The sequence below is a fragment of the Microbacterium sp. Y356 genome (genome assembly GCF_059445355.1).
In genome coordinates, this window is record NZ_JCAIUE010000001.1 from 2,567,725 (window position 1) to 2,796,763 (window position 229,039).

203 protein-coding genes and 1 tRNA gene (2 of these 204 running past the window's edge) are annotated in these 229,039 nt (G+C 64.2%); 132 read left to right on the top strand and 72 right to left on the bottom strand.

The genetic code is table 11. The features are described from left to right. The 4 genes in view from AC1C2Q_RS12320 to cydC are tightly spaced (at most 14 nt apart) and all read left to right on the top strand, a layout consistent with a single transcriptional unit that may run on beyond the window. A protein-coding gene (locus AC1C2Q_RS12320) for a cytochrome ubiquinol oxidase subunit I (protein WP_495450342.1) crosses the window boundary here: on the top strand, nucleotides 1-1,145 show its 3' portion. Its footprint begins 271 nt before the window's first position; only the last 1,145 of its 1,416 coding nucleotides appear in the window; the start codon falls outside the window, past its left edge; it ends in the stop codon at nucleotides 1,143-1,145. A 14-nt stretch (nucleotides 1,146-1,159) separates the two neighbouring features. Then, nucleotides 1,160-2,200 (top strand): cytochrome d ubiquinol oxidase subunit II, encoded by a 1,041-nt coding sequence (gene cydB, locus AC1C2Q_RS12325; RefSeq protein ID WP_495450343.1) that lies wholly within the window; start codon nucleotides 1,160-1,162, stop codon nucleotides 2,198-2,200. Then, the gene (cydD, locus tag AC1C2Q_RS12330) at nucleotides 2,197-3,828 is read left to right on the top strand and encodes a thiol reductant ABC exporter subunit CydD (RefSeq protein ID WP_495450344.1); all 1,632 of its coding nucleotides are present in this window, start codon (nucleotides 2,197-2,199) and stop codon (nucleotides 3,826-3,828) included. The genes cydB and cydD overlap by 4 nt, the downstream gene beginning before the upstream one ends. Beyond that, on the top strand, nucleotides 3,825-5,468 hold the full coding sequence (gene cydC, locus AC1C2Q_RS12335) for a thiol reductant ABC exporter subunit CydC (RefSeq protein ID WP_495450345.1): 1,644 nt from the start codon (nucleotides 3,825-3,827) through the stop codon (nucleotides 5,466-5,468). Before cydD ends, cydC begins: the two co-directional genes overlap by 4 nt. Nucleotides 5,469-5,651: 183 nt before the next feature. On the opposite strand, the gene AC1C2Q_RS12340 is transcribed toward cydC, so the two are convergent. After that, complete coding sequence (locus AC1C2Q_RS12340; protein ID WP_495450346.1) at nucleotides 5,652-6,428, bottom strand: hypothetical protein; 777 nt, start codon at nucleotides 6,426-6,428, stop codon at nucleotides 5,652-5,654. A 179-nt stretch (nucleotides 6,429-6,607) separates the two neighbouring features. Here AC1C2Q_RS12340 and AC1C2Q_RS12345 point away from each other — a divergent pair. Next, a tRNA-Ser gene (locus AC1C2Q_RS12345) sits at nucleotides 6,608-6,697 on the top strand. A 954-nt stretch (nucleotides 6,698-7,651) separates the two neighbouring features. Here AC1C2Q_RS12345 and AC1C2Q_RS12350 read toward each other — a convergent pair. The 3 genes from AC1C2Q_RS12350 to AC1C2Q_RS12360 are packed head-to-tail and all read right to left on the bottom strand — an operon-like array spanning nucleotide 7,652 to nucleotide 10,903. Continuing rightward, nucleotides 7,652-8,710, bottom strand: coding sequence for a Gfo/Idh/MocA family protein (locus AC1C2Q_RS12350; RefSeq protein ID WP_495450347.1), 1,059 nt, complete (start codon nucleotides 8,708-8,710; stop codon nucleotides 7,652-7,654). After that, nucleotides 8,703-9,713: a Gfo/Idh/MocA family protein gene (locus AC1C2Q_RS12355; RefSeq protein ID WP_495450348.1), complete on the bottom strand. Its 1,011-nt coding sequence runs from the start codon at nucleotides 9,711-9,713 to the stop codon at nucleotides 8,703-8,705. Before AC1C2Q_RS12355 ends, AC1C2Q_RS12350 begins: the two co-directional genes overlap by 8 nt. Nucleotides 9,714-9,727: 14 nt before the next feature. Then, entirely contained in the window at nucleotides 9,728-10,903 is a 1,176-nt protein-coding gene (locus AC1C2Q_RS12360; protein WP_495450349.1) for an ROK family protein, read from the bottom strand. A gap of 216 nt (nucleotides 10,904-11,119) precedes the next feature. Between AC1C2Q_RS12360 and AC1C2Q_RS12365 the strand changes: the two genes are divergently transcribed. The 7 genes from AC1C2Q_RS12365 (at nucleotide 11,120) to AC1C2Q_RS12395 (ending at nucleotide 18,839) form a co-directional block, all read left to right on the top strand. Beyond that, the gene (locus tag AC1C2Q_RS12365; protein WP_495450350.1) at nucleotides 11,120-12,097 is read left to right on the top strand and encodes a Gfo/Idh/MocA family protein; all 978 of its coding nucleotides are present in this window, start codon (nucleotides 11,120-11,122) and stop codon (nucleotides 12,095-12,097) included. Continuing rightward, nucleotides 12,094-13,113 (top strand): Gfo/Idh/MocA family protein, encoded by a 1,020-nt coding sequence (locus AC1C2Q_RS12370; protein WP_495450351.1) that lies wholly within the window; start codon nucleotides 12,094-12,096, stop codon nucleotides 13,111-13,113. Before AC1C2Q_RS12365 ends, AC1C2Q_RS12370 begins: the two co-directional genes overlap by 4 nt. Continuing rightward, entirely contained in the window at nucleotides 13,110-14,156 is a 1,047-nt protein-coding gene (locus AC1C2Q_RS12375) for a Gfo/Idh/MocA family protein (RefSeq protein ID WP_495450352.1), read from the top strand. Before AC1C2Q_RS12370 ends, AC1C2Q_RS12375 begins: the two co-directional genes overlap by 4 nt. Next, on the top strand, nucleotides 14,153-15,748 hold the full coding sequence (locus tag AC1C2Q_RS12380) for an FAD-dependent oxidoreductase (protein ID WP_495450353.1): 1,596 nt from the start codon (nucleotides 14,153-14,155) through the stop codon (nucleotides 15,746-15,748). Before AC1C2Q_RS12375 ends, AC1C2Q_RS12380 begins: the two co-directional genes overlap by 4 nt. A gap of 160 nt (nucleotides 15,749-15,908) precedes the next feature. Then, nucleotides 15,909-17,054: an ABC transporter substrate-binding protein gene (locus AC1C2Q_RS12385; RefSeq protein ID WP_495450354.1), complete on the top strand. Its 1,146-nt coding sequence runs from the start codon at nucleotides 15,909-15,911 to the stop codon at nucleotides 17,052-17,054. Beyond that, nucleotides 17,051-17,998, top strand: coding sequence for a carbohydrate ABC transporter permease (locus tag AC1C2Q_RS12390; protein WP_495450355.1), 948 nt, complete (start codon nucleotides 17,051-17,053; stop codon nucleotides 17,996-17,998). The genes AC1C2Q_RS12385 and AC1C2Q_RS12390 overlap by 4 nt, the downstream gene beginning before the upstream one ends. Beyond that, nucleotides 17,988-18,839 carry a carbohydrate ABC transporter permease gene (locus AC1C2Q_RS12395; RefSeq protein WP_495450356.1) on the top strand — a complete coding sequence of 284 codons (852 nt, stop codon included), beginning with the start codon at nucleotides 17,988-17,990 and terminating at the stop codon, nucleotides 18,837-18,839. The genes AC1C2Q_RS12390 and AC1C2Q_RS12395 overlap by 11 nt, the downstream gene beginning before the upstream one ends. Before the next feature lie 859 nt (nucleotides 18,840-19,698). On the opposite strand, the gene AC1C2Q_RS12400 is transcribed toward AC1C2Q_RS12395, so the two are convergent. Together AC1C2Q_RS12400 and AC1C2Q_RS12405 are read right to left on the bottom strand one after the other, a co-directional pair. Continuing rightward, nucleotides 19,699-20,460 carry a ferritin-like domain-containing protein gene (locus tag AC1C2Q_RS12400; RefSeq protein ID WP_495450357.1) on the bottom strand — a complete coding sequence of 254 codons (762 nt, stop codon included), beginning with the start codon at nucleotides 20,458-20,460 and terminating at the stop codon, nucleotides 19,699-19,701. A 75-nt stretch (nucleotides 20,461-20,535) separates the two neighbouring features. Then, a complete protein-coding gene (locus AC1C2Q_RS12405; RefSeq protein WP_495450358.1) occupies nucleotides 20,536-21,750 on the bottom strand; it encodes a Fic family protein in 1,215 nt (404 codons plus the stop codon). Between the two features lie 279 nt (nucleotides 21,751-22,029). On the opposite strand from AC1C2Q_RS12405, the gene AC1C2Q_RS12410 reads away from it, so the two are divergent. Then, nucleotides 22,030-22,539: a DUF1269 domain-containing protein gene (locus tag AC1C2Q_RS12410; RefSeq protein ID WP_495431390.1), complete on the top strand. Its 510-nt coding sequence runs from the start codon at nucleotides 22,030-22,032 to the stop codon at nucleotides 22,537-22,539. A 141-nt stretch (nucleotides 22,540-22,680) separates the two neighbouring features. Here the strand turns inward: AC1C2Q_RS12410 and AC1C2Q_RS12415 are convergent, their stop codons facing one another. Together AC1C2Q_RS12415 and AC1C2Q_RS12420 are read right to left on the bottom strand one after the other, a co-directional pair. Continuing rightward, nucleotides 22,681-23,202 carry a VOC family protein gene (locus tag AC1C2Q_RS12415; protein ID WP_495450359.1) on the bottom strand — a complete coding sequence of 174 codons (522 nt, stop codon included), beginning with the start codon at nucleotides 23,200-23,202 and terminating at the stop codon, nucleotides 22,681-22,683. Between the two features lie 70 nt (nucleotides 23,203-23,272). Further along, nucleotides 23,273-23,443: a hypothetical protein gene (locus tag AC1C2Q_RS12420; protein WP_495450360.1), complete on the bottom strand. Its 171-nt coding sequence runs from the start codon at nucleotides 23,441-23,443 to the stop codon at nucleotides 23,273-23,275. 146 nt (nucleotides 23,444-23,589) lie between these two features. Here AC1C2Q_RS12420 and AC1C2Q_RS12425 point away from each other — a divergent pair, with 146 nt between their 5' ends. The 6 genes from AC1C2Q_RS12425 (at nucleotide 23,590) to AC1C2Q_RS12450 (ending at nucleotide 31,833) form a co-directional block, all read left to right on the top strand. Next, complete coding sequence (locus AC1C2Q_RS12425; RefSeq protein ID WP_495450361.1) at nucleotides 23,590-26,040, top strand: glycoside hydrolase family 2 protein; 2,451 nt, start codon at nucleotides 23,590-23,592, stop codon at nucleotides 26,038-26,040. 234 nt (nucleotides 26,041-26,274) lie between these two features. Then, the gene (locus AC1C2Q_RS12430) at nucleotides 26,275-27,978 is read left to right on the top strand and encodes an ABC transporter substrate-binding protein (protein WP_495450362.1); all 1,704 of its coding nucleotides are present in this window, start codon (nucleotides 26,275-26,277) and stop codon (nucleotides 27,976-27,978) included. A 43-nt stretch (nucleotides 27,979-28,021) separates the two neighbouring features. Continuing rightward, the gene (locus tag AC1C2Q_RS12435; RefSeq protein WP_495431395.1) at nucleotides 28,022-29,011 is read left to right on the top strand and encodes an ABC transporter permease; all 990 of its coding nucleotides are present in this window, start codon (nucleotides 28,022-28,024) and stop codon (nucleotides 29,009-29,011) included. Nucleotides 29,012-29,015: 4 nt separating this feature from the next. Further along, a complete protein-coding gene (locus tag AC1C2Q_RS12440; RefSeq protein ID WP_495450363.1) occupies nucleotides 29,016-30,026 on the top strand; it encodes an ABC transporter permease in 1,011 nt (336 codons plus the stop codon). Then, nucleotides 30,023-30,931, top strand: coding sequence for an ABC transporter ATP-binding protein (locus tag AC1C2Q_RS12445; protein ID WP_495450364.1), 909 nt, complete (start codon nucleotides 30,023-30,025; stop codon nucleotides 30,929-30,931). Before AC1C2Q_RS12440 ends, AC1C2Q_RS12445 begins: the two co-directional genes overlap by 4 nt. Then, nucleotides 30,928-31,833: an ABC transporter ATP-binding protein gene (locus AC1C2Q_RS12450; protein ID WP_495450365.1), complete on the top strand. Its 906-nt coding sequence runs from the start codon at nucleotides 30,928-30,930 to the stop codon at nucleotides 31,831-31,833. The genes AC1C2Q_RS12445 and AC1C2Q_RS12450 overlap by 4 nt, the downstream gene beginning before the upstream one ends. A gap of 37 nt (nucleotides 31,834-31,870) precedes the next feature. Here the strand turns inward: AC1C2Q_RS12450 and AC1C2Q_RS12455 are convergent, their stop codons facing one another. After that, the gene (locus tag AC1C2Q_RS12455; protein ID WP_495450366.1) at nucleotides 31,871-34,057 is read right to left on the bottom strand and encodes a glycoside hydrolase family 36 protein; all 2,187 of its coding nucleotides are present in this window, start codon (nucleotides 34,055-34,057) and stop codon (nucleotides 31,871-31,873) included. 86 nt (nucleotides 34,058-34,143) lie between these two features. On the opposite strand from AC1C2Q_RS12455, the gene AC1C2Q_RS12460 reads away from it, so the two are divergent. Together AC1C2Q_RS12460 and AC1C2Q_RS12465 are read left to right on the top strand one after the other, a co-directional pair. Beyond that, the gene (locus tag AC1C2Q_RS12460; RefSeq protein WP_495450367.1) at nucleotides 34,144-35,280 is read left to right on the top strand and encodes an ROK family protein; all 1,137 of its coding nucleotides are present in this window, start codon (nucleotides 34,144-34,146) and stop codon (nucleotides 35,278-35,280) included. Between the two features lie 75 nt (nucleotides 35,281-35,355). After that, on the top strand, nucleotides 35,356-37,470 hold the full coding sequence (locus AC1C2Q_RS12465; RefSeq protein WP_495450368.1) for an alpha-galactosidase: 2,115 nt from the start codon (nucleotides 35,356-35,358) through the stop codon (nucleotides 37,468-37,470). A 21-nt stretch (nucleotides 37,471-37,491) separates the two neighbouring features. Here AC1C2Q_RS12465 and AC1C2Q_RS12470 read toward each other — a convergent pair whose 3' ends face one another. The 3 genes from AC1C2Q_RS12470 to AC1C2Q_RS12480 are packed head-to-tail and all read right to left on the bottom strand — an operon-like array spanning nucleotide 37,492 to nucleotide 42,154. Beyond that, nucleotides 37,492-38,460, bottom strand: a complete 969-nt coding sequence (locus tag AC1C2Q_RS12470) for an NAD-dependent epimerase/dehydratase family protein (protein ID WP_495450369.1) — start codon at nucleotides 38,458-38,460, stop codon at nucleotides 37,492-37,494. Beyond that, the gene (locus AC1C2Q_RS12475) at nucleotides 38,457-41,138 is read right to left on the bottom strand and encodes an alpha/beta fold hydrolase (protein WP_495450370.1); all 2,682 of its coding nucleotides are present in this window, start codon (nucleotides 41,136-41,138) and stop codon (nucleotides 38,457-38,459) included. Before AC1C2Q_RS12475 ends, AC1C2Q_RS12470 begins: the two co-directional genes overlap by 4 nt. Next, the gene (locus AC1C2Q_RS12480; RefSeq protein WP_495450371.1) at nucleotides 41,132-42,154 is read right to left on the bottom strand and encodes a 3-oxoacyl-ACP synthase III; all 1,023 of its coding nucleotides are present in this window, start codon (nucleotides 42,152-42,154) and stop codon (nucleotides 41,132-41,134) included. The genes AC1C2Q_RS12475 and AC1C2Q_RS12480 overlap by 7 nt, the downstream gene beginning before the upstream one ends. Nucleotides 42,155-42,337: 183 nt before the next feature. Here AC1C2Q_RS12480 and AC1C2Q_RS12485 point away from each other — a divergent pair, with 183 nt between their 5' ends. The 3 genes from AC1C2Q_RS12485 to AC1C2Q_RS12495 all read left to right on the top strand — a co-directional run bounded on the left by AC1C2Q_RS12485 (nucleotide 42,338) and on the right by AC1C2Q_RS12495 (nucleotide 45,078). Next, on the top strand, nucleotides 42,338-44,053 hold the full coding sequence (locus tag AC1C2Q_RS12485; RefSeq protein ID WP_495450372.1) for an MFS transporter: 1,716 nt from the start codon (nucleotides 42,338-42,340) through the stop codon (nucleotides 44,051-44,053). A gap of 25 nt (nucleotides 44,054-44,078) precedes the next feature. Then, the gene (locus AC1C2Q_RS12490) at nucleotides 44,079-44,507 is read left to right on the top strand and encodes a MarR family winged helix-turn-helix transcriptional regulator (RefSeq protein WP_495431406.1); all 429 of its coding nucleotides are present in this window, start codon (nucleotides 44,079-44,081) and stop codon (nucleotides 44,505-44,507) included. A 64-nt stretch (nucleotides 44,508-44,571) separates the two neighbouring features. Then, a complete protein-coding gene (locus AC1C2Q_RS12495) occupies nucleotides 44,572-45,078 on the top strand; it encodes a MarR family winged helix-turn-helix transcriptional regulator (RefSeq protein ID WP_495431407.1) in 507 nt (168 codons plus the stop codon). Between the two features lie 3 nt (nucleotides 45,079-45,081). Here AC1C2Q_RS12495 and AC1C2Q_RS12500 read toward each other — a convergent pair whose 3' ends face one another. Together AC1C2Q_RS12500 and AC1C2Q_RS12505 are read right to left on the bottom strand one after the other, a co-directional pair. Further along, a complete protein-coding gene (locus tag AC1C2Q_RS12500; protein ID WP_495450373.1) occupies nucleotides 45,082-46,446 on the bottom strand; it encodes an MFS transporter in 1,365 nt (454 codons plus the stop codon). 10 nt (nucleotides 46,447-46,456) lie between these two features. Continuing rightward, complete coding sequence (locus tag AC1C2Q_RS12505) at nucleotides 46,457-47,644, bottom strand: MFS transporter (protein WP_495450374.1); 1,188 nt, start codon at nucleotides 47,642-47,644, stop codon at nucleotides 46,457-46,459. Between the two features lie 118 nt (nucleotides 47,645-47,762). On the opposite strand from AC1C2Q_RS12505, the gene AC1C2Q_RS12510 reads away from it, so the two are divergent. Both AC1C2Q_RS12510 and AC1C2Q_RS12515 read left to right on the top strand, forming a co-directional pair. Then, complete coding sequence (locus AC1C2Q_RS12510) at nucleotides 47,763-48,221, top strand: MarR family winged helix-turn-helix transcriptional regulator (protein WP_495450375.1); 459 nt, start codon at nucleotides 47,763-47,765, stop codon at nucleotides 48,219-48,221. 114 nt (nucleotides 48,222-48,335) lie between these two features. After that, on the top strand, nucleotides 48,336-48,737 hold the full coding sequence (locus AC1C2Q_RS12515) for a four-helix bundle copper-binding protein (protein WP_495431411.1): 402 nt from the start codon (nucleotides 48,336-48,338) through the stop codon (nucleotides 48,735-48,737). A 41-nt stretch (nucleotides 48,738-48,778) separates the two neighbouring features. On the opposite strand, the gene AC1C2Q_RS12520 is transcribed toward AC1C2Q_RS12515, so the two are convergent. Both AC1C2Q_RS12520 and AC1C2Q_RS12525 read right to left on the bottom strand, forming a co-directional pair. After that, nucleotides 48,779-49,126: a hypothetical protein gene (locus AC1C2Q_RS12520; protein WP_495450376.1), complete on the bottom strand. Its 348-nt coding sequence runs from the start codon at nucleotides 49,124-49,126 to the stop codon at nucleotides 48,779-48,781. A 118-nt stretch (nucleotides 49,127-49,244) separates the two neighbouring features. Beyond that, nucleotides 49,245-50,135 (bottom strand): LysR family transcriptional regulator, encoded by an 891-nt coding sequence (locus tag AC1C2Q_RS12525; RefSeq protein ID WP_495431413.1) that lies wholly within the window; start codon nucleotides 50,133-50,135, stop codon nucleotides 49,245-49,247. A gap of 131 nt (nucleotides 50,136-50,266) precedes the next feature. On the opposite strand from AC1C2Q_RS12525, the gene AC1C2Q_RS12530 reads away from it, so the two are divergent. Next, complete coding sequence (locus AC1C2Q_RS12530; protein WP_495450377.1) at nucleotides 50,267-53,719, top strand: bifunctional proline dehydrogenase/L-glutamate gamma-semialdehyde dehydrogenase; 3,453 nt, start codon at nucleotides 50,267-50,269, stop codon at nucleotides 53,717-53,719. 237 nt (nucleotides 53,720-53,956) lie between these two features. Then, on the top strand, nucleotides 53,957-54,442 hold the full coding sequence (locus tag AC1C2Q_RS12535) for an FBP domain-containing protein (RefSeq protein ID WP_495450378.1): 486 nt from the start codon (nucleotides 53,957-53,959) through the stop codon (nucleotides 54,440-54,442). A gap of 11 nt (nucleotides 54,443-54,453) precedes the next feature. Here AC1C2Q_RS12535 and AC1C2Q_RS12540 read toward each other — a convergent pair whose 3' ends face one another. Genes AC1C2Q_RS12540 through AC1C2Q_RS12575 form a run of 8 tightly spaced genes read right to left on the bottom strand, consistent with a single transcriptional unit; the run spans nucleotide 54,454 to nucleotide 60,894 of the window. Continuing rightward, entirely contained in the window at nucleotides 54,454-54,792 is a 339-nt protein-coding gene (locus AC1C2Q_RS12540) for a DUF202 domain-containing protein (RefSeq protein WP_495450379.1), read from the bottom strand. Further along, on the bottom strand, nucleotides 54,792-55,160 hold the full coding sequence (locus AC1C2Q_RS12545) for a YidH family protein (protein WP_495431417.1): 369 nt from the start codon (nucleotides 55,158-55,160) through the stop codon (nucleotides 54,792-54,794). The genes AC1C2Q_RS12540 and AC1C2Q_RS12545 overlap by 1 nt, the downstream gene beginning before the upstream one ends. Then, entirely contained in the window at nucleotides 55,157-56,143 is a 987-nt protein-coding gene (locus AC1C2Q_RS12550; protein WP_495450380.1) for a formylglycine-generating enzyme family protein, read from the bottom strand. Before AC1C2Q_RS12550 ends, AC1C2Q_RS12545 begins: the two co-directional genes overlap by 4 nt. A 25-nt stretch (nucleotides 56,144-56,168) precedes the next feature. After that, entirely contained in the window at nucleotides 56,169-57,383 is a 1,215-nt protein-coding gene (locus AC1C2Q_RS12555; RefSeq protein WP_495450381.1) for a kynureninase, read from the bottom strand. 1 nt (nucleotide 57,384) lies between these two features. Next, entirely contained in the window at nucleotides 57,385-58,329 is a 945-nt protein-coding gene (locus tag AC1C2Q_RS12560) for an amidohydrolase family protein (RefSeq protein ID WP_495450382.1), read from the bottom strand. Further along, nucleotides 58,329-59,198 (bottom strand): tryptophan 2,3-dioxygenase, encoded by an 870-nt coding sequence (locus AC1C2Q_RS12565; RefSeq protein WP_495450383.1) that lies wholly within the window; start codon nucleotides 59,196-59,198, stop codon nucleotides 58,329-58,331. Before AC1C2Q_RS12565 ends, AC1C2Q_RS12560 begins: the two co-directional genes overlap by 1 nt. A gap of 34 nt (nucleotides 59,199-59,232) precedes the next feature. Next, nucleotides 59,233-60,294 (bottom strand): alpha/beta hydrolase, encoded by a 1,062-nt coding sequence (locus AC1C2Q_RS12570; protein WP_495450384.1) that lies wholly within the window; start codon nucleotides 60,292-60,294, stop codon nucleotides 59,233-59,235. 60 nt (nucleotides 60,295-60,354) lie between these two features. Next, a complete protein-coding gene (locus AC1C2Q_RS12575; protein WP_495431423.1) occupies nucleotides 60,355-60,894 on the bottom strand; it encodes a TetR/AcrR family transcriptional regulator in 540 nt (179 codons plus the stop codon). Between the two features lie 95 nt (nucleotides 60,895-60,989). Here AC1C2Q_RS12575 and AC1C2Q_RS12580 point away from each other — a divergent pair, with 95 nt between their 5' ends. Further along, nucleotides 60,990-61,700, top strand: coding sequence for an MBL fold metallo-hydrolase (locus tag AC1C2Q_RS12580; protein WP_495450385.1), 711 nt, complete (start codon nucleotides 60,990-60,992; stop codon nucleotides 61,698-61,700). A gap of 2 nt (nucleotides 61,701-61,702) precedes the next feature. On the opposite strand, the gene AC1C2Q_RS12585 is transcribed toward AC1C2Q_RS12580, so the two are convergent. The 7 genes from AC1C2Q_RS12585 to AC1C2Q_RS12615 all read right to left on the bottom strand — a co-directional run bounded on the left by AC1C2Q_RS12585 (nucleotide 61,703) and on the right by AC1C2Q_RS12615 (nucleotide 71,167). Further along, nucleotides 61,703-63,265 carry a GMC family oxidoreductase gene (locus AC1C2Q_RS12585; protein ID WP_495450386.1) on the bottom strand — a complete coding sequence of 521 codons (1,563 nt, stop codon included), beginning with the start codon at nucleotides 63,263-63,265 and terminating at the stop codon, nucleotides 61,703-61,705. A 23-nt stretch (nucleotides 63,266-63,288) separates the two neighbouring features. Continuing rightward, nucleotides 63,289-64,761 (bottom strand): aldehyde dehydrogenase family protein, encoded by a 1,473-nt coding sequence (locus AC1C2Q_RS12590; RefSeq protein ID WP_495450387.1) that lies wholly within the window; start codon nucleotides 64,759-64,761, stop codon nucleotides 63,289-63,291. Then, complete coding sequence (gene betT, locus AC1C2Q_RS12595; RefSeq protein WP_495450388.1) at nucleotides 64,758-66,920, bottom strand: choline BCCT transporter BetT; 2,163 nt, start codon at nucleotides 66,918-66,920, stop codon at nucleotides 64,758-64,760. The genes AC1C2Q_RS12590 and betT overlap by 4 nt, the downstream gene beginning before the upstream one ends. Nucleotides 66,921-67,006: 86 nt before the next feature. Further along, nucleotides 67,007-67,564 carry a cysteine hydrolase family protein gene (locus AC1C2Q_RS12600; RefSeq protein ID WP_495450389.1) on the bottom strand — a complete coding sequence of 186 codons (558 nt, stop codon included), beginning with the start codon at nucleotides 67,562-67,564 and terminating at the stop codon, nucleotides 67,007-67,009. Next, nucleotides 67,561-69,012, bottom strand: a complete 1,452-nt coding sequence (locus tag AC1C2Q_RS12605; protein ID WP_495450390.1) for a purine-cytosine permease family protein — start codon at nucleotides 69,010-69,012, stop codon at nucleotides 67,561-67,563. Before AC1C2Q_RS12605 ends, AC1C2Q_RS12600 begins: the two co-directional genes overlap by 4 nt. A 153-nt stretch (nucleotides 69,013-69,165) precedes the next feature. Then, nucleotides 69,166-70,443: a M18 family aminopeptidase gene (locus AC1C2Q_RS12610; protein WP_495431429.1), complete on the bottom strand. Its 1,278-nt coding sequence runs from the start codon at nucleotides 70,441-70,443 to the stop codon at nucleotides 69,166-69,168. A gap of 64 nt (nucleotides 70,444-70,507) precedes the next feature. After that, nucleotides 70,508-71,167, bottom strand: a complete 660-nt coding sequence (locus AC1C2Q_RS12615; RefSeq protein ID WP_495431430.1) for a response regulator — start codon at nucleotides 71,165-71,167, stop codon at nucleotides 70,508-70,510. Between the two features lie 291 nt (nucleotides 71,168-71,458). Here AC1C2Q_RS12615 and AC1C2Q_RS12620 point away from each other — a divergent pair, with 291 nt between their 5' ends. From AC1C2Q_RS12620 to AC1C2Q_RS12640, 5 genes are all read left to right on the top strand, one after another. Beyond that, a complete protein-coding gene (locus AC1C2Q_RS12620) occupies nucleotides 71,459-72,538 on the top strand; it encodes a sensor histidine kinase (RefSeq protein ID WP_495450391.1) in 1,080 nt (359 codons plus the stop codon). Nucleotides 72,539-73,038: 500 nt separating this feature from the next. Beyond that, nucleotides 73,039-74,178, top strand: a complete 1,140-nt coding sequence (locus tag AC1C2Q_RS12625) for a TIGR03364 family FAD-dependent oxidoreductase (protein ID WP_495450392.1) — start codon at nucleotides 73,039-73,041, stop codon at nucleotides 74,176-74,178. After that, the gene (locus AC1C2Q_RS12630) at nucleotides 74,175-74,885 is read left to right on the top strand and encodes an HAD family hydrolase (RefSeq protein WP_495450393.1); all 711 of its coding nucleotides are present in this window, start codon (nucleotides 74,175-74,177) and stop codon (nucleotides 74,883-74,885) included. The genes AC1C2Q_RS12625 and AC1C2Q_RS12630 overlap by 4 nt, the downstream gene beginning before the upstream one ends. 1 nt (nucleotide 74,886) lies before the next feature. Beyond that, nucleotides 74,887-75,975 carry an alcohol dehydrogenase catalytic domain-containing protein gene (locus AC1C2Q_RS12635; RefSeq protein ID WP_495450394.1) on the top strand — a complete coding sequence of 363 codons (1,089 nt, stop codon included), beginning with the start codon at nucleotides 74,887-74,889 and terminating at the stop codon, nucleotides 75,973-75,975. A 38-nt stretch (nucleotides 75,976-76,013) separates the two neighbouring features. After that, nucleotides 76,014-76,940: an EamA family transporter gene (locus tag AC1C2Q_RS12640; RefSeq protein ID WP_495450395.1), complete on the top strand. Its 927-nt coding sequence runs from the start codon at nucleotides 76,014-76,016 to the stop codon at nucleotides 76,938-76,940. On the opposite strand, the gene AC1C2Q_RS12645 is transcribed toward AC1C2Q_RS12640, so the two are convergent. Further along, entirely contained in the window at nucleotides 76,918-77,688 is a 771-nt protein-coding gene (locus AC1C2Q_RS12645; protein WP_495450396.1) for a YidC/Oxa1 family membrane protein insertase, read from the bottom strand. The two genes, AC1C2Q_RS12640 and AC1C2Q_RS12645, sit on opposite strands and share 23 nt — an antisense overlap. A gap of 65 nt (nucleotides 77,689-77,753) precedes the next feature. After that, nucleotides 77,754-78,122 (bottom strand): DUF6412 domain-containing protein, encoded by a 369-nt coding sequence (locus AC1C2Q_RS12650; protein WP_495431437.1) that lies wholly within the window; start codon nucleotides 78,120-78,122, stop codon nucleotides 77,754-77,756. On the opposite strand from AC1C2Q_RS12650, the gene AC1C2Q_RS12655 reads away from it, so the two are divergent. The 3 genes from AC1C2Q_RS12655 (at nucleotide 78,087) to AC1C2Q_RS12665 (ending at nucleotide 79,896) form a co-directional block, all read left to right on the top strand. Then, a complete protein-coding gene (locus AC1C2Q_RS12655) occupies nucleotides 78,087-79,121 on the top strand; it encodes an NAD(P)H-dependent flavin oxidoreductase (protein WP_495450397.1) in 1,035 nt (344 codons plus the stop codon). The genes AC1C2Q_RS12650 and AC1C2Q_RS12655 overlap by 36 nt on opposite strands. A 134-nt stretch (nucleotides 79,122-79,255) precedes the next feature. Next, the gene (locus tag AC1C2Q_RS12660) at nucleotides 79,256-79,513 is read left to right on the top strand and encodes a type II toxin-antitoxin system Phd/YefM family antitoxin (RefSeq protein ID WP_495450398.1); all 258 of its coding nucleotides are present in this window, start codon (nucleotides 79,256-79,258) and stop codon (nucleotides 79,511-79,513) included. Then, the gene (locus AC1C2Q_RS12665; protein WP_495431440.1) at nucleotides 79,510-79,896 is read left to right on the top strand and encodes a type II toxin-antitoxin system VapC family toxin; all 387 of its coding nucleotides are present in this window, start codon (nucleotides 79,510-79,512) and stop codon (nucleotides 79,894-79,896) included. Before AC1C2Q_RS12660 ends, AC1C2Q_RS12665 begins: the two co-directional genes overlap by 4 nt. 19 nt (nucleotides 79,897-79,915) lie before the next feature. Here AC1C2Q_RS12665 and purU read toward each other — a convergent pair whose 3' ends face one another. Continuing rightward, entirely contained in the window at nucleotides 79,916-80,767 is an 852-nt protein-coding gene (gene purU, locus AC1C2Q_RS12670; protein ID WP_495431441.1) for a formyltetrahydrofolate deformylase, read from the bottom strand. Nucleotides 80,768-80,861: 94 nt separating this feature from the next. Here purU and AC1C2Q_RS12675 point away from each other — a divergent pair, with 94 nt between their 5' ends. The 3 genes from AC1C2Q_RS12675 to AC1C2Q_RS12685 all read left to right on the top strand — a co-directional run bounded on the left by AC1C2Q_RS12675 (nucleotide 80,862) and on the right by AC1C2Q_RS12685 (nucleotide 85,163). Continuing rightward, the gene (locus AC1C2Q_RS12675) at nucleotides 80,862-82,070 is read left to right on the top strand and encodes a cation:proton antiporter (RefSeq protein ID WP_495450399.1); all 1,209 of its coding nucleotides are present in this window, start codon (nucleotides 80,862-80,864) and stop codon (nucleotides 82,068-82,070) included. After that, entirely contained in the window at nucleotides 82,067-82,525 is a 459-nt protein-coding gene (locus AC1C2Q_RS12680) for a glutaminase (RefSeq protein ID WP_495450400.1), read from the top strand. Before AC1C2Q_RS12675 ends, AC1C2Q_RS12680 begins: the two co-directional genes overlap by 4 nt. A gap of 97 nt (nucleotides 82,526-82,622) precedes the next feature. Beyond that, nucleotides 82,623-85,163 carry an ATP-dependent Clp protease ATP-binding subunit gene (locus tag AC1C2Q_RS12685; protein WP_495450401.1) on the top strand — a complete coding sequence of 847 codons (2,541 nt, stop codon included), beginning with the start codon at nucleotides 82,623-82,625 and terminating at the stop codon, nucleotides 85,161-85,163. Between the two features lie 7 nt (nucleotides 85,164-85,170). On the opposite strand, the gene AC1C2Q_RS12690 is transcribed toward AC1C2Q_RS12685, so the two are convergent. Beyond that, nucleotides 85,171-85,887 (bottom strand): glutamine amidotransferase-related protein, encoded by a 717-nt coding sequence (locus tag AC1C2Q_RS12690; RefSeq protein WP_495450402.1) that lies wholly within the window; start codon nucleotides 85,885-85,887, stop codon nucleotides 85,171-85,173. A gap of 19 nt (nucleotides 85,888-85,906) precedes the next feature. Then, entirely contained in the window at nucleotides 85,907-86,635 is a 729-nt protein-coding gene (locus AC1C2Q_RS12695) for a LysR substrate-binding domain-containing protein (protein ID WP_495450403.1), read from the bottom strand. A gap of 154 nt (nucleotides 86,636-86,789) precedes the next feature. On the opposite strand from AC1C2Q_RS12695, the gene AC1C2Q_RS12700 reads away from it, so the two are divergent. Genes AC1C2Q_RS12700 through AC1C2Q_RS12710 form a run of 3 tightly spaced genes read left to right on the top strand, consistent with a single transcriptional unit; the run spans nucleotide 86,790 to nucleotide 90,487 of the window. Beyond that, the gene (locus tag AC1C2Q_RS12700) at nucleotides 86,790-87,746 is read left to right on the top strand and encodes a PhnD/SsuA/transferrin family substrate-binding protein (RefSeq protein WP_495450404.1); all 957 of its coding nucleotides are present in this window, start codon (nucleotides 86,790-86,792) and stop codon (nucleotides 87,744-87,746) included. A 42-nt stretch (nucleotides 87,747-87,788) separates the two neighbouring features. Next, the gene (phnC, locus tag AC1C2Q_RS12705; protein WP_495450405.1) at nucleotides 87,789-88,682 is read left to right on the top strand and encodes a phosphonate ABC transporter ATP-binding protein; all 894 of its coding nucleotides are present in this window, start codon (nucleotides 87,789-87,791) and stop codon (nucleotides 88,680-88,682) included. Then, nucleotides 88,679-90,487, top strand: a complete 1,809-nt coding sequence (locus tag AC1C2Q_RS12710; RefSeq protein ID WP_495450406.1) for a PhnE/PtxC family ABC transporter permease — start codon at nucleotides 88,679-88,681, stop codon at nucleotides 90,485-90,487. Before phnC ends, AC1C2Q_RS12710 begins: the two co-directional genes overlap by 4 nt. 92 nt (nucleotides 90,488-90,579) lie before the next feature. Here AC1C2Q_RS12710 and AC1C2Q_RS12715 read toward each other — a convergent pair whose 3' ends face one another. From AC1C2Q_RS12715 to AC1C2Q_RS12730, 4 genes are all read right to left on the bottom strand, one after another. Next, a complete protein-coding gene (locus AC1C2Q_RS12715) occupies nucleotides 90,580-90,987 on the bottom strand; it encodes a DapH/DapD/GlmU-related protein (RefSeq protein WP_495431450.1) in 408 nt (135 codons plus the stop codon). A 79-nt stretch (nucleotides 90,988-91,066) separates the two neighbouring features. Next, nucleotides 91,067-91,840 (bottom strand): DNA-formamidopyrimidine glycosylase family protein, encoded by a 774-nt coding sequence (locus AC1C2Q_RS12720; protein WP_495431451.1) that lies wholly within the window; start codon nucleotides 91,838-91,840, stop codon nucleotides 91,067-91,069. A 52-nt stretch (nucleotides 91,841-91,892) separates the two neighbouring features. After that, nucleotides 91,893-92,663 carry an EI24 domain-containing protein gene (locus tag AC1C2Q_RS12725; RefSeq protein WP_495450407.1) on the bottom strand — a complete coding sequence of 257 codons (771 nt, stop codon included), beginning with the start codon at nucleotides 92,661-92,663 and terminating at the stop codon, nucleotides 91,893-91,895. 21 nt (nucleotides 92,664-92,684) lie between these two features. Next, the gene (locus AC1C2Q_RS12730) at nucleotides 92,685-97,325 is read right to left on the bottom strand and encodes an ATP-dependent helicase (RefSeq protein WP_495450408.1); all 4,641 of its coding nucleotides are present in this window, start codon (nucleotides 97,323-97,325) and stop codon (nucleotides 92,685-92,687) included. 99 nt (nucleotides 97,326-97,424) lie between these two features. Here AC1C2Q_RS12730 and AC1C2Q_RS12735 point away from each other — a divergent pair, with 99 nt between their 5' ends. After that, nucleotides 97,425-98,054 carry a hypothetical protein gene (locus AC1C2Q_RS12735; protein ID WP_495450409.1) on the top strand — a complete coding sequence of 210 codons (630 nt, stop codon included), beginning with the start codon at nucleotides 97,425-97,427 and terminating at the stop codon, nucleotides 98,052-98,054. A gap of 56 nt (nucleotides 98,055-98,110) precedes the next feature. Here the strand turns inward: AC1C2Q_RS12735 and AC1C2Q_RS12740 are convergent, their stop codons facing one another. Next, nucleotides 98,111-98,293 carry a PspC domain-containing protein gene (locus tag AC1C2Q_RS12740; RefSeq protein ID WP_495450410.1) on the bottom strand — a complete coding sequence of 61 codons (183 nt, stop codon included), beginning with the start codon at nucleotides 98,291-98,293 and terminating at the stop codon, nucleotides 98,111-98,113. Then, nucleotides 98,290-99,984, bottom strand: a complete 1,695-nt coding sequence (locus AC1C2Q_RS12745; protein WP_495450411.1) for an ABC-F family ATP-binding cassette domain-containing protein — start codon at nucleotides 99,982-99,984, stop codon at nucleotides 98,290-98,292. The genes AC1C2Q_RS12740 and AC1C2Q_RS12745 overlap by 4 nt, the downstream gene beginning before the upstream one ends. A gap of 275 nt (nucleotides 99,985-100,259) precedes the next feature. On the opposite strand from AC1C2Q_RS12745, the gene AC1C2Q_RS12750 reads away from it, so the two are divergent. After that, complete coding sequence (locus tag AC1C2Q_RS12750; RefSeq protein WP_495450412.1) at nucleotides 100,260-101,537, top strand: endonuclease/exonuclease/phosphatase family protein; 1,278 nt, start codon at nucleotides 100,260-100,262, stop codon at nucleotides 101,535-101,537. A gap of 67 nt (nucleotides 101,538-101,604) precedes the next feature. Continuing rightward, entirely contained in the window at nucleotides 101,605-101,868 is a 264-nt protein-coding gene (locus AC1C2Q_RS12755; RefSeq protein WP_495450413.1) for a hypothetical protein, read from the top strand. Here AC1C2Q_RS12755 and AC1C2Q_RS12760 read toward each other — a convergent pair. Continuing rightward, complete coding sequence (locus AC1C2Q_RS12760; protein ID WP_495450584.1) at nucleotides 101,857-102,543, bottom strand: alpha/beta hydrolase; 687 nt, start codon at nucleotides 102,541-102,543, stop codon at nucleotides 101,857-101,859. The genes AC1C2Q_RS12755 and AC1C2Q_RS12760 overlap by 12 nt on opposite strands. A 36-nt stretch (nucleotides 102,544-102,579) precedes the next feature. Between AC1C2Q_RS12760 and AC1C2Q_RS12765 the strand changes: the two genes are divergently transcribed. Beyond that, complete coding sequence (locus AC1C2Q_RS12765) at nucleotides 102,580-103,179, top strand: DUF4916 domain-containing protein (RefSeq protein ID WP_495431459.1); 600 nt, start codon at nucleotides 102,580-102,582, stop codon at nucleotides 103,177-103,179. A gap of 213 nt (nucleotides 103,180-103,392) precedes the next feature. Here the strand turns inward: AC1C2Q_RS12765 and AC1C2Q_RS12770 are convergent, their stop codons facing one another. Then, on the bottom strand, nucleotides 103,393-104,130 hold the full coding sequence (locus AC1C2Q_RS12770) for an SDR family NAD(P)-dependent oxidoreductase (protein ID WP_495450414.1): 738 nt from the start codon (nucleotides 104,128-104,130) through the stop codon (nucleotides 103,393-103,395). Between the two features lie 210 nt (nucleotides 104,131-104,340). On the opposite strand from AC1C2Q_RS12770, the gene AC1C2Q_RS12775 reads away from it, so the two are divergent. The 8 genes from AC1C2Q_RS12775 (at nucleotide 104,341) to AC1C2Q_RS12810 (ending at nucleotide 112,518) form a co-directional block, all read left to right on the top strand. After that, the gene (locus tag AC1C2Q_RS12775) at nucleotides 104,341-106,062 is read left to right on the top strand and encodes a dihydroxyacetone kinase family protein (RefSeq protein ID WP_495450415.1); all 1,722 of its coding nucleotides are present in this window, start codon (nucleotides 104,341-104,343) and stop codon (nucleotides 106,060-106,062) included. A 1-nt stretch (nucleotide 106,063) separates the two neighbouring features. Beyond that, complete coding sequence (locus AC1C2Q_RS12780; protein ID WP_495431462.1) at nucleotides 106,064-106,519, top strand: ribose-5-phosphate isomerase; 456 nt, start codon at nucleotides 106,064-106,066, stop codon at nucleotides 106,517-106,519. 9 nt (nucleotides 106,520-106,528) lie between these two features. Continuing rightward, the gene (locus AC1C2Q_RS12785) at nucleotides 106,529-107,281 is read left to right on the top strand and encodes a triose-phosphate isomerase family protein (RefSeq protein WP_495450416.1); all 753 of its coding nucleotides are present in this window, start codon (nucleotides 106,529-106,531) and stop codon (nucleotides 107,279-107,281) included. Nucleotides 107,282-107,310: 29 nt separating this feature from the next. Next, a complete protein-coding gene (locus AC1C2Q_RS12790) occupies nucleotides 107,311-108,033 on the top strand; it encodes a GntR family transcriptional regulator (RefSeq protein WP_495431464.1) in 723 nt (240 codons plus the stop codon). 152 nt (nucleotides 108,034-108,185) lie between these two features. Beyond that, nucleotides 108,186-109,133, top strand: coding sequence for a sugar phosphate isomerase/epimerase family protein (locus AC1C2Q_RS12795; protein ID WP_495450417.1), 948 nt, complete (start codon nucleotides 108,186-108,188; stop codon nucleotides 109,131-109,133). A 42-nt stretch (nucleotides 109,134-109,175) separates the two neighbouring features. Further along, nucleotides 109,176-110,147 carry a 3-hydroxyacyl-CoA dehydrogenase family protein gene (locus AC1C2Q_RS12800; protein WP_495431467.1) on the top strand — a complete coding sequence of 324 codons (972 nt, stop codon included), beginning with the start codon at nucleotides 109,176-109,178 and terminating at the stop codon, nucleotides 110,145-110,147. 12 nt (nucleotides 110,148-110,159) lie between these two features. Next, entirely contained in the window at nucleotides 110,160-110,930 is a 771-nt protein-coding gene (locus tag AC1C2Q_RS12805; RefSeq protein ID WP_495450418.1) for an SDR family NAD(P)-dependent oxidoreductase, read from the top strand. A 205-nt stretch (nucleotides 110,931-111,135) separates the two neighbouring features. Next, the gene (locus AC1C2Q_RS12810) at nucleotides 111,136-112,518 is read left to right on the top strand and encodes an MFS transporter (RefSeq protein ID WP_495450419.1); all 1,383 of its coding nucleotides are present in this window, start codon (nucleotides 111,136-111,138) and stop codon (nucleotides 112,516-112,518) included. 227 nt (nucleotides 112,519-112,745) lie between these two features. Here AC1C2Q_RS12810 and AC1C2Q_RS12815 read toward each other — a convergent pair whose 3' ends face one another. Continuing rightward, the gene (locus AC1C2Q_RS12815) at nucleotides 112,746-113,813 is read right to left on the bottom strand and encodes a threonine aldolase family protein (protein WP_495450420.1); all 1,068 of its coding nucleotides are present in this window, start codon (nucleotides 113,811-113,813) and stop codon (nucleotides 112,746-112,748) included. A gap of 47 nt (nucleotides 113,814-113,860) precedes the next feature. Here AC1C2Q_RS12815 and AC1C2Q_RS12820 point away from each other — a divergent pair, with 47 nt between their 5' ends. Beyond that, entirely contained in the window at nucleotides 113,861-115,339 is a 1,479-nt protein-coding gene (locus tag AC1C2Q_RS12820) for an MFS transporter (protein ID WP_495450421.1), read from the top strand. Nucleotides 115,340-115,469: 130 nt separating this feature from the next. Here AC1C2Q_RS12820 and AC1C2Q_RS12825 read toward each other — a convergent pair whose 3' ends face one another. Both AC1C2Q_RS12825 and AC1C2Q_RS12830 read right to left on the bottom strand, forming a co-directional pair. Next, entirely contained in the window at nucleotides 115,470-116,111 is a 642-nt protein-coding gene (locus AC1C2Q_RS12825; RefSeq protein WP_495450422.1) for an SDR family oxidoreductase, read from the bottom strand. Between the two features lie 105 nt (nucleotides 116,112-116,216). Continuing rightward, nucleotides 116,217-117,629: a DUF6421 family protein gene (locus tag AC1C2Q_RS12830; RefSeq protein ID WP_495450423.1), complete on the bottom strand. Its 1,413-nt coding sequence runs from the start codon at nucleotides 117,627-117,629 to the stop codon at nucleotides 116,217-116,219. Nucleotides 117,630-117,700: 71 nt separating this feature from the next. On the opposite strand from AC1C2Q_RS12830, the gene AC1C2Q_RS12835 reads away from it, so the two are divergent. After that, entirely contained in the window at nucleotides 117,701-118,150 is a 450-nt protein-coding gene (locus AC1C2Q_RS12835) for an Lrp/AsnC family transcriptional regulator (protein ID WP_495450424.1), read from the top strand. Between the two features lie 8 nt (nucleotides 118,151-118,158). Here AC1C2Q_RS12835 and AC1C2Q_RS12840 read toward each other — a convergent pair whose 3' ends face one another. Then, complete coding sequence (locus tag AC1C2Q_RS12840; RefSeq protein ID WP_495450425.1) at nucleotides 118,159-119,148, bottom strand: ArsR/SmtB family transcription factor; 990 nt, start codon at nucleotides 119,146-119,148, stop codon at nucleotides 118,159-118,161. Nucleotides 119,149-119,193: 45 nt separating this feature from the next. Here AC1C2Q_RS12840 and AC1C2Q_RS12845 point away from each other — a divergent pair, with 45 nt between their 5' ends. From AC1C2Q_RS12845 to AC1C2Q_RS12855, 3 genes are read left to right on the top strand one after another with little or no spacing between them, the layout of a single operon-like run. Further along, nucleotides 119,194-119,550, top strand: a complete 357-nt coding sequence (locus AC1C2Q_RS12845; protein WP_495450426.1) for a cupin domain-containing protein — start codon at nucleotides 119,194-119,196, stop codon at nucleotides 119,548-119,550. Nucleotides 119,551-119,576: 26 nt separating this feature from the next. Continuing rightward, entirely contained in the window at nucleotides 119,577-119,864 is a 288-nt protein-coding gene (locus tag AC1C2Q_RS12850; RefSeq protein ID WP_495450427.1) for a DUF4287 domain-containing protein, read from the top strand. 11 nt (nucleotides 119,865-119,875) lie between these two features. Next, complete coding sequence (locus tag AC1C2Q_RS12855) at nucleotides 119,876-120,844, top strand: 1,4-dihydroxy-2-naphthoate polyprenyltransferase (protein WP_495431481.1); 969 nt, start codon at nucleotides 119,876-119,878, stop codon at nucleotides 120,842-120,844. Nucleotides 120,845-120,847: 3 nt separating this feature from the next. On the opposite strand, the gene AC1C2Q_RS12860 is transcribed toward AC1C2Q_RS12855, so the two are convergent. Continuing rightward, on the bottom strand, nucleotides 120,848-121,192 hold the full coding sequence (locus tag AC1C2Q_RS12860; protein ID WP_495450428.1) for a DUF4229 domain-containing protein: 345 nt from the start codon (nucleotides 121,190-121,192) through the stop codon (nucleotides 120,848-120,850). 125 nt (nucleotides 121,193-121,317) lie between these two features. On the opposite strand from AC1C2Q_RS12860, the gene AC1C2Q_RS12865 reads away from it, so the two are divergent. The 5 genes from AC1C2Q_RS12865 (at nucleotide 121,318) to AC1C2Q_RS12885 (ending at nucleotide 126,701) form a co-directional block, all read left to right on the top strand. Next, a complete protein-coding gene (locus AC1C2Q_RS12865; protein ID WP_495450429.1) occupies nucleotides 121,318-122,310 on the top strand; it encodes a helix-turn-helix transcriptional regulator in 993 nt (330 codons plus the stop codon). A 564-nt stretch (nucleotides 122,311-122,874) separates the two neighbouring features. Continuing rightward, the gene (locus tag AC1C2Q_RS12870; protein ID WP_495450430.1) at nucleotides 122,875-124,056 is read left to right on the top strand and encodes an MBL fold metallo-hydrolase; all 1,182 of its coding nucleotides are present in this window, start codon (nucleotides 122,875-122,877) and stop codon (nucleotides 124,054-124,056) included. Nucleotides 124,057-124,073: 17 nt separating this feature from the next. After that, entirely contained in the window at nucleotides 124,074-124,205 is a 132-nt protein-coding gene (locus AC1C2Q_RS12875; RefSeq protein WP_495450431.1) for a hypothetical protein, read from the top strand. Nucleotides 124,206-124,258: 53 nt separating this feature from the next. Continuing rightward, nucleotides 124,259-125,212: an ATP-grasp domain-containing protein gene (locus AC1C2Q_RS12880; protein WP_495450432.1), complete on the top strand. Its 954-nt coding sequence runs from the start codon at nucleotides 124,259-124,261 to the stop codon at nucleotides 125,210-125,212. Between the two features lie 103 nt (nucleotides 125,213-125,315). Next, nucleotides 125,316-126,701, top strand: coding sequence for an O-acetylhomoserine aminocarboxypropyltransferase/cysteine synthase family protein (locus tag AC1C2Q_RS12885; RefSeq protein WP_495450433.1), 1,386 nt, complete (start codon nucleotides 125,316-125,318; stop codon nucleotides 126,699-126,701). Here the strand turns inward: AC1C2Q_RS12885 and AC1C2Q_RS12890 are convergent. From AC1C2Q_RS12890 to AC1C2Q_RS12900, 3 genes are all read right to left on the bottom strand, one after another. After that, entirely contained in the window at nucleotides 126,679-127,782 is a 1,104-nt protein-coding gene (locus AC1C2Q_RS12890) for a magnesium and cobalt transport protein CorA (RefSeq protein ID WP_495450434.1), read from the bottom strand. The genes AC1C2Q_RS12885 and AC1C2Q_RS12890 overlap by 23 nt on opposite strands. A gap of 64 nt (nucleotides 127,783-127,846) precedes the next feature. Further along, entirely contained in the window at nucleotides 127,847-129,019 is a 1,173-nt protein-coding gene (locus tag AC1C2Q_RS12895) for an MFS transporter (protein WP_495450435.1), read from the bottom strand. Next, the gene (locus AC1C2Q_RS12900; protein ID WP_495431488.1) at nucleotides 129,016-129,357 is read right to left on the bottom strand and encodes an ArsR/SmtB family transcription factor; all 342 of its coding nucleotides are present in this window, start codon (nucleotides 129,355-129,357) and stop codon (nucleotides 129,016-129,018) included. Before AC1C2Q_RS12900 ends, AC1C2Q_RS12895 begins: the two co-directional genes overlap by 4 nt. A gap of 83 nt (nucleotides 129,358-129,440) precedes the next feature. Between AC1C2Q_RS12900 and AC1C2Q_RS12905 the strand changes: the two genes are divergently transcribed. Next, on the top strand, nucleotides 129,441-130,760 hold the full coding sequence (locus AC1C2Q_RS12905) for an FAD-dependent oxidoreductase (RefSeq protein ID WP_495450436.1): 1,320 nt from the start codon (nucleotides 129,441-129,443) through the stop codon (nucleotides 130,758-130,760). A 51-nt stretch (nucleotides 130,761-130,811) separates the two neighbouring features. On the opposite strand, the gene AC1C2Q_RS12910 is transcribed toward AC1C2Q_RS12905, so the two are convergent. The 3 genes from AC1C2Q_RS12910 to AC1C2Q_RS12920 all read right to left on the bottom strand — a co-directional run bounded on the left by AC1C2Q_RS12910 (nucleotide 130,812) and on the right by AC1C2Q_RS12920 (nucleotide 133,294). Next, nucleotides 130,812-131,183: a MerR family transcriptional regulator gene (locus tag AC1C2Q_RS12910; protein ID WP_495450437.1), complete on the bottom strand. Its 372-nt coding sequence runs from the start codon at nucleotides 131,181-131,183 to the stop codon at nucleotides 130,812-130,814. A gap of 13 nt (nucleotides 131,184-131,196) precedes the next feature. Continuing rightward, entirely contained in the window at nucleotides 131,197-132,798 is a 1,602-nt protein-coding gene (locus tag AC1C2Q_RS12915; protein WP_495450438.1) for a peptide chain release factor 3, read from the bottom strand. 94 nt (nucleotides 132,799-132,892) lie between these two features. Further along, complete coding sequence (locus AC1C2Q_RS12920) at nucleotides 132,893-133,294, bottom strand: arsenate-mycothiol transferase ArsC (protein ID WP_495450439.1); 402 nt, start codon at nucleotides 133,292-133,294, stop codon at nucleotides 132,893-132,895. Nucleotides 133,295-133,424: 130 nt separating this feature from the next. On the opposite strand from AC1C2Q_RS12920, the gene trxB reads away from it, so the two are divergent. From trxB to AC1C2Q_RS12950, 6 genes are all read left to right on the top strand, one after another. After that, nucleotides 133,425-134,396, top strand: a complete 972-nt coding sequence (gene trxB / locus AC1C2Q_RS12925) for a thioredoxin-disulfide reductase (RefSeq protein ID WP_495431491.1) — start codon at nucleotides 133,425-133,427, stop codon at nucleotides 134,394-134,396. After that, the gene (gene arsB / locus AC1C2Q_RS12930) at nucleotides 134,393-135,490 is read left to right on the top strand and encodes an ACR3 family arsenite efflux transporter (RefSeq protein ID WP_495431492.1); all 1,098 of its coding nucleotides are present in this window, start codon (nucleotides 134,393-134,395) and stop codon (nucleotides 135,488-135,490) included. Before trxB ends, arsB begins: the two co-directional genes overlap by 4 nt. Further along, the gene (locus AC1C2Q_RS12935; protein WP_495450440.1) at nucleotides 135,487-136,491 is read left to right on the top strand and encodes a metalloregulator ArsR/SmtB family transcription factor; all 1,005 of its coding nucleotides are present in this window, start codon (nucleotides 135,487-135,489) and stop codon (nucleotides 136,489-136,491) included. Before arsB ends, AC1C2Q_RS12935 begins: the two co-directional genes overlap by 4 nt. 27 nt (nucleotides 136,492-136,518) lie before the next feature. Next, on the top strand, nucleotides 136,519-136,926 hold the full coding sequence (locus AC1C2Q_RS12940) for an arsenate reductase ArsC (protein ID WP_495450441.1): 408 nt from the start codon (nucleotides 136,519-136,521) through the stop codon (nucleotides 136,924-136,926). Nucleotides 136,927-137,048: 122 nt separating this feature from the next. Further along, complete coding sequence (nhaA, locus tag AC1C2Q_RS12945) at nucleotides 137,049-138,356, top strand: Na+/H+ antiporter NhaA (protein ID WP_495450442.1); 1,308 nt, start codon at nucleotides 137,049-137,051, stop codon at nucleotides 138,354-138,356. A 158-nt stretch (nucleotides 138,357-138,514) separates the two neighbouring features. Beyond that, the gene (locus AC1C2Q_RS12950) at nucleotides 138,515-139,765 is read left to right on the top strand and encodes a glycosyltransferase (RefSeq protein WP_495450443.1); all 1,251 of its coding nucleotides are present in this window, start codon (nucleotides 138,515-138,517) and stop codon (nucleotides 139,763-139,765) included. A 13-nt stretch (nucleotides 139,766-139,778) separates the two neighbouring features. On the opposite strand, the gene AC1C2Q_RS12955 is transcribed toward AC1C2Q_RS12950, so the two are convergent. Then, on the bottom strand, nucleotides 139,779-141,245 hold the full coding sequence (locus tag AC1C2Q_RS12955; protein WP_495450444.1) for an alanine/glycine:cation symporter family protein: 1,467 nt from the start codon (nucleotides 141,243-141,245) through the stop codon (nucleotides 139,779-139,781). Between the two features lie 137 nt (nucleotides 141,246-141,382). Here AC1C2Q_RS12955 and AC1C2Q_RS12960 point away from each other — a divergent pair, with 137 nt between their 5' ends. The 3 genes from AC1C2Q_RS12960 (at nucleotide 141,383) to AC1C2Q_RS12970 (ending at nucleotide 144,342) form a co-directional block, all read left to right on the top strand. Then, the gene (locus tag AC1C2Q_RS12960) at nucleotides 141,383-141,730 is read left to right on the top strand and encodes a PLD nuclease N-terminal domain-containing protein (RefSeq protein ID WP_495431497.1); all 348 of its coding nucleotides are present in this window, start codon (nucleotides 141,383-141,385) and stop codon (nucleotides 141,728-141,730) included. Beyond that, nucleotides 141,727-143,397 carry a 2-succinyl-5-enolpyruvyl-6-hydroxy-3-cyclohexene-1-carboxylic-acid synthase gene (gene menD / locus AC1C2Q_RS12965; protein ID WP_495450445.1) on the top strand — a complete coding sequence of 557 codons (1,671 nt, stop codon included), beginning with the start codon at nucleotides 141,727-141,729 and terminating at the stop codon, nucleotides 143,395-143,397. Before AC1C2Q_RS12960 ends, menD begins: the two co-directional genes overlap by 4 nt. A gap of 90 nt (nucleotides 143,398-143,487) precedes the next feature. Then, the gene (locus AC1C2Q_RS12970) at nucleotides 143,488-144,342 is read left to right on the top strand and encodes a PPK2 family polyphosphate kinase (protein WP_495431499.1); all 855 of its coding nucleotides are present in this window, start codon (nucleotides 143,488-143,490) and stop codon (nucleotides 144,340-144,342) included. Between the two features lie 210 nt (nucleotides 144,343-144,552). On the opposite strand, the gene AC1C2Q_RS12975 is transcribed toward AC1C2Q_RS12970, so the two are convergent. Then, the gene (locus AC1C2Q_RS12975; protein WP_495450585.1) at nucleotides 144,553-145,836 is read right to left on the bottom strand and encodes an isochorismate synthase; all 1,284 of its coding nucleotides are present in this window, start codon (nucleotides 145,834-145,836) and stop codon (nucleotides 144,553-144,555) included. Between the two features lie 92 nt (nucleotides 145,837-145,928). Between AC1C2Q_RS12975 and AC1C2Q_RS12980 the strand changes: the two genes are divergently transcribed. The 5 genes from AC1C2Q_RS12980 (at nucleotide 145,929) to AC1C2Q_RS13000 (ending at nucleotide 151,129) form a co-directional block, all read left to right on the top strand. Then, a complete protein-coding gene (locus AC1C2Q_RS12980) occupies nucleotides 145,929-146,531 on the top strand; it encodes a DUF402 domain-containing protein (RefSeq protein WP_495450446.1) in 603 nt (200 codons plus the stop codon). A 96-nt stretch (nucleotides 146,532-146,627) separates the two neighbouring features. After that, nucleotides 146,628-147,359: a bifunctional demethylmenaquinone methyltransferase/2-methoxy-6-polyprenyl-1,4-benzoquinol methylase UbiE gene (gene ubiE / locus AC1C2Q_RS12985; protein WP_495431502.1), complete on the top strand. Its 732-nt coding sequence runs from the start codon at nucleotides 146,628-146,630 to the stop codon at nucleotides 147,357-147,359. A gap of 21 nt (nucleotides 147,360-147,380) precedes the next feature. Continuing rightward, nucleotides 147,381-148,442, top strand: coding sequence for a polyprenyl synthetase family protein (locus AC1C2Q_RS12990; RefSeq protein WP_495431503.1), 1,062 nt, complete (start codon nucleotides 147,381-147,383; stop codon nucleotides 148,440-148,442). Between the two features lie 37 nt (nucleotides 148,443-148,479). Next, the gene (locus tag AC1C2Q_RS12995) at nucleotides 148,480-149,853 is read left to right on the top strand and encodes an FAD-dependent oxidoreductase (RefSeq protein ID WP_495450447.1); all 1,374 of its coding nucleotides are present in this window, start codon (nucleotides 148,480-148,482) and stop codon (nucleotides 149,851-149,853) included. 226 nt (nucleotides 149,854-150,079) lie between these two features. After that, nucleotides 150,080-151,129 carry an alpha/beta hydrolase gene (locus AC1C2Q_RS13000; protein ID WP_495450448.1) on the top strand — a complete coding sequence of 350 codons (1,050 nt, stop codon included), beginning with the start codon at nucleotides 150,080-150,082 and terminating at the stop codon, nucleotides 151,127-151,129. 132 nt (nucleotides 151,130-151,261) lie between these two features. Here the strand turns inward: AC1C2Q_RS13000 and AC1C2Q_RS13005 are convergent, their stop codons facing one another. Together AC1C2Q_RS13005 and AC1C2Q_RS13010 are read right to left on the bottom strand one after the other, a co-directional pair. Then, nucleotides 151,262-151,675, bottom strand: a complete 414-nt coding sequence (locus AC1C2Q_RS13005) for a DUF2255 family protein (protein ID WP_495450449.1) — start codon at nucleotides 151,673-151,675, stop codon at nucleotides 151,262-151,264. A gap of 246 nt (nucleotides 151,676-151,921) precedes the next feature. Then, nucleotides 151,922-153,622: a tannase/feruloyl esterase family alpha/beta hydrolase gene (locus AC1C2Q_RS13010; RefSeq protein WP_495450450.1), complete on the bottom strand. Its 1,701-nt coding sequence runs from the start codon at nucleotides 153,620-153,622 to the stop codon at nucleotides 151,922-151,924. A 252-nt stretch (nucleotides 153,623-153,874) separates the two neighbouring features. Here AC1C2Q_RS13010 and AC1C2Q_RS13015 point away from each other — a divergent pair, with 252 nt between their 5' ends. The 3 genes from AC1C2Q_RS13015 to AC1C2Q_RS13025 all read left to right on the top strand — a co-directional run bounded on the left by AC1C2Q_RS13015 (nucleotide 153,875) and on the right by AC1C2Q_RS13025 (nucleotide 156,601). After that, a complete protein-coding gene (locus tag AC1C2Q_RS13015; protein WP_495450451.1) occupies nucleotides 153,875-154,306 on the top strand; it encodes a MarR family winged helix-turn-helix transcriptional regulator in 432 nt (143 codons plus the stop codon). Between the two features lie 1,089 nt (nucleotides 154,307-155,395). Continuing rightward, complete coding sequence (locus tag AC1C2Q_RS13020; protein ID WP_495431508.1) at nucleotides 155,396-155,734, top strand: ribbon-helix-helix domain-containing protein; 339 nt, start codon at nucleotides 155,396-155,398, stop codon at nucleotides 155,732-155,734. Between the two features lie 192 nt (nucleotides 155,735-155,926). Beyond that, nucleotides 155,927-156,601, top strand: a complete 675-nt coding sequence (locus tag AC1C2Q_RS13025) for a hypothetical protein (RefSeq protein WP_495431509.1) — start codon at nucleotides 155,927-155,929, stop codon at nucleotides 156,599-156,601. Nucleotides 156,602-156,649: 48 nt separating this feature from the next. Here the strand turns inward: AC1C2Q_RS13025 and AC1C2Q_RS13030 are convergent, their stop codons facing one another. Further along, a complete protein-coding gene (locus AC1C2Q_RS13030; protein WP_495450452.1) occupies nucleotides 156,650-157,159 on the bottom strand; it encodes a hypothetical protein in 510 nt (169 codons plus the stop codon). Between the two features lie 214 nt (nucleotides 157,160-157,373). Between AC1C2Q_RS13030 and AC1C2Q_RS13035 the strand changes: the two genes are divergently transcribed. Continuing rightward, a complete protein-coding gene (locus tag AC1C2Q_RS13035; protein ID WP_495450453.1) occupies nucleotides 157,374-157,649 on the top strand; it encodes a helix-turn-helix domain-containing protein in 276 nt (91 codons plus the stop codon). A gap of 307 nt (nucleotides 157,650-157,956) precedes the next feature. On the opposite strand, the gene AC1C2Q_RS13040 is transcribed toward AC1C2Q_RS13035, so the two are convergent. Next, nucleotides 157,957-158,424, bottom strand: a complete 468-nt coding sequence (locus AC1C2Q_RS13040) for a hypothetical protein (protein ID WP_495450454.1) — start codon at nucleotides 158,422-158,424, stop codon at nucleotides 157,957-157,959. A gap of 1,078 nt (nucleotides 158,425-159,502) precedes the next feature. Between AC1C2Q_RS13040 and AC1C2Q_RS13045 the strand changes: the two genes are divergently transcribed. The 5 genes from AC1C2Q_RS13045 (at nucleotide 159,503) to AC1C2Q_RS13065 (ending at nucleotide 164,620) form a co-directional block, all read left to right on the top strand. Next, the gene (locus AC1C2Q_RS13045) at nucleotides 159,503-160,102 is read left to right on the top strand and encodes an RNA polymerase sigma factor (RefSeq protein ID WP_495431512.1); all 600 of its coding nucleotides are present in this window, start codon (nucleotides 159,503-159,505) and stop codon (nucleotides 160,100-160,102) included. Then, nucleotides 160,065-161,246: a CU044_5270 family protein gene (locus AC1C2Q_RS13050; RefSeq protein ID WP_495431513.1), complete on the top strand. Its 1,182-nt coding sequence runs from the start codon at nucleotides 160,065-160,067 to the stop codon at nucleotides 161,244-161,246. The genes AC1C2Q_RS13045 and AC1C2Q_RS13050 overlap by 38 nt, the downstream gene beginning before the upstream one ends. Before the next feature lie 14 nt (nucleotides 161,247-161,260). Continuing rightward, nucleotides 161,261-161,395: a hypothetical protein gene (locus AC1C2Q_RS13055; protein ID WP_495431514.1), complete on the top strand. Its 135-nt coding sequence runs from the start codon at nucleotides 161,261-161,263 to the stop codon at nucleotides 161,393-161,395. A 2-nt stretch (nucleotides 161,396-161,397) separates the two neighbouring features. After that, nucleotides 161,398-161,529, top strand: a complete 132-nt coding sequence (locus tag AC1C2Q_RS13060; protein WP_495431515.1) for a hypothetical protein — start codon at nucleotides 161,398-161,400, stop codon at nucleotides 161,527-161,529. 445 nt (nucleotides 161,530-161,974) lie between these two features. Further along, on the top strand, nucleotides 161,975-164,620 hold the full coding sequence (locus tag AC1C2Q_RS13065; protein WP_495431516.1) for an AAA family ATPase: 2,646 nt from the start codon (nucleotides 161,975-161,977) through the stop codon (nucleotides 164,618-164,620). Nucleotides 164,621-164,679: 59 nt separating this feature from the next. On the opposite strand, the gene AC1C2Q_RS13070 is transcribed toward AC1C2Q_RS13065, so the two are convergent. Further along, nucleotides 164,680-165,060 carry a PDDEXK nuclease domain-containing protein gene (locus AC1C2Q_RS13070; protein WP_495431517.1) on the bottom strand — a complete coding sequence of 127 codons (381 nt, stop codon included), beginning with the start codon at nucleotides 165,058-165,060 and terminating at the stop codon, nucleotides 164,680-164,682. 36 nt (nucleotides 165,061-165,096) lie between these two features. Continuing rightward, a complete protein-coding gene (locus AC1C2Q_RS13075) occupies nucleotides 165,097-165,276 on the bottom strand; it encodes a helix-turn-helix transcriptional regulator (protein WP_495431518.1) in 180 nt (59 codons plus the stop codon). Nucleotides 165,277-165,372: 96 nt separating this feature from the next. On the opposite strand from AC1C2Q_RS13075, the gene AC1C2Q_RS13080 reads away from it, so the two are divergent. Both AC1C2Q_RS13080 and AC1C2Q_RS13085 read left to right on the top strand, forming a co-directional pair. Further along, the gene (locus AC1C2Q_RS13080) at nucleotides 165,373-165,948 is read left to right on the top strand and encodes a helix-turn-helix domain-containing protein (RefSeq protein ID WP_495431519.1); all 576 of its coding nucleotides are present in this window, start codon (nucleotides 165,373-165,375) and stop codon (nucleotides 165,946-165,948) included. Nucleotides 165,949-165,957: 9 nt separating this feature from the next. After that, the gene (locus AC1C2Q_RS13085) at nucleotides 165,958-167,058 is read left to right on the top strand and encodes a tyrosine-type recombinase/integrase (RefSeq protein WP_495431520.1); all 1,101 of its coding nucleotides are present in this window, start codon (nucleotides 165,958-165,960) and stop codon (nucleotides 167,056-167,058) included. 56 nt (nucleotides 167,059-167,114) lie between these two features. Here the strand turns inward: AC1C2Q_RS13085 and AC1C2Q_RS13090 are convergent, their stop codons facing one another. Beyond that, on the bottom strand, nucleotides 167,115-167,603 hold the full coding sequence (locus AC1C2Q_RS13090) for a YajQ family cyclic di-GMP-binding protein (protein ID WP_495431521.1): 489 nt from the start codon (nucleotides 167,601-167,603) through the stop codon (nucleotides 167,115-167,117). A 235-nt stretch (nucleotides 167,604-167,838) separates the two neighbouring features. Between AC1C2Q_RS13090 and AC1C2Q_RS13095 the strand changes: the two genes are divergently transcribed. From AC1C2Q_RS13095 to AC1C2Q_RS13135, 9 genes are all read left to right on the top strand, one after another. Continuing rightward, entirely contained in the window at nucleotides 167,839-169,080 is a 1,242-nt protein-coding gene (locus tag AC1C2Q_RS13095) for a sugar ABC transporter substrate-binding protein (RefSeq protein WP_495431522.1), read from the top strand. Between the two features lie 66 nt (nucleotides 169,081-169,146). After that, a complete protein-coding gene (locus tag AC1C2Q_RS13100; protein ID WP_495431523.1) occupies nucleotides 169,147-170,760 on the top strand; it encodes an ABC transporter permease subunit in 1,614 nt (537 codons plus the stop codon). A 1-nt stretch (nucleotide 170,761) separates the two neighbouring features. Continuing rightward, complete coding sequence (locus AC1C2Q_RS13105) at nucleotides 170,762-171,670, top strand: sugar ABC transporter permease (protein WP_495431524.1); 909 nt, start codon at nucleotides 170,762-170,764, stop codon at nucleotides 171,668-171,670. Between the two features lie 559 nt (nucleotides 171,671-172,229). Further along, nucleotides 172,230-172,400: a hypothetical protein gene (locus AC1C2Q_RS13110; protein WP_495431527.1), complete on the top strand. Its 171-nt coding sequence runs from the start codon at nucleotides 172,230-172,232 to the stop codon at nucleotides 172,398-172,400. Nucleotides 172,401-172,498: 98 nt separating this feature from the next. Beyond that, complete coding sequence (locus tag AC1C2Q_RS13115) at nucleotides 172,499-173,656, top strand: ABC transporter (protein ID WP_495450455.1); 1,158 nt, start codon at nucleotides 172,499-172,501, stop codon at nucleotides 173,654-173,656. A 35-nt stretch (nucleotides 173,657-173,691) separates the two neighbouring features. After that, the gene (locus AC1C2Q_RS13120) at nucleotides 173,692-174,162 is read left to right on the top strand and encodes a DUF6121 family protein (RefSeq protein WP_495450456.1); all 471 of its coding nucleotides are present in this window, start codon (nucleotides 173,692-173,694) and stop codon (nucleotides 174,160-174,162) included. Between the two features lie 67 nt (nucleotides 174,163-174,229). Continuing rightward, complete coding sequence (locus AC1C2Q_RS13125; RefSeq protein WP_495450457.1) at nucleotides 174,230-174,877, top strand: spermidine/putrescine ABC transporter substrate-binding protein; 648 nt, start codon at nucleotides 174,230-174,232, stop codon at nucleotides 174,875-174,877. Nucleotides 174,878-175,411: 534 nt separating this feature from the next. After that, nucleotides 175,412-176,404: an ATP-binding cassette domain-containing protein gene (locus AC1C2Q_RS13130; protein WP_495450458.1), complete on the top strand. Its 993-nt coding sequence runs from the start codon at nucleotides 175,412-175,414 to the stop codon at nucleotides 176,402-176,404. Further along, nucleotides 176,401-177,225 carry an ABC transporter permease gene (locus AC1C2Q_RS13135; RefSeq protein WP_495450459.1) on the top strand — a complete coding sequence of 275 codons (825 nt, stop codon included), beginning with the start codon at nucleotides 176,401-176,403 and terminating at the stop codon, nucleotides 177,223-177,225. The genes AC1C2Q_RS13130 and AC1C2Q_RS13135 overlap by 4 nt, the downstream gene beginning before the upstream one ends. A gap of 127 nt (nucleotides 177,226-177,352) precedes the next feature. Here the strand turns inward: AC1C2Q_RS13135 and AC1C2Q_RS13140 are convergent, their stop codons facing one another. Further along, complete coding sequence (locus AC1C2Q_RS13140; protein WP_495450586.1) at nucleotides 177,353-180,559, bottom strand: ATP-binding protein; 3,207 nt, start codon at nucleotides 180,557-180,559, stop codon at nucleotides 177,353-177,355. Between the two features lie 169 nt (nucleotides 180,560-180,728). Here AC1C2Q_RS13140 and AC1C2Q_RS13145 point away from each other — a divergent pair, with 169 nt between their 5' ends. The 9 genes from AC1C2Q_RS13145 (at nucleotide 180,729) to AC1C2Q_RS13185 (ending at nucleotide 192,007) form a co-directional block, all read left to right on the top strand. Further along, nucleotides 180,729-181,205, top strand: a complete 477-nt coding sequence (locus AC1C2Q_RS13145) for a DUF2975 domain-containing protein (RefSeq protein WP_495450460.1) — start codon at nucleotides 180,729-180,731, stop codon at nucleotides 181,203-181,205. After that, entirely contained in the window at nucleotides 181,205-181,450 is a 246-nt protein-coding gene (locus AC1C2Q_RS13150; protein WP_495431534.1) for a helix-turn-helix domain-containing protein, read from the top strand. Before AC1C2Q_RS13145 ends, AC1C2Q_RS13150 begins: the two co-directional genes overlap by 1 nt. Then, entirely contained in the window at nucleotides 181,450-185,190 is a 3,741-nt protein-coding gene (locus AC1C2Q_RS13155; protein WP_495450461.1) for an SCO7613 C-terminal domain-containing membrane protein, read from the top strand. Before AC1C2Q_RS13150 ends, AC1C2Q_RS13155 begins: the two co-directional genes overlap by 1 nt. Before the next feature lie 392 nt (nucleotides 185,191-185,582). Then, nucleotides 185,583-186,176, top strand: coding sequence for a hypothetical protein (locus AC1C2Q_RS13160; protein WP_495450462.1), 594 nt, complete (start codon nucleotides 185,583-185,585; stop codon nucleotides 186,174-186,176). 661 nt (nucleotides 186,177-186,837) lie between these two features. Further along, nucleotides 186,838-187,206: a 30S ribosomal protein S12 gene (rpsL, locus tag AC1C2Q_RS13165; RefSeq protein ID WP_439284754.1), complete on the top strand. Its 369-nt coding sequence runs from the start codon at nucleotides 186,838-186,840 to the stop codon at nucleotides 187,204-187,206. A 5-nt stretch (nucleotides 187,207-187,211) separates the two neighbouring features. Continuing rightward, a complete protein-coding gene (rpsG, locus tag AC1C2Q_RS13170) occupies nucleotides 187,212-187,682 on the top strand; it encodes a 30S ribosomal protein S7 (protein ID WP_495431536.1) in 471 nt (156 codons plus the stop codon). Between the two features lie 86 nt (nucleotides 187,683-187,768). Further along, a complete protein-coding gene (gene fusA, locus AC1C2Q_RS13175) occupies nucleotides 187,769-189,883 on the top strand; it encodes an elongation factor G (RefSeq protein WP_495450463.1) in 2,115 nt (704 codons plus the stop codon). Nucleotides 189,884-190,066: 183 nt separating this feature from the next. Further along, nucleotides 190,067-191,257 (top strand): elongation factor Tu, encoded by a 1,191-nt coding sequence (gene tuf / locus AC1C2Q_RS13180; protein WP_495431538.1) that lies wholly within the window; start codon nucleotides 190,067-190,069, stop codon nucleotides 191,255-191,257. Nucleotides 191,258-191,368: 111 nt separating this feature from the next. Next, entirely contained in the window at nucleotides 191,369-192,007 is a 639-nt protein-coding gene (locus AC1C2Q_RS13185; RefSeq protein ID WP_495450464.1) for a VanZ family protein, read from the top strand. Nucleotides 192,008-192,143: 136 nt separating this feature from the next. Here AC1C2Q_RS13185 and AC1C2Q_RS13190 read toward each other — a convergent pair whose 3' ends face one another. Next, entirely contained in the window at nucleotides 192,144-194,210 is a 2,067-nt protein-coding gene (locus AC1C2Q_RS13190; protein WP_495450465.1) for an acyltransferase family protein, read from the bottom strand. Between the two features lie 304 nt (nucleotides 194,211-194,514). On the opposite strand from AC1C2Q_RS13190, the gene AC1C2Q_RS13195 reads away from it, so the two are divergent. From AC1C2Q_RS13195 to AC1C2Q_RS13210, 4 genes are all read left to right on the top strand, one after another. Continuing rightward, the gene (locus AC1C2Q_RS13195) at nucleotides 194,515-196,536 is read left to right on the top strand and encodes an acyltransferase family protein (RefSeq protein ID WP_495450466.1); all 2,022 of its coding nucleotides are present in this window, start codon (nucleotides 194,515-194,517) and stop codon (nucleotides 196,534-196,536) included. Between the two features lie 258 nt (nucleotides 196,537-196,794). Further along, on the top strand, nucleotides 196,795-198,108 hold the full coding sequence (locus AC1C2Q_RS13200; protein ID WP_495450467.1) for a hypothetical protein: 1,314 nt from the start codon (nucleotides 196,795-196,797) through the stop codon (nucleotides 198,106-198,108). A gap of 82 nt (nucleotides 198,109-198,190) precedes the next feature. Next, nucleotides 198,191-199,288: a glycosyltransferase gene (locus AC1C2Q_RS13205; protein WP_495450468.1), complete on the top strand. Its 1,098-nt coding sequence runs from the start codon at nucleotides 198,191-198,193 to the stop codon at nucleotides 199,286-199,288. Then, nucleotides 199,207-201,342: an acyltransferase family protein gene (locus AC1C2Q_RS13210; protein WP_495450469.1), complete on the top strand. Its 2,136-nt coding sequence runs from the start codon at nucleotides 199,207-199,209 to the stop codon at nucleotides 201,340-201,342. Before AC1C2Q_RS13205 ends, AC1C2Q_RS13210 begins: the two co-directional genes overlap by 82 nt. A gap of 527 nt (nucleotides 201,343-201,869) precedes the next feature. On the opposite strand, the gene AC1C2Q_RS13215 is transcribed toward AC1C2Q_RS13210, so the two are convergent. From AC1C2Q_RS13215 to AC1C2Q_RS13235, 5 genes are all read right to left on the bottom strand, one after another. Then, complete coding sequence (locus AC1C2Q_RS13215; RefSeq protein WP_495450470.1) at nucleotides 201,870-203,903, bottom strand: O-antigen ligase family protein; 2,034 nt, start codon at nucleotides 203,901-203,903, stop codon at nucleotides 201,870-201,872. A gap of 868 nt (nucleotides 203,904-204,771) precedes the next feature. Further along, entirely contained in the window at nucleotides 204,772-205,701 is a 930-nt protein-coding gene (locus tag AC1C2Q_RS13220) for a hypothetical protein (RefSeq protein ID WP_495450471.1), read from the bottom strand. A 365-nt stretch (nucleotides 205,702-206,066) separates the two neighbouring features. Beyond that, nucleotides 206,067-207,548, bottom strand: a complete 1,482-nt coding sequence (locus AC1C2Q_RS13225; RefSeq protein ID WP_495450472.1) for a lipopolysaccharide biosynthesis protein — start codon at nucleotides 207,546-207,548, stop codon at nucleotides 206,067-206,069. A gap of 302 nt (nucleotides 207,549-207,850) precedes the next feature. Beyond that, nucleotides 207,851-208,894, bottom strand: a complete 1,044-nt coding sequence (locus tag AC1C2Q_RS13230) for a glycosyltransferase (protein ID WP_495450473.1) — start codon at nucleotides 208,892-208,894, stop codon at nucleotides 207,851-207,853. Between the two features lies 1 nt (nucleotide 208,895). Beyond that, on the bottom strand, nucleotides 208,896-210,062 hold the full coding sequence (locus tag AC1C2Q_RS13235) for a glycosyltransferase family 4 protein (protein ID WP_495450474.1): 1,167 nt from the start codon (nucleotides 210,060-210,062) through the stop codon (nucleotides 208,896-208,898). A gap of 89 nt (nucleotides 210,063-210,151) precedes the next feature. Between AC1C2Q_RS13235 and AC1C2Q_RS13240 the strand changes: the two genes are divergently transcribed. Both AC1C2Q_RS13240 and AC1C2Q_RS13245 read left to right on the top strand, forming a co-directional pair. Then, nucleotides 210,152-211,498, top strand: coding sequence for a UDP-glucose dehydrogenase family protein (locus AC1C2Q_RS13240; RefSeq protein ID WP_495450475.1), 1,347 nt, complete (start codon nucleotides 210,152-210,154; stop codon nucleotides 211,496-211,498). A gap of 299 nt (nucleotides 211,499-211,797) precedes the next feature. Next, nucleotides 211,798-212,304 carry an acyltransferase gene (locus AC1C2Q_RS13245; RefSeq protein ID WP_495450476.1) on the top strand — a complete coding sequence of 169 codons (507 nt, stop codon included), beginning with the start codon at nucleotides 211,798-211,800 and terminating at the stop codon, nucleotides 212,302-212,304. Between the two features lie 93 nt (nucleotides 212,305-212,397). Here the strand turns inward: AC1C2Q_RS13245 and AC1C2Q_RS13250 are convergent, their stop codons facing one another. After that, nucleotides 212,398-213,084, bottom strand: a complete 687-nt coding sequence (locus tag AC1C2Q_RS13250) for an acylneuraminate cytidylyltransferase family protein (protein ID WP_495450477.1) — start codon at nucleotides 213,082-213,084, stop codon at nucleotides 212,398-212,400. A 60-nt stretch (nucleotides 213,085-213,144) separates the two neighbouring features. Here AC1C2Q_RS13250 and AC1C2Q_RS13255 point away from each other — a divergent pair, with 60 nt between their 5' ends. From AC1C2Q_RS13255 to rplV, 17 genes are all read left to right on the top strand, one after another. Beyond that, complete coding sequence (locus AC1C2Q_RS13255; RefSeq protein WP_495450478.1) at nucleotides 213,145-213,804, top strand: NeuD/PglB/VioB family sugar acetyltransferase; 660 nt, start codon at nucleotides 213,145-213,147, stop codon at nucleotides 213,802-213,804. Further along, nucleotides 213,804-214,829, top strand: a complete 1,026-nt coding sequence (locus AC1C2Q_RS13260; RefSeq protein ID WP_495450479.1) for an N-acetylneuraminate synthase family protein — start codon at nucleotides 213,804-213,806, stop codon at nucleotides 214,827-214,829. The genes AC1C2Q_RS13255 and AC1C2Q_RS13260 overlap by 1 nt, the downstream gene beginning before the upstream one ends. Further along, a complete protein-coding gene (neuC, locus tag AC1C2Q_RS13265; RefSeq protein WP_495450480.1) occupies nucleotides 214,826-215,971 on the top strand; it encodes a UDP-N-acetylglucosamine 2-epimerase in 1,146 nt (381 codons plus the stop codon). Before AC1C2Q_RS13260 ends, neuC begins: the two co-directional genes overlap by 4 nt. After that, nucleotides 215,964-217,022 (top strand): sugar phosphate nucleotidyltransferase, encoded by a 1,059-nt coding sequence (locus tag AC1C2Q_RS13270; RefSeq protein WP_495450481.1) that lies wholly within the window; start codon nucleotides 215,964-215,966, stop codon nucleotides 217,020-217,022. The genes neuC and AC1C2Q_RS13270 overlap by 8 nt, the downstream gene beginning before the upstream one ends. Beyond that, nucleotides 217,019-218,044 (top strand): SDR family NAD(P)-dependent oxidoreductase, encoded by a 1,026-nt coding sequence (locus tag AC1C2Q_RS13275; protein ID WP_495450482.1) that lies wholly within the window; start codon nucleotides 217,019-217,021, stop codon nucleotides 218,042-218,044. Before AC1C2Q_RS13270 ends, AC1C2Q_RS13275 begins: the two co-directional genes overlap by 4 nt. Further along, nucleotides 218,041-219,180 (top strand): DegT/DnrJ/EryC1/StrS family aminotransferase, encoded by a 1,140-nt coding sequence (locus AC1C2Q_RS13280; protein WP_495450483.1) that lies wholly within the window; start codon nucleotides 218,041-218,043, stop codon nucleotides 219,178-219,180. The genes AC1C2Q_RS13275 and AC1C2Q_RS13280 overlap by 4 nt, the downstream gene beginning before the upstream one ends. Nucleotides 219,181-219,332: 152 nt before the next feature. Continuing rightward, the gene (locus AC1C2Q_RS13285; RefSeq protein ID WP_495450484.1) at nucleotides 219,333-221,423 is read left to right on the top strand and encodes a glycoside hydrolase 5 family protein; all 2,091 of its coding nucleotides are present in this window, start codon (nucleotides 219,333-219,335) and stop codon (nucleotides 221,421-221,423) included. A 54-nt stretch (nucleotides 221,424-221,477) separates the two neighbouring features. Further along, nucleotides 221,478-223,235, top strand: a complete 1,758-nt coding sequence (locus tag AC1C2Q_RS13290; RefSeq protein WP_495450485.1) for a DUF4012 domain-containing protein — start codon at nucleotides 221,478-221,480, stop codon at nucleotides 223,233-223,235. Nucleotides 223,236-223,401: 166 nt separating this feature from the next. Then, nucleotides 223,402-224,859, top strand: coding sequence for a sugar transferase (locus AC1C2Q_RS13295; RefSeq protein WP_495450486.1), 1,458 nt, complete (start codon nucleotides 223,402-223,404; stop codon nucleotides 224,857-224,859). Nucleotides 224,860-224,968: 109 nt separating this feature from the next. Beyond that, complete coding sequence (locus AC1C2Q_RS13300; RefSeq protein WP_495450487.1) at nucleotides 224,969-225,181, top strand: hypothetical protein; 213 nt, start codon at nucleotides 224,969-224,971, stop codon at nucleotides 225,179-225,181. A 706-nt stretch (nucleotides 225,182-225,887) separates the two neighbouring features. Beyond that, nucleotides 225,888-226,196 (top strand): 30S ribosomal protein S10, encoded by a 309-nt coding sequence (rpsJ, locus tag AC1C2Q_RS13305; protein WP_030147986.1) that lies wholly within the window; start codon nucleotides 225,888-225,890, stop codon nucleotides 226,194-226,196. Nucleotides 226,197-226,204: 8 nt separating this feature from the next. Continuing rightward, nucleotides 226,205-226,864 carry a 50S ribosomal protein L3 gene (gene rplC, locus AC1C2Q_RS13310; RefSeq protein WP_495431561.1) on the top strand — a complete coding sequence of 220 codons (660 nt, stop codon included), beginning with the start codon at nucleotides 226,205-226,207 and terminating at the stop codon, nucleotides 226,862-226,864. Nucleotides 226,865-226,866: 2 nt separating this feature from the next. Then, nucleotides 226,867-227,529, top strand: coding sequence for a 50S ribosomal protein L4 (gene rplD, locus AC1C2Q_RS13315; RefSeq protein ID WP_495431562.1), 663 nt, complete (start codon nucleotides 226,867-226,869; stop codon nucleotides 227,527-227,529). After that, nucleotides 227,526-227,849 (top strand): 50S ribosomal protein L23, encoded by a 324-nt coding sequence (gene rplW, locus AC1C2Q_RS13320; protein ID WP_495431563.1) that lies wholly within the window; start codon nucleotides 227,526-227,528, stop codon nucleotides 227,847-227,849. Before rplD ends, rplW begins: the two co-directional genes overlap by 4 nt. Nucleotides 227,850-227,869: 20 nt before the next feature. Beyond that, complete coding sequence (rplB, locus tag AC1C2Q_RS13325) at nucleotides 227,870-228,709, top strand: 50S ribosomal protein L2 (RefSeq protein ID WP_495431564.1); 840 nt, start codon at nucleotides 227,870-227,872, stop codon at nucleotides 228,707-228,709. Between the two features lie 11 nt (nucleotides 228,710-228,720). Next, a complete protein-coding gene (gene rpsS / locus AC1C2Q_RS13330) occupies nucleotides 228,721-229,002 on the top strand; it encodes a 30S ribosomal protein S19 (RefSeq protein WP_439285984.1) in 282 nt (93 codons plus the stop codon). Between the two features lie 25 nt (nucleotides 229,003-229,027). Beyond that, nucleotides 229,028-229,039: the beginning of a 50S ribosomal protein L22 gene (gene rplV / locus AC1C2Q_RS13335; RefSeq protein WP_495431565.1), read on the top strand. 387 nt of this gene lie beyond the right edge of the window; 12 of the gene's 399 nt are visible here — the first part of the coding sequence; it begins with the start codon at nucleotides 229,028-229,030; its stop codon lies off the right edge, out of view.

Genomic DNA, 229,039 nt, shown 5'->3' on the forward strand with positions numbered 1-229,039 from the left:
GTGACGTGTTCGGCGCTCCGCTCGCGTTCGAGGGGCTGCTCGCGTTCTTCTTCGAAGCGACTTTCATCGGCCTGTGGATCTTCGGATGGGACAAGCTGTCCAAGAGGCTGCACCTGGCCACAATCTGGTGCGTCGCGATCGGCAGCATCCTGTCGGCATATTTCATCATCGCCGCCAACGCGTTCATGCAGAACCCGGTCGGCTATGTGTACAACCCTGAGACCAACCGTGCCGAACTCGTCGATATCTGGGCTCTGCTGACGAACCCGGTCGCCCTCGCCGCCTTCCCGCACACAATCTTCGGCGCGTTCATGTTCGCCGCCGGTGTCATCATTTCGGTCTCGGCGTGGCACCTCATGCGCGGCCAGCACATCGACACGATGCGGGTCTCGCTGAAGTTCGGGCTGTGGGGGATGCTCGTCTCCACCGCCGGAGTGGCCCTCTCGGGCGACCAGCTGGGTCTCGCGATGTACGTGGCGCAGCCGATGAAGATGGCCGCCGCCGAGGCGACGTTCAACACCGTCTGCGGGGCGGATGCCTCATTCAGCCTGTTCACGCTCGGAACACCGGATGGCAGTTCGGAGCTGTTCTCGCTCCGGGTGCCCTATCTGCTGTCACTGTTGTCGACGCACACCCTCGACGCGTGCGTGCACGGCATCAACGATCTCAACGCCGAATATGCCGTGCAGTTCGCCGACAGTGGCATCACGAACTTCGCTCCGGTGCTGTGGATCACCTATTGGGCATTCCGCTGGATGATCGGCCTGGGCATGCTGCACGCTCTCATCGCACTCGCCGGGCTCTGGTTCACTCGCAAGAATGCCAAGAACCCGCCCGCGAAGTGGATGTGGAAGATCGCGATCTGGTCATACCCGCTCGCGCTGCTGGCCAACATCGTCGGCTGGGTCTTTACCGAGATGGGGCGCCAACCCTGGCTCGTGTTCGGCTTGATGACCACCCGAGACGGCGTCTCTCCTGGCACGTCGGGTCTAGAAGTGCTGATATCGCTGATCGCTTTCACTGCGATCTACGCGGCGCTCGCCGTGGTCGAAGTTCGCCTCATCATCAGGGCGGCGCAGAAGGGTCCTGACACCGCCGAGCAACCGGATGACGAGACGGCCCAGCTGCCGTCGGTCGTGTACTGAGGAAGGACGCGGAAATGGATCTCGCAACGCTCTGGTTCGGCATCATCGCCTTCCTCTTCGTCGGCTACTTCGTGCTTGACGGCTTCGACTTCGGGGTCGGAATGTCGCTGCCCTTCCTCGGTAAGGACGACGTCTCGCGCCGGCAGGTGATCAACACGATCGGCCCGGTCTGGGATCTCAATGAGACGTGGCTCATCGTCGCAGGCGCCTGCCTGTTCGCATCCTTCCCGGAGTGGTACGCCTCGCTGTTCAGCGGCTTCTACCTGGCGCTGCTGCTCATCCTGCTGACCCTCATCCTGCGCGGCGTCTCATTCGAGTATCGCCACCAGCGCGAGAGCGCCCGCTGGAAAGCGGGATTCGACCGGATGATCGTGATCGGCTCGGCCGTGCCTGCGTTCCTGTGGGGCGTCGCCTTCGCAAACATCGTGCAGGGCGTGCCGCTGGATGAGAACCACATCATGCAGGGGACGCTGCTCACTCTGCTGAACCCGTACGGACTGCTCGGTGGGCTCACCACACTGCTGTTGTTCTTCACCCACGGGGTGACCTTCGTGGCGCTCAAGACGGACGGTCAGCTGCGGACGGATGCTCGTCGCCTAGCCTTCCGCGCAGGACTGCTGACCCTGGTCGTCGCTGCGGCGTTCCTGGTCTGGACCGTGGCCGCGCACTTCTCGCTCGTGGTGCTCGTGCTGGCTGCGCTCGCCGCGGTGTCGCTGATGATGTCCATCGTTTCCAATGCGCGGGGACGCGAGGGTTGGGCATTCACCTTCGGGGCGGCGACCACACTGTTCGCAGTCGTCACGCTGTTCGCGGCGCTGTTCCCGAATGTGCTGCCGTCGACGATCGACCCGGCTTTCAGCCTCACGATTGAGAACGCGTCGAGCTCGCAGTACACGCTGACGATCATGAGCTGGACGGCATTGTTCGCCATGCCGCTGGTGCTGCTCTATCAGGGCTGGACCTACTGGGTGTTCCGCAAGCGCGTGACCCGCGCCTCGATCGAGGGGTCGTCGATCGAAGGGACCGCGTTCGACGGGGATCCGGCGCACGCGTGAAACCCGTCGATCCGAGGCTGCTGAGGTACGCCGGCGCCGCGCGGGGGTTCTTCGCCCTCGCAGCGTTCATCGGTGTGCTTCAGACCGTCGTCGTCATTGCCTTCGCTTGGTTTCTGACGGATGCCATCACGGGGGCTCTCGCAGACCGTTCTATCGGTAGTTCGCTGATCTGGCTGCTCGCACTGGCGCTGGTGCGTGGCGGTCTGATCGCCGCCTCGGATGCCGCAGGTTCTGCGGCCGCGGCGAAGACCGGGATGCAGCTGCGCTCGGCGTTGATCGGCGCCGTCGGGCGGTTGGGGCCAGGTTGGCTGGCGACTCGCAACCAGGCATCGTTGGCGGTGACCGCTGGCCACGGGCTCGAAGCTCTGGACACCTACTTCGCCCGCTACGTGCCGCAGCTCGTGCTGACTGTGATCGCGACGCCGGTACTGGTTCTCGTGATGTGGTGGTTCGACTGGCCGAGCGGTCTGATCGCGACCATCACGCTCCCACTCATCCCGCTGTTCCTCATCCTCATCGGCATGGCGACGCGCACCGTGCAGCGGAAGCAATGGCAGACGCTGCAGCACCTGGCTGCGCGCTTCGCCGACACAGTGCAGGGGCTTGCCACGCTGCGGCTCTTCGGACGCGAGCGGCGCGCGGCCTCCCAGATCGAAGTCACGGCCGAGAAGTATCGCCGCGAAACGATGAAGGTGCTGCGGTTCTCGTTCCTCTCAGGCTTCGCGATGGAGTTGCTGGCGTCGCTCGCAGTCGCGCTGATTGCTGTGACGGTGGGGTTCCGGCTGCTGGCAGGAGACATGCCGCTCGAAGTGGGGCTGTTCGTGCTGCTGCTGGCGCCGGAGGCGTTCCTGCCGATTCGCCAGGTTGGAGTGCAGTTCCACGCCGCGTCAGAGGGAGTCGCGGCGACCGAGGACATCTTCGAGGTGCTGGATGAGGCGGGCGCCGTCCATAACTTCGCAAAGAAGGCTGCGGATGGGGCGGAAACGGCCTCCGACGGCCGGATCACGGCCGGTTTTGCGAAGTTGTGCGCAAACGACCTCCGTGTCCGCGACCTCCCACCCGTCTCATTCACTGCTTTGCCCGGCACGATCACGCTGATCGAGGGGCCGAGCGGCGCGGGCAAGTCCAGCGTGCTGGCCGCTCTGCGCGGCGCTGCAGCGTTTGAAGGCTCAGCGGTGTTCTCAGGCGAGGACGTCGGTGCTCTCTCGCCGGCCGACTGGCTCGCCTGGGCAGGGCAGACGCCGGGGCTGATCCAGGGCACGATCGCATCGAACGTGGCTCTGGGCGATCCGGACCCCTCGGCCGCCGGGGTCCGGGAGGCACTCGATGACGCGTGCGCTGGCGATCTCGATCCGGCGCAGGAACTAGGCATACAAGGGAGCGGCCTGTCGGGCGGCCAGGCGCAGCGCGTCGCCGTCGCGCGAGCGTTGTATCGGCACGCCGCTGACCCCGTGCGCGTGCTGATGCTGGACGAGCCCTCGAGTGCGCTGGATGCCGACACCGAGGCCCGCCTGTGGCAGTCGCTGCGCGAGCGGGCGGATGCCGGGGCCACGATCCTGCTCGTCTCGCACCGCCGCTCCGCGCGGGAGATTGCGGATCAAGTCGTAGCGCTGGGGGTGAGGGTGTGAAGGTCAGCGATGTCTTGCGCCTCGCGCAGCCTCCGGTGCGGCGGTTCCTGCCAGGGCTCATCTGGGGTGTGCTGTCGGCCGGGGCCGCGGTGTCGCTGCTCGCGGTGAGCGGATGGCTGATCATCAGCGCCTCGATCGTCGACTCTCTGGTGCCGTTATCTATCGCGGTCGTCGGAGTGCGGTTCTTCGCTGTGTCGCGGGCGGTGTTCCGGTATCTCGAGCGGTTGTCCGGGCATGATGCCGCGCTGCGTCAGCTCGCCAGCACGCGCTCTGACATGGTGCGCAGGCTCATCCCGCTTTCGCCCGCAGGGCTTGGCAACACTGACCGCGGACAGGTGCTGTCGGCGCTCGTCGATGATGTGGAGAATCTGCAGAACCTGCCGCTGCGTGTGGTGCAGCCGCTCGCGGTGGCAACGGTCGTCGCGGTCGGAGCGGTGGGCTTCATCGCGTTCATCTCGCCACCCGCGGCACTCACGCTTGCCGCCTGTCTGGCGATCGCGGCACTCGTCGCGATCGGGCTCGGCTGGGTGTTCGGATCTCGTGCCGAAGAGCATGTGTCTCTGCAGCGGGCGGAGCTCTCCGCATCCCTCGTCGACTACTTCGGCAGCCTCGACGTGCTGTTGGCGTACGGAGCGGAACCGCAAGCGCGGAACCGCATCGAGCATGCTGACGCTGCCCTTCGCCGCACTGTGACCCGTGCTTCGCTGGCGCAGGCGATCGCAGCAGGCGTTGTCTCGGTGCTCGCGGGCGTCGCGTCGGTGTGGGCGGTCGCAGCGGCATCCCCGGGGCTGGTGACCGGGACGATCGATGGCCCATGGCTAGCGGTCGTCGTGCTCGTGCCGATGGTCGTGTTCGAGGTCTTCGGCGCGGTGCCGATCGCGGCGTCATCCTGGCGGAGCGTGCGCTCGAGCGCACAGCGCGTCGTCGACGTGCTGCCGTCCTCGATTCCTGCGGAGCTGCGGACGGATGCCGGAACAGACGAGGCGCCGGCCGGTACAGCTCTGCGCCTGCGCGATGTGCGGGCGTCGTGGCCCGGTGGTGCGCCGACTTTGCGCGGGGTGTCGCTGGATCTCGGTGCGGGGGAGCGCGTGCTCCTCAGCGGACCGAGCGGCGCGGGTAAGAGCTCGTTGGCGTCAGTGTTGGTCGGATTCTTGCGGTCAGAGGGCGAGTACACGATCGGCGGGACGGATGCCTCGGCGCTGTCAGGGCCCGCGCTTCGACGCATCGTCGGGCTGTGCGAGCAGAGCCCGCAGTTGTTCGATGAGGACATCCGGCAGAACCTGCTGTTCGCCCGCGACACGGCGACGGATGACGACCTTCTCGCCGTCCTTGACCGAGTGGGCCTCAGCGGCTGGACACAGGAGCGAGGCGGACTGGATGCGCGCGTCGGCGACCGCGGTTCGCTGGTCTCCGGTGGGCAGGCGCAGCGGATCTCGCTGGCGCGGGCGCTGCTGCGCGGGTTCCCGGTGCTCGTACTGGATGAGCCGACCGCCGGGGTTGATCCGGAGGCATCCGAGACACTGCTTCGCGATCTGCTCTCCGCGGCAGGGGAGCAGGCGGTGCTGCTGATCTCGCATGTCGATCCGCCTGTAGGCACCGTCGATCGCGTCGTGCGGATCGAGGCAGGGCGCACTTTTTGACGAGTGTGTGCGGGGAGGTGTCGCACTTTGCCGCTCGGCCACAGTGGATGCGACATTCTCAGCCACCTGGCGAGGGGGCCAGGGCCTTCCGATGCCGGGAGGCGTCGCAACACGCCGCATCACTCGCGCGCAGACGACCATCTGCGACCCCACGGGATCGCACTAGGCTGCCCTCGGCGAGCGTCAGTAGTACAGCTCGACCGGCGGCTCCATGACGATGCCTTGCGCTTCGAAGGAACGGCGGCGCTCTTCGATACGGCGGTGCAGTTCGACCTGCGCGTCGTCGATCAGTTGCTGGTCGATTGCGACGTTCTGCGGATGCTGGTCGCCGTTGAGGTCGGCGATGTAGGCGTCGAGCTCTGGCCCAGAGGTCCATGACGTGATGAGCGAATACCGCGGGGCGGTGCCTCGGTGCCAGACCGCGTGCCAGAAGCGTTGCGTGTCTACGACCATGCGGGTGCCGGCGGGCAGCGCCACCCTGATCTCGGTCGCCGGGTCGAAGCGGTCTTCGCGCAGGATGAGCATCGAGTCCGGGTCGTCGGTGAGGTTGATGAAGGAGCGCACGACCCAGCCGGTGCCGTCGTCGTTCAGGCGGTTATTGTCGTCCTGGTGCAGGTTGTAGACGGCGTCGGCGTAGGTGTTCGGCTGCAGTTCGATTACGCGGCAGCGGCCGATGTTCGTGCCGGGCTCCTGGGCGAGCTTGGCGAGTGTGGGGGCCTTCTCGACCTGACTCGGAATCCAGACGCCATCTTTGTCGGTGCGCGGCGGGGTCTGATTCCAGAAGCCGTTGCATTCGACTTCGCCCGCGTAGCTCGCCAGTGGTGCGAAGCGGGTGATGCCGGAAGAACGCCAGCCGACGTAGTCGAGGTCCAGCCATTCGGCGGGATCGATGGGATCGGCGTACCGGTCGAGGACGACGTATCCGGTCTCCTCCAACGCCGCTGACGTGATGAAGCTCATGGAACACCCTTTCCGGACCGGCGTCTCCGTCCATCCGTAAGGCCATCCTAACTCGCCCCGGCCTCACAATCCCGGGCGGCAACAGGAGTTCCCAAGTCCTTTCTCATGCGGCAAAGCTCGTTTCGTGCTCACAATGCGCCGATTCGCGCGACAGCCCGCCGTCGCGTAAACTCATTCGCGGTGACGTGTCCGAGCGGCCGAAGGTGCAACACTCGAAATGTTGTGTAGGTTCACCCCTACCGTGGGTTCAAATCCCACCGTCACCGCCATTTTGGGCCCCGTTTCAGTTGATTTCGATCGGCTGGGACGGGGCTTATTCGATTTCGGCCGGATTGAGCTATTGCCACGGCGTTGCCAGCTGAACTGGGGTTTCTCAATGCCGGTGTTCGTCCAGTCGGCGATGAGCTTCTGGTGCCGTGTCGGGTCTGTCGACGCGCGTAGGCCAAGTCGCGCGTCGTTCCACGGTTCATGGCAACAGATTGGCAACAACTGCTGAGCGTTCAGCGGTTCGATTTTCTGGGTCCGCGGCAGCGCCGGCCGAGCAACTTCTCGTGGGGCTGAGCCCACGAGAGAACTTGTGTGATGCGATCAGCTCGACGCACTCTCACGGTGTGGAAGTTCGGTGAGGACCCGAACTAATGCTCACCGGACCCATACGGGCGCCACTCGTGGTGAAGCTTCTCGATGTACCGTGTCAGGACTGCATCGAAAGACCGCGAGGCGTGCAGCGCGGTGCATCACCGCGACCCGCTTGGCCGCGAACGTGATGGACAAGGTCGCAGTGGGCAACCTCGACCGGGATCTGCTCGATGCCCTGTGGGATGCGGCGAGGGACGCCGCAAACATTGGCGTCGATGTCCTCGTCAACAGTGGGTGGCGGTCCCCGGATCTCCTGCAGCACTTGCTGCAGGATGCTGTCGCAGAATACGGCTCGGAAGAGAGCGGCCCGTTGGGTCGAGACCGCGGAAACCTTCTCTCGCGTCACGGGAGAAGCTGTCCAAATCGGGTCGTTGCGAGCCCAGGTTTGGCTGGCACAGTCCGGTTCCGACTACGGGCTCTGTCAGGCGTACGGGAACGAGCCGTGGCATTACGAACTGCGAACTGATGCCATCGACAACAGATGCCCGCAGCCATTCGCCGATCCCACGGAAGACCCGCGGCCGCAGCGATGACGTATACCTTTGCTCGCTGCGAACTCGACGACGTGCGCGAAGAAACCGTGCTCACAGCGTCCGGACGCGACCGTCGCGCGCAGACTCACGGGCTGCATCCATGATGCGCAGTGTTCTCAAACCAGAATGACCATCGGGCTGCGGAATTACAGCCGGTGATGTGCCAGGTGTCGCGCGTCCGGATTGGCGCACGGCCGAAAGGAAGTGATGGAGAAGGCGTTCGTCGGGGTCAGCGCCGACGGCGACATGTACTTCTCCGGCCGCGTCGTATCCACCAAGGTGATCATCGAACGGGGAGATCTCGACCGATCCTGATGTTCCGGTGATCTGGAGCGTCAGCCCACCCCACACTGGTGCGGAGTCGGGCTGGCTCCAGGAGCAGTCGATGCTGACGATCAGGCCGGAAGGGTACTGGAGGGTGACCAGCCCTGACGTCTCGACGTCAGAGTCGGTCGCAGGGCGAATGGTTCCGTTGGCGACGGCATAGACGGTCGCGGGGAGTTCGCCGTCGGTGAGGTCGTCGACCAGATCGGCGCAATGCACGATATGGTCGACCAGCGCACCGCCGCCTGCCGCGTGGGGATCGGTGAACCACTGGCGCTCATTGACCGGTATCTGCCCGTTGTTCGTCCCGGTCATCTCGACGAGCTCACCGAGAGTGCCGTTGGCGACGAGCGAGCGCGCATCTTTAAACGAGGGTGAGAAGCGAACCGGATAAGCGACCATCAGGATGGAGCCTGATCGCTCGCAGGCGGCGACCATCGCTGCTCCGTCCTGTACCTGTGTCGCCAGTGGTTTTTCGCAGAGTACGTGCGCACCGAACGCGGCCGCCTGCTCGACGAGGATGCGGTGGCGGAAATTCTCGCTCGTGATGATGACCGCGTCGGGGCGCCATGCGAAGAGCTGCTCATAGGTGTCGACGTAGGGGATCCCCAGCTTGTCGGCGAGCTCCTGTCCTCGGAGCCCTGAGTCCGGTGCCTCGTCGCCGTCCGGATCGGCGCTGAGCAGCTCCAGCCCCGGAATGTTCTTCAATGCCCGTACGTATGCGGCAGCATGTACGTGCGCGAATGAAGCGATCGCAACCTTGAGGTTCGTTGTGGATTCAGGCATGGTTCACAGTCCGGTTCTCTGAGATCAATGAGACTGGTTGACGCTCGACGATCGAAGCCACGGTCGCTTCCGCCAATCGCACTGCTTCGAGTCCATCCGCGACCGCAACGCGGAAGGGAGCTCCCGCTCTGTTTTCAAGGAAATGCGTGAGTTCAGCGGTGTAGGGGTTCGGCAGCCCACGTACACCCACCTCTGCATCCGAATGAGGGGCTTCAAGGACGACGTCACGACGGGCTGCCGAGTCGTACCGCAGTGTTCCCTGTTCTCCGGCGATGGCGAATGACGACCGAAAACGTGTGTCCGCTGCGGCCCAGGTCGCCGTGACCTGCGAGATCGCGCCGTTCGCGTGGGTGAGCGTTGCGTGAACGCCGGTGACGGTTTCTGCGTTGTCGGTCGGGCTGGCGTTCTGCACAGCGAACACGGAGGTGACCTCTCCGCAGAACCATCTGGCCTGGTCGAGGTCGTGGAGCAGCAGGTCGAAGACGATCCCGCCGGAAAGCTCGGGGTGCGCGAACCAGCTGTCCGCGGGAGGAGCCGGAGTGCGCCTGTGGAATCGGGCCATCGCGATTTGACCGATACGCCCCTTGGCTACCGCTGATTTCGCGGCGACGTTGGGTCGAGTGAACCGAGCGACGTGAGCCGGAAACACGCGTGTCTTCTTATCGGCGGCTGCATTGACGATGGCATTCGCATCGGCGACGGTGAGGGCGAGCGGCTTTTCGCAGACGACGTCCAGACCCGCATCGATCGCTTTCAGCGCGTACTCCGCATGGGTGTCGCTGGGTGAGACGATATCGACGATCTCGACTGCGTCGAGCAACTCGTCGAGCGAGCGGATGGGTGTCACGTCACGTTCGCTAGCGAGCTGCTCGACGCCGTCTGAAGAGAACACGAGGACTCGGGCTCCGAGTCGGAGCCACGCGTCCGCATGAACGCGGGCCATTCTTCCGGCTCCGATCAATCCGACGGTCGGAGGCATGGGTCGGGAGGTGAGGAGTTGCATGTTCCTGCTTTCTCTCAGCGATCGATCCGGGTGGTGGCGTGAAGCAGATCGATCCGCGGAACGGGGACGTCATTGATTCCGAACAACTCGCGCGACCCTTCCTGATAGCCCAGTGCGAGTGCGCCGAGCACTGTAGCTTCATCAGGATCGACGGGGGACGCGATCAGATCAGGTTTGGAGTCCAGCAGGATGACGCGCCGGACTTCTTCTCGGAGAGAGTCGATGATCGACGGATCCCAGGTCGCCAGTTCTCCTCCGATCACAATCAGATCTGGATCGAATATAAGCGCGGCGGTGGCGATGCGGTTTGCGATCTCGACGATGAACTGCTCAATTTCTTGTCGAGCGTTCTCGTCTCCCGAAAGGGCTGCTTGCATCGTCGCCTCGGTCGATGCCGCGGTCTCCCAGGTGAGCTTGCCTTTGATCGAGTTGCTGGTCCATCGGAACCCTCGGAGACTGGCGAGCTCTCCAGAGCTCCGATGGGCGCCCTGGTGGATTCTCCCGTCAATGGTCAATGCGAAGGAGATGCGGTTGCCGACACGGAAGTGGAGTGTGTTGGGGGCAAGTTGTGCTGCTCCGAAATGATGCTCGGCAAAAGCCATGAGCTTCGTGTCGTTCTCGAGGAATACACGGCATCCGAGTGCGCTCGCAAGGTATCGGGCAAGATCGGTGTTGCTCCACTCCGGCACGTAATAACTCTGTGCGATCTTGCCGTCGAGGCCGATGATGCCGGAAACCCCGACGCATGCAGCTTTCAACCGCGAAGGCAACACATCGGCATCGGCGAGCGCGGCACCGATGGTATCGATCACCACGGCCATCCGATCGGAGGCGCTGCTCATTTCGCTGATCTGTCGTCTTGCTCGGCCGACGATCCGCCCGCCGAGATCGCCGATGACCACAGTGACATGCGTGGGGCCGGCGTCGACGCCCGCGACGACGGCGCTCAGGCGTTCGAAGCGAAATCGGCGAGCGGGGCGTCCTGCTATTCCGCCTGCGTCGGCCGGAGCGGCGGACAGGATTCCCGCCGCCTGAAGGTCAGTGACCACGGCCTCGACGGTCGGTCTCGACAGGCCACTGCGTTGAGCGATGTCGATGATTCGGGGGTCGCCTGAGGCAGAACGGAGCATGTGGATGCACGCCAGTTCGTTGGCGTGGCGTATGTCCGCTGCGCTCGGTGTTGTCTCCACAGTGCTCCCCTCGGTTGGCGGCACCGTTGCAGCCAGGTGTAATAGTAACCAGCATACGTAATGCAGGCGGCAAATGTCTCTCGATGAGCAAATATTGCACTTTTACTGAGCTATAGATGCGAAGTTTCAGTCTTTTGGATCATAATTCATTGTGCATTGACGTTTCATAATAGGCCTGCAATACTGGGTGCTCCAGACCTGATCAGAGGAGATCTGTTGAATATCACGAAAGCTGCTGTGATTGGCGGAGGCGGTATCGGCCGCGTTCACGCTGCCGCGTATCGGTCTGCAGGTGCAGAGCTCGTCGCGGTCGTAGAGCCGTCGGAAGTCATCGCCGAGCAGTTCACTGTGATGTTCGGCGTACCCTCTTTCCCCACGCTCGATGCTCTTCTTGACGCATCACTTGGCGTACAAGTGGTGAGCATCTGCACGCCGCCGATTGCGCATCGCGAGAATGTCGAACGCGCGATCGCAGCCGGCATCCATGTGTTGTGCGAGAAACCGCTTGGGCACACGGTCGAGGATGCGGCCGCGATTCACGCGGCGGCAGTCGGCGGCGACGTTCTCGTTGCCACCGCGTACTGTCACCGATTCCAACCTGAGCTCGAGTTCATCAAGCACCTCATCGATGAGGGGCGCCTGGGCGCGCTACGGACGTTCTCGAACGAGTTCTCGGGTCAACAGGATGACATCGAGAACCGCTGGTTCGGGAAGAAGCAGCTCGCGGGCGGGGGAGCGGTGATGGATGCTGCAATCCACTCCATCGACATCTTCCGCTTTCTCTGCGGTGAGATCGACGACGCTTCGGGTTCGCTGGCGTTCGACTTGGACGGCACCGTCCTCGAGGTCGAGCACAGTGCCGCACTGACGGTGCGCTCGGAGCGCTCAGTGGTGGGCGGGATACTCGTCTCCTGGAAATCCCCGACGGGCAAGGCGTTCGTGACGGTCGCGGGTTCTGAGGGAGCGGTGACCTATGACTACGCCCGTCCTGGGAAGGTGGAGTTCACCTCGGCAGACGGCGAGACCACCATGCTCGAGGCGCCGACCGGTGATCGGTTCACGCTGGAGATAATTGACTTCCTGCAGGCGATCGAATCGGGGACTGCGCCGCGAACAGGCACCCATGATGGGCTGGTCGGTGTCGGTGTCGTCGACGCCATCTACCGCAGGACCGTTGTCCCTGGAGCGCGATGAGCCGGGGTCTGCGAGTGCCGTCGTCGGCGCTTCGAATCGGGATCGTCGGCGCCGGTTCAATGGCTGCCGTGCACGCACGAGCCTGGGCGGAGCTCGGGGCCGAACTCTTCTTCTACGCACCATCCGGAAGCAGCGAGATCGCCGAGCGGTTCGGCGGTTCGTCGGCGGAATCCCTGTCGGCGTTGTTCGCAGAAGTGGATGCTGCCGACATCTGCGCCCCGACCCCGTTTCACGCGTCGTTGGCGATGCAGGCACTCGAGAGCCGGCTGGACGTTCTCTGCGAAAAGCCGCTCACACGCACCTCAGAAGAAGCGACTGCTCTGCTCGACCTGGCGCAGAATCAGGGATGCTTGCTGATGCCGGCGCACGTCGCTCGCTACTTCCCGCAGTACGAGAATGCACACCGCGCCATCGCGGAGGGTGACATCGGCAGCGTGGCAGTCTTGCGCTTCCACCGGTCCGGCCCCGCCCCGCGTCGGGCCTGGTTCAGCGATGCAGAGGCATCCGGCGGCATCATCCTCGATCAGATGATTCACGACATCGACCAAGCCATCTGGATGGCGGGCCCGGTTGAGTCAGTCTATGCATCCGAGAATGCCAGCACCACAGGCTCTGAGACCTTCAGCAGTGCGCATGTGATTTTGACGCACACCAATGGTGCGATCAGTCATTGCCGCGGCAATTGGGGGAGCGCCGAGACGCCGTTCGTGTACGGATTCGACATCGCGGGCACGGTAGGGACGCTGTCGTTCGATTCGCAGCGAAACTCGGGCTTCAACATGCTCGCGCGGCGATCGGCTGAACCGCATGCGGATGAGTTCTTGCCCGAAGTCGGTCTTTTCGGCGATCCATATGCCGCGCAGGTGCGTGAGTTCGTCGACTCCATCACGGCAGGGAAGGCGTCTCGAGTGACGTTAGAAGACGGGGTGCACGCCGTCGACGTGGCGTTGTGTGCGATGCGATCCGCCAGCGACGGTCAACCCGTCACGATACGACCGAGGAAAGCCCGCAGATGACCCAGCCACTCAAGATCGCGATCATGTCGTTCGCCCATCCGCATGCGAGCGCGTATATCGCTGCTCTGCTCGAGCACGGTGACGTGGAGATTCTCACAGCGGATCCGCATGGCGCCGCGGCCTCTGGAGACGCGATTCGAGGATCGTCTTTCGCCGCCGATCTGGGCGTGAGGTACGTCGAAACGTACGAAGAGCTGCTGGCGTGGCGACCGGACGGCGTGGTGGTGTGTTCCGAGAACACTCGGCATCGTCTGGACATCGAGGCCGCGGCTCGTGCCGGTGCTCATGTTCTCAGCGAGAAGCCTTTGGCCACGACCGTCGCCGATGCGATGTCAATCGTCGAGACCTGCCGCAATGAGGGGGTCTCGCTGATGACTGCGTTCCCGATGCGCTTCACGCCGATGTTTGCGGCGATGCTCTCGGCCGTGCGCGAAGGCAGGATCGGCCGGATCATCAGTGCGACGGGCACGAACAACGGGCAGCTTCCGCCCTCATGGTTCGTGGACCCTGATCTTGCTGGCGGAGGCGCAGTGATGGATCTCACCACGCACCTTATAGACCTCCTGAACACCGTTCTGCAGGCGGCGCCGCGTACGGTTTTCGCGGCCACGAATCAGATCCTTCATCGTGATAATCCGAAGATCCGTACCGAGACAGGCGGTCTCGTCAACGTGGTTTACGACAATGGCGTGGTCGCGACCATCGACTGCTCGTGGAGCTATCCGGATTCGGCCCCGACGTGGGGCGGGCTCACATTGCAGCTGGTCGGGACGGAGGGCACGATCGACATCGCGCCTTTTGAGCTTCGGGTGGACGGCATTGCTTCTGACGGCCGGGCCCAGTGGCTGTCGTATGGAGCGGACTACAGCGTTCCCATGATCGCCGAATTCATTAGCGCCATTACAGAAGCGAGTGAACCTGTGCCGAGCGGCGAGGACGGTCTGCGTGCGGTCGAGGTCGTCGAGGCTGCGCAGCAGTCGGCCCAGACCGGCAGTGCAGTGAAGATGATTCGCACCGACGCACGAGACGGGATGGACCGATGAGTGTCACAAGACTGCAGACCGACATAGCGATCATCGGGGGAGGCGTCGGCGGCGTCGCGGCCGCCCTCGCAGCGTTACGAAGAGGGCGTCGTGTGATCCTCACGGAGCAGTATGCCTGGCTCGGCGGCCAACTCACGTCTCAAGCCGTTCCTCCGGACGAGCACATCTGGGTCGAGAAGTTCGGCGTGACGCAGTCGTATCGCGCGCTGCGCGAGTCGATTCGTAACTACTACCGCCGAAACTATCCGCTGACTCGAGCAGCGCTCGATGATCCGCACCTCAATCCAGGCCAGGGAACAGTGAGCGGGCTGTGTCACGAGCCACGCGTCGCGGCCGCGGTGATCGAGGAGTTCTTGGCACCGTACCGTGCCTCAGGGTGGCTGGTCGTGCTGCAGCCGTTCGTGCCCATCGATGCCACCGTCGTCGGAGATCGCATCCAATCGGTGATCGTTCGCGACATCGCATCCGGAGAAGAAATCACTATCGATGCACCGTTCGTGCTCGATGCCACGGAAACAGGTGAGCTTCTGCCGCTGAGCGGCACAGAGTACGTCACCGGGGCCGAGGGGAGGGCCGAACACGGAGAGCCAAGCGCCCCCGAGGTCGCAGACCCCAAAAACGTGCAAGCGATCACCTGGTGCTTCGCCTTCGATCAAACGAGGGGTGACAACACGATCGAGCGCCCGAAGGACTATGACTTCTGGCGGGAGTATCAGCCACCTTTCTGGGGAGCACCACTGCTTTCCTGGACGTACCCCAACCCGATATCGCTTGCTCCGACGACCGCGGGACTCGGCGTAAACCCGGAGACCGGCGGAGCGGCCGCCCTACCGGCGAGTACGTATGATTTCTGGACGTACCGGAGGGTTCTCGCGCGTTCCAACTTCGAGCCCGGCGCGATCGAGAGTGACATCGTCATTGCGAATTGGCCGATGAACGACTACTTCATCGAATCAGTTCTCGACACGCCGCTCGCACAGCAACACCTGGATGCGTCGCGGTCACTGTCTGCGTCGGCGCTGTACTGGATGCAGACAGAGGCGCCGCGCCCAGACGGCGGCACCGGCTACCCGGGGCTACGCCCTAGGGGTGATGTCGTCGGAACGCGTGATGGACTCGCGCAGGCACCCTACATTCGTGAGTCGCGGCGGATCCGCGCCTTGAAGACCATCGCGGAGTCGGACGTTTCCGTAAAAGTTCGCGGCCATGGGCGCCCCGCCACCTTCAGCGACTCTGTCGGCGTGGGAATGTATCGCATCGATCTGCATCCGTCGACCGCAGGTGACAACTACATCGACGTGGAATGCGCGCCCTTTGAGATTCCGCTGGGTGCACTCGTGCCGCAACGCACGACGAACCTGATCGCCGCGGCCAAGAACATCGGTACGACACACATCACAAACGGGGCCTATCGCTTGCATCCCGTCGAGTGGAATATCGGGGAGTCAGCGGCACTGCTCGCGGACTACTGCCTGGAGAAGGGGACAACGCCACACGCTGTTGCCACGGATGATCGGCTTCTCGGCGACTTCCAGCACCACCTCACGACGCAGGGCATCGAGCTCCACTGGCCCGACGTCGTGGGCTATTGACGACCTGAAACGATCCCAAAGAAACGGAATGAATGCGATGCGACCAATGACGAGACTCGCCAGCACTGTGATTGCCGTTGCGGCAGTGACCGCGCTGACTGCATGTTCAAGCTCTTCCCCGGCCGTCGGTGAGCCGGCGGAAGGTAGCGTGGATCTTCGTATGACGGTGTGGACGGCCAATGAGGACCATCTGGCACTGCTCAATGAGATCGCCGATGAGTATTCGGCTGACCACTCCGAGATCGGCACGATATCGTTCGACTCGATCCCCTTTGCCGACTACGAGACGACGCTCACGACTCAGGTCGCCGGTGGTAAATCACCGGACTTGGCCTGGATGGGTGGCATCTCGGCGGACATCATGAATGCCGGTGGTCTCGCACCACTCACGCCGGCATTCACTGAGGTTGAGGGTTACGACTTCGACGACATCGTCACCAGCCTCCGCGACCCCTTTATGAAGGATGGCGAGCTGTACGCGATTCCGTTCTCGAACGGACCGTACGCGGTCTTCATCAACAAGACCCTGTTAGCTGAAGCGGGATACGCCGATCTCGACCTCACGTCGCTTACCTGGGAACAGCTCGACGAAGTCGGTGCCGGAGTGAATCAGAAGACCGGCAAGGCCGGATTCCTGCTCGGTGACTTCGATTTCGCTAACTGGGCGAATCTGCAGCCGTTGTGGGCCGGCTGGGGAGCAACGTCATGGGACGAGGAGGGATGTGGGTTCGACTCGGATGAGATGGTTGAGGCACTGACCTTCTTCCACGACGCTGTGTTCACGAACGGATCGCACCCCGGCCCGGGAACGACGGTTGATTTCTTCGCGGGTGATGCGGCGTTCGTTACCACTCAGATATCCCGCGGTGCGCTGCTCGACGACTCGTTCGAGTACGAGATCATGCCGCTCCCTGAGGGCCCAGCCGGCAGCGTTTCTGTGGTGGCTCAAGCGAGCATGGGTGTGCTGGCCAGTAGCAAGCACGTCGATGAGTCGGTTGACTTCCTCGCCTTCCTCACTGACCCGGAGAACTCCGCCAAGCTGTCGCAGTTCTTTCCTCCGGCACGTGACTCGTTGCTGACGGGTGAGAAGCTCGCTGAGACCAACTCGAACTTCACAGCTGAGCAGCTCGAGCGCGCAGTAGTCGGCCCGATCGCAGATGCGATCGTGACGCCGACCGCGCCGGGAATGGCCGAAATCACCGCGACCGTCCGTTCGTCGCTCGACTCGCTGTGGCAGCCCGGTGCTGACATCTCGGCTGTGCTCGGAGCAACCTGCAGCGCGATCGATCCCCTGCTGGCAAAATGAGCGTAACTCCTTCGACCGTTCCGGGGCGGGGCGCGACAATCGCCTCGCCTCGGCGTGCACGGTTCTGGACCGGCTCACGGCGAGATGCCCTGGTCGGCTATGCCTTCATCTCTCCGGAGATCATCGGGGTTCTCCTTTTCGTCATCATCCCAGTCGGCCTCGCAGTCTGGTACAGCCTGAACGAGTGGAACGTCTTCGCTGGCGAAATGACCTTCGTCGGCGGAGATAACTACGCGGCGCTGGTCAACGATCCGAACATCCCCAAGGTGCTGGGCGCGACGGCAATCTTCTCTGTCGGGGTCGTGGTGCTCAACCTTTCTGTCGGGCTGGGACTCGCCGTCCTGCTCAACAAGAAGCTGCGGGGGATGACGGTTTTTCGCACCATCTTCTTTTCGCCGGTCGTGGTCTCGGTGGTTGCATGGGCGCTAATCTCCAGCCTCATGCTTCAGGACAACGGCGTGCTCAACGAGACTCTGAATCTCGTGGGGATCGACGGACCCAACTGGTTGCAGAACAGCTCCACCTCAATGCTCAGCGTGATCGTCTCACAAGTGCTCCGCAGCGTCGGGGTAAACATGGTGCTCTTCTTGGCTGCCTTGCAAGGCGTGCCAACTGAGCTCTATGAGGCCGCTCGCCTCGACGGAGCGAGCCGTACGTCGATCTTCTGGCGCATCACAATGCCGCTGATCTCCCCCACACTATTGCTCACCAGCATCCTGACGATCATCGCGGCACTCCAGTCGTTCGCGATGATTGCAGTGCTGACGCAAGGCGGTCCGGCCTCTTCCACGACGGTGCTCGTCTATTACGTCTACCAACAGGCATTCTCGTTCTCGAAGATCGGGTATGGCTCGACACTCGCTCTCGTGCTGTTGACGTTCGTGCTCGTGCTCACGGTCGTCCAGTGGCAGATGCGTAGGAGGTTCGTTTTCTATGAAGACTGAGAAGCACATCAGCGACATTGTTCGCAAGGTCGTTCTCTACCTCGCATTGGCGGTGTTGGCGATACCATTCGCCATTCCGACGATCTGGATGATCACCTCTTCGTTTAAGCCGACGAATGAGATGTTCGGTTCGCCTCCGTCGCTGCTGCCCCACACGTGGACGCTGGATGGCTACGTGAATGCGTTCGAGTTTCTGCCGTTCGGCCATGCGTACTTCAACAGCGTGTACATTGCAGTTCTCGTCACATTGATCACCCTCACGGTCTCGAGCCTTGCCGGCTACGCGTTCGCGCGCATCAAGTTTCCTGGCGCGAACGTGCTGTTCATGGTGACATTCATCGGGATGCTGGTACCGACCGAGGTGACGATCGTCCCGCTGTTCCAGGCTTTCCGACAACTCGGCTTGATTAATACGCATGTGCCGCTGATTGTGGTGCCAGCTTTCGGTGCAGGAGCGGTGCTGGGGACGTTTATCATGCGACAGTTCTTCATCGCGCTGCCCGGGGAACTCGAGGATGCTGCCCGCGTCGACGGATTGGGACGAGTTCGCACCTGGTGGTACATCGCGCTCCCACTCGCAAAGCCGGCTCTGTCTGCGGTCGCGATCCTCACGTTCCTCAATTCGTGGAACATGTACCTCGAGCCGATCGTGTACATCACTTCGCCGGATCTGTTCGTTCTGCCTCAGGCGCTAGCCAACTACGTCGATACCTACGGCGGTTCCATGTGGAACACAAAGCTCGCGGCCGCGACGATGACGGTGATTCCGGTTCTGGTGGTGTTCGTGATCGCTCAGAAACAGTTCGTGGAAGGGATTGCGCACTCGGGGCTGAAGGGCTGATGCTCAGCAGGCTTCATCCGCGCTGACTCAGTGAATGGCGGTCGCTTCTAAACAGCCGAGATTCACTGTCCACCAAGGATGCGACTTTCCGGGGCGTCGCGATGGCCTCCTGGCAACCCCTTGGCAACAACTGAACCAGATCGACCCTGATTCGCCTGATTGAATCCCGAGTTCAACGCCAGCGAATCCGGGCGAAACCGAGCTTCTGTACTGAATCAGATCTCGAGTTCATGGGTTCAAATCCCACCGTCACCGCCAGAAAAACCCCTGTTCATCTGGGTTTTTCCATGTCGAGAGCTGTGCGCGGCAACACCAGTGGCAACATTTGAGCGCGAAACGGCTCTTGGCGGTAGTGTCACCGCCTCGCTGCAACGCGCACGATCGAACAGGTGTTCCACCTCGACCCGCGGAATTCTGCGGATTGATGGCCATGTCGCTCATGGCACGCGGGATCCGGGACAGAATGCCGTGCTACTTACCGTGGGCATCCGCCCCACGGTCGGGTCGTTCAGTTCTTGATCATCCTTCAGGCCCACTCGGTGGTTCTGTGACCTATGCCTGGAAGGTAGACCCCGTCCGCATGCATGGGCTCAGGAGTCTTAGCTGTACCTGGGCTCAGAGCTGTTGAGGGTGGTGCTGTGGCTCTCGTCCGGCGACTTGGCCCGCGTGCCAGGCTCAGGCGAACTTCCCGTCGGGTAGCGGTTGCAGACGAAAGATCGTTGTTCGGAACCCGACACGAGGAATTTCGGCAGCACGGGTCATTGACGCTACGTGCCCGTAAGGGGCACCTCGCTGTGCGACGGGTGCGGGTGCCTGTCCGAGCATGCCCATCCGGGTTCGGCAGGCGCCCTGTCCCTTGTCACTTGATCTGTCGAAGTGGTATCGAGGTCGGCCCGAGCAGCGGCGCCCAGGGCATCGTGAGCACCTCCCGCGCAGCGTGTCGGGACCGTCTCATCGCCTGGCCCCAATAGGCGAGGGGCCGGATGCCGCATGCTCGAAGCGCTGCGGCATGGTCGATGAGGACGACCGTCGCAGCTCCAGCCGCGACCACACACCAACTGAGCCTTACCGCGGCACGGGCCGCAGCCGGCGTGCCCCGAAAGCCGATCCGGAGACGGTCGATTTGAAAGCGGATGTGATCGCGCTCGTCGATCGCGATCCGCCGGCCGATCCCGCGCAATACCGGGTCCGGAGCACGCTCGGCGAGGGCAGAAAAGTAGCCCATCGCCACGGTCTCGGCGATGAGGAACATACCGAGCTCGGTGCGCAAACCGAACAGGCGACGCAAAGTCGTGAAAGCGGCATCGGTCCAATGAGAGTCGAGAGCGGGTGCATCAAAGTGGTCGAGGCCACGACGGAACAGCGCGGAGTGCTTCTGCTCCTCTCTCACGAGGAGTTCGAGCGCCGCGAGATAGGTCGGGTCGCCGGCGGCTGCCGCTTTCACGAGCAAGCGTTCGCCGTCCCCGTTCTCGCCAAGTTCGAAACGTTGAAAGGACCGGATAAACGCTCGCCTCTCCGATTCGCTCACGTTCGGCGTCGCATCCCACTCGACTGTCGCTTCCATCTCCCGGTGTCGGGTCGGGTTGGCCCGGAAGTGGTCAGGCCACAGGTCGAACGTCATGGGGTCATCGTACGCAGAGCAGGACGCGAGCCGTGCCGGTCCCGTGTGATGTCTTCTCCCAGATCCACTCGGGCATCAGTCCTGCTTTCCTTCGTGCATGGCTGTTTGGATGCGGCGGTCAAGATCGTCGAGCTCGGCCATCACTTCGGATGCCGCCCAGACGCGGTCCTTCTTGCGCCCCGTGATCTCCTCGATGAAGCCGGCGTCGACCAGCTGGTCGATCGCCCTGTAGGCGGCCGTGGGGGAACCGGCTGTGGCTTCGATCTCGCCGGTGCCCATGACGGGGTGGTCGTAGAACGCCTGGATGAGAGCAGCTGCAGCGGAGTTCGCGCGTGGCTTCAGCTCTGCAGCCCACAGTGCGGGCATCGCCTTCAGGCGGGCGATGGTCTCGCGGGAGCATCCGGCGGCCGCGCGCGTAGAGAGCGCGAACAGGTCGATGAGCGGTGCAGGGTCGCCGAGTCGGTGGGAGCCGAGGGCAGCGAAGTAGTCGTCGCGGTGGGCGAGCAGGCCGCTGGCGAGGGGGACCACCGCGTTCCGGGTGACGCCTCGACGCCGCAACACGGCGGAGACGAGAGCGCGGCCGATGCGACCGTTGCCGTCGGTGAAGGCGTGGATGGACTCGAACTGGGCGTGACCGATCGTGGCCTGCGTCATCACGGGTACGTCGTCCCGGTTGAGGTAGGCGATGAGGTCGTCCATCAGTTCGGGCACGCGCTCGGGCGCCGGGGGAACGTGGAGTGCGCCCCGAGGGGAGTGGTCGCTGCCGCCGATCCAGTTCTGCATGTCGCGGAGGCGACCGGCGTAGTCGGCTTCCTGGGGTTCGTCGGTCATGAGCGCACGGTGGGCGCTCATGAGGTAATCGAGCTCGAAGCGCCCGCTCTCACCGACCTTGGTGATCAGCTCGTGGAGTGCGGCGGAGGCTGCGACCATGCTGGTGGCGGAGGTGTTGCCCTTGTTGCCGGCCAGCGCCTTGGCGTAGTCGCGGGCGGAAGCGTTGATGCGCTCGATCTTCGACGAGGCTGTGGACTCGGAGCGGACCATGAAGCGGCTGAGGGCGGCGGAGTGCCCCTCGGCGTCGGTGTCGGCCTGGGCTACAGCGAGCAGTGCGCGCTCGGTGTGGAGCATCACCTTCAGTGGCGGCATGTAGTCGAGCTCGCGGATGAACGGCGGGATGGTCGCATCCACGGACCGCATCATCCGGTCGTCGCGGGTGCCACCACGAACCTGCTGCTGCCAGGGAAGCGTTTCGACGCCGTGTGGCGGCCACTGCAAGATCCGATCTTCGTCCATAACCGCTAGTTTACCCGTGCAAAATCCCACTTGAAATAGCTAACCGGTGATTTGCTCGGCCAAATCACCGGTTTCGGTCACCGCAATCGCGTGACCGCATCCGCTCCAGCACCCCTGAATGGACGTGCGGGGTGCGGCAGATTTCCCCGCGCGCGTTTTCTCACAATCACGGCCGCCTAGCAACCCCCTTATCAACTGGATGTCCCGTGCATAGCGTGACGAGGGTCAGGATGCGCGTAGTTGGATCGGCGGGCATCATCACAACGAGAAGGAGCCGAAATGACAAAATCAGACGGAGTATTCCTCTTCATTGGAACGTACCCGAGCAAGGATAAGGCCCGGGTCGACTATGACGCATTCAAGAAGCTGCATTCCGATGGGGCGATCGGAACCTATGACGCGGCCGTCGTCACCAAAGACGATAAAGGCAAGGTCCACGTAAACAAGGACGAGACGACCTTCCGCCACTGGGGCTGGGGCGGAGCCGCGATCGGCGCCGTGGTCGGCCTGTTGTTCCCGCCGGCGATCATCGGCACGGCCGTTGTCGGTGGCGCGATCGGTGCGGTGAGCGGCCACCTCACGAGGGGGCTCTCCCGCGAGGAGGTCAAGGAGCTGGGTGACCTCCTCGACGTCGGGGAAGCCGCGTTGCTCATCGTCGGTGAAAGCACCGAAGAGGCCGCGGTCGAGAAGGCCGAGTTGAAAGCAGAGAAGCGTGTGGCGAAGCAGCTCGACGTCAGCATCGAGGACATCGACGCGGCCGTAAAGGCGGCCGCAGGCGAGGTCAGCTGACACAAAGTCAAAGCGTCGAGGAGGGTCGGGCCTGCAATGGCCCGGCCCTCCTCTATGCCGCAGATCGCCGCGATGACACCGACGTTACCCGCCCCACCGGGCATTGGCCCGATAAGCGTCCGAGGACATACCCGACGTTCTCTAGAGGTAGGGCTGGGTGATGAGTTCGATGGCATGGCCGGAGGGGTCCTTGAAGTAGACCCCTCGTCCGCCGTGTTCGGTGTTTGTCTCTCCCGAACGGGTCATCTGCGGGTCTGCCCAGTGGGTCACATTCCCGTCGACCAAGCGTGAGTAGGCGCGATCGAAGAGCTCGTCATCGACCAGGAATGCATAGTGCTGCATCTGGATCTCGACGGGTGGCTCCGCGAACTGCAGCATCACGCCGCCGTCGAGCATGATGTTGGTGAACGGCCCCCAGGAGGCGGCTTCCGATGCTTCGATGAGTTCCCGATAGAACCTGGCGGACTCGTGACGGTCCTTCGAAGCGATGATGGTGTGATTAAACGTTGCTGAAATGGTGATTTCCCTGTCTAGGTCTCTGTCTGGCGTGTACGAGATGCCGTTTGATGCGTGGGCATACGAACGGCACGCCAAAGGCGGCGGTGCCCGCGAGCGGCGATGAAGCTGCTCGGGCGAGGAGAGCGGGTGCGCCGGTCGAGACAACCGGTAGAACCTCAGAGAACTTCCGGTTTACCAACCTGTGCATGGCATAGAGCCGATCCGGAAATCACACTCAAACGATAGCGCAGCCGCCACTCCCGCAACCAGTGCTTTCGCCGAGGATCTCGGCGCCTACAGGCAACGGGATCGCTGACGCAGGTGGGACGTCGCCCTCGGTGGCCATCATGTTCAGCCAGAACAGCCGCCCTGCGTAGAGCAGTGCGAGTACGACCAACGCGACCACGATCAGAGTCCACGAGATCCGCCGGATGGCGGCACTAATTCGCTGCCGCTGATGTCGACTGGGGGGTCGCGCAATACGTCAGAGTTTGTAAGACTATGGAACTAAGTGTTGCGCCCACCGGGGTGTGCCAGAGGCGAAGGAGCCGCATGACCGTCATCGAACTGTCCGAGAACTGGACCGTCACCGCGGCCTCAGGTCCCGCGCCTGAGAACGTCGCAGGTCACTCGATACCCGCACAGGTGCCGGGTTCGGTGCACCTCGACCTGCAGCGCGCCGGGCTCATCGACGAACCATTCGACGGAGCGAACGAGACCGCGCAGCAGTGGATCGGCGATGTGGACTGGACTTTTGAGACCACATTCCGCTGGCACGACGAAGGCTCAGAGCGTCGCGATCTCGTCGCCGACGGCCTCGACACAATCGCGACCGTGACGCTCAACGGCGTCGAGGTCGGTCGTACCCAGAACCAGCACCGCTCATACCGCTTCGACATCGGCGCCGCGCTCGTCGAAGGTGACAACGCGCTGCGCATCGACTTCGCAGCCCCCGTGCCGGCGGCGCACGCACGCTCCGACGAGCACGGCGAACGTCCCTACGTGAACCATCATCCCTATAACGCCGTGCGCAAGATGGCCAGCAGCTTCGGCTGGGACTGGGGCATCGATGTCGCTGGCGCCGGCATCTGGAAGCCCATCCGCATCGAAACCTGGTCGACGGCGCGCATCGCGTCCGTCCGCCCGCTCGTCGATGTGAAGACCGACGAGATTGGCACTGCTGGCATCCTCGACGCCCACATCGAAATCGAACGCGCCGACGGGTTGAAGCAGAGGCCGCTCCAGGTTGAGGTTGAAATCGCCGGCCAGATCGTCACTGCCGAGATCACCGCTGGCGCCACCAGCACGCACATTCAGGTCGAGGTCGCCGACGCGGACCTCTGGTGGCCGCGCAGCCACGGCGCCCAGCCGCTCTACGACGTCGCGGTGCGACTGGCTGACCTCGACAGTTGGGAAGGCCGTATCGGTTTCCGCACTGTGCGGGTCGATATTGCGCCCGACGAGCACGGCAGTCCGTATGCGGTGTATGTGAACGACCAGCTCGTGCACATCCGCGGCGCCAACTGGATCCCTGACCACGCGTTCCTCACCGAGATCGACCATGACCGCTACGCGCGTCGCATCGCGGATGCGACCGAGGCGAACATGAACCTGCTGCGAGTGTGGGGTGGCGGAATCTACGAGTCCGACGACTTCTACTCGATCTGTGATGAGCAGGGCGTCCTCGTGCAGCAGGACTTTCTGCTGGCCTGCGCCGCCTATGCGGAGGAAGAATGGCTCGCCGACGAGATCGAAGCCGAAGCCCGCGAGGCGATCTCGCGCTTGTCGTCGCATCCATCGCTCGCGATCTGGAACGGCAATAACGAGAACATCGTCGGTTATGCCGAGTGGGGATGGCGCACGCGCCTCGAGGGCAAGACGTGGGGTGAGGCGTACTACCGCCGACTCTTCCCGCGCCTGCTCGCGGAACTCGACCCAACGCGCTTCTACTCAGCGGGCAGCCCCTATTCGTTCTCCTCTTACGTGAGCCCGAACCTCGACACGCACGGCACGGTGCACATCTGGGATGTCTGGAACGAGAAGGATTACACGGCCTACGCCGATTGGACGCCTCGTTTCGTCGCCGAGTTCGGCTTCCAGGGGCCGCCCGCATGGACGACGCTCACGGATGCCGTGCACGATTCCCCGCTCGAGCCCTACGGCGAGCAGATGCTCGTGCATCAGAAGGCAAACAAGGGCAATCTCAAGCTCGAACGCGGTTACGGCCCGCACCTGCCAAAGCCCGCGACAATCGACGACTGGCACTGGGCCACACAGCTCAACCAGGCGGCCGCCGTGCGATTCGGCATCGCGCACTTCCGCTCGCTCGCGCCGTACAATACCGGCTCGATCGTCTGGCAGCTGAATGACGATTGGCCAGTCATCTCGTGGGCGGCCGTCGACTTCGCCGAGCGCCGCAAGCCCCTCTGGTACGCGCTCAAGGCGGTCTATGAACCGCGCCTGATCACCGTGCAGCCGAGGGATGGCGCGCTCGCCGCAGTTCTGCTCAACGATCACGCCGAGGCCTGGGCCGGTGACATCGCCATTCGCCGTATCTCGTTCGACGGCACAGTGCTGGCAGAGACCTCGGTCACCGCAGAGATCGCGGCGCGCGGTGAAGCGACCCTTGCGATTCCCGCCCCATTGCATGCGCCTGAGGATGCCGCGGGCGAGGTGCTCGTGATCGACGCTCCCGGCTTCGGTCGCGGGGTGCACAACTTCGCCGAGGTCGTCGATCAGCGTCTCGAGAAGGCATCGTTCGACGTCTCTGCCGAAGCAGCGGATGGCGCCGTGCGCGTGACAGTGACGGCGCGCTCGTTCGTCCGCGACGCATTCCTGCTCGCGGATCGAGGGCACGTCGATGCATCGGTCGACAGTGGCCTCGTGACGTTGTTGCCTGGCGAGAGCCACTCGTTCCTCGTGACCGGGGCGCCAGAGGGAACCGACCCTGCGGCATTCACCGCTCCGCTCGTTTTGCGACACGCAGGAGACCTGCAGGCCTGAGCTCACCAGCTCGATGACGGGGACCCCATCCGATGAATGTCGGACGGGGTCCCCGTTCTGCCCTGGCACCGAAGCGCTTCGACGACTTTGTTCCGTTTGTGTCTTAACTGGCTTGACGGAGTTCGTTTCAGTGCGTAACAATGGCGTCCGGGAGAACGCACTCTCAGCCCCCTGCGTCAGCACAGGGTTCGTCGACGCTGCAGCACCAGCTGCGGCGTGAGGAAAGGACCAAGGATGATTCTTCGCTCACAGCGCGCTCGTCGCGCATCGCTCACGATCGCCACGGGCGCCACCGCCCTCGGCCTCGTGTTGACCGGCTGTGCCTCCACCGGTGACTCCGGTGGCTCCGGCAGTGCCGCGTCCGACGCGAACACGCTCGTCGCCTTCACCGGACAGGCCGGCGACTACCAGCGCAACTTCAACCCGTACGCACCCACCAACATCGGTGGACTCGGCACGATTTTCGAGCCCCTGTTCTTCGTCACGAACGTCAACACCGAAGACTTTGAACCGCTGCTCGCGACCGAGTACACGTGGAATGAAGACGGGACGCAGCTCGATCTCACGCTCCGCGAGGACGTCACCTGGAGCGACGGTGAGGCATTCGACGCAGACGACGTTGTCTTCACGTTCCAGATGATCCTCGACACCCCGTCGATCAACACCGGCGGATTTGCCGGCGAGGTGACGAAAGTCGATGACTTCCACGTCAGCATCGCATTCCCCGAGCCCGCGTTCGTCACCGGCCCTGAGGTTCTCGGCAAGACGTTCATCGTTCCTGAGCACATCTGGTCAGGCATCGATCCCGTCACCGATGTCGTCGCCGAACCGGTGGGCACCGGCCCCTACACGCTGGCAAACTTCAAGCCGCAGGCGTTCACCATCACCGCGAACGAAGATTACTGGGGTGGCGCGCCCGCAGTTGAGAACGTCCGCTACCTGTCGCTGTCAGGCAACACCGCCGGAGCCGACGCGCTTGCCGCTGGCACGATCGACTGGCAGACGGGCCCTGTCCCCGACATCCAGAACGTTCCAGAGAACTACCCGGGCTACGAGGCGATCACGATCGGCGCAAACCAGATGGCGCTGCTCACCTGCTCGAACGCCGACCTCGGCTGCACGGGCCCGCAGACGGATCCGGCCGTGCGCCAGGCGATCTACTACGCCCTCGACCGCGAGCAGATGAACTCGCTCGCCTTCCAGAACACCGCAAGCGACATGTCGCCGACATTCGCACTGCTGCCATCGCAGGAGGAGTTCATCTCCGACGCGATCGAAGACAAGAGCGTTCCCGCGGGGGCCGACCTCGACAAGGTCGACGAGATCCTCACCGGTGCCGGCTACGAGAAGGATGCCGACGGCATCTACGCCAAGGATGGCGTCGCGCTGAACCTCACGGTCGAGGTCGTCACCGGCTGGACTGATTACATCACCGCGATCGACACCATGGCCCAGCAGCTCAAGGCGGCAGGCATTGGCGTCACGGCCGCACAGTCCTCGTGGAACGAGTGGACCGACAAGAAGAGCAAGGGCAACTACCAGCTGGCGATCGACTCGCTCGGCCAGGGCGCGGCATCCGACCCGTACTACCTGTACAACAACTACTTCTCGACGGCGAACACCGCAGAGGTCGGTCAGGCAGCACCCGTCAACGTCGCGCGCTTCAGCGACCCTGCCGTCGATGAGGCACTCGCCGTGCTCAAGAAGACGAACCCGGCCGACCTCGCGACGCGCCAGGCGCAGTTCGACATCATCCAGGCCGCGATCGTCGAGGACCTGCCGTACATCCCGGTACTCACCGGAGGAACAACGAGCGAGTTCAACGCCGCGAAGTTCACCGGCTGGCCCACACTCGATGATCTGTACGCGTTCCCGGCGATCTGGGCATCGCCTGACAACGCGCAGATCTTCAAGGCACTGACACCGACGGGCGAGTGAACGTGGCCGAGGAGGGGTTTGAGATGACGGCGGGTGTGATCCGGTGAACTACTACATACGAAAGCTGGGCTTCTACGTTGTCGCCCTGTGGGCGGCACTGACGCTCAACTTCCTGATCCCACGCCTACTGCCGGGCAATCCGGTCGATATTCTGCTCGCCAAGCTCCAGCAGCGAGGCGGACAGGTCTCAGCCGAGACCAGGCGCGCATACGAACTCCTCCTCGGCGGCGACTCGTCCGAGCCGCTGATCGTTCAATACGTCAGCTACTTGGTGAACGTCTTCAAAGGTGACCTCGGAGTATCAGTCACCTACTTCCCGGCGCCCGTCACCGAGGTGATCGCCGTCTCTCTGCCATGGACGATCATGCTGATCGGCATCTCGACAGTGCTGGCGTTTATCATCGGCATCTCCCTCGGTGCCTTTGTCGGCTGGAAGCCGGGAACCTGGGTGGACTCGCTCGTGCCGGCCACGACGCTGCTGGCGGCAGTGCCTTACTTCTGGCTCGCGCTCATCCTGGTGTATTTCCTGTCCACCGGGCTCGGACTGTTTCCGTCGCAGGGTGGGTACAACGTCATCCTTGACCCCGGCTGGAGCTGGGAGTTCATCGGCTCGGCGATCTACTACGGCTTCCTACCGGCGCTCACTATCGTGATCGCGTCGCTCGGCGGATGGTTGCTGGGGATGCGAAACATGATGGTCTCCACGCTCTCAGAGGACTACATTCTCACTGCCCAGGCGAAGGGCCTCTCCAACGGCCGCATTCTGCGCCACTACGCGGCCCGCAACGCGGTGCTGCCATCCATCGCGGGGTTCGCGATCTCACTCGGCTTCGTCGTCGGCGGCTCCGTCATCACCGAGCAGGTGTTCTCGTACCCCGGCATCGGCTCCAAGTTGCTCTCGGCGGTGACGAACAACGACTACGCGCTCATGCAGGGACTCTTCCTGTTCATCACGCTCGCAGTGCTCGGAGCGAACCTGATCGTCGACCTGTTCTACGGCCTTATCGATCCCCGCACGCGGACAAGGAGCTGATCGCATGACCAATATCGTCCCCACCACTGAACCTCAGCTCGCCGACGCGACCGAGACGATCGTCACACGTGCGGCGCGTGAGAGGTCGAATCGATCCCAGCGATCACGTTCGGCACTTCGCCAGATGCTCCCGACGATGACGCCATGGCTTGCGTTCGGGCTTGTGCTCATCGGCAGCATCGTCGCGTTCGGCCTCATCGGCCCTTATCTCGTCGGTGATCCGGCGACCATCCGCAACATCGGCCTCACCGGACCATCGGCCGAACACCTGCTCGGAACGACTCAGACGGGCAAAGACGTGCTGGCGCAGCTCGCATACGCCACGCGCGGCTCACTTGAGATCGGCCTCATCGTCGGCGTGCTTGCCACCGTGCTGTCGGCGTTCTTCGGAATCTTCGGCGCATACATCGGCGGTTTCGCCGATGAGGCGTTCTCGCTCCTGTCGAACGTGTTCTTGGTGATTCCTGGCCTGCCGCTGGTCATCGTCATCTCGGGCTTCGTTCCGGCCGAGGCGCGAGGGCTTTGGACTATTGCGGTCGTCCTGGCGATCACGAGCTGGGCCGGCTCTGCCCGCGTCCTTCGCGCGCAGACGCTCTCGATCCGTAACCGTGACTACGTCGCCGCCTCCCGCGTTGCAGGAGAGAGGGCATGGCGCGTCATTGTCGTGGAGATCCTCCCGAACCTGCTGCCCGTTCTCGCCTCACAGTTCGTCTTCGCTGTCATCGCCGCGATCCTCGGCGAAGCAGGGCTGTCGTTCATCGGCCTCGGCGCATCCAATTCGTCCACGCTCGGAACAATGCTTTTCTACGCGCAGAACGGATTCGCGCTGCCCCTGGGTGCATGGTGGTGGTTTGTGCCACCAGGCTTGCTCATTGCGCTGTTCGGCATGGGCCTGTCGCTCGTGAACTTCTCGATCGACGAGATCATCAACCCCAAGCTCAAGCACGTACGCCAGCATGCGCGCCGGACTCGCCGTGCACGCCGCGAGCAGCTCAAGAAGGAGCGCAGCCGATGAACGCTGTCACCGAGGCCCGTCGGCCTGTTCTCACGATCGAGGATCTCACCGTCGTCTACGAAGTTGAGGAGCCAGTCACCGCGGTCAAGAATGCCTCGTTCCAACTTGCGGCGGGTGAGATCCTGGGCCTCGCCGGCGAGTCGGGATGTGGCAAGACGACCCTCGCATACGCGGTGAACCGGCTGCACAAGCCGCCAGCACGCATCGCGAACGGCAGCATCGTCTTCCACGATCGCGCTGGTGTTGACATCGATCTGCTCGCGCTCGACGATGAGAGGCTACGGGCGTTCCGCTGGTCGGAGCTGTCGATGGTGTTCCAGGGCGCAATGAATGCGCTCAACCCTGTGACCAGCATCCGCGCCCAGCTCGAGGATGTCTTGCAGGAGCACCGCCCGAAGATGTCGAAGCGCGAGCGCCGAGACCGGGCAGCCGACGTGATGCGTCGCGTGGGCGTTGATCCATCGCGGCTCACGTCGTATCCGCACGAACTGTCCGGCGGCATGCGCCAGCGCGTGATGATCGCGATGGCCATGATCCTCGAGCCGCAGGTCATGATCATGGACGAGCCGACCACGGCGCTCGATGTCGTCGTGCAGCGCGACATATTGCGCGAGATCGTTCGCCTGCGAGATGAGCTCGGCTTCGCCGTGATCTTCATCACCCACGATCTGCCGCTGCTGCTGGAGATCAGCGATCGCATCGCCGTCATGCTGCGCGGCGAGATCATCGAGCTGAGCGGAGCGGACGAGATGTATCGAAACCCGCAACACGAATACACCCGCAAACTGCTCGCCTCATTCCCGAGCCTCAGCGGATCACGCGGATCGTTCATCCGCACCGGGATCGACACCGAGACCGACACCGGAACTGACACCGGAACCGACACAGAGGAGGCGCGCGCATGACGAGTGTGAAGGTCACTGACCTGGTCAAGGAGTTCAGCATCCGCAAGGGCGTGCGCCGCCAGCGATTCCGCGCGGTTGACGGGGTTTCCTTCGACCTCGTGCCCGGACGCACGGTGGCGCTGGTGGGGGAGTCGGGGTCGGGCAAGTCGACCATCGCTCGCATCCTCTCCAAGCTCGAGACGCCGACGTCGGGGACGATCGGGGTCACGCAGGCAGATGGCAGACCCGTCGCACGGCGTGACTACCGGCGCCACGTGCAGATGGTGTTCCAGGACCCGTTCGCTTCACTCAACCCGTTCCATTCGATCGAGCACCACATCAGTCGCCCGCTGCAGCTTCACAAGCGCACCCGCGGGGCAGACGAGACCTACGAGAAGGTCATCGAGATGCTCGAGCGAGTGAATCTCGACGAGTCGTTCGCGCAGCGGCGTCCGCATGAGCTTTCCGGCGGTCAGCGTCAGCGTGTGGCGATCGCCCGTGCGCTCGCGCCGGGTGCGCAGGTCGTGCTCGCCGATGAGCCGGTGTCGATGTTGGACGTTTCCATTCGGCTCGGAGTGCTCAACCTGCTCGGTCGGCTGCAGCGTGAGGACGACCTGGCCGTCCTCTACATCACGCACGACCTCGCCACCGCGCGCCACTTCTCCGACGAGATCCTCGTCCTCTATAAGGGGCGCATCGTCGAACGGGGGCCAGCGGATGCCGTCATCCTCGACCCCCATCACGACTACACGCGTCTGCTCGCGATGGCAGCCCCCGACCCCGAGCGGATCGGCAAGGTCGTGAGTGGGGAGAAGACACCGGATCGCGCCACCCTGGACAACTCGGTGTGCTTCAACCACTTCACCGGCCAATGGGAAGGCGCTGAGCGGGAAGGCGCGAAGACAACGCCGGCAGTCGCCTGAGCACGTCTTCCGAGCGGGTGGTGTGCCGCACGGCGCGTCACCCGCCCTCTCGCATCTCAGCGGCAGCGCGTGAGGCGACGCGCACGTCCAGTACTCGTGCGCTCGGCTCGTCGCCTGATGCCGTGACCGTGAGGACGGCGGATGCGGCATCCCATGCCCACGTCCACCCGCCGACGTCGGCGGGGAAGAACGCCGCCACCGACAGCTCTCGACACTGCGCCCACGGCAGGTGCAGGCGCGCCGTCTGGGACCCGGCACGTCTCCATACCGACAGATACGCGTGATCACCGGTGCCGAGACCCAGCGATACCCAGTCGTCGTCCCATGCGGGCAGGCCTAGGGGCCACTCTGGGTGCCTGTCGCGGATGTCGGCGAGCACTCTCTTGTGCGCCGTGACGGCCGCGCGCACGGCGGCGACCTCGACGGGAGACATGCGGTTGAGGTAGCCGGAAAGGTACATGCGGCCGAGCACGCCGTTGACCAGCGCGAACGTGCGCTCCTCATCGGTCATGCCCGCCTGCGGATACGCCCAGTTTCCGGCCTGCTCCGGCAGGATCGCCGCGGGTGCGGCGGCGGCGATGGAGGCGTATGCGACGGGATCCTGTTGATCGGAGGTCGACTGCATGTGCAGGCGTGACAGCAGCGCGTAGTCCATGCGCATCGCGCCGGATGAGCAGTTCTCGATGATGAGCGCCGGATGCCGCGATTGCACGCCGTCGATCCAGCTGAGCAGCGCGCGGGCGTGCTCGAACAGGCCGTGTCCGGGAGCGAGACCGTCGAGATCAGTGCCCGGCCCCGTCATCGTGTTCTCGTCCATCTTGATGAAGCCGATGCCGTATTCATCGACGAGACGGTCAACGACGGCGTCGAGGTGCGCGCGAGCGGCCAGGTGGCGCAGATCCAGCAGGTGCCGGCCGTGCTCGGCAATGCGCACCCCCTGGCGTTGGAAGAATGCCTCGTTTGGCAGCGTCTCGGCGAGCGGGGAGCGCACACCGATGACTTCGGGCTCCAGCCACAGCCCTGGCGTCATGCCGCGCGAGCGGATGTAGTCGGTCACCTCGGTGATGCCACCGGGGAAGCGCACGGCTGAGGGCTCCCACGCTCCGACACCGTCCCACCAGTGCCCATCCGCGTACCAGCCGGCGTCGATGCAGAAATAGTCGGCCCCGGCCTCTGCCGCCGCATCGATCAACGGGAGCAGCTTTTCGGTCGTAGGGTCGCCCATCAGCGTGTTCATGTAGTCGTTGAAGACGACCGGCAGCGCATCATCGGCCGGGCGCGGAAGGCGAATGGCGCGGCGTTGATCAGTGAGCGCGCGCAGTGCGTCGGTCGCATCGCCGACGGCGACGGCAACGGAAACCGGCGCGGATCGAAATGTCTCTCCAGGGTGCAACCGCACGTTCCACTGGTGCTCCTGGTCGGTGGGGCCGCTGAGCAGCACATAGGCGCCGCGGCCGTTCTCGCCGAGCTCTGCCAGCCACGGACCGTTGTGCTCAATCTGCCAGGCGAGGGCATAGCCGCCATCGGATGCCGCCAGAGCCGCAGTCGGAACCTTCTCTCCGCTCGACCACGACCCGCGGTTGCCGAGCGCGATTCGCGTGCGTGGGGGCTGGTGGTGGTGCAGGTGGCGTCCGACATCGATGAGGCCGGCTGCGCGCAGCGGCTCGGTCTTCCAACGATTCTCGGCGATCCAGTCGTTGTCGGCGTGGGTGAGCACGATCGCATCGACCGACGATGCCTCCGCATCAGCGAGGAACGATCCGGTCGCGAAGCTCGAGACGGCGTCGAGTACGAGCCCAGCATCCGTCGTGACTTCAGTCCAGGTGCGCACTGCTGCGGCCGAGGCGTGTGCCTGGAATACGCTCGTCACGCGGATGCCGCGCGAACCGTCTTCCTGCATGGTGCTTTCCTGAACGATGCTTTCCTGAACGATGCGCAGCTCGTGGCATCCATTCTTTTCTGACTCGTTGTGCGACACGAGACGCAGATCGCGTCCGATGACCGTGTCGACATGGCGGAAACTTCCGGGGAAGCGCCCGTGGCCGAACGCGGAGATCTCGACGAGTGGTTGTTCGCCGTGGCCCTCGGGCAGGACAGGTGTGGGCGCGGGGGAGCCGGAGGGGCGCAGCGAGAGGACGCTCACCGGCCCATCGATGGGAGCTGCGAAAGTGAGGGAGATGCGCGGAGCGTGCCAGACAATGTCTGCTGCAGGGCGGGGTGTCATGTCGGATCCTCGATCGTGGGTGTGATGAGATCCTTTCAATCCTCTGTGCCTCGGCGCAAGCCACTATGTTTAATTAGGTGACAAACGTGTCTAATAAAGTAGCGAACATGGATGAGATGTCTCCGGCCGTGCGCGCCGCGCTCCTCGAGGTGCTCATTCACGGTGAGCTTCCTCGCGCGGAGATCGCGCGGCGCCTGCATCTGTCGCGGGCGAGCCTCACGCGCATCACCAGGCAACTCGTCGACGGGGGCTTCCTCGCTGAGGGTGAGACGCGGCTGATGGCGCAGACCGGTCGGCCATCGGAACTCCTGTCGCTGCGCGCGGATGCGCGCCATTTCCTCGGCGTCAAGCTCACCGGCGATCGCCTTTACGCCGTCGTCACGGACCTTTCCGCCACCATCGTGGCCTCCGTCGATCATGCGCTTCTCTCGCGCGAGCCCGCAGACGTCGTCAGCCAGATCGCGGACGTATGCCGGGAGTTCACGGTGCAATGGCCAGACCTCGTCGCCATCGGTATCACGCTCGCCGGGCGAGTCAGCCGGCGCGCTGACGGTGCGCGGGTGGAACAGTCAGCGTTCCTCGAGTGGGAGGATGTGCCGCTGGGTGCCATGGTCGTCGCAGCGACAGGGATGCCATGCTCAGTGGAGAACGACGTGCAGGCGCTCACCGCGACCGAGCACTGGTTCGGTGCGGGTGCTGGCATTGACGACATGGCGCTCATCACGGTGGGAATGGGTATCGGCTGCGGTCTCGTCGTGGGTGGAAATGTCGTCGAGGGTGCGCACTCACGGTCGGGTCAGGTGAGTCACACGATCGTGGATGAGGCTGGCCCGCACTGTGACCTTGGGCACCGAGGCTGCGCGTCCAGCATGCTCGTGAACGACGCGATCGTCGGGGCGTATCGCCAGGCGGGAGCGGACTACTCGCGGGTCGTCGAGGCAGCACGTGAGGGTGATCCCATCGCGCGTGCGGTCTTTGCAGATGCCGGCCGGGCGCTGGGTGTGCTCATCGCCACGGTCGTCAATCTCGTGGATCCGCAGAAGGTCGTACTCACCGGTGATGGCATCGCCGTGCATGAGCTCGGCGGAGACGCGATGCGTGCGGCGCTCGCCGACCGCCTCGACAGGGAAGCGGTGGAGGTCGACCTCGATGTCCGCACCGGAGACTTCTCAGAGTGGGCGCGTGCAGGTGCCGGAATCGCCATTCGAGGGATGCTCGCATAATTCTTTGTTTCATGATTTGACAAACCATGGATGCGCGCGGGACTCTGGAATCTCCATCTAGACGGAGGCTCCGCCATGTCCGATGTTCGACGCTTTCACGCCGCCGGTGCGGCGCTCGTCGTCGCCTTCCGCGACGCCGGCCTGCCGGAGGTGCTCCACTGGGGCGCTGACATCGGCGAGGCGTCGGACGATGCCTTGGCCGCTCTTGATGCTGCGAATGTGCGCCAGATTCCCGCGAGCGCGCTTGACGAGGCGTGGCCGTTCACAATTCTGCCGACCGAGCGAGACGGCTGGCAGGGACGCCCCGGCCTGTCCGGTGCGATCGCGGGGGCGCCGCTGCTGCCGGACTGGAGCGTCGAGCGGATTGATTCCGACGAGCGCGGCTTCTCGATCGTCGCGGCGGCCGAAGGGCTGAAGCTGGAGAGCGTGCTGCGGTTTGACGCCGACGGTGTGCTGCATGTCGATCATCGCGTCGTGAACGAGGGCAGCGGCTCGGTCTCGGTCGCGGGGTTGGATGCAGTGCTGCCCGTTGCCGAGCGTGCGAGCGAGCTGCTCGACTTCACTGGGCGGTGGACGCGAGAGCGCTCGCCGCAGCGCCGCCCGATCGTGATGGGCAGTCAGGTGCGTGAGTCGCGTCGTGGGCGCACGGGGCACGACGCCTCGACGCTCGCTGTCGCTGGCACACCGGGCTTCGGCGACCGAACAGGGGAGGTCTGGGCAGTGCACCTCGCATGGAGCGGCGATGCCGTCTACCGCACCGACCGCCTGCCAGAAGGTCGCAATGCGCTGGGTGCGGGCGAGCTGCTGCGTCCCGATGAGATCGTGCTCGCGCCCGGTGAGGCATTCGCGTCACCGACGGCATGGTTCGCGTGGAGTGATGCGGGCCTCGATGGTCTGTCGTCGCGGATGCACAGGTCGCTGCGCGCGCGCCCGGCGCATCCCTCCTCTCCGCGTCCTGTGGTGCTGAACACCTGGGAGGCCGTGTACTTCGATCACACGCTGGCTCCGCTGACCGCGTTGGCGGATGCCGCGGCATCCGTCGGTGTGGAGCGTTTCGTGCTCGATGACGGCTGGTTCCTCGGGCGTCGGCGGGATGACGCCGGCCTCGGCGATTGGATCGTCGACCCAGCAGTGTGGGCGGAGGGTTTGCATCCCATCGTCGATCACGTGCGCACGCTCGGTATGGGGTTCGGCTTGTGGGTCGAGCCGGAGATGATCAACCTCGATTCGGAACTTGCACGCGAGCATCCGGACTGGCTGCTGAGGGCGCCGGAGCGCGAGACGCGGTCGTGGCGCAATCAGCACGTGCTCGACGTGGCGCGGCCCGAGGTTGCTGCGTATCTGCTGGATCATTTGAGCGCGATCCTGGACGAGTACCCGATCGAGTACCTGAAGTGGGATCACAACCGCGATTTGCTCGAGGCCGCGCATGCGGGGCGTGCCGGCGTGGATGCGCAGACCCGCGCGGTGTATGCGCTGCTCGGTGAGCTGCGCCGGCGGCACCCCTCCGTGGAGATCGAATCGTGCTCTTCGGGTGGCGGCCGCGTCGATCTCGGCATCCTCGCGCACTCCGACCGGGTATGGGCATCCGATACGAATGACCCGATCGAGCGTTCGCGCATCCAGCGCTGGACCGAGCTGCTGCTGCCGCCAGAGCTGATCGGCAGCCATGTCGGGCCCAGCACCGCGCACACGACGCATCGCGTGACCGACCTGCGTTTCCGGATGGCGACGACCCTGTTCGCGTCCGCGGGCATCGAGACCGACATCACCCGCTTCACGGACGACGAGCGGACCGAGCTTGCCGCGTGGATTCTCGAGTACAAGCGGCTGCGTGAACTCATGCACACCGGCGAACTCGTGCACGATGCGACCGAGGACGAGGGGCAGTTGCTGACCGGTGCCGTGGCGCATGACAAGCGGCACGCACTGTTCCGACTGACACGCGAGACCACGGGTGCGTGGGCGGTGCCGCCGGCCCTGCGCTTGCCGGGCCTTGACTCCGCGCTGACCTACCGCGTTTCGGTCGTGTCAGCGCTGACGACGAAGACGTATCTCGACCCGAAGACCGTGCCCTGGGTGGCGGACGGCGGCGTCGTGCTGCCAGGGTCGCTGCTGACGGGGATCGGGCTGCGCACGCCGCTTCTGGCGCCCGCATCGGCGCTGGTGCTGGAGGCCGTGGCGGTCTGAGGTGGGCTCGCTACTGCGCCTTCACGCCGAATAACTGGCGGCGAGACGTCGGAGTCCTTCGTCGAGCGATACCGACGGCGCCCAGTCGAACGCCTCGCGGGTGTCCCGCTGGTCGAACCAGTGCGCAGTGGAGAGCTGTTCGGCGAGAAAATGCGTCATGGGCGGCTCATCCGTTCCGGGTCGCACGGCCCAGACCCGTTCGATCACTGTGCCTGCGGCGCGACCGAGCCCCGCGGGGATGCTCCATCGAGGGGGGCGTACGCCCGCGGCGAGGCAGATGCTTGCCAGCAGGTCACCCACCGGACGCGGCTCACCGTTTGTGAGGACGAAAGCACGGCCGTGTGCGACGTCCGCGCGGTGGAGAGCTGCGGCGATGCCGGAGGCGGCGTTGTCGATGTAGGTCGTGTCGATCAGGGCGGTGCCACTGTTGAGCAGAGGCAGGCGTCCTCGTCGAGCGCGGTCGACGATCCGTTCGATCAGCTGGGTGTCGCCAGGGCCCCAGACGAGGTGAGGACGAACGGCGACAACGCTCATTGTTGCGGAATCGCGCGCGAGTGCCAACAGTTCGGCCGCTGCCTTCGTACGTGCATACTCTCCGCGCGCACGCTCCGGCGATGCGGGTTCCGCTCCGACTCCGGCGAGCGACGAGCCTGCATACGCGACCGACGGAGATGACACGGAGACGAAACGCGAAATTCGGGCCTGCTCTGCTGCGTCGAGCAGCGACCGCGTTCCCTCCACATTCACCGTGTGGAAGGCGCTGGCGTCGCCGGCGAGAGACACCTTCGCTGCGAGATGCACGACGCCGTCGGCGCCTTCGACCGCGCGGGCGATGAGAAGTGGGTCGGTAATCGAGCCGAGGAAATCGATGGCGCCGTCCACGGTGGAGGGCCGTCGCTGCAGCGTGCGCACTTCGTGACCGGCGGCGACGAGTTCGGCAGCGACCGCCCCGCCGAGGAATCCGGAGGCTCCGGTGACGAGCACGATCATGGCGCGGTCGGCTTTCCGCCGGCGAGGATGCGCTCTGCCCATTCCGACAGTCGCGACCTGTCGATCTTGGAGTTGTGGCGGATGTCGGTGGGAAGACGGGGCACGGCGAGCACAGCGACGAGTGGAAGGTTCGTGCTGTCGCGCACCGCTGCGGTCAGCTCCGGAGTCGCGAGCCGTGCTCGGCTGGTAGGGGCGACCGTTTCCACGACGGCGACGGCGCGGCGCAGTCCGTGCGGTCCAATGCCGACGACGGCGGCCCTGCGTACGGCGGAAACCCGCTCGACATCCTGTTCTGCTCCGACCGGGGCGACGGGACCGTCAGCGGTGACGATGATGTGCGGCAATCGTCCCTCGACCCACACGCGACCGAGACTGTCGAGATGGCCGACGTCGCCGGTCCGATGCCAGCGCTCGTGCGCAGTATCCGGTCCGAGACTTGTCTCTCGAATGGCTGCGCGATCGGTTAGCCACAGCCGGTCGTAGTGATCCTTCAGATGCGGTGCGGAAACCACGATCTCGCCGAGGACGCCTGGCCTGGTGCTCGGTTCACCTGTTGCCTGACCATCCACATCGAGCGCGCTGATGAGGACGCGGTTTTCACCGATCGGTGCACCGACGCAGACGCCGGTGTCAGGCGCGCGCGCAGCGTCGCGGATCCCGTCGAGTGTGATGTCCGTCACGAGCAGGCACTCGGTCATGCCGTAGGGGGTGTGAGGAGTCGCGTTCGGCATGAGCGCGCCAGCAGAGGCGAGCAGCTCGGCGCTAATCGGTGCACCAGTGGACAAGAACGTGCGAACGCCTGCGAGCTCATCGCGGTCATCCTGCGTCAGCTCATCAGCGGTCGCGACGACGTTGAGGATTGCGGCAGGGGAGAGGAAGACGATGCTCGATTTCGACTCGCGCACGGCTGCGGCAACGGCTTTCGCCGTGAGGGTGCGGGGGGAGGAGACGTCCATATCCGGCGTCACGGAGCGGGTCCCGAGCGCAGGACCCAGCAGTGCGAAGGGCGCGAATCCGGTCACCAGCCCTGAGTCTGCGGTCACCTCGAAGTGAGCGGAGAGCACATCTCGCAGTGCAGAGAGCTGGCTGTGTCGGTACACGACGCCCTTGGCGGGGCCGGTGGACCCGGAGGTGAAGAGGATCGCCGCCTCGTCGTTCGGACCAGGTTCCGCAGGAACGGATGCGTCGGCGCCCAGCGCGACGATGTCGCCGAGAGTGTAGGAGACGCCGAGAGCCGCGGAGGTGACCTTCGCAAGACGCACGGCGGAGATGCGCACTCCGGGCCAGCCGAGAGCACGTGCGGCGATGAGGCCCGGCATCTCCCCGATGACGAAGTCGGGCCACGATCCGCGGACTGCGCGGGTCAGCCCCTTCACTCCGAGCCCGGCATCCGCGACGACCACGACTGCGCCGATCCGCAGGCAGGCATAGATCACGGCCGTCAGCGTTGGCCCCGGCTGGACGAGCAGCGAGACTCGGTCGCCTTTTCGTACGCCGATCTCGGAGAGCCCGGCCGCGATCCGGCGCACTCGGTCGTCGAGCTGGCGCCAGCTCACGCGCCGCGGTCCCTGATCTCCGCGCGTCGACATGTCGATGACGGCGATCGTATCGTCGTCGCGGCGTTCGTCGAGACCGTGCCAGAGCGGTACGAAGGGCTGCGGTTCTTCGTCAGATGTCGGCCCGTCCTCGTCGCGCGTGATGGGCGTTGCGCCGGTGAGTCGATCGGCGTTGTCCCCGAGCCACGTGAGCACCGCGTCGGCGTACGGCCGGTCCTCAGCGAGGAGGTGACCTGCTCCTTCGAAGCGGTGTACATCGGCCTGGGGGAGCCTGTCAATCAGATCGTTGAGGTAGCGATCGCTGAAGATCGGGTCGCGGGGACCCCACAGCATGAGCGCCGGAACTTCGAGCTTTGCCACGCCCGCCGCGATTCGCTCCAGTTCGCGGAAGCTCTCGTGTCGAGCATCCACCGGGATGTCAGCGACGAAGCCGCCGATTCCCTGACGTCGAGCAGCGGAGCGATACGGCGCCCGATACGCATCCTTTACCGAATCTTCGAGAGCAGGCGAGGCGAGAGCAAGCGTCGTCTCGAGGAATGCGGTGGTGCGCACGGTCGATGCCGCGAGCATGCCGCGGGCGCCGGCCAGTCGTAGCGGTGAGGGAATGGGCGTGCCCTCGGGGTGGTGGACAGCCGTGTTCAACAGCATGACGCCGGCGAGCTCGGTCTGGTGATCGATCGCCCAGCCGAGCGAGACGACGCCGCCCCAGTCGTGACCGAGGGTCAGGATGGGGCCGGTGAGGTCCAACGCCTGGGTGAACGCGGCGAGGTCAGTGACGCGCTGTTGGAGCGGCCGGTGCACGCCGGTGCGCTCGGAATACCCCATGTCCAGCTGGTCGACAGCGATGATGCGCCACGTAGGCGACCCAGCCGAGGCCGCCTGTACCGACGCGGCGAGTAGGTTTCGCCAGAGGTACGACCATGTCGGGTTGCCGTGCACGGCGAGGATCGTCCCCACGACGGGTACGTCGAGGCGGGCGAGCTCTTCACCCGTATCGAGGTAGTGCCATTCGCGGCGGATGCCCTCGTCGATACCGCGTCCTGGAACGTCGGCGACGCAGCTGAAACGGTGATCGAGGCCGGGCAGGCCGAGTGGAGGGAGGGAAACCCTCTCTGTCACCACGTGAGCTCCATCATCGCGGTGTTGATACCGGAGCCCACGCCCATGAGGAGTACGCGATCACCCTTGGAGAGCGTCGCCTGTTCCTCGACGAGCGTGATGGGAATGGATGCGGGGCCGACATTGCCGAGCCTGGGGAATGTCGTCGGAACACGACTGCGGTCGAGTTTCGCCGCCTTGATGATGGCGTTCGTGTGTACGGATGAGACCTGGTGGGTGATGTACCGATCCATCGAGGACCAGTTCCATTCTGAGGACGCCTCTTTCCAGGCGGCGACGACGAGATCGAGGCCGCCCTTCAGGAGCTCCTTCGCATCCGTGAACATGCCGTCGACGCTGCCGACGCACAGTTCGTGGAACTGCGTCGCGGCACGGGTGACTCCGCCGAGGATCCGATGTCCGTTTGGGTGCTCGTCGGCACGTCCGAGGACGGCCGCAGCAGAACCGGAGCCGAGCGTAAGTGACGCGAACTCGCGCATGAACTCGTCACGATCGGACGCGTCCTTCAGCAGCCGGTCGATGGTGTTGGTCTGGATGTCGTCTGCATCCTCGCCGTTGACGATGATCGCGTACCTGATCTGGCCGGACTCGATCATGGTGGCTGCAAGGTTCATACCGCTCACGAAGCCGAGGCAGGCGTTTGCGACGTCGAAATTGATGGCGGAGCTGGGCAGGCCGAGTCCGTGATGCAGGCGCACAGCCACAGACGGTTCGAGGTGCTTGCGGGTGACGGAGGTGTTGATGAGGAGCCCGACGTCAGAGGGATCGACCCCGGCCTCCGCGAGAGCGCGCTTGCCTGCCGACACCGTGGCGTCGTCGGCCGATTCGCCTGGGCCCCAGTTGCGGCGTTCGAGCACTCCGGCGACGCGCTGGAGGAGCCGGTGAGGAAGCTTGAGCCGCGTGAGCGCGGTCGCGAGACGAGTCTCGATGTCGTGGGATGTCGTCACCTGACCAGGCAGGGTACTTGCAACCGACAACAGTGAGACATTGTCGAAGCGGGTGGTCGCATTTCCGGCCACGGAACCTCCGTCAACGAGCCGAGGCGGCTCGAGTATTCAAGAGGATCCACTTTACGCCGGTATTCCTGTGCTCATGCCGCGTCCCCACCTCGAGTAGTTGACCTAGAGCTACAGTTGACCTTCCGCAACTAAAGGTTTATAGTTGGTCCAGATCAACTTTCTAATCCCAGGAGCACTCCCACCTTGACTTCCACCACTTCCGCCCCACCCGATGCTGCACGCTCGGCGCGCGAGGTATTCACCGCGATCTCCGGCCTCGTCGTCGGCATGTTCGTTGCCGTGCTCTCGGGCACCATCGTCTCGACGTCGTTGCCCGTCATCATCGCCGACCTCGGCGGCACTCAGTCCCAGTACACCTGGGTCATCACCGCGAGCCTCTTGGCAACCGCGGTCTCCACGCCGATCTGGGGGAAGCTGGCCGACCTCGTCGACCGCAAGATTCTCGTCCAGCTCTCGCTCATCCTCTTCACGGCCGGAACGGTCATCGCCGGCTTCTCGACCGACACGAACATGCTCATCGCGGTTCGTGTCATCCAGGGCATCGGCGTCGGCGGCCTGATGTCGCTCGTCATGATCTCCGTCGCCCTCATCATCTCGCCTCGGGAACGCGGCAAGTACATGGGTGTCGTCGGCGGCATCATGGCTCTCGGCACGATCGGCGGTCCGCTTCTGGGTGGACTCATCACCGACACGCTGGGGTGGCGCGCCAACTTCTTCGTCGGCGTTCCCTTCGCCCTCGTCGCACTGGTGCTCCTGCAGTTCACACTGCACCTGCCCAAGCCGCAGCGCGGGACCAAGATCTCGATCGACTACTTCGGGATCGTCCTGCTCGCCGTCGGCGTCTCGACCCTGCTGATCTGGGTCTCGATGGGCGGCAGCCAGTTCGACTGGGATTCGACCACGAGCTGGGCGCTCGGAGCCATCGCAGTGCTTGCCATCCTCGGGTTCATCGCGGTCGAGTTCTTCGTGAAGGAACCGATCGTTCCGATGTCGCTGTTCCGTAACCGCACCTTCACGCTGTCGGTCATCGCCTCGATCGCCATCGGCGTCTCGATGTTCGCCACCTCCGTCTTCCTCGCGCAGTACTTCCAGCTCGCTCGCGGCGCCACGCCTACGGAATCCGGCCTCATGACGATCCCCATGATCATCGGTCAGATGGGCGCGTCGATCATCATCGGCCAGCTGGTGAGCCGGTTCGGCAAGTGGAAGGGGTGGATGGTCACGGGCTCCGTGCTCGCAACCATCGGCGTCACGCTTATGGCGACGCTGCGCTATGACACACCGTTCCCCCTCGTGGCCGTCTACATGTTCGTCCTCGGTGCCGGTCTCGGCATGGTGATGCAGAACCTCACGCTGATTGTCCAGAACGACACGCCCCCGTCGCAGTTGGGAGCCGCATCGTCGAACGTCAACTTCTTCCGTACGATCGCCGGCACCATCGGCGTCACGATCATGGGTTCCATACTCTCGACCAGTGTCGCGTCGCACATCACTGATGGGCTGAAGGGCTTCACGCCGGCGACTCCGGATGAGATCAGCGCTCTGCAGAGTCTCGGATCGGGTGATGTTCCGAAGATGTCGGAGTTGCCCGAGGCGATCCGTACGATCGTTGAGTCCGCCTACGGACACGGCATCGCAGAAGCCTTCATCATCGCGATCCCGCTCGCCGTAATGGGTATCATCGCGATCGCCTTCATCAAGAACAAGCCACTGTCGACGAAGAACGCCGCCGAGATGCTGCGCGAACAGGCCGAGGAATCGGTCATCGAGATCGCCGAAGCCGAAGTGGGCGCATCACTGTCCACCGGTGCCATCCGGCTCGAGGGCGCCGAGTCCGCATCACCTGCGACAGGTGCGGTGACCGTGCTCGAGCGCGAAGATCGGGAGAACGGGCGCTGACATGGTCGCCGTTGACACTGCGGTGGTGACCGACGACGACGCACTGGCGGAGTTCCAGGGTCATCTGAACCTGGTCTTCGCCAGGGCGCGGGCGCTCTGGAAGGAATCCGCTGCGCGGGTCCACCCCGAGCTGCAGCCGGCAGGGTACAAGCTGTTGTCGTTCATCTCCCGTGCAGGCAGCGCGAATGCACATCAGCTCGCGGAGTGCTTCGAGATGGACAAATCCGTTGTGAGCCGCCAAGTGCGGATGCTGGAGGACCTCGGTCTTCTGGTCTCCAGCCCCGACGATCGTGACGGCCGCCAGCGTGTGCTGACGGCAACACCGGAGGCTCGCGCTGCGCTCGCCGATCTGAGGGGCGACCACGCCGATCGGCTGCGCGAGGCGCTCGCCGAGCTGACGCCGGATGAGATTCAGGCGGCATCGAAGGTGTTCCGGCTGCTCGCAGAGGTCTGATGCACGACCAGATGAAGCCCTGCCACGCATTCGAGTGGCGGGGCTTCGCCGTATGCTGGCGAGCATGAGTGCGTCGTCGTCCACCGAGCCTGCTGTTGCCCCCGCGTCGTCGGGCGGCGACGCTGTGGAAAGTGCAATCGAGGACACTGAACTCGACCAGGCCGTCACCAGAGTCGAGCAGGAACTCGGTCGGCTCTTCGCGCGGATTCGCGTGAGCTGGCGTGAGGCGGCGGTGACCGTGCATCCCGATCTGCAGCCGCTCGGCTACCAGGTGCTGACCTCGATCGCGAGCGGCAAGGCGACGTCGGCCGGCGCAATCATTGAGCGCCTGCAGACCGACAAGTCGGCAGTGAGTCGCCAGGTGCGCCAGCTCGAGGAACTCGGCCTCGTCGAGAGCGTGCCGGATCCCGAGGATCGGCGCGCCCGTGTGCTGGTCGCCACGGCCCTCGCGCAGGAGCGCATCGTGGTCGCCCGCGCGCGATACGAGGGGCGTATCAGGGAGCGACTGCACTCCTGGTCGTCCGCTGATCTCGACCACTTCGTGGATCTGCTCGGCGCGCTTGGCCGGTGAGGCTCACCGCGACTCCACGAGAGGCGCCCGGCGGATCCCAACAAATGACACGATCCCGCCGAGTGCCATCAACGCCGCCGTCACCCAGGCAGCACTGTGGAAGCCGTCTAGATCGAGCATGCCGCCGACGATCGTCGACAGCATCGCGACAACGATGAGTCCGGCAACGCGGGAGATGGCGTTGTTGACGGCGGATGCGATGCCGGAGCGGTTCTCATCGATCGCACCGAGTACCGCAGAGGTCAGCGGTGCGACCGTCAACGACAGACCCAGTCCCATGACGATCATCGACGGCAGCACCTGCCACCAGTAGCTGAAATCGCTCGAGACGGTGAGCAGCAGCAGTGCACCCGCGGCCATCAGCAGTGGGCCGACAGTCATGAACAACCGTGGCCCGATTTTCCCCGCCCACGTGCCCGCTTGGGAGCTGAGGAGGATCATCAGGATCGTGATCGGCAGACTCGCGAGCCCTGCCGCGGTCGCGCTAAGGCCAGCGCCCTCCTGGAGGTAGACGCCGATGACGAAGCCGTTCAGTGACAGAGCGGCATAGATGAACAGCGTCGCCAGGTTGCCCCACGCGAAGTTGCGGGCGCGAAACAGCGAGAGCGGCATCAGCGGCGCGCTCGAATACTTCTGGCGCACCAGGAATGTGGCGAAGAGAAGGATGCCAAAGACTCCTGGCAGCCAGATCGTGGGGGATCCCCAGCCCAGGTTCGGCTGTTCGATGAGTGCGAACACCAGTGCTCCGAGGCCCACCGCGCACAGCATCCCGCTCCACCAGTCGACGCGCGTGCCGCGCGCGTGATCAGGGAGGCGCAGGCGCGCGAGCAGCACGAGTGTGATGCCGATGGGAATGACGTTGATGAGGAAAACGAAGCGCCACGACAGCAGATCGACGAACAGCCCTCCCAGCAGCGGCCCGGCGAGCTGCGCGCCGGTGGTGAATGCCGTCCACATACCGATCGCGCGCGCTTGCAGCTCGCCGCGCATCATCGTCATGATCAGTGCGAGCGAGCTCGGCACGAGCAGTGCTCCGGCGGCGCCTTGCGCAGCCCGGGCAATGATGAGCGTGATCGGTTCGGGTGCGGCCGCCACCGCTATTGAGGCCACCCCGAACGCGATGAGTCCGATGCGCATGATGCGAACGCGACCATAGGCGTCCGAGAGCGAGCCTGCCAGCAGGATCAGCGCGCTGAGCGTGATGAGATACGCGTCGACGACCCACTGCTGCGTCGTGATGCCCCCGCCGAGCTCTTCACTGATTGCAGGCAGCGCGACCGTGACGACGGTGCCGTCGAGGAAGGCCACGAAGGATGCCAGGACCGCAATGGTGATTACGAGGCGCTGGAGCGCGGTGAACGATGTCACGAGACTGAGACTACGCCGAGACGAGATCGACCCTACTCGTGGCATCCGCGCTGCGCTTCGTTGCGAGGCCAGCGGCGATGATCATGACGACGAGTCCGGCCACGGTGATGGCTGCGCCGATCCACAGTGGCGACGCATATCCGAGCCCTGCAGCGATCCCGAGGCCGCCGGCCCACGCGCCGATCGCATTGCCGAGGTTGAACGCGCCGATGTTCGCACCGGAAGCGAGCGTCGGTGCCTGCCCTGCGTAGACCATGATCCGACTCTGCAAGCCGGGAACGGTTCCGAAGCCGAACCCTCCCATGAGCACCAGTGCGACGACGGTGGCGATCTGCGATCCGGCGAACAGGGCGAAGAAGACGAGGGCGACGGTGAGCGCGGCGATGAAGATGACGAGAGTGCGGTCGATTGATTTGTCGGCCAGACGGCCTCCCAACCAGTTGCCCACGACGAGGCCGGCTCCGAACAGCACCAGCAGCCACGGGACGGCTCCGGACGCGAAACCGCTGATCTCGGTCAGCGTGTAGGCGATGTAGGTGAACGCACCGAACATTCCGCCGAAGGCAAGTACGGTGACCGTCAGCGAGAGCCAGACCTGGCCGGAGCGGAACGCGCGCAACTCCTTGCGGAGTCCCACGGGCTCCTGCTTCTCGGCAGGGGCGGAGACGAGTGCTGCGATGCCGATGAAGGCAAGAACGCCGATTCCGGAGATGACCCAGAACGTCGCGCGCCAGCCGAACTCCTGCCCGATGAAGGTGCCGAACGGGACGCCCAGTACGTTCGCGGCGGTGAGGCCGGTGAACATGATCGCGATCGCACCTGCACGCTTCTCCGGAGCCACGAGGCTTGCGGCGACGACCGAGCCGATGCCGAAGAAGGCACCATGGCAGAGTGCGGAGAGGATGCGGCCAAGCATCGCGACGCTGTAGTCGGCGGCGAGGGCTGTGACGACATTGCCGACGATGAACAGGATGATCAGGCTGAGTAGTACGGCCTTGCGTGGCAGGCGAGACGTTGCGGCGGTCAGGCCTAATGCCCCGACGACGACGCTCAACGCGTACGCGGAGATGAGCCATCCCGCGGCCTGCTCGGTGACGCCGAAGTCGGCGGCGACTTCGGGGAGCAGCCCCATGATCACGAACTCCGTGAGTCCGATTCCAAAACTTCCGATGGCGAGTGCGAGTAGGCCGAGCGGCATGCGAGGTTCTCCTGTTATCCTGAATTAGTTGTCGACGCGGGATATTGCGCGAGCAATGTAGATACTTGCACACGCAAATATAAAGCGCAAGCAACTAAATGACGAAAAGAGAGTGGATATGGGAATCGCTGACGATGCTGTCGAGATCCGCGCGCACGGTTGGCGCACTCTCGCGGCGCTGCACGGACTGATTGAGGCGGAGCTCGAGCGCGCTCTATCGGCATCCGCTGACCTTTCCGTCGTGGAGTACACGCTGCTTGATGCGCTGAATCGTCAAGACGGGTGGCACATGCGGATGCAGCAGTTGGCCCGCGCAACGGCGCTGAGCCCGAGTGCCACGACGCGACTGGTGTCTCGCCTGGAAGACCGCGCGCTACTGACGCGGGTGCTGTGCGCCGACGATCGCCGAGGGATCTACACCGAGCTCACTGCCGCAGGTCGTGACCTGTACGAGCGGACGCGTCCGGTGCACGACGAGACGCTCGCGCGGGTGCTCGGCGATGCTGCCGCGCGGCCTGAACTTGCACCCATGGTCGAGGCTCTGCACTCGGCGGACAGTCTGGCAGCCAGCGCCTGAACTCGCGCGGTGGCTCCGCACACAATCCGCCATCGACTCGCAGGCCACGGAGGACTAACCTGGCCGCAGGCGGGTCTCCTGCCCCGCCCCGAGATCTGAGGAAAGCGGTGTGCGATGGACTCGATGATGATGGGCGCCATGTCTGAGGAAATGAAGACGACCCCGGGCATGGAAATGATGGACATGGCCGTCATGCAGGCCTGTATGGATGCCTGCTCCGCCTGTGAGCAGGCATGTACCGTCTGCTCGATGCAGCTGATGGACTGTGCCCCCGCCTGCATGAATTGCGCGGACATGGCAGGCACGATGATGCGTTCGATGCTGCGGATGCAGGGGATGACGCCCGCCGTGATGATGTCGATGCTCGACGCCTGCATCGCCATGTGTCAGATGTGCATGGATGCCTGCATGGAGCACGCAGATCACAGCGAGGTCTGCAAGATGTGCGCGCAGGCCTGCAAGGCCTGCATGGACGCGTGCATGGACGTGAAGAACATGATGATGGCGGCTGCCTGAGCAGCTTTGCATCCGAACACGTCAGGTCGCGCTGGCTGAGGTCAGACCGACGCGACGTTGAACTGCACGCGCCCGACGGCGAGTACGTGATAGCGCGGGTGCAGTGCCACGGGGGTGCCTTCGGCTGCCTCTAGAGCTGCCCCAGAACCGTTCCACAGCGTGTGCGCGGTGCCGTCGAGATCGCGCACGACGAGGCCGCCGTTCACGGCATCCGCTGACTCGACGATTCCGTCGATCCATTCGCTGGATGTCGCCGACGCAAGTCGCGCCTGGATCAGGTGCAGCGCGTGTCCCGGTGTGAACGAAGAGCAGACGTCGCCGTGGTCGCACATGCACGCAGCACGCTCCGTCACCTCGAGGGGTGAAAGGCGGTGCAGCGGGGTGGACACGGTGATCTCCTCTAGTTGGGAACTGATCTGGCAAGAGTAGGTCGCTGTCGCGCCGCAGGAAAACGCCGCCGACACTCAGCGAAACATTGACGAATGCCGGGTGCTGCCCGATGCGCACTCAGCGCGGCACGTGCGCGGCGAGCGCCTCCGCCATCGCAGTGAGCACCGCCGCGACCGCGGCGTTGTCGCGCGAAGACGAGCGGGTCGCCGCGAAGATTTCGCGCACGGGAGACCCTGGCAGCTCGAGCAGTCGTACAGAGGAGCGGTCTCCGGTCCAGACGAGATCGGGCAGCACCGCGACTGCGTGGCCCGCGGCGACCAGGCGCGTATGCGCGATCAGGTCGGTCGCCTCGAATCGCACGTCCGGTTCGAAACCAGCGGCACGACACTGCTGCATCGTCCATTCCCGCACTGCCGCTCCCTTGGGCTCCATCACCCACGGCCGATCATGCAGGTCGGCAAGCTCCGCTGCCGAGGATGTCGGAGGTACAGCCAGGCGCACGGGGTCCGGTCCGAGCAGCGTGCGATCGATTCCGTCGCGCAGCTCACGTGTGTACCCGGCGTATTGTTCAGCGACCACGAGGTCAAAGCCCCGCGCCTGCAGTTCGAACAGCCCCTCCTCAGGGGCCATCTCCACCATCTCCAAGCGAAGGTCGGGCATCCGCTCGGCGAGCAGCGTGAGTGCTGGGGGCACCAGTGCCTCAGCGGCGGTGGGCATGACGGCGATCCGCACCCGCTCCTGCGCGTGCTGAGACGACGACAGCTCGGCGTGGGCGGCTTCGTCCAACTCCAGAGCGCGCGCCGCGTGTGCGGCGAGCAGACGCCCTTGCGCCGTGAGTCTGACGCGCCTACCGTCGGGTTCGAGCAGCGATACTCCGGCCTCACGCTCGAGTTGCGCAAGCTGCTGCGACACCGTCGATGGGCTGTATGCGAGAGCTGTGGCAACGTCCGAGATGGTGCCCCGCAGGGCCAATTCGTGCAGCAGACGCAGTCGTCGCAACTCGAACACGGAGCACCTCGCAATCATCGAGAAAATCGAATATTAACTATCGTAAACGCTCGCTTTTCACGAAGGGTAGTGCGGCTCCACACTGAGATCAAGACTCGCGGTTCCGCCGCGCTCTGGAGTGAGGAAACCCGATGAACCCGACGACATCCGCCGTGACCGGCAATGCTGATCTCGCAGCGCTCTCAGATGACGCGATCGCGCTCGTGCAGCGCTGGCTGGTGGAGAGTCGTGACGTGCCCGCAGACGCGGCGGCGAAGCGCCTCGCTGGCGTCCTCAGCGATCCGAACGGCCTTGACTTCACCGTCGGTTTCGTCGACGGTGTGGTGCGCCCGGAAGACCTGAAGGTCGCAGCCCTCAACCTGCGGGGCCTGGTTCCACTCACTCCGAAGTTCCTCCCCGTGGCACTACGCGCCCTCATCCGCCTCGGTGGCGCGCTGGCGCCGGCATTCCCCGGCATCGTCGTTCCGATCAGCCGTCTCGTGCTGCGCGGGATGGTCAGGCACCTCATCGTCGACGCCACTGACGCCAAACTCGGCAAGGCCATTCGCCGCATCCGCGCGGACGAGGGTGTGCACCTGAACATCAATCTCCTCGGAGAGGCGATCCTCGGCGAAGAAGAAGCTGCCCGTCGTCTGGAGGGCACGCGACGTCTCCTCGAACGTGACGATGTCGACTACGTCTCGATCAAGGTCTCATCCACCGTCGCCCCGCACAGCCCGTGGGCGTTCGACGAGGCCGTCTCGCATGCCGCAGGCGCGCTTGTTCCGCTGTTCCGCATCGCAAAGGCCCGCGGCGGGAAGTTCATCAACCTCGACATGGAGGAGTACAAGGACCTCGACCTCACCATTGCGGTCTTCACTTCGATCCTTGACCGCGAGGAATTCCGCGGTCTCGAGGCCGGCATCGTTCTGCAGGCTTACCTGCCGGATGCCCTCGGTGCGATGATTCACCTGCAGGAGTGGTCTGCCGCGCGCGTATCTGCGGGTGGGGCACCGATCAAGGTTCGTGTCGTGAAGGGTGCGAACCTGCCGATGGAGCAGGTGGACGCCGAAACCCACGGCTGGCCGCTCGCGACCTGGCACAGCAAAGAGGCCTCGGATGCCTCGTACAAGGCCGTACTCGACTACGCACTGCGTCCGGAGCACGTGCAGAACGTGCGCATCGGCATCGCCGGTCACAACCTGTTCGACATCGCGCTGGCCTGGCTGCTCGCGAACCAGCGCGGCGCGACGGCCGGCATCGAGTTCGAGATGCTGCTGGGCATGGCCACAGCGCAGGCGACGGTCGTCCGCCGCACGGTCGGCTCGCTGCTGCTCTACACGCCTGTCGTGCACCCGACCGAGTTCGATGTCGCAATCGCCTACCTGATCCGCCGACTCGAAGAGGGCGCCTCCACCGACAACTTCATGTCTGCGGTCTTCGAGCTTGATGATGAGCCCGCTCTGTTCGCCCGCGAGCGGGACCGCTTCCTCGCCTCGATCGCATCGATGCCGGCCGAGGTTCCAGGACCGAACCGTACGCAGGATCGTAGCGCCGAGCCTGCGCCGTCCCCGCGTGACGAGTTCGACAATGCACCCGACACTGACCCGAGCCTGGCTGCTAACCGTGCATGGGGCGACCAGATTCGCTCCCGCATGGAAGCATCCACTCTCGGGGAAGAAACCGTCCGCACCCACACGCTGTCGGACGCAGCATCCCTCGATGCCGTCATCGCCGCAGCCACCTCGGCAGGTGAGGCCTGGCGCGCCCTCGGCGCCGCCGGTCGGGCAGAGATTCTGCACCGTGCCGGCGACGCCCTCGAGGCTCGTCGTGCCGACCTCCTCGAGGTGATGGGGGCCGAGTGCGGAAAGGTGCTTGAGCAGGGTGATCCAGAGGTCTCAGAGGCCATCGACTTCGCGCACTACTACGCCGAGAGCGCCAAGCGCGCAGAGAGCATCGAGGGCGCGACGCACAGGCCGGTCGGGCTGACCGTCGTCACCCCGCCGTGGAACTTCCCCGTTGCGATCCCTGCCGGCTCCACGCTCGCCGCTCTCGCCGCCGGCTCTCCCGTGATCATCAAGCCCGCTCGCCAGGCTCGCCGCTCCGGCGCCGTCATGATCGAGGCGCTGTGGGAAGCAGGAGTCCCGCGCGAGGTGCTGCAGTACGTGCAGCTCGACGGCCGCGAACTGGGCCAGCACCTCATCAGCGATCCGGCTGTCGAGCGCGTCGTTCTCACCGGCGGCTACGAGACGGCAGAGCTGTTCCGCAGCTTCCGTCCCGACCTGCCACTGCTCGCCGAGACAAGTGGCAAGAATGCGATCATCGTCACTCCGCACGCCGACCTCGACCTCGCCGCCCGCGACGTCGCCTACTCGGCGTTCGGCCACGCCGGGCAGAAGTGCTCTGCGGCATCCCTCGTCATCCTCGTCGGATCGGCCGCGCAGAGCGAGCGGTTCCGCCGTCAGCTCATCGACGCGGTCGGCTCGTACCAGGTCGGTCAGCCGTGGGACGGCTCCAGCCGCATCGGACCGCTGATCGGCCCGGCCGACGGCAAGCTCCTGCACGCGCTCACCACGCTGGAGCCCGGCGAGAAGTGGATCATCGAGCCGTCGAAGCTCGACGACAAGGGCAAGATGTGGCGTCCAGGCATCCGTGAGGGTGTCGCTGCCGGGTCGCCCTTCCACCTCACCGAGTACTTCGGCCCTGTGCTCGGCGTCATGACCGCAAAGTCGTTGGATGAGGCCACCGCGATCGTCAACGCCATCGACTACGGCCTCACCTCGGGGCTGCACTCGCTGGACGACGGTGAGATCGCGCAGTGGCTCGCGAACGTGCAGGCCGGAAACCTCTACGTGAACCGTGGCACCACGGGCGCGATCGTGCAGCGTCAGCCGTTCGGCGGTTGGAAGAAGGCTGCTGTCGGCGCCGGAACCAAGGCCGGCGGTCCGAGTTACCTGATCGGCCTGTCCAACTGGGAAGACGCCCCGGTCACCGCTGATGCTCCGAAGGATGCGGTCTCGCAGGCGGCGCTGGCGGCTCTCGGCTCCGCGAAGGATGCTGAGGATGCCGACACCGCCTGGTTGCAGGGCGCCCTCTCCACCGATGTCGCCGCCTGGCGCGACGAGTTCGGCGCCGTGCGCGATGCGACCGGCCTCATCACCGAGCAGAACGCGCTGCGCTATGACGTCTTGCCTGTGACGATCCGTCTCGAACAGGCAAGCACCGCTCAGGCGATCCGCGTGATCGCGGCCGGTGTGCGTGCCGGTTCCCGCCTCAGCGTCAGCACTGCGGCCGAGCTGCCGGCATCCGCACAGCATTGGCTGACGGCATCCGGCGTCGGCGTCGCGGTCGAAGATGCCGCAGCGTGGGGCGCCCGCGCCGCACGCCTCGCCGAGACCGGTGGGCGCATCCGCCTCGTCGGCGGCGACGCCGCAGCGGTCGCCGCGCACACCGGCGGCTCGCCCGCTGTCGCGGTCTATGCGGGTCCGGTCGTGTCTGCTGGCAGGGTCGAACTGCTGCCGTTCCTGCGCGAGCAGGCCGTGTCGATCTCGGCGCACCGCTTCGGTACGCCGCACCGCCACGAGATCGCGCCGCTCACCGCATAGTCGCGCCGCTCACCGCATAGTCGCGCCGCTCACTGCGCAGGAGTAGGCTCACCGGGTGTTGTTTTATGTGAGCGCCCGCAGGGCGCGAAAGGTGGTTGCAGGCGCGTTCAGCGCCGGCGGCAGAGGCTGATCATCAGCCGGAGGCGGGACTCCGTCGCCGGTGATCTGTCATACCCGGCATCCATCTAAGGGATGCCGTGATCACTTCTCTCACCTCACTTCTGAAAGCACTTCACCATGCGTCCCATCGACGAGCGCGACATCCGCGCATCCTTCATCAACGCCTCCCGCAAAGAGGTCTCTTCGCTGACATTGCCTCCCGGTTTCGCCGAGATCGACTTCGACCGCCGGGACTATCTCGGCTGGTCCGACCCCAAGTTCGCCCGTCGTGCATATGTCGTGACCGACGTCGACGGTGTGCTCACCGGCGCGCTTCTGCAGCGTGCCGAGCAGCGGGTGCTCGCCCGCGCGCAGTGTTCGTGGTGCGAAGACGTCACGCTCCGCAACGACGTGCAACTGTTCGCCGCCCGCAAGGCCGGGCCTGCTGGTCGCGGCGGTGACACGATCGGCACGCTGGTCTGTGCCGAGTTCGGATGTTCCCACAACGTGCGGATGCTGCCGCCGCTCGCCTACGAGGGCTTCGACCGCGAGGCGGCGAGAGATACGCGCATTGTGCGCCTCGGCGAACACGTGCGCGCGTTCCTGCGTGAGGTGGCCGGCTAGCGGGCGGCGGTTCAGGCGGTGGCGGCGACGATCACGGCGGCGAGAGCGACAAGGCCCACGCCAATGCTGAAAACGGCCGTCGCCGCGATCAGACGTCCATCCGGTAGCGCGACACTACCCGCGTCATCCTGGAGTGCGCGGTACCCGTTGCGATAGCGGGCACGCGCGGCGAGCCACATCAGCGCTGCGATGATCATTCCGGCGACACCGAGAAAAATCCACAGTGTGGATCCGAGCATGACGGGCAGCACCCGCATGCTCACCAGCGAGCCGACGGCGATCGCGAGCGCGGTGCGGCGCCATGCTAACTCGGTGCGCTCTGGTTGAAGCCCAGAGTCGTAAAGCGCCATCACACCAGCGTTGCGATCAGGATGAGCACTCCGGCGACGGTCACCGCGAGTCCCGCCAGCGGTGCCAGCAGCGAAGCGGGGAGCGGGTTGCCGAGGCGCAGCGCCCGTTCGCTGCGGATCCAGCTCACCCATGCGAGCGCGGGGGTGATGATGCCGGTGCCGATCAGGACGAGGGATGCGGCGAGCTTGAGCGTGGGCTGCAAATCGAGTCCGAGAAGCTCGAGTGCCACACCTGCGGCAGTCAGCGCGAGAGCGGTCCGAGTCCACGCGAGGAAGGTGCGCTCGTTCGCAAAGGTGAATCGAGCATCGGGTTCTTCGCCGTGTCGATAGACGGCTGCGGGGAATCGGGAGCGTGGTGGTCTGGTCATCTCGTCACTGTCCTGAAGCCGGCGTTGCCCATTGAGGAATCGGGAGTGTTCTGCGACCGCGCCGAGTTGCGGTACCGGTTGCAGTACGAGATGTGGCACAGGTAGCTGCCGCCGCGGAGCACTCGCGAGGTACCTGCATCCGGCCCCGTGGGCGCGCCCGCGAGCTGACGCGCGTAGTACGTCGGGTCGTACCAATCCGAGCACCATTCCCAGACGTTGCCGACACTCTGCCAGAGGCCGAATCCGTTGGGTTCGAAGGATCGGACCGGCGCGGTGGTGAGGAATCCGTCTTCCCGCGTGTTCTCGCCGGGGAAGGAGCCCTGGAAGATGTTCGCCCTCCACCCGCCGGCGTCGACCTCGTCGTCACCCCACGGGTATTTGGCGGCATGCAGGCCGCCGCGGGACGCATACTCCCACTCGGCCTCGGTGGGTAGACGTCGGCCGGCCCACTCGCAGTAGGCGACCGCGTCATTCCAGCTGATGTGCACGACCGGGTGGTCGCCAAGGCCTTCGATGCTGGACTCGCGCCCGCCGGGGTGCGCCCAGTCGGCGCCGCGGACTCCGTACCACCAGGGGGTTCCCGGTGGCTGACCGAGGATGTCGTCCTCTGAAGCGGCGAGGGCGAGGTGGAAGACGGCAGAGAAGCCGAAGGTCGCCGCCTCCGTCAGGTACCCGGTCGCGGTGACGAAGGCCGCGAACGCGTCATTCGTGACGGCGGTCGCATCGATCGAGAAGGCGGGCAGCGTCACCTCGTGCCGTGGTGTCTCTCCGTCGCCGGGGTTCTGGTCGCCGGAGGAATCGCCCATCAGGAAGGTTCCTGCCGGAATCTCGGCCTGGATGATCGGATGCCGATCGGCTGCCGGAGCAGCGGATGCAGGGGTGCTCGCTGTTACGGTCGCACCGAGTGTCAGGAACTGGTCGCGGGCAGGTGCGCCACAGGTGCAGCCGGGGCCGCAGTTCGTGTCATTTCCGGCGTTGCTCATCGCCTCTCATCCTAGGGCGAGCGCATCACACCCTCAGCGCGTCACGCACGGCCAGCGCGCCGGTCACCGCCTCGACGTAGGACGTACTCAAAGGCGACAGCCCGAGTCGGATGCCATCGGGGAAGCGGAAATCTGGGATCACTCCATCTGCCCACAGCGTCTTGGTCACCTCGGCGAAGTCCGGATGCCCGATCGTCACGTGCCCGCCGCGGCGGTCGGCATCGCGCGGACTCAGCAGTCGCACACCGAGGGGAGCGAGCTCCTGGTCGAAGGCACGAACCACCAGATCGGTGAGCGCCTTCGACTTCTCGCGCACGGCCGTGATCGTGGCATCCTCGATCTTCTCGAGCATGCCCTGCATCGCCAGCATCCCGAGCACCGGAGGCGTGCCGCTGATGAACTGACGGATGCCGGTGGCCGGTGCATAGGCGGAACCCATCGCGAACACGTCTCCCGCCCCCATCCAGCCCTGGATGGGCTGCTGCAAAATCCCGTGGTGGCGCGCGTTGACATAGGCGAAGGCCGGGGAGCCCGGACCGCCGTTCAGATACTTATAGGTGCACCCGACGGCGAGGTCGACGCCGCACGCATCGAGTTCGATCGGGATCACGCCGACAGAGTGGCACAGATCCCACATCATGAGCGCGCCAGACTCGTGCACGGCATCCGTGATCGGGGCCATGTCTGCCAACGCGCCCGAGCGGTAGTCAACGTGGCTGAGCACGACCAGCGCGGTCTGCTCTGAGACCGCTTCGGCGATGTCATCGACCTGCACGCCCGCCACCGGATCGGGGCTGATCCAACGCAGTGTCAGTCCGCGTTCGGCGGCGATCCCCTCGGCGACGAAGCGGTCGGTGGGGAAGTTGCCCTCCTCGATCACGATTTCGCTGCGGTCAGACCGCGCAGCCACCGCCGCGCGCATGAGCTTGTACAGCAGCACGGTGGTCGAATCGGCGACGACCGTCTGCCCTGGCGCGCTGCCTAGGCACAGCGCGGCGATCCGATCGCCGAGTTCGATGGGCAGTTCCATCCACTGCTCATCCCAGGAGCGGATCAGACGTGTGCCCCAGTCCTCGCGCACGAACGCCGCGAGACGGTCGGGCAGCGAGCGCAGCGGCCTGCCGAGCGAATTGCCGTCCAGGTATGCGGTGACGCCCGGGGCCTCGACAAACGCGTCGAGATGCGGGGCCAGCGGGTCGCGTGCGTCCAGCGAACGGGCGAGCTCGAGCAGATCAGACATGTCAGTTCTCCAGATCGGCAATCGTGAGACGGTGGGCGCGCACAGGGTCGCCGTCAGGGAGAAGGAGCAGGGCGCTCGACCCGATTTCGAGCGGCGCGAGCGCCGTCAGCAGAGCAACCCCATCCACGCCTGCCTCGCGCAGCGCCTCGATTTCGGTGGCGCGCAGATCGACCGGGGTCGGGCCGTTGCCCATGTCGCTGCCGTAGACCAGATCTCCACCGGCCGCCGCGAAACGGCGCACGTTGTCGACCACGTGCGCGTACGCCTCACCCTCGTGGATTGCCATCGTCGAGATCCACGACACGGATGCCACCTGCACCGCGATCTCGTCATCGGTGAGGCGTTCCGTGAAAGGAGAATGCGCAAGACGGGCTGCTCCAAGGTGCGCGACCCTTTGCGCTTGACCTGGACCCTCGGCGTGGGCCACGACCGGAAGGCGGTGCTCCGCAGCTTCGCGAACCACCGCGCGGAACAGTTCGTCGTCCAGCACTGGGCCCGCGTCGCTGTTGCCGACGACTTTGATCCAACGCACCCCTGCCGCGGCAAGCAGACCGATCACGGCTGCGGCATCCGCGGCATCCCGCACCTGGTGCACAGCACCCTCCGGCGCCCAGTCCCGATCAGCCGGGTAGCCGCCGACGGCGGTGAGGAAAGGGCCGGCGTACTCGAGCTGGATCCCGTCGTCTTCAAGCGCGAAGTCGTACTCGCGCACCGCGTCGACGTTTGCACCCAGGTCGATGACCCTGCCGAGCCGGCTCGTGGCGAGCCCGCTCGGATCGATGAGCTGCAGATGCACATGGTGGTCGGTGAACAGCCCGGTGATCACGCCATCCAGACGCTGTGCATCCTCTGGCGCCGGGGAGGGGTGCAGTGTGATACCGCTGGCATCCTTCGTCAGCATCCCTTCGCGCAGCACCGCTCCGTCGAAGTAGGTGACGGCGCGCATCACGTGCCGATCTCGGTGCGAACGGTGTACAACTCGGGGAAGAAGGTCAGTGCCAGCGCTCGCTGCAGGAAGTCGACGCCGCTGGATCCGCCGGTGCCGGGTTTCATGCCGATCGTGCGGGTGACGGTCTTCAGATGCCGGAAGCGCCAGAACTGGAAGTTGTCCTCGAGATCCACCAGGTCTTCGCACGCCTCGTAGAGATCCCAGTGCTTCTTCGGGTTCTCGTAGATCTCCTGGATCGCCGGTACGAGAGATGCGTGCGGCCGGTACGGCTCGTGGACGTCGCGCTCGAGAATTTCGGTCGGAATCGGGATGCCACGGCGAGACGCGTACCGCAGGAATTCGTCATACAGAGTCGGGCGTTCGAACTCGACAGTGAGCAGCGCCAGGTTGGCTGGGTGATCACGGAAGACCGCCAGCATCCGCTCGTTCTTGTTGCCCAGGGCGAACTCGACAGCGCGATACTGCACGGATTGGAACCCGGAGGAGTTGCCCAGCGCTCCGCGGAACTGCGCATATTCGGTCGGGGTGAGGGTCGCGAGTACCGACCACTGCTGGGTCATGACGTCCTGGATGCGTTTGACTCGCGCGACGCGCTTGAGCGCCTCGCGCAGGTCGTCGCTCGCCAACAGGTCACGCGCGGACGACAGCTCGTGCAGGAGCTGCTTCAACCACAGCTCGGTGGTCTGGTGCTGGATGATGAACAGCATCTCGTCGTGATGCTCAGGTGTGCTGACCGGATGCTGGGCACCCAGCAGCTTGTCCAATTCGAGGTATGACCCGTAGGTCATCCGCCCGGTGAGGTCGGTGACGATGCCGTCTTCGAGCGCGCGCTCGTTATCTGTGCCAGTGGAGTTTTCAGTGCCCATGATCACCGAGAGTATCCCCGAAAGAGCGTTCAGGTCAGCGGGTCGTGTTCGCGTCCAAGAACTTGATCGTCGCCTGAAGCGCGGTCTGAGCATCCGGCATGTCGAGGTGGAACTGGTACTCATGCGGCAGCTGCGGCTCATGAGGTGCTGGCCAGAACTGGGTCGTCACGTCGACGCCGAGTTCGTCGAGGCGCTGTGCCATCGGAATCGACTGCAGCCAGGTGAGACCATCACCGTTGCCGCCGGAGATGTAGGTGGTCGGGAAGTCCTTCGTCACCCAGTTCACGGTCGACATCGTCGCGCCGGTCGAACCCTCCGCCCAGGTCTTCGAGCCGGCGTACGCCCACATCGACGTTTTCAGGCCCCAGCCGACGATGCCGTCCAGCGCGGCGAGCGCGGCGAGGTCGTAGACGCCGCAATTCAGCACCGTCGCAATGACCTGATCAGACGACAGCGCGGGCGTGATGTCCATGATCTCGGCGTAGTCCTTGCTCGTGATGAGCGTCGCCATCTGGCTGGCCAGCTGGCCGCCTGCGGAGTCTCCGGCGAGCACGATCTGCGACGCATCGACGTTCAGCTCGTCGGCGTGCTCGTCGATGTACCCGAGCGCCGTGTTGATCTGGTGCACGGCTTTCGGATAAGCGCCCTCTGGTCCGAGCGTGTAGTTCACGGCGATGGTCGTGTACCCCTCGGCGGCGAGGATGCGCATGTACGGGTCGACGTTCTCCTTCGAGCCGGAGACCCAGGCGCCGCCGTGGATCCAGACGATGGTCGGCAGGGGGCCAGTGGCGGATGCCGGAGTGAAGACATCCATCGTCGTGTCGACGCCGTCGTCACCGTAGGAGACATCGAGTGTCTCGGTGAGCTTCGTGTCTGGGACGTACTTGTCCATCTCGGCAGCCGTGGCGTCGCCGCCCTGTGTGAAGACGGCCCGGATCACCATGGCGGATGGCCAGGGGGTGATGGCTCCAACGATCGCGACCACAAGTGCGACGACGATGATGATTCCGAGGGTGATCCTCGTCTTCCGCCACCGCCGATGCGGCTTCTTCGGGTTGTCTTCGTCGTGTGCGGCCTCGTGCGTGAGCGTGGTCATGGAACCCCTTCCACGGTTCAGTGTGGCAGGAGTTCCCTCTCTCTCGCGCGTCGGCCGTGTTCAGGATGCCGCTGAATGGTGCCGCAGCCCCGCGATGATGGCTCGCAAGCCATAGGCGAAGGCCCGATCGACGTCTCCGCCGAGTCGGAACGCCCCGGACAGCTCCATCTGTAAGAATCCGGTGGCCCAGGCGGTGAAGAGGCGGGCTGCGTCCAGTGCGTCGTCTTCGCCGACGAGTGCGGATGCGGCGCGGATGACGGGAGCGGCAGCCCGATCGAGTGAGGTCAGTGGGGCGGATGCGGTGAACATCAGGCGGAACCCCTCCGGCGTCGAATGTGCGTGTGCGCGATAGGCGAGGGCCAGGGACTCGAGATCATTGCCCGCGGCCTCCAGCCGTGCGGTGACCTCGTCCACGACCGCCTCGGCGACGGCGGCGATCAGCGCATCCCGATCCTTTACCCGCTTGTACAGCGACGGTGCGCGCACCCCGACGCGGGCGGCGACGGCATTCATCGTTAGTCCGGCCGGGCCGTTCTCCTCGAGGATTTCTCGACCGGCTGTGATGATCGCTGGATATGACGTGCGTTCCGGTGTCGGCATCCTGGTCTCCTCGGATAGTAGCTATTGACATTAGCCATCATAGCTACGTACTGTAGCTATGACAAGCGCCACGCGGATGGCGGAAAGGACACGAAATGAAGCTCGCACCGCACCTGCACCGTCTGGGAAATGACATCGTCGCCTCGTATCTGATCGACCTGCCCGAGGGCATCACCCTGGTTGACGCCGGCCTGCCGGGGCACTGGCATGATCTGCACAAGGAGCTCGAGGCGATCGGCCGCCCGCTCTCCGACATCCGCGGACTCATCCTCACCCACGGTGACAGCGACCACATCGGCTTCGCCGAGCGGCTGCGCAGCGAGGCAGGCGTGCCGGTCTACGTGCATGCGGCGGATGCTGTTCGCACCCGCACTGGCGAGAAGCCGAAGACCCCGATGGGGCCATCACGGCTGGGCCCGATGTTGGGCTTCTTCGCTTATGGTCTGCGCAAGAACGCGATGCGCACGAGGTACGTAAAGGAAGTCACCGCGGTCGCCGACGGTGATGTCCTCGACTTGCCCGGCGCGCCGGTGATAATTGGGATGCCCGGTCACTCGCCCGGCAGCATCGCTGTCCACGCGCCCGCGGCGGATGCCGTCTTCGTTGGCGACGCGCTCACGACCCGGCACGTTCTGACCGGGCACAGCGGCCCGCAGCCCGCCCCCTTCACTGATGAGCCGGCAGAAGCGCTGGCATCCCTCGAGGCCCTGGCGCGGGTCCAGGCGTCGTGGGTGCTGCCCGGGCACGGCGCTCCGTGGCACGGCACACCCGCCGACATCGCCGCCGCCGTCCGGTCGTCGGCCTGAGCTCAGCTCCCCGAGCGGATGAGCTGGGCGCACTTCTCGCCCATCATCATCACCGTGATGTTGGGGTTGACCGTGGTGATCTCCGGCATCGCCGAGGCATCCACCACACGCAATCCGGTCACGCCCTTGACGCGCAGCTGCGGGTCAAGGGGAGAGGTGACATCGTCGGCCGAGCCCATCCGCACCGTGCCAACCGGATGGTAGACGGTGTTGTGGGTAGCGCGGATGTAGTCGGCCAGATCTTCGTCGCTCGTGGCATCCGCTCCCGGTGCGAGCTCGCGCCCTGCCCATTCGGCCATCGCTGGCTGCGCGACGATCTGGCGCGCCTTGCGGATGCCGTCGATCATCACCCGCATGTCGTGGCCCTCTGAGTCAGTGAAGTAGCGCGGATCCACCTTGGGCTTGTCGCGGTAGTCGATCGAGCGCAGCCGCACCGTCCCCCGCGAGCGGGCGTGCGTCACGTTCGGGGTCAGGCAGATCATCTCCTCGGCTGTGGGATAGCCGGCGCGATAGGTGTGCATATCGAACGGCACGGAGCCGTAGTGCATCATCAGATCGGGCCGGTCCAGCCCCTCCTCGGTCGGTGTGAAGATCCCAATCTCCCACCACTGCGTCGATGCGCGCGGCATGGGCTTCTTCGCCTCCCACTGCACGACCCCCTCTGGGTGATCGGCGAGGTTCGAGCCGACACCGGGGGAGTCCACCCGCACCTCGATACCGACCTCGCGCAGATGCGCCGCCGGGCCGATCCCGGAGAGCATCAGCAGCTGAGGGGTGTTGATGGCGCCGGCCGAGACGATGACCTCACGACGTGCTTCGATGTGCGAAGAGCGTGCGAAGGGGTTGTCGACGCTGATGACTCCGGTGCACACGTTGTGCTCGTCGAAGGTGAGTTCCTTGACGTGCTGCCCGGTGAGGATCGTGAGATTATCCCGCTCCAGAATCGGATGCAGGTACGACACCGACGACGATGCTCGAGTGCCGTCGGGCTGGCGGTTGATCTGGAAGAAGTTCGCACCGTTGATGACCGTCTCGCCGGTGTTGAACTGCACGCGGGGGATGCCGGCCTGCTCGCAGGCATCCAGCAGTGCGATTCCGCACGGGTCGACTGGCGGAACGTTCATCAGATGTACCGGGCCGTCGTGGCCGTGAAGCTCGCCCTGCAGCTCGTTGGTCTCGAGCTTCTTGTACAGCGGATACGTCTGTTCTGACTCCCAGCCGCTCGCGCCGTGGGTGTGTGCCCACTCATCGAGATCTTCGCGCGGTGCCCAGAACGCGATGCAGGAGTTGTGGGAGGAGCATCCGCCCAGCACCTTCGCGCGTGCGTGCCGCATGAACGAGTTGCCGTTCGTCTGCGGCTCGATCGGGTAATCCCAATCGAAGCCGGATTCCAGCAGCTCCATCCAGCGATCAAGCTGCAGCACGACCTGTTCATCTGTGTCGGAGGGCCCGGCCTCCAGCAGGCCCACCGTCACGGTGGGATCCTCGCTCAGTCGGGCGGCCACCGCGGCGCCGGCAGAGCCGCCGCCGACGATCACGTAGTCGAAGGTATGCGTCGTCTTCATCGTCATCACTCCAGATCAGTACGTCAGTGCTCGGGGAACCAGCCCGTCACCGCGGGGGTGAGGTTCTGGTAGATGTGCTTGGCTTCCTGGTATTCGGCCAGACCCATCGGGCCCAGCTCACGGCCGAAGCCAGACTGCTTGAACCCGCCCCATTCCGCCTGCGGAAGGTACGGGTGGTAGTCGTTGATCCAGATCGTGCCGTGGCGGAGGCGCCGGGCGATGCGCTGGCTGCGCCCAGCATCCTGCGTCCAGACGGCGCCCGCGAGCCCGTAGATGGTGTCATTGGCGATCTCCACCGCTTCGTCCTCGGTGGAGAACGTCTCGACGGTGACGACAGGACCGAACGCCTCGTCACGCACCACCGACATGCCGCGTTTCACCTGATCGAGGATGGTTGGCAAGTAGTAGAAGCCGTCCGCCAGATCGCCCGCAGGTGCCCGCCCTCCGGTGCGCAACCGTGCGCCCTCGGCGACGCCGGCCTGCACGTAGGCGTCGACCTTCTCGCGGTGCGCGGCGGAGATGAGCGGGCCGGTCTCCGCATCGTCGTCGAACGGTCCGCCGAGGCGGATCGCCTCAGCGCGTCGGACCAGCTCATCGACGAAGCGCTCGGCGATCGACTCTTCGACGATCAGCCTGGCACCGGCAGAGCAGACCTGTCCTGAGTGCACGAATGCCGCATTCAACGCGTTGTCGACCGCGGCATCGAAGTCGGCATCCGCGAAGATCACATTCGGGTTCTTGCCGCCCAGTTCCAGCGCCACCTTTTTCACGGTCGCCGCGGCATTCGCCGCGAGCAGCCGACCAGTGACCAGCCCACCCGTGAACGAGACCATGTCCACGTCTTCGTGCGTGGAAAGCGGACCGCCGGCGGTGGCGCCAGCGCCGAGCACGAGGTTGGCGACGCCGGCCGGCAGGCCGAGCTCATCGAGCACGTCCATCATCAGGATCGCCGTGTGCGGGCTCAGCTCAGCGGGCTTCAGGACGAATGTATTTCCCGCGGCCAGCGCCGGTGCGATCTTCCACGCGGCCTGCAGCAGCGGGTAGTTCCATGGCGTGATCAGCGCACACACCCCGACTGGTTCGTGCTCGATGCGGCTGAGCGCGTTCGCGTCGCCGGCATCTACGATCCGCCCGGCATCTTGGGCGGCGAGCTTTCCGAAGTAGTCGAAGCAGGCCGCGATGTCGTCCATGTCGATGCGCGATTCGATCAGGCGTTTGCCGGTGTCGAGAGATTCGGCGCGTGCGAACTCCTCTTTGCGCTCTCGCAAGCGCTCTGCCACTTGCAGCAGGAAGTCGCCGCGCGCTGGCGCCGGAGTCGAACTCCACTCGCCACTGTCGAACGCCCGCCGTGCGGCGTGGATCGCCGCGATCGTGTCGGCCTCCGAAGCCTCGTCGACGACTGCGACGAGCGTGCCGTCTGCCGGGCAGTGGATCTCTCGGGTCCCTCCTTCGATCGCCGAGGTCCAGGCGCCGTCAATGAAGAGTGTCGAGGTCATGGGGTCTCCTTTTCAGGGGGAATGTTCGCTGAGTCATCTGCAGCGGTCGGGTCGGGGCTGGTCATGTCCGCATCGGATGCCGGATCTTGGAAATCGCCTTGCCAATCGGTGATCACCGGCAGTGCCTCTGTGAAGACGGGCTCCGGAACATCGGCCGTGATGCGCAGATACTCCAGGTGGGATTCGTAGGCGCTGAGCACATCGGTGATCAGCTGGTCGCTCGTGTAGCCGTAGACGTCGTACCCGCGTGAACCAGTAGCGGTGAAGATCTCGAGCCGGTAGTACTGGCCGGACTGACTGATGCTTCGGTAGGCGAAGGTCGGGAGCTCCTGGCTTATCGGATACACCTGGTAGATGAAGTCCTCGGCATCGTCGAAGTGCACGGTGAGCACCATCGAGGGCACGTCCAGCCCTTCGATGTCGATACGCTCCAGCGTCGCCTGCGCACCGGCTGCCTGCAGCTCATCGGTGACTTCCTTCAGCGCGGGGGCGGCGATCTTCTCCAAATAGGCGATCGTCTGGGCACGCTGTGGGAATGTCGTCGAGCGTTTCAGTCGCTGCCGCCAGTTCGTCTGCGTGGGGCCGAATCTGCCCGGTATCGCGGCGAGGTATCCCGCGCGATGCTGCTTCTCGGAACCCAGCGCGCGGTACAGCGAGATCATCACCAGATACAGCAGCAGCGACACCGGCAGCCCGATGATCAAGGTGGCCTGCTGGAGCGTCGGAACGCCGCCCACCAGCAGCATGCCGAGTGTCAGCAGACCAGTGGCGAGCGACCAGAAGATGCGCTGCAGCTTGCCGGCATCCTGTCTCGGATCTTCCATCTTCGACGTCAGGTTCGCCAGCACCAGCGCCCCCGAGTCGGCGGAGGTGACGTAGAAGAGGAGGCCGGTCAGCAGGGCAACGCCGAGAACCACCGGAGCCGCCGGATACTGCTGCAGCAGGTCGAAGAAGGCCCGCTCCGGTGTGTTCACTGCCGATTCAGCGAAGGCGGTATCTCCGCCCTGAATGAGTGCGAGTGCGGAGTTACCGAAGACCGAGATGAAGATCGCGATGAAGGCGAACGGAATCACGAGCACACCGAGGATGAACTGGCGGAGCGTCCGACCCCGTGAGATGCGCGCGAGGAACAGGCCGACGAACGGTGCCCACGCAATCCACCAGGCCCAGAAGAACAGCGTCCATGCCTGCATCCAGTCATCGGGACGGCTCCACGCGAACGTCTCCATGAGCATGCTCGGGAACGTGGCGACGAAATCGCCGACGTTCATCACCAGGCCCTCCATGATGAGCCGGGTCTGGCCGGTGACGGTGATCCACACCAACAGAGCGATGGCGAGAATGACGTTCGCTTCGGAGAGCCTGCGGATGCCCTTCTCTACACCAGACACTGTGGAGACGGTGGCCATCGCCACGGCCAAGACGATCAGGGCGATCTGCATCGAGACGCCGTCGGGGGTGCCGAACAGCACGTGCATGCCATAGCTGAGCTGCACGACGCCGATGCCGAGGGTAGTGGCGATGCCGAACACGGTGCCGAGGACCGTGAAGATGTCAACGCTGTGCCCCAGCCATCCTGCGGAGTATTTGCCCAGGACAGGGGCCAGAACCGAGCGGATGCTGAGCGGCTGGTTGCGGCGATACGCGAAGTAGGCGAAAGCGGCGCCCATCAACGCGTACATCGCCCAGCCGACGGGGCCGTAATGGAAGAACGTCCACACGATCGCCTGCCGGGCGGCGGCGATCGTCTCGCCCTCGCCGGTCGGCGGATGCATGTACTGCGCTGCGGGCTCTGAGACTGAGAAGAACATCAGGTCGATGCCGATACCTGCCGCGAACAGCATCGATGCCCAGGTGAACATGCTGAACTGCGGCTTGGAGTGGTCGGGTCCGAGTTTGATGCGCCCCGCAGAGGAGAACGCGAGGATCAGCACGAACACCACCACGATTGCTGCGGTGAGGACGAAGTACCAGCCGAAGGTCGACGAGATCCACACGACCATGACGCCGATCACTTCGCCCGCGTGTTCGGGTGCAAGGATCGCCCACAGAGCGATCGCCAGGATCGCCGCGGCCGACCCTATCAGCACCGGCCAGCGAGGCGGCGGGGCCGCGTTTCCCCGGTTCGAGCGAACAGGGGGCGAGGTATCTTCAGGCATCACATCAGTTTCGTCAGGTGTCGCTCAGTGAAAGTCATTGCCAGTTACGTGCTGGCACTGACGATAGCAAAGCGCTGGACACCTGTTCAGGGGCCTTCCGCGAGCACCTCTGCTGTGCTATTGACGGTGATCTGCGGTGGGTAGAGCCCCATCACTTGGATCGCGGCCGCGTGATTCTCGGCGCTTGATCCGGCGCAGGCATCGGCGGCGATGGTGATGTGGGCTCCGGCATCCGCTGCGACAAGCGCGGTCGAGATCACGCAGCAGTCGGTCGAGACTCCGGCGAGAACGACGTGTGCACCTCGTCCCACGATTTCCTCGATCTCGATTCCCCACTTGCCGAACGTGGGCAGGTCGAGTGTCGGATGCGGGCTGAGATCACGGGCTTCGGGAACCAGATCGAACAGCGGATCTGTGGGTGGCTGATCAGCAAACGGCCAGGCCTCGAAATACGCGCCCCATGCTGTGGATCGGTCTGCAGTCGGCATCCATCTGGTGACGATGACGCGCTCGCCGAAGGCATCGGCCAGTGCGCGGATATGAGGCATCGCGTCGGCGAAGAGCGGCGAGCCCCAGGCGGAATCGGGCGAAGCGAAGATCACCTGCGGATCGATGACGACGAGCCAGGACTCGCTGGCGGTCATGCTTCTTCCTGCCGCCGAATTTTTCCCGCGCGAGCGAAGTACGTCACCACGAACGACAGCACCAGCGCGAAGAAAACGCCGAGGTTCGCGTAGGCCCAGTCGCCGTCCTTGCCGCCGACGATGAACAGCAGGTAGCCCTGCCAGTTGTTCCAGGCGGCCTCCGCGGCGAAGTTGTTGATGACCAGGCCCCAGCCGATGACGCTGGTGACGACCATGGTGATGATCGAGGTCCAGTCCCACGCGCCGTAGCGACCCTTTGCGTCGAACAGAGCATCCTCGTCGTAGTCCTTCTTGCGGCGAAGAATGTCGGCGATCAGGATGCCGGCCCACGAGGCGAGCGGCACACCGAGCGTGATGAGGAAGCTCTGGAACGGACCGAGGAAGTCGGTCGCGAAGAACACCACGAAAATCGTGCCGATGGTGAGGATCACGCCGTCGATTGCGGCCGCCGACGGGCGGGGGATGCGGATGCCAAGGCTGAGAAGTGTGAGGCCGGACGAGTAGATGCCGAGCACCGCACCGGACACGAGCGCGAGCACGGCCGTCAGCAGGAAGGGGATGAGCACCCAGATCGGCAGAATTGTGGCGAGCGCGCCGACAGGGTCGCCGGCGATCGCGTTCAGTAGATCCTCGTCGGATGCGCCAAGCAGGAGACCGAAGATGACGAGGATGATCGGTGCGATGGAGCCGCCGATGGTGTTCCAGGCGACGATCGCGCCATCCGAGGCGGTGCGCTTCTGGTAGCGCGACCAGTCGGCGGCGATGTTGATCCAGCCGAGGCCGAAACCGGTCATCACCATCACGAGCGCGCCGATGGTCTGGGCGAGGCTGCCGCTGGGGAGGGCCATGACAGCCGCGAAGTCGATGTGGGAGAAGGCGAGGATCACGTAGAGGATCGTGACGGCGCCGGTGATCCAGGTGAGCACCGACTGCATTTTCATGATCGTGTGATACCCGAGAACGGATGCCGCGACGATGAGCGCCGCGACGATGATCGTGGCGGTGATCTTCAGTGCGATGCTCTCGCCATCTCCGCCAAGCTGCGTGATGACGGTAGCTGTGGCGAGCACCGCCAAGATCGCGAGGAATGTCTCCCAGCCGATCGAGGTCAGCCACGACACGATGCCAGGCACCTTCTGTCCGTGCACGCCGAACGCCGCACGGGAGAGCACCATCGTCGGCGCTGAGCCGCGCTTGCCGGCGATCGCGATGAGCCCGCACAGCAGGAACGACACCACGATGCCGATGACGGACACGATCGTCGCCTGCCAGAACGAGATGCCGAAGCCCAGCACGAACGAGCCATACGACATGCCGAACACCGACACGTTCGCCGCGAACCACGGCCAGAACAGGTCGCGGGGCTTCGCCGTTCGCTCAGATTCGGGGATGACTTCGATGCCGGCGCGCTCGATCAGGCCGGGCCCAGCTGCGATCTTCTCGGACATGCCCCCATATTGGCACTGGATCCGGCGCCGATGGGCCACATGCTGGCGACACTTGCACGACGGCCCGACATCTGCACGACGAGATCGCCGAATCGTTCGTGCAGATGTCGGATGCTCGTGCAGGTGTCGCGGAACTCGCGTCGGTACCCGAACTCAGGCCGAAAAGAACGCGTCGGCGACGCGCGTCAGCGCATAGAGGTCAGAGACCCCGGCGAGCTCGCGTGCCGAGTGCATCGAGAGGATCGGGATGCCGACATCCACCGTTCGGATGCCGAGACGGGTCGCCGTGATCGGGCCGATCGTCGAACCGCACGGCACCGCGTTGTTCGAGACGAACTCCTGCGAGGCCACCCCTGCCGTCTCACACCACTGTGCCCAGGCGGCGGCGCCGATGGCATCCGTCGCGTAGCGCTGGTTGGCGTTGACCTTCAGGATCGGCCCAGAGCCGAGCAGCGGCTGGACGATCGGGTCGTGCTTGTGCGCGTAGTTGGGGTGAACGGAGTGACCGACATCGCTGGAGAGGTGCCAAGACGCCGCGAACGCCCGGCGCTGTTCGGATGCATCCGCACCGAGCCCGGCATATACGCGCACAAGGATGTCTTCCAAGAATGGGCCCGCCGCTCCGGAGCGGGATGACGATCCCAGCTCTTCATGGTCGAAAGCCGCAAGGACGGCGATGCGGTCGCCCACCCCGCCACTGGCGAGTGCGACGACTCCCGCGTGCACGGATGCCAGGTCATCGAGGCGCCCGCTCGCGAAGAACGCATTGTCCTTGCCGAAGACCGCACCGCGTGCGGAGTCGGCCACGACCGCGTCGAACCCACGGATGTCCGCAGCGGAAACCCCGGCCGAGGCCGCGAGTTCGCCGAGCAGATCCTCCGCGGTCGGGTCGCCGAGGCCCCACACCGGTTGGGTGTGGAACTGCTTGTCGAGCGTCAGTCCGCTGTTCGCCTCGCGGTCTAGGTGCACGGCGAGCTGCGGCAGTCGAAGCAGAGCGCCGGTGTCGGCGAGTACGACGCGCCCATCGGCCAGAGCGAGGCGTCCGGCGAGGCGGAGCTCCCGGTCGAGCCACGAGTTCAGCAGCGGCCCTCCATATACCTCGACGCCGGCTTGCAGCCAGCCGCGCGAGCCCGTGGTCGGCTTCGGCTTGAGCTTGAAACCGGGGGAGTCGGTGTGTGCGCCAAAGATCTGCGCGGGAGTCGTGACCGCCGCATCCGCGGGCACAGTCCATGCGATCACGGCGCCGTCACGCACGACGACGAAACGGCCGCCGGCCGGTGTCGGCCACGCGTCCTCCTCGTTCAGCCGCACGAATCCGACCTCTTCCAGGCGCCGCGCAACCTCAACAGCTGCGTGATAGCTGGAGGGGGACGCTGCGACGAAATCGGCAAGATCCTCGGCGTGAGCGAGGGCGGGGGAAGTGACGGGCATGCTTCGATCGTAATCGGGCGGCCCGGTTATCGCGGGCATGCGGGCCCGAGCCTCGCCGCGGGGATCAGCGGAAAGTCACGAGTCCTGCGTGCGCGGCCGCGACGAGGATCTGCACTCGGTCGCGCACCTGCCATTTCGACATGATGCGCCCGAGGTGAGCCTTGACGGTGCCTTCAGACACGATGAGCGTACGTGCGATCTCGGCATTCGACATGCCGTCGGCCAGACGGTGCAGCACCTCTGTCTCACGTTCGGTGAGCGGCTCAAGGCCGCCTGAAGGTGTGCCGCCCGCAGGTTCGGTGTCGCGCACGTGCTTGATGAGCATGGACGCGATCCGGGGTGAGAGGGAACTTGCGCCCTGGTGGACTTCTCGTACTCCGGAGACGATGTCCTCGGCGCTGGAGTCTTTGAGCAGATATCCGGACGCGCCGGCGCTCAGCATCGGAAGGACCGTGTCTCGACCGTCGAGCGTGGTCACAGCGAGGATGCGCACGTTCGGCCAGCGTCTGGCTATCGCCGCGGTCGCCTCTATGCCGTTCATCTCCGGCATCTGCACGTCCATCATGACGATGTCGGGGCGTTGCTGTTCCACTGAGGCGATCGCCTCGATGCCGTTCTCGGCCTCGCCGATGACCTGGATGTCCGGGGCGCGGGAGACGAAGTGTGAGAGCGCAGCGCGAACCAGGGGATCGTCATCGACGATGAGAACGCGAATTTCCGGCATGGGGGAAGCCTAACTGCGGCTGGAGGCCCGGCCTGGTGGCATGTAGACCTTTGGCTAGCAAAGACTGCTCGCAGGTCAGATGTGCCCGCTGCGAGCTAGAGAGAAGATGAATTCAGACATTCGACGTACGACTAGATCAAGGCGGTGAATACTATGACTTTTTGGGAACAGCTTGGACGAGCTCTTGGCATCTACCGCTAGAACCCCTGGCGAATAGGATAAGGGACTATGGCTTTGGACCTGTCGTCCCGAGATGGACCCGACGTTCTCCGGTTGACACGGGGCGAGAAATTGAGCGCTCTCGAACGCATCGCCCTGCTGGTGATCATCGGTGGCCTCATCGCTGTCGACATCTTCGGCATCTTCTTCTCTTCTGACGTTAATCTCCTCACCTCCCTTCTCAGCATCGCGACCACAGCGGCCTTTGCGCTTTACCTCTGGTTGCCCTGGGTAGCCACCGCTTCACTCGGATTCCTGTTTGCCGTGTCATTCATCACGGAATCCGAGTTCCTTGTGATCCTTGCTGCCTCAGTTGCGGCCGGACTGGTCATGAGACTGGGGCGAACCGCACTGATTCTGTCGTACGCCGCCCTCTTCCTCCTAGCGACCGCGATCATCACTTATAGCGACCGCGGCGTCACAGTGAATGTCGGCATCTACCTCATCCTTGCGGCAGTGGCGGGAGCAGTCGGCTTTGCTCTCCGGATGGCATCGGCGCGTGGTCGCCGCTTGGAGCAGCAACTCGCGATCCAGGCGCAGCAGGAGCATGAAGCCGTGCTCGCCGAACGGCGATGGATAGCGGGTGAACTGCATGACAGCATCGCGCACCAACTCACCGTGGTGGCACTGCACGTCCAGATGCTCGACGATGCAGAGGCGAGCAAGAACTCACAGGAGGCGATCCGGCTTGCCGCGAAGAAGGCGATGACCGATCTGCGCTTCGTGATCGAGCTCGCCGACGATGGACCGCGTTCGCCCGGTGGGCAGACGGATGGACTCGCCGCAGCCATCGAAGAAGCCCGTCATGAGTTCGAGGACGCAGGGTATTCGGTGGTCTTCGAAGGAGACCCTCGCGACGATCGCATCTCTCGAGCGGGCGATCTCATTCTCGCCAGAATCGTGCGCGAATCCGCGACGAACGTCCTCAAGTATGCCGGTAATGGGGAAGTACGAATCGGGCTGGAAATTGACGGTGAATCTGTGCTGCTCACGATCCGCAGCCCACTTCCGGTGGCGCCGCGGCGAGACCTGTCCTCCAGCCGCACCGGCCTCAACAGAATGGCTGAGCGGGTGCTCGGGGCGAGCGGCGAGTTCAGCGCCGGCGCAGTCGATGATCGGTGGACGGTGTCGGCTCGGCTGCCCACAGTGTGAGTGATGTCGGCAGCACCCGACTAGCGCAGAGTATTGGACGAAGGTCTAATACTATTTCGACCTTCGTCTCTTCTTCCCGCAGCCGTGCCTCGGTACCGTGAGGAGCACCCCAGAATAAAGCGTCCCCAGCGCTGCGATCGCGGGCGCGAGCGCGGTATTCGGCTTTTGAATCCCCTTGCGCTCGCGATCGCACTGGTTCGGCTCTCCCCACGAGGATGCTCTCGCGCTCCATGCCGTGTTGGGGGATGCGCGTCCTTGCGTCCACCGACGCCATCGTGGGCCGACGCCATCGGTGTCGACGTAATCACGCTGCGGCCCGATAGAAGCCGCTGTAGAAATCGCCCGCGGCCTGGCCTGTTTGACTCGTGTTCACCCGAGCGAAGGTCGGGTTAACGCAAGGCAAACACTTCCCGGATCGGCGCAGTGGCCGCTCTGCCGAGTGTCACAGTTGTCACGGAACAGTTCGTCTGCATCGAAAGGCCGCCGTGAAGATCCATTCCATGTCGGCAGACACCGCAGACCTTGTCGTAGTCGGCTCGGGCATCGTCGGCCTCGGCGCGGCCTACGCCGGAATCCGACGAGGCCTCAGCGTCATCGTCATCGATCGCACCGAGGCGCCGGTCGGTGCCACAATCCGCAACTTCGGTCACGTCTGCATCGGCGCTCAGAGCGGTCTTGCCCGCGAGTTCGCCGACACCTCACGCGAATTGTGGCTGAAGCTCGCGAAGGATGCCGACTTCTGGCTGCGCGAATCCGGAACCCTCATCGCCGCGCGCCACGACGACGAACTTGCCGTGCTCGAGCGGGCATCAGCTGATGGCGACGTGCGGATGCTCTCGCAGAGCGAGTTGCTGAGCCGCGCGCCGCTGCGCCAGGATGCAGTACTGGGCGGCGCGCTGCTCGAACCCGACCTGCAGACGAACCCGCGTGAAGCCGCGGGAGCAATCGTCCGGCATCTGGTAACCCTCGGAGTCGAGTTCCGGTTCCGCACGGCTGTGACAACGGTGGCCCCGGGCCGGGTCGAGACGACCCGTGGCTCCATCGACGCTGGTCTCGTCGTTGTTGCGGTGAATCACGACATCGATCAGCTACTGCCTGATCTCGCCGAGCGAGCCGGCGTCATCCGCTGCACGCTCGACATGATGCGGGTCACAGCAGACCTACCGCGCACGCTCGATGCTCCCTTGCTGACCGCGTGGTCGTTGCTGCGCTACGGACGTTTCACTGCGTTCTCCGAGACCACGGCACTGCGCGAGCGACTGCATGCAGCGCGCCCCGATCTTGCCGCACTCGATCTGAATCAGATGTACACCCAGCTGCCGGACGGTTCGCTCATCTTTGGCGACTCGCACGCCAGGGCAATTCAGCCGGAGCCTTTTCAGCCGGAGGCAGCGTTCGCCGCTTTCCTCGACGAGGCTCGCGTGCTCTTCGACGTCGATGGATTCCGCGTGCTCGAGCGCTGGCAGGGCGTGTACGCGTCCGGACCGAGCGAGTTCCTCATCGAGGAGCCAGAACCGGGCTTGCACGTGATCGCCGCGACGACGGGGATCGGCATGACAACGGGTCTGGGGCTCGCCGAGCGCACGCTTCAGACCGCATACGACCGGGCGTTGCAGCCCGCACAGGGAGGAACCCCATGACCAACATCGAACTCATCGTTCTCGATATGGCAGGAACGACCGTCCGCGATGACGGCGTCGTCGAGCAGGCGTTCCAGCGTGCCGCTGAACGCACCGGCGTTGCCGATCGGATGCCGTGGGATGACGCTCTTCGCTACGTCCGCGAAACCATGGGCATGTCGAAGATCGACGTCTTCACGCACCTGGCAGGTGGCGACATCTCCGCCGCGACTGCGGCCACCGCCGCGTTCGAGGGTGCCTACTCCGAGATCATCGCTGAGCAGGGCGTGGCAGAGATTGCTGGCGCCGCTGACGCTATCTCGAACCTGCGTGATGCCGGGCTCAAGGTCGCGCTCACCACTGGGTTCGCCCCGGTGACTCGTGACGCGCTGCTTGATGGACTGGGCTGGCATGGCCTGGTTGACCTGGCGCTGTCGCCGGTAGATGCCGGTCGTGGGCGCCCAGCGCCCGACCTGGTACTCACCGCGCTGCTGCGCACCGGCACCTCCTCGGTTGAGGCCGTCGCTGTTGCTGGCGACACGAGCAGCGATGTGCAGTCCGGTCTCAGGGCAGGCGCAGGTTTCATCGCCGGGGTGCTCACCGGCGCACATGATCGCGCGACGCTGATGGATGCCGGTGCGGATGCCGTGCTCGATGACGTCACAGGTCTGCAGGCGGCGCTGGAAGAGCGCGATCTGCTCGGTGTTTCACTCGCACAGGCCACCTGACATGCGTGTTCTTCTGCCGCACGAGGAGCGGCACGACGTCGCGCTGAGACCCGCTGCAACGGCCATGGTCTGGCTCGGCGTGGGTCAGCCGCACGAGACCGTCGCCGTTCCTGGCGTCGCCCTCGGCCGCGGAGACGTGCTCGTGGCCATCGAGCTCTCGACGGTGTGCGGTTCTGATGTGCACACCGTTCAGGGGCATCGCTCGGCGCCGGCGCCGCTGGTGCTGGGACATGAGAGTGTCGGCCGGGTGATCGCAGTCGGAGAAGACGGCGTGATGGCAGCGGATGCCAGCGCTCTGCGCATCGGCGACCGTGTGGTGTGGTCCGTTACCGTGTCATGCGGCACGTGCGATCGCTGCGCCGTGGGTTTCACCCAGAAATGTCGGACGCTGGCGAAGTACGGACACGAGCGTATTGAGCCGCGGTGGGAGCTCACCGGCGGGTTCGCCAGCCACGCTCACCTGCGCACGGGCACCACGATCGTTCGCGTGCCGGAAGCTCTGCCGGCCGCAATCCTTGCACCCGCGTCGTGCGCTACTGCCACGGCGTGGGCTGCAGTCGCCCGCGGAGCCGCCGGACGCGGCCTTGAGGGCGTGCGCGTGCTCGTCTATGGTGCAGGTCTTGTCGGGTTGTCTGCAGTGGCGATCGCCGCGGATGCCGGCGCAGAGGTCACCGTCGTCGACCCGTCTGCTGCTCGACGGACCTTCGCCGAGCGGTTCGGAGGGGTGGGGGCGGTAGCGGCGACCGGGCCGGCAGACATCGTGATCGAGGCATCCGGCCACGCCGTCGCCGACGCGATCGCCGCTGCCGACATCGGCGGCACTGTCGTGCTCGTCGGCAGTGTGTTCCCGGCCGATCCGGTTCCACTCGATGCCGAAAGCATCGTGCGGCGACTGGTGACGGTGACGGGAGTGCACAACTACACGGCGACAGATTTGTCCGCGTCGGTCGGCTTCCTTGCTGGCCGAGGTCGCGCCTATCCTTTCAGCGAGGTCGTCGGTGCGGTGTATCCGCTCAGCGATGTGGATGCGGCGCTCGCAGCGGCGTCCGCGCCAGGGGCGCCGCTGCGCGTGGCACTGAATCCTCGCTGAACCCACGTCGCGCAACTTTCACGCTGCAGACTGGAAGCATGACCTCGTCTGCACCCTCGCGTCCCGTTATCGGTGCCGCCATGGTGTTCGCCTCGTGTATCTCGCTCTCGTTCGGCGCGGCGGTGGCGGTGCAACTGTTCCCCACGCTCGGTGCATGGGGTGTGACGGCGTTGCGACTGAGCATCGCTGCGATCGTAATGATCGTGGCGGTGCGCCCTGCGGTGCGGCGCTGGGAACGACGGCAGTGGCGCGCCGCAATCATCTTCGGCATCGCCTTGGGCGGCATGAACGGTGCGTTCTACGCGGCGATCGAGCGCATTCCACTCGGACCCGCGGTCGCGATCGAGTTTCTCGGACCGCTCGTACTGTCGGCGTTGCTGACCAGGCGTTTGGTCGACACCGGCTGGCTGGTGCTCGCGGTCGCAGGCATCGCGCTGCTCGGGATCGACGGGATGCTCGGCGAAGCCCCGCTTGACATGATCGGGGTGGGTTTCGCGCTGATCGCTGCGGCGTTCTGGGCGTTCTATATCCGTGCCACAGCCCATGCGGGCGCGATCATCCCCGGTCGAGGTGCGCTCGCCATCGGCTTCGTCGTCGCCTCGGTGCTGATGCTGCCTTTCGGCATCCCTGCGGCGATTATCGTGTCCGCCGACCCCATGCTCCTGGTTCTCGTGTTGCTCACCTCCCTGCTGGGCTCGATCATCCCGTACACCTTGGAGCTGTCGGCGCTCAGGCGGATGCCGCAGCGCGTCTTCGGCATCCTGCTCAGTCTTGAGCCGGCGACGGCGACGCTTGCCGGCTGGCTCGTGCTTGGTCAGCATGCGAGTGGATTGCGTGTGCTGGCGATCGTGTTCGTGGTCACCGCTAGTGTCGGGGTCAGTTTGGTTGGCACCCGAAGACGGCGAGATGATCCGACTCTGGGCGACCCGGGTGATCCGCCGCTCAGCGAGCCGGCGACACCGTGACCGGCGCCGTGTCAGTCAGTGGGTAGCGCCGCCGCAGGATCATCCGCTGAACGAGCGTCCAGGTCACAGTGATCGTGAGATAGAGCCCCGCAGCCAGCGGTACGAACACCGCGAACACGGCGGTCATGTAGTGCAGCACGCTCATCATGCGCAGCATCCCTGGTGAGGACATTGGAGAGTCGTCGACGGCCACCGGCCGGAACACGCGGCGTGTGATCTCGGCAACCACGATCATGATCGCGATCAACGCGCCGGAGACGAGGAGCGTCGACAGCGAGAACGGGCCGGTGAATACCATCGAGACCAGGCTCGTGCCGAGCGTCGCGCCAAACAGGTCGTGCGTCAACAGCTCGTTCGGGTGGCCGGAGATATCGGTGCGCAGGAACAGCGTGTAGAGGATGCCTACGACTGGCGCTTGCAGCAGCACGGGCAGACAGCCGGCGAACGGCGAGGTGTTCTCGTCTTTGTAGAGCTGCATCGTCTCGCGCTGCAGGCGCTCTGGGTTCTTCTTGTGCCGTTTCTGCAGTTCGCGCAGCTTCGGCGCCAGCCGCGCTCTGGTCTGTTCGGCCTTGGCCTGGGAGATTCCCACCGGGATGAGGATGGCGCGCACGAGCAGGGTAACGAGGATGACGGCTGCCGCAGCGGACGCCGTTGCGGTAAAGGGCTCGAGCAGGTTTGCGAGTCCGGTGAGGGCGCCGTACGCGGCGTCGAGGATCGCCGCGATGGGCCCGAAGGCATAGATGTCCAAAAGAGTGTCCGTTCGAAGTGTCGGGAAGGTCGGCCTGATGCCGTGTTCCCGACTCGTTCGGACGGTTACACGGCGGAGGCGACTCCCGGGGCCCGCGGACGCGGGTGGCCCGCAGCATCCGGATCGCTCTGAGACAGTAGGACGGACAGATCTATGGCGCGCAGCGGATGCGGCGATGAACCCTGACCCGGCTGCACGATGCCGAACGTGTAGGCGACGACGAGCGTCACGACTGCGAGCAGCGCGACGGACAGGGTCAGCGCAGCAAGATCGAGCGAGGCGAGATCGGGCATGTTGATCAGCCCGAGCGCAGACAGCATGAGCCGCATGAGCTGCTCGAATGTGTCCACCATGTCATAGACAGTATCAGCGGCCGGCTGAGGCGTAGCCTCGAGAGCATGAGCGATCTGCGTGAGCTTCTCGGCATCCGTCATCCAATTCTCCTCGGTGCTTTCGGCGGCCTCTCGTCCGTCGCGTTGACGGCTGCGGTGAGTGATGCCGGCGGTCTGGGAGCCTATGGACTGTATGGATACGACGGTGCGCGGATTCGCTCGACGGTAACCGCGCTGCGCGAGGCTACTTCCCTGCCATTCGCGTTGAACATCTGGCTGCCGACCGGCGATGAGGTCGAGCCCGGCGCGCAGCACACCGTGTTCGCTCAGGCGTTGGAGCCGTTCTACGAGGCGGTGGGGGTTGAGGTCCCCTCGCGCCCGGAGCGCTATATGCCGTCGCTTGAGGAACAGTTGGATGCGATCTGGGATGCCGCACCTGCCGTGCTCAGCGTCGTGTACGGGGTTCCGTCGGCTGAGGTTGTCGAGGAGGCACATCGCCGCGGCATCCAGGTCATCGGCACCGCCACGACGGTGGCCGAAGCGGTCGCTCTCGAGGCGGGCGGCGTCGATGTCGTGATCGCCAGCGGCGCCGAGGCGGCCGGGCACCGCGTGTCTTTCCTGCGTGCGCCCGAGGAGTCCCTCGTCGGCACGTTCGCGCTTGTGCCGCAGGTCGTGGATGCCGTCCGGGTCCCCGTGATCGCGGCCGGAGGCATTGCCGACCGGCGCGGTGTGGCCGCGGCGCGTGCGCTCGGGGCATCCGGTGTTCAGGTGGGCACTGCGTTCCTGGCGACGCGCGAGTCTGCGGCGAACGATGCCCACCGCGCAGCGATCCGGCAGACGGCGGCCGATGAGAGCGTGCTCACCAAGGCGATGAGCGGACGCCTGGCGCGCGGCGGCCGCAACCGCGCCGTGCGGGCGATCGAGGCGAGCGGAACGATTGCGCCGTTCCCGATGCAAAACTGGCTCACGGGGCGCTTTCGCGTCGCCGCGGGGGAGCAGAACCTCGGCGAGCTGCAGTCCCTGTGGCTCGGGCAGGCGGCGCCGCTGGCGCGCTGGGATGCCGCGGACGAGGTGTTCGCCGAGTTGGTGGCAGGGCTATAAGGCGCGCCACCCCCTGCCGAAATCAGGAACTCCTCCCGAGATCAGGACGAACCTGCAGAAAACTCCTGATCTGGGGACATGTTCCTGATTCGGGCATCCTTCAATCTGGCTAGGAACCTGGCTATAATGGCTAGATGGTTCAGCACAATGTTCTCGATGCGAGGAACAATTTGTCGCGGTTGATCGCCGAGTCGCAATCCGGCGAGGACGTGGTGATCACGAAGCGAGGCGCTCCGGTGGCGCGACTCGTTCCGATCGGTCCGGTCGATCTGATCATGAACGGCGCGGCATTGGTCGAATGGATCGAGGCCAACCCGGTGCCTTCGCGACTCTTGCGAACCAGCGGCGAACTGGATGCCCAGATCGCTGAAGCGAGGGATGCCTGGGAATGATCTACCTGGATTCCTGCATCCTGATCTATGCGCTGGAAGACCACGGTTCCCGAGGGGATGCTGTGCGCGCAGCGCTGCGCGAATTGGAAACGCCTGTCGGATCGAGCGATCTCGCACTTCACGAATGCCTGGTCGTGCCGTTGCGGGAGAAGAACGTCGAACTCAAAGATCGCTATCTTGCGATGTTCGAGCGGCTCGAGCGCGTCCCTCTCGACGCTGCGGCATTCATTCGAGCCGCAGAAGTGCGTGCTGACTTCGGGCTGAAGACGCCGGATGCGCTGCATCTCGCCGCGGCCCAGCTGAGTGGCTGCGATGCGCTCTGGACCAACGACAAGCGACTCGCTGCGGCATCCCGTGGGCTCGCAGTCGACGTCGTGAACTGAGACCCGCCCTAGATCCGCCCTAGAGGATGACGGTCGACTTCCCGTGCACGATCACGCGGTCCTCTGCGTGCCACTGCACTGCGCGAGCGAGCACCAGACGTTCGACATCGGCGCCGCGGCTCTGCAGGTCAGCAGCAGAATCGGAGTGCGTTGCGCGTGTGACGTCCTGCTCGATGATCGGACCCTCGTCGAGGTCGGCCGTCGCATAGTGCGCGGTTGCGCCGATCAGCTTCACGCCGCGATCCTTGGCGCGGGCGTACGGGTTTGCACCGATGAAGGCTGGCAGGAACGAGTGGTGGATGTTGATCACCGGCGCTCCGACCTTCTCGATGAAGTCGTCGGTGAGGATCTGCATGTAGCGGGCGAGAACGACGAGGTCGACGTTGCCCTGCAGAAGCTCGAGCTGACGCTGCTCCATGGCGACCTTGTCGCCAGACGGGATGTGCACGAACGGTACACCGAAAGTGCGCACGGATTCGGCGAGATCGGCGTGGTTCGATACGACCATCGTGATGTCGATGTCGAGCTGGCCGCGCTGCGTGCGCCACAACAGTTCCATCAGGCAGTGGTCATACTTTGAGACGAAGATCGCGACCCGCTTGCGGAGCGAGGTGTCGTGCAGTGACCACTCCATGCGGAATCGCTCGGCGACCGTGCTGAGTGAAGCTTCCAGTGCCGGGCGCGCAGCGGAGAGACCGGGAAGGTGGATCACTGTGCGCTGGAAGAAGCGTCCGTCTTCGGCATCCGTCGAGTGCTGATCGAGTGAAATGATGTTCGCGCCGTGCTCGGCCAGGACATTGGCGACGGCGGCGACGATTCCGGGCTGGTCATCGCAGGCGATGAGCAGACGTGCGGTATCGGTCTGGGACATGGATGCTCCTTGTAAAGGTCTGTGTCGATTCTGCCCCGTTCGCCGGAGGGTGGCGAATCGAGCGGCCCGGCTGTGGTGTCGATACTCTGAGCGAATGAATGCGAGCGAGCTAGGGCTAGTGCTGGTACCACTGCTGGCGGTCGCTGCGCCCTTGCTGGCCCGCGGCATCCGCCCGGTGTTGCGCGTGCCCATCATCGTGTTCGAGCTCGTCCTTGGCATCCTGGTCGGTCCCGCCGTGCTCGGCTGGGTGGAACCGGGCGTCGTGCTCGACAAACTCAGCGACTTCGGACTCGCGGTGCTGTTCTTCGTGGCGGGCACCGAGATCGACTTCCGCGCTGTCGCCGGTCGACCGCTGGTACGCGCCTCTCTCGGATGGCTGCTCAGCCTGGTGCTCGGCATCGGAGTCGGATTCCTGATTGCGCCGGACGAAGGAATGGTCGTGATCGGCATTGCGCTCAGCTCGACGGCCCTGGGCACGCTCATGCCGATTCTTCGCGACGCACGGGAGCTCGGCACGCCCTTCGGGAAGGTCATCACCGCGATCGGCGCGGTGGGGGAGTTTCTGCCGCTGATTGCGATCTCGATCTTCCTCAGCACACGCACGGCTCCGATCGCGACCGCGATCCTGCTGACATTCGTGGTCCTCGCCGCTCTCGTGGTGTTCATCGCCCATCGCGCACCGCACGGGCGTCTGCACCAGCTCGTCAGGGCCACGTTGCACACCTCTGATCAGTTCGGCGTGCGGTTCGTGCTGATGCTCATCGCCTTGCTGGTGGGGCTCAGCGTCTTTCTCGATCTCGATATGTTGCTCGGCGCGTTTGTCGCAGGGGCGGTCTGGCGCATCATCATGGCGCGGGCGCCGAAGCTGGACGCCGAAGCGATCGAGAGCAAGGTTGAGGCGATCGCATTCGGTTTCCTCGTGCCGATTTTCTTCCTGTACACCGGCGTCACCTTCGATCTCGCATCTCTCACCGCGTCACCTCTCGCCCTCGCCTTGGTGCCGCTGTTCTTGATTGCCCTGCTCGTGATTCGTGGCAGTGCCGCGCAGCTCTCGGCACCCGTGGGCGCCGACGTCAAGGAGCGCACATCGATCGCCCTGATGGCGGCTACCGGCCTGCCGATTATCGTGGCTGTGACCGCGATCGGCGTGAACGAGAAGATCCTGGACTCGGCGATCGCTGCAGCACTGGTCGGTGCGGGGATGCTGTCGGTGTTGATCTATCCGTTGATCGCGATGACACTTCGAGGGGATCGCGAACGACTGGATGCTGTCGAGCACGACCGGCCGCAGGGAGAGCTGTGACCGCTTCTAAGCTCCTGGTGGCCGCACGTACGGCACTGGTCGGCGTGCCCAAGGAAGGCCTCGGCGAGGAACGTTCATCGCGATGGCGTGGTGATCGAATCGTGCGGATCGGGGAGGCCTGGCACATCGGTGTGCTCCTGCTCACCGATGACGATGTGCTGGCCACGGCCGAGGTGCTGCGCGCCGCAGACCCAGGGCGCCGCGGCTACACGGCAGAGTCGGCGCGCGAGCGCGCCGCGCGCCGACATATGGCGCTACGCGGTGGCTTCGCCGAGGGCGAAGTCGCGCACATCGGATGGTCGGTCATCGATGTGGATACCGTGGATGCCGGCGGCTCTTCCGGCCCGCTCGCAACGGTGGACGGTGTGCCGCAGGTGCGCTGGTCGAACACCGGCGCGTACATGCCGCTGGATGCGTATCTTCGCGAGCGGATCGCCCTTATCCGCGATCTTTGAGAGCCCCCAAGAATGGCTTTTTGAGAACCTCCAGGAATACTCGGGCTCCGAATGCGTTGAAGTTGAGCGAAGTACACTCAACTTTCAGGAGGATGCAATGCCCAACGACTTCAGCGATGCCGGCGCGAACTCGTTCGATGAGTTCCTCGCGCGCTACCTTGCGGGCGATCGAGCCCGTCAGACCCGTTCGATCGACCTCAGCCGATTCCTCACCGCGCGCACGCAGCAGATCCTGCAGAGCGCCGGCCGTTTCGCGCTGGAGCGCGGACAGACCGAGCTTGATGCCCTGCACGTTCTGCGGAAGATTGTCGAGGATGACGCCGTCACCCAGGCGATCGAACGCATCGGTGTGACCCCGCAACAGATCATCGAGTCTGTCGAGACCCGACTGCCGCTGCCCGCTGAACGCGCTGCAGCGGAGGCCGCGACGATCACACCGAGTGCAAGTCGCGCGCTCTTCCACGCGTATCAGGTGGCACGCTCGTCCGGTGCGACGTACATCGAACCTGTGCACCTCTTCTTCGCGCTCGTGCTGGGCCAGGATGTGCCAGCAGGTCAGGTGCTCGCACAGGTCGGCGTGACGGCAGATGCCCTCACCGAGTCTGCACGTGAGCACGTGACCGCGCCCGTCGGCGGCGACACGGACGACACCGAGACCGGAGCATCCGCTTCGCCCATGCTCGACAAATACGGTATCGATCTGACTGCCCGCGCCCGCGCCGGCGAGCTCGATCCGGTGATCGGCCGCGCCGAAGAGGTCGAACAGACCATCGAGATCCTCAGCCGGCGCACGAAGAACAACCCCGTGCTGATCGGCGAGGCTGGCGTCGGCAAGACGGCGATCGTCGACGGAATCGCGCAGGCGATCGTTGACGGCACTGTTCCCGCGCAACTCGAGGGGCGTCGCGTGATCACGCTCGACCTCCCAGGCATGCTCGCTGGCACCCGCTACCGAGGCGACTTCGAAGAGCGTCTGACCAAGACCATGGATGAGATCGCCGCGCACAAAGACACCGTGATCGTGTTCATCGACGAGGTGCACACCGTCGTCGGAGCAGGTGGATCCGGCGAGGGTGGCATGGACGCGGGCAACATCCTCAAGCCGCGTCTCGCTCGCGGAGACCTGCACATGATCGGCGCGACGACGCTCAAGGAGTACCGCCAGATCGAGAAGGACCCGGCGTTGGAGCGTCGCTTCCAGCCAGTGAAGGTGGACGAGCCCGGTATCGAAGACGCTGTACGCATTCTCGATGGGCTGAAGGACGCCTACCAGGATCACCACCGGGTGACCTATACGGATGCCGCGATGCGCGCCGCCGTCACCATGAGTGCCCGCTACCTTCCAGACCGGGTTCTGCCGGACAAGGCGATCGACCTGATCGACCAGGCCGGCGCCCGACTGCGCCTGAAGCTGGGCCTCCCCGTCGACACCTCAGCGCTCGTGACCGAGCTCGCCGATCTCGAGGTGCGCAAGAACGACGCCGTCGCCACCGAGCACTACGAGGAGGCGTTGCAACTGCGCGATGAGATCGCCCTGACCCAGTCCCAGATCGATATGGCCGCTGCGGGAGCATCGGCTGCTGCTGAGACGATCGTCGACGAGCGTGAGATCGCCGAGGTGATCGCGCGGGCGACCGGCATTCCGGTCAGCCGTCTGACAGAGGGCGAGCGAGAGCGCCTCGCCGACCTTGAGAGCGAGCTTCACGCGCGGGTGATCGGACAGGATGACGCGGTCGCGGCTGTTGCGCGCGCCGTGCGGCGCAACCGCACTGGCATGGGTGACGCGCGGCGTCCCGTCGGATCGTTCCTGTTCCTCGGTCCGACCGGCGTCGGCAAGACCGAGCTGGCGAAGGCACTCGCCGATCGGCTGTTCGACGATGAGTCTGCGGTGATCCGGTTCGACATGAGCGAGTTCGGCGAGCGGCACACCGTGTCGCGGCTCGTCGGTGCTCCTCCCGGATACGTCGGCTACGACGAAGCAGGGCAGCTCACCGAGCGGGTGCGGCGCAACCCGTATTCGATCGTGCTGTTCGACGAGATCGAGAAGGCACACCCTGACGTGTTCAACCTGCTGCTGCAGGTGCTCGACGACGGACGCCTCACTGATGGGCAGGGTCGCACGGTCGATTTCCGCAACACGGTGATCGTGATGACCTCGAACATCGGGTCGGAGTTCCTCGCGTCGCGCTCCGGTGCGCTCGGATTCGTCTCTTCGCAGGATGCCGCAGCAAACGGCTTCGCGTCGATGAAGGATCTGCGTGATCGCGTCATGGGCAAACTTCGTGAGGCGATGCGGCCCGAGTTCCTCAACCGCATCGACGAGATCGTGCTGTTCCAGAAGCTGACTCAAGATGAGCTGGCCCCCATTGTGCATCTGCTGTTGGGGGCGACCTCAGCTCGTCTCGCCGAGCGCGACATGCGCCTCGACGTGACGGATGCTGCCGTGACATGGCTCGGCGAGCACGGCTACGAGCCAGAGTTCGGTGCTCGTCCGCTGCGCCGGCTGATCCAGCGCGAGGTCGATGACCGCATCGCCGATCTGCTGGTCAGCGGTGCCCTCGATGATGGTGGCGTAGTACGACTGGACGCAGACGAGAACGGTCTCATCGTGAAGGTGGCCGTGCTCCAGGCGGCGTAAGCCAGCGCTACCCGAAAGTCAGCGCGAACCTGCGCAACAGATCCTCGCCGCCCACACCCTGGGCGGCGAGGATTTCTGCTTCCACGGCGTCGAACTCGGCAGCGTCGAAGTATCCGTTGTTGCGGTAGAACGTCATCCGGTCGGCGAAATCCTGCGGGCTGGGTTCGGGGTGAAACTGCGTCGCATACAGCCGTTCACCTACGCGGTACGCCTGCACAGGGCAGTCCTCGTTTGTCGCGAGCAGCGTGGCGCCGGGTGGCACGGCCACCGCACTCTCCTTGTGCGCTGTGAAGACATTCAATGTCGGCGCACTCGGACCGAAGACCGGATCGGATGCCGCGGCATCGGTCGTGCTGATCGCAGTAGCTCTGGTGGATTCGGGGTGGGCCAGCGTCAGCGCGCCGCCGAGCATCCGCGTGACGATGCCGATGCCGAAGCAGGTGAACAAGGTGGCGGTCTCTCCGGCGAGCGAGCGCGCGGCGATGCGCGCGAGATCGGCCTCGACCCGCTCCTGCAACGGTGTCTTCGCGGCATCCGTCACATTGAATGGCGATCCGCCGATGACGATTCCGTCGTGCCGGGCGAGCACTTCATCGGTGAGGGGATCCGCGAGGAGGTCGAGCTGATCAAGATCAGCGACACCGAGCCCACGTTGGAATGATGCGTGCTCGGCCTCGGCGGCGCCGCGCTCAGGACGCACGCAGACGTAGAGAAGCGAGGCCATGCAGATAACCTACCGTCGCTCAGCGTGAGGAGTTCGCGGTGCGTCCGCGGACGATCCCGACGAAGGTCTCGACGTCTTCTGTCGTGCGATCGCGCGGCCACGCGATGGCCACGGTGGAACTCGGCCCTCCGCGAAGCGGGCGGTAGTCGGCATCCTTGCGCTGGTGCATGCGGGCGAGTGACATCGGCACGATCACAATGCCGGTGCCGGATGCTGCCGTGGCGATTGCCTCTCCGGTGGTGTCGAGAGGGGCGAAGTTCGGGGTCAGGATGCCGGGAATATCCAAGGGCCCGAGCACATCATCGAGCGGCGTGATCAGTACTTCTCCGGCTAGATCGGAAGGATCGAGTTCATCCGCCACCAGCAGATGGGACTCGATGGATGCCACGACCACCGGCATCTCGTCATAGAGCGCGATCAGGTGCAGGCTCTCGTCGAGGAGAGGCAGGCGAACGAGGGCGGCATCCAACTCGTCGATGGATTCGCGCTGGGTCGCCCTGTCGATGGGTGTGAGTTCCAGAGTGACGTGTGGCATCCGCCGGTTCCACGTGTCGATCCATTTGCCCGGTGTCGCCCCTGGAACGGCGCCGAGGCGGAAGACGCGCGGCTCCGGTGCAGGTGCCGGTTCGGGCCTCGGTGCCGGCGCGGGCTTCTTCGCAGTCTTTGCCGGTTTCGTCTGCTGGTACTTCTTCGCTCCGACAGGCCCACCCATCGATGCGCGTTGTCGAGATTTACCGGAATGTGCCATGGATTCAGGGTACTCGCGCTTCGGGAATTCACTTTTCGTTCACGGAGGCGTCAGGAGTTCGCCCCGCATACGTCGTCGGCTCGGTCTTAGCTCTCTTCGTCGGCTGTCCCGCCGATCAGATACCTGCACCAGCACCTTCGAAAGGTTCCTCCTAATGCAGTCACCAGTCAAGCGCGGTCTCGCGATCGCCGCCGGCCTCACCCTCGCCTTCGGGCTCGCAGCCTGCGCCGCAGAGCCTGCAGACTCCGCGACCGATGGAGACACCGGTAGCACTGACGCCGCGACGACGGAAGGCACGTTCGCCTCCGGCAGCGCGGACAAGCTTGTCTTCGCCGTTCTCCCCGACCACGAGGGTGCCGACCAGGACGCCCAGCCCATCGCGGACTGGATCGCCGAGATCACCGGCAAGGAGGTCGAGCTCTTCCAGGCGACCGACTACACCGCAGTGGTGCAGGGCCTCGCCGCTGACCAGATCGACATCGCGCAGATCTCGGCGTTCACCTACTACCAGGCACAGAACGCCGGCGCAGAGATCGAGCCCATCGGCGCGCAGATCACCCAGGAGGGCGCAGAGCCCGGCTACTTCTCGGTTGCAGTGAAGAACCCCGCATCTGACGCGACCTCGCTCGAGGACTTCGCCGACCAGCCGGTCTGCTTCGTCAACCCGACTTCCACCTCCGGCTTCGCCGTGCCCATGGGCGGCCTGCTGGGTGCCGGCGTCACCGTCGCAGAGGACAACCGTCTCTTCGGCGAGGAGCATGACCTCAACGCGAAGAAGGTCGCCGAGGGTGTTGACTGCCAGGTCGGCTTCGCCCAGGACATCGACGCTGACCCGCTGATCGAGTCCGGCGAGCTCGTCGAGGTCGAGCGCGTACAGGTGCCGGCCGCTCCGATCGTTCTCCAGGCGGCACTGCCGCAGGACGTCAAGGACCAGCTCTTCGAGGCACTCGCCGACAGCACCCAGTCCTCGCTGACTGACGCTGGCGTTGAGCTCAACGAGTTCCTGACCGATGGCTGGTTCGGCTTCGGTGCCGTCGATGACGAGTACTACGACCTCATCCGCACGCTGTGCGACGAGATCGCAGACGAGGTCGAGGCCTGCCAGGTCTGATCCTCGTCCACCTCACGCACGGAAAATTCAGGAGCATTTGAAATGACGACCAGCGACACCCCCGCCGTCCAGATCACGGATTTGGGAAAGACATACCCCGGAGCCGCGCAGCCGGCACTTTCGGGGGTGTCGCTGGCCGTCAATCCTGGAGAGATCGTGGTGCTGCTCGGGCTCTCCGGCTCAGGAAAGTCGACGCTGCTGCGCCACGTCAATGGGCTGGAAACTCCCACAGCGGGATCGGTTGTCTCCCTGGGGGAGGCAGTTCCACAGCTGCGCGGGCCTGCGCTTCGCGCGCTGCGCGGCCGTATCGGATTCATCTTTCAGCAGTTCGAGCTCGTCGGCGCACTGAGCGTGTTGGAGAACGTGCTGACCGGCGGGCTCTCGTCGTTGCGCGGCCCTCGCGTCGGCATCTTGACGTACCCGCGCACGATGCGCGAAAAAGCGCTCGGTCATCTCGAGCGGGTCGGGCTTCTTGACCTCGCCTACCAGCGCGCAGACACCCTCTCCGGCGGTCAGCAGCAGCGCGTCGCGATCGCCCGCGCGCTGATGCAGGACCCCGAGATTCTGCTCGCCGACGAACCTGTCGCCTCCCTCGACCCCGAGTCGAGCGGCCAGGTCATGGCACTTATTCGAGAGATCGCGGCCGAACGTTCGCTGACCGTCCTCTGCTCGCTCCACCAGGTCGACCTCGCGCTGAGCTGGGGCGACCGCATCATCGGACTGCGCGGCGGCACGGTAGTGCTCGATACTCGTACAGACGACCTCACACGCGAAGAAGTCATGGAGATCTACGGCAGGGTTGCCACCACCACGAGCGAGATGGATGCGCTGGAAAACGAGCTCGCCGAAGCGCGTGAGCAGATCCGAATTCGGGAAGAGCAGCGGGCCGCCCGCGAGCGTCTCGCCGAGGACTTCGCTAACGAGGAACCTGCATGACCGCGCTTGCTCCCCGCATAACGCTGGTACAGCGCCCGGCTCCTCGGCTCTCGACGATCGTCTCCTACGGCACGATCATCGCGATTCTCGGTATCGGCGTGTGGTCTTTCGTCGCGCTCGACTACAGCATCAAGAGCATGGAGATCACCAGGGGCAACATCAATCGCTTCCTTGCGATGGCCACACCCATGCAGTGGCCGGGTTGGGACGTCACCGGTGAGCGCCAGTCAGACGGCACGACCGTCTTCACGACCACCTGGGTCGGGTTCGAGCCGATCTGGCAGATGTTCCTCACGATCGTCATTACTCTCGCCCTGGTCATCGCGGGTACCGCGCTCGCCGCGGTGCTTTCGATCCCGGTCGCATATGGTGCCGCACGCAACACCACGCCCCACATCGCTGTTCTGGCACTGTGCCGCGGCGTGGGCGTCATTGCGCGCGCGATTCCGGACGTCGTGTTCGTCGTCATCTTCGCGTTTCTCTGGTTCAACTCAGGGACGCTCCCCGCGATCATCGCGATCGGACTCCATTCGGTCGGAATGATCTCGAAGATGTTCGCCGACGCGATCGAGCAAGTCGACGAGGGCCCGCGGCTCGCAATCCGCTCTGCCGGCGGATCGAAGTCGCAGGAGTTCTGGTCAGGAGTCGTGCCGCAGGTGCTGCCGGCATGGGTGGCCGTGACGCTGCACCGCGCCGACATCAACCTGCGTGGAACCGTGATCCTCGGCGTTGTCGGTGTCATCGGCATCGGCTATGAGCTCGATGGCGCTCTGCACGGTGGGCCCGCAGGCATGCGTCGCGTCATCCCCATCGTGGTCATCATCATTGCGCTGTGTGTGGTCTTCGAGATTGTCTCGTCGCTGCTGCGCACGCGTCTGCTGGGCGTTCGTCCGACGGGCAAGGGCATTGGCGACACGGTAGCCCGCGCCGTCTCTCGCAGGGGCTCCGGCGACGTCCGATCGGCGACGGCCATCGAAGCCAAGACGCAGGACCGCAACGCTCGGATCGAAGCGGCGATGCATCGCCCCTGGAATCGCGAGCGGGTCGGCAACACCATGTGGGTGTGGATCGGGATCCTGGTCGTCGTCGGGGCTTTCGTCTATGCGGCGCCCGACGTGTCGAAGATGTTCACCCCTGCATGGGACGAGATCGTGAACCCGGAGCGCGACCGTGCCATCTGGCCGCCGCACTTCGGCAGCAAGAGCTGGGCGGACGTGCTCGCCGCCGTCATGACGACGATTCAGATCGCGTTCGCAGCGACCCTGATGGCCACGATCATCTCGGCTGTCGTCGGCCCGCTGTCTGCACGTAACGTCGCGCCGAACAGCTGGGTGCGCAACATATTCCGCGGCATCACGCTTTTCATCCGCGCGATCCCCGACCTCGTCGTCGCGATCCTGTTCATCATTGCCGCTGGCATCGGTCCTCAGGCCGGTGCGCTCGCGCTCGGAATCGGCGGCGTCGGTCTGCTCGCGAAGCTGATCGGCGACTCGATGGAGGAAGTGCCGAACGGCCCGGAGCGTGCGCTTGCGGCTGCCGGAGGGACGCGGGCTCAGGTGTTCTTTGCATCCACTGTTCCGATGTCTGTGCCTGCGCTGGTGAGTCACCTGATGTACTTGCTCGAGCAGAACATCCGGTCCGCGACGCTGCTCGGCATCGTCGGTGCCGGCGGTATCGGTTTCCTTCTGATGAACGCTCTGCAGGGGCGTCATTTCGACGAGGTGCTCGCGTATGTCCTCGTCATCATCGGAATGGTTGTGGTCGTCGAGAGCGCCTCGATCTTGATTCGCCGCGCGCTCAAGTAGCCCGAGAATACAAAACCACGCCGAGACGCATTGCTGTCGTCTCGGCGTGGTCTTGTTAGTTGGTGGGTCGTTGTTGGTTGGGTGGCGCCGTGTCAGGCGGCCAGCCAGAGGCCCTTGAAGTCGGTGGTGATGCGGAGCCCGGCGGCGACGATCTCGTCATCACCGATGCGTGCGCCGCGAGCGATGAGTGCGCCTGCACCGATCTCGGTGCGGACGCCGATATGTGCGCCGTCGCCGACGGCTGCACCCTGACCGATGTGCGCGTGCGCGTCAATGTACGCGTTTTCGCCGATCGTGGCATCCGGTTCGATCCATGCGCCGCGTGCGAGTATTGCTCCCGCGCCGATGCGCGCACCAGGTTCGACATAGGCGCCGGTTTCTACGACAGCCTTTGGATGCACCTTCGCGCCGTGCGCTACTAGGCCGCGACCATTGACGTGCTTGCGGTAACGCAACGTCGTACCCTGGTCGTTCTCGATGTCGATGTAGTTCTTACCCAAGATTCCTCCGTTCCCGGACACCTCCGGATATATGAACAACCGCGGGAAGGCCCGTTTCATTCCCGAATCGGGATGCTGCTCAGCTCTGACACGACGGGCACCAGAAGGTGATGCGTTCTCGGGTGGGATCTGCACCCTGTTCACCGCGCCGGATCCGTGCGCCACACCGGCGGCACGCGCGGTTCACGCGCCCGTACACCCAGGTGTTCTGACCGGGGCGTGCGAGGCCGGTGAAGGTACGTTCCGGTCGATCGCGGTTGGCGCGGATCGTGCGTGCGCCGAGATCGACGAGCGCTGGCGTGTCGACCTCGGCGGCGGGCGTCGTCGGCAGGATTCCGCGCAGGAAGAGGAGTTCGGCGGCATACACGTTGCCGAAGCCGGCGACATTGCGCTGGTCGAGCAGGGCGACATGGATGCTGCGCGAATCGGCGCTCACGCGACGGGCAGCTTCCGCGGCATCCCAATCCTCGGAGAGGGGATCGGGGCCCAGATAGTCGACCAGGCGGCCTTCGTCGCGAGTAGGAAGGAGTTCGATCTCGGCGATGTCGACGCCGACGGCGTCACGCTCTGCGATTCCGACGATCGCGCGGACTTTGAATGCCGGATGCCGCCACTTCTCGCCCTGGCGATAGAGGTGCCAGGCGCCGTCCATGCGCAGATGAGAATGAAGAGTGTGATCGCCGATGCGCAGCAGCAGATGTTTGCCGCGGGGAGCGCAGCCAAGAATGGTGGCGCCGGTCAGATCGGCGATTGCGAACTCGGGGACGCGCAGATCGAATCGGGTGACCTCGTGCCCCGCGAGCGCGTCATGAAGGCGTCGCGCGGTGCGATAGACGGTGTCGCCCTCAGGCATGGGTGGTCGTCGTCTCAGGCATAGCTGGTCGTCTCAGGCATAGGTGGTCGTCTCACGCATGGGGAGACGGGCCGGACGCTACTGCTTCTGCGGCGGCCCGCTCGGTGAGTGCTCGCGCGAGGATGGTCGACCCAGCGACCGCCGCAGGCATCGTCACGATCGCGCCGAGGGGGATCAGGAAGCACAGCTGGGTTGCGACGCCGAAGCCGATGACCCTGGCGCGTCCGGCGCCGAGCAATTCGGAGCGGGTATAGGTCGTGATTCCTCGGGCGTCGAAGGCGCGACTGGTGAGTTCCCTGGCGAGGAGGCGGCCGGAGAGGACAACGCCGGTGACTGATGCGAGCACACCGCCGACGAGCGGGAAGAACCCGATCACGAGGATGAGCAGCGCCACCAGGATGCCGAGCACTACCAGCCGAATGCCCTCGCCGATGGTGGTCCAGAACCCGGTCTTTCCGGTGGGTTCATCACCGCCGAGCGACCGCTCGACGCCGCGCCAGATGCGTTGGTAGAACGGGTCGCCGATCGTGAGGGTGAGGGCGGTGAACACTGCGCCGGCGAGTGCGAGCGCCGCGATGAAGATGACGATGCCGAGCCCGACGCGCAGTGTTTCACGCCAGGGGCTGACCCAGCCGTCGGCAAAGGGCGTCGCCCAGTCGGTGATCGGTCCGAGGGTGAACCCCAGTGGAACGAGTGCAGCCAGCAGCACGGCCCACGCGATGAATGCGGGGATGAGCCCCAGCAGCATGAGCTTGGTGTGGGTCTTCCACATCTGGAAGCCCTTCAACAGGGTGCCGACGCCGATCCCGAACTCACGCAACATGGCTACAGCGTATCCATTCGTCTAGATCACCTTGCGCAGGGTGAAGCCGCGGGGAGTCGGTACGAAACCCGCTTCCTGCAGCACGCTGGCGAACAGGGTGCCATAGATCGGCTCGCCGTTGACCTTTTCCACGGTGAGCGTCTCGAGCCTGCGCGCACGAGACGTGGCGGCAAGGTCGGATGCCGCGGCACGCAGCACCTCTGGATCATCGTCGAATGCCAACACGGTGCGGCCGCCGCGTTCGAGGTAGAGCACGAGTGCGCCGTCGACGAGCACGACGAGCCCGCCGGCTTTGCGACCGGGTCGGTGCGAGACGCCCTCGCGGCGTGGCCAGCCGAGGGCAGCACCGTAGGGGTTCGCGGGGTCGGTCGCTGCGAGCGTGATGGCACGCAGCGGTGCCGGATCGGCAAGGTTCGCGAAGGTACGCAGCCGATCGACAGTGGCGGATGCCGCGAACTGTGCCGCACCGAGCTTCTCGATCACGTAGCCGCGGCGGCAGTGGCCCGCCTGCTCGAAACCGGCGAGGATTCGATAGGCCTGAGCGAAGCCGCCAGGCACACCCTCGGCCTGCACAGCGCCGCGCGTGACGACGCCATAGCGATCCAGCAGAAGGCCGGCAGTGACGGTCGCGCGCCGCGCGGCATCCGCGGGATCGCTCACCGAGCCTGTGGAAGGGAGCACCGACCACCGTCCGCCGCTGATCGTCGGCCGCGGTGGGGTCTGCCCGGTGAACGACACGCCACGGAACGTGCGAGTGCGTGGTGCGCGCCGTACGGACTTGTGTGCCTGCGATCCTCCGGCAAGCAGCTGGCGTACCGGTGAGAACGTGTCGTTCGTGACGCGTCCCGACCAGGTGAGTGTCCACAGTGCGTCGAGCACTGATTGTTCGTTCTCGGCACCAACGCGCTCGCGCAGGTGAGCGGCAAACGAGGCGCCGCCTGTGCTGAGAGCCTCCAACAGGCGTCCTTCGAGTGAGTCGTCGGCGATCGCATCACCGAGAGTGCTGGGCTCTGGCAGGGTGAACGGCGCGAGATCCACCGGATGCAGTGACACCCATCCGTCGCGGCCGGGCAGAGTCCCTTGTCCCGCCCACACCACCTCGCCGCTTGCGGTGAGTTCGTCCAACAGCGCGGGGGAGTAGTCGCGTACGCGGGAGGGCAACACCAGCGACTCCCAGGCGCTCGCCGGGATCGGCACGCCGGCGAACTGCTCGATCACCGCAAGTACACCGTCGACGCCCTCGAGTGGACGGGTCAGGTGCTGCCAGTCGGGCAAGAATCGGGCGTATGCCTCGGGGGCGACGGGTTCGACGCTGCCGCGGATGGCGGCGAGCGACCGCATCCGCAGACGGCGCAGGACTTCGGTGTCGCACCACTCGTTCTCTGACCCGCTTCCGGATGCCTCCGGCAGGAAGAACCCGCTCGTTACGCGTCCGGCGTGCTCAAGCCGCTGCAGAGTGTGACGCGCGACGGCGGCGCCGATTCCGAACCGGGTGGCGACGGCATCCGTCGTGAACGGTCCGTGCGTGCGGGCATGGCGAGCGACCAGGTCGCCGAGCGGATCAGTGAGGGGCTCAAGGAAGGCAACGGGTATGCCGGTGGGCAGCGCCACCCCGAGGGCGTCGCGCAGGCGGCCGGCATCTTCGATCGCGGCGACACGTGGAGCGCCGGCGATCGTCACCGGGATCGCCCGGCGTGCAGCGACCAGGGCGTCGAGGTGCGCCGAAGCGTCGGCGGGCACTTCCAGCCGCGCGGCGACCTCGCCCGCATCCATCGGCCCCAGCATTCGGATCAGGTCGGCAACGCCCTCGAGGCCGCGCACTCGGCGCTCCGGGTCGAGGCGTTGGGCTTCGCGCTCGAACTGCGCAAGCACATCGGGGTCGAGCAGTTCGCGCAGCTCGACCGTGCCCAGCAACTCGCCGAGCAGGGCTGGATCCACCGACAGGGCCGCGGCCCGGCGTTCGGCCAGCGGCGAGTCGCCCTCGTACATGAAGGCGCCGACGTATCCGAAGAGCAGATCGCGCGCGTACGGCGAGGGCTGCGCTGGTTCTGTCTCGACGAGCCTGACCTTGCGCTCGGCGATCGCGGTCGTGAGACGGCGCAGCGACGGGAGATCGTAAACGTCCTGCAGTACTTCGCGCAGCGTCTCGAGGATCACAGGGAAAGTTGGATGCCGGCGCGCCACTTCCAACAGCTGCGCCGAGCGCTGTCGCTGCTGCCAGAGCGGTGTGCGCTTGTTCGGGTTCATTCGCGGCATCAGCAGTGCGCGCGCTGCGCACTCGCGGAAGCGCGAGGCGAACAGCGCTGACCCGCCGACCTCTTCTGTGACGAGATGCTCGATCTCGTCAGCGTCGAACACGAACAGTTCAGCACCCGGCGGTTCGGCGTCAGCATCCGGAATCCGAACGATGATGCCGTCGTCGCTTGCGACCGCCGATCCTTCGACGCCGAGGCGCTCGCGGACTCGTGCGTTGACCGCTAGCGCCCAGGGCGCGTGCACCTTCATGCCATATGGGGAATGCAAGATGACTCGCCAGTCACCGACCTCGTCACGACCACGCTCGACGGTGAGCGTGCGGTCGGTCGGGAGGGTGCCGGTGGCTTCTCGTTGTTCGTGCAGATGCGCGAGAAGGTTCATGCGTGCCTGCTCGTCGAGACCGGCTTCAATCAGTCGCTGCGCCGCCTTCTCCGGAGTGGCGGCAGACACCTCCCGGGAGAACGCACCGAGCGCCTCGCCGAGTTCGTAGGGCCGGCCGATGCCGTCGCCGTGCCAGAACGGCACTTTTCCCGGCTGCCCGTACGCGGGGAGCACGTTTACGCGGTCGTGTGTGATCTCGGCGATGCGCCAACTCGTTGTGCCGAGCGTGAAGACGTCGCCGACGCGCGACTCGTAGACCATCTCCTCATCGAGTTCGCCGACGCGCCGTCCTGCACCCTCGCCGGCGACGAAAACAGCGAACAGCCCGCGGTCGGGGATCGTGCCGCCACTGGTCACGGCGATCCGCTGAGCGCCTGGCCTGCCGGTCAGCGTTCCGGCATCCCGGTCCCAGACCAGGCGCGGACGCAACTCGGCGAACTCGTCAGAGGGGAATCGGCCGGCCAACAGATCGAGCGTGGCTTCATAGGCCGAGCGGGGCAACGCCTGGAACGGCGCCGACCGCCTGACCGTGTCGAACCATTCCTCGACACTGATCGGCGCGAGCGCGCAGGCTGCGACGGTCTGCTGCGCAAGGATATCGAGCGGATTGCGCGGCACGGCGATTGCTTCGATCTTGCCTGCCAGCATCCGCTCGGTCACGATCGCGGTGTGCAGCACGTCGCCGCGATGCTTCGGGAAGAGCGCCGCCCGACTGATTTCGCCGACCTGGTGCCCCGCCCGGCCGACGCGTTGCAGACCGGATGCCGCGGACGGAGGCGCCTCGACCTGGATGACGAGGTCGACCGCTCCCATGTCGATGCCGAGTTCGAGACTGCTGGTCGCGACGACGCAGCGCAGGATGCCGGATTTCAGCTCTTCTTCGACGAGTGCACGCTGCTCCTTGGAAACGGAGCCGTGGTGGGCTTTGGCGAGCACAGGATCGGCGCCAGCGGTTGCGCCCGCCTGAGCCATCATTTGAGCGGGTGCGGCTGTCGACACCGGGAGGGGGGCTCCGATGCGCTCTGAGTAGATCTCATTGAGCCTGCCGGTGAGGCGCTCGGCAAGACGCCGCGAGTTCGCGAACACGATTGTGGAGTTGTTCTCGAGGATGCGGTCGACGATCGCCTCTTCGACGTGCGGCCAGACCGACCCGGTCACCTCTGTATATTCAGCCGGGTCATCGTTCGTGGATGCTGCGCCCGGTGGAGGCGGCGGATTGGACATGTCGTCCATCGGAACGACCACGCTCAGTTCGAACGTCTTCGACGCTCGCGGTGCCACGATCTCGACGGGCGCCGATCCACCGAGGAAACGTGCCACTTCGTCGATGGGGCGCACGGTCGCTGAGAGGCCGATGCGCTGTGCGGGCACGGCATCCGATCGCGCCGCTCGACGCAGGGAATCGAGTCTCTCGAGGCTCACCGCGAGGTGCGCGCCACGTTTTGTGGCCGCAACGGCGTGCACCTCGTCGATGATCACCGTGTGCACATCGCGCAGCGTCTCGCCAGCGCGGCTGGTGAGCATCAGATAGAGCGATTCCGGCGTGGTGATGAGGATGTCGGGCGGGTTCGTGACGAGCTTGCGGCGATCACTGGATGTGGTGTCGCCGGAGCGCACGCCAACGGTCACGGTCGGGGCCGCGATTCCGAGTCGGCGCGCGGACTGGCCGATACCGACGAGCGGGGAGCGCAGGTTGCGTTCGACGTCGACGCCGAGCGCCTTCAGGGGCGAGATGTAGAGGATGCGCGTGCGCGCAGCGTCGGGCTTGGCAGGGCCAGACTCGACGAGGCCGGTGGCATCCGCTTTCTCCCGGAACACGCTGTCGATGGCCCAGAGGAACGCCGACAGGGTCTTGCCTGATCCGGTCGGTGCGACGACGAGTGCGTGCTTTCCAGCCGAAATTGCCTCCCACGCGCCGACCTGAGCGTTCGTCGGCGCGGCGAACGCACCCCGGAACCAGTCTTGGGTCGCCGGGGTAAAACGGTCGAGCACATGTTGCGCCGAGCCTGTCGAAGCGTCACCCATCCCTCCATCATCCAGGGTGGGACTGACATCGGGCTCGTCGGTGCAGGATCCGTTCTGACCGTCCGCGATGGCGCACTGGATTCCCAGTAGCGTGGCTTCATGGATGATTCCGCGTTCGAGAGTCTCTACGGAACGTGGGCGCCGCGCACACCAGCGGACGCGGCCCGTCTGTTCGAGGGGTATCCAGGCGTCTGGTGGATCGCCGGAGGCTGGGCACTCGAGGCCTTCACCGGAGTGAGCCGTCATCATGAGGACCTCGATCCGTCAGCGTTGCGCGCAGATCTCGCCCTTCTCCGCAGCCATCTCGCCGGACGCCTGCATGTGTGGGCCGCCTACTCTGGCGCGTTGAAACCTCTGGCCGCCGACGAGCGCCCGAATGCGTCCGCCGATGATCTCCTGCCAGAAGGATGCGGGCAGCTCTGGACCCGTCCTGATGCCGCGCACCCCTGGGAATATGACATTCTCCTGAGCCCTGGCAGAACTGAGGAATGGGTCTACAGACGCGACTCGACAATCCGTCTGCCGATGGCCGACGCGCTCTGGGCACGCGATGGCATCCGCTATCTGCAACCCGAGATCCAGCTTCTTTACAAGGCCAAGGGACAACGCCCCAAGGATGAGGTCGACTTCGCCGCCACCCTGCCGTTCCTCGACGCCGCACGTCGTGACTGGCTGCGACGCACGCTCGAGCGGACGATTCCGGGGCACACCTGGCTCCGAGAGCTGTGATCGCCAGCGGTCCTCACCGCTCCCGATTACGAATCGCGGGGCGATCGCCCCGCGGATCAGGATTCGCTTGGAACGATGACCCAGAGCAGGATGTATGCCCAGAGCGACAATCCGGCGAACAGCACGGCAAGCACCGTGATCACGCGAACCGTCGTCGGGGTGACGCCGAACCGTGTGGCGAGCGCGGCGCACACTCCTGCGATGACGCGACCCTGCCGGGGTCGTACGAGAGGATTCATGCTCCCATCCTGCCTTGCGTGACCGTTCGACAAAACCCCTGCTCGTCGATCTCCAGTGTGAGGTCAAGCTCGAGCCGCGCGAGGAAGGCGTCGTCGTGGCTCACGACCAGCACCGCACCGCGGTACGCGCGCAGAGCATCGACGAGCTGATCGACCGTGTCGAGGTCGAGATTGTTTGTCGGTTCATCCAAGACCACGAGGTGTGGCGCAGGGTCAGCCAACAGCAACTTCGCCAGGGCCACACGGAAGCGCTCGCCGCCGGACAGCGTGGCTACCGGGCGATCGCTCGTGTCGCCTCGAATGAGGAAGCGGGCCAGGCGATTGCGTAGTTCCTTCTCGGGAATGTTCGGCGCAGCCTCGGCGATGTTCTCGACCACCGAACGGGATTCGTCGAGCCCATCGATCCGCTGCGGCAGGTACCCGATGCGGTCGGTGTGGGAGGTCGCCCGCACTTTCGGTTCATAGCTCCCCAAAGAATCGCCAGTGTGGAGGGGATTCGGCGGATCTGGGTCGATCCGCGGCGTTTCTGAGGAGTTGTGAACGGCATCAGCCACCAGTCGCTGGAGCAGCGTCGTCTTGCCGACGCCGTTCCGGCCGATCAGTGCCACCCGCTCGGGCCCCTGGATCACCCACGACAACTCTCTGTCGCTGATCGTGGCGATGCGGCGAGCACGTGAGACTCCTGGATCGGGCAGCTCGATCTTCATCGATGCATCACCGCGCACCCGCCGACCGGCCTCGTCGAGCGCTGCGCGCGCGTCATCCTCTTTCTCCGCGACCTCGGTGCGCAGCTTTCCTGCTGACACCTGGGCGGCCATCTTTCGGCCGTTAGCGACGATCTTCGGCACTCGCTTCTCAACGAACGCCTTGTTCGCCATACGTGCGCGGCCTGCGAGCTTTGTCTCGGCCTCGATCCGCTGACGCTTTTCCTTTTTAAATGTCTGCTTGGCATCGCGTTCGGCCTGACGTGCGGCGTTCTGCTCGCCATCCAGCCACGCGCGCCACGCCGAGTACGGGCCACCGAACACACTCAGCGTGTGCGCGTACAGCTCGGCGGTGTCCTCCATCAGCTCGAGCAATGACACGTCGTGGCTGACGACGATCAGGGTTCCCTTCCAAGAGCGCACCATGTCGGCGAGCTTCGCTCTGGCGTCACGGTCGAGGTTATTGGTCGGCTCGTCCAGTAGCGTGATCGGCGCTCGCCGAAGACGGATGCCGGCAATCGCGACGAGTACCGCTTCGCCACCGGAGAGTTCGCCGACGTTGCGCTCGAGGAACGACGGATCAAGACCTGCCTCTGCCAATGACACCTCCGCGCGTGCCTCGATGTCCCAGTCGTCGCCGACGGCGTCGAAGTGCTCGGGTGCGACGTCGCCGGCGGTGATGGCACGTACGCCGTCGAGGGCATCCGCGACGCCGAGAAGCTCGGCGACTCGTCGATCGGTGTCGAGCGTGAGACGCTGCGGCAGATATGCGACATCGCCGGTGGCGGTGATGAACCCCGATGTCGGGGACAGGTCGCCAGCGATCAGGCGCAGCAGGGTGGACTTGCCTGAACCGTTGCGTCCGACCAGGCCGGTGCGTCCGCTGCCGAATGAGCCGGTGAGCCGGTCGAGCACGGTGGAGCCGTCCGGCCAGGTGAAGGTGAGGCGGTCAAGGGTGACCGATGCGTGAATGGTGGGTGTTGACATGGGTGTCTCCCGAAGATGTGCGGATGCACTGACACGGGTCGCCGCTCGACGCCGAGAAGGCGGAGGCGAAACCGGTGGGAAGGATCGTCGTGTCAGCGCGCGGAAAGAGGAGCGCGGGGCGACAGATCAGATCAATGAACTTCCAAACACGGCGGACAGGACTTGTCGATGCTACCCGGGCGTGTCGCGCATCACAACCCTCGGGCGTGTCGCGATCGTCATCCGTTCACCGAGCGGTCTTCTGAATGTCACAGTTTCGAGTTAGCGTGGCCCGCATGATCACGCATCTCCGCGTCCGCGCGGCTGCTCTCGCAAGCCTCCTGGTCGTCAGTGCCGCCGTAGTGGCCGCCGCCCCGGCCGTGGCCGCACCTCCGCACTCGAAACCTCCTCACGCAGCGCACGGAGATGCTGAGTTGCGCTTCGCCACCTTCAACGCCTCGCTCAATCGAGGCACCGAAGGTGCGCTCGTCGCCGATCTCTCTGTTCCTGGAAACGCGCAGGCAGATGTCATTGCCGAGATCATCCAGCATTCGAACCCCGATGTGCTCCTGATCAACGAGTTCGACTACGACGCCGAGGGCGACGCCCTGCGGTTGTTCCAGGAGAACTACCTGTCGGTGCCGCATGGCGACGCGGAGCCCGTCGAATACGCGTACCGATACTCTGCCCCGGTCAACACCGGAGTGCCCAGTGGGTTCGATCTGAACAACGATGGCGCGATCTCCGGGGGCGACGACGCCTGGGGCTTCGGTCTCTTCCCTGGTCAGTACGGCATGGCCGTCTACTCGAAGTACCCGATCGAGCAGGACGCGATCCGCACGTTCCAGAACTTGCTCTGGTCGGATATGCCCGGCGCCCTTCTCCCGGACGATCCCTCGACACCGGAGCCCGCGGATTTCTATTCACCTGAGGAGCTCGCGCAGTTCCCGCTGTCGAGCAAGTCGCATTGGGACGTGCCGATCCAGGTGTCGAAGAACAAGACCGTGCACTTGCTCGTCTCACATCCGACCCCGCCGACCTTCGACGGCGCGGAGGACCGCAACGGCCGACGCAACCACGATGAGATCCGCCTCTGGGCCGACTATGTCGCCGGGGGCAAGGCGGGGTCGTACATCGTCGACGATCAGGGCCGCAGCGGTGGACTCGGGCGCAATGAGCTCTTCGTGATCACCGGCGATCAGAACGCCGACCCGAACGACGGCGACTCCACGGACGGCGCTATCCAGCAACTCCTCGAGAATCCCCGCGTGAACACCGCCACCGTACCGACCAGCCCGGGCGCGGTCGAGGCGTCCGAACTGCAGGGGGGAATCAACCTCGAGCATGTCGGCGACCCGGCACAGGACACGGCGGACTTCTCCGAGCCGCCGGGAAACATCCGCGTGGACTACGTGCTGCCCAGTCGCCAGATTCGCATCTTGGCCTCGGGGGTCTTCTGGCCGGAGTCCGACGACTCCCTCTCGCGCCTGACCGGCGTCTACCCGTTCCCCTCCAGCGATCACCGGCTTGTCTGGGCTGACGTCGACGTGCCAGGTGGTGGAAAGATTCGCTGAGCTGCCGCATCACCAGATCCGTCGCTCGGAGGATGCCGCGGCATCGACAAGCTCGTACGGTGGAGTCATGGCTGACAACAACATGAGCGGCAGCGAGATGCGCCAGCGCATGAGCTGGGGCGCGGGCATCGCCATCGGCATGGGTGTCGGCGTCGCCACGGGGTCAGCGCTGGACAACATGGGTGTGGGAATCGGGATCGGGATCGCCAGTGGTGTGGTGGTCGCGATTGCGATCGGTTCGGTGGGAAAGAGGCGCAGGTCTGCTGACGATGATTCAGCAGACGACCCAGAAGGCCTTCCTGACGAGGATGACCCCGGCTCAGTCCGCTGAGCCGTCCCGCCACTTCTCCAGGAAGATCTTCACGTCGAGCAGTTCGCCCTCGGAGATGCTGTGGGTGAGGCCGGGGTAGACGCGTCCGGTGAGTTCGGAGTGATCAGGCAGCCACTGAGAAGTGTGGTCGATCAGTGGCGCGGGAATCACATCGTCATTCGTGCCTCGACCCCAGAACACCGGTGGACGTGATTCGCGCAGCGCCTCATCGTCGGGCAGCTCACCGGGGGAGGCGTAGCCGCTGAGTGCGACGACAGCGCCGAAGCGCGCGGCATCCAGTCGCAGCGCCTGTAGCGACACTGCGGCGCCCTGTGAGAAGCCGAGCAACGCGATCCTCGGCGACTCGCCGGCCTTGGCAGTCGGTGCATCGCCGGCGTGGGCATCCAGCCAGCTGAGCACGGCACGCGCGGCGTGGGTCACAGCATCCGAATCTCGGCCGTTCAGACCGTCGATCGGATACCACGAGCGTCCTGGCGCTGGCCATGGCGGCGTCAGAGGTGCCGCGACGGACGCCACAGCGATGCCCTCAGGCAAGTAGGGGACGAGTCCGAACAGGTCGTGCTCGTCTGCGCCATAGCCGTGCAAAAGCACGAGCAACGGCAGGCCGTCACGGTTGTCGGGGGCCCAGCGCGTGGCATCCGCGTCGAGTGTCAGGTTCTCGCTCACACACACCATCCTGCCAGCAGGCGCTGACACTGGTAGAAAGGAGACATGTCTGTGCGTACACCTGATCCGGACCCTGAGGACTCCGATGACGATCTCTCTCAGTTCAGTGAGCTGCCCGCGGACGCGAGCAACCCAGGCTGGCTGAGCGAGGTCGAGCTGGCTGAGGCGCGACGACGCATACCCATGCTGTACGTCGAGGCGATTCCGGTGCGCACCGACGGGTCAGGCCAAGTCAGCGAGATCGGCATCCTGTTGCGGTCCACGCCGCTGGGCGAGATGACCCGCACGATTGTTTCGGGGCGAGTGCGCTACGGCGAACCGGTGCGCGATGCGCTGTTCCGGCACATCGAGAACGATCTCGGGCCGATGGCCTTCCCCCTGCTGCCGCCGCAGCCGTTGCCATTCACAGTCGCCGAGTATTTCCCGATGCCGGGGGTCAGCGCGTTTCACGACGACCGCCAGCATGCGGTGTCGCTGGCGTTCGTGGTGCCGGTGACAGGCACCTGCGAGCCGCGTCAGGATGCGCTCGAAGTGACGTGGTTCTCACCGGAGGAGGCGGCATCCGATGCGGTCGCCGCGGAGATGGAGGGCGGCCGAGGCACGCTCATCCGCCTCGCTCTCGCGAGCCTGGGCCTGCTGCGCTAACTCGGCCGCCGGCCCCCCGCCCGCCCCGGCGCCCCGCCCACTGACGCCGACGCCCCTTGTTCTCGCCGACGCCTCCGGATAGCGACGTAGGTACCGAGGGGCCTCGACGCCAGCAGGGGGCGCCGATGTAGGGCGCGACGCCAGCACGGGGTGCCGCGGCTAGGGGCGCCGGCGGTAGGGCGCGACGCTGGTGCTGCGGGCCGGACCGAGAACCTAGCCGGCGGTCACGCCGCCATCTGCGACGAACTCTGCACCGGTGGCGAAGCTGGCGTCGTCGCTGGCGACGAAGGCGATCAGTGCGGCCATTTCCTCCGGCTTACCGAGCCTGCCCATCGGCGTACCTGCGATCAGCATGTCGCGGTCGGCGTCGCCGAGGATCGGGGTGTCGATGAATCCGGGGTGCACGGAGTTCACACGCACGCCCTCCTTCGCCCAACCCAGAGCCGTGGTCTTGGTGAGCAGACGGACCGCACCCTTGGCTGCGTGGTAGGCGGGACTCACGCCAGAGCCGACGATGCCGTACATCGAGCTGATGTTCACCACGGCACCGTTGCCGCTCTTCTTGAGAGCGTCGGCTGCGGCCTTCATGCCGAGGAAGACGCTGGTCTGCGTGACCGCGACGACCTTGTCCCAGGTTGCGAGTGTGGTGACTTCGATCGGCTCGGTGTCACCGATGCCGGCGTTGTTCACGAGGATGTTCAATCCGCCGAATGCATCGACAGTCTTTGCCACGGCTTCGGTCCAGCCGTCTTCGCTGGTGACGTCGAGATGGACGAACAGGCCAGTGCCGCCGTTCTTCTCGATTTCTGTGACGACCTGTCCGCCGAGCTCATCCTGCACGTCGGCGACCACGACCGTTCCGCCCTCGGATGCGATGCGAAGCGCTGTCGCCTTGCCGATTCCGCTGGCGCCGCCTGTGACCAGTGCGACGCGACCTTCGAAACGAGTCATGATGTCCTCTTTGCTCAGTGAACAGCCGCCAACACGGTGCTGTGGCCGTATATCAAGTACAACACATATCAGCCATTTCTATTCCGATGCATACAAATTACCCAGAGGGGGATCGGTTTCAGCGCATTCTCGGCAGAGCTATCCCATTTCCTATAGGATTACGTCGGTGGGATGCCCACGTGCACCCGTTTTCGCTCAGAGGAGACCGCAATGACGCGCTTGTTCAACGACCCGGACGACTTTGCCGACGATTCGGTGGCTGGCTTCGTCGCGGCCTCGTCGCGGTGGGTCCGCCCGGTGACAGGCGGCGTCGTCCGCTCCACCCGCGGTGCAGAACCCACCGTCTCGGTGGTTATCGGCGGTGGCAGTGGGCATTACCCGGCATTCGCCGGTCTCGTGGGCCCAGGCCTCGCACATGGGGCCGCCATGGGTAACCTCTTCGCCTCGCCTTCTGCGCACCAGGTGCACTCGGTGGCCACGGCCGCACACGAGGGCAGAGGCGTGCTGCTGAGCTACGGGAACTACGCCGGCGACGTCCTGCATTTCACGCAGGCACAGGAGCGGATGCGAACGGCGGGGATCGACTGCCGCACCGTCACCGTGACCGATGACATCTCCAGCGCCCCGGTCTCCGAGCGCGAGAAGCGCCGCGGCATCGCGGGGGATCTCGTCGTCTTCAAGATCGCCGGCGCCGCGGCCGAAGCCGGGTACGACCTCGACGGTGTCGAGCGTGCCGCGCAGCTCTCTAACGAGCGCACCCGTTCTCTGGGCGTCGCCTTCAGCGGCTGCACTCTTCCCGGTGCGCAGGAGCCGCTGTTCACTGTGCCGGAGGGGCGCATGGCCGTCGGCCTCGGCATCCATGGCGAGCCTGGAATCGACGAGGTCGACATTCCGACCGCAGCTGAACTCGCCGCTTTGTTCGTCTCGTCCCTGCTCGCAGAGATCCCGGATGGGGTCGCCCTCGAGGGTGCCAGAGTCGTGCCGATTCTGAACGGACTCGGCAGCGTGAAGTACGAGGAGCTCTTCGTCGTCTACGGCGCCGTCGATCGCCTCCTCGCCGAGGCAGGAGTCGTGGTGGTCTCGCCGGAAGTGGGGGAGTTCTGCACGAGCTTCGACATGGCAGGCGTCTCGCTCACGCTGCTCTGGCTTGACGCCGAATTGGAAGAACTCTGGAACGCGCCGTGCGACACCCCCGCGTTCCGCCGGGGTGCGGTCGAGGGGCGCATCGCCGTCGAAGTGACGCAGAGCGAGGCTGAGGAAGTCGTCATTGCACCGGCGAGCGAAGCATCGCAGGATGCCGCCCGCACGGTCGGTCGCTCCCTCACCGCTATGGCACTGATGTTGGATGCTGAGGCAGAAGAGCTCGGTCGGCTTGACCGCATCGCCGGTGATGGCGATCACGGAATCGGGATGCAGCGCGGCAGCCGTGCGGCAGCCGCCGCGGCTGCGCAGGCGATCGACGCTGGTGCCGGCGCGCGCACCGCACTGCAGCACGCTGGCGATGCATGGGCCGACAAGGGCGGTGGCACATCCGGCGCGATCTGGGGCGAGATGCTGGTCGCGCTGGGTGCGGTGCTCGGCGACGACGAGGCCGTAGACAAGCACGCCGTCGGCTCCGGAGTGACCGGCATGAAGGATGCTGTCATGTCCTTCGGCAAGGCGAAGCCGGGGGACAAGACGATGATCGATGCGATCGTCCCCTTCGCCGACCGGCTGGTCGATCGCCTGAACGAGGGCGCTGCCCTCGCCGAAGCGTGGTCGGATGCGGCGGATGCCGCCACCTCGGCCGCTGAAGCTACCGCCCAGCTGACCGCGAAACTCGGACGCTCACGCGCGCACGGAGACAAGAGCCTGGGCACGCGCGACCCCGGGGCGGTCTCCTTCGCACTCATCTCACACACGGTTCTCCACATCCTGAAAGGGGATGACTGAAATGGCACTTCGATTGGTAATCGGCTCGGACGACGCAGGGTTCGAGTACAAGGAACGCATCAAGGCTGACCTCCTGGCCAACCCGCTCGTCGCGGAGGTCGTCGATGTCGGCGTCGACGCGGACGGGCACACGAACTACCCCAAGATCGCGACGACTGCGGCCGAGCGGGTCGCCGCAGGAGATGCGGACCGCGCCATCCTGCTCTGCGGCACGGGGCTCGGCGTGGCGATCGCGGCGAATAAGGTGTCCGGCATCCGCGCCGTCACCGCGCACGACTCGTTCAGCGTGGAGCGTTCGGTGCTCTCCAATGACGCCCAGGTGCTCTGCATGGGACAGCGAGTGATCGGCATTGAGCTCGCCCGCCGTCTCGCGGCGGAGTGGCTCACGTACACCTTCGATCCGCAGAGTGCTTCGGCCGAAAAGGTGCGCGAAATCTGCGCCTACGAGGGCAGCTGAGGCGCAGAGATGCTCATCGGCGCCAGCCTGAAGATGTACTTCTCCCACGCCGAGACTGTGGCGTGGGCATCAGAGGTGGCGTCGATCGTTGAGGCGCACCCAGCGCGCGCGTCACTGACGGCGTTCGTGATCCCGCAGTATCCGTCGATCCCTGCCTGCCTTGAGGCATCCGAAGCTCATGGTGGGGCGCTCGAGGTGGGGGCGCAGGATGCCGCGACCGAGGATGTCGGTGCATTCACCGGTGAGGTGTCGGCCGCAGTTCTCGCGGAATTGGGGTGCCGGTTCGTGGAGGTCGGCCACGCCGAGCGGCGCCGGATGTTCGGCGAGACGGACGACGTCGTCGCTGCGAAGGTGCATGCGGTGCTGCGGAACGCCCTCACCCCTATTCTCTGTATCGGCGAGTCTGAACTCCTTGACCCCGCGGACGCGGCAGAGGTCTGTATCGGCCAGATCCGCTCGGCCCTCGCCGTCGCGGAACAAGCGGGTGTCGCGGGTCCGATCGTGATCGCATATGAACCCGTCTGGGCGATCGGTGCGCCAGAGCCCGCTCATCCAGAGCACATCCGCGATGTGTGCGGTCGGCTCCGAACATACCTGGCGCATTGGGCTGGCGGGGCGTCTGTCATCTACGGCGGCAGCGCGGGACCTGGGCTGCTGACGCAGATCGCGGACAGCGTGGATGGGCTGTTCCTCGGACGCTTCGCGCACGAACCCTCCGCGTTCCGTGACATCCTCGACGAAGTAGGTTTTCTGACGGCCTGACCGGCCGCAGAATGAGAGGGAGAAGCACGATGGTCACGGAAATCGACGGCGGCCTACGCGGGTTGGAAAGCACGATCGAGCGCAGAGGCTTGCGCGACCGCGTCTACGATCGCATCCTGCAGCTCCTGCTGAGCGGTGACGCGGCTCCTGGCGCGCGCCTGTCCATCGACACGATCGCCCGCCAACTTGATGTCTCGCAGACTCCGGTGCGCGAGGCGATGGTCCAGCTCGAACGGACCGGGTTGGTGACGAGGGAGGCCCTCAAGGGCTACCGGGTCGCTCCTCCGCTCGGCGCCGCGCAGCTGCAGGAGCTGTTCGACGCGCGCATCATGCTCGAATCGCACGCTGCACGCCTGGCCACCCCCGCGTCGCCGGCGATGCTCGCAGAGCTTCGCGCTGCGGAGGATGACCATCGCCAGATCGGTGGGAAGGTGATCACGGCCCTCCGCGCCGGAACGACGGACGTCACGTTGACGACCGCTTACTTCGCCGCGGATGCTGCGTTTCACCGAGTCATTTTTCTACACTGCGGCAATCGCTACCTGACCGAGATGTCCGAGTCGCTTGGAGCGCAACTGCACCGGATGCGCCAATCGGTGCTGCACGGTGTCACCGACGTTCGTGAGGCGATCGCAGAGCATGAGGCGATTGCCGACGCCTTCGCCGGGGATGACCCTGACGCGCCGGAGGCCCTCATGCGCCGACACGTCGAGCAGGTCAGGGCTCGCTCCCTCGATCTCGAACGGGGCTGACCCGGCACGATAGCGCCGGGAGCCGTCATCGGCGCGACGGCACGATAGCGCCGGGAGCCGTCATCACGGCCGACGCTTGACCTTCGCACTATTTCCTATAGGATCTATGAAGACTCGAGAATAGTCGGGTCCCTCACGTCAACGGAGTCGTCATGACCGCAACGTCGCACCCCCTCACCAGCGAGAGCTGGCCCATCGCCGTCTGCATGCACGGGTTCTCGCCTGTCGCCCCGGATGGAACGCGTCTGCATGACGCGTCCTCAGAGACCTGGGATGGTCTCTTCCGCCAGGTCGAGCGGCTCGGCTTCACGGCCATCGAGATCGCAGACAGCCACATTCGCCCCTCCGAGCTCGAACCGGCCCGCCGTCAGGAGCTCGCCTCGATCGCCGCCGACCACGGCGTGAAGCTGATCTCCGTGCACGTCCAGCGTCAGAGCGTGATCGAACCGGGCAAGGGCGAAGAGAACCTCGCATACGCGCACCGTGCCATCGACGCCGCAGCCGAACTCGGCATGCAGGTGTTCTCGACCGGGCTGCACCAGCCGTTCACCGAGGCTCAGCGCAAGGCGCTGTGGTTCTGGACCGCGCAGGGACCGGTCGACCCGGACGACGCTGAGACGCGCGCGCTGGCGGTCCGTCGCCTCCGCGAACTCGGTGAGCACGCGGCATCCGTCGGCCTCCCGATGTCGCTGGAGATGTACGAGGACACCTACCTCGGCACCGCCGACAGCGCTGTGCGCCTGATCGAGGAGATCGGGCTGGACAATGTCGGCCTCAACCCCGACATCGCCAACCTCATCCGCCTTCACCGGCCCATCGAGAACTGGCGCGAGATGCACGAGAAGACGCTGCCGTACGCGAACTACTGGCATGTGAAGAACTACATTCGCGACGAGCCCGCCGACGGCAGTTGGGCGACCTCGGTCCCCACCAGCCTCGAGCTCGGACTCATCAACTACCGCGACATGGTCGCCCGCGCCGTTGAACTCGGGTTCAACGGACCATTCCTCATGGAGCAGTATGGCGGCGACAGCCTCGGCGTCTGCGCCACGAACCGCGACTACCTCCGCACGCTCCTCCCGGAGCCTGCGGGCGTCTGATCGACCTTCACACCTGATCGAAATTCTCAAGGAGACGAAGACATGACTCAGCAGGAACGCCCCGTCTACGCGGTGATCGGCAGTGGCTACATGGGCGGCGGTATCGCCCAGGTGCTCGCTCTGTCCGGTGCCGACGTACGCATCGCCGACGTCGACATCGAAATCGCCCGCAGCAACCGTGACCGCCTCATTGCCGAGGCCGAGCAGTTCGCGGCCGACGACCTCTTCCCTGCCGACGCCGCCTCGATCATCGCAGAGCGGGTCACCGCGACGACGATCGAGGATGCCGTTGACGGAGCATCCTTTATCGAGGAGGCCGTCCCCGAGAAGATCGAGATCAAGCACGCAACGCTGCGTCGCATCTCGGAGGCGGCTGCCCCCGACGCGATCATCGGCAGTAACACCTCGACGATCCTGATCGAGAAGCTGGCCGAGGCCGTGGTGAATCCCGAACGCTTCCTCGGTGTGCACTTCTCCAACCCCGCGCCGTTCATTCCTGGCGTCGAGCTGATCCCGCACGCGACAACGGATGCGGCGATCCTTCCCGTGGTCGAGCAGATTGTCGCGGCCACCGGCAAGGAGACCGCGCGCGTCAAGGATGCGACCGGCTTCGTGCTGAACCGCCTGCAGTACGCGCTCTTCCACGAGGCGACTCAGCTCGTAGAAGAGGGCGTCGCGACGCCTGAGGACATCGACACGATCGTGCGCACCACCTTCGGTTTCCGCCTTCCGGTGTTCGGACCGTTTGCGATCGCCGACATGGCAGGGCTCGACGTGTACTCGTTCTGCTACGCCTCGTTGCAGACAGAGTTCCCCGAGCGCTTCGCGACCCCGGCGTCGCTGAAGGCGCTCGTCGACGCCGGCAAGTTCGGCACCAAGTCCGGCGCAGGCTACCTCGACGTGCCGGCCGATCGCACGGCCGAACTGATCGCGTACCGGAACAAGGCCTACGTCGCCGTCAAGAAGCTGATGGACGAGCTCGGCCCCGCACCCATCCACCCCGCCCAGAGCTGAACGGAGCAGATCATGGCATCAGATTTCCCCGCTGAGCGCACCGCGATCCTCACCGGAGCGGCGAGCCCCCGCGGCATCGGCCGCACGACCGCCTTCTACCTCGCCGAACGCGGGTGGAACATCGGCATCATCGACGTTGACGGTGAAGCCGCCGCACGCACCGCCGCCGAGGTCGCAGAGGCACACGGAGTTCGCGCCGTCGGTGTCGGCGCAAACGTCGCGGACCGCGACCAGGCTATTGCTGCGGTGGACGCCCTGGAGAATGCTCTCCCGCAGGTGGTCGCGCTGGTGAACTTCGCAGGTGTCTCCTCGCCCGTGCCGTACCTCGAGGTCACTCCCGAGGAGTGGCGCCGTGTGCAGTCGATCAACCTCGACGGTGTGCACTGGGTGACCCAGCGGGTCGCGCATATCCTGGCAGACAACGGTATCGGGCGTGTGGTCGGGATCTCGTCGGTCTCCGCTCAGCGTGGTGGCGGCACGTTCTCAAAGACGCCGTACTCCGCTTCGAAGGCCGGCGTCATCGGACTCATGCGATCCCTCGCCCGCGAGCTCGGCCCGCTCGGTGTCACCGCGAACGTGATCTCGCCAGGACCGATCGATACCGACATCATGGGCGGCACTCTGTCCGATGAGCGCAAGACCGCCATGGCCGCAGACGGGGTTCTGCCCCGCATCGGGACGCCGACGGACATCGCCGCCGCCGTCGCCTATTTGATCAGCGAGGATGCCGGATTCGTGACGGGTCAGACCCTGAACGTCGACGGTGGCCTCTACATGCACTGATTCCACCTGCGCTGATTTCACCTGCTCTGATTCCACCTGCGCTGAAGGAGAGATATCCCGTGTCCCAGTCCTGGTCCAAAGGGCGCATCGCCTTCCTGGTGATCGGTGTGATCTGCGTGGTCATCGGCCTCGTCATGATCATCCCGGCTCTGGGTAGCTGAGCCCGCTTCCTCGTGCAAACCTCACCACTCAAAGGAGAGTAACCGTGTCAGATTCATCACCCGGCCCGACCACGCGGACGCTGCTTACTAGTCCGCACCTGGCCAGCGGCATCAAGAAGGCGACCTACCGCCTGATGCCGATGCTCATCATCTTGTACTTCGTCGCCTTCCTCGACCGCACAAATGTCGGTTTCGCGGAGCAGGCGCTCGAAATCGATCGGGGGATCACGGCCGGGGCGTATGCGCTCGGTGCCGGTATCTTCTTCATCGGCTACGCGATCTTCGAAATCCCCTCGAACCTGCTGCTGGTCAGATTCGGCGCACGGTTCTGGCTCGCGCGGATCGCGGTCACCTGGGGAATTGTGGCCTCGATGTTCGCGTTCGTGAACGGCGAGACGATGTTCATCGTGCTGCGCTTCCTGCTCGGCGTGACCGAGGCCGGGCTCTTCCCCGGTGTGATCATGTTCTTGTCGCAGTGGTTCCCGAACAAGCGCCGCGTGCAGATGTTCGCGCTGTTCTACCTCGCGCAGCCCTTCTCGCAGATGCTTGGCGCCCCGCTGTCCGGCGGGCTCATCAGCTTCGGCGAGCAGGTCACGCCGTGGGCTGGGTGGCAGGTGATGTTCTTCGTCGAGGGCATGATGGCTGTCGTCGCGGGTATCGCCGCGTTCTTCTTCCTCGTCGACTCGCCGCAGAAGGCGAAGTTCTTGAACGATGACGAGAAGACCGCGTTGCGGCAGATCATGGAGCATGAGAACTCTGTGAAGGAGTCTGACGGACCACGGGGCATCGGCGCAGCGCTGGTGAACTGGAAGGTCTGGTACTTCACGGTCATCTACTTCTGCCTGCAGATCGCGGTCTACGGCACGACCTTCTACCTGCCGCAGCAGGTGGCTGGCCTCATCGGTCAGGACGTCGGTTGGCAGGTCGGTCTGGTGTCGGCGATCCCGTGGGCGGTCGGCCTGTTCGCCTGCTACTACGTGGGCAAGCACGCGACCAGTATCCGGCGTCGTCGCGTCTGGGGTGCGCTGTTCTTCCTCTTGACCGGCGTCGCGATCCTCCTCTCGGCGTGGGCCGGTGCGAACGGACAGGCTCTGCTCGGCATCCTGGCGATCACGATCGCGGTCGCCGCGTTCCTGTCGGTTGGGCCGATCACCTGGTCGTTCCCGACCTCGTTCCTCACCGGAGCCGCTGCCGCAGCCGGTATCGGCCTGATCAACTCGCTGGGCAACCTCGGCGGCTTCGTGGCGCCGATCATGCGCACAGGCATCAACGAGTCGGTACCAACCGAGAGCGGTGCGTGGGGCGTCGTCTCGCTCGGCGTCTTCGCCTTCCTCGCAGCCATCATGATGTGGGCCACGCGCTTCTTCAGCGCCAAGGCTGACGCACTGCTGGACGAGGACGCGGACGCCGCGGTTCCGGGTCATTGAGCTGACGTGGGACGTGCATCGGGGGGTGCGCGTCCCACGTCGTCGGGTTGGTCGGTGCTCAGCCGGACCCGGCGTCCCGCGTGACACCGGCGCCCGTTCCCGCGAGACACCCGCGCCCCCTGTTCTCGCCGACGCCTCGGGATAGAGGCGCCTGTACCCAGGGGCCTCGACGTCATCACGGGGCGTCGGCGCTGCGGCCAGTCAGCTCAGCCAGTCAGCTCAGCCAGTCAGACGGCTGTCAGCCTGGCGATCTCCGCGATGAAGGAATCGACATCCGCTTCCTGGGTGTCAAAGCTGCACATCCAGCGCACCTCATTCTTCGCGGCATCCCAGTCGTAGAAGCGGAATGATTCGCGCAGGCGGTCGGCGATGCCATCCGGAAGCGTCGCGAAGACGCCGTTCACCTGGGTCTCCTGCGTGAACTGGACACCCCGGATCGATCCTTCGGCGATCCCGGCTTCGACGCCAGCCCGCAACCTCGCGGCCATCGAGTTCGAGTGTCGGGCATTGCGCAGCCACAGGTCGCCTTCGAGCAGTGCGATGAGCTGCGCCGACACGAAGCGCATCTTCGAGGACAGCTGCATGTTGTACTTGCGGCCATAGATGAGCCCGGTGGATGCCTCGGCGTTCAGCACCACGATCGCCTCACCCAGCATCGCGCCGTTCTTGGTGCCGCCGAAGCTGAGCACGTCGACGCCGGCGTCGCGGGTGAAGGCGCGAAGCGGAAGGTCGAGGGCGGCGGCGGCGTTGGAGATGCGTGCGCCGTCCATGTGCAGGTGCATGCCGTGGCTGTGGGCATGATCGGCGAGCGCGCGGATCTCGTCGGTCGTGTAGAGCGTGCCGAGCTCGGTCGACTGGGTGATCGAGACGACCAGCGGCTGTGCGCGGTGCTCATCACCCCAGCCCCAGGCCTCGCGATCCACAAGTTCAGGGGTGAGCTTGCCGTTGTCGGTGGGAACAGTGAGCAGCTTCATGCCGCCGATGCGCTCTGGTGCTCCGCCCTCGTCGACATTGATGTGCGCGGTGGATGCCGTGATCACAGCGCCCCAGCGGGGAAGCATCGACTGCAAGCCGACGACGTTTGCGCCGGTGCCGTTGAACACCGGGAAGGCCTGGATGCCGTCGCCGAGGTGGCTGCTGAAGACCTCCTGCAGGCGCTCGCTGTAGACGTCCTCGCCATAGGCGACCTGGTGGCCGTCGTTCGCCGCGGCGATCGCCGCGAGGATCTCGGGGTGGATGCCGGAGTAGTTGTCCGACGCGAATCCCCGGATCGCGGGGTCATGCAGTGTGCTCACCGCATAAGCCTATGTCGGATGTCGGTCGTCCTCGCTACGCTTTTCTCGTGAGCGAGACTGCAGATTCTGCGGGGGTCATCCGAGAGAGTGCTCAGCACGCGAGCCCCGGGAGCCCGGGTGCGAAGCGGGCGTTCATCAACGTGCTCGTGAACACCCTCATCGCGAACGTGACGACGAGCTTCCTCTGGTTCGCGCTGACCTTCTGGGTGTACATCGAGACGCAGTCGGTGCTGGCGACAGGCATCATCGGCGGCGCCTACATGCTGTTCGTCGCGTTCTTCGCGATGGTCTTCGGCACGATCGTCGACCGCAATCGCAAGCACACCGTGATGGTGCTCTCCAGCGTCATCTCGGCGATCGCCTTCCTCCTCGCAGGCATGCTTTATCTCTGGCAGCCCGAGAGCGCCCTGCTCGACCTCGGCGGGCCCTGGTTCTGGCTGTTCTCGGGGATCATCCTGTTCGGTGGCGTGATCGAGCAGCTGCGCAACATCGCCCTGTCGACGACGGTGACTCTGCTCGTGGTCGAGGAGAGGCGGGTGAACGCGAACGGGCTCGTCGGCACGGTGCAGGGCATCGCATTCCTGGTGACGAGTGTCTTCTCCGGCCTCTCGATCGGATTCCTCGGTATGGGGTGGACGCTCGTGATCGCGATCGTCGCAATGGCGATCACCTTCGTCCATCTGCTGTTCATTCGCATTCCCGAGGGCAAGCCGCAGCCCGATCCGAATGCCTCCAGTGCCTTGGACTTCCGGGGCAGCGTGCAGGCGATAAGGCTCGCGCCGGGCTTGTTCGCCCTGATCATCTTCTCGATGTTCAACAACTTCATCGGCGGCGTATACATGGCGCTGATGGACCCGTACGGGCTCACCCTGTTCTCCGCGCAGGAGTGGGGCTTCGCGCTGGCATTCGCCTCGACCGGCTTCCTCATCGGCGGCGCGCTGGTGGCGAAGTTCGGGTTGGGGAAGCGGCCTGTGCGCACGATGCTGCTCGTCGTCATTGCCATGGGTCTGCTCGGCGCCGTCTTCATGCTGCGCGAGTGGTGGCCGCTGTATGTCGTCGGCATCTGGCTGTACATGGCGCTGGTGCCGCCGGTCGAGGCCGCCGAGCAGACCGTGATCCAGAAGGTGGTTCCGTTCAAGCGACAGGGTCGAGTGTTCGGCGTTGCCGCGGCCATGGAAGCGGCAGCCGCTCCGATCACAGCGTTCCTGATTGCTCCGATCGCGGAGTTCCTCATCATCCCGTATATGAAGACGCCCGCAGGCCAGGCGCAGTGGGGCTGGCTCCTCGGCGAGGGCGAAGCACGCGGCATCGCCCTCATCTGCCTCTTCGCAGGTCTCATCATGGTCGTCGCCGCCCTGCTTGCGTTCCTCACCCGCTCGTATCGCAAGCTCACGCTGCTCTACGAGGAGGCTCCGCCGCAGGTCATCGATGAGGATGCTGCGGGGGAAGGTGCCGACGGCGGCATCGCCGATGCGGGGCCGCCCGTGCGCGGCATCCCGCCGGCATTCCCCGAACCTCGTCAGTGAGCTCCGCCCACAGGCTTGGACTGCGACATCCGTCGGAGCCTGTTGCGAATGTCGGAGGAATCGACCGATTTCATCCGACATCCGTAACACCCTCCGACACCCGCAACACGTGGGCCGCACGTCGGGTGCCTCAGTCCAGATCGATCACCTGGTCGTTGAGCTCGGCGGCATCGGCGTCCCACAGCTCGACGATTGCCAGCGCAAGCGCTTCGGGGTCGAGTGCTTTGGCTCGGAACACGACGGATGCCGCGCGCAGCGGCTCGCCGGCCTCCCGAGCGGTCTTCGCGAATCCCTGGGCGACAGCCCGGCTCCACGCCTCGCTCGCGGCCTTCACCGCGGCGTAGTTCGCTCCTCCTGCCAGAGGCCGCGCGACCGCTGTGGATGACACGATCGCGAAGCGCCCGGCCGAGGACACCCGCAGCGCCTCGTCGAATGCGCGACTCGTCGCCCGCACGGCCTGGAGCGCGGGGAGCAGCGCCTCGAAGTCCTCATCGGTCTGCCCCGCAAGGCCGCCGCCGCCGCGCCACCCGCCGACGAGGGGGATGATTCCGTCGATCGGTCCGAGGCGCGCGGCAAGCTCGGTCATTGAGGCAAGTGACGTCGCATCGGAGACCTCGACCTCAGCGCCGGCATCCCGTAGTGGTGCCAGCCGTTCGTCCGAACGCCCGGTCGCGATGACTCGGGCGCCGGCTGAGACCAGAGCCCTGGTCACCGCAAGGCCCGCCGTGCTCGTCGCGCCAGCGAGCAGAACCGCGCGACCTGCCGCAGTCATCGCTCACCACCGAGCGCGAACCTCGGAGATGTACGCGTAGTTCGGACGAATTGAGGCGAAACGTCCGAGGATGCTGCACTTCTCCGAAGAAGCCGTACGCCGTATTCAGCCATCAGACCCACGAATCCCCGCCGTCGACTCGATCACAGGCCGCATCTTCTTCTCCAGGGCTTCGAAGAACATCGACAGCGGGAACTCGTCGTCCAGCACGGCATCCGTGTACTCCCGAGGCAGGCCGGAGAGCACTTCGTCAGGCAGCCCGCGAGCCCAGACGGATGCCGGATGCGGAGTCAATGTCGAACGAACCAGCTCGTACGCCGCCAGCCAGTGCGCGGACTTCGGCCTGTCGATCGAACGCCAGTACAACTCGTCGATCGCATCGCCGAGCGCGATCACGGCATCCGGTACCTCGGGCCAGTCGAAGGTGAGTTGCGTGTCGGTCCAGTGCAGGACGCCGCGCTGATGCAGCCACGCGAACAACAGCTGTCCGCCGAGCCCGTCGTAGTTGCGCACGCGCGAGCCCGTGATCGCGAAGCGGAAGATCCGGTCGAAGATCACGGCATACTGCACGAGAGAAGCGTGCTCGCGCATCTGCTGCTCGACCGATGACAAGTCGTCTCTCGAGGAGAGTCGCTTCTGAATCGCCACCGACTCCCGAAACGCGGTCAGGTCGCAGCGCAGCTCTTCCAACGAGTACAGGAAGTACGGCATCCGCTGCTTGATCATGAACGGGTCGAACGGCAGGTCGCCGCGCATGTGCGTGCGGTCGTGAATGAGGTCCCACATCACGAAGGTCTTCTCAGCGAGATCCTGGTCATCCAGCATCCGCGCCGCGTCCTCAGGCAGGTCGAGCTTGGTGATCTCGGATGCCGCGCGCACCACACGCCGGTAACGCGCAGCCTCGCGGTCTTGGAAGATCGCGCCCCAGGTGAAGGTGGGAATCTCCCGCATCGCAACGGTCTCGGGGAACAGCACGGCCGAGTTCGTGTCGTAGCCGGGGGTGAAATCGATCAGCCGCAACGAGACGAACAGCTTGTTGCCGTAGTCGCCGGCCTCGAGTTCGGCGATGAACTCGGGCCAGATGGTCTCGACGATCAGCGCCTCCACTAGGCGATCCGGCGACCCGTTCTGCGTGTACATCGGGAAGATGACGAGGTGGCGGATGCCGTCGACACGATGCTGCTGCGGCTGGAACGCCACGAGCGAGTCGAGGAAGTCAGGCACGCCGAATCCCTCGGCCGCCCACCGCTCGAAGTCGGAGAGGGATGCGGCAAGGTACTCCGCATCGTGCGGGAAGGCAGGAGTCAGCGCCCGGATGCCGGCGGCGATCGCCCCGACGTGCGCGTGGGCCGCCTCCTGAGAAACAGGAACAGATCCGTCTTTCACCTGCAGTTCGCGAAGCGCGATTGCGGAATCCTTCAGCTGCAGCCAAGCCGCAGAAGTTTCGGCGGCGCGGGCATCCTCGACGACCTCGGGTTCGCCGATGATGGCGTTGAGTTGGGCGGGAGTTGTAGACATCGGGACCTCCGATCGCAAGATAGACGGAATGTTTACGGTGAAAGACATGTTTGACCGATATTCTTTCACTTATGGAAGATGCTGTCGACCGTCGGATCATCACCGAGATCTCGCATGATGCGCGGGCCACGCTGGCGCAGCTCTCGGAGGCCGTCGGGCTTTCGAGTTCCGCTGTGCAGTCACGACTGCGCAGGCTTGAATCCCGTGGCGTCATCACTGGCTACCGGCCGATACTCGACCCGGAGGCGCTGGGCAAACCGCTGGCGGCATTCATCGAGATCACGCCTCTGGACCCTGCCCAGCCGGACAACGCACCCGAACTGCTGGAGCCCATCGCCGAGATCGAAGCGTGCCATTCGATCGCGGGCAACGCGAGCTACATGTTGTTCGTGCGGGTGGCGTCGCCGCGTGCACTGGAGCAGTTGGTGGGCGAGGTGCGCCTGGTCGCCAACGTCAGTACGCGAACGACAGTCGTGTTGCAGACCTACTACGAGCACCGGCCGATCGCCGTCAGTGAGTAGAACGAGGGTCAGAGCACCGCGCCGATCATCGCTTCGCCGAGTGGCGTTCGGGTGTGCAGCATCCGGTTGCCCTCGCGTTCGCTTGCGATGAGTCCGCACTCGCGCAGCACCGTGAGGTGATGGGATGCCGTCGACACTGCGACACCGGTGTCGACGGCGACCTGTGAAGTGGTGCGCGCGGCGTGCGCGGCGAGCAGGATGTCGGCGCGGGCAGGGCCGATCAGCGCGCTGAGTGCATCTGCTGTGGATGCTGGATCGCGCGCCCATCCGGCGGTGACACCGCGTGCGGGGTAGAACAGCGTGGGCTGCGCCGGCGGCTCGGTGAGCACCATGCATCCCCATGACGACATCACAGACGGCACCAGTACGAGTCCGCTTCCGCGGCAGTCGACCTGCTCGCTGTGCACGCGCATCTCGACGCGCACCGCGCCGTCGCCCCAGCTCACCTTCGGATCCAATCCGGCCGCCATCGAGGCCAGTCCGTCAGTGGCGATCGTGCGGGAGCGGACCGAGATGTCTGCGCGCAGCATCCGCTCCAACTGCGTCCATACTGGCTCGAGAGACGCTGCCCATACTTCTTCCCAGGCATCCGCGATCTGCTCACGCGCACGCCGGGGGTCGGCGCTCATGGCACGCAAAAGCTGCTGCCGCTCGCCGGACGAACGCAGGATCATCTTGTCGAGGTCGACGCGCATCGGGGCGAGGTCTGCCACGCGCATGGCGGCTACTTCGTCGGTCGGTGTCAGATCCCACCGCGGCGTTGTGGTGAGGAAGTCTGGGAGGTAGCCCTCGCTGCCGATCACCTGGGTGAGCAGGGCGAAGGCGTCGCGGGGGAGTCGCCCACGCGCATCGCGCAGCCATCCCCACATCAGCGGATGCTGTTCTGGCCGCAGCAGGATGCGCACAGCGTGCGCGAGTTCGTGGCCGGGGGAGACGCCAAAGCGCACCGCTTGGATGTCGCCGGGACTGAGGTGGAAATCCACGAAGTTTCGACTCACATCGAAACTCTAGGAGACCCGGCGCGATCCGTCGAGAGTGGAGGCATGAACAGCAACTCGCCCCGCGCCGGTGTCGTCACCGCCGATGCGCTGCGTGTGGGCGCCGGAAAGACTCGGAAGTTCGTCGGCGCCGAACACGACGCGGACATCTCGTACTTCTTCGTGGAGAACCAGCCCGGCGAGGGTGCGGCGCTTCATTGGCATCCTTACTCGGAGACGTGGATCGTCCTTGAGGGCGAGGTGCAGATCACGCGCGCAGGCGAGACGCTCACTGCAGTCGCCGGTGACACCGCGACCGTCGCACCGTTCGTCGTGCACGGCTTCACAAACAGCGGCACGGGGATGCTGCGCATCCTCTGCATCCATGCGTCTGCCACCATGATTCAGACATTCGTCGACTGACCACTCAAACCCCCTGAAGGAGCGCCATGTCATTCCAGTCCTACCTCGACAACATCGAGACCAAGACCGGGCTCACACCCCGCCAGTTCATCGCCCTCGCGAGCGAGAAGGGTTTCGACGCAACCACCAAGGCGACGCCGATCGTTGCCTGGCTGAAAGAGGACTACGCGCTCGGCCAAGGTCATGCGATGGCGCTCGTTCATGTCATCACGAAGGGGCCGCAGATCAGCGCCAAGCATGTCGGATCAGGTGGCACGCATGCGGATGCGACAGACATGCTGTGGCTGGACGGCAAGGACAGCAACCCGAACTAGGATTTCGTATCGTGGCAGCATCCTCGAAGCGCAAGACGTCAGCACCCAGCCGGAAGCCGGTTCGTACCAGCGGAAACCCCGCCAGGCGGCCCATCGTCGAGGCTCCTCCGATCACTGCACGCGACTGGATCGGCGCTGCGCGCCTGCGTACCCTGCCTCTTGCGATCGCTCCGGTCGTCGTCGGCACCGGCGCTGCACAACTGGTCGAACGCGAGTTGCACTGGGTCATCGCGCTGGCCTGCCTCGCCGTTGCTGTGCTGCTGCAAATCGGCGTGAACTTCACGAACGACTACAGCGACGGCATCCGCGGGACTGATGCGCACCGGGTGGGCCCGGCCCGCCTGACCGCTTCCGGCCGCGTCAAGCCGCGCTCAGTACTCATCATCGGCCTGGTGTTCTTCGCGCTCGCCGCCATTGTGGGGCTCACGATCGTGATCCGCACCGGCCAGTGGTGGATGCTGGCGGTCGGCGCCGCATGCATCGTCGCGGCGTGGTTCTACACCGGCGGCAAGCGCCCCTACGGATACTTCGGCCTCGGCGAAGTCTTCGTGTTCGTTTTCTTCGGACTCGTCGCAACGCTCGGCACCACGTGGGTGCAGGCGTTCCATCTGCCCGATGAGGCCTGGCTCGGCGCGATCGCCATGGGGCTCTTCGCCTGCGGTGTGCTGCTCGCCAATAACCTGCGCGACATCGACCAGGACCGTGAGGTCGGAAAACGCACGTTGACTGTGCTGATCGGCCGCCGCGCGACGCAGGTCGTCTATACCGTGTTCATGGTTGTGCCGTTCGTACTGTCGAGCTTCATCGCGCTGCTGTACCCGATCGCGTGGCTCGCGCTGATGGCTCTGCTTGCAGGCATCCCGGCGATCATCATCGTGTGGTCATACCGGCAGGCGCGTGAGCTCGTCGTCGCTCTCGGCCTCACGTCGCTCACCGCGCTGATCTACGCTGGCGCGCTGTACTGGGCATTTGCCGGCTGAGTCTCAGCTCCGGTTCTGATCCTGGATCGGCGTTCCGTCTGTGGAGTCATTCGCTGCGCCGTCCGTGGTGTTGTCGAGCACGGCATCCTCGGCGTCAGCATCCTGTGCGGCAGCGCTCCGTTTGCCTGCCGCGTCACGTGCCTCGCGGCGCTCATGCATCCCCGCCGACGCGCCTGAAAGTGGCTTGCGCAGGAACAAGATCGAGATGCTCATGCCGATCAGCGCGGCGAAGATGGCGGTGAGCCACCAGAGCTCGCGCATGATCGGGAATAACCACATGATCGCCAGCGGCACGAGGAACGCCAGCAGTCGCAGCACGGAATACACGAGGATGGGCGGCAACTTCATCCCTCCAGTCTAGGCACGCGGGTGCGGCCCCGGCATACGCCCGGACGCCGCACCCGCTGTGCTCAGCTGCTGCGAGAGAACCGATGCGGACAGATCCTGTCCGCATTCTCTGGCAATCTGGGGACATGTCGGACACCACCTCCCGCGCACTCTCTCTGCTCAACCTGCTGCAGACGCATCGGCACTGGCCTGGTACCGAGCTCGCCGCGCGTCTCGGCGTGACTGAGCGCACCGTCCGTCGCGACGTCGACCGACTCAGAGACCTCGGCTACCGCGTTGAATCCACCCCGGGCGTGGCTGGTGGGTATCGCCTGGAGGCGGGCAGTGCCGTGCCTCCACTCCTGCTCACCGACGACGAGGCCGTCACCATGGCGATCGGATTGCGCGTGGCAGCGACGCAGCAATTGGTGGGCGGGCCGGAGGTCACCCTCACGGCCCTCGCGAAGCTGGAGCAGGTGCTTCCGTCCGCGCTGCGCAGGAGAGTCAATGCGCTCGCCGCATCCGTGCAGCCGGCACGCATCGGAGATGCTCCGATGGTGTCGCCGACCGTGCTCGGTGAGCTCGCTCTCGCATCGCGGGATGCTGAACGAGTGCGAATGAATTATGTCGATCACGCCGGAACCGAGAGCGTCCGGCGAGTGGAGCCCCATGCCCTCTCCTCGGCGGGCCGCAACTGGTATCTGTTGTGCTGGGACCTTGACCGAGACGACTGGCGAACGTTCCGGGTCGACCGGATCGGCGCCGTCGAACACACCAGGGTGCTGTTCAGCCCGCGTGAGATTTCCGAGGAGGAAGTCGCCGAGCGAATCCTGATCGCCTCGTCGTGGTCTCCGCAGAAAGTTGAGGCCGACGTCGTTTTGGATCTGTCGCTCGCTGAGATGGATGAACACTTCGGTATCTGGGCGCGGGGCGCGACCGTCGAGGATGCGACGCACACTCGATGGCCCATCGGCGGATCCGATTGGCGGGAAGCGCTGTACGGGATGCTGTGGATCCCGGCGGGCGTCGACTACACCACCGATTTTCCGGAACCGGAGCGCGCAGAGCTGCGTGAATCGCTCCAGCGGGTGCTGCGAGCGTTGGACGCCCCGGCAGCGGCATCGCGGCAACCGAGTTGAGTGGCATCCGCAAACCCTTCGCGAAACATGTCGTCATTGAGTGACACATAGGTAAATCTCAGGGTGCGACCCTGGCCAGAAATGTCACGCTCGGGTAACGTCGAAGTCATCGCGGCGACTCCGGGGTGGTCTCGGGCTTCAGTTCATACCTGAGGGCGTTGCGGGTTCGACTCCCGCCGTCGCGTCTATGAGGAATGGCCTGCGATCCCAGTGTTCACAAGGGATCGCGGGTCCTTGTGTGTGCCGCGGTAGTGGGTTTTCCCACATTTGGGGCGCCGGGTCGGCGATGCCCCAAAATTGATGGGCGGCAGACCGCTGCGCGCCTTACGCTCGCAGAGCTTTGCGAGCGGCAGCGCGGGGGACCCCGGGTAGGTCACCGAGCGTGAAGAGTTCTTGGTGGTGAGGGCGTTTCGTGGTGATTCTTCGTTGGTTCCGGGATTCTTGGTGGGCGCGTGGGTCAATATTTCGCGACAATCTCGTCGCCAATATCTGGCCTCTCGCCAGCGCACGGATACGATCGGGCGAGGATGCCGCAACGTTGCGGCCCCAGACAGGAGACCGCAAATGTGCGCTGCAACCACCCCGTCCGCTGATTCCATCAGTCGCCGCGCCGTGCTCGGCGGGGGCCTCGGCGCGATGGCCGCCGCTGGAATCGGCGTTCTGGGCGCCGGTCCGGCGACTGCAGCGAGCACCAGCATCCACTCGCGGCGGCGTGCAGAGCGAACCCACATCGTGCTGCTCGGCACCAACGGCGGCCCGACCTATTACGACAACGAGCCGCGCGCCGAGCCCGCTTCCGCCATCGTCGTGGGCGACCGCTATTACCTGGTGGATGCTGGGGCCGGCGTGCTGCGGCAAGCAGCCAAGGCCGGCCTGGGCAGCCAGGGGCGGGAAGGGCGGGACCCGCTCAACCAACTGCGGGCGGTGTTCCTCACTCACCAGCACTCCGACCACATCGCGGGGCTTCCCGAACTTTTGACGGTGGGCCTCTTCAACGGCACAGTGGAGGCAGATCGGCCGATCAAGCTCCTCGGACCGGGTGATCGCGGGACGCTGCACTCGCTTGCCGGTGACGCCCCGCCGCCGCAGGTGGTCAACCCCGACAACCCGACGCCGGGCACCCAGGCGATGTTCGAGTCGCTCGTCGCCGCCTTCGCGACCGACTTCAACGATCGCGCACGCGATAACCGACGCCCTGTTCCGCACGAACTGTGGGAAGCGAGTGATATCGCGCTGCCGGCAGAGTTGACCGCCGACCCCAACGGCAACCCGACGCCCGACATGGACCCGATCCTGATCTACTCCGATGACCGCGTCGAGGTGTCCGCGATCCTGGTGGCGCACGCCCCGTCGTTCCCCGCATTCGCGTTCCGATTCGACACCGCTGACGGATCTGCGGTGTTCTCCGGCGACACCAGCCCGACACCGAATCTCGTGAAGCTGGCGCAGGGCGCTGACGTCCTGGTCCACGAAGTGATCTCGCGGCAAGCCTACGAGGCGCTATTCCCAGAGCCTCGGACTCCCGCGCAGGAGGCCCTGCTGCAGCACATCCTTGGTGCACACACGAGCATCGAGGACGTGGGCCTGATCGCTGAGGAGGCCGGCGTGCGCACCCTCGTCCTCAACCACTTGTCGCCGGGCGACCTGAGGCCGCACGAGTTCGCCCGAGCGGGCCGCAGCTTCTCGGGAAAGACGATCGTCGGCGAGGATCTGATGATCGTGAACGTCGGCGGCGGCAGGCGCTGAGGTAGACACCAGATCAGGTGATTTCAAGAACGCAGGCCGCCCAGCAGATCAGCGGTGACGGTGACGGCGACGACGCGAACCTGGGCGGGCATGGCGCGTCGCTCGTCGGGGCCGATTTACTTGGTGGCGTCGAGATCCGTCTTTTGTGACGTCGTGTCACGCCAGCAGCCCTCGCACCCGTGCGCTGGCATACGTTGGCGCTATGAGCAATGCGCCCCGTGTCTACGTGATCCACGAGAACGCCGAATGGTTCCCTCCGTTCGCCGCCGCCTTCGAGGCGGAAGGCGTCCCTGCGCAGGAATGGCTGCTCACGGACGGCTCCATTGATCTGTCTGCCGAACCACCTCACGGCGTGTTCTGGTCGAGGCTCAGTGCTTCTGCGCACACACGCGATCACGCCGACTCGAAGGAGTATGGTCGGGCCGTGCTTCAGTGGCTGGAAGCCTCGGGGCGCACGGTCGTCAACGGGAGCCGGGTGCTGGAGCTCGAGGTCAGCAAGGTGGCCCAGCATGCGGCCCTGCGCAGGGCTGGCATCGAGGTTCCCCGCACGATCGCTGTGTTCGGCACAGCGGACTTGAAGAGCCGTGCGGGCGAGTTGCCGGTGCCCTTCATCAGCAAGCACAACCAGGGTGGCAAAGGCCTAGGAGTGCGCCGCTTCGACAGCCACGATGAGTTCGACGCGTGGGTGGATGGTGCGCAATTCGAGCCGTCGCCGGACGGCATCACCCTGCTGCAGGAGTACCTAGACGCACGGGAACCGTTCATCACACGGGTTGAGTTCGCCGCCGGCGAGTTCGTCTACGCCGTCCGCGTCGACACCAGCGCCGGCAGCTTCGAGCTGTGCCCGGCAGAGGCCTGCGCGATCCCCGGATCGGATGGCATCCTGCCTGAGCCGCTCTTCCGCATCCGCGAGGATGTTGACGCGCAGCATCCGCTCGTCCAGCAGTATCGCGCCTTCCTGCAGGATGCCGGGATCGAGATCGCCGGTATCGAGTTCATCGAATCCACCGACGGACGCCTCGTCACCTACGACGTCAACACGAACACGAACTACAACCCCGAGGTCGAGGCCTCTGCGACAGTTTCCGGTCCTCGTAGCATCGCGCGCCGACTGGGTGCACTGCTGGCAGAGCAGGACGCACTGGTTGCATCCTGACGCGGGCATGAAACGGCCCGCCCCTGCCGAGCGCAGACGGATTCTGTGACGTCTCATGACAGTAAAGAGGCGCGGGAGCGAGAAGATGTCTAGCGTCTGAGCAATGAGCGATCGCACCCCTTCTGATTCCCCGACGCACGAGGTGCTTGCACCCGTGTACGAGTGGGACGGGTTCGGTTTTGACACTCGTCAGGTGCATGCCGGTGAAACTGACGAGGCGAACCACGGTGCACGCATCGCCCCGATCTACCTCAGCGCAGCCTTCCGCTTCGACTCGTTCGACGAGAGCACCAGCCGATTCAGTGGCGAGGATCTCGGTCTGATCTACTCGCGAAATCAGAATCCGACCAACGCCGTCGCCGAGCGAAGGATAGCCTCGCTCGAGGGCGGTGCGGGGGCCATCACCGTCGCGTCAGGGCAGGCAGCCATCTGTGCGGCGATTCTCGGGATTGCCGCACAGGGTGAGCGGTTCGTCTCCACAGCGAGCATCTACAGCGGCACCCGCATCCTGTTCGCTCGCACATTCGCCCGATTCGGCGTTGAGGTGGACTACGTCTGGGATCCCACAGACGAGGCGGAATGGGATGCCGCGATCGGCCCGGACACGAAGGCGATCTTCACCGAGACGATCCCGAATCCGAGGAACGATGTGATCGACATCGCGGCCGTGGCGAGGGTGGCTGCTCGCCACGGAATCCCGCTCATCGTGGACAACACCATCGGCACGCCCTATCTCGTGCGCCCGCTGGAACAGGGTGCGCACATCGTCGTGCACTCCGGAACGAAGTTTCTCTCCGGCCACGGCGCTGCAGTCTCCGGGATCATTGTCGACGGCGGCACCTTCGACTGGGCCGGATCCGGTCGGTCGTACCCAGGGATCACCGACCCAGTGGCGCCGGGCAAGCCGTCTCTGCTGGAGACGTACGGGCGTCACGCCTATGAGCTGTACCTCCGCGGCGGGATCGTGAATGATCTGGGTCCCGCCATGTCTCCGCTGCACGGATTTCTGCTGCAGCAGGGGATCGAGACGCTGTCGCTGCGCATGGAACGGCACGTGTCAAACTCCGTGGCGATCGCCCGATGGCTTGCCGAGCATCCGGCTATCGAGAGCGTCGATTACGCGGGTCTACCTGGTCACCCGCAGCACGAGATCGCGCAGCGCACTCTCAACGGCAGGCCCGGGTCGGTGTTCGCGGCGACCGTTCGTGGTGGCGCTGCGGCCGCTGAGGTGTTCATCGATAGCTTGCGGGTGTTCAGCCGGATGACGAACATCGGCGATGTGCGCTCGATGGCGCTGCATCCGGCATCCACCACCCATGTATCCTTCACGCCGGAGATGCGCGCGAAGCTCGGCATCGCCGACGGTCTCATCCGATTCTCCGTGGGGATCGAAAGCGTCGATGACCTCATCGCCGACCTCGACAACGCGCTCGCCGCTGTGACTCGATACAGCGCACGTTCGGCGGTCACATCCACTTCTGGCGCTTGAAGATGACGTACAGCACCAGCGCGAGGGCGAGCATCGCGCCGACCGCGAGCGGGTAGCCGAACGTCCAGTGCAGTTCCGGCATGAAATCAAAGTTCATGCCATAGATCGCGCCGATCAGGGTGGGCGCGAACAGAATCGCGGCCCATCCGGAGATCTTCTTCATGTCTTCGTTCTGTCGCTGTGCGACCAGCGTCGAGTTCACGGTCAGGATCTGTGCCAGCGATTCGCGCACCTCACTGACCCTGGTGTCGACTCGGCTCAGATGATCCGCAACGTCCTGGAGGTAGGTCTGCAGGGTCTCCGGGATCCGGTAGCGATCGAATCCGTCCCGCAGGGAGTGCAGCACTTCGGTCATTCCGGAGGTCGCCTGGCGAAGATCGATGACCTCTTGACTCAACCGGTAGATGCGCTCGGTGACGCTGGCATCGCCGCTGAAGACCTGTCGCTCGATCTGCTCCATGTCGATCTCGAGGCCGCGCAGCACCGGCCCGTAACCATCGACGATCGCGTCCAGCAGGCGATAGACCACGGCCTCAGGACCGAGGTGCAGGAACTGCTGGTTGCCAAGGAAGGCCTGTTCGCCCCGATCGACTGCGCCCGAGACGGCGTCGGCGTCAGTACCGTCGATCCAGCGGCCGTCCTGGCAGAAGATCGCGACGGTCTGCGGGCGCACCAGAATGTGAAACTCCGCGAAGTCCACGTCCTCTTCGGCATCGATGTACCAGGCGGAGCGCACGACGAAGAAGAGCGCATCGCCGAAGCGTTCCAGCTTCGGACGCTGGCCGGCGTGCAGGAGATCCTCCACCAGCAGTGGGTGCAACTGCCAAGATTCCGCGAGTTCGGTGATGTCGTCTGGTGTCGGATGGGGGTAGAGGAGAAGTGCGGTTCGGTCCGTTGCACCCTGGGCGAACTCCACGGCTGCGTCGACTGTCGTGTCACGCGGCGCGGGAATCAGGTGGCCGTCCTCGAGGTAGCGGATGCGTCTGGTCGTCTCCGCTTCGCCATTCGATGCGGGGGCGCTGCGGCGTCGGAACGCGCCGATTCGGCGCTGGGGCGACTCGTCGCGTGGATTCTGGGCCATTACCTGCTCCTCAACACCGTGAGAAAACGAGGGCACGGTGCATGCGGGCAAGCCTAACGGGGCCTCAAGAGGATCGAGCGAAGGCGAGCGAGAGGGCTGCCAGCGCGACGGCAATCAGAGCCATCGCCGAGTACGAGCCCGTTGCGGCCGCAAGGAGTGGACCGAGGGCAGGACCGAACGCTCCCATGAGGGTGATGGGGGCGGCAAACACACCGTTGATGGCACCGTAGTTTTGCGTGCCCCAACGATCTGCAACAGCGGAACCTTGCACGAGTGTTTGTGCGCCCCTCACCGCCCCCGCAGCGACACCGATGACGATGAGGAGCCAGGGCGGGCCCGGGACGAGCGCGAGTAGTCCGAGAAAGACAATGCTGAGGGCTGCGGTGGCAGCCAGCGGTATCCAGGGCGCGGCAGTGTGCGGAATCGCGACGTAGAGCAGCCGTCCGATGACCTGGCCTGCACCGAGCAGGCCGAGCGCCCAGGCAGCGAGTTCGTAGGTCAGGCCCTTCTCCGTGAACAAGGGGATGAGCGCGAGGGTGACGCTGAGGAGGGCTGCGGTCAGGGCGAGCATCGAGATTTCCAGCATCCAGAATTGTCGGGTGCGGATAACGGTGCTCACCGTGTGTGGTTGCGCGACGTTGTCGTGCGCAACCGACATCCAGGTGCGCTCGAGACTGAACCAGTGCAGCGGCACAGTGGTGACAAGTAGGAAAGCGGCGAGGATCAGGAACATCGAGCGCCAGTCGGTGATGCTCAACAGGCCGGCGACAACGGGCGCGAATACGGTGGATGCGAGTCCGCCGGCCAGAGTCAGGATCGTCATGGCTCCCCGTCGGCGCGCACGGTATCGACGGGCGATCACCGTGAATGCGGCCTGGTAGAGCACTGCCGCCTGGGCGGCGCCTGCGATCATCCACCCAACTGTGAAGACGAACAGGTTCGGGGCGAGTGCGACGACGACAAGGCCCACCGGGCCGACGACACTGCCCACGGTCATGATCAGGCGCGGACCTCGCTCGTCGAGCCATCGCCCGACGAACACTCCGGCTCCGGCGGAGACGATGAGGCCTGCAGAGAACGACAGAGTGACGAAGATGACCGACCAACCGGTGTCATCTGCGATGGCAGGGGAAGCGACGATGAGCGCGTAGAACAGGATGCCCCAGCTGATGACCTGACCCACGGAGAGCGCGGCCAATCGTCCACCCTGACGGGGTGGGGCATCGATCACGGTCATACCGCGCGAAGGGCGTCGGCGGCCGCGTCCAGCGCGCCGTCGTTGAGGGCGAAGTACGCCCACTTTCCGCGCTGCTCTCGAGTGACGAGGCCGGCATCGGTGAGAAGCTTCATGTGATGTGAAACCGTGCCCTGTGAGAGGCCGACCGGCTCGGTGAGATCGCAGATGCACGCCTCGCCGCCGGCGCCGGCGGAAATCAGTGACAGCAGCCGCACGCGCGTCGGATCGCCGAGTGCTTTGAAGACCTGTGCGGTGCGCTCCGCTTCCTCGGCAGTGAGCGAGGAAGTGATGCGCGGCACGCAGCAGGCGGTCGCTTCGATGGTCGTTGGCAGGCTCACGCGTACATCCTCGCACGTATTGACATTCTTCGATAGGTGGTCGAGTCTATTCGTATTGAAGTTTTTCAATTCGAGGAGAAGTCATGTCCGAACTACCTGTTGTCGTCATCGGTGCGGGCCCGCAGGGGCTTGCTGCAGCGGCGCACCTTGCTGAACGCGATGTGCACGTGGTCGTTGTCGAACGCGGGGACGGCCCAGCGGCTGCGGTGTCGGACTGGGGGCATGTTCGGCTCTTCTCGGCGTGGTCAGAGCTGACCGATGCGGCCGCGCGGCGTCTGCTCGAACCAACCGGCTGGACCGCGCCGACCTCTGGCTATCCGACCGGGACGGAATGGGTCAGCGACTACCTCGCACCTCTCGCCGATGCGCTCGGTGAGCGGGTGACGTACGCCACGACCGTGACCGGGGTATCTCGGCAGGGGCGCGACAAGGTCGTCGATGGTGGTAGGAAGGACCAGCCTTTCGTCGTGCACACGGTGGATCAGAGGGGCAATGAGTCGCGGATCAACGCACGAGCGGTCATCGATGCAAGCGGCACCTGGACGCTGCCGAATCCGGCGGGCGCCGATGGCCTCCCCGCGATTGGTGAAGCTGCGGCCGCGGATGTCGTCTCCTACCGCATCCCTGATGACGTGTCGGAGTTCGCGGGCTCGCACGTCGCTGTCGTGGGTGCCGGTCACTCCGCCATCCATGCCGTGTTGCGACTGAGCGAACTGGTTCGCCGCGCACCCGGTACGCGTGTCACGTGGATGCTGCGCCGCGGGAGCGCGACCAATGTCTTCGGCGGGGGAGTCGGGGATGATCTTCCTGAACGCGCCGCTCTCGGATCGCGCGCGCGCAAGGTGATCGACGAGGGTCTCGTAGATCTCGTTACCGGGTTCCGTGTGGCCGAGTTCCGTGTGGCCGAGTCTCAGCGAGACGGCGCGGCAGTCACCGTCCTCTCTGAGGATGGTCGAAAGGTCACCGACGTCGCTCACGTCTTCGCTCTGACCGGATTCCGGCCAGACACGGAGATGCTGCGGGAACTGCGGATCGATCTCGATCCCGCTCTGGATGCCGTTGCCGGTATTGCGGCGGATATCGACCCGAACATCCATTCCTGCGGTTCAGTCTCGGCGACAGGCGCGCGTCAGCTTGCCCAGCCCGAACATGGCTTCTTCATCGTTGGCGTGAAGAGTTACGGTCGAGCCCCGACCTTCCTTGCGTTGACGGGTTTCGAGCAGGTGCGCAGCGTCACAGCCCACCTCGCCGGCGACCATGAAGCCGCCGGGCGCAATGAACTCGTCCTCCCCGACACCGGAGTGTGCGGTGGTTCAGGTGACTTCGACGACAGCGCCAGTGGAAGCTGCTGCGCCGCCCCTGCCGTCCTCCAGATCGGAGCCCGTCCGGTCGCCGTCGGCTGACCGGCGCGAGGAACTCGCCAGTTCTCACTCACTGACGTCACTCGCAGGAAACTAGAGGCGTTCGAGCCTGGCGACGAAATCGTCTGCCATCTCTAGTTTTCCGCGCAGCGTTTCTCGTCGCTCGTGGGCCTCTATTAGATACTCAGCGAGCTTGTCTGCGACGTCCGGGTCATTGTCGTTCGCTGTGGTCCTGGCATCCATGATTCGAAGCAGATCGGCCATGTCCTGCAGAGTGAAACCGAGCGGCTTCATCCGGCGAATCAGCAGCAGCCGCTCAAGATCTGGCTGGGTGAAGAGGCGGAAGCCGCCCTCGGTGCGGCCGGACGGCTTGAGCAACCCGATCTCGTCGTAATGGCGGATGGTACGTAACGACAGGCCGGTCCGTTCAGCCAGCTCGCCGATGTGCATCGTCGCGTCCGACATGTCCACGATTCCGCTATCCACGGGCCCCCGAGACGCGATGTGTCGCCGCGCGCTGTCTGGGCGTTTCGAGGTTTAGGTCGGGAAGTTCGCGCAGGAGGGCGCGAAGCCGCCATTCATCGCCGAACAGGATCAGGTGGTCGTCTCTGCGGGCGACCACCTCGCAGTCCCGGCGATCTTGCAACACAGCAGCGGTCGCGGAGTCGGTGGGACACGCGAGCGTATAGGGGAGGGGAGAAACTCGGATCTCGACGCCGAAGTCGCTGAGCATCCTTGAGGTGAGGACTTCGAACTGCATCTGCCCTACGGCGCCGACCACCGGTGTCTGCGGTCCGCGTCGTTCAGATACGAGGAGTTGGACCACACCTTCCTCTGCGAGTTGCGTCAGCCCCTTGCGGAATTTTTTGACCGCGCTGGTGTCAGCGGGGGTGACGAGAGCAAACAGTTCAGGGGTGAATGTTGACATCCCGACGTACTCCACACGGTCGGTCGAGTAGAGAGTGTCACCAGGATGGAGCAGGGTGGCGTTGACGAGTCCGACGATGTCGCCGGGCCATGCGGTGTCGACCGTTTCGCGCTCGCGGCCGAACATCTGCTGGGCATACTTCGTGGCGAACGTGCGGCCGCTCTGCGCGTGAGAGGTGACCATCCCGCGTGTGAACTGTCCCGAGCAGATCCGCACGAATGCGACACGGTCGCGGTGCGCGCGGTCCATACTGGCCTGCACCTTGAACACCTGGGCTGAGAAGCCACCATCGACCGGGTGCAGGAGGCCCTCGGTGGACGTCCGTGGCGCTGCTGACGGCGCGTGGTCATGGATGAAACGGAGAAGCTCGCCGACTCCGATGTGTCGCACCGCGGCACCAAAAAATACCGGCATTCCTGAAAGCTCGAGAAAGCTCTCCCGGCTGTACTCGCCGCCATCGAGTGCCACGAGGTCGGCCTCCTCGACCGCGGCATGCCATGCATCTCCGACGTCGGCAGCGTCGTGTTCGGGGACACGCTGAACGAGGGGCACATGCGCGCCGCTGCCATCGCTGTCGAACACAAGAAGGTCCCTCGTGGCGACATCCATGAGGCCTTGAAAATATCCAGCGTCACCGACGGGCCAGTTCACTGGCATCGGCTGGCGGCCGGTCAGCGTGGTGAGCTCGTCGAGCAGATCAAGCACGGCGCGGCCGGGACGATCCCACTTGTTGATCATGACGATGATCGGCAGGTTACGTTGAGCGCAGACCTCGAACAGGCGAATGGTCTGCGCTTCCATGCCCTTTGAAGCGTCGATGAGCATGATTGCCGCATCTACGGCGGCAAGTACGCGATAGGTGTCCTCTGAGAAGTCTGCGTGCCCGGGGGTGTCCACCAGATTGAATACGACGTCATCGACGGTGAACTGGATCGCCGCGGATGAAATCGAGATCCCGCGGTCCTTCTCGATCTCCATCCAATCGGAGACGGTGGAGGTTCGGGTTGACTTTCCGTGGACGGCACCTGCTTGGGTGACGGCACTGGCATGGAGCAGGAGCGACTCGGTCAGCGTTGACTTACCGGCGTCTGGGTGAGAGATCACCGCAATCGTTCGCCGTCTCGCTGCTTCCTTTTTAATTTGTGAACTCACGCAACCTCTAACTTTACCGTTACGAGAGAGTCTACTCTGCTGTGGTCCTACTGCCCGCAGAGCGCGTTGTGGATGCTGCGAGCTGACGGGCGGATCAGCCGGCCAGGCGGACGGCAAGCGTGCGAACCTGCTCGTCGATGGCGTCACGGAGTTCGCGCACGCCGTCGGCTTCCCAGTTCGATGGGTCAGGGAAAGACCACTCCACGAGTTCTCCACGCACAGGGCCAGGGAGGGGGAGTCCTGGTTTCATCAGCACCACGACATCCGCCGTCTGGAGGTCCTCGGGGGTAACCAGCCGCGGTTGCGCCGCCGATGTGTCGATGCCGAGTTCGTGCAGCGATGCGGCGATGACGGGGTTGATAACCTCAGACGGACTGATGCCGGCGCTCGTGGCGACAAGCCGCTCATCCCCTACGTGTGCAAGCAGGTGAGCACCCAACTGCGACCGACCCGCGTTGTGCTTGCAAATGAACAGAACCGTTTTGGGCTGGGTCATCTTCTCGTCCTTGCTTTTCTGAAACTGCAGCGGGATCGCTGCATCGGAATGATCGGCTCAAAACATATCGAGCAGGTAAACCCTCCTCAGCATGTTTGCACTCGGTATCGATAGATGTCAATATAGACGCATGTCGATTCAAGAAGTTGAGCTAGTCATCATCGGTTCAGGCCCTGCCGGGTACACCGCTGCGGTCTACGCCGCACGCGCCGGGCTTACGCCCGTTGTCCTCGCCGGTTCCGTCACTGCGGGTGGCGCTTTGATGACGACAACCGAGGTAGAGAACTTCCCCGGGTTCGTCGATGGCGTCCAGGGCCCTGAGTTGATGGAGTCGATGCGCGCGCAGGCCGAGCGCTTCGGCGCCCGCATCCAGCTCGACGACGCCGTCCGCGTCGACCTCGAAGGCCCGATCAAGATCGTCGAGACCGGAGCGGGCGAGACATTCCACGCGCGTGCCGTCATCCTCACCATGGGGTCTGCCTATCGCAAGCTCGGCATCTCCGATGAGGAACGCCTCACCGGGCACGGCGTTTCATGGTGTGCGACGTGCGATGGGTTCTTCTTCCGTGAGCAGGAGATCGTCGTCGTCGGTGGCGGAGATTCCGCGATGGAGGAGGCACTGTTCCTCACCCGCTTCGCATCGAAAGTGACCGTCGTGCATCGTCGCGAGGAATTCCGGGCGTCGAAGATCATGGCGCAGCGTGTGCTCGACCACCCCAAGATTGAGGTCGCCTGGAACAGTGAAGTTGCTGGCCTCATTGGAGCCGAGAAGGTTGAAGCGGTCACGCTCCGCGACACCGTCACCGGGACAGAACGCGAGCTGTCAGCAACAGGCGTGTTCATCGCCGTCGGGCATGATCCGCGCTCCGAGCTCGTCACCGGTGTCGTTGACACCGACGCTGACGGATACGTCCTGGTCGAGCACCCATCCACCCGTACGAACCTCGCCGGTGTCTTCGCCGCCGGCGACCTGGTCGACCACACCTATCGGCAGGCGATCACCGCCGCCGGCACCGGATGCGCGGCCGCACAGGATGCTCAGCACTACCTGTCTGCTCTCGACGAAAACGCCACCATCGAACTCGAGGAAGTTTTCGCATGAGCGCCGTGACTGCTCCCGCACAGGCTCCGACGTCGCGCCGCCTGTCCACTCTGGACCGCTGGCTGCCGCTGTGGATCGGGCTTGCCATGGTCGTCGGCATCCTGCTCGGCCGATTCATCCCCGGCGTCTCCCCGCTGCTCGCAAGCCTCGAGGTCGGCGGAATCTCCGTTCCGATCGCGCTCGGGCTGCTGGTGATGATGTACCCCGTGTTGGCGAAGGTCCGCTACGACAAGGTCGCTGCCGTCACCGGCGACAAGAAGCTACTCATCTCCTCGCTGGTGCTGAACTGGCTGGTGGGCCCCGCGCTCATGTTCGCGCTTGCGTGGATGTTCCTCCCAGACCTTCCCGAGTACCGCACAGGGCTCATCATCGTCGGCCTCGCCCGCTGTATCGCGATGGTCGTCATCTGGAACGACCTGGCGTGCGGCGACCGAGAGGCCGCTGCCGTACTCGTGGCAGTCAACTCCGTGTTCCAGGTGGTGGCGTTCTCTCTGCTTGGCTGGTTCTACCTCACTGTGCTCCCCGGATGGCTCGGGCTGGACACTGAGGGGCTGGACTTCTCCGTCGGGGCGATCGCCCTGAACGTACTGATCTTCCTCGGCATCCCGCTGCTCGCCGGATTCGCATCCCGTTTCATCGGCGAACGCCGCAAGGGGCGCGAATGGTACGAGGAGAAGTTCCTGCCGAAGATCGGGCCGTGGGCACTCTACGGCCTGCTGTTCACGATCGTTCTTCTGTTCGCCCTGCAGGGTGAGCAGGTCACCTCCCGGCCCCTCGACGTCGCCAGGATCGCGCTGCCGCTGCTGGTGTACTTCGCGGTGATGTGGTTTGTCGGACTCTTCACCGGCAAGGCGCTCGGTCTCGGTTACGCGCGCTCATCGACGCTGGCGTTCACAGCGGCCGGCAACAACTTCGAGCTCGCTATCGCCGTTGCGATCGGCACGTTCGGGGCCGCATCCGGGCAGGCGCTCGCAGGTGTCGTCGGACCCCTCATCGAGGTCCCCGTTCTCGTCGGGCTCGTCTACGTCTCGCTCTGGGCGGCTCGCAAATGGTTCCACACCGACCCGTATACAGGAGAAAGGCTGTCATCATGAACGTCACGCTGACCGACGACTCGTGTGCCCCTGCCGCGACACATACCGTGGCCTCGCATGCCATCGGGCAGGATGCCGCGGTATCCGTTGCCTCGACTCTGAAGGCACTCTCCGACCCGCTGCGTCTGCGGATGCTGTCGGCCATCGCCTCCGACCCGCGCGGTGAGTCGTGCGTGTGCGATCTCGCCGAACTGGCGGACGTGTCACAGCCGACCGTCTCCCACCACCTGAAGGTCCTCAAGGACGTCGACGTGCTGAAATCTGAGCGCCGCGGCACGTGGGTCTGGTACCGCATCAATCCAGCCCGTCGCGGCGCTGTCACAGCGCTCCTTGATTCCTTTGCGACCTCCACGCTTGCTGCGCCCTGGCGAAACGACTCGGAGGATGTGGGTCTGCGCCCGGACTTTGATGACCGCGTCACGCGTCTCGCCGAGGAGCTCGCAGCGGAGGTTCCGGAAGTCGAGACGAGCACCGTGTTCGCAATTGTGCGCGAGTCCTACACCGCGCTCGCGCGAACCGCGCGTGTCACTTCCGCCCTGATCCCACTCGCCGAGCGCTTCGCTCGGCAACGTCTGAGCGACCTCACCCGCGATCGAGCGACAGGCGTCCCGCAGGTGCTGTTCGTATGCGTTGCCAATGCCGGACGCTCGCAGCTCGCGGCGGCACTGGTGAATCAGCTGGCGGGAGGGAAGGTGGTCGCTCGCTCCGCCGGGTCGGCCCCCGCCGACGTCATCCACCCGCACGTTCGGTCACTGCTCGCAGAGATCGAAGGAGAGGCAGCGGCCGAACGTTTCCCGAAACCACTCACCGACGACGCGGTCCGTGCCGCCGATGTCGTGATCACGATGGGCTGCGGCGACGTCTGCCCCATCATTCCCGGCGTCCGCTACGCCGACTGGGCCGTCGGCGACCCGGCACTTGCCTCCGTAGATGGCGTCGAAGCCATACGCGACGACATCGCCGGCCGCGTTCGCATCCTCGTCAACGACCTTCTCAACTGACCACCCGTTCTCGCATCGGAAAGAACCATGACTGACACCACCACCAAGCCCTCCGTCCTCTTCGTCTGCGTTCACAACGCCGGCCGCTCCCAGATGGCCGCCGGATTTCTCCGCGACATAGCCGGCGACCGCATCGAAGTCCGCTCCGCCGGATCGATGCCCGCCGACCAGATCAACCCCATCGCGGTGGAAGCGATGACGGAACTCGGCATCGACATCACCAGCGAACAGCCCAAGGTTCTCACCACCGAGGCTGTCCAGGCATCCGATGTCGTGATCACGATGGGCTGCGGCGACGCCTGCCCGTTCTTCCCCGGCAAGCGTTACGAGGACTGGAAGCTCGACGACCCTGCCGGCCAGGGCATTGATTCGGTGCGACCGATCCGCGACGACATTCGCGCGCGGATCGAGCAGCTGGTGGCCGAACTCGTCTAGCGGTTCGGGCCTCTCGGGCAGCGCGCGGACCGCGCTGCCCGAGCAGGCGTCCTCCGGTAGTGTGATTACCGGAGTGTCGGGAAGCCTGGTCGACGTCATCGTTTTCGACCCGAAAGGCGCTCATGTCGCCCAAAAACTCCCGCATCGCTCGTGTCCGAAACCTGTTCCCCTCTTCTTCGAGCGCGGAATCGCTGCGCGTAGGCGAGATCCTCCGCAAGGAGACCGTTGGTGGCATCCTTCTGGTCGCGCTCGCCGCTATCGCCATCGTCTGGGCGAACTCGCCGTGGGCGGATTCGTACTTCGCCCTGCGCGACTTCGAGATCGGCTACGAGCCGTGGCACCTCCGGCTCTCGCTCGGTGCATGGGCGGCCGACGGGCTGCTCGCCATCTTCTTCTTCCTCGTCGGACTCGAACTCAAAAGAGAGTTCGTCGCGGGTGACCTTCGAAAGCCCAGCACGGCGATCGTGCCGATCGTCGCCGCGATCGGAGGTGTCGCGGTTCCCGCGGTCTTCTACGTCATCGTCGCTGGCTCGGAGGGCATGGCCCAGGGATGGGCGATTCCGACCGCCACCGATATCGCGTTCGCGGTTGCGGTGCTCGCCATCATCGGCTCGCACCTGCCCAGCGCACTGCGAATCTTCCTGCTCACACTGGCGGTCGTCGACGATCTGATCGCGATCGGCATCATTGCGATCTTCTACACCGAGACGATCAATGTCGTCCCTCTCGTGTTTTCACTTCTCGCCATCGCCGTCTATGGCGTGATCGCTCAACGAGGTCGAGAGTTCTTCCACCTGCGACCAGGGGCTGCGTGGCTGGTGCTGCTGCCGATCGGTGTCACCGCGTGGGCGCTGCTGCATGCATCCGGCATCCATGCGACCGTCGCCGGTGTGCTCCTCGCGTTCACCATCCCCGTTCTCCACAAGAAGGCGGCTCGTGGCGTGGATGCGGGGCCGGGCCTCGCTGAGGTCTTCGAGCACCGATTCCGGCCGATCTCTGCCGGGGTGGCGGTACCGGTGTTCGCCTTCTTCTCCGCTGGAGTGGCGATCGGTGGCGCCGAGGGATTCGTCTCCGCCTTCAACGATCCGGTGGTGATCGGGATCATGCTCGGACTTATCGTCGGCAAGCCTGTCGGCATCACTCTCGCGACCTGGCTCGTGACGCGAATACGACGCGTCAACCTCGACCCGTCCCTGCGCTGGATCGACATCGCAGGGGTGGGACTCCTCGCCGGAATCGGATTCACGGTGTCGCTCCTGGTCGCCGAACTCAGTTTCGACACCGGTAGCGCGCATCACGATCACGCGAAGGTGGCGATCCTCACTGCCTCCGTCGTCGCGGCGATCCTCGCATCGATCGTCCTCGGCATCCGCAACCGGCAGTACCGGCAGCGCGCGAGCGCGAACGAAGACGAGGGCATCGACGACTGACGGCCAACGGACGAATGCGTGGCGCCACCTGAGTGGCCACGCCGCGACGAATCGTTCTCCGCATGCGCTCTTCCCTGGCAACGCCTTCGCGAGTATTGTGACGCGAGGAGTGCCGGGAAGTCTGGTCGGCGACGTTCACGTCGACCCTGGAGGTTCCTATGCGAGTGCTCATCGCCACATTCGGCACACGAGGCGATATCGAGCCGTACGCCGCTCTCGCCGAGCGGCTTCGGCGTGAGGGTCACATCGCCGTTCTGTGTGCGCCGGAACCCTACCGAAAAGACATCGAAGCGTTCGGGGTCGGATTCGAGCCGGCGGGAACCGAGATGCACGAGATCGTTCGCGCTGGCATGTCCTCCACGAGCGGACCACGCGAGGCGATCAGCATCGCTCGGCGCATGACGAGGGCGATGCGGGAGTCACTGAATGAACAGTGGCAGGCAGCGCAGCGCGTCGAGCCGACGCTCATTGTGGCGCACCCGAAGGCATTGGCAGGCTTCCACATCGCGGAACGTCTGAGTATTCCGTTCGTCGCGTCGCTCCCTTTACCGTTCCTGACACCCACCGGTGACTTCCCGATCCCGTTCATCGCCCGCCGCTTCCCGCGCTCGGCGAATCGGTTCACCTATCAGTTCAACCGATTCACGGCCATCGCCTACGGCGGAATGATCAACCGATTCCGATCCGAGCACCTCGGATTGCGTCGCGCCAGCCGCACCAGCGATTACCTGCACCGGAACGGGGAACGTGCCCCGGTGCTTTATCCGATCAGCCGCCATGTGGTTCCGCGCCCCACCGACTTCCCGGATTCCGCTCACATCACCGGGTACTGGTTTCGAGAAGAATCTCACACCGATTGGGCAGCGCCGCCACAGCTCGAAGCCTTCCTCAACGCGGATGGTCCTGTCGTGTACGTCGGGTTCGGGAGCATGGGATTCGGTGCAAAGGCGCACGCACGAGGACAGGTCGTGCTGGATGCGATCCGTCAGGTCGGTGCGCGTGCGGTCATCGCGACCGGGTGGGGCGGGCTCCACGCATCAACAGCGGATGATGTATTCGTGATCGACGAAGCTCCGCATCAATGGCTCTTTCCTCGTGTGAGCGCCGTCGTCCATCACGGCGGATCTGGCACCACCGCGGCCGGACTCAGGGCCGGCCGCCCCACGCTCATCTGCCCGGTTCTCGGAGATCAGCCCTTCTGGGGCTCGCGTATCCACGAGCTCGGCGCCGGACCCCGGCCCCTCCCGCTGAAGAAAACGAGAGTCGATACTCTTGCGCAGCGCATCGACGACCTTCTGGGCACTCCTGCGTATGCCGCGAACGCAGCGATGCTGGCCGAGCAGATCGACGCCGAGGATGGCACGGCGACGGCCGTCCGCGTCCTCGAGCGCATCCACGGTGGCGGTTGACCGCCCTCGCAGCTCAGCGGCGGCGCTGCTTGGGGATCTCGATCGGACCGGTGACGGAGAGCTCGTCTTCCCAGACTTCGATCCCTCTCACTCCAGGGAGCCTCGCCTGAGTGAACACCGGATCGAGCCCCGCGCGGCGCTGCTGCGTGTAGTCCTTGAGGAGCTTGAAGGCGATGCCGGAGAGCAAGGCGATGGCGACCAGGTTCACGATCGCCATGAACCCCATCGCCCCGTCGGCGAAGTTCCAGACGACATCCGCCGACACGAGGGCGCCGACGAAGACGGCCGCGATGGCGAAGATGCGGTAGCCGAGAAGGACGCCCGGCTTTGACGTGATGAATTCGATGTTCGACTGACCGTAGTAGTAGTTGCCGAGGATCGAGCTGAAGGCGAGAAGGAAGATGATCACGATGAGGATGATGTTTGACCAGCTGCCAAGCGCGCTGACGACAGCACCCTGCGTCAGGCTGATCCCTCGCTCCGCATTCGCGAGATCTGGAACCGACACGAGGATGATGAATGCGGTGATGGAGCAGACGAGGAACGTGTCGAAGTAGACGCCCAGCGTCTGCACGAGCCCCTGCTTGACCGGATGCGTGACCGCGGCGCTCGCGCCCGCATTGGGGGCGGAACCGAGCCCGGCCTCGTTCGAGAACATGCCGCGCTTGACGCCGGTGAGGATGATGTAGCCGAGGGTTGCTCCGACGACCTCGTTGGGCCCGAAGGCCTGGGTGAAAATCTGCGAGAAGACCTCGGGGAGACGCTCGATGTTGATGGCGACGATCACGAGGCCGAGGAGTAGATACAGCAACGCCATCAGAGGAACGAGAGTCTGCGTCACCGAAGCGATACGCCGGACGCCACCGAAGATGACGAGGCCCATGAGGATGGCAAGTGCTGCGCCAGTCACCCATGGGAGCCACCCCGCCGCCTCGCCACCGAAGCTCCCCGCGATGGTCGCCTGGATGGTGTTCGCCTGTAGTGAGCTGAACGCGATCGGGAAGCAGATGATGAGGATGATCGCGAAGAGGATGCCCATCCATCGCGCTCCGAGTCCCCGCTGCATGTAGTACGCAGGGCCCCCGCGGAATCCGTCGCTGTCACGCGTCTTGTACAGCTGCGCCAGTGACGACTCGATGAACGAGGCCGCACCGCCGACGAAGGCCATCAGCCACATCCAGAAGATCGCTCCAGGCCCGCCGATGGCGATCGCCGTGCCGACGCCTGCGATGTTACCGACGCCGACTCGAGACGCCGCGGAAATCGTGAAGGCCTGGAACGCCGAGATCGACTGCGGTTCGCCCGTCGCTGTGCGTGGCGTCCTGTCCCTCAGCGTGCGGAACATCTCTGGAATCAGGCGGAACTGCACCACGCCGGAGCGCGCCGTGAAGTACAAGCCAAGCAGGACGACGATGGGCAGGACGATCCACTCCCATAGTTCGTTGCCCCAGTACAGCAGCCACTCGTTCACAGCATCCATTGGCACAGTATGTCGAAGGGTGGCGTTTTCTCGCTACTCCCGGATTGCGAGTCGTGCCATTCATGCACGCATCGAGCAGTTGATGGCAGAGCTGGGGTGGGAGATCCACGTTCAGCTAACCCGCCTAGACTGGAGCGGTGGCGAGAGTACTGATAGTAGGCGGCTTCCTGGCCCTCATCTTCTGGGTCTTCAGCATCGTCGACTGCGCAGTGCAGCCGGCGGCGCGGCACCGTGGCGTGCCCAAGGGAGCCTGGATCGCGATTGTGGTTCTCATTCCAGTGCTCGGCGGCATCCTCTGGTTCGCTCTTGGACGCAAGCGCCGCAGCGATCAGGAGGGTATGCACCTCGTCGCACCCGACGATAACCCCGAGTTCCTGCGCACCATCGGCAAGTCCGAGCAGGATGAGCGCATCCGCCGACTCGAAGAAGAGCTCGCACGCCTGGACGACGAGACGGACGGCCCCGCACCGGACGCACGTCCATGACGGCATCGCCGGCAATGGATGCCGCGGCAACCCTCCTCGCGGAGCTTGTGGAGCACGGCATCCGCGACGTGGTGATCTCTCCCGGTTCGCGCTCGCAGGCACTGGCGCTCGCGGCCACCCATCTCGCCCGCGAAGGCATACTGCGTGTGCATGTTCGCATCGACGAGCGCGTCGCCGGCTTCACTGCCCTTGGCCTCGCACGCGAGAGCCGCGTGCCGGCCGCTGTCATCTGCACTTCCGGCACTGCTGCGGCGAATCTGCTTCCCGCCGCGATGGAGGCGTTCCACTCCGGCGTCCCGCTGCTGCTACTCACCGCCGATCGGCCGCCCGAGCTGCGCGGCATCGGTGCAAACCAGGCGACGGTGCAGCCGGGAATCTTCGATCCGTGGGTGCGCTTTGCTGTGGATGCGCCGGTGCCAGGCGACGGCCCGTGGGAAGGGCTTGCCGAAAAGGCGATCGCTGCGGCGATGGGAGCGGATGCTACCTATTCTGGGCTGGCCGGTATCGCCGGTCCGGTGCACCTGAATCTGTCGTCGCGCGAGCCGCTGTCCGGCGCGCTGCCAGACGGATACACCGCAACACCCGGCCCGGCCAAGACAGCCGATGCCGGTGCGCCGCTCGTTCTTGAGCGTGGCCCGCGCACCGTCGTGATCGCCGGTGCGGATGCCGGGCCCGCGGCCGAAGAAGTCTCGCACGCCGGCACGTGGCCGCTTATCGCCGAGATCGTCAGCGGGTCGCGATTCGGTCGCCACGTCGTTCACGGTTATCGCGAACTGCTGCGAGAAGACGCGCTCGGCGGACAGATCGAACGCGCGATTGTGCTCGGCCACCCGACTCTCAGCCGTGAGGTCACAGCGCTGCTGCGCCGGGATGATCTCGAGGTCGTCGCCGTACGCTCGGGCGGCGAAGCGCTGAACTTGAACGGGCGCACCGTTGCTGCGGCATCCGTTACCGTCGCCCCAGGCGGCGCAGACCGCGCCTGGATGGGGGCGTGGATGCAGGCATCCGCAGCATCCGTCATCGACCTGAGTGAGCATGCGCCCGACCAGGATGGCTTGAACTCCAAGGACTCCGCCACCAGGCGCGACGCCGTGCGCGCGGAGCTCGAGGCTGTGCGCCGGCCGCTCGATCGTGAGCTGCTCGTCGATGCTGTCTGGCGGGCGACGTGGCCGCACGATCGGCTCATGTTTGGCTCATCCCGCATCGTTCGCGTTGCCGATGCCGTGCTCGCAGGCAAGAAGGTGCCGGTGCACGCCAACCGTGGGCTCGCCGGCATCGACGGCACGATCTCGACGGCGATGGGCATCGCCGTCGCGAGCCAGGCGGAAGGCTCGGCCGGAGTGACACGAGTGCTGCTCGGCGACCTCGCTTTTCTGCACGACGTCGGGGCACTGCTGCTGCCGCCGGACGAGCAGGAGCCACGCATCCAAGTCATCGTCGGCAACGACGGCGGCGGCACCATCTTTGACTCGCTCGAGGTGGCATCGTCGGCGCCGAGGGAAGACCTCGATCGCGCCTTCTACACCCCGCACACGACCCGGCTCGAGCATCTCGCGCTCGCGTACGGCTGGGAGTATCAGCGCATCACGACGCGCTCGGCACTCGACCAGGTGCTCACCACGCCCGCCGCCGGTCGCCAGCTGATCGAGGTCCCGCTCGCGCGCTGAAACCCCTTTCTCCTCCCGCGAAACTTCAGCTGTGTCACGGGTTCGGATGATTTTCGGGACATTGGTGAAGTCTCGCGGCAGGATGTACGCATGAGCACACGAGGCTGGACAGGCGAAGCATCCGAGATCCTGCGAGTTGGGGAGGGGTTCCAGCTTTCCGCTGTCGAGCCGGACAGCCATCCCGGCTATGACGGCGACAAGAAGAGCGGTGCGAAGGAGCTCGCGGCGGGGATCCAGTCGCTCAGCGAGTTGCAGGAGCGACTGTTCGCGGCCAGCCGTGCGGGAGTCGCGAAGGACTCCGTGCTGCTTGTGCTGCAGGCGATGGACTCCGCCGGCAAGGGTGGCATTGTCAGGCATGTGGTCGGCGGTGTGGACCCGCAGGGGATCACACTCGCGGCGTTCAAAGCGCCGACGCCAGAGGAACTCGAGCACGACTTCCTCTGGCGCATCAAGAAGCGGCTGCCGGAGGCCGGGTTCATCGGGGTCTTCGATCGCTCGCACTACGAGGATGTCCTGGTCGGCAAGGTCGCCGCTCTCGCTGACGAGAAGGAGATCGAACGGCGCTACAGCGCGATCAACGACTTCGAGGCTCAAATCACGGCATCCGGAGTTCGCGTCATCAAGGTCATGCTGCACATCTCACCGGAGGAGCAGAAAGCCCGGCTTATGGAGCGCCTGGAGCGTCCAGACAAGCACTGGAAGTACAACCCCGGCGACGTCGATGCACGACTTCTCTGGCCGGAGTATATGGCTGCCTATCAGACGGTGTTCGAGCGGACCTCGACCGATGTGGCGCCGTGGCATGTGATTCCGGCGAACAGCAAGTGGTACGCGCGCCTCGCAGTCCAGGAGTTGCTGCTGAAGGCGTTGGAAGACATTGACCCGCAGTGGCCGGCCGCCGATTACGACGTCGAGGCCGAGAAGAAGCGGCTCGCGGCGAGCTGAGCCTCAGCGCTGCGGCTCATTCGCTCGGCTCGCGCGCCGGGAGGTGTCGCACTTGGCCGCTTCGTGACGCTCGACGCGGCAATCTGCGACACCCGCGTGGGTGGACACTTTCGGGAGGTGTCCCACTTGGCCGCTTCACCGAGCGAATGGCGGCAATCTGCGACACCCGCCGAACCAGAGCCGTCGCCGCACCAGGTCGAGCGCGGCATCTCACGCCAGCGCGTCGACTATCGGGCGGAACTTCACCCGCGTCTCGAGCAGCTCGGTTTCCGGATCGCTCGCGGCGACGATGCCGGCGCCCGCGTAGGCGGTGACTCCGATCGTGTTCGAGTATTCGGCGAAGCGCCGCACCGGCCCGATCTCGAACTGCGCACAGCGCAGGGCGATCGCCCATTCACCGTTGCCGTTGCCGTCGATCCAGCCGACAGGTCCCGCGTAACGCCCCCGGTCGAACGGCTCGAGTTCGCGGATCGCGGCGACCGCGACATCTGTCGGCGTCCCCGCCACCGCAGCGGTGGGATGCAACGCCCCCACCAGATCCAGCGCCGATTCTCCGTCCGACAGTTCGCCCTCCACATCAGTGGCGAGGTGGAACAGGTTCGGCAGCTTGAGCAGGAACGGCTGCTCACTCGACGCCATGGCGCGCACGTGCGGCCGCAACGATGTCAGCAGGCTCTGCACCGCATACTGGTGCTCGTCGAGATCCTTGGTGCTCGAGGCGAGATGAGCCGAGGCCAAGGCGTCCTCGTCGGCATCAGCACCACGGCCGATCGTGCCAGCCAGCACCCGAGCGGTCACGGTGCCGTTCTGCACCGTGACGAGAGTCTCCGGGCTCGCGCCGATCAGACCGTCGACGGAGAACGCCCACGTGTCGGGGTATCCGGTCGACAGGGCGCGCACGAGTCGGCGCAGGTCGGAGCCCACCGGAATCGTGCCGGAAAGGTCACGCGCCAGCACGACCTTGCTCATCTCTCCGTCGCCGATGCGGTCGAGCGCGCGGCGTACCGACGCCTGATATCCCTCTGGGGTCTGCGCGCCGGGGCCGAGCGTGCCCGCCCAGTGCGGTCCGTACGCGCATGGCTCGATCGTGGCATCCGGCTGGTCTTGGGGCAGATCTTCGCCTGCCGGCGCGATGCGGGTGATCCAGCCGCGCCCTTGATGCTTGCCGAGAATCACCGACGGCACGATCAGCACGCTGTCGGCGGCCGAATCCTCGTCAAACGTCAGCGCACCGAATCCGACGAGGCCGGAACCGGGAAGGTTCACCGCATCGTCGATCTCAGCGGCATCCGCCAGCTTCCGCCACGAATCCGCAATAAGCGTGCTGCGCAGGGTGGTCGTTCCCGCCGGGACGCGGATGAACACCGGCATCCCGTCGCCGACCGCGACGATTCCGTCGCCACGGCGCAGCCAGGCGAGGGGAGTGGTGGGGTGTGCATAGGCCAGCAGATCGTCGACCGGATCGATCTCACGGGTCTCTACGATCAGGCGCATGCTCACCCTTCCAGAATAGCGAGTGGTCGCACGTGGCTCGGATCCTGGACGATTTCGAGCCACAACCACCACTCGCAATTTAGGGTGGGGGAATGACAACGGATGCGCGGCCGGCACCAGGAACCGAGATGATCCTTCAGTGGCGGAAGTGGGACGGCTCCCCGCACTGGCGTCACGAATCCGTCTACCTCGGGGCGGACGAGTGGGGCGATTGGATCGGCCAGCCGATCGGATGGCGCAGCGCGCGTCCCGGCGCGCAGTTCGACGCCGACGGCTTGAATGTGACGCTGATTCCGGCGGTCGACTATGCCGGCCAGCGCAACAAGGCCACGCTTCTCGCGCCGGAGGGAGACCACTCCATCACGGTCTACCGCAACCACCCGCACCAGATGCGCGTTTACATCGACCTCGGCTGGGACATCCGCTGGAGTGATGACGATCCGCTCCTCGCCACCGGCATCGATATGGACCTCGACGTCATCCGGGTCGAGGGTGAGCGCGGCACCTGGGTTGATGACCGCGACGAGTGGGCTGAGCACAGCATCCAATACGGCTATCCGGCCGAGGTCATGACGCGCCTCGAGTCCCTCACTCTCGATCTTGAGACCAGAGTTCGAAACCAGGTCGCCCCGTTTGACGAGGCGACCGCCGATCTCTGGCTCGACCGTCTGGAAGACCTCGGACTGAACCGCTGACACCTACGGCGCCGATGAGGGGTGGGGGCGAGTGCGACATCCCGAAGTTGCTCTGGTGACCGAGCAGTCGCAGCGGTGGCGACCTAAACTAGACGGGTGACTGAGCACAATCGCGCCGACCTCGGCAAGGACCCCCAGCGCGTCAGCGGGATGTTCGACCAGGTGGCGGCCGGCTACGACCGCACCAACACCGTCATGACGTTCGGCAATGATGCGTTCTGGCGTGCCGCCACGACCCGTGCTGTCGCTCCAAAACGCGGCGAGCGGATTCTCGATCTTGCCGCAGGTACGGCATCCTCCTCGGCGTCGCTTGCCGCCAGCGGAGCCGAGGTCGTCGCAGCCGATTTCTCGCCGGGGATGCTGGCCGAGGGCAAGCGTCGGCACGGGCATCTGAGCAACCTCTCGTTCGTCGAGGCCGATGCGATGAATCTTCCCTTCGCCGACAACGAGTTCGACGCGGTCACGATGTCATATGGCCTGCGCAACGTGCAGCAGCCGAAGAAGGCGCTCGCCGAGTTGTTCCGGGTCACCAAGCCAGGTGGCAGGCTCGTCGTCAACGAGTTCTCCACGCCTCCAGGCAAGGCATTCCGCGGGCTCTACCGCTTCTACAACGCCCAGGTTCTGCCGCGGGTGGCGCGCGTCGCCGGCACCAACAGCGACGCCTACGACTACCTCAACGAATCAATCAAGGACTGGCCGGATCAGAAGAAGCTGTCCGCCTGGATCCGCGAGGCGGGCTGGACTGATGTCGCGTTCCGCAACCTCTCCTTCGGCATTGTCGCACTGCATCGCGCCACGAAGCCCGCTTCGGCGACGAAGAGCGCGTGAGCCACGGGTAGGGTGGAAACCGTGACTTCGAGCCCTGCCGCCCCGGGTTCGCGACTCGCGAGCCGGCTCGGCTTCAGCGACCGCGTTTTCATCGGCCGCGCCGCGCGTCGGGTCGCCGATGAGATCGAGGCGGGCCTTGACCTCGTCGAGAGCGGGCTGGCCGAAGATCTGCGGGTCGCCGACTCCATCGCGGATGCCGCGTCCCGCTACCTCTACGAGGCAGGTGGCAAGCGCATCCGCCCGGTGCTGACGCTGCTGACCGCTCAGCTCGGCGAGGGCAACATCCCCGCAGTGATCGATATCGCCAAGGCGCTGGAGATGACGCACCTCGGCTCGCTCTATCACGACGACGTCATGGACGGCGCTGACCGCCGCCGCGGCGTTCCCGCAGCGCACGCCGTGTGGGGCAATAACGTCGCCATTCTCACCGGCGACATCCTCTTCTCTCGCGCCAGCCAGCTCATGGCGCGCTATGGCGACCGCGCGATCAAGTTGCAGGCCGACACCTTCGAACGACTCGTCATGGGCCAGTTGCATGAAACTGTCGGGGTGCAGCCGGGCGACGACCCGATCGAGTTTTACATTCAGGTGCTCGCCGACAAGACGGGCTCGTTGCTCGCCGCGGCGACGCAGGGCGGTGCGATCTTCTCGAACGCCCCAGCCGAGTACGTCGAGCCGCTGCGGGTGTATGGCGAGAAGGTCGGCGTCGCATTCCAGTTGCTGGATGACGTAATCGACCTGTCTGCCAACCCGGAGGAGACCGGAAAGGTCCCCGGCACCGATCTTCGCGCCGGCGTGCCGACGATGCCCTATCTGCTGTTGAAGGCAGAGTCGGATGCCGCGGCCGCTGAGCTTGCCGCGCGCATCGATGACGGTGTGGCTCGAATCGCCGACGGCGCTGATGCCGTTCTCCTTGACGTGCCGTTGGCCGAGCTCCGCGACCACGCGGTGACGCAGAAGACGCTCGAGCTCGCGCGCACTTGGACGCGCGACGCCATCGACGCACTGGCACCGCTGCCCAAGGGTGCGGTGCGCGAGGCGCTGACCCGCTTCGCGGAATCTCTTGCTGACCGCAGCAGCTGATCGAACCTCGATCGCCGCAGCATCCGAAAGGACACTCATGACCAAGCTTCGCCTGGCCATCGTCGGGGCCGGCCCCGCCGGAATCTACGCCGCTGACATCCTGCTGAAAACCGAACGGTCCTTCGACGTCTCCATCGACCTGTTCGAGCAGCTGCCCGCGCCTTATGGTCTCGTTCGCTACGGCGTCGCCCCTGATCACCCGCGCATCAAGGGCGTCATCAACGCCCTCCGCGACGTGCTTGACCGCGGCGACATCCGCATCTTCGGCAACGTGCGCTTCGGTGAGGACATCACTCTCAGCGACCTGAAGAAGCACTACAACGCGGTGATCTTCTCCACGGGCGCGATCCGCGACACGAGGCTCGACGTTCCCGGGGTCGACGCCGATGGCTCGTTCGGTGCGGCCGACTTCGTCAGCTGGTTCGATGGTCACCCCGATGTGCCCCGTGAGTGGCCGCTGGATGCCGAGTCTGTTGCCGTGCTCGGCAACGGCAATGTCGCACTCGACGTGGCGCGCATGCTGGCCAAGCACGCAGAAGACCTGCTGCCGACCGAGATCCCCGACAACATTCACGCGGGACTCGAGGCCTCGAAGATCACCGATGTGCACGTGTTCGGCCGTCGTGGCCCAGCGCAGGTGAAGTTCACCCCGCTCGAGCTGCGCGAACTCGGCGACTTGCGAGACGTCGACATGGTCGTCTACGACGAGGACTTCGACTACGACGAGGCATCCCTTGCTGCCGTCGCCAGCAACAAGCAGGTCAAGGTCATCGACCGCGTGCTGCAGTCATGGCGCCAGCTGCCGTCGGCGAACAATGCCGGGGGCGAGGCATCCCGCCGCCTGCACCTGCATTTCTGGTCGAAGCCCGTTGAGATCAAGAAGGATGCCGAGGGCAAGGTCGCGGCGATCGTCTACGAGCGCACGCGTCCGGACGGCTCCGGCGGGCTTGAAGGCACCGGCGAGATGCGCGAGATCGCGATCGGTCAGCTATACCGGGCCGTGGGGTACTTCGGTTCGCCGCTGAAGGATGTTCCCTTCGATAAGCGTCACGGCGTCATCCCGAACCACGAGGGGCAGGTGCTCGCCAAGGACTCCAATGAGCGTGTTCCCGGCGTGTACGCCACCGGCTGGATCAAGCGCGGACCGGTGGGACTCATCGGTCACACCAAGTCGGATGCCATGGAGACCGTGCAGCACCTCGTTAACGACCAGGGCTCGTGGTGGCATCCGGAAGATCCGTCTGAGACGGCCATCCCTGCGCTTCTCGAATCGCGTGGCGTGAAGTGGACCGACCTTGAAGGTTGGCACCGCCTCGACCAGCACGAGCTTGCTCTCGGCGCGCCGCACGAGCGCGTGCGCGTCAAGGTCGTCCCTCGCGACGAGATGGTGCGGATCTCCCGCGGGGAGTAGTCCTTTCGGGCTCGCCTGTCGGGCTCGCGGTCGGGCTTCCCTGTCGGGCTCGCGGTCGGGCTTCCGGTACAGATGCAAGGCCGATGAACGGATGCAGGGCGACACGCCGTAGTTTCGCCCTGCATCCGTGCTTTCGCCCTACACGCGTGCCGGGGGAACGTCGCCGAAGTTGTGGCAGCGAACGTCGGGGCCCTGAAGTGACACCACTCTGACTAGGGTGGTCAGCATGGTGCATTGGGTTCCGGACGTCCTCGGAGACGAGTTCGAGCAGTGCACCCTTCCTCTCGGTGAAGACGACCAGGGCGAGGTTGTTGCGACGCTCGTGCGAGCGCTGCCTGAGCCGGTGGGCCCGCAGCCCTCTGGATGGGAACGATTCGTCCGTCGTCTTCGTGGTGTGCCGCTGCAGGAGGAACCGCCGCTGCTTGACGGAGTCGATGTGCTCTATGTGCACGGCTGGTCGGACTATTTCTTCCAAAAGCGACTGGCGAGGTTCTGGTCGTCGCGCGGCGCGCGGTTCTTCGCGCTTGATCTGCGCAAGTACGGTCGGAGTCTGCGCGATGGCCAGACGCCCGGATACATCACCAATCTGCGCACCTACGACGAGGACATCGCGGCTGCGCTCGGCGCTATTGCAGAGGATGCCGACACTTCGCGCGGTCCGCGACGCCTGGTGCTGTTGGGGCACTCGACGGGTGGGCTGGTGTTGAGCCTGTGGGCATCCCGGCATCCGGATGCGGCATCCGCTGTCATCCTGAACGCGCCGTGGCTGGAGTTTCAGCTCGCGCCGCTGCGCGCGGCGATCTCGCCGATGGTCGAGTTGCAGGCCCGGTTGCGCCCATTCGATGCCGCACCTCAGGTCGACCTCGGCTTCTATTCGCGTGCGCAGGCCGCTGTCGCCGATCCGGACGATCAGATGGAGCCGAATCGGGTCTGGCGCCCGACACCAGCGATGGCCGTGCATGCAGGCTGGTTGCACGCCATCCTGCACGGCCATCGAACTGTTTCCGAGGGGCTGTCGATCCCGGTGCCGGTATGTGTGCTGCTGTCGACGCGTTCGGCTTTGCCGACGCGCTGGTCAGAGGAGCTCACCTCGGCCGACTCGGTACTTGTCGTCGACGACATCGCGCAACGATCGCTGAAGCTCGGAGCATCCGTCACGGTCGAACGCATCGACGGTGCCCTGCATGACGTGTTCCTGTCACGTAAACAGTCGCGCGACGACGCCTACGCGCGGCTGGAGCGCTGGGTGACCGGGTGGGTTCGTTCGAGCCCGTGAGTCGGGCGCTGCGGTCCGCGCGCCTGCGCGACCGTTAGCGCCTTCCACCTGCCTGTTGCCGGAATGATTTCCCGGCTCCAATTCGCGTCGGAGCCGGGAAATCCTTCCCCCATGCGCTGGATGCGGCTCTGGTCAGCGTGCCTCGACGATCCGCAGGGTGCACGATCGCGCGTCGTCGGTCAGCATCGCGTCGACCGACGAGGTCTGGCCGTCGTATTTGCGCCGCAGTTCGTCGTCGATCTTCAGCTGAATCTCGTCCTCGACCGGTACGTACTCGGTTGCGACCTGCTCGCGCGGGAGGTTCAGTGCGGCAACGCGATCACGCTCCGCGATTGCACCGTCACCGAGGGCGAATGCCACCGGCCGGCCGGCGCGCACATGCTGATACCACCACGCTTTGGGGCCGTACACCGACCGCACATAGGGCACGCCGTCGATGACCATCGACCAGATCGGTGTGGCGATCGGCTCGCCGTTGGCTCTCGTAGTCACGATGGCGACGACCGAAGTCTCATCCAGTACCCGCACAACATTGTCAAAGCTCATGCTGCTGAAGCTACCGCACCCTGTCATGCTCCGCGCCAGCACCACCGCGCAGATGCGGGAAGCAAAACCCGGCTTCGATCCGCATCCCAGCCGGATTTTCCTTCCCACGTCACGCGGAATACTCACGATCCGCACGCCCACGGTGACGGCTGTCGTCCTCGTCGCGGAGCGAACGTTGACGCGCTCGCTATTGCGCCCGGTCCACCTCCGGTGTGAGGATGACCGGGCGCAACTGCTGCGGCCGGTTCAGCGGTGCCCGATACCGCCTCCGCTGTGCTTGCAGACGAAGCTATCGGCGCTATCGGGATTGCCCGAGGCGTACCGCGCCACCGACGGATACGGACAGAGTGGGCGGCTGAGGTCGGCGCTCCAATTCGCGGGAACCTCCGTATTGGCCGAATTGACCCACGCGTCAATCCGGTCTGGAGCAGACCCATACTCGACCCAGTCGATCAGGGCAGTGAGGCCGGCGTACTGGTCCGTCGCCGGGCCGCCTCGGACGTGACCCATACCGGGCACTTCGAAGTAGCGCACGAACTCGTCGGCCTTCTGGCGGTAGTTAGCATCGAGTTCTTCGTACCACGACGCAGTGTCGTCGGGCGAGAACACTCCGTCTGACGCGCCGTGGACCACGATCATCTTCCCTCCGCGCTCGCGGAGCGTGTCGAGTCGCGTCGGATCAGGCGGCGTCATGAACTGCATACCGCTCTCGGTGTAGATGCCACTCGTCGCGTAGATGCTGTCCGCGGCCGCGTCGATGTCGACGGTGAGTGGCGAGGCGGGGATGCTGGGATCCGGAGGTGTTCCGAAGATGAACCCGACGGCACCGGGATCGCGATCCAATGATGCGACGAACTTCCATGATGCCCAGCCGATTTGGACCAGCCCGGGGTCAAACGGGAAGGAGCTGTAGATGTCCTCTCCGCTGCTGGTACGCGCCCCGGCGAAGACCGCCGAGACGACGGTCTTCTGCTGCAAACTCAGGCAGGTGCCGTCGCGATCGACGTCGCAGGTCGGCACATCGCGAGCGACGGAGAACGCCTTTCGACAGCGCTCGCTGTCCTGCACCATTCCGTCCACGAGGCGGTCCAGTCCGTCGCACCGAGCGAGGATTGCGGTTGCGATCACCTGCCGCTCGGCGGAGGTCAGCGCCGTGCTGAGATCCGCGGTATCGGTGGCGATGCTGGCCCACTGCTGCGCGCCCCACAGTTGCGCGACGGCGGCTTGGGGCAGGTTGAAGCCCGGCGCGACGGCAAGGAACCCGTCGTACTGGTCGGCGTAGCGCGCGGCGCCCACCATCGTGTGGCGTCCCCCGTTGGAGCCGCCGGTCATGTATGAACGATCGGGGACTTTGCCGTAGGCCGCTTCGATGAGGGACTTCGCCATCGGTGTCAGGGTGCCGACGGCCTGGTAACCGTAGTCCAAACGTGCCTGCGGGTCGACGCCGAATGTCGGCCCAAGTGAGCCGGCATGCCCGGCATCCGAACTGATGACAGCGAAACCCAGCTGGAGACCGCTTTCGCTACCGGCGGAGCCGAGCGCGGTCGCAACGCTACCGTCGATGCCTCCGTTGCCCTGGTAGAGGTAACGCCCGCTCCAGTCGACCGGTAGGCGCATCTCGAACCCAATGCGGTAGGTCTGGCCATCGACGTCGCTGATTCGTTCATTCATATGGCCGCGAACGAGGCAGTGTTCCCCTACCTCGACGCCCGACAGCGGCCCCGCTGCGACGAGTTGCGCTGCGGTGATCGCGGTGTCGTCGTACACGAACCCGAGGAGGGAGTCGCATTGCTCGAGGGTCCCCGGCTCGGCAGGGGAAAGCTGCGGAACCTTGTTGGATGCCGACCCCGACGCAGCGGGGACGGCGAAAGCTGGCGCGGCGCTTAGGGTCAGCGCCAACGCGGCGACGGCAGACACAAGTGCTGCCACTCGTGCCTTGCGCATCATCGTTCAGCCCCTGAGGACGGCCGGCAGGACCGCCGGGTATCGCAGTTCATGGTGGGTGACATGTCGATCCTCTCCATGCTGCCGACGCGGTCATTGACGCCGACGCGGTAACGGCGGACGCACCTTTGCGGCCTCCTCGGGCGACGGTAGCACTATCAATTGCAGACTGCAATGATTGCGCTATGCATGCGATATTCCGCGACCGCTCGATGCTATGTTTGTGCCGTTGACCGCTGAAAGGATCGGAAACGCGTGGTGGAAGGAGACGAGAGTGTTCTCCTCGACGACGTCGCTTTTCTCCTGGCGCGTGCGAGCGCCCTGGCGGTCTCGGCTGGCAATGACGCGCTCCAACCGCTCGGCCTGACCGCGCGAGCCTTCGCAACCCTCACTCTGGCCGTCGAGCGCGACGGGGTCACCCAACGGGAGATCTCGGACTTCTTGCGGCTGGACCCCAGTCGAGTGGTCGGCATTGTCGATGACCTTGAAGGTCGGGGGTTCGTTTCACGCCTAGTGGGAAGGGGCGACCGCAGGATGAAGGCAGTGGTCGCCACATCCGAGGGCCGCGCATTATTCCAACAGGCGGTCGCAGCCACACGCGCTGCCGAAAGTGGACTGTACGAGGGGGTTGACCCTAAGGTCCGGGCGGATGCAGTCCGCCTGCTCCGACTTCTGGCCTATCCATAGCTAAACGGTATGAGCGTGGTCACGGCTCCAGGCGACCGCGCCAGCACCACCGCGCAGATGTGGGAAGCGAAACCCGGCCTCGAGCCGCATCCCAGCCCGGTTTTCCTCCCACGTCCCGCGGAATCGGCTAGACCGGAGACGTGGCGCGGAAAGGGGCGCCTACCGGTAGTTGATGAACGGCATCGGTGTGTTTGCCAGTGGTTGGCCTTGGGTGAAATCCGCGAAATTACGCGGATTTCTGATTGTTTCGGAACGGGGCTGAGAGGCCTGCGCGGAGAATTCTGCGGACTTTTTGCGGACTGAACGCGGACTCGTATTCGCATTGCCGCGTAGTCTTGGCTGACTTCGCCGGTGCCATTCGAGGGTACCCCGCTCGCCCCGCTTCAATGCCCGCGCTTTCGACACTTCACAAGTTTGTCAAGGGTGGTTCCGCGGCGGCGTCGGAGAGATTGGTAACGGGTCGCCTCACTCCGACGGCGAGAGTGTAGCGGGGAGGTGACGCCTCCGTTCCTATCGTTCGCTTTTTGCAGACTCCGCTCTCCGCTGCGCTGCGAGCTCCGCTTAGCAATCGCCTCACTCGGGCACTACGTCGTCCCCTCCCCGCGTGATCAGCCGATTGTCGGAGCGAGCGGGCAGTTCGAGGCAGGAGCCTTCTCGGGTGCGTGCTCGTAGAGAGCGTTGAGGGTTCGGTAGATGTGTCGGGCTTGATGCGGCGTCGGATTTCGGATCAGGTGCGTCCTTCGGCGAGGCGTTTGTCGAGATAGGCCTTGGTGCCGGTGTGGCGACTCATCCGCGTGACCGCGATGAAATGGAGCGCTCTGTTCAGGAGCCGGTTGCCTCTGGATACGGGGACGGGGCAACTGTAGCTGCGCGAACATGGCGTCTTGTTTCTGCACAATCAAGCTGTCGAGGTAACGCTCAGTTCGTGCGAAGCGACGCCGAAAACTGGATCTGGCACGCTCTCGGTGAGTGGCTCGCAACTCCGGTGTGTCTCGTCACCCATGGGATGCGAGACACCGGTCACGCGGTCAGATGATCATCCCCCCTGACCGATATGTTCCGCTACTTGCTGCACGAAGGAGAAGCACAATGACTACTGACAAGTACGACGAGCTGGCCGCTCGCGCCGAGCGCGGCCAGCTGACTGTGAAGCCCGGTACTATCCGTCGTGGCGCGGTGGCCGCTGCCGAAGCGCGCAGCGCTCTCATGGCGGCGACGGATGCTGCGACTCCGCAGGAGGCGGTGCAGCTGGCGATGGGGCGACCGCCTGTCGGCGCGAAGCGTGGCCCGTCGCCGGTCGTGCGGGCGCGTGTACCCCAGGCGCTCAAAGATCGTGTGCACGATCTCGCGCAGCGTGAGCAGCGCGACGAGTCTGACAGTGTCCGCGAAGCTCTCGCCGCCTACGTCGAGCTGCGAGAAGCGTCCTGATTGTAGGTTCTCGGTCGAGGTGGCGGGGATTCCGCGGTAATTGGCGGATTCCTACGCGTCGCTGCGGGACTCATTCTTCTGACGGTCTTCCTCGCCTACGAGCGTCGTTTGGTCGTTCAGGGGCGAGAACCCGCTTTCGATCCGGCACTCCTGATAATCCGAGTTGTCGAGGATCTGACGTAGCGTGTAGGTATGCCGGATAGTTTCACTGATGATGAACTCAAGAGCCTCCTGGCTCGTGCGTTCTCTGCGAAAGCAGAGGGTCTGTCGCCCTATGAGCGTGAGCGATTGGAAGAGTTGCAAGCCGCTCGCACGGAGGGCGAACCAGAAGACTCCGAGGATGTCGAGAACGGATCCGAAGTGGTATCCGCCGTGGACTCGGAACAGCAACCAATAGAAGCGACGTCCGGCATGAGATTTGGGTGGCGCGGGCTGCTGTCTACCGCCGCCGCTTGTCTCGTGCTGGGCGGGCTGGTCGGCGGGTTCGTGGGGGCGCTGAACTCGTCCTCGCCATATCTAAGCCCGGACGAGATATTGGCCACTTACGGCAGTCAGTTCACCAGTGAATTGGAGATCGAGCCCCCCTCGGACGTCGATTTCGATTCGGGTTCGCTGTTCCTCTCGACTGTCATTAACGACAGGCCCGTCTGGATCGGAACGCAGGATGAGGGCAAGAGCACCTGCATGTACGTCGACTTCGGGGTCCCCGACGCCAATACTGGAGCCTGTATCGAAACTGCAACTGTGGGCAGTATCGGGGCCACGTCAAACAATCCCAAGCTATCCCCGGAAGACCGCGGAACCTACACACTCATGATCTTCGAGGATGCTTTGCCGTTTGTAACGTATGCACCGCCCTCGCCGTAGATCAGGCGGATTGGTCCTGATCTACGGCATGGACGCTGACCGCTGAGCCTACTTACGGACCTGCAACAGTAGTGAGTTAGAGGGGATGATGTTGCAGGTGTTGTAAATATTGCACGTGGCATTCCAGGTGACGTACCCGTCGTCATAGGTGACTGCGGTTGCGTACGTAGTGGACCGCATCCTCACGAATCCACCACGGCTGGTGTTCCAGGTGCCTTTCCCGTCATAGCAGTGCGTGGCCTCCTTACCGCCGATGTTGTGGTAGGTGAAGCTGACGTTGACCCCAAAGCAATTGGCCATGGTGGTGAAGTCGGGGGTCGGTGGTGTGTATGGGTGCGCGGCTACGATCTCACCTTCGGCGTTCAGGAGAACCTGAACTTCATTGCCGGCACTAGCGGCGGCCGAGAGCTCTTGCGCTTCTTCAAGTGACTGGCTCTCGCTCAGGACCAGAAGTTCAGCTGTCGAGAGCACCCCGGGCTCGGCCTGAAGCGTTGATGCGTTGTCTTCGACGACATCGTCCGCAGACGCTGCTGTTCCGCCCATGAGTCCCAGCGTCATGAGCGCAACTGATGCGAGTGCTATCCCCGTCATTCGTGAACTGAATACGTTCCGCATTGCATTTCCCTCCGTTGTTATGGTCAAGCGCGGTGCGCTGCCTTGAGACTCTCGCTCCCCGCCTCATGAAGCCAGCCAACAAACTTGCTTGTGCTCGGGTGGCGTGCTCGGATAACATCCGAGCACCACAAACGCGGGGGCTGCGGGAGGTGCAGTAGTGACAGTCGTGTTCGAAGGACCTCACAGTGACAGTCATCGTGCCGCCGCGAAGAAGCTGGGCACCAAGCTTCGCGAGATTCGTCGCGCACGCGGCTTCTCCCAAGAGCAAGTTGCCTACGACGCGGGAGTCGCGGTATACACATACAGCTCGCTGGAGCGCGGGCAGAGTGCCGCGGGAGGCGTCACGAATCCGAGATTGACAACCTTATTGCGCATTCTTGTTGCGCTCGATGTTGAGGTCCCCGAGATCTCAAGCCCCGCGTCAGAGCGGTAGCTCCTGTTCGATCGCAAACCGCGTGTCGCTCGCCAGGCGCATGCTGGAGAAGCAGAGGAAAGGGGATCTCATGGCCAAGGCAGCAGCTGCCCTGGGCTCCGCGACCTGGCGACGCTTTCGGGACGCGGAGCACCCGAATGGGTTCTCGACGGCTGGCGACGGCCGCGGTGATGAGGGAGAGGGTCAGAAAACGACGAGTAATTGATGTCGATGCCCACTAAGCCCGTTTCAAGGCTCAGGGGGCATCGACATTAGCCCTCGACGGAGTTGATGAAGTCTCCGACTAGACGGTCGAGGTTGATGACCTCTAACCGCCATCAACCTCGTTCTGCGTGTGTGTCCCCGCGATCGTGAACTCGCCGATCTGCTCGGTTCCGCTGACGTCATACACGCTGATTGAGCGGTCGCTGGCCCCTTGGTCTTCTTGCCACCGGAGAGCTTCCTCAGGGCTCTTGAAGGTCAACGCGGCTGAGCTTCCATTCGCATCGTCTAGATCTGTCTTATAGACATAACCTTCCATCCCATTGGTTGCCACAACCTGGATAAGGTCCGGTTCAGTATCCGGTGAGATTGCGTCTGCCGCTGACCCGTAGGTAAGACCCGATTTATTCTGCTGGTATGTCGGTGCTGCGGCTGGTGTGGTCTCTACCCCCTCATCAGAAGTCAGGCCTGCAGGCGCAAACAACGGTTGTATGGCTGCCACGGCTGCTGTGCCACCTAGAAGACCAAGCCCGGCAACAGCAACCAAACCGACAGTGAAGCGTGCTCTCCGCATTGCAACTCGTTTAGACATTGATTCACTCCGATCTTAGGAATTCTGGTTTGGGCTCTTGAATGTGTAGTTGGCCGAGTAGCCGCTTCCGTTCCACCCGTAGGAAACCCCGTAGGAGTAATACGTATCGGATATATAGCTGAAGCAAGAGTAGGCATAGACGCCAGCACCGTTGGTGGTGTTGTACTGGTTCCCTCCTTCGCACCACATGGATCCGCTCGCCGTGAACAGCCGCCCTCTTGCCCCCGCCCAACCCGCCGGTGTAGTGGAGTCACTTGTCCTGGTGTAAGTGTGAGCCCTTGCGCTGCTGGAAGGAGATTTGGTAGTCACCGTTGCGTAGTTCAAGTACTGCTTACTGCCAGCTGTGAAGTACCCGTTCGGACTTGTAGCTGTTCCAGCGATTGCCAACTGCGTGCCGGTCGAGCCCAAAAGGGCAACCAGGAAAACGCCTAGAAGAACTTTCCATTTCCAATTTCGAGAGCGAGCGATCACCATCATTTATCTCCTTGCCGCATCATTGCAGACCTGAAACTAGTGCGCTCACAGTAGCGGCTCGGATGTTATAACGCAACGGGACGTTGATCAATCCTGTATCCGTGTCGATCCGGGCATGGCCGTAGCGCTCCGGCCAGGCCAGGGTCCCCCGAAGTCGTGACTGAGGCGCGGCGACTCAAGCTCTCCCGGCTCTTCGGGGGTCAACGAGCTAACTGTCCGTATGGGGATCCGCTACTGCGACGGAACTGTCACTGTGAACCACCCTGTTACGGAGCGGGCGAAGACTGCGGTGTTTGCGGAGAGAGGAAGGTGTCCTCGTCGCCGGGGGCGTACTCCACCGTGAAGGCAACTCCCTCACGAAGCGGCGCCACAACGGCAGCGACCCGGATCGCAACTGGCGTCCGGCGGGCATCATTCGGAGGAAGATCGAGTCCGGTTTCGACCGTTTCGCACACCAAGGCTTAGTTCCGCTCGGGTAGAGAACGAGCGAATCGGGCTCCCACGAGATGCTCAACTCCTCGGCGACCTCTCCCCGGCCGCGGAAATTTACCGTGAACTCGAGTGGCCGAATCGGACAATACTTAGTATGACCACTCAAGACGGCGAGATCATCCGCCGCTCCCTCGAACAGCCAGCGGCGTTTGCTGAGCTGTACGACCGGCACGAGCGCGTCATCTTCCGCTATACGGCCCGGCGGCTTGGTGTGTCCGAGGCGGATGACATCGCTTCGGAGACGTTTCTCGTCGCGTTCGCTCGCCGTCGAGACTTCACGGGTAGCGAGGACGCGCGCCCGTGGCTGCTCGGGATTGCCACAACACTGATGCGGCAGCACGCGCGGACGGAAGCGAAGGCGTGGCGGGGCATGCTCGCGTCGGACCTGGCTCGCACCGATATCGACCAGATTGACGCCGCCGACGCTCGCCTCGACGCGAATCGCCTCACCCGCAGCCTCGGCAAAGCACTCGCCCGCTTACCTGCCGGAGACCGCGACACCCTTCTGCTGCACACGTTCGGGGATCTTGACTACGAGGGCATCAGCGAAGCGCTGAGCATTCCTGTTGGCACCGTCCGTTCACGACTGAACCGCGTGCGCCGCAAGCTGCGCGCCGTTATCGAACCGATTTTGAACCAAGAGAAGGAACAGAGCCATGGACGAAATCTCGCTCCTGCGCCGAGCGCGGACTGATATCCCCGAGCGCACTCCGGCGAGCGTTGCTCGCGGACGGGCGGCGCTATTCGCTCAGATCGAGGCGGAGACACCGTACGCGCCGTTCGCAGCTCTAGGGGATGGCACATCCTCTACCCCTCTGCCGCTGCGCCGTCGCCGTCGCCGCGCCGTCGCGTGGACCGGGTTTTCTGCCCTGGGCGCCGGCGCCCTGACCGTGGCGCTCATCGGCGGCAACGTGCTCGGAGTCGGAGGCTTGCATGGCGGCGCCGATCCGGCAGCCGCCGACGTACTGAACGCCGCAGCCATCGCCACTCTCCAAGTCACCGAGCCCTCGCTAAGCCCCGGGCAGTTTCTGCACGTGCGCAATGACGCCGTGTACATGACACAGGCATGGCTCGACGAGGACGTAGACGCCGCCCGCGTGAACGGCGTCGTGGAGGACCTCAACACGGTCGAGTCTCAGTACTACCTGCAGCGGGAGCAGCTGGAACTGTTCCGCCCTGCGGACCGCAACGACACCTGGTGGAGGATCCAGTGCCGGACAAGCGTGGCCCAGACCTTCGGCCCGAAATCCGAGCTGGCGGCGCAGCAGGACCTTGGAATGACGGAGGGGCCCATCGGGCACCTCATAGAAATGCCCGGCGGGAGGATCAAGCGCAAATCGCCAGAAGGAGAGATCAAGATCGGCAACCCGGTGGGCGGACTCTCCGTTCCGGGTGGAGCGAGCGACGACTTCACGCAGCTTCCATTGGAACCTGGCGAGCTACTCACCGAGATCTATCGTCTGACCGCCGGGAAAGGCCCTTCCCTCGACGGCGAAGCACTCGTCTGGATCGCGGACACCTTACGGGGGGGCGCAGTGCCCGCCGAATACCGCGCCGCCATGTATCAGGCGGCCGCACTCATCCCGGGCGTTACCATCACAGACGAACAGGCGACCCTCAACGGAAGTACCGGCATGGCCATCGGGCGAGATGAAACGAACAACAACTTTCGGCAGGAGATCATCATCGACCCCGCGACCGGACAGTTCATTGGGGAGCGGACGGTAGCGCTAGAAGGCTACGGCCCCATAACCGCTGGCGCCACTGTGTCGTGGACATCTGTCACGACCGAGATCGTCGATGCAGCGCCGACCGACGTGTCCACCTGTAACCCGTGACGGAAGGTACGTCTGTGAACAACCAGCTCAGCGCACAGCCAATCAGTCCGTCCGACATCACGCTTCCACCCACCACCCAGATCGACCTCACCTGGCTCATCTCAGCCACGGCGAAAGCGGCCGTCTTGGCCGCCTTCGTAGCGTCATGATCATGACGACGGACGCTCGGATAGCCTGGATCGGCGACGAACTGACCGGCGGCGGAGGTTTCGTCGCGCTCGAACGCATGCCGGAGGACTGCGAAGCGGACACCTACGCTGTCTGGCAGACAGTAGCCAAGTGATCGACCGGCGCCGCAACCCGCGAGGCGGCTCCGATTATCGATTGGCACCGATGCACGGTGATACCTGCCCCGCAAAACTGCCCGTCCCGGGGGCGTCAAACGCTTCACCACAAAGCGGACTCTCCGCGAGAGATTCGGGGCGTGGCCGTGTCGACGGACGCGTCGGAAAGAGGGCCGCTGCGACCGACGTCTGACCGGGTGTGGAACATGATGCCGAAGATCGCGACCCCGAAGGCCCCGAAGACCCCGAGGATCACGAAGACGAAGAGACCAAGAACAACGCAATGCACGCAGGCACCAATAGTGATTGCTAGTTAAATATGACTTGAAAACGGAGTATCCTCGCGTTATGCGAGGTGGTTTGGAACGGTGGAAGCGAGGCGGCGATTCGCGCGGTGTTCGCCATGCAATCTCCTACGCACTCGAGGGAACGTGCGATGCCCACTTGCCACACCCTCCCGTGGTCGAGATGCTCGAGAACTACAGCGGCACCACCGACTCGACGGTGGCGCGCTTCGTCGTCGAGGACGGAGTGGTCAGTTCCGACGAGCTCTCCACCGGCGGACTGCGTGTGTGGCTCACCGGCCATGATCCGGTCACGGGGGAGCAACGCGGCACGTCACTCATGCGACCCGACGCAGACTTGCTCCTGGACGGCACGCTGAATCACCCCAAGTCATACAGCATCGCCGCGTTGCTGCATCCGGAATTGGCGGTGGAGTTCGAGGCGCTCCAGGACCGCATCCGTGACCGCGTCATAACCCTTTGGCAACGCGAGCTGAATGCGCGGCGAGGCCACGGCGGACTCATCCGAGAGCCCATCGCTCGGCTCGAGGTCGTCGAGTTGCAACACCGTCGGTCGCGCGCTCTGGACCCGCATGCCCATCGGCACCTTTGGATGAACGTGAAAGTGCGCGGTGACGACGGCAAGTGGACCAACGTCGATTCACGAGTCGCGATGAAGTTCCACACCGTCATCAACGCCGAGGGTGAGCTCGCCGCACGCACCGATCCGCAATGGATCGCCGCACTCGCCCGCCACGGTTACACAACCGGTGCGGACGGGGAGATCGCGGAGCTCGCCGCCGCAGTCGCGCCGATGTCTCGGCGATCGGCGCAGATCGAGACAAATCGAGTCCGTTTGATTGCACAGTGGGAGGCCACGCACAGCGGAAGCAGGCCGAGCGTCGAAGTCCTGCAGCAGATTGATCGCAGAGCGTGGGCAGTCGCGCGCCCTAACAAGCCCTCCCTTCTCGATGAGCAATCGTGGGAAGCGACCGTGCGCGAAGAACTCGCCACGATCGATGCCGCACTCCTGACCCCACGGATGCCGCGAGCAGTCGACCCCGTCTGCGTGGACGATCTGGATCTCGACATGCTCGCCGCCGCTGCAGTAGTCGATGCGGATCTCCGATCCACCGGATCCAGCGGACGGTTCAGTCACTATGACCTCCGCGCAGGGGCCATCCGGGCGCTGTCGCGATCGGGCGTGGTCGCAGATCGTGACGGTCTCGATGCCATCCTGCGCCGCATCACCGATCGCGCCCGCCGCCTGACTGTAAGCCTGTCGTCACAGCCGGCGGTTCCCGAGCACGTGAAGTCTCTGATGGCGACCGAGACAATGCGGCTGAAGATCCGCGTCGCCGGAGCATTGGACGCGATCGCCACTTGCGGTCGATCGCTGTTGCCGAACGAGCTGCGGCGCGTAGCTGCATGGGTCGAGCCTGCTGACGGCCTCGACGCGTCCCAAGCGGCGGCCGCGTGCGCCATCGCTGGCTCCGTCGGGCTGGTGGCTGTCATCGGTCCGGCGGGTGCAGGTAAGACCACGATGTTGCGTGCGGCACTGCACGCGTTGACATTGCAACGACGGCGGATGCTCGTTGTCGCGCCTACCCGCAAGGCCGCATCGGTTGCGTCGCGTGAGACAGGAGTCGAGGCGTCCAGCGTCCATGCGCTTCTGTACGACTACGGGTACCGGTGGTCGACCGATCCAACGGGAGCGCAGGTGTGGCGCCGCCTCGACATCGGCCAAGTGGATCGCGTCACCGGGGTGAACTACGACGGCTCACAGAGACACTCCTTGCGCCCGGGAGACCGCATCGTGGTGGATGAGGCTGGCGTCCTGGACCTGCACGCGGCGAACGCGCTATTCGAGCTCGCCCTCGATGCCGGTGCAGGCGTGGCGATGGTCGGCGACCCGCACCAAGCGCTTCCCGTCGGCCATGCCGGAGCGATGGCATCCGCGATCCGTCACGCACCGGCATCCATCGAAATGGACACGGTCCACCGATTCCACGACATGGACTACGCCGCGCTCACTTTGCAGCTCCGCGACCCGCGCGACGGCGAGCATGCCCTCGAGATCGCCGAAAGACTCCATGCTGGCCGACACCTGCAACGAGTCGACAGCGTCGAGGCGGCACGGGAAGCGATGATCGACGGATACTTCGACGCCGAGGGCCGCGGTCAACGCGTCGCGATAGTTTGCGGAACGAACAGCGAGGTGGATGCGGTCAACGCACTGATCCAGGGTCGACGCGTTGAGTGCGGCGAACTCGACCCCACCCGCGTTGCGATCGGGATGGGGGAGCAACGGCTCCTGGTCGGCGACGCCGTGCAGACCCGCCGCAATGACCGGCGCACCGGAGTCGACAACCGCGCGCGGTGGATAGTGAACAGGATCGATGACGACTTCGTTTCCCTCGTCTCGACCGGCGATAGTGGCGAACGACGTCGGGTGACACGCGACTACGCCCTCGAGCACATGCAGCTTGCGTACGCCTCGACAGTGCACGGCATCCAGGGGGAAACGGTCGACAAAGCGATCGTCGGTCCTGATGTGGATGCCGCAGGCCTCTACGTCGGACTCACCCGTGGACGTCACTGGAATCACGCGGTTGTAATCGCCAGGACGGATGCCGCGGCTAAACGCTCCCTCGCCGCGACGATGTTGCGAGGCACCACGGAGGTCACCATCAGCGACTCGCTTCGCGCAGTCGAAGCGGAGCTACGGCGGGCTGCGCGAGACGAAGCGACGAGGCCGCAAGGATTCGGAGTGGCCGGCGTGAGCACAGCCGGAATATCTCGCTGACTATCCGTACCGAGTCGGCTTCATCGGGGCAATCGCGCAACGGGTTGTTACGCGATTGGTCACGGGCCTTCGAGGGCGCGTGAGAGGTCGGCCTCGGACGGAAGTACCGCTCGTTCGGCTGGGGGGAGTAGGTCGTAGCTGGCGATCGCGATGGGCTGGTTGCTACCTGCGAGGGCGTACCTCACTACGCTGTCATTCTTGTCCGTGCACAGCAGGAGGCCAACGGTTGCTCCGTGCGCGGGGCGGCGCAACTGGTCCTCAACAATCTCGACGTAGAAGCCAAGCTGGCCGGCGTATTCGGGCTTGAACTTGCCGACTTTCAGCTCGACTACGACGTAGCGCAGCTGTTCGACGTGGAAGAACAGGAGGTCGACGAAGAACTCGTCGCCGCCCACATCGAACGGGACTTGACAGCTGCGCTGCGGCCGGCCGTCTGTCATTTGTCAGCCGCGCCATCGTGACTCGAGGGGTTCGCGTCATTTTGCACTGGAAAACGCGTCCGCGATGTACTTCTCTACGTCCGACTCGCGCCAGCAACGGCGGCCGGCGATAATCGCCGACTGAGGGGCGGTGCCCATGTGGACCATCCAGCGCAGCTGCGCTGGTGTCCGACGCAAGCGGTCGGCTACCTCGCCGATGAACATGATCTTGTCCATTCTTCTCACCTCCGTTCATAGTTGGAAGTAACTGGATATTCCAGTAGACCATGATATCTAGTCGCGCGCAATAGAATTGCGTAGTACCGTCGTCTCATGGCAAACGATGCAGAAATCGGCCGAAATGTGACGCGTCTAAGAGGCGGTGGGAGCCAGAAGGATCTCGCTGATGCGATGCGCAAAAAGGGCTTCCGATGGTCGCAGGCCACCGTTTGGGCGGTCGAGAAGGGCGAAAGGCCGCTCCGGCTGACCGAGGCTGAGGCGCTTGGCCAGGTCTTTGGCATCCATCATCAGATGTTGCTTTCGACGGGCGATCACCTTGATCTCACGTTGCACCTTCGCGAGTTCGGCGAACTGTTGGACGAGATCCACGAACTTGCCTACAGCTCCTTCGCTGAACAGCGACAGCTCGCGGTATCCATCGATCTGGTGCCGGCCGGTGAGCTGGATGAAGATATCACCATCGACGTCGTACGGCGTACAGCGGTCGACGCTGCAGTCGAAGGGTTGGCCCGCGCAGCGGAACATCATCGCGGACTTCTCGATGTCAACGAACTCACGGATGGTTCGGTCGACCGATCCGCTCAGCAGTTCACCGAAGCCTTCGACGCCCACGTGCGCGACCTGGTCGAAGGGCAGACGGGGCGTTCGCGTGGAGATCGGGCCCACTAAGGAGCACTGATGGCATCCATCACGCAGCGAGACGACGGCGTCTGGCGCGCGCGGTATCGAGACGCGGCAGGCAAAGAGCACGCCCGACACTTCGCCTTGAAGCGCGACGCCCAGCGGTGGCTGAACGAAGTCGCGGCAGCCGTGGTCACCGGGCAGTATGTCGACCCGAACGCCGGAAAGATCATATGGTCCGACTGGACGAGGGCGTGGATGCAACGGCAGACATGGGTCGAAGGAACGCATGAAGCGGCCACGGTTGCCGTGTCGAGCGTGCCGTGGAAGAACGGTCCGATCGGCGCCGTGAACGCCTCACACGTCCAGACATGGATCGCGGGAGAACTGAAGCGCGGGCTCGCGCCGTCCACGATCAAGACGCGTCTCAACTATGTGCAGATGGCGTTCCGCGCGGCAGTCGCCGATCGCATCATTGCGACGAATCCCGCAGTTGGAGTCAAGCCTCCACGCACCCGCAAAATCGAAGCGACCATGCGGGTTCTCGGCCCCGACGAAGTCCACGCCGTTCTGGAGACAGCTGGTGAGTTCCGAGGCTTCGTCGAGGTATGCGTTTTCGCCGGCATGCGCCTGGGCGAAGCTGCAGGCCTCCAACTCGCCGACATCAATTTCCTCGGCCGCTCAATCCGGGTGGCCCGCCAGGTGCAGGGCTCTACGATCAAGGCCGCCAAGCTGGTGCCGCCGAAGTACCACTCCGAGCGGACCGTCTATGTGCCTGGTGAGCTCACCGCCTCGCTTTCGGCACATGTCGCGCGGAACGCTGTAACCGAACCCGAGGAGCAACTGTTCACGACTCCGCTCGGTCGCCTCTGGAATCGCAATAACGCAGCGGGGGAGTGGCGACGCATCCGCGAAGAGGTCGGGCTTCCGCAAGACGTCACGTTGCATACCCTGCGGCACACGTTCGCCTCGAACCTCATCGCCTCCGGCTGCGACGTGGTCACGGTGCAGCGTGCGCTCGGGCACTCAACGCCATCGATCACGCTGAACGTCTACAGCCACCTCTGGCCATCCGCAGAGGACAAGACGAGGGTGGCGACCGCGGACTTCATGGCACTCGTAGCGCGACCAACAGCCAGCGTACGAGCCACATCCTAGGATTCTGCGGACTCCCTGCGGACTAAAACAGGAAAACCCCAGGTCAGGGGCCTGCTCTACCGGTAGTTGATGAACTGCAGGTCGACCTCGAGGTCTGAACCCTTGAGCAGCGCGATCACTGCCTGAAGATCGTCGCGGTTCTTGGACTGCACGCGCAGCTCGTCACCCTGGATCTGGCTCTTCACGCCCTTGGGGCCCTCGTCGCGGATGATCTTGCCGATCTTCTTCGCGTTCTCCGAGGAGATGCCGTCCTTGAGCTCGGAGACGATGCGGTACTCCTTGCCGCTGGCGAAAGGATCGCCGGTCTCGAGGCTCTTCAGTGAGATGCCGCGCTTGATGATCTTGGACTGCAACACGTCGAGAACGGCCTTCGCGCGCTCTTCGGTGCTCGCCTTGATCAAGATGGATTCACCACTCCACTCGACGGATGCTCCGGTGCCCTTGAAGTCGTAGCGCTGCTCGACCTCCTTGCGTGCCTGGTTGACGGCGTTTTCCGCCTCCTGGTGGTCGACCTTGCTGACAATGTCGAACGATGAGTCTGCCATGGCGCCATCCTATCGATTCTGCCTCTGAGACGAGTTCTTGGAAGCGCTTCCACAAGCGCGGATGCCGTGCCACGGCTTATTACAGCTTGATATCGACGACGCCAACCATTGCGCGAACGGGATATTTCCAGGCATACTGTAAGCGCTTGCAGTTCTTGCAGGTGCGAACGTCCTGCGTCGATGCATCCATCGGTCGCCGGCCGGTCGATCAACAGCATCGAGAGAGGCCCCACCAATGAAGGTGAACAAGAGAGGCATCGTCGCCTTCGGCGCGATTGCCGCAATTTCTACACTTGTGCTTGCCGGTTGCAGCACCGGAACGGAAGCCCCTGAGGGCGACAGCACCGACAACGGTGACGCGGCAGCATCCTCGCTGACTGTGTGGGTGGACGCTGAGCGCGTTGACGCTCTGCAGGGCGCAGCCGACTCATACGAAGAGAAGACCGGCGTCAAGGTCGACATCGTCGGCAAGGACGTCGACACGATCAAGGATGACTTCATCCAGCAGGTGCCGACGGGCAAGGGCCCCGACATCACGATGGGCGCGCACGACTGGCTGGGCGAGCTGTCCACCAACGGCGTCGTCGCACCGATCGAACTCGGCGACAGCGCCGACGGCTACCTCCCGGTCGCCCTCCAGGCCTCGACCTACGATGGCACCGTCTACATGCTTCCGTACGCGGTTGAGAACATCGCCGTGCTGCGCAACGCAGACCTCATCCCCGAGGCCGCCGCGAACTTCGACGACATGATTGCCAAGGGCAAGGCCGCAGGCCTGGAACAGCCCTTCGTCGTCGAGCAGGGCGCCGAGGGCAACCCTTACCACCTGTACCCGTTCCAGACGGCGTTCGGTGCACCGGTCTTCGGCACCGATGCAACTGGTGCCTACGACGCGGCTGACCTTCAGCTCGGCAGCGCCGGCGGCACGGCGTTTGCCGAATGGCTCGGCGCACAGGGTGCCGCAGGTACCTTCAACACCGATATCGACGGCGAAATCGCCAAGCAGCAGTTCATCGACGGTAAGGCAGCCTTCTGGCTGACTGGTCCGTGGAACGTCGGCGCAGCTGTCGACGCTGGCATCAACGTCGCCATCGACTCGGTCCCGAGCCCGACCGCTGAGGTCGCATCGCCGTTCGCCGGCGTCAAGGGATTCTTCGTCAGCTCCGAGTCGACGAACAAGGTTGCAGCCAACGACTTCCTGGTGAACTACCTCGGCACCGAGGAAGTTCAGCTCGCTCTGTTCGAAGCTGGCAACATCCTGCCGGCACTCACCGCAGCGGCCGACACCGCGGCATCCGACCCGATCATCGCCGGTTTCCAGGCCGTCGGTGCTGACGCGGTGCCGATGCCGGCCATCCCGGCAATGGGTTCGGTCTGGCAGTTCTGGGGCATCGCGCAGGCTGCGATCATCAACGGCGCAGACCCCGTAACGACGTGGCAGAAGCTCGTCGATGACGTAACGGCGGCGGTTCAGTAACACTGTTCGTTCTGTCGGGGCGGGTGCGCATGCGCCCGCCCCGACGGCATGACGATGGGGCGAGAGATGACAGACACCACGACCACAGAACAGACGCCACCGCCGACGAAACGGCAGCGTCAGGCTGCGCAGATCGCTGAAGCGGCATCCGGGAAGATCCGATGGATGCTGCTGAAGATCGCGCTCCTCGCGATCGTCGACGCCGTCGCGCTCTACGCGGCATTCGTGCTCTTCATGCACGGGGAATGGCTGGTGCTGGCGCTTGTCGTCGCCGTCACCGTGCTCGTCAACTACATCTATTTCTCTCGCAAGCGCATTGCGGCCAAATACCTCACTCCCGGCATCATCTTCCTGGTCGTGTTTCAGGTCTTCACACTTCTTTACACCGGCTACATCGGCTTCACCAACTACGGCACCGGCCACAACGGCAGCAAGGACCAGGCGGTCTCATCGCTGATGGCGGCCGCGCAGGAGCGCGTTGAGGATTCGCCGACGTTCCCGGTCACCGTCGTCGAACAGCTCGGCACGCTCGGCCTGCTGGTCACCGATCCGGATGACGGAGACGTCAGCGTCGGAACGAACGAGCAGCCGTTGCAAGAGGTGTCCGGCGCGACCATGGACGGCAGTCGCGCGGTCGCTGTCGACGGTTGGACATCCCTGAGCTTTGCGCAGGTGCTCGCGCGTTCGAGTGACGTCGAGAAGCTCTCCGTCGCCTACAGCGACGATCCAAATGACGGTGCGATTCGCACCCCGGATGGACAGAGCGGATACCTCTACGTCTCGACGCTCGAGTACGACGAGGCGGCAGGCACCATGACCGACTCCGACTCTGGCACGGTCTACAGCGACATCGGCACTGGCGCGTTCACCTCAGAAGACGGCACCGAACTGCTGCCCGGCTGGCAGATCACGGTCGGCTTCGACAACTTCGTCCGCGCGGTCACCGACAGTGCGATCCGCGGACCGCTCATCTCGGTCACGATCTGGACGTTCGCCTTCGCGCTGATTTCGGTGGCGACGACGTTCTTCCTCGGCCTGCTGCTTGCGATCGTGTTCAACAACACTCGGATGCGCTTCCGCAATGGCTACCGCATCCTGCTGATCCTTCCCTACGCGTTCCCTGCCTTCCTGTCGGCACTGGTCTGGGCGGGCATGATGAATGAGAGCTTCGGATTCCTCAACCAGGTGGTGTTCGGCGGGGCCGAGATTCCCTGGCTCACTGATCCGGTGCTGGCGAAAGTCTCGGTGCTGATCGTGAACCTGTGGCTCGGCTTCCCGTACATGTTCCTGGTGTGCATGGGTGCGCTGCAGGGCATCCCCGAAGAGGTCAACGAGGCCGGCGTCATGGACGGCGCGAACCCGTGGCAGATCTTCAAGCAGATCAAACTGCCGCTGCTGCTGGTGACGGTCGCTCCGTTGCTGATCTCGTCGTTCGCGTTCAACTTCAACAACTTCAACCTGATCTACATGCTCACCAATGGCGGGCCACGCTTCGATGATGTGTCGATCCCGGTCGGGCATACCGACATTCTGATCTCGATGGTCTACAAGGTGGCGTTCACCGGGCAGACCCGCGACTACGGTCTGGCATCCGCCTTCACGATCATCATCTTCATCGTGGTCGCACTGATCTCGATCGTCAGTTTCCGAAAGACCAAGGCCCTCGAGGAGTTGAACTGAGATGACCTCTGCATCCGCTCGTCTTGCACAGCGCCGGCTTCCCCGGCGTCGTCGCTCCTTCGGCGCATGGTTCGCCGATACCGGATGGCGCCACCTGGTCGCCATCGTCGTGAGCCTCTTCGCGCTGTTCCCACTGCTGTACGTGCTGTCGGCGTCGCTGAACCCGCGCGGAACGCTGACTGGCTCGAACCAGCTGTTCTCCGCAATCGGCATCGACAGTTACGTCCGCATCCTCAGTGATCCGCAGAATCCGTACGGGAAATGGTTCCTGAACACGCTTCTGATCGCTGTGATCACCGGATTCCTGACGGTGTTCATCGGAGCGTGCGCGGCATATGCCTTCTCGCGTATGCGTTTCGCTGGCCGCCGCGTCGGACTCGTCACGATTGTCGTCGTGCAGATGTTCCCGCAGCTGCTCGCCGTCGTTGCGATCTTCCTGCTGATGTCGACGCTAGGGGACTGGTTCCCGGCGATCGGGCTGAATACGCACACCGGGTTGATCCTTGTGTACCTCGGTGGTGCGCTCGGAGTGAACACCTATCTGATGTACGGATTCTTCAACACGATCCCGAAGGAACTCGATGAGGCGGCGCGCATCGACGGCGCCGGTCACACCCGCATCTTCTTCACGATCATCCTGCGACTGGTCGCGCCGATCCTCGCCGTCGTCGGACTGCTGTCGTTCATCGGAACGGTGAATGAGTACGTCGTGGCGAGCGTCATTTTGATCGATCCTGAGCAGCAGACCCTGGTGGTCGGCCTCACCAAGCTTGTCTCGAACCCGCGCTACGCGGACTGGTCGGCGTTCTCGGCCGGTGCGGTGATGGCTGCGATCCCGGTGATGATCCTGTTCCTCTTCCTGCAGAAGTACATCGTGGGCGGGCTGACGGCCGGGGCGACGAAGGGCTGAGTCGCGCTTTCGTTGTTTGCTTGCGAGTAGGCGCGTGTGGTCGCGACTCCGGCCCGGCCCGGGCGCCGGCCGGGCGCGGGCCGGCGGGGCGCGGCCGTGCTGGAGGTGTCGCGGATTGCCGCTTCGGATGCCGTGTGGCGGCCATGTGCGACACCCGCGGGTTTTGAGTGCCGGGTGACCGCGCCGGAGGTGTCGCGGGTTGCCGCTTCGGATGCCGTCTGGCGACCACGTGCGACCCCTGCCGTGTACGGACCCGCGGCGCCAGCGCTGGAGGTGTCGCGGATTGCCGCTTCGGATGCCGTGTGGCGGCCATGTGCGACCCCTGCCGTGGGTGAGTGTCGGGCGACCGCGCCGGAGGTGTCGCGGATTGCCGCTTCGGATGCCGCGGGGCGGCCATGTGCGACCCCTGCGGCTCCTGGGGCCATCGACCCCATCGGTCCCTGCGGCCCATCGCCCGTCCAGCTCACCCAGCCGCACGCCCGAACCCTCCCGCGGCGCCGAGCCAAGCCATCCGCGTGTCCACCTCGGCGAAAACTCAGACCGGTCGTACCTTGGACGCATGGCAGGGGTAGCTGGACGCAATCGGGCGATGAGCTGGGTCGCCGGAGTTTTCTGCGTGGGGGTCGTCGTGGTGCTGTTCTGGTTCGCTGCGCCGATGGCGGCGGAGCTCTTCAACTTCATCGGCGACACGTTGCGCGGCGCGGACCCGGGCACAGCTGGCTCCCTCTGAGATTCAGCGGGTCGAGCGACACGTCGGCATGCCTGCGCAGCCGCATGGCCAGGCGGAGATAACCTCGACATTGCATATATCCGACGAGAGGCGCCCCCATGAGTGACCCCGAGGTTCCCCAGCCCGAGCAGCCGGCAGACGTCAATGACGTTGTCGACAGTGCCAACGCTGGACTCGCCGAGGCCGAGGCGGCCGCCGCCGAGGTACCCGGTGCTGACACTGATGGCGCCGTAGTAGACGGTGCTGCCGTAGATGGTGCTGCCGCGAACGAGCCAGCCACGTCCGGTGCAGAACCCGCCAACATTGACAGTTTTGCGGATGCTGTTGACCCCGATCTCGCAGCATTCGAAGAAGCCGAGAAGTCTCACCCCGGTACGTTCGGCACGCCCGAGCCATATGTGTTCCGGGAGCCTGTCGAGTCGTCAGAGGCAATCGACGAGCGTGCCGCCGCGGATGCTGCTGAAGCGGCCGCGCCCGCCGACACATCCAGCGCAGACACGTGGCCGGCCTACAGATCGTCCGCCGACAAATCGGCCGCCGAGTCCGCCGACACCTCGATCGCCGACACCGCGTACCTGCCGCCTGCCTCTGACGACACCGCGACTCGCGTCGTTCCGTCTGAGCCTGGCGTCGCCGCCGAGCCGGTCGCGGCCGAGCCGATCGTCGCAGCGCCGCCGGCTTTCCCGCACCAGCAGCCGATCTTCGTGCAGGCTCCGGAGGCACCGCGTGAGCGAGGCAACCGTGGCACCGCGGCTGGCATCGGCCTGCTCGCAACACTCTCCTTCGCGATCCTCTACCTCGCTACCGTTCTGGGCCTGGGCTCCCTTGCCGGCGACATCACCGGTGAGAACATCGGCGAAGCCGCACTCGCTCCGCTGACCACCTGGGGCTTCTGGGTTCCGGTCGTCGTGTTCTTCATCGGCTTCTGGCTGCTGGGCGCGATCGTCAACCGTGGCCGCTGGGGCCTGTGGGTGGTCTTCGGCATCATCGTCGGCATCTTCGCCTACGCCGGTCACATTCTTGGGCAGCTGTTCGAGGCACCGTTCTGGACTCTCACCGCCAGTGAGGGCAGCGAGCTCGTTGGCTCGCAGCTGCTGGCTCCGCTCGCCATCGCCGCATTCGTGTTCGGTCGCGAGCTCACCATCTGGTTCGGCGCGTGGGTTGCTCGCAGCGGCGCTCGCAAGACCGAGCTGAACGCCGAGGCTCAGCGTGAGTACGAGCGCACGCTTGAGGCCGGCCCGAGCCTGCCGAGGTAATCACGACCACTTCAACGCCTGACCCTCGCGGCCCCGTGCCTGCGGGGGTTTCGGCCGTCTTGGCGGTGGTCATGACGACGATCGGATTCTTCGCGCTCGCTGTCTTCGGTCTGGGCGCGTTGAGCTTCGCGACGGATGCTGACATCATCGCGATCCCTGGACTCGGCCAAGCGCCGGGGGCTGTGGGCATGATCATCGCGGTTGTCGTTTTTGCCAGCATCCTGTGGGCGGCCGTGCGGATCAAGCATCCGCGGTTCCGCTCGGTCTGGGCCATCTCGATCACTACCGCTCTCGCTCACCTAGTGGGTGTCGGTCTGGTTGTGGCGATCACCTCCGGCGAGTTCGTCACGGGGCTGGTGGTCATGGGCGGGCTGATCACCGGGGGAGCGAGCCTCGTGATTTTTGTGGTGGCTGCCGTGACATCCTGGGCCGGAGTCGCGCTGCGCCGCACCAAGGCGAAGCATCCGCGGTGGCCGTGGGAACGCGATGATCCGAACGACGCGTAGCCGGACGGCACACAATCGAACGGCGCGAAATCTCGTCTGAACTCGCAGATCGCCCTATTCTGGAAATGTGGAGCGGTCGATAGAGACGCAAGTCGACCAGGCTGTCGAGGCCTGGTTGCGCTGGGTGCCGCGCTGGGAGCCGGCCACCCACCGCGGACGCGTTGCCCCATGTCGGCGCTGTCTCGGCTCGCCGATCCTCTCTGCCGCAGGAATCGGCGCCAACGTTCCGCACGGCGTGCAGCACGGATTGTCCACACGCATCAAGCGCGTCGTCGACCACGCCGTTGCCGTTTACACCGCGCGCAATCTGCCCATGCTGCAGATGGAGCTCGACCAGCAGGCCGCGCGCAATCGCGCCCGCAGCTATCGTCCGTCCGAGGGTCTCGCGCCGGAGTTCGAAGGCATGCCGCTCGACCCGGATCCGACGCCGGGTGCACCTTTCCTCTTCACGATCGCTGGGCTTGCCGATGACGATGGTGTCGAGCTGCCGCCGCTTCCGCCGCTGAGTGACGAGGCGAAGGTGGCATTGCGGCAAGAGGTCACCCTTGCCGATGAGTACGCCAACATGATCGGACGTGAGATCTGCGGCATCCTGTTGCGGCATCGCCTCAATGTGCAGGCTGCCATCTCGCAGTACGTCGAGCCCCAGATCGAGGCGCTGCTGGCCGAGCTCACCGAATCCCTCGACTCGCCGTTCGACCCCGACGGTCCGTAGCTCGTAGCGCCGCCCGATCCTGTTGCTCCAGCAGCGAGAATGGCCTAGCTGCATGGGACAGGGGTTCCCGAGACCTTTCTCGTGCGGCAACCCCATTCTCGTGGTGGCCCGCCGCCCCGGCATCTCGTTCGCCGCACCTGGGCCTGGTCGAGACACCATCTCCCGCATGCCGCGACAACCGCAGCGTGAGACACCACCGTAGGAATGGTGTCTCACGCGCTCCATGTCGCTCCGCGCCCAGGATGGTGTCTCACGCCCGGATGCCGGACCGCCCGGATGCCGGACCGACCGGGCACCAGGCACCGGGCACCAGGCACCTCGCTCGCCCGCCGTTCCAGCCGCGAGAATTGCCTAGTTGCATGGGACAGGGGTTCCCAGGACGTTTCTCATGCAGCAACCCAATTCTCGATCGGCCGCCCTCTTCAGCGCCGAGGCCGCCCTCTTCAGCGCCGAGGCCGCCCCACTTCAGCGCCGAGACAGCCCATGTCAGCGCCGCGACAGCGGTGTGTAAGCGAGCACGCGGATGCTTTCCACATGACAGATTTCACATCAGAATGGGCCGTCGAGGCCACCGGGCTCGTGAAGACGTTCGGCCAGAACCGGGCGGTCGATGGCGTCGATCTCCGCGTGAAGACCGGCACCGTCTACGGCGTGCTCGGGCCCAACGGCGCCGGCAAGACCACCACCATCAACATGCTCGCAACGCTCATGCGTCCGGACTCCGGCAGCGCCCGCGTCTTCGGCCATGACGTCGTGCGCGAGCCCCAGATCATTCGCCAGCTGATCGGAGTGACCGGACAGTTCGCCTCCGTCGACGAGACCCTTTCCGCCAACGAGAACCTCATGATCTTCGCTCGGCTCCTCGGCCTCTCTCGCACCGAAGCTCGCACCAAGAGCGTCGAACTGCTCGAGCGGTTCGGCCTGAGCGAAGCCGCCCGCAGACCCCTGAAGAACTTCAGCGGAGGGATGCGTCGCCGCCTCGACCTCGCGGCATCCCTCATCGCGCAGCCCCCGTTGATCTTCCTCGACGAGCCGACCACCGGCCTTGACCCGCGTACGCGCGGCCAAATGTGGGACACGATCCGTGACCTGGTCGCGACCGGTTCGACGGTGCTGCTCACCACGCAGTACCTCGACGAGGCTGATCAACTCGCCGACCGCATCGCGGTGATCGATCAGGGCCGCGTGGTCGCCGAGGGCACCAGCGATGAGCTCAAGGCATCCGTCGGTTCCTCCAGCCTTCAACTGCGCCTCGCCGAGACCGCCGACACGGGCGCCGCGCTGGAAGCAATTGAGCGTGTGCTCGGCGTGATGGGGACACTCTCGCCAGAGGCATCCAGGATCACCGCACCGATGGCGGATGCCGATCGCATCGCCGACCTGCTCATCGCCCTTCGCGAAGACGGGATCCGCGTCACCGAACTCAGCGTGCAGAAGCCGACGCTCGACGAGGTGTTCCTCACGATCACCGGCCACGAAGCCGGCGATCAGAACCAGACCACACAGAAAGAAGAGGTGCACGCATGAGCACCATCGCCACGACCAGAATTGTCCCCGCCATCGAGCGCAACCTGAAGAACCACACGAGCATCACGCAGACGCTGCAGAACACCTTCACGATGGCGTATCGCGGACTCGTGAAGATTCGCCGCACACCGGAGCAACTGTTCGATGTGACCCTGCAGCCGATTATCTTCACGCTGATGTTCACCTACATCTTCGGTGGGGCCATCTCGGGAGATGTCGCCTCTTATCTGCCGACGATCATCCCGGGCATCCTCGTACAGACCGTGATCACGACATCCGTCGTTACCGGAACGCAGTTGCGCGAAGACATGGACAAGGGTGTATTCGATCGATTCCGCTCCCTACCGATCGCACGCATCGCGCCGCTGTCGGGTGCGCTGCTCGCAGACACCGTTCGCTACGCGATCGCCACCACGCTCACCTTCGTGATGGGTTACATCATGGGCTTCCGACCGGAGGCGGGTCTCGGAGCCGTCATCGGCGCAGGGGTCCTCGTGATCACCTGCGCCTGGGCGATCAGCTGGATCTTCGCCTTCTTCGGCGTCATCGCCCGCACCGCATCCAGCGTGCAGGGCATCTCGATGATCGTGCTGTTCCCGCTGACGTTCCTCTCCAACGCCTTCGTTCCGGTCGACACGATGCCCACCTGGCTGCAGTGGTTCGTGAACATCAACCCGGTCTCGCACCTGGTGACCGCGGTGCGGGAGATCGTCAACAACGGTGCGTTCACCGGTGACGCCTGGCTCTCGCTGCTCGGCGCTGCGGTCATCGTCGCGATCTTCGCGCCGCTCACCGTCCGGGCGTACATGCGCAAGGCCTGACCGCTCAGGCGAACGAGATGAACGAGGCGTGCCCGGATGCCGGTGCACGCCTCGTTTGCGTACCGCGCACCTCCGAAAACTGACCCGAAACCGCGGCACCGCGACGCCCCCGTACCCAGCGAACGCGTCAGTGCGTCTGGAGAATGGCGACGGTGCGGTCAATGCGCTCTTCGAGCGGGAGAGCGGATGCTGCGGCACGGGCGGCCGCGACGGCATCCGCTCCGATGATCTCGACGGCGCGATCACGGTGCGCCGAGAGGTGCAAGCTCGGAAGATCCTGACGCGCACCCATCACCTCGGCCAACGCGAGCGCCTCCATGGCCGCGGCCTGCAAATCCGGGAAGTCCATCGCCCACGCTGACCACCCCGTGAGTGCGGCGCCGAGAATGGGCTTGTCGCCGAGTTCAGGGCGCATCCGCTGCATCGCGAGAACTCTGGTGCGCAGACGGCGTGCCCAGCGGGCGATCACGTCAGCGGGGAGGGCCCTGTCCATCGACATGGCCGAGACGTACGCCGCCATCGCGATGGTGAACCAGGGCGATGCCCGCTGGTCCACCGACCGGAATCCCTCCAGCGCCAGCTCATATGCCGACACTGCCGATGGGATATCTCCCCGGGCTCGTCTGACCTCAGCGAGTCCGAACCATCCGATCGCGGCGAATTCCAGGCCCTCCTGCGTGTAATCGCGAAGCGAGGTCAGGAGTTCGAAGTGCGCGGTGGCCTCCTCGAAACGACCGAGCGCCACGAGGCTTCCGCCGAGCGTCCAGTCGAGCTGTCGGAGTTCATCTTCAGCACCGAACTCTTCGAATCCTTGCCGTGCACGGTCGAACCAGATTAATGCTCGTGCAGGCTCCGCGGCCTGGCTCGCGAGCTGCGCGGCCGAACTCGCGGCCATCGCAGCGAGCCAGGGCTGTTCGCATTGCACGGCGAGTTCCCACGCACGATGCGCCGCAGCGTTAGCCGTTGCCGCGTCGCCGTCATTCTCGGAGAACTGTGCGATGAGCATCTCGGTCACCAGACGCGCCGCTGGGTCGGCGTCGGTGCGTGCTTCCTCGAGGGCGGCATGCAGTTGACCGGGTCGAGATGACAGATCACTGGCCGTAGCAAGGACGCGCCATGCCGGGCTCAGCTGGTTCGTGGATCGCCGACGCAACCGCCGGATGCGCGCAATGGCACGTAACGCGCCGGCGTTCTCGGTGAGCAGCGCGAAGAGTGCGCACGGCAGCAGCACCATCGCGAGTGTGTCGACGGGTACCGCGTCATCTGGCACGTCCTTGATCGCGGCGAGGATCAGTGGGGCGAATCCGCCGAGCTCTGTGAAGTTGCCGCGGACGACCCAGGATTGCGCGAGCGTCGCGGCGATGAGAAGCGCGTCAACGCCTTTCTCAGCGTCGATGGCGTGACGCAGGGCCGCGACGAGATTGTCGTGTTCGGCACGGATTTCGCGGAACGCCCCGGCCCGAAGTGGAGCGTGTTCTCCGATGAGGCTCGCCCCCGGCATCCGGGTGAACGATGCGGCCCATGCCAGGACCGCGTTCCATGCGGCATCCTCGTCGTCGTGTGTTGCGAGCCGTGCGATGCCGAATTCGCGGACGGTTTCGAGCATGCGGAAGCGGATGCCGGAGGTGAGCGAATCATCGACGACGACGAGCAGCGACTGGGCGACGAGGCGATCGAGCAGGTCGTCCACCTGCGCTGCACCGAGCACTCCGACGGCAGTCGCCGTGGAGAAACCTGCGGGCAGCAGCGACAGCACGGCGAGAGCGTGGCGGGCATCTGAGTCGAGCAGATCCCAGCTCCATTCGATGACTGCCTCCAGCGTGCGGTGGCGCTGTGGTGCAGAACGATCACCGCCGCGCAGGAGTGCGAACCGGTTCTCCAGACGCTGCTCGATCTGCTCTGCGGTCATGGTGCGCACGCGCGCCGCGGCGAGCTCGATCGCGAGCGGCAGCCCGTCCAGTCGATCGCACAGGCGGATCACGGCAGCAATGTCGAGCACAGCGTTCGGCCGTACCGCACGCGCCCGTTCCAAGAAGAGGCGCACTGCAGGTCCCGGCTCGTCACCCTCCGCACCCGCGGCAGTGTTCAGAGGAGCGACCGGATGCACGAGCTCACCGGCGATGGCGATGGGTGTTCGGCTTGTGGTCAAGATGCGCAGTGTCGGCACCGATGCGAGCATGTCGGTTGCCCAAACGGCTGCACCGTCGATGATCTGTTCGCAGTTGTCGAGAACGAGCAGCGTGGGCCGCTCGCTCAGCAGTGCGATGACGCGGGAGCGGAGGTCAGGCTGCGAGCGCACCTCTGACAGTCGCCCGCCCGCGCGTGCCTCGCTGATGCCGAGGGCGGCCCCGATGGCAGGTGCGAGGTCGTCGTCTGTGCGGATGCTCGCGAGTTGCACGACTGCGACGACCGGTGCTTCGGATGCTGCGGCGACGGATTGCGCGAGACGTGTCTTGCCGAGCCCTCCGGCGCCGAGCAGTGTGACCAGTCGCGCCCTGGCGAGCAGGGATGCGATCTCGCGCAGTTCCTGCTCACGCCCGATGAGTGCGTTTGGCTCAGCGCGCAGCCCGATACGAACCCTGCTGGCCCCGGGCGTCCGTTCGCCCTGCAGGATCTGCGTGTTCAGCGCCGTTGCGGCAGGCCCTGGGTCTGTGCCGAGGTCGTCGCGCAGGCGTTCGCGCAGTGCGGCGAAGACGGCGAGCGCTTCCTGCGGACGATCATCGGCGGCGAGTGCCGTCATGAGCTGCAAGTGAAGCGGCTCGTCATACGGATGTGCGGCCGTGCGATCCGTCAGCGCGAGCGCGGCGGCATCCGCTCGTCCCAGGGCGAGCAGGGTGCGCGCGCGGGATGCCTCGATTCGATTGCGCACGGAGGATGCGGCGTCGACGAGGGCAGCGGCGACCGGGCTCTGTCCGAGGTCTGCGCCTGGTTCGCCGCGCCAGAGGGCGAGCGCCTCATCCAGCAGGGCGAGTCTGGCTGGGTCTGCCTCATCGAGTGCGGCGGCTTCGGTATCGAGAGAGCGGGCAGCGGTCAGATCGATGGCACTCACGGGGACCGAGAGCGCGTAGCCGCCGGTGTCGCTGCGGATGAGGTCAGCCCCCGCGGATGCGCGAAGTCGGGATACGAGGGTCTGGAGGGATCCGCGGGGATTGCCGGGAAGATCGTCGCCCCAGAGGTCGTCGGCGAGTGCGTCGATGCTGCGCGGCGCGGGGGCTGAGAGAGCGAGGGCAGCGATCAGCGCGCGGGAAGTTGACCCAGGGAGATTCACTTGCAGGTCGTCCGGCGTCGTGATCGCGACCGGGCCGAGCACGGCGACCCTGGTGGCGTGCGACATCACGTGCGTCAGCATACTGCGTGGGGTTGTTGTCGCTGCTGTTGAGGCGGGGTCGTCGGCACCCGCACTCCGTGCATTCCCTGTGAGAGCGGCCGGCCAGCTTGAGCCGCCCAGCCTCCCGAGCTATCGTTTTTCGATAGATACCGGCCGCTTATCGATAGGTAGTTTGATGCAACCCCGTGTGACCGCTGTGCTGAAGACTCTCATTGCCGTGATGATCGGGCTCCTCTTGGTGAGCCAGATCCTCGTGATCCCCGAGGTCGCGCGAATTACAGCAATCCGCAATCCTGACGTTGCGCAGCTCAAGATCCCCGGCATCATCGCGGCCATCATCTTCCTGGCGCTGGTGCAACTCACACTGGTCTGCGTGTGGCAGCTACTCTCGCTGGTGCGCGCCGAACGGATCTTCAGCCCAGACGCCTTCCGATACGTAGACATCATCCTGTGGGCATTGGCTGCAGCTGGCGCGCTCATCGCAGCCTCGTACGTCGTGATCATCGCCAGCCGCGCAGTCTCACTGTCGCTCACTCTGCTGGCGATCCTCGGCATCGTCGTCAGCGCGGCCCTCGCCCTGCTGGTCGTGGTGCTGCGCGGGCTGCTGCGCAAGGCGCTCGAGCTCGAGCAGGACTTGTCCGAGGTCGTCTGATGCCGATAGTCATCGACCTCGACGTGCAGTTGGCGCGCAAGAAGATGAGCGTCCAAGAATTTGCGGATGCCATCGGCATCACACCCGCTAACGTCGCCGTGCTCAAGAACGGACGCGCCAAGGCCGTGCGCTTCACGACACTCGAGGCCATCTGCCGTGTGCTGGAGTGTCAGCCCGGCGACATCCTGCGCTGGACGGCAGATGCCGATAGCGACACCGAAATCACCACAGAACCGGGGGAGTGATGAGCACAACGACCGACACGGTCAGCTGGGGCGAGCACGTTGCCCAGCGACTTCTGGACAGCACCGTCTGTCCCGTCTGTGCATCCGACAATCTGAATGGTGGGTGCTGCGCCCACTGCGGGGCGGACCTTCGCGGTGCCTTCGGCGTCCAGCTGTGGAACGCCTCGATATCCGCGGCCGCCGCACTGCGCGCCCGCGACGCACTGCTGCGTCGCGTTCCTCGAATCATGGATGCTCCGGCGCTCACGCCCGCGCCCGCCGCAGTGCCCTCGCCACCGGTCGCCTCTCCGGCCGCCCTGGCCACTCCGACAAACCTCCCGGCATCCCCGCCTCCCGCGCCGCCGCAAACCCCGGGGCAGCACCCCGCCAACGCCCAGCCCCACCCGCGCAGCAGCGCCACGGTCCAGTCCGTGCTGGCGATCGCCGGCGCTGGACTCTTCGCGATCGCCGCGCTCATCTTCACCTTCCTGAATCCCGACCTGTCTGACCGTGGCATCCGCAGTGTCGTGGTCGGGCTGGTCACGCTCGTCTTCCTCGGCGGAGCCTGGATGCTCGCACGCCGCGGACTGCAGTTCTCCTCCGAGGTGGTCGGCGCGCTCGCGCTCGTGTTCGTGGCGCTTGACGTGTACTCCTTCGCTCAACTGGGCAGCACCTCCGCCGCCACCTGGCTGCTGGCGGCACTCGCAACGTCGGTCGCCAGCGGGCTGATGCTCGCCGCGGGCAGGCTTTCGAAGATCAGAGTGTGGTCGTGGGCCGCGCTGATCGGCATCGCCGTCGTGCCTGCGATGCTCGGGTACGCCACCGGGGCGGTCTATGTCGCAGCCCTCGGACACCTCGGCACCGCTCTCCTCACCACCGCACTCATCGCAGTCTGGCCGCGCATCGCGAAGCGCTCGCTCAGCGTGATCCAGGTGGCCGCGGTGCTGAGCGCCGTGCCCCTCGCGGTGTTCGGATCCTTCGGGTTCGCCGGCACCGTCACGATCATGCTCGGCGTCAGCCTGGTGCTCGCGCTCATCGCCATTCACGCGGTCGTCACCGCACGTCTCGTGCTGCGCCACTGGTGGAGCCTCGTCGCCGGGGCCGCAGCAACCACGTCGCTCGTGCTCGCGGTCACTTCACCCGTGGCTCATGTGGCAGGCGAGTGGCTGCCCGCAGCTCTCCCGACAGCCGCAGCATTCGCGTTCGCCCTCATCTCGGTGTCGCCACTGCCGCGAGCGATTGCGCGTTCCGCCCTCGCGATCGGTGGCATCATCGTGGTCGCGCTGATCGGACTCATGCCGCTGGCGTATGCCGCGACATCCGCCCTCGACGCCCTCACCGACGTCGTGCGCGGCACCGGACCTCTGCTCTCGGTCGAACCGTCAGGCTGGGCGCCGGTGCTCGGAATGGTCGGAATCGCCGCCGGAATCGCCCTGTTCGGCGGACTCGCACGCGACCGCGACGCCCAGCCGCGACAGGGCGATACGCAAACACTCCGCCCATTCGCCGCGGCCACCGACGTCATCGTGATCGGCGCCGCAGCGCTCGCAATTCTCACGCTGGCGTGCAGCAACCTCCTTCCGCTCCCCGCCCGCCTCGTCATCGTGCTGGGCGCGGCGGCGGCCACGGCGATCACGATGAGGGCGATCCCGAGCATCCGCAACACCGCGCTGGTGAACCGTGTGGTGCTGATCATCGGCATCCATACGGCGATCGCGGTCGGCGTCCTCATCTCTTGGCTTGACCCGCAGTCTGCACCGCTCTCCGGCCTCGGCGTGCTCGCGGCCCTGGCGCTTGCGGCGATGGCGTTGCCCGCCGGCATCCGCTTCCTGCATGTCGGAGTCGGCTTCGCCTACGCGCTGGTGTGCCTCGGGCAGGCGCTCGCGCAGACCGAGCTCGGCAGCATCGCGGTGCTGTGCCTGGTGGCATCCGCTGGGCTCGTCGGCGCAATCGTGGTGACCTTCTTGCCTCAGGTCGGCTCGCGCAACTGGTATGCCGTGCTCGTCGTGACGGTGGTGCCGTTCGCCGCGGGAATAGTGCAGGTGATCTTCGAGCGCAGCGGCTGGACCGCACTCTCGACCGCCCTGATGTTCGCCCTCGCCCTATCGCTTTTGCTCACTCGTCGCCCCGGCCTCAACATCGTCCTGCGCACGCTCGCAGCCGGGATGCTGGTGCCCACCGTCGCGGTCGTCGTGGTGTGCCTCGGCGCCCAGGTGCTCCCGATCAGCGCCTCGCCGGTCACGCTGCCGGTCATCGCCGCGATCGTCGCGCTCGTGCTTCCGAGCACCACTCTGATCAGAGACGCCCTGCGTCGCAATGGTCTGCCAGCGGCCGCCGTGCGCGTGGCAATCGAGGCATCCGCACTGCTCACCGGAGTGATCGCCACCGCGCTCGCGCTCGGACGAGAGGCCGCCGGTCTCGGAACGACCTTCCTGGTGCTCGTGATTCTCGGCATCGGAGCGGCGGCCAGCGCCGTATTCACCCGCCGTCGCTACGGCTGGTGGGTGGCGGGAGCCGCCTTCACCGGCGCGCTCTGGTGCGTGTGGATCATGAACGGCGTCGACCTGCTCGAGGCCTACCTGCTTCCGCCGGCGCTGGCGGCGGCCGTGATCGCCGCCATCCTCGCCGCGCGCGGAGTGGAAGTACGCGGCCTCTACGCCACGGGCCTCGGCGTTGCCGTGCTGCCGAGCCTCGCGCTACTCGCTCTCGTCGAGCCGGATGCCCGTACCGCCGTGGACGTGCCATGGCGGGCCGTCGCGTTGCTGGCCGCCGGTGCGCTGCTTCTCGCGATCGCGGCAGGGTTCGCTCGCCTCGGTCGACGGCTGCGCACCGCGCGAGTGCGGATGCTCGTGCCGGCCACCCTCGCGGCGGCAGGACTCGCGGCGATTGCGGGCCCGGTGCAAGGCATCCGGATGGGGATCGGGGCTGATCTCGACTTCCTCAATGGGGCGGCGCTGTTCCTCGCGTGCTTCGGGGTGTCCGCGCTCGCGGCGATCATTCTCGTCTTTGCTGGCCGTGGCATCCGCTCGGCGGCGCGTGCGACGTCGCGTCTGCGCACCACGCGCTGGATCTTCGCACCCGCCGTGCTCGCGCTCGCCGCCGGAACCTGGTGCGCGATCGAACGCGACTGGGGGTCGATCTGGATGATGTGGGCGCTGATGATCGGCATTCTCGCCCTCATGCTCACGGCAGCCGTCCGGGCGGAGCACACGACGCTGCCGCCGGTGTGGTTCCTGTTCGCCGCCGCGTTCGTGACGGCGGTGGTGGCGTGGAGTCCGCGCGACCTGCGGGTGGAGTGGTTCTCGCTGCCGCTCGGAGCGTTCCTGCTGCTTGGCGGGATTGCCGGGATGCGACAGCCCGTGGGGGAGACCGCCAGCACCCTGAGCAACTGGCCCGCCGGTCGCAGTGGTTCATGGGCGCTGCTGGCGCCGGGCCTCATTGTGATGATGAGCGCGTCGATCGTGGCGACGTTCACCGACCCGCTGACGTGGCGGGCGATCCTGGTGATGGTGCTTGCGCTCGCCGCGATCATGGTCGGCGCGGGCCGCCGCCTTGCCGCGCCCTTCATCATCGGAATGCTCGTGCTGCCGATCGAGAACGTCTTCGTCTTCTCGGTGCAGATCGGCCGTGGCATTGAATCGATGCCGTGGTGGATCACCCTCGCCGTCATCGGTGCGGTTCTGCTCATCCTCGCCGTCGCCTACGAACGGCGCACTGAGGATGCCTCGACCGTCGGCGCCCGCATCCGCGACCTGCGCTGACTCTGCTCGAGGCACTCCTACCCACCCCGTCCGACCCAGCCACCCCGCCCGACCCAGCCGCGAGAATGGCCCAGCCGTATGAGACAGGTGTTCCCGCCACCCTTCTCATGCGGCAACCCCATTCTCGGAGGCTCGCGCACTCCCGATCGATGCGATGCGATGCGATGCACCGGGCCCGCGTGAGACACCATCTCCTGCACGCCGCGACGGCCTCAGCATGAAACACCAATGCAGGCATGGTGTTTCACGCGCTTGATGTTGCCTGACGCCCGAAATGGTGTCTCAACCCCGGATGCCTCGCGTTGTTGTGCTTCGGAACGGCACTGATAGGTGAACATATGGGCTGTGGATGGATGTGATGCCGTGTTCCTGATCGGCGCTAGCGTGAACGGATGTCGAAGCTGGTCCCCTTCTGCGCGTACATCGATGAGTCGTCGGTGGCGCGTGAAAACGACCTGCAGGAGTACTTGATCGCTGCCGCAATTGTTCCGGCCGATCAATGCGATGCTCTCCGTGAGGCTCTCCGCCCGCTCTTGCTTCCGGGGCAGATCAAACTTCACTGGTCAGACGAGAGCGAGTCGCGCAGGCGAGCGATCGTCAGACGACTCTGTGAGCTTGAACCGGTGAACGTTGTGGTCACCCATGTCAGCAGGCGCCAGCGGAAGACTGAACGCTTCCGACGCAAGTGTCTCGAGGATCTCTACTACGAGATGGTCGGCATGAAGATCTATGACCTGACCTTGGAGAGCCGCGGACAACATCAAGACAGTAGTGATCGACGCCACATCGTGGCCTTGCAAGGCCAAGGGCTGGAGCGCCGGGTGCGCATCAAGCACCTTCGTGGGGGCGACGAGCCACTGCTGTGGATCGCGGATGCGATTCTGGGGGCTATCAATTCCACTCATTTGGGGATTGAGGAACATCTGGAGGCGCTGTCCTCGACGATCCTCATCCACAGGTCGACCGGGGAATCGCTTATGCCCTGAGGCAAGCGAAAGGCCCTAGATCCAGTCGTCCGGCTGGGTTTCTAAGGCCTTCTTCCCTGCCCGTCGTAACGGGAGGCACTATCAATATAACCCGTCGACTCTGACCCGGCAATAGTCGTTCAGGGACTGCTCAAGCTCGGCGAATTCCCTGCATCAGCCGCGAGAATGGCCTAGCCGCATGAGACAGGTGTTCCCGCGACCTTTCTCGTGCGGCAAGCCCATTCTCGGCGGACGTCGTCGCGCGTGAGACACCATCTCCTGCAGGCCGCGACAGCCTCAGCGTGAAACACCAATGTAGACATGGTGTTTCACGCGCCTGATGTTGCCTCACGCCCAAAATGATGTCTCAACCCCGGATGCCGCGACCGAGACCCCGGATGCCGAGACCGAGAACCCGGATGCCGCGACCGCCCGCCCGCCGACCACTCACCGCACCCCTGTACCACACCAACGCGCCCGCCATTTGACCGCACCCATTCCCCCGCATTACACTTGATCAGGTGTGTGCACGTCTTGGCGTGCCTGCACACGGGCTCCGGTCCATACCGGTTCGCCCCCACGGCATACCCACCACACCAAAAGCACGGCGATTTCGTCGTGCCGGTGGGTCATGAGGTGAAACCCATCACGCTGTCACCGTGCAGCACTATGAGGAGAGAACGTGCCAACTATTCAGCAGTTGGTTCGCAAGGGACGCTCGCCGAAGGTCACTAAGACCAAGGCGCCCGCCCTGAAGTCGAACCCGCAGCAGGCCGGGGTATGCACCCGCGTCTACACCACCACCCCGAAGAAGCCGAACTCGGCGATGCGCAAGGTCGCTCGTGTGAAGCTTCGTAACGGCGCTGAAGTTACGGCGTACATCCCCGGTGAGGGACACAACCTGCAGGAGCACTCTTTGGTGCTCGTCCGCGGTGGTCGTGTCAAGGACCTCCCCGGTGTGCGTTACAAGATCGTCCGTGGCGCCCTGGACACCCAGGCAGTCAAGAACCGTAAGCAGGCTCGTAGCCTCTACGGTGCGAAGAAGGGTTGAGTTAGATGCCTCGTAAGGGTCCCGCCCCGAAGCGTCCCGTCGTCAACGACCCGGTATACGGTGCTCCGATCGTCACCTCGCTTGTCAACAAGATCCTTGTTGATGGCAAGAAGTCGCTCGCTGAGTCGATCGTCTATGGCGCCCTCCGTGGCGTCGAGGCGAAGAACAGCCAGGATGCTGTCGCCACACTGAAGAAGGCGCTCGACAACGTGCGCCCCACCCTTGAGGTTCGCAGCCGCCGCGTTGGTGGCTCGACCTACCAGGTGCCGATCGAAGTCAAGCCGCACCGTGCGAACACTCTCGCGCTGCGCTGGCTCGTCAGCTACGCCAAGGGCCGTCGTGAAAAGACCATGACCGAGCGTCTCCAGAACGAAATTCTGGATGCCTCGAACGGTCTGGGTGCCGCGGTCAAGCGCCGCGAAGACACTCACAAGATGGCTGAGTCGAACCGCGCGTTCGCTCACTACCGCTGGTAAACAGCATCGTCCCGCCCCCGGTCACGTGCCGGGGGCGGGCACTCAAACTTTCGCAGTTGCACTGCTAGATAGAAAAGGACACTCCTGTGGCACAAGACGTGCTCACCGACCTGAGCAAGGTCCGCAACATCGGCATCATGGCGCACATCGATGCTGGCAAGACCACCACGACCGAGCGCATCCTGTTCTACACGGGCGTCAACCACAAGCTGGGCGAGACGCACGATGGCGCCTCGACGACTGACTGGATGGAGCAGGAGAAGGAACGCGGCATCACGATCACGTCTGCCGCCGTGACCTGCTACTGGGACAAGAACCAGATCAACATCATCGACACCCCCGGTCACGTGGACTTCACGGTCGAGGTGGAGCGTTCGCTCCGCGTCCTCGATGGTGCTGTCGCCGTCTTCGACGGCAAGGAGGGCGTTGAGCCCCAGTCCGAGACCGTGTGGCGTCAGGCTGACAAGTACAACGTTCCGCGTATCTGCTTCGTCAACAAGATGGACAAGCTCGGCGCTGACTTCTACTTCACCGTCGACACCATCATCAACCGCCTTGGCGCGAAGCCACTCGTCATTCAGCTCCCCATCGGTGCTGAGAACGACTTCGTCGGCGTCATCGACCTCGTCGAGATGCGTGCACTCGTCTGGGCTGGAGACTCCAAGGGTGACGTGACCATGGGCGCTTCCTACGAGGTTCAGGAGATTCCTGCTGACCTCAAGGAGAAGGCTGCTGAGTACCGTCAGCTTCTGCTCGAGACCGTCGCCGAGACCGACGACGCACTCCTGGAGAAGTTCTTCGGTGGCGAAGAGCTCACCGTTCCCGAGATCAAGGGCGCGATCCGCAAGCTGACCGTGTCTTCTGCGATCTACCCGGTTCTGTGTGGCTCTGCGTTCAAGAACCGCGGCGTTCAGCCGATGCTTGACGCTGTCATCGATTACCTGCCGAACCCCCTCGACGTCGGTGCCATTCAGGCACACGACCCGAAGGACTACGACACGATCATCGAGCGCAACCCTGACGCGAACGACCCGTTCTCGGCTCTGGCGTTCAAGGTTGCAGTGCACCCGTTCTTCGGTCGCCTCACCTACATCCGTGTCTACTCGGGTCACCTTGACTCTGGCTCTGCGGTCATCAACTCGACCAAGGGCAAGAAGGAGCGCATCGGGAAGATCTTCCAGATGCACGCCAACAAGGAGATCCCGGTTCCCGCAGTTACCGCGGGTAACATCTACGCGGTCATCGGTCTGAAGGACACCACCACCGGTGACACCCTGACCGACCCGGCAGCTCCGGTCGTCCTCGAGTCGATGACGTTCCCTGAGCCTGTCATCGAGGTCGCCATCGAGCCGAAGACCAAGGCCGACCAGGAGAAGCTGGGTGTCGCCATCCAGAAGCTCGCTGAAGAGGACCCGACCTTCCGCACCGAGCTCAACCCCGAGACTGGTCAGACGACCATCAAGGGCATGGGCGAGCTGCACCTCGACATCCTCGTGGATCGCATGAAGCGCGAGTTCAACGTCGAGGCGAACGTCGGCAAGCCCCAGGTGGCCTACCGCGAGACGATCAAGAAGACCGTCGAGAAGCACGACTACACCCACAAGAAGCAGACGGGTGGATCGGGTCAGTTCGCAAAGATCCAGTTCAACATCGAGCCTCTCGATCTGGATGCTGAGAAGACTTACGAGTTCGTGAACGCCGTCACCGGTGGTCGCATCCCGCGTGAGTACATCGGCTCCATCGATGCTGGTTTCCAGGATGCAATGAACGTCGGCGTGCTCGCCGGCTTCCCGATTGTCGGCGTCAAGGCGACCCTCACCGATGGTGCAGCGCACGACGTTGACTCCTCGGAGATGGCGTTCAAGATCGCTGGCTCGATGGGCTTCAAGGAAGCCCTTCGTCGCGCTAACCCTGTGCTTCTTGAGCCGCTTATGGCTGTTGAAGTTCGTACTCCTGAGGAGTACATGGGCGACGTCATCGGTGACCTGAACTCGCGTCGTGGCGCGATCCAGTCGATGGAAGACGCTGCTGGCGTCAAGGTCGTCCGTGCACAGGTTCCGCTGTCCGAGATGTTCGGCTACATCGGCGACCTGCGCTCGAAGACTTCGGGCCGCGCGGTTTACTCGATGGAGTTCCACTCCTACGCTGAGGTCCCCAGGGCCGTGGCCGACGAGATCGTCCAGAAGATCAAGGGCGAGTAACCCGTTCTTTCGGGATGCTCCGCTCCCGGTCCTACGCCTGTCGAAGGGCATGGGCGCGGAGCATCCCGAACACTCACAACTTCACACGCACTCTCTCTACTAAACTGAGAATCAAACCCCGTAGGGAACCGGTCACAATCCAGTGCCCGGCAATCTCTACACGAACGTCCTGAGGAGGACCCAGTGGCCAAGGCCAAGTTCGAGCGGACCAAGCCGCACGTCAACATCGGAACGATCGGTCACGTTGACCACGGCAAGACGACGCTGTCCGCAGCCATCTCCAAGGTGCTCGCTGACAAGTTCCCGTCCGACACCAACGTGCAGCGCGACTTCGCTTCCATCGACTCGGCGCCGGAAGAGCGCCAGCGTGGAATTACGATCAACATCTCGCACATTGAGTACGAGACCCCCAAGCGCCACTACGCGCACGTTGACGCTCCCGGCCACGCCGACTACGTCAAGAACATGATCACCGGTGCTGCTCAGATGGACGGCGCGATCCTCGTGGTTGCCGCTACTGACGGCCCGATGGCTCAGACCCGTGAGCACGTTCTGCTCGCCAAGCAGGTCGGCGTGCCGTACCTGATGGTCGCGCTGAACAAGAGCGACATGGTTGACGACGAGGAGATCCTGGAGCTCGTCGAGCTCGAGGTCCGCGAGCTGCTCGCAGCCCAGGGCTTCGACGAGGACGCTCCTGTCATTCAGGTCTCGGCTCTCGGCGCCCTCAACGGCGAAGAGAAGTGGGTTCAGTCCATTCTTGACCTCATGACCGCTGTTGACGAGTCCGTTCCGGACCCGGTACGCGACAAGGACAAGCCGTTCCTGATGCCCGTTGAGGACGTCTTCACGATCACCGGTCGTGGAACCGTCGTCACCGGCCGCGCCGAGCGTGGAACCCTCAAGATCAACTCTGAGGTCGAGATCGTCGGCATCCGCCCGACGCAGAAGACCACGGTCACTGGTATCGAGATGTTCCACAAGCAGCTCGACGAGGCATGGGCCGGCGAGAACTGTGGTCTGCTGCTTCGCGGTCTGAAGCGTGAAGACGTTGAGCGCGGCCAGGTCGTCGTTCAGCCGGGTACGGTTACGCCGCACACCGACTTCGAGGGCTCTGCGTACATCCTTTCCAAGGAAGAGGGCGGGCGTCACAACCCGTTCTACACGAACTACCGCCCGCAGTTCTACTTCCGCACCACCGACGTCACCGGCGTCATCTCGCTGCCTGAGGGCACCGAGATGGTCATGCCTGGTGACACCACTGACATGACGGTCGCGCTGATCCAGCCGATCGCTATGGAAGACGGCCTCGGCTTCGCCATCCGTGAGGGTGGACGCACCGTGGGTGCTGGTACGGTCACGAAGATCATCAAGTAAGCATCTGCTTCCTCGCAAAGGGGTCGGACCTTCGGGTCCGGCCCCTTTGTCGTTCTCCCAGCCGGCCCTCGTTACGATGGCTATCCGCCCGCTAGTACCAAGGAGCACCCATTGAGCGAAATCCACGTCGGTCCACCGCCGCCGCGAAGCTACGCCCGGCTATGGGTTTCGACAGTATTGCTCGCGTTCTACGCCGCGTTCGTCCTGCTGGTCACGATGTGGCCCAACCCCCAGCAGTTGGAGTTCGGCAGCATCTCCTCTCGGCTGCTGCGCGTGCTCCACAACTTCGGGGTGCCTGAGTCGTTCGGCTACGACAAGCTCGAATTCACCGCGAACATCGGCATGTTCATGCCGCTCGGTTTCTTGCTGGGTCTTGCCCTAGCTCGTAGGGCGTGGTGGGTGGCGATTTTCCTGTTGCCGGCATTCTCCGGCGCGATCGAGTTCACGCAGGGGCTTGCGCTGGATGAGCGAGTCTCGACGTTCTACGACGTGTTGTCGAACACCATCGGTGGCTACCTCGGCTTGCTGCTCGCGATGATCATGCGAGCCATGATCTATGCCCGGGATCGCACCAAGATCGAGCGCGAACTGTGGGAGCGTCGCTATGCGGCGGCTCAGTTGCAACGCGCTCGCGCTGAGCAGTATCAGCAGCCGTATACGCCGGTCGAGCCCGACCCGGTCACCAGAGTGCTGGACGCGGATTTCTGGGCGACGGGGGATGCCCCGACCCTGCGACTGCCTGTTCGGTAGGACGCGCTATCGAGCGATCAGGGCCGCATCGATCAGGCCTCATGTGACCGCGAGGTCGAACGCGTCCCAGCGCGAGCCCCATCGCCTTTGACTGGCATCAGCCGCGATTGGCTCCTTAGGACTAGCTCGCTCGCCGCTAAAGTTCCGGAATCAACTCTTCAACTGAAGTTGCGAGGACAGGCGCCAGATACTCAACGAACGTGGCAGTCAGATGGTGCGTGTCGCGGTAGACCAGCAGGTTGTTGACGACTGCTGGGCAGCTATCCTCGCCACAGATGTAGTCGGTGAGATCGACAAAGGTTCCGCCTGCGGCCTCAGCACCCTGCCTCTCCCAGGTCACTAAGTCAGTGTTAACGACATCGCTTCGCGTGCCCGCACACGGATTCAAATTGTGAGTGTGCCCTGACGCGCAGATCGATGGCGCGGCGATGAAACGTGGCGAATCGGCCAGGACGAGCACCTCGCTGCCTGCGTCTTCGAGCTGCGCGACCGTTGAGGTCAATGCCTCGCTCCATACCTGTCCACTGTCGGCTTCCGCGACGCCTGGCAAGCTGGATCTCGTGAAGCTGGAGATGACTACGAGCTCAGGTGGTTCGTTGGTGAGCTGAGTGAGCACAGCGTCCCGCCAGCGATCGCACGAAGCGTACGGGACGTCATTATTCAGCACAGTCAAGTCGACGGCAGGACAAGATGACTTCGTATAATTCTCGATCCGGACGGATGAATGCTGCTCGGCGAAGACAAATAAAGCGGGGAACCACTGCGCGGCGTGGGAGTCTCCGAAGATAGCGATGCGCACATCTCCGTCGAGATTCCCATAGGTGCAGTCCTGGACGTCTTCGCCGGTGAAGCTTAGATGGCACCCGTCGGTGTACATCGGCGCGAGGTCGTTTGCGAACTCATCAAATGACGGGGTCAAGTTGCTGGGCACATGATCGGTGGCAGCCGGTGGAACGGTCGGCGCTGATGGGGCAGCGGCAACTGCCGGCCCGGTGGGGACCTCCCGATCGCCGGCCCAGCGTGTCGCGCCTGTGAGCGCGAGCGCAAGCGCAACGGTGACCGCGAGGGTGCCCCACAGGGTTATCCTCGGTCGCCGCCGTGCTAGGAAATTCGGTGCACGGAATGGCGTTTCGATGAAGCGAAACAGCAGCCACGCCGCCGGGACGGCGAACACGATTCCGACCAAGATCTTCGCGCCGAGGCTCAGCGGGTGTTGCTCACCTACGGCAATCTGCGTCAGCACCAGCAACGGCCAGTGCACGAGGTACAACGAGTAAGAGATCAGTCCGAGGAACTGCATCGGGCTGAGCGACAGCACCGACGTGGGGCCACGCTTCGCGGTTGCGCCGCCGAAGTAGATAACCAACGCGGTACCGACGGTTGGTACAACGGCCGCCGTGCCCGGGAACGCCGTCGTGTCGTCAAAAATGATTGCCGGAACAAGAATGAGTGCGATGCCGGTCCAACCGCCCATGGCTCTGATCCAGGTCGGCAGTTTGGGCGCGCCATACAGCAAGAGCGCGCCGACTACTGCCCCGATCACAAGTTCCCAGGCACGCGTGGAGAGCATGAAGAAAGCTGCGGGCTGGTCGACGGGTGTCAGGATGATCCCGTAAGTCAAGCTCGCGATCCCAATCGTCGTGATTGCAATGAGCATCCACACGCGATGGCGGCGGACGATCAGGCTGATCAGAAGAAGCAGGAGCGGCCAGAGCAGGTAGAACTGTTCCTCGATGCCGAGTGACCAGAAGTGCTGGTAAGGAGATGGTGAATGATCGGCGAGATAGTTTGTGCCCTCCTCGGCGAACCGCAGGTTTGGGACGTAGAGCACCGTCGCTACGGCGTCCTTCAGAACTCTCTCAAGTGTGAGGGCCGGGTAGATAGTGATTGCCGCGATAGCGGTGAGTACGGCAACCGTCCAGGACGCTGGCAAGATTCGACGGATGCGACGCGCGTAGAACTCAGCGAAGTTGATCCGGCCGGTGCGCTGGATGCTGTCCAGTAGATGGGTGGAAATGAGGAAACCGGAAATGACGAAGAAAACATCGACTCCGATGTAACCGCCGGTGATGCCGGGAACCCCGGCGTGGTAGAGCAGTACGAGTCCCACCGCGATGGCTCGCAACCCCTGCACATCTGAACGGAACCGACGCAGGTTGGGTTCGTTCGTCGGCGCAGCAACAGAACTAACGGGGGCCGTCATGCCCCGCTCACCACGCTGAGCATATCCACCAGATAATCGTATCTGCCGGGCATCTACGCCCTGTTCTCTCAGTTGCCCCTCCTGGGCGTCAGATCGGGTTTCGACGCTGCGACATTCTGCTCGGTAGGCGTGCGTCCTCGGCGCGACTTGCGCCCGAGCACGCGCTATCGAGTGATCAACACCCCATCGATCCGACCACGTGTGACCGCTACGTCGGATGCCTTCCGGCGCGAGCCGACTCCGAGCTTTCGATAGATGTTGTTCAGACAATGCTTCACGGTGTTCGGAGAGATAAGATCGCGCGGTGCGTGAAAAACGACTGGACATCCAAGGCCTGCGAGCAATCGCGGTTCTGCTGGTGTTCGCAAATCACCTGATTGGTTGGCCCGTTGGCGGGTTCATTGGTGTCGATGTCTTCTTCGTCATCAGCGGATTCCTGATCACTGGGCACCTGATGAAGCAGCACGAGGCTGACGGCCGATGGTCGTTCAAGTCGTTCTACGTGAAAAGGGCGCGCCGCATCTTGCCTGCCGCGCTCACAGTCACGATCGTCACAGTTGCGGTCAGCTTCGTCGCGTTCACATCCACGCGGGCGAGCTCGGTGCTCACAGACGCAGTGTGGGCGACTCTCTTCTCCGCGAACTGGCGCTTCATCACAATCGGGACCGACTACATGCACGCCGACGCGGCTGTATCGCCGCTGCAGCACTACTGGTCACTCTCGATCGAGGAACAGTTCTACTTTGTCTGGCCGTTGATTCTCGCCGGAGCGCTCCTGCTCAGCGCGAGGCGTCCCCGCCGTGGAGCATTGATCGCGATAAGCACCATCGCCGTCGCTTCGTTCGCTTTCGCGATCTGGGAAACGATCGATAGCCCCACTGTCGCTTACTTCTCCACGTTCTCGCGCGTCTGGGAACTCGCAGTTGGGGCGCTGCTTGCAATCGTGGCACCGTGGGTCGGCCAGCTTCCGAGCATCGTACGCCCATTCATCGCTTGGGCTGGTCTAACGCTGATCGCCCTGGGGGCAGTCACGCTCACCTCGCAGTCGTCGTTCCCGGGGCCATGGGCGATGCTGCCTGTTGTTGGGACAACTGCTGTGATCGCAGCCGGAATCGGTGGTGGGCAGCGTTTCCTGTGGCCAATCCGGAACAAGCTGGCCTGCTATATCGGGGACATCTCTTACTCGTTGTATCTCTGGCATTTCCCGGTCATCATTTTCACCACGCTGATCATGGCCGCGACACCTCGCCGCGCGGCCGCCGTAGTAATCGTGGTGTCGTTCCTACTCTCCGCGCTTTCCTACCACTTCATCGAGAACCCGTTCCGGAACGCGAAACGCCCAGTGCTGAGGATGTGGAAGCCGGCTGTCGCTTTCGTCGGGATCGCTGCCGTAGCGGTTCCCCTTGTCGCGCTGGCACCCCGCACCCAGGCTCCTCAAGAACCCGCAGGACCACTGATCGCATTGGATGGTTCATTCCCGGCATTGTCGGAGCGTTGGATTGCCGTCGCGGAAGCCGTGGGCGCGAAGGAATGGCCATCTCTCGATCCTCAAGCCACCGAGATCAGTACGGCAGATCTCGCACCCGAGTGGGTCACAGAGCATTGCCTGGTGAGCAGAGCACCGGCTTCCGACGTCTGGACTGAGACCGCCAAACGGTGCACGTTCGGTAGTGGCGACAAGCTCGCAATCCTCTATGGCGACTCGGTTGCCTTAAGCTGGGGTCCCGGAATTCGCGCGGCACTAGAGCCGCTCGGGTACCGTGTCCAGATCCTTACGTCAGAACAATGCCCTATTGCTGATGTCCCGATTCGTGACAACAAGGGCGAGCTCATGGAGAACTGCGCGAATTACCGAGCGTGGGCGCTGGACCGCATCACGGCCGCGCAGCCGGACATCGTGTTCACGTCCGAAACCGGCAACTCCATCGGTCGCCTGGCCAGTCGCGCTTCCGGTGAAGCCGCAGTCGAAGAATGGCGTGCGGGCATTGACCAAACCTTGGAACGGCTCGATACCTCTGGTGCCGACGTGTTCCTTCTACAACCTCCACCGTTCGGGGGAAGCCTCGACAATTGCATCACCGGCAGTAGCACCCCTTCGGACTGCATCATCGTTCGTCCCAAACCGCTGATCACGATGCTGGGTGTTTACTCTCAAGCAGCACTCGAATCTGCCACGGAGTTCGTCGACACGTCTTCTTGGTTCTGCGACCAGGATGGTCAATGCCCCGCTTTCATCGGGGGCTCGATCGTCAACGCGGACAACTTTCACCTTTCACGGCAGCAGTCGGCGCTCCTTGCCCCGGTGATCAGAGGGCTCTTGTCATAGCAGATCGGCAGGGGTCAGCCGGCAGAGCGGTCGACGAAAGCGATGTCATACCCACACATTCGCCCTCATGCTCGAACCGATTCTGACTCAACGGCTTGATGCAGTAGTCAGCGGCTGAACTGACTTTTCACGGAGGAACTCGTGAAGTGCTGTGCAGAAACGCCGGTTGCACAGAAGTTCGATAAGATTCGCGTAAGCGTCAACGCTGACGCCCTTCACATCCGTCCATAACGGTGCTCATCGACCGAAAGAGCCGACATGACTCGACGCCTTCACAACAGCAGTCCGCACAGCACGCCTCGCGCGCGCCTTGCGTCGCTTGTTGGCGTCGTCACCATTGCGTTCAGCAGCTTGATTGTGGCCGCGCCCGCACAGGCGGCCGCCGTGGTCGACAGCGATTCGACGCTTACGGCACAGTGCTATTCGGATGGCTTCGCGGTTACTGTCGGCGGGATGATCACGTTGGATGCTGGTGACTCGGCGACCTCATACCTTCGGGTTGATGATGAAGTTTCCGGGGAAGCCCAAACGGTCACGTCAGAAGAAGATGGCTTCGTTCTGGACGTTGCCGCGACCACTCTCGTCTTCGAAGATGCTGAAACGCACCTGGTCGAGTGGGTCGTCAATGAAGTCCCGCAGTCTGAAGGTCTTTTCTCGTTCGCCGAGAACTGCGCAGATGCGTCAGCGCCTGCAGCGGTTGCGGCGGTGACGTTCAGTGACGCGGTGTGCGATGCCGAAGGGGCTGCTACGGCTACGGCGACAGTGCGGTTCGGTGCTGACGCGCCGAGCGACGCGACCGCCGAGGTGACCGTGGATAACGGCGACACCCAGGCGACGGAATTCGCTGACATGGACGAGAACCGCCAAGCGGTGATCGAGTTCGCAATCCCGCGTGAAGGAAAGACGGTTGTGACCGTCGTAGAGCGCCACAGCGCAGATCTGGCGAAGCCTGTCGGTGAGAAGACCTACGAGTTTGCGGTCGACTGCGTGGAAGCAACGCCGACTCCCACCCCGACCCCGACGCCCACGCCGACTCCGACTCCGACTCCTACGGTGGAGCCGACCCCCACGCCGACTGAGGCGCCGGTCCCGTCCGAGTCTCCAGAGCCCTCTGACCCTCCGGCTCCTGCGCCGGTCCCGGATCCCGCGCCGGTTGTAGAACCGCCTGCACCTGCACCAGTTCCACCTGCAGTCAACGTTTCGAGCACATCGGTTCCGGCCGGTGGCAGCGTGACGGTCAACGCGAGCGGATTCGCACCAAACGAGCCGCTGGAGCTCTGGCTGCACTCGGACCCATGGAAGCTGACGAACGCCACCGCAGACGCTAACGGGGTACTCTCGCTGGCGGTAGGGATCGCTGGCGGCACGGAGATCGGTGGCCACCAGATCGAGGTGCGTGGTGCGACCAGCGGGTCTGTGTTCGTCGACATCACAGTCACCGACGATCTGGCCATCACCGGTATCGACTCCGCGTTCGCATCTGGCGTCGCTACCAGCGGCCTCGTGCTGGTGCTCGGGGGTCTCTCGGTCGTGTTGCTGGCTCGCCGCGCTCAGTTCCAGGCGCAGGCGTAGAGCACCCCTCCCAGGCGGGCGTTTAGCCGCTCAGTGACCGCGAGACTAAGATCGAATGGTCATTGACAATGGGGGTTGAATTTTGAGCGGCATTCTCGTTCATGAATGGCTCGCTCGCACCGGAGGGTCGGAGAACGTCTTCGAGGTGCTCAGCGAGACCTTTCCAGACGCCGCGCGTTACGCGTTGTGGGATGACAGTGAGGGCCGTTTCAACGGGGTCGGTGAGACCTGGTTGGCACGCACGCCGCTTCGCCGTAGTAAGGCGCTGTCTCTTCCCCTGATGCCGCTTGCGTGGCGGCAGTTGCCGTCAGCTGAGGCCGACTGGGTTCTGACGAGCAGCCACCTCTTTGCGCATCACGCGCGTTTCGACGGCCCCGCGCGGCACGCTCCAAAGCTTGTGTACGCGCACACCCCTGCACGTTACATCTGGGTGCCAGAGTTGGACGGCCGCGGCGGATCGATTCCAGCAAGACTTATGTCCTCGGCACTGAAGCCGCTCGACCGCAAGCGCGCACAAGAACCTGTTGCGATCGCAGCCAACAGCCAATTCGTCGCTGATCGAATCCAGGCGACCTGGCAACGTGACGCTGAAGTGATCTACCCGCCCGTCGCAGTGCAGGACTTCGCGGACGCGCCAGTGCTGTCGGGCGCCGACCAGGCGCTGTTGGACGCTCTCCCTGATGGCTTCTTGTTCGCCGTATCGCGTTGGGTTCCGTATAAGCGACTTGATGCTGCGATCGCCGCAGGACTTGCCTCTGGTCGCCCGGTCGTGCTTGCGGGGGAGGGACCAGACGAAGCTCGACTGCGCGCCGAAGCTGAAGCAAGTGGTGTCGACGTCCGGTTCCTGCACCGACCTTCATTCCCACTGCTGAAAGCTTTGTATCGCAAAGCTGCGGCCCTAGTGTTCGCCCCTATTGAGGATTTCGGGATCGTGCCGGTCGAAGCGATGGCGTCTGGAACACCGGTTGTGGCCAACGGCATAGGCGGGGCAGTCGAGTCGGTGATCGACGGTGTCACTGGTGCGCACGTGCATGAATGGAAGTCGCACACTGAGTTGGCCACTGCAGTTGATCGCGCGGTCGGCTCTGACGCGGATGCTTGTGTAGCGCGTGCGGCAGACTTCGATGCGAAAGTGTTTACGCGCCGGATTGTCGATTTTGTAGAGGGGAACGTGCGCTGACTCTTGCCAGCACCGTCTCCGGTGGCGGCAAGAGATACGACATTCAGGGCCTACGCGCGGTCGCAGTTCTCCTGGTGGTCATCTACCACATCTGGCCGGCGAAGCTACCCGGTGGTTACATCGGTGTCGATGTCTTCTTCGTGATCTCGGGCTACCTCATCACAGCGCACCTCCTCTGTGAAGTGGCTCGGACGGGCACTGTTTCACTGACGAGATTCTGGGCTCGCAGAGCACGGAGGCTACTGCCGGCGGCGTTCCTCGTACTCATCGCATCCGCGCTCATCGCGACTCTCATCGTGCCGCAGGCGATGCTCAAGCAGAATCTCGCGGAGATCAGCGCCGCGGCGTTCTACGGGTTGAACTGGCTACTCGCGTGGAACTCGGTGGACTATCTCGAATCCAGCAACATGCCGTCGCTGGTACAGCATTACTGGTCCTTGTCTGTTGAGGAGCAGTTCTACATCATCTGGCCGCTGTTGATGCTTCTTGCCATCTGGCTGGGCGTCAAGCTGAAAGCGAGGAGCCCAGCACGCACTGCGGTCGCGTTGTTCGCTGCAGTGTTCGTGTTTTCCCTCGCGGCATCGATCTGGTTCACTCGGACGATGCCCGAGGTCTCGTATTTCGCGACCTATACGCGTGCGTGGGAGTTTGCAGCGGGCGGGCTGCTTGCCGCCGTGCCGATTGTCGCAGTCCAGCGGTTGCCGTCCTGGGCGCTCGATGCACTGAGTTGGGGTGCGTTGGCCTGTGTCCTGGTCCCCGCCGTTCTGTATACCGACCAGACGCCGTTCCCCGGCTGGGCGGCTGCGGTTCCAGTTGCTGGAGTCGTTCTGCTCATTGCACTCGGAGATCGATCGTCCGTCTGGTCGCCGCAGTATCTGAGTCGCGCCGGGTACATCCAGGTACTCGGCGATGTGTCCTACTCGTTGTATCTGTGGCATTGGCCGCTGGTTATCGCGGCCCCCATTCTGGTGGGCCACTCCGTCGGTGCGAAGTCCGGTCTGGCGTTGCTTGTGCTGGCAATCGTTCTGGCGATTGCGACTAAGAAGTTCGTTGAAGATCCATTGCGTTCGAGTAGCGGGCCGCTTGGGTCCAGACGACGGAGCTACGTCTTCATGGCGGCAGGTATGGCGCTTGTCGTCGGATCGATGTCAATCGTGAATGTGTCTATCCGAAGCGACGTCGAGCGAATCGAAGCGGCGATAGCCGATTCCAACGGTTGTTTTGGGTTCTACGCACTCCAGAATGACTGCGCTGATCCATACAACGCGATGGGAAGCCTGGTGTCCCCGGCCTTCTCCGCGGACGACCCTTACGTGCGAACGCCGCTTCGCGAGGACTATCCGTGTCTTACGGCCGACCCCGCGGTGGGCAAAGAGTGCGTGTTTGGCGAAACAGATCACCCGATCGCTACGCTGGCGCTCTTCGGCGACTCTCACTCGGAGCAGTTGTTCGAACCACTGGTGGAGATTGCTGAAACGCACGAGTGGAAGCTCCTGACCTTTACTCGCTCGAGTTGCAGCGGCTTCGAGAAGCCGATGGTGATCGACAATGCAGAGATTCAGAAGAAACACGATGGTTGTGTTTCCTGGAGTGAGGAAGTACGGCAACGGCTCGTCACAAATAACGATCTCGACCTCCTGCTACTTTCCAGCCAGGAACGTTGGAATCGGGTGTTCGAGGGTGAAGTTGATGGTGAGCTGGCGAAACTGACCGAAGCCGCGTCGAGGATTGCTGTGATCACCGATGTTCCGGGTATCGCGGATCGACAAGTCAAAGCTCCTGGATGTGTGGAACTAGCACTCAAGGAAGGCGTCACCTCCGACCCATGCGCTAGTCCTCCCAGCGACAAGGCGGGTGTTGTGACAGCGGCAGCGAAGTTGCTAAACCTGCCCTTCATCGATCTGCGATCGCAGCTCAGCGAGGGGAACACGTCGCACGCCGTGATCGGGGAGACGATCGTTTACTACGACAACAATCATCTGACCCGCAGTTTCGCTCGGACTCTGGCGCCCTGGCTCGACGAACAAATCTCAGATCTTCTTCCGACTGGCTGAATCCTCGTTTCGTGACGGGGCGGAACAAGATGAGCGATTGAATCCACAATGCGCTGTGCGCTATCGCAGCCACTTGTTCGCGCGACTGCGAATTCTCGAGCCCACGAGTCGCTGATGTTGCTCGCGCCATTCCTGTGATCATCATCGCCTTATTCCGCTTTACTCGCATCGAGGGTGAAACGTGCGCCGCGCACCACCATCGGTGTTGCGCTGGCGGTCGTCTTCTTAGCTTCGCTCGCCTATTCGATCTGGTGAGCCGCAACGAATCCGGCACAGGCGTACTTCGTGACGCCGGCGCGCGCATGGGAGTTCGCGGCTGGCGGGTTGCACGCCTGTGCGGGCAAAATCACAGGCGGTTCACTCTTTCGATAATTCGGGCAGGGGCGGCGTGGTGGCACATGCTCGGCATTAGTCAGCTTCAGTTGGCTCCGTGGCTATGGCGTCGACATCCGAGCTAGCTTTACTCCAACTGTGACCGCTGTGACCGCCGTGAGCGGAGAGCATGTCGTATCCGCAGGCTGACGTACTCAGAACAGGTTCATGCTCGTTTCCGCCGTTGGCGTGGGTTCTTCGGGCGCTAACTCCGGCTCCGGCTGAGGCGTCATTGAAGGTTCGGGCACCGGTGCTGTCGTCGGCTCTGGCTCTGGCTCCGGTTGCATTGGCGTGGAAGGTTCGGGCGCTGGTGCTGTTGTCGGGTCTGGCTCCGGCTCCGGCTCCGGTTGCGTTGGCGTTGAGGGTTCGGGTTCTGGCTCAGGGGCCGGTTCCGGATCTGGCCGAGGAGCGGGTGCCGGGACAGGATCTGGCTCGGAATCCTCGATAATCGCACCCGCGAGTGCACTCCGAGTATGAAAAATTTCGAGGGCGCCGTCGTGGAGTTCTTGTAATGACGCTATAGACGTGAGCGAACGGGCCGCCTCGACCGATACGAGGAAAGCGGTAGCAGCTGGTACCTCGACGTTCGCCAGATCGAGATGGGTCGCGGAATCTGTCATCCCCTTAATCACCTGCAGCAATTTGCTCTTCGCATTGTCGAAGGCAGACTTGATGTCACCCAGAGCGTCAGTAACAGCTTGATTCGCCAGAGCGACCGTTTGCGTGCGTCGCTCGTAGTCATTGAATAACTTCTCATCTTCGCGTGCGTCAAGTCCAGCGGCCGGGGGCGTGTAGCTTGCAAGATCGGCCAGTTGCTCAGGCGTACTGATATCCGTCGTGGACGCAAGTGACGCGGCTTGAAACGCAGCAATTGCTTCGCCGTAATTCACCAGATCTGTCGGCAACATCACGAACTCGCTCGGCACCAGGGCAGCGACTTCATTGAAGAGGGCGATCTGCGCTTCTGCGCCTTGCCGTTGTTCACCAAGAGCCTGCCAACCGCTTTCGTGCTCCTGGAGTTGATCGATTATGGACGCACGGGTCGCGGACAGCGCGGTCGTGGCGCCTGCACGCTCTGCGTGGCCACCAAAGGCGATGAACGCGAAGAAGGCGAGGGCGGATGCGAAACCAACGATCGCCAAAATCTTGGTCCGCTTTTGAACCAGCGGCGCAGCTTGCGTCTGCCGGCGCAGCTTGCGAGAGCCCATTGCGTGCGTGCCTTGGGTCGAGTCTGTCAGCTCGTAAGCGCCTCCGCGGATCTCGATAGGGACCCAGGTAGCGATGGATGTGACGGCGGTTATCAGGGGCCGGACCGTTGCGCGATGTTGTCGAGATGACCACTCGTTATACGACACGGCCAAAGAGGCGATCAGGAACCAAATGGCGGGCGCGGACAGATCAGGTTTTGCGACCACCATCGCGACCACCTGAGCCACGAGCGCCCATGCCAACGGCTGTGCCAGTCGGTTTCGCAACCCGACCAGGATGAAGCCACTGGTGGCGCGCAAGAGCAGGAGTGTGCCAATGATGCCGACACTCGAAAGGAGCATGAAGAACAGGCTCGAAGGGCGGTCACTTCCGAGGCCCACACCGAAACCGAACGACTCAAGCAAAACCTTGAACGAGTTCTCGTTGCTCGCGTTTCGGTTGGAGAAAGAATCGGTAGTGAGCTTGTCGAGTGCGATCTCTAGCGTGTACCGGTAAACATAATCCCAGAAGATGATGATGGCGATGATGCCAAGTGCGCAGGCCGCAGCGAAGATCAGGCGTGTCTTCTTCGAAGCGCGACGAATGATGACTACGGTGGCCACGACAACGCCCGATATCGCAACGACTCCGAGAGAGACAAGCGCGGTCCCGGTGTACGAGGTCAGGTAGATGAAGAGACCCGCAGCGATCATTGCACCATAGAAGATGCGTGTGCGCCAGGTCGCATAGATAGAGGCGCTGACGAGGTATGCGAGGCTCATGCTGACAAACATGCCGAGCAGCGAGGGTTCAGCGAAGGGGCCGCGTTCTCGAGCGGACGCGATGATCCAGTGGTATGTGTAGCTCGGATTCGAATCGAACCAGCTCTGCGGCCAGAAATCGATGAAGAAATGTTTGAAAAGCGTGAGCGCGAAGCCAATGACGATCGCCACTTCAAGCACGCGTTTCGAGCGCGGTGGTTCGACGATGAAGTACAACACGAGGCCGATTCCAGTGACAAGATACGCAAGCTGTGCGACGTTCGACATGGTGTAAGTCAATTGGGTGAAATTGTCGATCTGGCTATCAAGGCCGCCCCGGGGCGAGATGACTTCAGTGCCGGCAAAGAGTGCAGGGCCGATCGCTGTGATCAGGGTGCCGTATACGCCGAAGAGTAGGAGCGATGCCGTGGCGCCTCTTACCTGGACACGTTGGATGTGCGCGAATCGCGCTCGCCCGCGCTGAACATAGATGTAGATGAGTCGACAGACGGCAACGACGGCGATGACCCAGAACGGGCTCACCCCGTTGTCTCCGACGATGACCATTGCGGTATGCGAGAACGGTATCGCTGCGCTCAGTACCCAAACGAGGCTGCGGGGCTGCACGACCAGACAGACGCCTATCGCCAACGCGAACGCGAGGCCTATCGGCGTAATCTCTATAGGCATCTAGTTCTCTTTCCCCCACACCTGACCGTCCCACGATACCTGGCTTCGGATGCAAATTTTGTGAATCACCGCTAGCGCTTCGACAGCACGCGCAGTTGATCCTGCAGTTTTCGGACCGCGTAGTCAGGGTGGTATAGGAATGTCGGTCGCCGCACGCCTGTCGGCGGCACCGATGCGGGCTGCCAGTACAAGGCCACGAGCTAGCCCGACAAGCTCATGCTCGATGAGGGCCGTAACAGCGTTCTTAGATTCGAAGGGTCAAACGGCGTTGCGACGACGACTTGACGGCGTGAATGGGGTGAGTGCGGGATCTCCCGTCATCGGAAGACCACTGCACTAACCAGCCAATGCCGCGGTAGACGGAGCGGTCGAGTCTCCGCAGACCTCACCAGAATCCTCACTTTGCTCACCACGGTTGCTACGTCGCGATCGATGACGGCAGTGGGGGGAGCTTGGACATCTGGCGAGAAGGTCCGTGCTGGCTCCATCCATCGAGCAAAACCTGACCTCGCGCTTGAGCCGTGTCGGGCGTCACCTCGTCCAGCAGGCTCCGCACCCTTGACGCCGCTACGTCACCATCCATCGCGCACCAGGAGAGCGCCTGCGAACGCAGACGATCACGGTCTGCCGTACCGATCGAGGATTCGCTGACGAATTCACGAATTTCCTGCGCGGAACTTAATGATGGAAAAACTGCCGGATCCTTCAAGAACGGATAGGTTATCGGACGGTCATCCATGCGTAGAGTCGCAGTCGGGATACCCAGGACTGCGGACTCCCACGCGACACCGCTGGACGGCTGGATGAGGAACCGCGGCCCTGACCGCAGTAAATCAATAGTGCGAGCCCCTTCGTATACGCGCCATCCCGTCGGCAAAATCTCTTCGATTTCTGCTCTATTCGAGCGAGGATGGGGAGCGACGATCAGATTACCAATCCCGCTCGCGCTGACCATTTCGAACATGCGGCTTATCACCCCGATCGGATGCCCAGACAACGCTAACAGTCCTGGCGAATCCTCATCTATGACAGGTATGGGGCTGGAAACAATGTTGCTCGCTGGATTTCCAACGACGTCCAGTAGGTCACTGTCTACGCCAAACTCGTCAGAGTAGTACTGAACTTCCTTCGTGCCGCGCAATCCCGCGAACGTTACGGGTAAGTCACTGTACTGAGGGTTATTTCCGACTGGCGCATGGGGAACATAGACCACAGGAACACCGACTTTGTGGGCGGTCAAGATGAGTGCGCGAAGAGATCGTTCATGTTGCGATGAGACCATGACAGATGAGAATTGGTTTAGGTTCATCTCAAGATAGAGGTCGAGCAGGAAGGCAGCTTGAGCCACGGCGTTGCGCCAGAGGGCGATTACGTCCGCTTGTCCCGCAGCGTGAAGAACCTCTTCGCCCCAGCGACGAACGGCTCGCGCTTCTGGGTCGCGCGCGACGGCCCCCCGCACCCATCGGCTCGCGACGTTCGCTGAAACAGGACTCGCGTGCCCCGCGATAACAGGGTCGAGAGTGCGTCTTTGGTTGGTGGTTGTCGTCGCCACAAGGCTGCCTCCGTACCTACGAAGTAGCGGGAGTCGAAATGGCCGAACAACGGATGGTGCAACGCGTTGTCTCAGGCTGCTCGCGCCCCAAAGATGGGACGAGTCGATGAACGGACTTAAGCACCAAAACAACTGTGCGGCTCTGTCATGGGAGGTGAAGCTCATGGCTGCGTCCATTCTTTGCTATTTTCCTCGACGGCAGGGGGTTGCCCTCTGCGGTCGCGCCGCAACAGCTTTAGCTCCACCACGCCGACCACCAACAGAACGAGTGCGAGAACACCCCACCCAGACCATGCGGGCGGCGTAGTCAAGCTCCAAGTGGTGAGAATAACCAGGGCCGACGCCAGGTACGGCAGTGACGGCCCGAATAGGACCGCCGGATGACCGCTTCGTTGCCGTAGCCAGAAACTAGCTGCGCAAATAAATGCATAAAAGAGTGCGATACCGATAGTTATTGCGCCTAGGTCGTAATTAAGCGCGTGCACCGTGACGAACACGGCGACGAGTGCGAAGACGGCTGCGAGGGGGGTTGTGATGCCGAGCAAACCTGTACGTCCGGAGAGAAATACAAGGTGAGTATTACCAAGGTACATCGTCATGAATACAACACCGATCGCAGCAACGGCGGCCGCCCGTAAAAATTCTCCCGACACGATGTCCGGACCCGCAACAAAGTTCGCGACCAACGGCAGGAGGGCAACGAATCCGGTCGAAAGCACAAGTACAACGGCGGAGACCAAACGCGTGGAATCCCTGAGCACCCGGGGTCGGGTTGCGTCAGACGCACGGTAGATCATTGGGGTCCATCCCATGTTCAACGCGCTTAGTACTGTCATCGGTGCGGTGCCAAGCAGCAGTGCAATTTGCACCATCCCAGACGCATCCTGTCCGATTGCCACCGCTGCGAGAAGCACCAGCGCAGCAGTCATAAAGGATGAGGTGAGCTGATGCGGGAGTGTCGGCAGGGAAATGCGATAAGCGCGAATCACCTCTGCTTTAATCCATCGGGGCCGAGCAATAGTGGTGGCTCTCGCGACCGCGCCGAGGCCAGTCAAGAGGTGGCCAGCCGCAAGCGCCCACAGGTAGGTTCCGGCCTCCGCCCCGAAGATCCAAATCGCGACGAGTCCGAGAATTGGGGACAGAAGCGAGGAAGAGTATGAAAAGAGGACGTAGTCGGATACTCGATCGAGAGCACGGAAAAGCGCTTGCGACAGTAGCAACATCGCCAGCCCGACTGAAGACAGCACCGGAGGTAGCAGCATCGAAGCTGCTTGGCCGTCGACAAAATAACCTGCCCAGAAAGGGACAGTCGCTGCAACGAGTGCGCCGACCACGATGGCGACGATTGAGCCGGTCAGAACGAGCGCCGTCGCTCCTTGGGCTCTGGTTCGTTCGACGATGGCGCTGCGCGTGACCGCTGTTGGAAGCCCCAGCGTGAATAGCGAACCACCGAGCCGAAACAAGGAGATGGCGATCGCCACCACGCCGTACTCGTTGATCCCGAGCGATCGGATCAACACTGGAGTTACGGCGAGCGTGACCACCACTGGTGCGAGCGTGGCAATCGTGTACACGCTCCCGCGCCCGACAATCGCTCGACGAATGCTCTCTGCCGCACCCTGTTGCTTGGATTTCTGGTTCACTTAGCCCCTCAACTTAGCCCCGCAACAAGCTCGGCCGCCCTAGGAAGGCTCTATGGTAGTGGGCCTCGGGGCGCTGCGAGAATTCAGACAGCGGAATCAGCGGATTATCCTATGAGATCTCGGCTGGCTAACGATAACTATACGACGTTTCGTCGGGCCGTCAGCAGCTCAGCGTGGTCCCGCCTTCGCTCACATGGCCTGGTAGAGCGGGAAAACTCGAGAAGAACTTCAGCGCACCATGTCTGCGTCTTTGCCAACGTCCGGCGTGACTCTGGCCGAGTCCCGTGTTGCTTTCGAACCGCCTAGGCGTCGAGGCGGCTTAAACGTGATGCCACGGCGTCCGCCGATGCAGCGATAGTGAGGTTCGTCGCGTTGCTCCGCAGATGTGCGGAATAAGCGATACGCAGTGCCTCGTCGGTCTGAAGGCGCTGGAGCGCATTCTTCCAACGGTCTGTCGCATCCACTGGGAGCACGAACAACGCTGTGAAAACCGGATCCGTGATCAAAAAGGGTGCGACTCCGAAGCTATCGGCGAGCACGACCGGCACTCCACTCATGGCCGCTTCCAACGCACTGCGGCCGAACGCTTCGCGATGCGAAGTACCCACGTAGGCGAGGGCATCTGTCCAAAGGTCGCTCGCGGCGATCCACCCCACGACATCTACGTTGGCTGGCGCGGCCTCACGGAGCGCACCTTCGAGAGGCCCGGAGCCGTGCATCACCCCATGCAAGCTCGAATCGCGAAGTGAGTCGAGGAACAGGAAGGGGTTCTTGTCTTTGTTGAATCGTGCAGCCCAGACGACTCTGTCGCGCTCGCCGCGGCCATCCCAACTCTGCGGCACTGGCTTGACGCCCGCGGGCACCAGTTCGATTCCAGGGAGCTCTGCATAGTCGCGCAGAATCGCGGTCGTCGACCAGACCTCGTCGGCGCGGCGAAGCGCAGACTTCTCGAGTGCCTTCCACGCCAGCCGCTTTAGGCTCTGCGTCTCACCGGGCTCGGGCCATGGCTGCCCACGCAGGAACGCGACCCAGGGCTTATGCATGCCTGCGACCGCCATGTCGGTCTGTGGGATCAGGCTGACGATGACTTCGCTCTCGGCGACCAGCGGATGTGCGGCGAGGCGTGCCCGAAGGTCGCGAACACCGCCGAGCCCTGAAGGTTCGAAAGTGAACTCGTTGATCCACGACGGGTCGTCAGCTGGGCGCGTGCCAGCTGCCTTGGCAGACACGCCGAAGAGCAGACTCCACTTTTCGCCGCGCTCGCGGCCTTGAGTGACGAGTTCGCGTCCTGAGCGGTAGACACCGCTGCGTGCTGTCAGCGGTGCTGCGATGAAGCACACGCGCATCTCAGCGTCCTTCCGTTGCGGTGTTGAAAACTGTCGCATGCGCGTGAGCGACCGACTCATCGGTAGGTAGATTCTTCGTCTCCAGCGCGGCTTCGCCCAGCCGGGTGCGCAGATCTGCATCATTCGTGAGTCGCTCTAGAGCTGCAGCAAGAGCATCTTCATCTCGCGGAGTGACGAGGATTCCGTTGGCGCCATCATTGACCCATTCGAGCGGACCGCCTTCGCGTGCCGCGATCACTGCCTTTCCTCGAGCGAGGTATTGAAGCACGTTCTGGCCGAGCGGCTCAGGACGCACCGAATACTGAACGCAGATGTCCACGCTGTCGATGGCGGCCTGGACGTCGCCGACGAAACCGGCGAATGTGACTGCGGCGTCGGGCACTTGCGCTGCGATGTCCTTGAGTTCAGCCGCGTAGTCTTCCTTCCCGAATGATGCATCGCCGAAGAAGATCAGCTCCGCAGACCCGCCCAGACCTGCCTTCTGGAAGGCGCGAAGCACCTCGGCCTGCCCTTTCCATGAGTCAAGACGAGCGACCATGCCGATCCTGACGGGACGATCTGTAGGCCGGGACTGCACGTGATCCGCCCGTGCGATCCCGATCGAGCTCGCAATGACATCAACCTGTTGCCCTGAGCGAAGCAGATCGGAAACCGTCGCTGCGGTCGCTGCGGAGTTTGCGATGTAGCGGGTGGCTCGTGGTGCGACGACGTATTTGAACGCCTTGTATCCGATGGCGCCGATGGAATCCGGTTCGATCAGGTCACGGAGGTGGACCACGAACGGAGTCTTGCTGCCGAAAAGCGCGAGGGCCGCGTACACGGCAGATCTGGTTGAGTTCGCGTGCACGACATCCACGTTCTTGAAAATCCGCGAACGACGGATGCTCCATGCCTGTCGGAACAGCTCCGATGCAACGCGAATGGCCCCACCGAGTCCAGCCTGCGAAGCCCCAGGCGGTTGCGCGCGTCCGACGGGAATGATCGAGTACTTCTCGCCACCGCCCGCGAAAACGCCGTGCTCTATACCGGTGGGAATGATGAGCGTTGCATCCCAACCGCGCCCGTGCACATCCAGGAGTCGGCGTAGTGCGAGTTCCGCGCCACCGTGTTCGGTCGTGTGATCAACGTGTACGACGTGTGGAGTTTTGGGCGGAAGCGGTGAAGTCACCCTTTCAGGGTAGCCGGGAAGCTCGAATGTCGGTTTGGTCAGCTTGAATCGGTACAGTTGACCGTCGGAACAGGAAGCGGGGGCGCAAGATGCGACTTTCAGTTGTTGGGTGCGGTTACCTGGGTGCAGTGCACGCAGCAGCGATGGCGTCGATCGGGCACGAAGTTGTCGGAATCGATGTCGACGAGCGGAAGGTTGCACAGTTAGCCAGCGGTGTCGCACCGTTCTTCGAGCCAGATCTGCAGGACTTACTGGTCGATGGGCTGAAGACTGGTCGGCTCACATTCTCGACCGACATCGCTGCCGCGGCCGACGCTACCGTCCACTTCATCGGTGTCGGCACTCCTCAGCAGAAGGGCGGCAACGCCGCCGATATGACCTACGTGGATGCTGCCGTTGACTCACTGCTCACTGTGCTGAAGCCCGGTGATCTTATCGCCGGCAAGTCGACGGTTCCGGTGGGCACTGCCGCGCGCCTAGCTGACAAGATCGATGGCAGCGGGGCGACGCTGGTATGGAACCCCGAGTTCCTGCGCGAAGGGTGGGCTGTCAAAGACACCATCGAGCCAGACCGGCTCGTTGTAGGAGTGCCCGTCTCCGACGGCGCGGACGGTTCTGTGCAGGGCACTCCGTCCACAGAGGGAGAGCGTGCCGCAGACATTCTGCGCGAGGTTTATGCGCCGGCCGTTGCCACAGGCACCCCATTCATCGTGACCGACTACGCCACCGCCGAGCTTGTCAAGGTTGCAGCAAACGCGTTCCTGGCGACCAAGATCTCGTTCATCAATGCTATGGCCGAAATTTCTGAAGTTGTCGGTGCAGACGTCACCCAGCTTGCGGACGCGATCGGCTACGACGCACGCATCGGACGGCGCTTCCTCGGGGCCGGCATCGGGTTCGGCGGAGGATGCCTTCCGAAGGACATTCGTGCGTTCGCCGCTCGTGCCGAGGAACTCGGCAAGGGCGAAGCGGTCGGTTTCCTTCGAGAGGTAGACGCGATAAACCTGCGTCGGCGTGATCGTGCTGTTGAGCTGGTCGTCGCTGCTGCTGGCGGCTCAGTCTTCGAGAAGAAGATCGCTGTGCTCGGCGCAGCCTTCAAGCCCCACTCAGATGACATCCGTGACTCGCCCGCGCTGGACGTCGCCGTACGGCTGCATGGGCTGGGAGCGAACGTTGTCGTGACCGATCCTGCTGCGATCGAGAATGCTCGTCGCGTGCACCCACAACTCGAGTACTCGGCCGATCTCGATGGGACGCTTCAAGGTGCAGAGGTCGTGGTCGTCGTCACCGAGTGGGACGAGTACCGCCGCCAGCTCGCACCGGAGCGTGCTGCCGCGCTCGTCAATGCGACGGTCGTCGTCGATGGGCGTAACTGCCTGGACGCCACGAACTGGCGCGCGGCCGGATGGACCTACTACGGCATGGGGCGTCCCTGACCTCGGGACCGGCTCTCAACACGCCGCAATCCGCAGTCGTATAGATAAGGCAGTGAGTGTAAGGCGACCTTCGGAACGGCTCCAAGAACCGGCCGGTGGACGCGTGTTGATCACGAAGTAGGAGTTGGGTCGTTGACTACTCGCGGGCCTCGGCTAGTGCCAGTTGGGGCTAGTTGGAGGAGTGAAGTGACTGGTTGGCGAAGCCTGCGTCTCTGCGCTGGTCCCGAGCTCGACAGCGGCGAATATTTGATAGCGTGCCGCTAGACGATGGGACAATTGCTCCCGCGGAAGGATTCCACATGTTGTTGAGAGCACGTAAGGTCTGGCGAAACGCGCGAACATCATTTTTCACGTGGAAAGCAATCCGACGCGTCGGTTCGCATGGGCCCAATGTGCGTGTGAACGGACGTAGCGGTTTCACGCGAGAAACTCATCTGGGCAGTAACACGCACTTTAATGGCATGTCTATTCGAGGTATCGGACGTGTTGAAATCGGAGATAACTTTCATTCGGGGACTGATTGCATGATTCTGAGTGATATTCACGATTATTCGGGTGAAGCGCTACCGTATGACTCAAAACTAATCGAGCGGCCCGTCAAGATCGGACGTAATGTTTGGCTTGGCGTCCGCGTTATTATTCTGGGTGGCGTGACGATCGGCGATGGTGCCATCATTCAGGCCGGAAGCGTCGTCGTCTCTGACATTCCACCGCTCGCGATTGCAGGCGGGCATCCGGCGAGAGTTTTCGGCCAGCGTGATGAAGAGCACTATAAGACTCTCGAAGCGGCCGGCCGATACACATAGGGAGTGGGCGTGGTGCCGGTGACAGCGTCCCGCCCAGATTTAGTGGTCAAGACGTTCAGCGATCGGCGAGGCTTGGCTTAGAAGCCAATCTGCTTAGGAGAACCTGCGATCGAGCAACAGCTCTACGAGTTTCCAATCGATCTCATCGTCAATATCAATCGACCGTTCGCGTGGCATCTCATAGAACGCCGTCGCGCCTCCCCACAGCCCATTGGTGAGAGCGGATCTTTGCCAACAGTAAATCGACCCGTTCATTGTGTACACGATTGGTGCGGTTTGACGATCGGTGTACGCGGCTTTGGGCTGCACCACCAAGCCGAAGAATCCCGGTTCCTTTTCCTCAACCATGGTGTAATAGGGATTAGCCTCGGAGAGGGAGCCCGTGATCACGACATCGATATCCGTAGTCAGTAATGCGAGCGCCGCTTCGATATCGGCGACCATGCGTAATGGTGACGTCGGCTGAAGATCAACGATGCGGGTGACATCAACTCCGCTGCGCTCCACTGACTCGACCAGGTTCTCGATGACAGGGATCTTGGGCGCCGAGTCAGTGGCGAGGTGAGCCGGGCGTAGTCCTAGTACCGTAGCGCCTTCCCGCATGGCGACCTCCGCAATGTCGGGGGAATCAGTAGAGACGTACACTCCATCGATGCTTGGCGCTTGTAGTGCGTGTTCGATGGTGTAAGCAATTAGCGGTCTCCCGCGAAGCTCTCTAATGTTCTTGCCAGGTAGCCCCTTGGAGCCGCCTCGGGCGCAGATCGTTGCGATCGTGGACATGCTGCTCCTCAGTGTTGATGCGCCGCAGAGTGCGCGATACGTGTCGAGTACCATTGTGGGGTGTCGCCAACAACTTCTGCCAATCCGCGTGAGTTCGTCATATTTGGTGCTAGCGGGCACGCCTTGAGCGTTCACGAAGTGATCGCGTCCGGTGGGGGAACTGTTGTGGCGTTCGTGACAGAGCAACGAGAGGGCGGGCAGATCAACGACCTGCCTGCAACGGTTATCGATGAGGGCGAGTACGCCGACTCCACTTCACTTCATGGTGTGCCTGTTCTCGTCGGGGTAGGAGCGTGCGAGCTCCGCTCGCGGATTTATTTGGCGCTGCCCGAGGGAACAGCTGCAGCGCCGGTTATTGCACGCTCCGCGACGGTCGCCGAGTCGGCATCCCTCGGAGAGGGAACAGTGGTGCACCAACACGCTCATGTGGGACCTCGTAGTGCAGTCGGCTCCAACGTGATCATCAACACATCGTCTGTTGTGGAACACGATTGCGTTGTCGATGATCATGCGCACATCGCCCCGGGTGCGATCCTGCTCGGCGCAGCGCGAGTTGGCCGGGCCGCATTCATCGGCTCCGGCGCACGTATTCTCCCCGGTGTTCGCGTCGGCGAAGGCGCCGTCGTCGGTGCAGGTGCTGTTGTGACACGAGACGTTCCACCCAAGACCACGGTGACAGGAATACCTGCTCGCCCCCAGGCAATACGAAGCGGAGCATGATGGCTGACCTCAAGCTGGCAGTGAACGATGGCGACGATGTGATCGTGATCGCGGAAGCAGGAGTGAACCACAACGGTGATCCCGAGCTCGCGCATCAACTCATCGAGATCGCGGCTGACACAGGAGCGGATTTCGTCAAGTTTCAGACGTTCGATCCCAGTCGACTCGTCGCTCCAGATACGGACGCGACGCCGTATCAGCGCGCGCGCGGCGCCACCAACCAGAGCGACCTTCTTGCTGCGCTGGCGCTGCCGCGCACAGTCTGGGTGGAACTGCGCGATCACGCTGCAAAGCTTGGTATCGGCTTCCTCAGCACGCCGTTCGATCTCGGCAGTGCTGAACTGCTCATCGACCTCGGAGTGGACGCCCTCAAGGTGTCATCTGGAGAACTCACCAACTTGCCGTTCCTCAGTGAACTCTCCTCATTCGATGTCTCGATGCTTGTGTCAACTGGCATGGGCAGCGAAGAAGAGGTCATCGCGGCAGCCGACGCGTGCGCCAACGCACCGTTCCTGGCAATGTTCCACTGCGTGTCTGCCTACCCGGCACCAGTCGAGCAGTGCAACCTCCGGGCCATTCCCGCGCTCGCAGAACGGCTGGGAGTTCCCGTTGGCTGGTCGGACCACACGACGGGAATTGAATCTGCGCTCGTTGCTGCGGCGCTTGGCGCACGGCTTTTCGAGAAGCATTTCACGATCGACCGCACCATGGAAGGCCCCGATCACACCGCGAGCCTCGAGCCGCGTGAACTGGCGGACTATGTGGGCGGGCTCAAGCGCATTCCGTCCCTCCTCGGCGACGGCAAGAAGCGGCGGATGCCGGCGGAGGAGGAAAACGCTGGCCTCGTTCGCCGTTCCTGGCACGCTGCCTCCGACCTCCCGGCAGGGCACACGTTAACCTCGGAAGACCTTGTTGCGTTACGACCGGAGAGCGGAATCTCGCCGATCATTGATATCGTCGGCCGACGGCTGGAGTACTCGGTCCCTGCGGGAACTTCGGTCACCGAAGGCAGCCTGGCTCGATGAAGGTCGCGGTCTTCGTCGGCACTCGCGCAGATCTGGGTCCTCTGGACCCTGTAATTGAGGCGCTCGATCGCGCGCCCGACATCGACGTGGACGTGCTGTGCGGTGTCGCATATGGTGTGCGCGACCTTGAAGCGCATCTGGCGAACATCGAGTATCAGGGGGAAGTGCACGAGCTCGCAACCCCGATGACGGCGATCACTGCGGACTCCATGTTGCAACAGGGCGCGCGGGTGACAGAAGGGTGCCAGAAGCTCTTCAAAGCCGCCGGATACGACGCCCTCGTTGTGCTGGGCGATAGATGGGAGCTGCTCTACATCGCTCCGGCAGCATTGCTGTACGGCATCAAGATCGTGCACATTCACGGTGGCGAAGTGACCGAGGGGGCGATAGATGAGCGTGTGCGGCACGCCGTCACCAAGCTCGCTGATGTTCACTGCGTGGCGTCGGTCGACGCCGCTAAGCGTGTGCGACAGATGGGCGAGCCCGACGATCGCATCCATGTGACGGGTGCCCCCGGGCTCGACCGTCTGGTCTCAGCAGCGCCGTATAGCGAGGGGGAGCTCGAGGTAGTTCTCGGACGAGAGATTCAGCGGCCACTCGGTCTGTTCACCTATCACCCGCCGACGGCAGTCGCCGGGGCATCGTTGGATACATGGGTCGCCGATGCGCTGGCGGCCTCTCTTGCGCATTTCAGGACGCTCATCGTGACCGATCCAGGAATCGATGAAGGGCGAGAGATCATTCTCGACGTTTTGGACGAGGCAGCCGAGAGCGATAAACGCATCGTGCGTGTGCAGACGTTGGGGCGGCATTACCCTCGCGTTCTTGCGGCGGTAGACGCAGTCGTGGGTAACTCGTCGTCAGGCGTAATCGAAGCGGCCACAGTGAGTGTGCCAGCGGTCGACATTGGAAGCAGACAGGAGGGACGTCTGCGAGCAAGTAGTGTTTTACATGCTGACGACTCGTTCGCCAGCGTCGAAGCCGCCGTGCGGTCGGCTCTCGCTCAGAACCTGCGTGAGACTGGTGTTGTGAATCCGTACGGCACCGGAGACGCTGCGCTTCGAATCGTCGACGCGATTCGGGATTCGCGACGAATGCCGTTCGGCAAGAAGTTTCATAACCAGGGGGAACACGATGGTTGACGCAGTCAAAGAATTTTGCGCACCAGCTGACGCAACGATTCTCGAGGCGCTGGCAGTCATCGACCAGAGCCGCGGCGAACTGTGTTGCCTCGTTGACGACGAAGCCAGGCTCGTCGCGGTGTTCACGGACGGCGACGCTCGACGAGCGCTGCTGGGAGGCGCCGCGCTGACCGATGGTGCTCGCGCCTACGGCAGTTCGAAGCCTCGTGTCGTGCCTCCGGGAACAGATCGAGCGCACGTGCTCGATCTGATGAAGTCCCTGCGCCTTTCGGCGGTGCCCGAAGTGAGCGAGGATCGTCGCATTGTCGCCATACACACGCTCTCAGACATCGTGGGGGCACCACGTCTCTTGAACCGGGCCGTCATTATGGCGGGCGGAAGGGGCACGCGACTCGGCGCTCTCACCAAAGACACGCCCAAGCCATTGATGACTGTGGCCGGTCGCCCGATCATCGAGTGGATCATTCTTAGACTCGTCGGTGCTGGCATCACGCGAATCTCGGTAAGTGTGAATCACATGGCAGACCAGATCATCGAGCGGCTTGGCGATGGTCACGCGCTCGGATGCACGATTTCTTATCTGCAGGAGGACGTCTCGAACCCTCTCGGCACGGCCGGATCATTGACTCTGCTCCCGGAAGCAGAGACGGCCGTCGATGCGCCGCCAATCATCGTGCTGAATGGTGACCTGATGGTGGAATTCGATGCGCACGCACTGTTGCAGCACCATGAGTCCAGTGGTGCGGCGATGACGATGGGCACCAAGACCTACCAGCATTCGGTTCCATTCGGAGTGGTGGAGGTCGACGAGGAGCGCCGCGTCACGGAGATCGTGGAGAAGCCAGATCTGACAGTTGAAGTGAACGCCGCCGTCTACTGCATTGATTCGCAACTGGTTCGTCAGCTGCCACACGGGCTGCCGAGCACGATGCCAGAGCTAGCGCAGAAGTGTCTGGACAACGGATCGACCGTCGGCGCGTGGCCGATCGCGTCGGAATGGATTGATGTCGGCACGCCCGGTGATCTGGCGCGTGCAAAAGGAGAGGTATGAACATGGTGAGTCCTGAGACTGATCTCGCAGGCAAGAAGGTAATGGTCACCGGAGCGGACGGATTCATCGGTTCGCATGTGGTGGAACGGCTGCTCGGTTACGGCGCAGAGGTCACGGCCTTCTGCATGTACAACTCGTTTGGTGCGCACGGTTGGCTGGACGAGTCGGATGCGTTCAAAACCGCGATTCGCGCGGAGCAGGCACATGCCGTCTTGGGCGACATCCGAGACGCCGAGCATGTATCGAGCACCGTTGAGGGGCACGACATCGTCTTGCACCTGGCTGCACTGATCGCCATCCCCTACTCGTATTCCGCCCCGCGCTCCTACGTCGAGACGAACATTGGCGGCACGCTCAATGTTCTCGAGGCCGTGCGCAGGCACGGTGTGCAGCGCATGGTGAACACATCCACATCTGAGGTATACGGAACGCCCGATTCTGTGCCGATCACCGAATCTCACACTCTGAAGGGCCAGTCGCCATACTCTGCCTCGAAAATCGGCGCAGACAAGATGGCCGAGTCGTACGCGCGTTCATTCGAAACGCCGGTCATCACGCTCCGGCCTTTCAACACGTTCGGCCCGCGCCAGTCGGCACGCGCTGTCATCACGACCGTGCTCTCACAGTTGCTCGCAGGAACGAAGACGCTGAAGTTGGGTTCGATCAGCCCGAAGCGCGACTTCACCTTCGCAACGGACACCGCTGAGGGGTTCGCCCGAGCAGCGATCGCTGACCTCGCGCCCGGCTCTGTCGTGCAGCTCGGAACGGGGCGTACGGTTTCTATCGGTGAGTTGGTCGACCTGTGCAAGCAGGTCACGGGCAGCGACGCAGTGATCGAAACCGATGAGGACCGCATCCGCCCGGAGGGGTCTGAGGTCGAGGTGCTGCTGTCAGACCCTGCGATGGCGAAGGACCTGCTTGGTTGGTCTGCTGAGACATCACTGGAAGACGGTCTCCGCGAAACAGCCGAATGGCTAAACGGTCGTGTCGATGCCGAGGTCGCTGGGCGGTACCACACGTGAGTATTCCCCTTTCCGAGCCCAACCTCGGCCCTGCCGAGACGGCACACGTTCTCGAAGCGTTGCAGACGGGATTCGTGTCTTCGGTGGGCGCCGCAGTCGTCAAGTTTGAACAAGACTTCGCTGAACGCGTCGGTCGTAAGCATGCGATCGCGTGCACAAACGGCACAGCGGCCCTGCATGTGGCCTTGCGTCTCGTGGGCGTTGAAGCGGGCACTGATGTTCTCTGTGCTGACTTCACCTTCGCGGGGTCAGGCAACCCGATCGCGTACCTCGGGGCCAACCCCGTCTTCATCGATTCCGAACGTGAGACATGGAACTTGGATCCAGAGCTCGTCGTTCGCGAAATCGAACGACGAGCGGCCGCGGGTGAGCCGCAGCCGTCGGCAGTCGAGGTCGTGCACGTGCTCGGCCAACCTGCACGGATGGAAGAAATAGTAGACGTCTGCGAGCGCTACGGAATTCCGATCGTTGAAGATGCGGCCGAAAGCCTTGGGGCGGAATGGTCGACTGGCCGCTACGCAGGCGTGCACACGGGCGCGGTCGGTATCATCGGCTGCTTCTCCTTCAACGGAAACAAGATCGCCACCACAGGCGGTGGTGGCATGATCGTCACCGACGATGACGAGTTGGCTCGGCGCGCCCGGCACCTGACGACCCAAGCCAAGGTGCCCGCGATCGGATATCTCCACGATGAGGTCGGTTACAACTACCGCCTCACAAACTTGGCCGCCGCTCTCGGCAATGCCCAGCTCGGACGGTTGGACGAGTTCGTCGCATCCAAGCGGCGCATCGCCCAGACCTATGACGGAGCGTTCGCAGATCTGGATGTAGTGCTGCCGCCTCGAGTCGAGGGACTCGACTCGACGTACTGGCTGTATTCGATTCTTGCCAAAGATGAGGCGGAGCGCGACCGGCTGCTTGCGCACTTGGAGACGAATGGCGTTGGAGCGCGCGCACTCTGGCGGCCATTGCACGCTCAACCTGCATATGCCGGTTCAACGCACATCGGAACAGGCGTGGGGTTGGAGCTGTTCGAACGGGGTGTCTCGCTTCCGAGTTCGACGCACCTGACTGTGGACGATCAGCAAACCGTCATCAAAGCCGTACGAGACTTCTATGACGGAGAGCGGGAATAGTACAACGCCCGCGCTGTGTCGCTTGGACGAGTTGCGCGATCAAATACGCGGTCTTCGGTGCGACGTAAGGGGACGCAGACTGTGGCATCGTGTGCTCCTAGCGCACGACTACTCGGCCGAAGAACGATTCTCGATTACACGGAGGAAGATAAATGCCACGGCGGCTGACAAAGAAAGCACTCGTTCTGCTAATCAGCGGTGCGCTAGTCGTGGTCGGCGGGGGAGTGGTCGCTGCTGCGGTCACGATGAATCAAGCTGCCCCGGAGGAGCCGGCCGAGGTAATGCCGCGTGCCGGGGTGCGCGTCGAGTTCCCTGAACGTCCTGTGGAGATACCGCGCGTCGCATCTGCTCGGGGCTCCGTCGATGGCTGGAATCTCGCGGAGCGTACGGTGGTTTCTGCCGTGCTTCCTGAAGTCGGGAATGCTGCAGATGGGGCAGTGTCGTTGCGGATTGATGCCCCCGTAGCCGATTCGGGCGTTATCGCAGCGAGTGCGCCAATCGCGCTCGCTCCCGAAACTGAATACACGTTGACTGCGTCTGTTCGACTTCTCGGCGAGTACCGAGGAGCGTCGGGCGTTGAACTAGCGGCTGGGGGGAGCCGATTCCAGCTACCTGACCTGAACGCTGAATGGGAACCGGTCGAGTTCACCTTCACGACGCCAGCTGAACAGGCCGAAGGAACACTTGATGTAATCCTCACCACCGTTGCACGGGGTTTCGGAATCGACAACATCGTGATCTCGGCTGCAGGTGGTGACAACCTCGTGGCAAATCCATCTTTCGAGCAAGTTCAGGCGCCACAAGGCATCGTAAACGACTCGCTGATCCTATCGACGAAGACCGCGTCGCTCGCTGTCGTGGCGGCTGAAGGCACTTCGACTTGGTCCGCGACATCTTCGTCAGGCGGGGATCCGATCACCGGAAGCGCGGGCATCAGCGGAGGGCTCGCAGCAGTCCCGCTTGATGGCCTCCCACAGGGGCATTACGAACTGACATTCACTGACTCGGCAGGGTTCGCTGTAACGACGAATATCGCAGTACTGGACAACGACCAGTTGCATGTTCCGCAGGACGCGCGTTTCGGCGTTGCAACACACGTTGAGCGCGTCGGGTTCGATGGAGCAGGCGTCATGGCCTCGAGCCTTGGTTTCGGCGAAGTCCGCAATGATGTGACGTGGTCCGCAGCTGAGACAACTGCAGGGGAATACGACTGGAGCAATACGAAGTATCCGGCCGCGTTCGCGGAACTGCACGCTAACGGGGTTAAGCTCCTGGCGCTCGTGGTTTACGGTAACAAGCTCTACGGAAGTCAACGCACACCGTCGACGCCAGCGGCTGTCGAAGCGTACGGGCGCTACGCGCTAGAAATCGCGCGCACCTATGACGTCGTGGGTTTGGAAGTGTTCAACGAGTTCAACCATCGCAAGAGCGATGCGTCCTGTGGCCAGTCGGCCACTTGCTACCTGCCGTTGCTGGAGTCGGTGCACCGACAGGTCGATGCAGAGTTCCCGGATCTCCCGATCGTCGCGGGTTCCACCGCCTACTACGACCGCGATTGGTTCATCAGCCTGTGGCAGAACGGTGGACTCGCTTACACCGATGCGGTCAGCTACCACCCCTATGAGGCTTGGCGCGACCGTGCGCCCGACAGCCTCGGCCCGATCATCGAACAATCCCACACCGACATGCAAGAGCAGGGCGGGGCGGACAAGCCAGTGTGGATCACCGAATTCGGCTACCCCACGCACAACCCCGGTGGCGTCGGCATCATGGAACAGGGGCCATGGCTCATCCGGACTGAGGTGACTTCAATCGCCGCGGGTGCCGAGAAGTTCTTCTGGTACGACCTCGTCAATGACAAGAACGAGCCGGCCGCGGGCGAGGCAAACTTCGGTCTGTTCGAACACAATCCTCGATCGAATGTGCTCGCTCGCTCGCCCAAGCCTGCGGCATTCGCTCAGGCACTAGTGATCTCGCAGATCAGTGGACTTGCTTATACCGCCGATGAGTCTGACGAGTCATCGACGGTGAAGGTGTTCGGTACCGGAGACGAAGAGACGCGCGTCGCCTGGGCTCCGGGTGGCGGCGCTGAACGCATCGTGACCAGTGATATGCCGCTGAGCGTCGTCTCGATGAGTGGCGTCACGCAAATCATCGAGCCGGTCGACGGTCAGGTCACGATCCCGCTGAGCGATCAGCCCGTGTTTATCAAGAAGATGGGTGAGCCCGCCGAATTGGAGTGACATGGCCGGGACCGCGTCAGGTGAGGCTCAGGATGCCATCGATACAATTCATCCATGCCCCACCAATCACGAAAAGATGCTCGCAAAGCTGCGGCTCTTCAGAGCGACGCGTCTGACGTTTCTCGTAATGAATCTCGAGGTAAGCGAGGCCGCACGGCATGGCTGATCATCGCCATCGTGCTCATCACGCTGCTGCTTGCGGCATGCTGGGTGGGATTCCGTGCTCTGACCGTGAAGAACGAGCTCGAAGACAGTCAGCAACTCATTAGCGATCTGCAAGACGGCGCTGACGTCTCGGCGACTATCGAGGCGCTCAGCGGACACGCCGAATCCGCGGCATCCGCCGCTTCTGACCCGGTCTGGGCCGTGCTCGAATGGGTTCCGTTCGCCGGCGACAACCTGCGCGCCGTGCGCCTTGCCGCACAGTCGCTCGATGTGCTCGTGAACGACGTTGCTAAGCCGGTTCTCGGTTCTGCTGACGGACAGCTCATCCCCGAGTTGCTTTCGGTGGCTCAGGCTCAGGGTGAGCGGGTCGGCCAGCTGGCAGACGAGACGGCCGCTGTTCAGAAGTCACCCGCACTCATCGGCCTGGTCAAGGATGGCGTCAGCCAGGTCGCTGAGGTGACCGCGGCCGCGGCTCCTGCGATGGAACTGCTGCCCACGCTCCTCGGTGCCGAGGGACCTCGCAACTACCTGCTCGTCTTCCAGAACAACGCCGAGTCGCTTGCTCTCGGTGGCAGCGCAGCATCCCAGACAATCGTGCACGTCGACAACGGTCAGATCTCGATGGGCGCGCAAGGCAACAGCGGCGGCTATAAGAACGGCACTGCCGTCGACGTCGAGGTTCCGCAGAGCGCGACCGACCTGTACACGAGCTACCTGGTTGACCACATCAACACCAGCATGAGTCGCCCCGACTTCCCGACGGCAGCGCAGATCATGCGCGCCTGGTGGCAGCGCGACATCGCACCCGACCAGATTGACGGTGTCATCTCCATCGACCCGCTCGCGCTGTCGCGCATCCTCGTGGCGACCGGCCCGATCGAACTGCCGACCGGAGACACACTCAGCTCTGACAATGCAGTGTCGTTGCTGCTGAGTGAGGTCTACGAGCGGTGGGACAGCTACAAGTACCCCGATCTCGTAGACGGTTTCTTCGCGGCGGCGGCTGGCGCCGTCTTCGACAAGGTTGCAACGGGCAGCTTCAACATCAAAGACATGGTGTGGGCGATCAACGAGAGTGCCGCAAAGGGAAGCATCCTCGTCTGGAGCGATGACGAAGCCATCACCGACGCAATTGCGGGCTCGCGGGTCAGTGGCATCCTGCCGACAGACAACGTCGACAGCACCACGATTGGCGTGTTCTTCAATAACAGCAACGGCTCGAAAATCGATTACCACACCGAGACAGCTGTGTCGGCGGGTGCAGTCTGTGAAGCAGAAAACGGCACCTTCACCGTGGATGCATCGATCTCGCTGCCGATCTCGCAGCAGCAGGCAGACGACTTGCCCCGCTACGTGCAGAGCATGACCTACGGTACGACCTTCCGTGACTGGATCTTCGTCTACGGCCCTCCAGGAACCACGCTGGCGGACGCCACCGTAAACGGCGAGGAAGCCTCAGTGATGGCCCGCGACATCGACGATCTCGGCCGCCCGGTGGTGGCGTTCGAAGCGTGGTTCAACCCCGGTCAGCAGGTGAGCGTGAACGCGACGTTCACCGGCCAGGGCGAGTTCGGCCCGCTCGCGGTGCAGACGAACCCGATGATCAACGGCGCGACGCCGAAGGTCACCGACGGCTGCGCCAGCTGAATCGGGCAGACGTGCCCATCTGTGGGTAGGTTCCGAGTGGGTTAGAATAACTTCGGTTCTGCGCGGACGATGGGAATAAATCCCAGCGCGACCAGAGTGATCGGACGAGGGGGTGATCTGCATAGTTGTAGATACTGTGCAGACGCACGTAGCAGGGGCAGAACAGGTGGAAAGCACGGCAGGGATGCCGGCCGTTCGCCCGCGGCGCGGGGCATGGCCTCGACGCTATGCGAGCCGACTCTTCTACAGTGACTTCCTCGTGCTGATCATCACCCTGGTCGGGGGATGGCTGCTGGTAAGCCCTGGCATCTACTCGGCGGTTTCGTGGTCGGGTGGGCCCCGGCTCTCCTACGGGGCGGCGCTGGTGATCATCGGCGTACTCTGGCTGCTCGGGCTCGACGCGACCGACAGCCGCGACCGACACATGGTCGGCCAGGGCATCATGGAATACCGTCGCATTGCGGATGCCACGATTGCCGTCTTTGCGATCACCGTGGCTCTCGCATTCTTCCTGGGGATGAATCTCTCCCGTGCGCTCGTCGCGGTGATCTTCCCCGTCGGGCTGCTGATGCTCATCCTCTCGCGCTGGCTCTGGCGCCAATGGTTGCGGGGTCGGCAGAAGAAGGGGTTCTACCTTCATCGTGCCGTGCTCATCGGTGATGCCTCGAAGGTCAAGCATGTCGCCAAGCAGATCAGGCGCAGCTCGGGCAGCGGCTACACGATCGTCGGCGTCATCACTAACGGTGTGCCTTCGGAAGGCATCCCTGATTTGGATCTGCTCGGCGACATCGCACACGCGGAGAAGGCCCTCGACGACGCGAACATCGATGCGCTTATCATCGTCGGTTCGGATGATCTCGACCCCGACACCATGCGCCGCCTCGGCTACGCGGTCTCAGACCGTGACATCCAGCTGATCATGGCACCTGCACTCACCGACATCGCGGGGCCGCGTCTGCACGCCACCCCGGTTGCTGGTCTCCCGCTCGTGCACGTGGACTTCCCGCGCATGGAAGGCGCCAAGCGCTTCCTCAAGCGCGCATTCGACCTCGTCGGCTCGTCGCTGTTGTTGCTCATGCTGTCGCCGGCGTTCCTCGCCGCGGCGATCGCGATCCGCATCGACGGACCAGGCAAGATCTTCTACCACCAAGAGCGCGTCGGCCGCGGTGGTCGCCCGTTCGGCATGCGCAAGTTCCGCTCGATGGTGGCCAACGCCGACGACCAGCTCGCCAGCCTGCTTGACCTGCAGGGCAACAGTGACACGCCGCTGTTCAAGGTGACCGACGATCCTCGCATCACCAAGGTCGGCCGATTCCTGCGTAAGCACTCCATTGACGAGCTGCCGCAGCTCATCAACGTGCTCCGTGGCGAGATGAGTCTGGTCGGTCCGCGCCCGCAGCGCGACTCCGAAGTGGCGCTCTACGACGACATCGCCTACCGGCGCCTGCTCGTGAAGCCCGGCATGAGTGGCCTCTGGCAGGTGAGCGGTCGCTCCACCCTGTCGTGGGAGGAGACGATTCGCCTCGACCTCTACTACGTCGAGAACTGGTCGCTTACTCAAGACATCATCATTCTGTTCCGCACCGTGCGCGCGGTTGTCGCGCCGGGTGCGTCTGCGCACTGACGCGTCCGCTGAAATCTCTGTCGCGGCTCTTCCCCTCCGGCGACGCGAGAGGCAGAATAAGGGTGCTGGCAGAGGCTGTCGGCGTTACGACCATCTGAGGGGGACCCGCATGGGTATCGATGACATCGTCAACCAGGGCAAGAGCTTGTTCGAGCAGAACAAGGACAAGATCGAAGAGGTCGTCAAGAGCGAGCAGGCCGAGGACGTGAGCGACAAGGTCCTCGACGGCGTCGCCGACTTCGCCAAGAAGATCGCCCCCGGCGCAGCCGACAAGATCGACGAGATTCGCGACGGCGCCGACAAGGCCGTCGGCAACGAGTAAAAGCTTTCCACAAGAAGAGGCGATGCACTTCGGTGCGTCGCCTCTTCCATGTACTATGGCCTGAGCCGCCTGGGGATCTTGCGGCCGGGTTCGTCGAAGGGGTTCGGCGAACTGCACTGCACGGCTGGGGCCGTGCTTAAAAAAACTGGGGAACGATTTTGGGGATCATCGTGCGAAGTGTGCCGTCTCGGCACCCGTACTCTGCCGTGCCTGCGCGGCAACTGATCCGCCATGCCTTCGACGAGGATTCGGGCGTCCCTTCACGCTCGCATCCTCGTGTTCGGTGTGCCCCCTCGCACTGAACACACTCCCCAAGGTGGGGCGAGGCATGGGGATGTCTCGCTCCACCGTCCACCCCTTGTGGTGACAGGAATCGCCGCGCGACACGCCCGGGTTTGCGTAAGTCAAATATGGCTGGCAGAATAGACAGGTTCCACATTCTGCTGGTGCACTATTTGTGCCCAACGGATCACCATCATGGCAGTGCATAGGCGGCGTCATCTCCTCGGAGATTAGGCGCAGGGTTCTAGGCCGCGGGTGGCAGAACTGCAACCACCTCCTCACGGAGGCTCTGCCGTGCGTCGAAAGACGCGCGGGCTGACAGAAGAACAGTGGTGCCGAGGCGCGAACAGCGTCGTCGTGCGTCCAATGCCCCTGGATCACCCGGTCCAGGCCGGTAAGACGCCTTATAGAGAGTGAACAGACAATGGCGGGACAGAAAATCCGCATTCGCCTGAAGTCGTATGACCATGAGGTCATCGACTCGTCGGCGCGCAAGATCGTCGACACCGTGACCCGTGCGGGCGCGACAGTCGTCGGCCCCGTGCCGCTTCCGACCGAGAAGAACGTCGTGTGCGTTATCCGGTCGCCCCACAAGTACAAGGACAGCCGCGAGCACTTCGAGATGCGCACCCACAAGCGTCTGATCGACATCGTTGACCCGACGCCCAAGGCTGTCGACTCGCTGATGCGGCTCGACCTTCCGGCCGATGTCAACATCGAGATCAAGCTCTGAGGCTCGGCATGGTTGACATCAACTCAAAGATTTCCAAGGGACTGCTGGGCACCAAGCTCGGTATGACCCAGGTGTGGAACGCGGACGGCAAGCTCGTCCCCGTCACCGTCATCGAGCTGGCACCCAACGTGGTCACTCAGATCCGTACCCCCGAGAAGGACGGCTACAACGCCGTTCAGATCGCGGCTGGTCAGATCGACCCGCGCAAGGTAAACCAGCCCCTTACGGCTCACTTCGAGGCTGCCGGCGTCACGCCGCGCCGCCACGTCACCGAGATCCGCACTGCGGATGCTGCTGACTACTCGCTTGGTCAGGAGCTCACCGTTGACGGTGTGTTCGAAGCAGGCCAGCTGGTCGACGTTGTCGGCACCAGCAAGGGCAAGGGCTTCGCCGGTGTCATGAAGCGTCACAACTTCAAGGGTGCCCCGGCATCCCATGGTGCACACCGCAACCACCGCAAGCCCGGCTCCATCGGCGCATCGTCGACTCCGAGCCGCGTTTTCAAGGGCATGCGCATGGCCGGCCGTATGGGTGGCGAGCGCGTGACCGTCCTCAACCTGACGGTGCACGCCATCGACGCCGAGAAGGGACTCATGCTCGTCAAGGGCGCCGTCCCCGGTGCTCGTGGCCGCCTCGTCTACGTCCGCAACGCAGTGAAGGGTGCCTGAACATGGCTGACTCGACTCTCGCGCTCGACGTTCTCAAGGCCGACGGCAAGAAGGCTGGCTCCATCGAGCTGCCTGCCTCGATCTTCGACGTCAAGACGAACATTCCGCTGATCCACCAGGTCGTCGTCGCGCAGCTCGCGGCAGCTCGCCAGGGAACCCACTCGACCAAGCGTCGCGGTGAAGTCTCCGGTGCCGGCCGCAAGCCCTTCAAGCAGAAGGGCACGGGTAACGCCCGTCAGGGTTCTATCCGCGCGCCGCACATGACCGGTGGTGGCATTGTCCACGGCCCGAAGCCTCGTGACTACTCGCAGCGCACTCCCAAGAAGATGATCGCCGCAGCCCTCCGGGGTTCGCTCAGCGACCGCTTCCGCGGTGACCGCCTGCACGTCATCGAGTCGTTCGGCGTCGACGGGGCTCCTTCGACCAAGAACGCCGCGAAGTTCCTCGCGACGGTCGTCACGTCGAAGCGCGTCCTCATCGTGATCGCACGCGATGACAGCACCACGATCAAGAGCATTCGCAACCTTGACCACGTGCACGTCATCACGTACGACCAGCTCAACGCGTATGACGTTCTCGTCTCTGACGACATCGTCTTCATCCAGGCCGCACTCGAGGGCTTCATCGCCTCGAAGACCGGTACAACCGAGGAGGTCTCGGCATGACCGAGCAGGCAAACGCCCTCCAGCCGGCGTTCAACAAGGACCCCCGCGACATCATCCTGAAGCCGGTCGTCTCTGAGAAGAGCTACACGCTGATCGACGAAGGCAAGTACACCTTCCTCGTCGACCCGCGTGCTACGAAGACTGAGATCAAGCTCGCTATCGAGAAGATCTTCGGCGTCAAGGTTGCGGGTGTCAACACGATCAACCGCGTCGGCAAGACCCGTCGCACCCGCTTCGGCACGGGAAAGCGCAAGGACACCAAGCGCGCCATCGTGACCCTCAAGGCGGGCACCATCGACATCTTCACGGCAATCGGCTGATCCGGGGGATAAGGACAATAATGGCTATTCGCAAGTACAAGCCCACGACCCCGGGTCGCCGTGGTTCGTCGGTGGCTGACTTCGCCGAGATCACACGATCGACGCCTGAGAAGTCGCTGCTGCGCCCACTGTCGAAGACCGGTGGCCGTAACAACCAGGGCCGCATCACGACCCGTCACATCGGTGGTGGCCACAAGCGCCAGTACCGTGTCATTGACTTCAAGCGCAATGACAAGGACGGCGTCAACGCCAAGGTCGCTCACATCGAGTACGACCCCAACCGCACCGCACGCATCGCACTGCTGCACTACTTCGACGGCGAGAAGCGCTACATCATCGCGCCGAACAAGCTGAAGCAGGGCGACATCCTCGAGTCGGGCTCGGGCGCTGACATCAAGCCGGGTAACAACCTCCCGCTGAAGAACATCCCGACCGGAACGGTGATCCACGGGATCGAACTTCGTCCCGGTGGCGGTGCCAAGATGGCTCGTTCTGCCGGTGCATCCGTTCGTCTCGTCGCCAAGGAAGGCATCTACGCGCAGCTCCGTCTGCCGTCGGGTGAAATCCGCAACGTCGACGCACGCTGCCGCGCAACGATCGGCGAGGTCGGCAACGCCGAGCAGTCGAACATCAACTGGGGCAAGGCTGGCCGTAACCGCTGGAAGGGCATCCGCCCGACCGTCCGTGGTGTCGCCATGAACCCGGTTGATCACCCGCACGGTGGTGGTGAGGGTAAGACCTCCGGTGGACGTCACCCTGTCTCCCCTTGGGGTCAGGCAGAGGGTCGTACCCGTCACGCCAACAAGGAAAGCGACAAGTACATCGTTCGTCGTCGCACCGCGTCTAAGAAGCGTAAGTAGGAGTAGAGAAGATGCCACGGAGTCTCAAGAAGGGCCCCTTCGTCGACGAGCACCTGCTTCGCAAGGTTGTCGTGCAGAACGAAGCTGGTTCCAAGAACGTCATCAAGACCTGGTCACGTCGGTCCATGATCATCCCGGCCATGCTGGGTCACACGATCGCGGTCCACGACGGTCGCAAGCACATCCCCGTGTTTGTCACCGAGACCATGGTCGGTCACAAACTGGGCGAGTTCTCGCCCACCCGCACCTTCCGCGGCCACGAGAAGGACGACAAGAAGGGCCGTCGCCGCTAACGCGGGGACGATAGAGGAGAGAGAAATGGTGGAGTCC

Coding starts and splice junctions, on each gene's coding strand:
- AC1C2Q_RS13000 (WP_495450448.1), top strand. CDS start 150,080: ATGGTGCATTGGGTTCCGGACGTCCTCGGAGACGAGTTCGAGCAGTGC.
- AC1C2Q_RS13040 (WP_495450454.1), bottom strand. CDS start 158,424: ATGCGGAGAGCACGCTTCACTGTCGGTTTGGTTGCTGTTGCCGGGCTT.
- AC1C2Q_RS12375 (WP_495450352.1), top strand. CDS start 13,110: ATGACCCAGCCACTCAAGATCGCGATCATGTCGTTCGCCCATCCGCAT.
- AC1C2Q_RS12445 (WP_495450364.1), top strand. CDS start 30,023: ATGAACGCTGTCACCGAGGCCCGTCGGCCTGTTCTCACGATCGAGGAT.
- AC1C2Q_RS12790 (WP_495431464.1), top strand. CDS start 107,311: ATGGTCACGGAAATCGACGGCGGCCTACGCGGGTTGGAAAGCACGATC.
- AC1C2Q_RS12910 (WP_495450437.1), bottom strand. CDS start 131,183: ATGTCGGACGCGACGATGCACATCGGCGAGCTGGCTGAACGGACCGGC.
- AC1C2Q_RS12745 (WP_495450411.1), bottom strand. CDS start 99,984: ATGTCAACACCCACCATTCACGCATCGGTCACCCTTGACCGCCTCACC.
- AC1C2Q_RS12655 (WP_495450397.1), top strand. CDS start 78,087: ATGAGCGATCTGCGTGAGCTTCTCGGCATCCGTCATCCAATTCTCCTC.
- AC1C2Q_RS12975 (WP_495450585.1), bottom strand. CDS start 145,836: ATGCGCCTGATCGTAGAGACCCGTGAGATCGATCCGGTCGACGATCTG.
- AC1C2Q_RS13260 (WP_495450479.1), top strand. CDS start 213,804: ATGGCTGACCTCAAGCTGGCAGTGAACGATGGCGACGATGTGATCGTG.
- AC1C2Q_RS12510 (WP_495450375.1), top strand. CDS start 47,763: ATGGGAATCGCTGACGATGCTGTCGAGATCCGCGCGCACGGTTGGCGC.
- AC1C2Q_RS13155 (WP_495450461.1), top strand. CDS start 181,450: ATGAGCACAACGACCGACACGGTCAGCTGGGGCGAGCACGTTGCCCAG.
- cydB (WP_495450343.1), top strand. CDS start 1,160: ATGGATCTCGCAACGCTCTGGTTCGGCATCATCGCCTTCCTCTTCGTC.
- AC1C2Q_RS12995 (WP_495450447.1), top strand. CDS start 148,480: ATGACCAAGCTTCGCCTGGCCATCGTCGGGGCCGGCCCCGCCGGAATC.
- AC1C2Q_RS12690 (WP_495450402.1), bottom strand. CDS start 85,887: ATGGCCTCGCTTCTCTACGTCTGCGTGCGTCCTGAGCGCGGCGCCGCC.
- AC1C2Q_RS12825 (WP_495450422.1), bottom strand. CDS start 116,111: ATGACTGCGGCAGGTCGCGCGGTTCTGCTCGCTGGCGCGACGAGCACG.
- AC1C2Q_RS13085 (WP_495431520.1), top strand. CDS start 165,958: ATGGCATCCATCACGCAGCGAGACGACGGCGTCTGGCGCGCGCGGTAT.
- AC1C2Q_RS12785 (WP_495450416.1), top strand. CDS start 106,529: ATGCTCATCGGCGCCAGCCTGAAGATGTACTTCTCCCACGCCGAGACT.
- AC1C2Q_RS12465 (WP_495450368.1), top strand. CDS start 35,356: ATGTCCGATGTTCGACGCTTTCACGCCGCCGGTGCGGCGCTCGTCGTC.
- AC1C2Q_RS12355 (WP_495450348.1), bottom strand. CDS start 9,713: ATGCAACTCCTCACCTCCCGACCCATGCCTCCGACCGTCGGATTGATC.
- AC1C2Q_RS12780 (WP_495431462.1), top strand. CDS start 106,064: ATGGCACTTCGATTGGTAATCGGCTCGGACGACGCAGGGTTCGAGTAC.
- AC1C2Q_RS12970 (WP_495431499.1), top strand. CDS start 143,488: ATGAGCACACGAGGCTGGACAGGCGAAGCATCCGAGATCCTGCGAGTT.
- AC1C2Q_RS12865 (WP_495450429.1), top strand. CDS start 121,318: ATGTCGGACACCACCTCCCGCGCACTCTCTCTGCTCAACCTGCTGCAG.
- AC1C2Q_RS12955 (WP_495450444.1), bottom strand. CDS start 141,245: ATGGATGCTGTGAACGAGTGGCTGCTGTACTGGGGCAACGAACTATGG.
- AC1C2Q_RS13290 (WP_495450485.1), top strand. CDS start 221,478: ATGCCCCACCAATCACGAAAAGATGCTCGCAAAGCTGCGGCTCTTCAG.
- AC1C2Q_RS13285 (WP_495450484.1), top strand. CDS start 219,333: ATGCCACGGCGGCTGACAAAGAAAGCACTCGTTCTGCTAATCAGCGGT.
- AC1C2Q_RS12425 (WP_495450361.1), top strand. CDS start 23,590: ATGACCGTCATCGAACTGTCCGAGAACTGGACCGTCACCGCGGCCTCA.
- AC1C2Q_RS12905 (WP_495450436.1), top strand. CDS start 129,441: ATGTCCGAACTACCTGTTGTCGTCATCGGTGCGGGCCCGCAGGGGCTT.
- AC1C2Q_RS12765 (WP_495431459.1), top strand. CDS start 102,580: ATGTCTGTGCGTACACCTGATCCGGACCCTGAGGACTCCGATGACGAT.
- AC1C2Q_RS12560 (WP_495450382.1), bottom strand. CDS start 58,329: ATGCGCGCCGTCACCTACTTCGACGGAGCGGTGCTGCGCGAAGGGATG.
- AC1C2Q_RS12890 (WP_495450434.1), bottom strand. CDS start 127,782: ATGGCCCAGAATCCACGCGACGAGTCGCCCCAGCGCCGAATCGGCGCG.
- AC1C2Q_RS12555 (WP_495450381.1), bottom strand. CDS start 57,383: ATGTCTGATCTGCTCGAGCTCGCCCGTTCGCTGGACGCACGCGACCCG.
- betT (WP_495450388.1), bottom strand. CDS start 66,920: ATGCCTGAAGATACCTCGCCCCCTGTTCGCTCGAACCGGGGAAACGCG.
- AC1C2Q_RS13270 (WP_495450481.1), top strand. CDS start 215,964: ATGGTTGACGCAGTCAAAGAATTTTGCGCACCAGCTGACGCAACGATT.
- AC1C2Q_RS12755 (WP_495450413.1), top strand. CDS start 101,605: ATGGCTGACAACAACATGAGCGGCAGCGAGATGCGCCAGCGCATGAGC.
- phnC (WP_495450405.1), top strand. CDS start 87,789: ATGACGACCAGCGACACCCCCGCCGTCCAGATCACGGATTTGGGAAAG.
- AC1C2Q_RS12585 (WP_495450386.1), bottom strand. CDS start 63,265: ATGAAGACGACGCATACCTTCGACTACGTGATCGTCGGCGGCGGCTCT.
- AC1C2Q_RS12850 (WP_495450427.1), top strand. CDS start 119,577: ATGTCATTCCAGTCCTACCTCGACAACATCGAGACCAAGACCGGGCTC.
- AC1C2Q_RS12660 (WP_495450398.1), top strand. CDS start 79,256: ATGGTTCAGCACAATGTTCTCGATGCGAGGAACAATTTGTCGCGGTTG.
- AC1C2Q_RS13115 (WP_495450455.1), top strand. CDS start 172,499: ATGAGTGACCCCGAGGTTCCCCAGCCCGAGCAGCCGGCAGACGTCAAT.
- AC1C2Q_RS12760 (WP_495450584.1), bottom strand. CDS start 102,543: ATGGTGTGTGTGAGCGAGAACCTGACACTCGACGCGGATGCCACGCGC.
- AC1C2Q_RS12565 (WP_495450383.1), bottom strand. CDS start 59,198: ATGGGCACTGAAAACTCCACTGGCACAGATAACGAGCGCGCGCTCGAA.
- AC1C2Q_RS13110 (WP_495431527.1), top strand. CDS start 172,230: ATGGCAGGGGTAGCTGGACGCAATCGGGCGATGAGCTGGGTCGCCGGA.
- AC1C2Q_RS12950 (WP_495450443.1), top strand. CDS start 138,515: ATGCGAGTGCTCATCGCCACATTCGGCACACGAGGCGATATCGAGCCG.
- AC1C2Q_RS12665 (WP_495431440.1), top strand. CDS start 79,510: ATGATCTACCTGGATTCCTGCATCCTGATCTATGCGCTGGAAGACCAC.
- AC1C2Q_RS12505 (WP_495450374.1), bottom strand. CDS start 47,644: ATGCCGCTCGGCCTACTCGCACTCGCCATCGGAAGTTTTGGAATCGGA.
- neuC (WP_495450480.1), top strand. CDS start 214,826: ATGAAGGTCGCGGTCTTCGTCGGCACTCGCGCAGATCTGGGTCCTCTG.
- AC1C2Q_RS12535 (WP_495450378.1), top strand. CDS start 53,957: ATGCGTCCCATCGACGAGCGCGACATCCGCGCATCCTTCATCAACGCC.
- AC1C2Q_RS12675 (WP_495450399.1), top strand. CDS start 80,862: ATGAATGCGAGCGAGCTAGGGCTAGTGCTGGTACCACTGCTGGCGGTC.
- AC1C2Q_RS12385 (WP_495450354.1), top strand. CDS start 15,909: ATGACGGTGTGGACGGCCAATGAGGACCATCTGGCACTGCTCAATGAG.
- AC1C2Q_RS13030 (WP_495450452.1), bottom strand. CDS start 157,159: ATGACGCTGGGACTCATGGGCGGAACAGCAGCGTCTGCGGACGATGTC.
- rplD (WP_495431562.1), top strand. CDS start 226,867: ATGGCTGACTCGACTCTCGCGCTCGACGTTCTCAAGGCCGACGGCAAG.
- AC1C2Q_RS13140 (WP_495450586.1), bottom strand. CDS start 180,559: ATGTCGCACGCCACCAGGGTCGCCGTGCTCGGCCCGGTCGCGATCACG.
- AC1C2Q_RS13200 (WP_495450467.1), top strand. CDS start 196,795: ATGACTCGACGCCTTCACAACAGCAGTCCGCACAGCACGCCTCGCGCG.
- AC1C2Q_RS12410 (WP_495431390.1), top strand. CDS start 22,030: ATGACAAAATCAGACGGAGTATTCCTCTTCATTGGAACGTACCCGAGC.
- AC1C2Q_RS12795 (WP_495450417.1), top strand. CDS start 108,186: ATGACCGCAACGTCGCACCCCCTCACCAGCGAGAGCTGGCCCATCGCC.
- AC1C2Q_RS13025 (WP_495431509.1), top strand. CDS start 155,927: ATGCCGGATAGTTTCACTGATGATGAACTCAAGAGCCTCCTGGCTCGT.
- AC1C2Q_RS13095 (WP_495431522.1), top strand. CDS start 167,839: ATGAAGGTGAACAAGAGAGGCATCGTCGCCTTCGGCGCGATTGCCGCA.
- AC1C2Q_RS12700 (WP_495450404.1), top strand. CDS start 86,790: ATGCAGTCACCAGTCAAGCGCGGTCTCGCGATCGCCGCCGGCCTCACC.
- AC1C2Q_RS12455 (WP_495450366.1), bottom strand. CDS start 34,057: ATGACACCCCGCCCTGCAGCAGACATTGTCTGGCACGCTCCGCGCATC.
- rplW (WP_495431563.1), top strand. CDS start 227,526: ATGACCGAGCAGGCAAACGCCCTCCAGCCGGCGTTCAACAAGGACCCC.
- arsB (WP_495431492.1), top strand. CDS start 134,393: ATGAGCGCCGTGACTGCTCCCGCACAGGCTCCGACGTCGCGCCGCCTG.
- AC1C2Q_RS12545 (WP_495431417.1), bottom strand. CDS start 55,160: ATGACCAGACCACCACGCTCCCGATTCCCCGCAGCCGTCTATCGACAC.
- AC1C2Q_RS13080 (WP_495431519.1), top strand. CDS start 165,373: ATGGCAAACGATGCAGAAATCGGCCGAAATGTGACGCGTCTAAGAGGC.
- AC1C2Q_RS13300 (WP_495450487.1), top strand. CDS start 224,969: ATGGGTATCGATGACATCGTCAACCAGGGCAAGAGCTTGTTCGAGCAG.
- AC1C2Q_RS12830 (WP_495450423.1), bottom strand. CDS start 117,629: ATGTCTACAACTCCCGCCCAACTCAACGCCATCATCGGCGAACCCGAG.
- AC1C2Q_RS12835 (WP_495450424.1), top strand. CDS start 117,701: ATGGAAGATGCTGTCGACCGTCGGATCATCACCGAGATCTCGCATGAT.
- AC1C2Q_RS12735 (WP_495450409.1), top strand. CDS start 97,425: ATGGATGATTCCGCGTTCGAGAGTCTCTACGGAACGTGGGCGCCGCGC.
- rplB (WP_495431564.1), top strand. CDS start 227,870: ATGGCTATTCGCAAGTACAAGCCCACGACCCCGGGTCGCCGTGGTTCG.
- AC1C2Q_RS12390 (WP_495450355.1), top strand. CDS start 17,051: ATGAGCGTAACTCCTTCGACCGTTCCGGGGCGGGGCGCGACAATCGCC.
- AC1C2Q_RS13130 (WP_495450458.1), top strand. CDS start 175,412: ATGACAGATTTCACATCAGAATGGGCCGTCGAGGCCACCGGGCTCGTG.
- AC1C2Q_RS12740 (WP_495450410.1), bottom strand. CDS start 98,293: ATGAATCCTCTCGTACGACCCCGGCAGGGTCGCGTCATCGCAGGAGTG.
- AC1C2Q_RS13005 (WP_495450449.1), bottom strand. CDS start 151,675: ATGAGCTTTGACAATGTTGTGCGGGTACTGGATGAGACTTCGGTCGTC.
- AC1C2Q_RS13075 (WP_495431518.1), bottom strand. CDS start 165,276: ATGGACAAGATCATGTTCATCGGCGAGGTAGCCGACCGCTTGCGTCGG.
- AC1C2Q_RS12550 (WP_495450380.1), bottom strand. CDS start 56,143: ATGAGCAACGCCGGAAATGACACGAACTGCGGCCCCGGCTGCACCTGT.
- AC1C2Q_RS12400 (WP_495450357.1), bottom strand. CDS start 20,460: ATGACGTTCGACCTGTGGCCTGACCACTTCCGGGCCAACCCGACCCGA.
- AC1C2Q_RS12540 (WP_495450379.1), bottom strand. CDS start 54,792: ATGGCGCTTTACGACTCTGGGCTTCAACCAGAGCGCACCGAGTTAGCA.
- AC1C2Q_RS12800 (WP_495431467.1), top strand. CDS start 109,176: ATGACTCAGCAGGAACGCCCCGTCTACGCGGTGATCGGCAGTGGCTAC.
- AC1C2Q_RS13135 (WP_495450459.1), top strand. CDS start 176,401: ATGAGCACCATCGCCACGACCAGAATTGTCCCCGCCATCGAGCGCAAC.
- AC1C2Q_RS13020 (WP_495431508.1), top strand. CDS start 155,396: ATGACTACTGACAAGTACGACGAGCTGGCCGCTCGCGCCGAGCGCGGC.
- AC1C2Q_RS12440 (WP_495450363.1), top strand. CDS start 29,016: ATGACCAATATCGTCCCCACCACTGAACCTCAGCTCGCCGACGCGACC.
- AC1C2Q_RS12570 (WP_495450384.1), bottom strand. CDS start 60,294: ATGACCACGCTCACGCACGAGGCCGCACACGACGAAGACAACCCGAAG.
- AC1C2Q_RS13150 (WP_495431534.1), top strand. CDS start 181,205: ATGCCGATAGTCATCGACCTCGACGTGCAGTTGGCGCGCAAGAAGATG.
- purU (WP_495431441.1), bottom strand. CDS start 80,767: ATGTCCCAGACCGATACCGCACGTCTGCTCATCGCCTGCGATGACCAG.
- AC1C2Q_RS13230 (WP_495450473.1), bottom strand. CDS start 208,894: ATGCGCGTGTGCTTCATCGCAGCACCGCTGACAGCACGCAGCGGTGTC.
- AC1C2Q_RS12610 (WP_495431429.1), bottom strand. CDS start 70,443: ATGCCCGTCACTTCCCCCGCCCTCGCTCACGCCGAGGATCTTGCCGAT.
- AC1C2Q_RS12640 (WP_495450395.1), top strand. CDS start 76,014: ATGACCTCGTCTGCACCCTCGCGTCCCGTTATCGGTGCCGCCATGGTG.
- AC1C2Q_RS13070 (WP_495431517.1), bottom strand. CDS start 165,060: ATGACAGACGGCCGGCCGCAGCGCAGCTGTCAAGTCCCGTTCGATGTG.
- AC1C2Q_RS12685 (WP_495450401.1), top strand. CDS start 82,623: ATGCCCAACGACTTCAGCGATGCCGGCGCGAACTCGTTCGATGAGTTC.
- AC1C2Q_RS12870 (WP_495450430.1), top strand. CDS start 122,875: ATGTGCGCTGCAACCACCCCGTCCGCTGATTCCATCAGTCGCCGCGCC.
- AC1C2Q_RS12770 (WP_495450414.1), bottom strand. CDS start 104,130: ATGACTCGTTTCGAAGGTCGCGTCGCACTGGTCACAGGCGGCGCCAGC.
- AC1C2Q_RS12805 (WP_495450418.1), top strand. CDS start 110,160: ATGGCATCAGATTTCCCCGCTGAGCGCACCGCGATCCTCACCGGAGCG.
- AC1C2Q_RS12605 (WP_495450390.1), bottom strand. CDS start 69,012: ATGTCCGAGAAGATCGCAGCTGGGCCCGGCCTGATCGAGCGCGCCGGC.
- AC1C2Q_RS13105 (WP_495431524.1), top strand. CDS start 170,762: ATGACCTCTGCATCCGCTCGTCTTGCACAGCGCCGGCTTCCCCGGCGT.
- AC1C2Q_RS12340 (WP_495450346.1), bottom strand. CDS start 6,428: ATGAGCTTCATCACGTCAGCGGCGTTGGAGGAGACCGGATACGTCGTC.
- AC1C2Q_RS12600 (WP_495450389.1), bottom strand. CDS start 67,564: ATGACCGCCAGCGAGTCCTGGCTCGTCGTCATCGATCCGCAGGTGATC.
- AC1C2Q_RS13250 (WP_495450477.1), bottom strand. CDS start 213,084: ATGTCCACGATCGCAACGATCTGCGCCCGAGGCGGCTCCAAGGGGCTA.
- AC1C2Q_RS12695 (WP_495450403.1), bottom strand. CDS start 86,635: ATGGCACATTCCGGTAAATCTCGACAACGCGCATCGATGGGTGGGCCT.
- AC1C2Q_RS13240 (WP_495450475.1), top strand. CDS start 210,152: ATGCGACTTTCAGTTGTTGGGTGCGGTTACCTGGGTGCAGTGCACGCA.
- AC1C2Q_RS12650 (WP_495431437.1), bottom strand. CDS start 78,122: ATGACGGATGCCGAGAAGCTCACGCAGATCGCTCATGCTCTCGAGGCT.
- AC1C2Q_RS12720 (WP_495431451.1), bottom strand. CDS start 91,840: ATGCCTGAGGGCGACACCGTCTATCGCACCGCGCGACGCCTTCATGAC.
- AC1C2Q_RS12530 (WP_495450377.1), top strand. CDS start 50,267: ATGAACCCGACGACATCCGCCGTGACCGGCAATGCTGATCTCGCAGCG.
- AC1C2Q_RS12470 (WP_495450369.1), bottom strand. CDS start 38,460: ATGATCGTGCTCGTCACCGGAGCCTCCGGATTCCTCGGCGGGGCGGTC.
- AC1C2Q_RS12625 (WP_495450392.1), top strand. CDS start 73,039: ATGTCGGCAGACACCGCAGACCTTGTCGTAGTCGGCTCGGGCATCGTC.
- AC1C2Q_RS12590 (WP_495450387.1), bottom strand. CDS start 64,761: ATGACCTCGACACTCTTCATTGACGGCGCCTGGACCTCGGCGATCGAA.
- AC1C2Q_RS12860 (WP_495450428.1), bottom strand. CDS start 121,192: ATGAAGTTGCCGCCCATCCTCGTGTATTCCGTGCTGCGACTGCTGGCG.
- AC1C2Q_RS12710 (WP_495450406.1), top strand. CDS start 88,679: ATGACCGCGCTTGCTCCCCGCATAACGCTGGTACAGCGCCCGGCTCCT.
- rpsG (WP_495431536.1), top strand. CDS start 187,212: ATGCCTCGTAAGGGTCCCGCCCCGAAGCGTCCCGTCGTCAACGACCCG.
- AC1C2Q_RS12350 (WP_495450347.1), bottom strand. CDS start 8,710: ATGCCTGAATCCACAACGAACCTCAAGGTTGCGATCGCTTCATTCGCG.
- AC1C2Q_RS12615 (WP_495431430.1), bottom strand. CDS start 71,167: ATGCCGGAAATTCGCGTTCTCATCGTCGATGACGATCCCCTGGTTCGC.
- AC1C2Q_RS13060 (WP_495431515.1), top strand. CDS start 161,398: ATGACGACGGACGCTCGGATAGCCTGGATCGGCGACGAACTGACCGGC.
- AC1C2Q_RS13090 (WP_495431521.1), bottom strand. CDS start 167,603: ATGGCAGACTCATCGTTCGACATTGTCAGCAAGGTCGACCACCAGGAG.
- AC1C2Q_RS12370 (WP_495450351.1), top strand. CDS start 12,094: ATGAGCCGGGGTCTGCGAGTGCCGTCGTCGGCGCTTCGAATCGGGATC.
- AC1C2Q_RS12935 (WP_495450440.1), top strand. CDS start 135,487: ATGAACGTCACGCTGACCGACGACTCGTGTGCCCCTGCCGCGACACAT.
- AC1C2Q_RS13045 (WP_495431512.1), top strand. CDS start 159,503: ATGACCACTCAAGACGGCGAGATCATCCGCCGCTCCCTCGAACAGCCA.
- AC1C2Q_RS13100 (WP_495431523.1), top strand. CDS start 169,147: ATGACAGACACCACGACCACAGAACAGACGCCACCGCCGACGAAACGG.
- AC1C2Q_RS12630 (WP_495450393.1), top strand. CDS start 74,175: ATGACCAACATCGAACTCATCGTTCTCGATATGGCAGGAACGACCGTC.
- AC1C2Q_RS13190 (WP_495450465.1), bottom strand. CDS start 194,210: ATGACGGCCCCCGTTAGTTCTGTTGCTGCGCCGACGAACGAACCCAAC.
- AC1C2Q_RS12380 (WP_495450353.1), top strand. CDS start 14,153: ATGAGTGTCACAAGACTGCAGACCGACATAGCGATCATCGGGGGAGGC.
- AC1C2Q_RS12895 (WP_495450435.1), bottom strand. CDS start 129,019: ATGACCGTGATCGATGCCCCACCCCGTCAGGGTGGACGATTGGCCGCG.
- AC1C2Q_RS12580 (WP_495450385.1), top strand. CDS start 60,990: ATGAAGCTCGCACCGCACCTGCACCGTCTGGGAAATGACATCGTCGCC.
- AC1C2Q_RS12730 (WP_495450408.1), bottom strand. CDS start 97,325: ATGGGTGACGCTTCGACAGGCTCGGCGCAACATGTGCTCGACCGTTTT.
- AC1C2Q_RS12880 (WP_495450432.1), top strand. CDS start 124,259: ATGAGCAATGCGCCCCGTGTCTACGTGATCCACGAGAACGCCGAATGG.
- AC1C2Q_RS12750 (WP_495450412.1), top strand. CDS start 100,260: ATGATCACGCATCTCCGCGTCCGCGCGGCTGCTCTCGCAAGCCTCCTG.
- AC1C2Q_RS12395 (WP_495450356.1), top strand. CDS start 17,988: ATGAAGACTGAGAAGCACATCAGCGACATTGTTCGCAAGGTCGTTCTC.
- AC1C2Q_RS12450 (WP_495450365.1), top strand. CDS start 30,928: ATGACGAGTGTGAAGGTCACTGACCTGGTCAAGGAGTTCAGCATCCGC.
- trxB (WP_495431491.1), top strand. CDS start 133,425: ATGTCGATTCAAGAAGTTGAGCTAGTCATCATCGGTTCAGGCCCTGCC.
- AC1C2Q_RS13245 (WP_495450476.1), top strand. CDS start 211,798: ATGTTGTTGAGAGCACGTAAGGTCTGGCGAAACGCGCGAACATCATTT.
- AC1C2Q_RS12885 (WP_495450433.1), top strand. CDS start 125,316: ATGAGCGATCGCACCCCTTCTGATTCCCCGACGCACGAGGTGCTTGCA.
- AC1C2Q_RS12940 (WP_495450441.1), top strand. CDS start 136,519: ATGACTGACACCACCACCAAGCCCTCCGTCCTCTTCGTCTGCGTTCAC.
- AC1C2Q_RS13275 (WP_495450482.1), top strand. CDS start 217,019: ATGAACATGGTGAGTCCTGAGACTGATCTCGCAGGCAAGAAGGTAATG.
- menD (WP_495450445.1), top strand. CDS start 141,727: ATGACGGCATCGCCGGCAATGGATGCCGCGGCAACCCTCCTCGCGGAG.
- AC1C2Q_RS12635 (WP_495450394.1), top strand. CDS start 74,887: ATGCGTGTTCTTCTGCCGCACGAGGAGCGGCACGACGTCGCGCTGAGA.
- rpsS (WP_439285984.1), top strand. CDS start 228,721: ATGCCACGGAGTCTCAAGAAGGGCCCCTTCGTCGACGAGCACCTGCTT.
- AC1C2Q_RS12920 (WP_495450439.1), bottom strand. CDS start 133,294: ATGACCCAGCCCAAAACGGTTCTGTTCATTTGCAAGCACAACGCGGGT.
- rpsJ (WP_030147986.1), top strand. CDS start 225,888: ATGGCGGGACAGAAAATCCGCATTCGCCTGAAGTCGTATGACCATGAG.
- AC1C2Q_RS13050 (WP_495431513.1), top strand. CDS start 160,065: ATGGACGAAATCTCGCTCCTGCGCCGAGCGCGGACTGATATCCCCGAG.
- AC1C2Q_RS12575 (WP_495431423.1), bottom strand. CDS start 60,894: ATGCCGACACCGGAACGCACGTCATATCCAGCGATCATCACAGCCGGT.
- AC1C2Q_RS12845 (WP_495450426.1), top strand. CDS start 119,194: ATGAACAGCAACTCGCCCCGCGCCGGTGTCGTCACCGCCGATGCGCTG.
- AC1C2Q_RS12980 (WP_495450446.1), top strand. CDS start 145,929: ATGACAACGGATGCGCGGCCGGCACCAGGAACCGAGATGATCCTTCAG.
- AC1C2Q_RS12775 (WP_495450415.1), top strand. CDS start 104,341: ATGACGCGCTTGTTCAACGACCCGGACGACTTTGCCGACGATTCGGTG.
- AC1C2Q_RS12405 (WP_495450358.1), bottom strand. CDS start 21,750: ATGGACGAAGATCGGATCTTGCAGTGGCCGCCACACGGCGTCGAAACG.
- AC1C2Q_RS12495 (WP_495431407.1), top strand. CDS start 44,572: ATGAGTGCGTCGTCGTCCACCGAGCCTGCTGTTGCCCCCGCGTCGTCG.
- AC1C2Q_RS13145 (WP_495450460.1), top strand. CDS start 180,729: ATGCAACCCCGTGTGACCGCTGTGCTGAAGACTCTCATTGCCGTGATG.
- nhaA (WP_495450442.1), top strand. CDS start 137,049: ATGTCGCCCAAAAACTCCCGCATCGCTCGTGTCCGAAACCTGTTCCCC.
- AC1C2Q_RS13010 (WP_495450450.1), bottom strand. CDS start 153,622: ATGATGCGCAAGGCACGAGTGGCAGCACTTGTGTCTGCCGTCGCCGCG.
- AC1C2Q_RS12725 (WP_495450407.1), bottom strand. CDS start 92,663: ATGTTGCGTGAGTTCGGGATCGGCGTCGGCACCCTGTTGAAGGGCTTC.
- AC1C2Q_RS13160 (WP_495450462.1), top strand. CDS start 185,583: ATGTCGAAGCTGGTCCCCTTCTGCGCGTACATCGATGAGTCGTCGGTG.
- AC1C2Q_RS12430 (WP_495450362.1), top strand. CDS start 26,275: ATGATTCTTCGCTCACAGCGCGCTCGTCGCGCATCGCTCACGATCGCC.
- AC1C2Q_RS12515 (WP_495431411.1), top strand. CDS start 48,336: ATGGACTCGATGATGATGGGCGCCATGTCTGAGGAAATGAAGACGACC.
- rplC (WP_495431561.1), top strand. CDS start 226,205: ATGGTTGACATCAACTCAAAGATTTCCAAGGGACTGCTGGGCACCAAG.